This window comes from Citrobacter sp. Cb041, from assembly GCF_030336655.1.
In the GTDB taxonomy this organism is placed as follows: Bacteria; Pseudomonadota; Gammaproteobacteria; order Enterobacterales; family Enterobacteriaceae; genus Citrobacter; species Citrobacter braakii.
This window is the reverse complement of sequence record NZ_JAOWDD010000028.1, coordinates 1-230,686: the sequence shown is the minus strand read 5'-3', so window position 1 is coordinate 230,686 and position 230,686 is coordinate 1. Positions and strand designations below refer to the sequence as shown.

Below are 230,686 nucleotides of genomic sequence, written 5' to 3'. Positions count from 1 at the left end.
CAGCATGGCGCCAATTAATGCCGCGCTGCGCAGGACCGTTGCTACCACCGTCACGTACAGGTCGCGAATAACTTCGGTGTCATTGGTCACGCGGGAGATTAGCTGTCCGACGGGTTGAGTATCAAAGGCGCTGAGCGGCTGGCGCAGCGCAGCGTCCATTACGTCGGTGCGCAACTGTTGTACTACGCCAACTGCCGCCTGGTTAAACAGCAATGACTGCGCGTAATGCAGGCCAGCCGCCAGCAGTTGCAGACCGATATATGCCGCAACCAGCCCGGCGACCATCGCCAGCGGCAGATTATTCTTCGCCACCATGTTATCGATAAAATAGCTAATCAGCAGCGGACCGCTGACTTCCGCCGCAGCGGCCACCCACAGCATGACTACCGCAATAGCCAGCTGTTTTCGCCATGGAGAGCCATACGCCAGCAATCTTTTCAGGGTCGGCCATAATTGCCCAAAACTACGCATTAGCCGCCTCCTCGTTTATCTCTGGTGCATCAGTCAGCGCCGCTTCCAGTTGCTGATAGCGGTACATATCGCGATACCAGCCAGGCTGCTGCACTAACGCATCATGCTCGCCGCGCTGGGCAATATGCCCATGCTGCATCACGATAATTTCGCTGGCTTCCGTCAGGGCCGATAAACGGTGGGCGCTAATAATGACGGTTCTGCCTTCGCCCCACTGGCGCAGGTTATGCAGGATCTGATGCTCGGTACGACCATCTACCGCCGACAGCGCATCATCCAGAATCAAGATTTCAGCGTTCAGGAGTAGCGCTCGAGCGATAGAAATACGCTGTTTTTGCCCACCAGACAGCATCACCCCACGTTCGCCCACTTCGGTGTCGTAGCCCTGCGGAAGACGTAAAATATCCTCATGAACGCTGGCAAGGCGTGCCACATACTCGATCTCTTCCTGCGTGGCCTGAGGGCGTCCTAACGCGATGTTATTGCCAACGGTATCCGAAAACAGGAATGGCGTCTGGCTGACAACGGCCAGCCGGCTGCGCCAGCTATCCAGTTGTAATCGCGTTAAGGGGATATCATGAAAGCGCACATCGCCGTGGGTGATATCAAAATGACGCTGAATCAGCGACAGCACCGTACTTTTCCCCGCGCCGGTAGGCCCACAAATGCCCAACATCTGCCCAGGTTTAAGCTGGAAGTTCACATTTTCCAGCGCCGGGTGTGTCGTTTGCGGGTAGCAAAATTCGCGAATCGCCACCGCCAGCTCCCCACGCCCTTCCGGTACCGGTTCAGTGCCATCATCCACCACCGGCGCTTCAGACAGCATGGCGCGAATACGGCTGTACGCCGCACTGCCACGTTCGACGATGTTAAACATCCATGCCAGTGCCAGCATTGGCCAAATCATCAAACCGAGATACATCATAAAGCTGGTGAGCTGGCCGAGCGTCAGCGAGCCGTGCACCACCATCCAGCTTCCCCCAGCAATCGCCAGTAGGTTAGCCATGCCAATGGCGATATAAATCGTGGGATCAAAACGGGCGTCAATGCGCGCCACGCGCAGGTTTTTCTTACCGGTATCTTCGGCATCGGCGGCAAATAATGCCGATTGCCGATCCTCCAGACCGAAGGCCTTGATCATGCGAATACTGGTCAGGCTTTCCTGAGTACGGTCGTTGAGACTGGAAAACGCCGCCTGCGCCAGCTTAAAGCGGTTATGCAGTCGATCGCCGTAACGTTTGATCATCAACGCCATCACCGGCATCGGCAGCAGCGCAATTAACGTCAACTGCCAGCTTATCTGCGTTGACATCACGATCAGCACCGCACATCCCATTACCAGCGAATCTACCAGCGTCAGCACGCCTTCTCCGGCGGCAAATACGACCCGATCGACATCGTTGGTCGCACGCGCCATCAGATCGCCCGTGCGGTGACGCAGATAAAATTCTGGATGCTGGCGACTCAACTGACGGTAATAATCTTCCCGCAGCTCAACCGCCAGTTGGTAGGATGCGCCAAACAGCAGCACGCGCCAGACATAGCGCAGCAAATAAACCACCACTGCAATCAGGGCAATTGTTCCCACCCACATCAGCAGCAGCTCGGTGGTGAAGCGTTGAGTCGTCACGCCATCCACAATGATCCCGACCACTTTCGGCGGAATAAGCTGAAGGATAGCGATGATGATAAGCAGGGCCACCGCCCCGAGGTAGCGACGCCACTCCCGGCGGAAGTACCAGCTTAATTGAGCAAATAATCGCACGCGTTATGTCCTGACAAGATTTCCGGCAATAAGCGCCGGGAGAGTTATTCAATAGGGAGCGCAGTTGTGTATTTAATCTGTTCCATCGCAAAACTGGAGGTGACGTCAGACAGGCCCGGTACGCTGTTCACCAGGCGCTTATAAAATTCATCGTAGCTTTTCATATCGGCGACCTGCACTCGCATCAGGTAATCATATTCCCCTGCCATACGCCAGAACCCCAGAACCTCCGGCATACCGGTGACTTCGGTGACAAAGCGGCAATACCATTCACTGCTGTGATGCTGAGTCTTAATCAGCACAAACGCGGTCAGCCCCAGCCCCAGTTTTTCTGGATCCAACAGGGCGACTCTACCCAGCAGGATACCGTCATCTTCAAGCCGTTTGAGGCGTTTCCAGCAAGGGGTGGTAGTCAGATTAACGGCATCTGCTAACGCCTGCAAAGAAAGGGTGCAGTCCTGTTGCAGTAAGCTAAGCAGCTTACGGTCAATTTTGTCTAACATATCCACTCCACAGAGAAGAATTTTCTCCTTACATTCTATTTTAAAGGCTAAATGGCAACAATTTTTTCCGTGCTTTTCGCTATTCTTGGCACAAAATGACAAATGGATATCTATTAATGATGAATAGCTCCTGGGTTAAAAACGCCATCAATGAAATCAACGCGGATTATCAGCGTTCTGCGGATACGCATCTCATTCGTCTGTCGCTACCGGCGTTCCCGGGCATTCAGATCTATTTAAAAGATGAGAGCACGCATCCCACCGGGAGCCTGAAGCATCGTCTGGCGCGTTCACTGTTTCTGTACGGATTGTGCAATGGCTGGATTAAAGAAGGCACCACCATCATTGAATCATCGTCCGGTTCAACGGCGGTCTCCGAGGCTTATTTCGCTCGACTGTTAGGACTGCCGTTTATTGCCGTCATGCCTTCCTGTACGGCGAAGCGTAAAATTGAACAGATTGAGTTTTACGGCGGTCGCTGTCATTTCGTGGAAAGCGCCTGTAAAATCTATGCGGCCTCTGAACAGCTGGCGCGTGAGCTGAACGGTCATTACATGGACCAGTTCACTTATGCTGAGCGCGCTACCGACTGGCGTGGCAATAACAATATTGCTGACAGCATCTTCCGTCAGATGCAGTGCGAGCCCAACCCTGTCCCCCGCCATATTGTAATGAGCGCCGGAACCGGCGGCACCTCTGCAACCATTGGCCGCTATATTCGCTGTCAGGGCTACGATACTCGCCTGATGGTGGTGGATCCGGAAAACTCAGTCTTTCTGCCCTTCTGGCAGGATCGCGATGCAACGTTACGCAGCCCGGTAGGAAGCAAAATCGAAGGCATCGGCCGCCCACGTGTCGAACCCTCCTTCATTCCTGACGTAGTCGATGAAATGCTGCGCGTGCCGGATGCCGCAAGCGTGGCCACCGCACACTGGCTGGAAACGCAGTTGGGCCGCAAAGTCGGCGCTTCAACCGGCACCAACATGTGGGGAACGCTGCAACTTGCCGCCCGTATGCGCGATGCCGGAGAAAGCGGTTCACTGGTCACGCTGCTGTGCGACAGCGGCGAACGCTATCTTGAAACCTACTACAACCCGCAGTGGATCGACACGCACATCGGTGATTTAACGCCGTGGAAAGCGGAACTCACCCGGCTTCTGAACACCCATTAATGGGATAAAAAAAAGCCAGACGCGAAGTCTGGCTTGCTGGAAGGGATCTCTCATTCGGGGGAATAAGGTAGATGCGGATTGTCCAGCCAATGCGTCAAAAAGTGTGACACCGCCTGATTGCGGCAATGCCCAATCACCGACAAATGCGGCAGTTCAGCAATCAGTTGTGGCATCGCGTTACCCATAATCAGGCCGCGCCCAACGCTACCTAACATTTCGCGATCGTTCATGGCATCGCCAAACGCCATACATTCGGCCATTGAATAACCTAAGTGGTCGCTTAGTACCGCCAGCGCCGATCCTTTGTTACAGCCCAGCGGCAGCACCTCAAGGCAATCAACCGCGGAAAAACAGAGATTTGCCTGCTCACCCAGCGCCTCATTCAGTTGAATGCGTAATTGGATCAGGGAGTCATGATCCCCACAGAAACAGACTTTCGTTACCTGATGAGCCGGGATACGTTTCACATCGACGATCTGGTAGCGAAATCCGCTATACACATGCGCCTGTAGCAGCGATGGGATCTCTTGTCCGGTGAACCAACCGTTGTCATTAAAGACATGCATGCTGGCTGTGGTATCCCACTTCTGATGTAACACGATATCCGCCACAGTCGGATCCAGATCCTGACGGTGCAATACATCGCCCTCAACAGAGTGAATGCGCGTGCCGTTACCCGTGATCAAAAAGGCGTCCAGTGAGATAGACCCCAAAATATGGCGCATCTCCAGCACATGGCGGCCGGTGGCAAATGTCAGGGTGATCTCGCGTTCACGCAGGCGCGCCAGCGTTGAAAGCGTTTCGTCACCTAAATGGTGATTCGGCATCAAAAGGGTGCCATCCATATCAAATGCAGCCAGACGAGCCATTTCTTTCTCCACACTGTGACGCGGTTAACTTGTGATTCAGTATCACCTGAGATATACGGAAGTAATAGTGAATAGATAAAATGAATTGTTCCGGGTTTATTACACAAAATCATTCAAGTTGCATCCAGGCGGCAAGTGAGTGAGCGTCCAGGAGCATGCAGTGACTGGGGTGAATTAACGCCGCCAACAAAGAGGCAGCTTGAAGGATGACGTGTATATGAGATTGTTGAATCGCCTGAATCAGTACCAACGCCTGTGGCAGCCGTCGGCGGGAGAACCGCAGTCGGTGACCGTCAGGGAGCTGGCAGAACGCTGTTTTTGCAGCGAGCGCCACGTGCGTACCCTGATGAAGCAAGCGCAGGATGCTGGCTGGCTGGAGTGGCACGCCCAGTCGGGACGTGGGAAACGCGGGCATCTGCGCTTTTTGGTGACGCCAGATTCGCTACGCAGCATTATGATGGAACAAGCGCTGCAAAAGGGGGAGCAACTTAGCGTACTGGAGCTGGCCCAGCTGGCGCCGGGAGAATTAAGAACGCTGCTCCAGCCGTTTATGGGCGGGCAGTGGCAAAACGACACGCCAACCCTGCGTATCCCCTATTACCGCCAGCTCGACCCTTTGCACCCTGGATTTCTCCCTGGTCGCGCAGAGCAACACCTCGCCGGACAAATATTCTCGGGCCTGACCCGGTTCGACAGTATTACGCAACGCCCCTGCGGAGATTTAGCCCACCACTGGAATATCTCCGCCGACGGCCAGCGCTGGGATTTCTATATTCGCTCCACCCTGTACTGGCATAACGGCGATGCGGTCAGCAGCACACAGCTACATCAACAGTTGCTGAAGCTGTTAGAGCTACCCGCGTTAAACAAGCTGTTTATCAGCGTAAAGCGCATTGAGGTGACGCATCCCCAGTGCCTAACCTTTATTTTGCATCGCCCCGACTTCTGGCTGGCGCATCGTCTGGCAAGCTACAGCAGTCACCTGGCACATCCCGAACTCCCGTTTGTTGGTACCGGTCCGTTCAGGTTGGCGCTGTTTACCCCAGACCTGGTGCGCATCGAGAGTCACGATCACTACCACCTGAGTCATCCGCTACTAAAAGCCATTGAATACTGGATAACCCCGCAGCTTTTCTCCCAGGATTTGGGCACCAGCTGTCGCCATCCGGTTCAAATTGCAATTGGTAAACCCGAAGAGCTTCCCATGCTAAGCCAGGTAAGCAGCGGGATCAGCCTCGGTTTCTGCTATCTCACGCTCAGAAAAAGCGCGCGGCTGAATACGCAGCAGGCCCGTCGCCTGGTCAATATTATCCACCGCTCTTCCCTGCTACAAACGCTTGACGTGGATGAAAACCTGATCACGCCAAGCAATGCGCTGCTGCCGGGATGGACGATCCCCCAATGGGATGAACTGGACGACGTGCCGCTACCGGAAAAGCTTACGCTGGCCTATCACCTGCCGGTAGAATTGCACGCCATGGCTGAACAGCTTCGCCAGGCGCTAGCGCTACTCGGCTGTGAATTAACGCTTATTTTTCATAATGCTAAAAACTGGGATGGCGACCATCCTTTAGCCCAGGCCGACCTGATGATGGGCGACAGGCTGATTGGCGAAGCACCTGAATATACCCTCGAACAGTGGCTGCGCTGCGATCAACTCTGGTCACATGTATTGAGCTCGCCGGCATATACTCATCTGCAAACCACCCTGGATGCCCTGCAAATCCAGGCCGATGAGGACGATCGTCATGCGGCTTTACAACACGTTTTCGCCTCGCTGATGCATGACGCGACCCTGACACCGCTGTTCAATTATCACTATCGTATTAGCGCTCCGCCGGGCGTGAACGGCGTACGCCTGAATCCTCGCGGCTGGTTTGAATTTACCGAAGCCTGGCTACCGCCCCCGTCGGCGTGAAGAAGCTGGTCGGCGACACGCCCAGGCGCTACCATAAGGGTTTCGTTATTTGTCAGGAAAAACCATGAAACGTGCCGTTGTTGTATTCAGTGGGGGTCAGGACTCCACAACCTGTCTGGCGCAAGCGCTGCATCAATATGATGAAGTGCACTGCGTGACCTTTGATTATGGTCAGCGCCATCGCGCTGAGATTGATGTCGCACGTGACCTGGCCTTAAAACTTGGCGCGCGTGCGCACAAGGTACTTGATGTAACGCTGCTCAGCGAACTGGCCGTCAGCAGCCTGACCCGCGATAACATTCCGGTACCCGATTACGAACCGGATGCGAACGGCATTCCCAATACCTTTGTGCCAGGACGCAATATTCTGTTTTTAACGCTGGCGGCGATTTACGCGTATCAGGTGCAGGCGGAGGCGGTCATTACCGGCGTTTGTGAAACGGATTTCTCTGGGTATCCGGACTGCCGCGATGAGTTCGTCAAAGCCCTGAACCATGCCGTAAGCCTGGGAATGGCGAAAGATATCCGCTTTGAAACCCCGCTGATGTGGATCGATAAAGCCGAAACCTGGGCACTGGCCGATTACTGGGGCAAGCTGGACCTGGTACGCGAAGAAACGCTGACCTGCTATAACGGCATCAAAGGTGACGGTTGCGGTCACTGCGCGGCCTGTAATCTGCGCGCCAACGGCCTGAACCATTATCTGGCAGATAAACCGGCAGTGATGGCGGCAATGAAGCAGAAAACAGGACTAAAGTGATCGTTTTGCCGGATGGCGGTGCACGCACCTTATCCGGCTTTCGACATTCACCGTGGTCAATATCGCCCGTAAGCCTGATAAGCGAAGCGCCGTCAGGCTTTCTTCCATCACTTCACCATCTGCTCCAGTTTTTCGCGCAACTCCCCTTCCAGCGGTAGCGCCTTTTGCGTTTTCAAATCAATACAGACGAAGGTAATCAACGCGTCTGCCACCACCTGTCCTTCCGGCTCCAGGGTGATAGTCTGGTTCAACACACCGCTTTTGCCATTTAGCTGTTGCACCTGACTGGTAATGGTCAGCAGGTCGCTCAGCACCGCAGGGCGGCGGTAGTTAATGTTAATATTCACGACCACAAAAGCGATGTTGTGTGCGGTCATCCACTGAAAGCTGTCGCTGTTTTCCAGGCCATCCCAGCGGGCTTCTTCCAGAAACTCAAGATAGCGAGCATTGTTAACGTGCTGATAGACATCAAGATGAAAACCACGAACTTTGATTTGTGTTTGCATAGCGCAGGAGCCTTACGTTGTTTTTATAGGAACACACTTCAGGGTAAGAGGTCATAACTGGTATGACCTCTACAGTCTGGCAAATTTTTAGCACTCTGCAAGTTATTAAAGTGTTAAAACTGCCAGATTGCGCTCTACCAGCGAACTCCCCATGCCCGGCACCTGCTTTAAGTCCTCCACCGTTTTAAACGGCCCGTACTCCTCACGATAGCTCACAATCGCCTGTGCTTTCTTCAGACCTACGCCATTCATGACTCGCGCTAAATCCTCCGCAGAAGCGCTGTTGATGCTTACCCTGGTGCCTTCATCATCGCTCGCTTTAGCCGGTTGCGTGGCTTTGCTTTGTGCTACTCCCGTAGCATCCGCTTTGGCTTGAGTCGCCTGGCTTTTGGCGACTGGCTCTGCAGCCAGTGCGCTTTGAGCCATACCGGCGCAGGTCAATGAAAGGGTAATAAGCAGGGCTTTGATTCCATGTTTCATACTGTTTTCTCCTTGTTTGTTAACAGTGGAATCACGATAGCGAGGTGCAGAACGGCAGACAAACGGCAAATATCAGAAATGGAAAAGGCCGCGAAAGCGGCCTTTGGTTGATACAACTTTTTGCAATTTTTTGCGAGTAGCCTCGGTTATTGCTGCTGTTCCAGCGCGTCACCGACTTTAATTTTTGCGGCTTTACGCAGGTTGCTCATCAGCGCTTCAAAGACAATCTGCGCATTGTTCTGGGTAATCCCCTGAACCATCGCTTTCTTCTGCTCTTCAGGCATAGAACCGGCTTTCACCTCGTCCAGCGCCAGCAGTACAACGTTACCCTGCATGTCGTTCGCCACGCCGTAGCTCGGTTTGTCTTTCGCCGGCAGGCTCAGGCCAAAGGCCGCCTGACTCAGCGGATCCTGACCCGTACGGCTCAGCGTTTTCGCTTCGCCAAAGCTCAGACCCGCCGCTTTCATGGCTTCATCGCCCTTACCAGCTTTCAGATCCGCCAGCAGTTTATCGGCATCAAGCTTCGCCTGCTGCTCTGCTTTATTGTGCTTAACAAGCGCAGTTACCTGATCTTTCACTTCAGCCAGTGGTTTAACGGCTTCAGCTTTGTGCTCTGCAATACGCAGTACAAACGCGCGATCGCCATCCACGGTGATGATGTCGGAGTTACTGCCAGGCGTACCGTTCTCACCAACCAAACCACCATTGAAAATGATGTCAGCGACCGGTTTGAAGTTCAGCTCTTCCGGCAGACTGTCACGGCTAAACCAGCCCGTTTCAACCGCTTTCATACCCGCCGCCTGCTCCGCACCCGCCAGGGATTCGTTATCGTTGCTGGCGGCATCGCTCACTTTCTGCTGCAGCGCATAGTAGGCATCCAGCGCTTTTTCCTGCTTCACTTTCGCCGCAATGTCGTCGCGGGCTTCGCTCAGCGGTTTAACCTGCGCAGGCTGCACGTCGTCAAGACGCGCAACGAGGAAACCAACGGAAGACTTAATCACACCTGACAGCTGGCCTTTCTCTTTCAGACCGGCATTCTTCAGCTCATCCGGGGTGGTGGAATCTTCCAGCCATCCCATGTCGCCGCCTTTACGGGCAGAGATGATGTCAGCAGATTTTTCTTTTGCCAGCGCAGCGAAATCACCGCCTTTGTTCAGCTCGTCCAGTACCGCTTTGGCTTCATCTTCCGTTTTGGTCTGAATGATGCTGTAGCGGTTACGCTGCGGCTGAGTGAACTGATCCTGATGCTGGTCATAATAAGCCTGAATATCCGCATCGCTGGCCGTCTCCTGCATAGCAGCAGCATCCAGCTTGATGTAGCTCACGCGGAACTGTTCCGGCGTCATAAAGTTGTTTTTATTCTGCTCGTAGTAGCTGGCAACTTCCTGCTCGGTAACAGACTGCTTCGCGGCCAGTGCGTTAACGTCAATTGTCGCCTCGCGAACGATACGCTGCTGTGCGACCAGCGCCGCCAGCTCGTCCGTTTCGCCTTTCAGCATGAAGTCCGTACCGGCAACGCCGTTAATCAGTTGCTGGGTAGTAAGCTGATTACGTAATGCCTGAGCGTACTGGTCTGCGGTCATTCCCATCTGATTAACAATCGCGTTGTAGCGATTGTTATCAAATTTACCGTCCACCTGGAACGCAGGCGTGGCGAAAATAGCCTGTTTAACCTGATCGTCGCTGATGTTGAGATTAAGCTCGCGGGAGTACTGATCCAGCAGCGCTTCGTCAATAAGACGATTCAGCACCTGCTGACGCAGCGTTTTCATGTAGCCTTCGTTCGCAGCCAGCTCGGAGTATTGATCGCCCAGCTGTTGCTGCATGCGGTTACGTTCGCTGTTGAACGCATTCTCGAACTGCCCGCGGCTAATCTCCTGGCCATTCACTTTGGCGGCGAAGTTATTGCCCCCGCCAATCAGGTAACCACTCACGCCGGTCAAAATGAACGACACGATAATGATACCGAAAATAATCTTGAGCACGAGACTGTTAGCAGCCGTGCGTAAGCTGTCCATCATGGTGTAACCACACTCCGCTGTAGATGACTATACGCGTTATCTCTCAAGCCGCCTGCGCGTTGTCACCACAGCGGCGGCAAGGATTTTGAGTATATATGCTTCACGCAGCATAGCGTTTCCTGAACGCTGCGTACAAAGGCCTATTGTGACAAGAAACAGGGGCAATTGTCAGCCCACAACGCGTAGAAAGTACCGGAATTACAAATAAAAAAGGCACATCAGTCGATGCGCCCTTGTACTTCGTCACATCCCCAAAGGGGAAATCACTTAGTTTACCGCGTCTTTCAGTGCTTTACCTGCACGGAAGCCCGGTACTTTAGCCGCGGCGATGGTGATCTCTTTACCTGTTTGCGGGTTGCGACCAGTACGGGCAGCACGCTCTTTAACGGCAAAAGTACCAAAACCTACCAGCGCTACGTCATCACCTTCTTTCAGAGATTCAGTAACAGAAGCAATAATTGCATCTAACGCACGTCCAGCCGCAGCTTTAGAGATATCAGCCCCTGCAGCAATTTTGTCGATCAGTTGAGATTTATTCACTCTTCTCTTCCTCTTTATAATTTATATCGCACCTGAATCCTTCAAAGTGCGAACGCGCAGCAGTTATATCAGGCCTGCCATGCCCTTACAACACCCGTTAATGATGGCAAGCCCAATCCGTCATCTAAATTAGCTATACAAAAAAAGGCTGGCAAGTCCGAAATGGCCTGCCAGCCCTGTTTTTATTAGTGCTCTTTGCGCGAGGTCACTATTTTGCGGTCACAACCTGCATTCCGGAGGGCTCATTTTGCAACGCGAGCGTCAGAACCTCCTCAATGCGTTTCACCGGATGGATGTCCAGATCGGCAATTACGTTGTCCGGAATCTCTTCCAGGTCACGTTTGTTTTCGTCTGGAATTAAGACCGTTTTAATACCACCACGGTGTGCCGCCAGCAGTTTTTCTTTCAAACCACCAATAGGCAGAACCTGGCCACGCAAGGTGATCTCGCCGGTCATCGCCACGTCGGCGCGAACCGGGTTACCGGTCAGACAAGAAACCAGCGCGGTACACATGGCAATACCTGCACTCGGACCGTCTTTCGGCGTCGCCCCTTCAGGTACGTGAACGTGGATGTCGCGTTTTTCGTAAAAGTCCGGATTAATACCCAGTTTTTCCGCACGCGCGCGCACCACGGTCAGCGCAGCCTGAATGGATTCCTGCATGACTTCACCCAGAGAACCGGTGTAGGTCAGCTTGCCTTTACCTGGTACGCAAGCGGTTTCGATGGTCAGCAGATCGCCGCCCACTTCCGTCCATGCCAGACCGGTTACCTGACCAACGCGGTTTTCGTTGTCCGCGCGGCCATAGTCAAAGCGCTGTACGCCCAGGTAGTCGTGCAGGTTGTCGCCATTGATCTCAATATGTTTCAGCGACTTGTCGAGCAGCAGCTGTTTCACCGCTTTACGGCACAGTTTGGAAATTTCACGCTCCAGACTACGCACGCCAGCTTCACGGGTGTAATAACGAATAATGCCCACAATGGCGCTATCGTCGACCGTCAGCTCGCCTTTTTTCAGCGCGTTACGCTCAATCTGTTTCGGCAACAGGTGACGTTTAGCAATGTTCAGCTTCTCGTCTTCGGTATACCCGGACAGACGGATCACTTCCATACGATCCAGCAACGGTGCGGGAATATTCATGGAGTTAGAGGTCGCAACGAACATCACGTCGCTGAGATCGTAGTCCACTTCCAGGTAGTGATCGCTGAACGCCACGTTCTGCTCTGGATCCAGCACCTCAAGCAGTGCGGAAGCCGGATCGCCACGCATGTCGGAAGACATTTTGTCGATCTCATCAAGCAGGAACAACGGGTTTTTAACGCCCACTTTAGCCATTTTCTGGATCAGTTTACCCGGCATCGAACCAATATAGGTCCGGCGGTGACCGCGAATTTCAGCTTCATCACGCACACCACCCAGCGCCATACGGATGTATTTACGTCCGGTTGCTTTAGCGATGGACTGTCCCAGAGAAGTTTTACCTACCCCCGGCGGCCCAACCAGGCACAGGATCGGCCCCTTGATTTTATTCACACGGCTTTGAACCGCGAGATACTCAAGAATACGGTCTTTGACGCGTTCCAGACCGTAATGGTCAGTATCGAGGATTTCCTGAGCCTGACGCAGATCTTTTTTGACCTTGCTACGCGCATTCCACGGCACCTGAACCATCCAGTCGATGTAGCCACGGACTACGGTCGCTTCCGCTGACATCGGAGACATCATTTTCAGCTTCTGCAGTTCTGCTTCCGCTTTCTCTTTTGCCTCTTTCGGCATTTTCGCCGCGTCGATTTTACGCTTCAACGCTTCGTTTTCGTCCGGCGCATCGTCCATCTCGCCGAGCTCTTTCTGAATGGCTTTCATCTGCTCGTTCAGATAGTACTCACGCTGGGATTTTTCCATCTGCTTTTTCACGCGGTTGCGAATGCGTTTCTCAACCTGCAGCAGATCGATTTCAGATTCCATCATCGCCATCAGATATTCCAGACGTTCGTTAACGTCGGACATCTCCAGTACGGACTGCTTGTCAGCAAGCTTCAGCGGCATGTGCGCAGCGATGGTGTCCGCCAGACGTGCAGGATCGTCAATGCTGTTCAGCGACGTCAGCACTTCGGGCGGGATTTTCTTGTTCAGCTTGATATAGCCTTCGAACTGGCTGATAGCGGTACGCACCAGCACTTCCTGTTCGCGCTCATCAATAGCAGGCGAGTCAAGGTACTCCGCTTTCGCAGAGAAGTGCTCGCCGTTGTCAGACAGCGCTGAAATACGCGCGCGCTGTAACCCCTCGACCAGCACTTTTACGGTGCCGTCAGGCAGTTTCAGCATCTGCAAAATAGAGGCCACGGTCCCGACGGTGAAAAGATCGTTTACACCCGGCTCATCCGTTGACGCTTCTTTCTGGGCAACCAGCATGATTTTTTTATCATGGTCCATAGCCGCTTCCAGACAACGGATAGATTTTTCCCGCCCTACAAATAAGGGTATGACCATGTGCGGATAAACCACCACATCGCGCAACGGCAATACGGGGATTTCAATGCGTTCAGAACGCTCAGGATTCATAGAGCTCTCTCTTAGTTTAGTTTCCGCCAGGTAATCAGGTGGTACGACTGTGCTCCACACCACCTTTAACATGTATGTCAGTATATGGGGATGTTTCCCACACATTCAACGCCATGTTTACGGAAAAATAAAAGGGGAGATAAAATCCCCCCTTATTAATTAAATGTCTGTATGAATTGATGAATTATTCGCCAGATGCCTGCTGCGCTTCCGGCTTACCGTAAATCAGCAATGGCTTGCTCTGGCCGCCAATCACCGACTCATCGATCACCACTTTTTCGACGTCTTCCATAGAAGGCAGATCGTACATGGTGTCAAGCAGTGCGGCTTCGACGATAGAACGCAGACCACGAGCACCGGTTTTACGTGCCATCGCTTTCTTGGCGATCGCATCCAGCGCTTCCTCACGGAATTCCAGATCAACACCTTCAAGATTGAACAGCGCCTGGTACTGCTTGGTCAGGGCGTTTTTCGGCTCTTTCAGGATCTGGATCAGCGCTTCTTCGCTCAGTTCGCTCAGCGTCGCTACAACCGGCAGACGCCCGATGAACTCAGGGATCAGACCAAATTTGATCAGATCTTCCGGCTCCACCTGCGACAGCAGTTCACCTTCACTGGCTTTATCAGACTGCGCTTTTACCGTTGCGCCAAAACCAATGCCGGAGCCCGTTTCAACACGGTTAGCAATGACTTTATCCAGACCGGCAAAGGCACCGCCACAGATAAACAGGATCTTGGAGGTATCAACCTGCAGGAATTCCTGCTGAGGATGTTTACGCCCCCCCTGCGGTGGAACGGCAGCAACCGTACCTTCGATCAGTTTCAACAGCGCCTGCTGTACGCCTTCGCCGGAAACGTCACGGGTAATGGACGGGTTGTCAGACTTACGAGAAATCTTGTCGATTTCATCGATATAGACGATCCCGCGCTGTGCTTTCTGCACGTCGTAATCGCACTTCTGCAGCAGTTTCTGAATAATATTTTCAACATCTTCACCCACATAACCGGCTTCGGTCAGCGTGGTGGCATCGGCCATAGTGAACGGAACGTCCAGCAGGCGTGCCAGCGTTTCAGCCAGCAGCGTTTTACCGGAACCCGTCGGGCCAATCAGCAGGATGTTACTTTTGCCCAACTCGACGCCATTGCTGGTGTCGCCGTTGCGCAGACGTTTGTAATGGTTGTATACCGCGACCGCCAGCACTTTCTTCGCCTGCTCCTGACCGATAACGTAATCGTCCAGGTGGTTGCGAATTTCATGTGGCGTCGGCAGCGCACTGCGTTCACGGTGCGGTGCTACTTCCTTAATCTCTTCGCGAATGATGTCGTTACATAAATCAACACATTCGTCGCAGATATACACGGATGGTCCGGCAATCAGCTTACGCACTTCATGCTGGCTTTTGCCGCAAAAAGAGCAGTACAACAATTTGCCCGAGCCATCTTTGCGTTTATCTGTCATGGGTCAAAACCTCTTCTTTGTTCTTTGTGCCGCACACGACGACGCAAATGCCATTCTCAGGCGCAAGACGCTAGTCAGCGTTGTGCCGCTCCAGGTAATTATAGCGGTACACCTGCGCGCTGGGCATTAATTACGATGGGTCAAAATCGAGTCGACCAGACCGTACTCTACCGCTTCAGAAGCGGAGAGGAAGCGATCGCGCTCGGTATCACGTTCAATCTGCTCAAGAGATTGACCCGTATGATGCGCCATAAGTTCGTTCATGCGCCCTTTTACCTTCAGGATTTCACGGGCATGAATTTCAATATCCGTTGCCTGGCCCTGGTAACCGCCCAGAGGCTGGTGGATCATGACGCGAGAGTTAGGCAGGCAAAAACGTTTACCTTTCGCCCCGGCAGTCAGCAGGAACGCGCCCATTGAGGCCGCCTGGCCCATACAAATGGTGCTGACGTCCGGCTTAATAAACTGCATGGTGTCATAGATAGACATCCCGGCAGTGATCACTCCACCAGGGGAGTTGATATACAGGTAGATATCTTTTTCTGGGTTTTCTGCTTCCAGGAACAGCATCTGCGCCACGATCAGGTTAGCCATATGGTCTTCGACCTGGCCGGTCAGAAAAATGACGCGTTCCTTAAGTAGACGAGAATAGATATCAAAAGAGCGCTCACCACGTGAGGTCTGTTCAATGACCATCGGCACCAGCGCCATATGGGGTGCAAAGTTATCTCGTTCGCCGCTGTATGACATTTCCGTCTCCTGGATAAAATTTGAAAAAACCTGCTGTGCTGATTGTAACCTTATGGACGGATTATCAGCTAGTCCCTCTGTAATGGGTACGACATCGCCATAATTCAAGCATAACAATCTTTTGTTGTAACGCTAACACTGAAACGCTGTTTTCGCACTCTTCCCATGCAAAATCCGTGACAAAAAAAAACCCGCCACCAAAAGGTGACGGGCTTGCGTACGAAATTCGTGCTAAATAAGCGACGAATTACGCCTGCTGGTTCATCAGCTCGTTGAAGGAAGTGGCTTTTTCAGTCACTTTCGCTTTCGCCAGAACGGCTTCAACAGCCTGCTCTTCCAGAGCGACGTTACGCATGTTGTCCATCAGCTCTTTATTTTTGCTGTAGAACTCAACAACTTCTTTCGGATCTTCGTAAGCAGAAGCCATCTCTTCGATCAGGCCTTTAACGCGATCTTCGTCAGCTTTCAGCTCGTTGGTACGAATCACTTCGCCCAGCAGCAGACCTACAACTACGCGACGCTTAGCCTGTTCTTCGAACAGTTCACGCGGCAGTTCCAGAGCTTGTTTTTCGTTGCCGCCAAAACGCTGTGCAGCCTGACGACGCAGAACATCGATTTCGCTGTCGATCAGAGCAGCCGGAACGTCGATGTCGTTAGCTTTTACCAGACCTTCGATCGCCTGAGATTTAACGCGGTTACGCACAGCGCCTTTCAGCTCGCGTTCCATGTTTTTACGTACTTCAGCGCGCAGACCCGCTACGGAACCATCTTCAACGCCGAAACGTTTGATGAATTCTTCAGTCAGTTCCGGCAGTTCGCGCTCTTCAACTTTCTTCAGGTTGATAACGAACTTAGCGGCTTTACCTTTCAGGTTTTCAGCGTGGTACTCTTCCGGGAAGGTCACATCGATAGTGAACTCTTCGCCAGCTTTGCGGCCTTTAACGCCTTCTTCAAAGCCTGGGATCATACGCCCCTGGCCCATCGCCAGTACGAAGTCAGACGCTTTGCCGCCTTCGAACTCTTCGCCGTCTACAGAGCCGGTGAAGTCGATGGTTACACGGTCTTCTGCATCTGCAGCGCCGTCTTTGTCTTTCCAGGTAGCCTGCTGCTTACGCAGGGTGTCCAGCATCACGTCAACGTCAGCGTCGGTGACTTCAACAACCGGTTTTTCAACTTCGATTGCTTCCAGGCCAGTCAGCTCAACTTCCGGGTAAACTTCGAACTCTACCGCGTAAGTAAAATCTTCACCCAGTTTGTATTCGCCCGGAACGTAGTTCGGTGCGCCAGCCGGATTGATTTTTTCTTTGATGATCGCGTCAACGAAGTTGCGGCTCATCAGGTCGCCCAGAACGTCCTGGCGAACAGACGCGCCATAACGCTGAGCAACAACATTCATCGGTACTTTTCCTTTGCGGAAACCGTCAATACGCACTTTCTTCGCTACGTTGACCAGCTCGCTTTTCACAGCGGTCTCGATGCTGTCAGCAGCGATAGTAATCGTTACACGGCGGCCAAGGCCTTGAGTGGTTTCAACTGAAACTTGCATCTTGTTACCTCAAAAAATCACAGTGCTCGGTCAACTCTTCTCCGCAAGCACAGGTTGTTGGCTTCGCGGAACTGGGATGTTCTCATAAGCAATCACATTCCCTGTCGTCAGAATCATCCCGAAGACATTCCGAAAAATAAGACGCGCATTATAGCGGCATCACTTTTATGAGTCGAGAACGGTTATCGCGCGTTGCTGCGGCTTTTTTCACAATTCCCGGCTAATTTTTGTCTGAATACTGTACGACTGCCCCAGAATTCAGACAAAACAAAACGGCCCGCAGGCCGTTTTCACATAATCTGTAGCAACATACTGGAAAAGCGTCGGTTGTTGCAAATCCGTTTTTACGCGATGCTTCCCGCCCCACGACACGGAGGCGATGCAAAAATCGTATCCTGCAACGCTTCCCACTCCTTAATGGTGTAGGTATGCAGGGCAAGTGCATGAACGGTTGTGGAAAGCTCCACCGTTAAGGTGCTGTAAATCATCCGATGACGATTCAGAAAACGCTCACCTGTAAAGCGATCGCTAACCAGCACAACCTTAAAGTGGCTTTCAGAACCTGCCGGGACATTGTGACGATAGCTTTCATCCACAACTTCGAGGAACACGGGTTGGAACGCTGCCCTTAATTTTTCTTCTATTTGCTCACGAATCATCATGAAGTTTTTCCTCCGACAACGCTGAGATGTCACCCATCCCTTTAAATACTAGCCGCTTTTACCGCTTTCATTACACCTTAGCAACAAAAAATTAGCGTTTGTCTGATTTTCTCAGCCAAATGGATGAAGTTCACTAAATCCTCACTTCGATTTATTGCAAAAAGTCCGTTTATGGTCTCCACAAAGACATAAAACTGACAACACAATGAATTTACATGCGTTACCCACTTCCCCTCATCGTTGGCGATGTTATGATGGCGGGAATTTTCTCCAACCATACAATTTAGATTCGCTGAGAGCCCTGGCATGTTTAAAAAAATCCTCGTCCCGTTTGTCGCGCTGTTTATGTTAGCTGGATGCGCAACGCCGCCGACCACTATTGAAGTTTCCCCGAAAATTACCCTGCCACAGCAGGACCCGAGCCTGATGGGTGTGACCGTTAGCATCAATGGTGCCGACCAGCGTCAGGATCAGGCGCTGGCAAAAGTTACCCGTGACAACCAGCTTGTTACCCTGACCGCGTCCCGCGATCTGCGCTTCCTGCTGCAAGAAGTACTGGAAAAACAGATGACCGCACGCGGTTATATGATTGGGCCAAACGGTGCTGTTAACCTGCAAATCATTGTTAGCCAGCTGTATGCAGACGTGTCCCAGGGTAGCGTGCGCTATAACATCGCCACCAAGGCAGACATCGCCATCATTGCGACTGCTGCTAACGGCAACAAGATGACCAAAAACTACCGCGCAAGCTATTCTGTTGAAGGCGCACTGCAGGCCTCTAACAAAAATATCGCTGACGCCGTTAACAGCGTGCTGACCGATACCATCGCTGATATGTCTCAGGACACCAGCGTTCACGATTTCATCAAGCAGAACGCTCGTTAATTTCTGCCCATATGGCCCGGCGTTCGTCGGGCCTATAGAAGCCCATGTCCAGTCATTACTTACGTATTTTTCAGCAACCACGTTCAGCTATCCTGCTCATACTGGGATTCGCCTCCGGTTTACCGCTCGCACTGACCTCGGGTACGCTTCAGGCATGGATGACGGTCGAGAATATCGATCTTAAAACCATCGGTTTCTTTTCTCTGGTCGGCCAGGCCTACGTGTTTAAGTTCCTCTGGTCTCCGCTAATGGACCGCTACACGCCGCCGTTTTTAGGTCGACGCCGTGGTTGGTTGCTGGCAACTCAGGTGCTGTTACTGATTTCTATCGCCGCGATGGGCTTTCTGGAGCCTGGCACGCAGCTACGCTGGATGGCCGCGCTTGCGGTGGTGATCGCGTTTTGCTCGGCATCGCAGGATATCGTCTTTGACGCATGGAAAACCGACGTGCTACCCGCCGAAGAACGCGGCACCGGCGCGGCTATCAGCGTGCTGGGCTATCGTTTAGGGATGCTGGTTTCCGGTGGGCTGGCTCTGTGGATGGCCGACCGCTGGCTGGGCTGGCAAGGAATGTACTGGCTGATGGCGGCGCTGCTGATACCTTGCATCATTGCTACCCTGCTAGCGCCCGAACCGACTGATGCCATTCCGGTGCCCAAAACGCTGGAGCAAGCGGTTGTGGCACCGCTGCGCGACTTCTTTGGTCGTAACAACGCCTGGCTAATTCTGCTGCTTATCGTTCTATATAAGCTCGGGGATGCCTTTGCCATGAGCCTGACTACAACATTTTTAATCCGCGGCGTCGGATTTGATGCGGGTGAAGTAGGCGTGGTGAATAAAACGCTCGGACTGCTGGCAACCATCGTTGGCGCGCTGTACGGCGGGATCCTGATGCAACGCCTTTCGCTGTTTCGCGCATTGCTGATTTTCGGCATCCTGCAGGGGGCGTCGAATGCGGGCTACTGGCTATTGTCCATCACTGACAAACACATGTTCAGTATGGCCGCCGCCGTCTTCTTTGAAAACCTGTGTGGTGGCATGGGTACGGCAGCGTTTGTCGCCTTATTAATGACGCTGTGCAATAAGTCCTTTTCAGCGACCCAGTTCGCTCTGCTCTCCGCGCTTTCCGCCGTTGGTCGCGTTTACGTTGGCCCGGTAGCAGGTTGGTTTGTTGAAGCGCATGGGTGGCCAACGTTTTATTTGTTCTCTGTGTTTGCCGCTATCCCCGGCCTCATACTGCTGCTGGTTTGTCGTCAGACTCTGGAACATAGCTGGCAAAATGAGAGCTTCATTCCGCGCACGGAATTTCGTAGCGCGTACAGCCTGGCATTAATGACGTTGGTTGCGGGCTGCTGTCTGCTGGTGGTTTGGCTGCTGCTATTAACCATGAACGCGCTGGATTACACCCACTTCTCCTTCCTGCCGGAACTGCTGGAAATCTCGGTGGTGGTCGCGGTCTGCGGGGTCGTTTTTGGTGGATTGCTGGATTATCTGGCACTGCGCAAAACCCGCCTGGCGTAAAAATCCACATTAATATCGCCGTTGTAATCACCCTGCGTAATTATAACGGCTAAATAAACAACAATTACTAAAAATATTATTTGTTATTTTGTGCGCCAAAGAATTTGGAAATTATTGACGCCTTTTATATATACTATTTCCCTTACTCGATTCAGCCACTACAGATTTATTTTTTGTTCTTCAATTGTCTTTTTATTGATAATCAATTGTTAAACAATTGTTTTATTTTCGTATTGGTTATACCAATTGCCCTCAGCACGTCTCCCGCTTGCCCGCTTTCGTTATAACGTGATGTTGCAACAGGTTCTTAAAGTCAAAACGACATATATTGCAACATATGTGACATGCCCGGCAGAACCCAGTAACACAGATCCAAGGATGTTTACAGTAATGTAACCTTCCCGTAAAATGCCCTCACACTTTAAACGCCACCCGGTCCCGTGGAATTGAGGTCGTTAAATGAGACTCAGGAAATACAATAAAAGTTTGGGATGGTTGTCATTAATTGCAGGCACTGCATTACTCAGTGGCTGTAATTCTGCGCTGCTTGACCCTAAAGGACAGATTGGACTGGAACAACGTTCACTGATACTGACGGCATTTGGCCTGATGTTGATTGTCGTTATTCCTGCCATCTTGATGGCTGTTGGTTTCGCCTGGAAGTATCGTGCAAGCAATAAAGATGCGAAGTACAGCCCGAACTGGTCACACTCCAATAAAGTGGAAGCTGTGGTCTGGACGGTGCCGATCTTAATCATCATTTTCCTTGCCGTACTGACCTGGAAAACCACTCACGCTCTTGAGCCAAGCAAACCGCTGGCGCATGACGAGAAGCCCATTACCATTGAAGTGGTTTCCATGGACTGGAAATGGTTCTTCATCTATCCGGAACAAGGTATCGCTACCGTGAATGAAATCGCCTTCCCGGCGAATACTCCGGTTGAGTTCAAAGTGACGTCCAACTCCGTGATGAACTCCTTCTTTATCCCGCGTCTGGGTAGCCAGATTTATGCCATGGCCGGTATGCAGACTCGACTGCATCTGATCGCCAACGAAGTCGGTACTTATGATGGTATCTCCGCAAGCTATAGCGGACCAGGCTTCTCCGGTATGAAGTTCAAGGCTATCGCAACAAAGGACCGCGCCGAATTCGACCAATGGGTTGCTAAAGCTAAACAGTCCACGAACACCATGAGCGACATGGCTGCGTTCGAAAAAGTGGCTGTGCCAAGCGAATACAACCAGGTGGAATACTTCTCCAACGTGAAACCAGATTTGTTTAAAGACGTTATTAACAAATTTATGGCTCACGGTAAGAGCATGGACATGACCCAACCCGAAGGTGAGCACAGCGCACACGAAGGAATGGAAGGCATGGACATGAGCCACGCGGAATCCGCTCACTAAGGGGCCGAGGAAGAATACGATGTTCGGAAAATTGACGCTGGATGCAGTGCCGTTCCATGAACCAATTGTCATGGTTACGATCGCTGCCATTATCATCGGTGGTGCGGCCTTACTGGGCCTAATCACTTACTTCGGTAAGTGGACCTACCTGTGGAAAGAGTGGCTAACTTCGGTTGACCACAAACGCCTTGGCATCATGTATGTCATTGTCGCAATCGTCATGTTGATTCGTGGCTTTGCCGACGCCATCATGATGCGTAGTCAGCAAGCGCTGGCTTCTGCAGGTGAAGCGGGCTTCCTGCCACCTCACCACTACGACCAGATCTTCACGGCTCACGGCGTGATTATGATCTTCTTCGTGGCAATGCCATTTGTTATCGGTCTGATGAACCTGGTGGTTCCGCTGCAGATCGGCGCACGTGACGTTGCATTCCCGTTCCTGAACAACCTGAGCTTCTGGTTCACCGTTGTCGGCGTAATCCTGGTTAACCTGTCTCTGGGCGTGGGTGAATTCGCACAGACCGGTTGGCTGGCGTACCCGCCACTCTCGGGAATAGAGTACAGTCCAAGCGTCGGGGTCGATTATTGGATATGGGCAGTCCAGTTGTCCGGTATTGGTACAACCCTAACCGGGATCAACTTCTTTGTGACCATCATTAAGATGCGTGCGCCAGGAATGACCATGTTCAAGATGCCGGTATTTAGCTGGGCATCGCTGTGTGCGAACATCCTGATTATCGCGTCTTTCCCAATCCTGACGGTTACCGTCGCGTTGCTGACCCTGGATCGCTATTTAGGCACCCATTTCTTTACCAACGATATGGGCGGCAACATGATGATGTACATCAACCTGATTTGGGCCTGGGGCCATCCGGAAGTGTACATTCTGGTTCTGCCGGTCTTCGGTGTGTTCTCCGAAATCGCTGCAACCTTCTCACGTAAACGTCTGTTTGGTTACACCTCACTGGTGTGGGCAACCGTGTGTATCACCGTTCTGTCGTTCGTTGTTTGGCTGCACCACTTCTTCACCATGGGTGCAGGCGCTAACGTAAACGCCTTCTTCGGTATTACCACCATGATTATCGCCATCCCGACCGGGGTGAAGATCTTCAACTGGCTGTTCACCATGTACCAGGGTCGTATCGTATTCCACTCAGCGATGCTGTGGACGATTGGCTTTATCGTTACCTTCTCAGTCGGCGGCATGACCGGCGTACTGCTGGCAGTTCCGGGTGCGGACTTCGTGCTGCACAACAGTCTGTTCCTGATTGCGCACTTCCATAACGTTATCATCGGCGGCGTCGTATTTGGATGCTTCGCAGGTATGACCTACTGGTGGCCAAAAGCGTTTGGCTTCACGCTGAACGAAACCTGGGGTAAACGCGCATTCTGGTTCTGGATCATCGGCTTCTTCGTGGCGTTTATGCCGCTGTATGTGCTGGGCTTTATGGGGATGACCCGTCGCCTCAGCCAGCAGATTGACCCGCAGTTCCATCCGATGCTGGTCGTTGCCGCCTGCGGTGCCGCGCTGATTGCATTGGGTATCCTGTGCCAGCTGATTCAGATCTTCGTTTCTATTCGCGACCGCGAGCAGAACCGCGACCTGACCGGTGACCCATGGGGTGGTCGTACGCTGGAGTGGGCAACCTCTTCCCCGCCTCCGTTCTACAACTTTGCCGTTGTGCCGCACGTTCATGAGCGTGATGCCTTCTGGGAAATGAAAGAAAAAGGTGAAGCGTACAAGCAGCCTGCGCACTATGAAGAAATTCATATGCCGAAAAACAGCGGTGCCGGTATCGTCATTACCGCCTTCGCAACACTGTTTGGTTTCGCCATGATCTGGCATATCTGGTGGCTGGCGATTGCAAGCTTCGCAGGCATGATTATCAGCTGGATTGTGAAAAGCTTTGATGAAGACGTGGATTACTACGTGCCGGTCCCGGAAGTCGAAAAACTGGAAAACCAGCATTTCGATGAGATTACTAAGGCAGGGCTGAAAAATGGCAACTGATACTTTAACGCACGCGACTGCCCACGCGCACGAACACGGGCACCACGATGCAGGCCAGACCAAGATCTTCGGATTCTGGGTCTACCTGATGAGCGACTGCATTCTGTTCTCTATTTTGTTTGCAACCTATGCCGTTCTGGTGAACGGCACCGCAGGTGGCCCAACAGGTAAGGACATTTTTGAACTGCCGTTCGTTCTGGTTGAAACATTCCTGCTGTTATTCAGCTCTATTACTTACGGCATGGCGGCGATCGCCATGTACAAGAACAACAAGAGCCAGGTTATCTCCTGGCTGGCGTTGACCTTCTTGTTCGGTGCCGGATTCATCGGGATGGAACTCTATGAATTCCATCACCTGATTGTTAACGGTATGGGGCCGGATCGCAGCGGCTTCCTGTCTGCGTTCTTCGCGCTGGTCGGCACGCACGGTCTGCACGTCACCTCCGGTCTTATCTGGATGGCGGTGCTGATGGTGCAAGTTGCTCGTCGCGGCCTGACCAGTACTAACCGTACCCGCATCATGTGCCTGAGCCTGTTCTGGCACTTCCTGGATGTGGTGTGGATCTGTGTGTTCACTGTTGTTTATCTGATGGGGGCGATGTAATGAGTCATTCTAACGAGAGCGGCGGCGCATCCCATGGCAGCGTAAAAACCTACATGACAGGTTTTATCCTGTCGATAATCCTGACGGTTATTCCGTTCTGGATGGTCATGACAGGTTCTGCCTCTCCTGCCGTCATTCTGGGAACTATTCTGGCAATGGCAGTGGTACAGATTCTGGTGCACCTGGTGTGCTTCCTGCACATGAATAGCAAATCTGATGAAGGTTGGAACATGACAGCCTTTGTCTTTACTGTGCTAATCATCGCCATCCTGGTTGTGGGCTCCATCTGGATTATGTGGAACCTTAACTACAACATGATGATGCACTAAGAGCGGCGATTATGATGTTTAAGCAATACCTGCAAGTAACAAAACCAGGCATCATCTTTGGCAACCTGATCTCGGTGATTGGGGGATTCCTGCTGGCCTCGAAAGGCAGCATTGATTATCCCCTGTTTATCTACACGTTGGTTGGGGTGTCACTGGTTGTGGCGTCGGGTTGTGTATTTAACAACTACATCGACAGGGATATCGACAGGAAGATGGAGAGGACCAAAAACCGCGTGCTGGTTAAAGGTCTGATTTCCCCTGCGGTCTCGCTGGTATACGCCACCCTGCTGGGTATTGCTGGCTTTATGCTGCTGTGGTTTGGCGCGAACCCTCTGGCCTGCTGGTTGGGGGTAATGGGCTTCGTGGTCTATGTGGGCGTCTATAGCCTGTACATGAAGCGCCATTCCGTTTATGGCACGCTGATTGGCTCACTCTCCGGCGCTGCGCCGCCGGTGATTGGCTACTGCGCCGTAACCGGTGAGTTCGATAGCGGTGCGCTGATTCTGCTGGCTATTTTCAGTCTGTGGCAGATGCCGCACTCTTACGCGATTGCGATTTTCCGCTTTAAGGATTATCAGGCAGCCAACATCCCGGTACTGCCGGTGGTGAAAGGTATTTCGGTCGCGAAGAACCATATCACGCTGTACATCGTGGCGTTTGCTATCGCCACGCTGATGCTCACCCTGGGCGGCTATGCTGGTTATAAATACCTGATTGTTGCTGCGGCGGTGAGTGTCTGGTGGTTGGGCATGGCGCTGCGCGGTTATAAAGTGGAAGATGACAGGGTCTGGGCGCGCAAGCTGTTCGGTTTCTCCATCATCGCCATTACCGCGCTTTCCGTGATGATGTCCGTTGACTTTATGGTGCCAAACTCGCAGAACCTGCTGACTTACGTCTGGTAACGATCTGCTGATACGAAAAGGGTGCCTCCGGCACCCTTTTTTATTGGCAGGGATGTTATTCAGTCATAAAGCCATTTCCCCGCCTTTGCTGACTCTATAATCATCTCTACTGTCAAAGGCTTTAATTCAATTTCAGGAGGATCTTTTTTCCAGAAAGGGTATTCTTGTTCAATATAATTCCTTCCATCAAAGTTCGAATATTCAATATCAAAATGCTCAAATAAATCAGCTAAAAAATCATATGCATCTTCCGGAATAAACTGAAAATCATCCTCCAGGGTCCATTCTTTCGTGACCTGCTTAAGACCAGGCCTAAACCAACGTTCCCTGATTGGGTAATTCTTCATGATGTACTCAATAACTTCAGCTTCATAATTTCTCATCAGAAAGATGTCCACTGTATGCGATCTTTGGGTCGTGCGATGAGGTTGTATTTATCGCGGGTATGTTTTGTCACCGCGAACAAAAGCACGATTAACTGAGCATGCCCGACAAAAGGAACCCAACGGCCTATGTAAGTTGCTATTTGGTTTGTTGGAACCATCTTCAATTTGGAAAACTTCCCCATAGGAGCGTGTAGTCTTAAACCAAACGGGAACCGAGCCCCTTTCAGAAGTTTTCTACATAGAATTGATGCAATACTAGTGCCTGGAGTGTTCGTGGCTGCTGATAGTTTTCCTTTGACAGGAATAAATGGTTGACCGATCAAAACCAGCATAACAGCTTCCGTGGTGATACCTAATGAATCTGCCAACTGCTCAATGAATATCAAATCAAACAGTTCACCCGACGTTACGTTAGCGTGACCATGATACCAATAGGTTCCATTCGCCTCTTCAGTTGTGTCCATTCAATCCCCCATTATGCCGTCTGCCGGTCATTCCATGCGTCGGTATAGATAATGTTCCCGTCGCAATGCTTCCAGGTGATTTTTTCGTAGCGTAATTCTATGGTTTCAAGATGGTTATTATTCATGTCCTCTGGACCAGCCATCGAGGGAGAAACGGAGACAATCCGCACCCCTTCCAGAAACATATTGAAGTATTCAACTTCCTGACCGGCATCATTGATTTTGTACCAACGAATCTCTGCAGACTTAAGATTCTGACCAGAAGCGACAGCTTTGTATAAATACGGGCTGGAGTAGTCAAACTCTTTGACGATCATCATCGGTGAATGTTGGCGTGTGCCTGTTGGCTTGCCTGTACCGTTATCAGTGGGAATAGACAAATTGTGATGAAAGCCTTTAAATTCAATACTGTATTCTCTTCCCTTTACATCACACCCGCCCTTAATCAGCGCACCACCATCGTCATAAATCCACATATTGCCCGGAATCGCCATTTTCCTTTTCCCTCTTTCCATTAGAAATAACCACCAAAAGACTACACCTGTAATTATCGCAAGTAAATTAGTTGCAGTTGTAATTATTTCAATTTTCCCACTACACAATTCCACATATCGTAGAGGTTTACCGCACTCCTTCCCCGCTTTACACTAGGCGCGAAATTAATACAGAGGTGGGAATGAACGATTACAAAATGACGCCCGGTGAGTTGCGCGCCACCTGGGGTTTAGGGACCGTATTCTCGTTGCGCATGCTTGGCATGTTTATGGTTCTGCCGGTTCTGACCACGTACGGTATGGCGCTACAGGGGGCCAGTGAAGCGCTGATTGGCCTTGCCATTGGCATTTATGGTCTGGCGCAAGCCGTTTTCCAGATCCCCTTTGGTCTGCTTTCTGACCGCATCGGTCGTAAGCCGCTTATCGTCGGCGGGCTGGCGGTGTTCGTTCTCGGCAGCGTGATTGCCGCCCTCTCCGATTCAATCTGGGGCATTATTCTCGGTCGCGCTTTGCAAGGCTCTGGCGCGATTGCCGCCGCCGTGATGGCGCTGCTTTCCGACTTAACCCGTGAGCAAAACCGTACCAAAGCGATGGCGTTTATCGGCGTCAGCTTTGGTATCACCTTCGCCATTGCGATGGTGCTAGGACCGATCGTTACCCATGCGCTGGGTCTACACGCGCTGTTCTGGATGATTGCAGCTCTTGCAACCACCGGCATTGTGCTGACTATTTGGGTCGTTCCCAATAGCACCAGCCACGTGCTGAACCGCGAATCTGGCATGGTAAAAGGCAGCTTCAGCAAAGTGCTGGCGGAACCCAAACTGCTCAAGCTTAACTTTGGCATCATGTGTCTGCACATTTTGTTGATGTCCACTTTCGTCGCCTTACCGGGCCAACTGGCGAAAGCCGGTTTCCCCGCCGCAGAACACTGGAAAATTTATCTGGTGACGATGCTGCTGTCCTTTGTTTCCGTGGTGCCGTTCATCATTTACGCAGAAGTGAAGCGGCGGATGAAGCGCGTATTCCTCGCCTGCGTGTTACTGATCCTTATCGCAGAGATTGTATTGTGGAGCGCTAACGTGCGTTTTTGGGGGCTGATTGCAGGCGTTCAGATATTCTTCCTCGCCTTCAACCTGATGGAGGCCCTCCTCCCCTCGCTTATCAGCAAAGAGTCTCCGGCTGGCTATAAAGGCACGGCGATGGGCGTTTACTCCACCAGCCAGTTTCTTGGCGTGGCGATTGGCGGTTCGCTCGGCGGTTGGGTGGTCGAAATGTTTGATGGTCAGGCGGTATTCCTGGCCGGCGCGCTTCTGGCGGCAGTTTGGTTGTTGGTGGCAAGCACAATGAAAGAGCCGCCGTATGTCAGCAGCCTGCGAGTGGAAATCCCACCTGAGATTGCCGCAGATGACACCCTTAAGCAGCGTCTGCTGGCTAAAGAAGGGATAAGCGAAGTGTTAATTGTAGCGAAAGAGCATTCGGCTTACGTGAAAATCGACAGCAAAGTGACGAATCGATTTGAGGTTGAACAGGCCATCAGTCAGGCGTGAAGAGTGCCAGATGGCGACTATCGTTTGAGCCGGCCTACAAATAGCGTGTGCAACCTGTAGGCCGGATAAGCGTAGCGCCATCAGGCATTACGACTTAATCGCGGAAGTTCTTAAACTGGAACGGCTGGCCGAGATCGCCGCCGCGAACCAGCGCCATAACGGATTGCAGATCGTCACGCGCCTTGCCGGTCACGCGGATTTCTTCGCCCTGAATCTGCGCCTGCACCTTCAGTTTGCTGTCTTTGATCAGCTTGACGATTTTCTTTTGCACCGCGCTTTCAATGCCCTGTTTCAGCTTAGCTTCAACAAACCAGGTTTTACCGCTGTGCACGAAGGTTTCTGGTACGTCCAACGAAGTGCCTTCAATACCACGTTTCAGCAGCTTGGCACGTAAAATATCCAGCAACTGATTGACCTGGAAATCAGACTCGCTTAGCACCTTAATCGTCTTATTCGACTCGTTCAGCTCAAAAGTCGCTTCAACGCCACGAAAATCAAAGCGTGACTCCACTTCACGGCTGGCGTTATCTACCGCGTTACGGGCTTCCTGAAGATCAACTTCAGAAACAATATCGAAAGATGGCATCTTTTCCTCTCCCTTCATTTTTGATGCGAAGCATAATACCTGCAAAGTTACACAACAGACAGCGCTATACTAGGCTGTATCCTTTAATTGTACGTGGTGCTAATACCTGCGAACAATAATGGGGTACGGCCGATATGGATTAACACCTGGTGATGTTGCAGGTGAGGAGGAAGAATGAAAATTACCGTACTGGGATGTGGAGCGTTAGGACAGCTTTGGCTAACCACGCTGTGCAAACATGGACATGAGGTTCAGGGGTGGCTACGCGTACCGCAACCCTATTGCAGCGTTAACCTGATCGACACGGATGGGTCAGTATTCAATGAATCCCTGACGGCAAACGACCCCGATTTTTTGGCGAAAAGCGACCTGTTGCTTGTCACTCTGAAAGCCTGGCAGGTTTCTGATGCGGTCAAAGGCCTGGCCTCCATTCTGCCTGACACCACTCCCATTCTGCTGATTCACAACGGTATGGGGACGATTGAAGAGTTGCATAACATTAAGCAACCTCTATTGATGGGCACCACAACCCACGCGGCACGCCGTGACGGCAACGTGATCATTCATGTCGCTCAGGGAACAACAAGGATTGGTCCGGCGCGTGAACAAGACGGTGATTTCAGTTATCTGGCTGAAGTCCTGCAAGAGGTGCTGCCGGACGTCGCCTGGCACAACAATATTCGCGCTGAGTTGTGGCGTAAGCTGGCCGTCAACTGCGTCATTAACCCGCTGACCGCATTATGGGATTGCTCAAATGGAGAGTTACGCCATCATCCTGAAAAAATAGCGCTCATCTGCGAGGAGGTGGCGGCGGTCATTGAACGCGAAGGCCACCACACATCTGTGGATGATTTACGCTATTATGTTGAGCAAGTGATTGACAGTACGGCGGAAAATATCTCATCAATGCTGCAAGACATACACGCCCTGCGCCATACTGAGATCGACTACATTACCGGTTATTTGTTAAAACGCGCCCGCGCGCACGGCATCGCCGTCCCGGAAAATGCCCGCCTGTTTGAAATGGTTAAGAGAAAGGAAAGTGAGTATGAGCGCTCAAGCACTGGTATGTCTCGCCCCTGGTAGTGAAGAGACCGAAGCGGTCACCACTATCGATCTGCTGGTTCGCGGCGGAATTAAGGTCACGACTGCAAGCGTTGCCAGCGATGGCGGCCTGACGATCGTGTGCTCACGCGGCGTAAAACTACTGGCGGATGCCCCATTAGTGGAAGTTGCTGACGGGGATTTCGACATTATCGTGCTGCCCGGCGGTATTAAAGGCGCCGAGTGTTTTCGCGACAGCCCTCTGCTTGTCGAAACCGTGAAACAGTTTCATCGCTCCGGGCGCATTGTCGCGGCAATTTGCGCCGCTGCCGCCACAGTCCTCGTCCCACACGATATTTTCCCCATCGGTAACATGACCGGTTTTCCGGCGCTGAAAGACAATATTCCCACTGACCAGTGGCAGGATAAGCGCGTCGTATGGGATCCGCGCGTCAATCTGTTAACCAGCCAGGGACCGGGAACCTCAATCGATTTCGGTTTAAAAATCATTGATCTCCTGGTGAGTCGCGAAAAAGCTTACGAAGTGGCATCACAACTGGTGATGGCTGCGGGAATTTATAACTACTACGAGTAATCTTCAGGCCACTCGCATTCAAGGAATTATGATGAAAGGATATCTGAGCGGAGTGGCTTTACTGCTCCTTCCCGGCTACGCCAGTGCGACTCAACTTGAAATTGAGAGCCTTGAGTATCGCTATCCCGCAAGCACTGAGATGCAATATCGCGTGCCGTGGTTTACCTCAACGGATAACCCACAGGTTGCAAAACGCATTAACGATTATATTTTCACAAGCTTTATCAATCAGCTACCGGGAAATAATCCACGAGCGACCGTGAATCAGTTTGCGAAATCAGAGATGAATCCCACCGCAAACCTTGACTACACGGTTGAGTATCGCGACGCCAAAGTGTTGACCCTCAACATGTTTGTCGAAGGCTGCGGGGCGTATTGCGAGTCGTACAATGTACCGATCAGCTTCGATTTAGCCAACGGCGCGACAATTACCCTTAACGACCTCTTTTCCCGCTCCACGATGACCGAATTAAACACCCGCATCAGAAAAGATATCCGCAGCCAAATTGATACCTTTGTTGACGCACAGAAATCACAAAAGCCGGAGCAAATAAAAGAAGACGGTGGAGATTCTGGCTTTGCCGAATTCTACGCATCGTGTGCAACCTACACCGACGGTCTGTACTACATCGACAAATTCGCCCTGCAAAAAGACCATCTGGCTTTCCTGAACGGACGTTGTAGCAACCACGCCAATCGCGCGGGTGACGAACTGGGCGATTTCACCACGAAAATCCCGACCGTTGAACTGCATAATCAGCTCACGCCTTACGGCCAGTATCTGACTACCGCAAAGAGATCTACACCGGTTTCGCCAGCACCCGGCATTGACGGCAAGGTCATGTACGGCACGTTGGGAAAAAGCATGCGTATTGTGTTGAAGGTCGACTGCAAATACGGTGATTTTTTTGAAGGGGCTTACTTTTACCAAAAATTTGGCGCACCGATTGAATTAAACGGTAAATGCGACACAGCCGACAATCAACATTATGTACTTAAGACCTCTGCCGCTGAACAATCGGAAGAGAAGATAACGCTGGAGTTAAAAGACGGCGTCTATCAGGGTGTCTGGGAGTCGAACGGGAAAAAGCTCCCCATCCGTTTTGAATAATATTGTTATATTGCCGGATGGCAGCGTAAACAATTTATCAGGCCTACAAAACATACCGCTTGCAGGCCTGATAAGCGCAGCACCCTCAGGCAAAAGTCACTACGGGCGATATACCTTCACGTTTTCAAAGCCCTGCTCGCGCAGATACAGCGCCTGCAGACGGCTCATCACTCCGCGTTCACACCACAGCAGCCAGGTTTTACTCTGGTCCAGATCGCCGAATTTGGTGCTCAATTTGTAGAACGGCAGAGAAACGACGTCCACACCGTCAACCTTCAGCGGTTTGTCATCCTGTTCATCCACAGAGCGGATATCCAGAATCACATCGTTCGGGCCGAAGCCGCTCACGGTTTCCACTTCCACCACGGTCTGCTGCGTCTGCTGGGCGATATCACGAATATCGATATTGTTCGCTTCTTCAACCACTTTATCGAGGATAGAGAAATCGAAGTTTTCTTCTTCGGCCTCAATCTTCGCTTTAATCGCTTTCACCGTCGGGCTTTTTGAAATCACACCGCAGTATTCCGGCATGGTACGGGCAAAGTCCTCAGTACCAATTTCACGCGCCAGATTAATGATGTGCTCCTTATCATGGGAGATAAGCGGGCGCAGGATCAGGGTGTCAGAAACGTTATCGATCAGGCGCAGGTTGGTCAGCGTCTGGCTGGACACCTGGCCCAGCGCTTCACCGGTTACCAGCGCCTGTACGCCGTAGCGCTCAGCGACTTTCGACGCTGCACGAACCATCATACGTTTAAGGACCACGCCCATCTGACCGTCGTCGACTTTCTCCAGGATCTCGCCAACCACCGGCTCAAAGTTGATCGCGACAAAACGCACGCGATGCGAGCTACCAAAGCGGTTCCACAGATAATGCGCCACCTGACGAACGCCGATTTCATGCGCTGCGCCGCCGAGATTAAAGAAGCAGTAGTGCACACGGCAGCCGCGACGCATCAGCATATAGCTGGACACGCCGGAGTCGAAACCACCGGAAATCAGCGACAGTACATCTTCCTGCGTCCCGATCGGGAAACCGCCAATACCTTCATAGCGGCCTTTAACCAGCAGCAGACGGTCGTTTTCGATTTCAAGATTAACCGTCACGTCCGGCTTCGTCAGCTTCACGCGCGCGGATTCAATATGCTGGTTCAGTCCACCGCCAACATAGCGTTCCACCTCAATAGAGCTAAACTCATGCTTACCGCGACGCTTAACGCGTACGCAGAAGGTTTTGCCTTCCAGTTGATCGCGATACTGCACCAGCGCTTTCTCGAAAATATCGTGCATATCGGTAAACGGCACGTCTTCAACTTCGAGAATATGGTGGATCCCCGGAATACGGGTCAGCGCGTCGCGAATATCCAGGCGCTGGCTTTCATCTTTAGCGCGAACCTCAACGTGATCCCAGTGGCGGACAACGGCAAGGTCTTCATCATAGTGCTTTAAAACGTTACGAATGTTCCCTGTCAGAATTTTTATAAAGCGCAAACGCACAGATTGGCTTTTGATGGTGATTTCTGGGAACAATTTAATGATAAACTTCATGGCGGCAATGGTTCTTTGGCAAGTCTGAATGACTTGTAATGGAAAAAAATACAGCAGCCCATACCCTGCGGCTGCATCCAGGCGCGCAAGTATACCACCATCATGGTCATCCTGTGCACATCGCCTTACCATTGCGCGTTATTTGCTTATCAGTGCGAGTCCGTTACCATAGTCTTGTGCTGCCAATACAGAGAGTCAGACATTCATTATGCCGAAGAAAAATGAAGCGCCAGCCAGTTTTGAAACAGCGCTGAGCGACCTGGAACAGATTGTTACCCGTCTGGAAAGCGGCGACCTGCCGCTGGAAGAAGCGCTGAACGAATTTGAACGTGGCGTACAGTTAGCACGTCAGGGACAGGTCAAGTTGCAGCAGGCTGAACAGCGCGTACAAATCCTGCTGTCAGATACTGAAGACGCCGCCCTTACGCCTTTCACACCGGATAATGAGTAAATGGATTTTACGCAGCAGCTACAGGCTTGCGTTGAGCAGGCCAACCAGGCACTGAGCCGTTTTATCGCGCCATTGCCCTTTCAGAACACTCCCGTGGTCGAAACCATGCAATATGGCGCATTATTAGGCGGTAAACGTCTGCGCCCGTTTCTGGTGTATGCGACCGGTCAGATGTTTGGCGTCAGCCTGAGTACGCTTGATGCTCCCGCTGCCGCCGTCGAGTGTATCCATGCCTATTCGCTGATGCACGATGACTTACCCGCGATGGACGACGATGACCTGCGCCGCGGTCTGCCGACCTGCCACGTAAAATTTGGCGAGGCTAATGCGATCCTGGCCGGAGATGCGCTACAGACGCTGGCGTTCTCCATTATCAGCGACGCCCCGATGCCGGAAGTTTCTGACCGTGACCGCATCGCGATGATCTCTGAACTGGCCCAGGCCAGCGGTATCGCCGGTATGTGCGGCGGTCAGGCGTTGGATCTGGACGCTGAAGGCCATCAGGTAGAATTGGATGCGCTGGAGCGTATTCACCGCCATAAAACCGGGGCATTGATTCGCGCCGCCGTGCGTCTGGGTGCGTTAAGCGCTGGCGATAAAGGTCGAGAATGCCTGGCAATACTCGACAAGTACGCAGAAAGCATCGGTCTGGCCTTCCAGGTTCAGGATGACATCCTGGATGTGGTAGGCGATACTGCAACATTGGGTAAACGTCAGGGTGCTGACCAGCAGCTTGGCAAAAGTACCTATCCTGCACTTCTGGGTCTTGAGCAAGCCCAGAATAAAGCCCGGGATTTAATTGAGGATGCCCGCCAGTCGCTAAGTTTGCTGGCCGCACAGTCACTCGATACCTCGGCACTGGAAGCGCTAGCGGACTACATAATCCAGCGTGATAAATAAACCAACATATCCCATGAGCTTGCGATGAGTTTTGATATAGCCAAATACCCGACCCTGGCGCTGGTCGACTCCACTCAGGAGTTACGCCTGCTGCCAAAAGAGAGCCTGCCAAAGCTTTGCGACGAACTGCGCCGCTATTTGCTCGACAGCGTAAGCCGTTCCAGCGGGCACTTCGCCTCTGGTCTGGGCACGGTGGAACTCACCGTAGCGCTGCACTACGTCTACAACACCCCGTTTGACCAGTTAATCTGGGATGTGGGACATCAGGCTTACCCGCACAAAATTCTGACCGGCCGCCGCGATAAAATCGGCACCATCCGGCAGAAAGGCGGTTTGCATCCATTCCCATGGCGCGGTGAGAGCGAATATGACGTACTGAGCGTTGGGCACTCCTCAACCTCCATCAGCGCAGGTATCGGTATTGCGGTTGCCGCCGAGAAAGAAGGCAAGGAACGCCGTACCGTTTGTGTGATTGGGGACGGTGCAATCACCGCAGGCATGGCATTTGAAGCGATGAACCACGCGGGTGATATTAAGCCCGACATGCTGGTTATCCTCAACGACAACGAAATGTCGATTTCAGAGAACGTCGGCGCGCTGAACAATCACCTGGCGCAACTGCTCTCAGGCAAACTCTACTCCTCGCTGCGCGAAGGCGGGAAGAAAGTGTTCTCCGGTGTACCACCGATTAAAGAACTGCTCAAACGTACCGAAGAGCACATCAAAGGCATGGTTGTGCCGGGTACGCTGTTTGAAGAGCTGGGCTTTAACTATATTGGTCCGGTGGACGGTCACGACGTGCTGGGGCTTATCACCACGCTTAAGAACATGCGCGATCTCAAAGGTCCACAGTTCCTGCACATCATGACCAAAAAAGGTCGTGGCTACGAGCCTGCGGAAAAAGATCCGATTACGTTCCACGCGGTACCAAAATTCGATCCATCCAGCGGATGTCTGCCGAAAAGCAGCGGCGGCCTGCCGAGCTATTCAAAGATCTTCGGTGACTGGCTGTGTGAGACCGCGGCGAAAGACAATAAGCTGATGGCGATCACCCCGGCGATGCGCGAAGGCTCCGGTATGGTGGAGTTCTCACGTAAGTTCCCGGACCGCTACTTTGATGTGGCGATTGCCGAGCAGCACGCGGTGACGTTTGCGGCCGGTCTGGCGATTGGCGGTTATAAGCCGGTCGTGGCTATTTACTCCACCTTCCTGCAGCGCGCTTACGATCAGGTACTGCATGATGTCGCCATCCAGAAACTGCCGGTCCTGTTCGCCGTCGATCGGGCGGGTATCGTTGGCGCAGATGGACAAACCCACCAAGGGGCGTTCGACCTCTCTTTCCTGCGCTGCATCCCGGAAATGGTCATTATGACCCCAAGCGATGAGAACGAATGTCGCCAGATGCTGTTCACCGGCTATCACTACAACGACGGTCCAACGGTCGTACGTTATCCGCGCGGTAACGCGGTGGGTGTTGAGCTGGCGCCGCTGGAACATCTGCCAATCGGCAAAGGCATCGTGAAGCGTCACGGGGAGAAAGTGGCGATTCTCAACTTCGGCACCCTAATGCCGGAAGCCGCTCAGGTCGCAGAGTCACTGAACGCCACGCTGGTTGATATGCGCTTTGTGAAACCGTTGGATGAAACGTTGATCCTCGAAATGGCAGCCCAACACGAGGTGCTGGTCACCCTCGAAGAGAATGCCATTATGGGCGGCGCTGGTAGCGGCGTAAACGAAGTGCTGATGGCCCATCGCAAGCCTGTTCCGGTGCTGAACATTGGCCTGCCTGACTTCTTCATCCCGCAGGGGACTCAGGACGAGGCTCGCGCCGAACTGGGACTTAATGCCGCCGGAATTGAGGCCAAAATCAAGGCCTGGCTGGCATAATCCCCTCCCCGCTCCTGCTATGCTTAACTCATCACGAGCATAGCAGGAGTGGATTAATGAAATACAACACCTTAGGAAAAACCGACCTACGGGTCTCCCGCCTTTGCCTGGGTTGCATGACGTTTGGCGAGCCCAATCGCGGCAATCACGCCTGGACGCTACCTGAAGAAAGCAGCCGCCCGATAATCAAACACGCTCTTGAAGGCGGCATTAACTTTTTTGATACCGCCAACAGCTACTCCGCTGGTAGCAGCGAAGAGATTGTCGGCCGCGCGCTGCGTGATTTCGCCCGCCGCGAAGAGGTCGTGGTCGCCACCAAGGTTTTTCACCAGGTTGATGATTTAGCGGAAGGATTATCCCGCGCACAAATCTTGCGCTCAATCGACGATAGCCTCAGACGCCTGGGTATGGACTATGTGGACATCCTGCAAATTCACCGCTGGGATTACAATACGCCTATCGAAGAAACGCTGGAAGCCCTTAACGACGTAGTGAAAGCCGGTAAAGCTCGCTATATTGGCGCCTCATCCATGCACGCGTCTCAGTTTGCTCAGGCGCTGGCCTTACAGAAACAACACGGCTGGGCGCAGTTCGTTAGCATGCAGGATCACTACAACCTGATCTACCGTGAGGAAGAACGCGAAATGCTGCCGCTTTGCTATCAGGAAGGCGTCGCGGTGATCCCTTGGAGTCCGCTGGCGCGTGGTCGCCTGACGCGCCCCTGGGGAGAAACGACCGCACGTCTGGTTTCTGATGAAGTCGGTAAAAATTTATACAGTGACAGCGATGAAAACGACGCGCAAATTGCCGCGCGGCTGACCGGTGTCAGTGAGGAATTAGGCGTAACGCGTGCGCAGGTTGCGCTGGCCTGGCTGCTGAGCAAACCGGGGGTGGCAGCGCCGATTATTGGCACTTCGCGCGAGGAACAGCTGGATGAGTTACTTAATGCGGTGGATTTGACGCTGAAGCCGGAGCAGATTGCCGAGCTGGAAACGCCGTACAAACAGCATCCGGTGGTCGGATTTAAATAATCTGGCATTGCCCGATGGCGCTGCGCTTATCGGGCCTACAAAACCGACATCGTGTTTCCAGGCCGGATAAGGCGTTTACGCTGCCATCCGGCAAACCTATTTAAATGATACCTACCGGCCAGTGATGGCCGATAAAATACAAAATTCCGGCGGAGAGTATTCCGGCCACAATATCATCAATCATGATCCCCGTACCGCCATGCACGTTGCGATCGAACCAACGGATCGGCCACGGCTTCCACATATCCAGAATACGGAAAATCACAAATCCGGCGGCGACCCACTGCCAGTCGTGGGTCGGCAGCGCCATCAGGGTTATCCACATCCCGACAAACTCGTCCCAGACAATGCTACCGTGATCGTGCACGCCCATATCTTTCGCCGTTTGATGGCACAGATAAACGCCGATACAGATAGACAACATGACCACCAGTGAATAAAGCTGCCACGGCAGAAACGTCATTAAATACCAAAAAGGGATCGCCGTCAGCGATCCCATCGTGCCTGGAACAATTGGGCTCAGCCCGCTGCCAAAACCGGTGGCCAACAGGTGCCACGGATTGCGCATACTCAGGCGACTTTTGGCGACATCTTTTTTAAGGCGCGGCAAAATGGTCATATCCTTTCCAGTCGAACGTGACGGGTTTTCCGTCGCGCGTAAAGTGAATGCCTTCCACGTCCGCGCTCATCTGCCCAATACAGGTAAACGATGCGCCGAGATTCCCCAGCGCCACGTCCAGTGCGCCACGGTTAATTTCCGGTACGGTAAAGCATAACTCATAATCTTCACCACCCGAGAGCGCCCAGCGCAGGGCTTGTTCCGGCTCAACGTGTTGGGCAAATGCCGTAGAGTATGGCAACGCATCGACGTTAACCCGCGCCCCACAGCCGCAGGCATTGACGATATGCCCCAGATCGGAAATCAGGCCGTCGGAAATATCGATAGCCGCACTGGCCAGATCGCGCAGGGCTTGTCCCTGCAAAATACGCGGCGTTGGACGCAGATGACGTTTAAGCAGATAGTCTGCGTCTTTTGTATCTGCCACCTGCAAACGATCCTGCAAAATCGCCAGCCCGGCCGCGCTGTCGCCCGGCGTACCGGTCACATAAATCCAGTCCCCCGGTTTCGCACCGGAGCGTTTTAAGGCCCGTCCAACAGGGACGTAGCCGTGGATACCCAGCGTCATCGACAGTGGCCCACGCGTGGTGTCACCACCTATCAGCTGCATATCATAGTAATTGAGGAGTTCAAACAGGCCATCGCTGAAGGCTTCAAGCCAGGCTTCATCGACGTCAGGCAGCGTGAGCGCCAGCGTCAGCCACGCAGGATCGGCTCCCATCGCCGCCAGATCGCTCAAATTCACCGCCAGCGCTTTCCAGGCGAGATCGGTGGGATCAATGTCGGGGAGGAAGTGGTTGCCTGCCACCAGCGTATCAGTGCTGATCGCCAGCGTCTGTTTTTCAGGGATGTTCAGAAGTGCGCAATCGTCACCAATACCGGTTTCGACATCAAGACGAGACGTTCTTACGCGGTCAAAATAACGGGCAATCAGGGAAAATTCGCCGCATGCCATACGTTATGCCTCAGCAGAAAAAAAAGAAAAAGCCGGGGGCAGCGGAAACAAGTTCCACCATCCAGCCGGCCTCGGGATTACTTTTTGTTGGGGCGAATCACAGGTGCTGCTTTATCCAGTACGCCGTTCACGAATTTATGGCTGTCTTCAGCGCCGAAGGTTTTCGCCAGTTCAATCGCTTCGTTGATGGCCACTTTGTACGGCACATCACTACGTTTAGACAGTTCAAACAGCGCAATACGCAGCACGGCTTTTTCTACCTGACCCAGCTCTTCCAACAGACGAGACAGATAAGGCTTCATTAATCCATCCAGGTACGCGCTGTTAGTCGCCACCCCGGACAGCAGTTCACGGAAATACAGAACGTCGACATCTTTTACGTCCTGTTCCGCCAGGAACTGGTATTCAACATCAGCGATGTCGTTCTGGGACAACTGCCAGGAGTAGAGCGCCTGGACGGCACACTCACGGGCGCGGCGACGAGCAGCAGGTTTCACGGATTTCCCCTTACAAAAATCAGGCCTTGATGGCTTTCAATACATTAATCATTTCAAGTGCAGTCAGTGCAGCTTCTGCGCCTTTGTTGCCAGCTTTAGTGCCAGCACGTTCGATGGCTTGTTCAATACTTTCGGTGGTCAGAACACCGAAGGCTACCGGAATGCCACTGTCCTGAGCGACATGCGCCAGGCCATTGCTTGCACCGCCAGCCACATATTCGAAGTGCGCGGTACCACCACGAATCACCGTACCTAACGCAATCACCGCGTCGTATTTACCGGATTTTGCAAGTACCGAGGCTGCCAGCGGCAGCTCATACGCGCCCGGAACCCAAACGACGGTAATGTTTTCATCTTTAACCTGACCAATACGTTTCAGGGCGTCGATCGCACCTTCCAGCAGGCTGTCATTGATAAAGTTGTTGAAACGCGCAATGGTGATGGCGACGCGAGCGTCCGGGGTAGCAACGTTAGCTTCAATAATGTTCATATTCTTCCTTCGGATTCACTAGACCCCGCAGGGGGGCGGATTTTATCATAATAATCTGTGCGCTGCTTCCCTTTCGAACCGGGAGATCATGCGCCCACTAAATGCAGGCAGAGGTCCGGACCTACATGGCGTATTTCGTTGAATTTGAAATGGGGGGCGTCAGCCAGTTTCTCAAGGCCTGGAAGCACACATAATCCTCGCGCATCGCTGCCTAACAGTTTAGGCGCAACATACACGATTAGCTCATCGACCAGACCGGCCTGTAATAACGCGCCCGCAAGCGTTGGACCAGCTTCAACCCAAATGCTGTTAATTTGCTGCTTGCCCAGTTGCATCATCAGCACCACCAGATCCAGATGCCCGTTATGTTCCGGCACCTTCAGGCTGCGCAGCGTCTCCGGCCAACTACGAGGATCATCTTTTGTCCGGGCAATCCAGGTTTCTCCAGGCTGTTGCACAATACGGTGTTCCGGCGTGACCTGATTCTGGCTATCAACAACAATGCGGATAGGCTGGCGCAGATTTTCCTGCGGGTAACTCGCCTGGGTTGACTCCCCAAGTTCCGACCATCGCACGGTAAGCTGAGGGTCGTCAGCCAACACCGTAGCGCTGCTGGTTAAGATGGCGTGGCTTTGCGCCCGTAATCGTTGCACATCGCGACGCGCCTGTGGCGAGGTTATCCACTGGCTTTCACCACTGGCCATCGCCGTACGCCCATCAAGCGACGCACCAAGTTTAAGCTGCACGTAGGGGAATCCCGTACGCATACGCTTGAGAAAGCCTTTATTAAGCTGCTCAACCTCGCTCATCATCAGCCCGTGACTGACGTCAATGCCCGCCTGCTGCAAACGGTAGAGACCACGACCTGCTACCTGCGGATTGGGATCCTGCATCGCTGCAACCACACGTGACACGCCTGCGGCAATCAGCGCATCGCAGCACGGGGGGGTACGACCATGATGGCTGCAGGGTTCAAGCGTTACATAGGCAGTCGCCCCTCGCGCTTTTTCTCCAGCCATGCGCAGAGCGTGGACTTCGGCATGCGGTTCGCCCGCGCGGTGATGATACCCTTCAGCGACGATCTCCCCATCTTTGACAATCACGCAGCCCACGTTGGGATTGGGGTGAGTGGTAAAACGTCCGCGCGCAGCAAGCTTCAGCGCGCGCGCCATGTACAATTCATCCTGCATGGCTTAGTCCTGTAGGCGAGCAATCTCTTCGCCAAATTCTTTGATATCTTCGAAACTCCGGTAAACCGAGGCAAAGCGGATGTAGGCGACTTTATCGAGTTTTTTCAACTGCTCCATCACCAGGTTGCCGATCATCTTGCTCGGCACCTCACGCTCGCCAGTCGCACGCAGTTGTGATTTGATATGGTTCAACGCCATTTCGACGTCATCTGAGCTGACCGGACGTTTCTCAAGCGCTCTGAGCATGCCGCTGCGCAGCTTATCTTCATTAAAGGGTTCACGCACATCGTTGCTTTTCACAACGCGTGGCATGACAAGCTCAGCCACTTCAAAAGTGGTGAAACGTTCGTTACAGACCAGACACTGCCGACGGCGGCGTACTGAGGAGCCCTCGCCTACAAGACGAGAGTCAATTACCTTAGTGTCTACGGCGAAACAGAATGGGCAATGCATACGGCGTCCTGTCCTCAGTGGTTAACAGAAATCTATTTTACCCTGAACTGGCGTGACAACAAAGGCGCAGCGCTTTTGAGACAAAGGATCGATGCCTTCGTGCTCGGTGCGCACTACCATTATGCTATCGCGACAATGAAGGAAGTAATCACAATGACAAGACGTTACCTAAGAATTCTCCTGGTGGGAAGTCTCTTTAGTCTTAGCGCATGCGCACAGCAAAGCGAAGTACGCCAGATGCATCAAAGTGTTAGCACGTTGAATAAAGAGATGACACAGCTAAATCAGGAAACGGTAAAAATTACACAACAAAATATGTTGAATGCCAAATCAACCAGCGGAGCCTATCTGCTGCCGGGTTCCAATACACCAGCCCGACTGGACAGCCAGATTGGCATGTTACGGATGTCACTTGTCAATATTGCGCCGAACGCCGACGGCACGCGGCTCACATTACGTATTCAGGGTGAATCCACTACGCCTTTACCCGCCTTTAGCGCCACCGTCGAGTATGGACAAATTCAGGGCACCACGGATAACTATCAGGAAACGAACGTTCAGAACCAATTGGTAACGGCCCCGGCAAGTATCCTTGCTCCCAGCGACGTAGACATTCCGCTGCAGATAAATGGCCTCTCTCCGGACCAGTTAGGATTTGTTCGTATCCACGACATCCAGCCTGTTAATCAATAAACTTTTTTGCGGGACGTTTTGTGCGTTCCGCAACATCACTCCGGCCCGTTTTGTTACTCACCTGACATAACCGATATTTCTGGTAAAACTTGGCAACATTCATGGGAGCCAGTACAATTCGCCGCCTAAAGTAAGCAAACGTGAACGCAATCGATTACGTAAATGATAGAACTGTGAAACAACACATATTTTTGTGAACAATGATTTTTATAATAGGCTCCGAAGAAACACGAAATATTTAGAAACGCAATTTGCGCCTTTTTCACTCCCGAAAGGGATTTCAAACAGTGGCATACATATGAAAAAAACATTACTTGCAGCCGGTGCAGTGCTGGCGCTCTCCTCGTCTTTTACTGCCAACGCTGCAGAAAATGACAAACCGCAATATCTGTCCGACTGGTGGCACCAGAGCGTCAACGTGGTGGGTAGCTACCACACCCGTTTCTCCCCGAAACTGAACAATGACGTGTATCTGGAATACGAAGCGTTTGCCAAAAAAGACTGGTTTGACTTCTATGGCTACATCGATATTCCGAAAACCTTCGACTGGGGTAACGGCAACGATAAAGGCATCTGGTCTGACGGTTCCCCGCTGTTTATGGAAATCGAACCGCGTTTCTCCATCGATAAACTGACCGGTGCTGACCTGAGCTTTGGTCCGTTCAAAGAGTGGTATTTCGCCAACAACTACATCTACGATATGGGTGATAACAAAGCCAGCCGCCAGAGCACCTGGTATATGGGTCTGGGTACCGATATCGATACCGGTCTGCCGATGGGTCTGTCCCTGAACGTGTATGCTAAATACCAGTGGCAGAACTATGGCGCATCCAACGAAAACGAGTGGGATGGCTACCGTTTCAAAGTTAAATACTTTGTGCCGATCACCCAGGTTTGGGGCGGCCAACTGACCTACATCGGCTTCACCAACTTCGACTGGGGCTCAGATTTGGGTGATGATCCGAACCGCACCAGCAACTCTATCGCTTCCAGCCACGTCCTGGCGCTGAACTACGATCACTGGCACTACTCCGTAGTAGCGCGTTACTTCCATAACGGCGGCCAGTGGAAAGGTGGAGATACTCTGAACTGGGGCGAAGGCGACTTCAGCGCGAAATCTACCGGTTGGGGTGGTTACCTGGTCGTAGGTTACAACTTCTAATCCTGCCAATTTATCGCAGACAAGCCAGCTTAACCGCTGGCTTTTTTATGGCTGGTCTTCACAGCGTACTTTACGTAAAAAATCACTTAGCGAGCGATCTGCAGATTCACGAAAATGCCTGTCGAGCGGCGTGATCTTCAGACACCGATCAACGCGAAAGCAGCGATAATCGTCACGTTTCTCGCACCAGGCAACCAGCAACCAGTGCTCACCCCAGAAAAATAGCCCCAGCGGCTGAACGTCGCGCCAGGAGAGATTCCCGCACTCGTCGCGATAATGCAGCGCCAGCACCTGCTGCACCGAAACCGCGCGATGTATGAGATCAAAAGCACTGCGTGAATGCGGCTGATTGCCAAAATCTGGCGCGAAAACCCGCGTTTGCTCGGCTCTGCGCCGACACTCTGGCGGCAATATCGCCAGAACTTTTTCCTGCGCGGATTCCAGCGCCTGTGAGAGTGAATCCCCGCCCCATGTTTTCAGCAACCGAATCGCTACCATTAACGCTTCTGATTCGCGATGCGTTAACATCAACGGCGGCAGATCAAACCCCGCCATTAAGCGGTATCCACTGCCCACTTCTCCTTCTATGGGCACGCCGGATAAAGAGAGATCGCGGATATCGCGATAAATCGTCCGTTCAGAAACCTCAAGACGTTCTGCCAGCAGCGCCGCCGTTGTCACTCGCCTGCCACGCAGGATTTGTACAATCTGAAACAAGCGGTCGGCGCGTCTGGTCATTTTAATCCTCAGTCCTGAAAATATTACGCGGGTTGATGTAAACCAACGCGATTGCCTTCGCTGTCAGTAAACAGCGCAATAGTGCCAATATCCTGCCCCAGTTCGAGCGGACCAAACACGCACTGACCGCCAGCGGTGGCGACGCGTTTAAGAGTTGCAGCCAAATCATCCGTATGCAGATAAATAATAGCGCCCTGCGCTGAAGGCGTAATACCGTCAAATTTAGCCAGCGCCCCGCCGGGAGCGGGATCCTGATGTGGAAATACGGCCAGCTCCGCGCTGTCCATATTCTCACGACGCAAAGAAACCTGCATCACTGGCTCATAAAAAGCAATGGCGCGCTCCATTTGTGCCACGGGGATTTCAAACCAGCTAATTACGTTATTCATACTTCCTCCTGCCTGTGTGGGTAATCTCAGAAGGACTATAAGACAGGGCTACTGACAGCATACTGTCAGTAGTATGGCGACCGGAAAAGATAATGAACTGCTACCAAATCACAGGCAAAAAAAATCCCGACCTTGCGATCGGGATTCCAGTATCTTCACTCTTAATAGTTTAAGGCAGAATTGACGGTTGATCCGCCCCTTCTTTCTCAACCTTCTGCTGCAGCATGTGCTCACGCTTCATACCCAGCTTCAGCGCCAGCGCCGATGCTACGTAGATAGAAGATGCAGTACCGATGGAAACACCGATCAGCATCGTCAGCGAGAAGCCTTCCAGTACCGGACCACCGAACAGGAACAGCATCAGAATAACCATCAACGTCGTACCGGACGTAATCAACGTACGGTGCAGCGTCTGAGTCAATGACACGTTAAAGATTTCGTAAGGCGTACCGCGACGAATTTTGCGGAAGTTTTCACGAATACGGTCAGATACGACGATACTGTCGTTCAGCGAGTAACCGATTACCGACATCAACGATGCGACGATAGTCAGATCAATCTCGATATGGAACAACGACAGGATCCCAAGTGTGATAATCACGTCGTGCGCCAGAGCGATAACTACCCCTGCCGCCAGTCGCCACTCAAAGCGGAAACCGACGTACACCAGGATAGATATCAACGCCGCCATCAGCGCCATTGCACCGGTTTGCGCCAGGTCTGCACCCACGCTCGGACCCACGAATTCAATTCGCTTCACCGCGGCGTTTTGGTTGGTGGATTCGTTAATCACACTCAACACTTTGCTGCCCAGTACCTGACCGCCGTCTGCGCCTTCAGTTGGCGGCATACGCACCATAATGTCGTGGCTGCTGCCGAAGTTCTGCAGAAGCGGATCAACAAAGCCCGCTTTCTCCAGCGCATCGCGCATCACGTCCATATCGGCCGGTTTTTCCAGCGTGATTTCAATTACCGTACCACCGGTGAAATCGAGACCCCAGTTAAACCCACGTACGCCCATCACCACGATGGCCGCAATCAGCAGGAAACCTGAAATGCCGAAAGCCCAGTAGTCCCAGCGCATAAAGTCCCAGACTTTACGGCCGTGGTTCAATTGTTCAACAGTATATTCCTGTGCCACTTCGCACTCCTCAGATTGACAGCTTTTTGACGCGCTTGCCGCCATACAACAGGTTTACGATGGCACGTGTACCGACAATCGCGGTAAACATCGACGTCGCCACACCAATACCGGTAGTAATCGCGAACCCTTTAATTGCCCCGGTGCCAACTGCGTACAGGATAATGACCTTAATCAGCGTCGTAATGTTCGCATCAAAGATGGAGCTAAATGCACCCGCATAACCTTCATTGATGGCCTGCTGCACCGAACGCCCGTTACTCAACTCTTCTTTGATACGTTCGTTAATCAGTACGTTCGCATCGACCGCGACGGCAAGGGTTAAGACGATCCCCGCAATCCCCGGCATACTCAGCGTAGCGCCCGGCAGCAGCGACATAATACCGACAATCAGTACCAGGTTAGCAATCAGCGCACTGGTCGCAATCAGACCGAACTTCTTATAGAAGAAGATCATGAACAGGATAGACACCACCAGACCGGCCAGACACGCTTCCAGACCCTGTTTAATGTTCTGCATACCCAGGGTAGGACCGATGGTACGTTCTTCAACAATCTGAATCGGCGCAATCAACGCACCGGCACGTAACAGCAGAGAAAGCTGACGCGCTTCGTTCGGGTTGTTAATACCGGTGATACGGAAGCTGTTGCCCAGGCGAGACTGGATGTTGGCGATGTTAATCACCTCTTCCTGTTTCACCAGCACTGCGCGACCGTTGGCATCTTTTTTACCGCTGTCTTTGTACTCCACGAACAGGGTCGCCATCGGCTTACCGATGTTGTCCTTGGTGAAGTTGGACATGATGTTACCACCCGCGCTATCCAGCGAGATGTTAACCTGCGGCTGATTGTATTCGTCCTGGCTGGAAGTGGAGTCGGTGATATGATCACCGGTCAGGATCACGCGTTTGTACAGCACAACCGGCTGACCTTCACGAGACTGTTTCACTTCCGAATCACCCGGTACACGCCCGGATACCGCAGCAGACTGGTCAACGTTGGTGTTCACCAGACGGAATTCCAGCGTCGCGGTAGCGCCCAGAATTTCTTTCGCACGCGCGGTATCCTGAATGCCTGGCAGTTCGACCACAATGCGGTCAGCACCCTGACGTTGGACCACCGGCTCAGCAACACCCAGTTGGTTAACACGATTACGCAGAATGTTGATGTTCTGCTGTACCGCGTATTCACGGGCTTCGCTCAGGCGCGCATCGGTCATCACCGCACGCAGAGCATTGCTGCCCTGGCTGGAAATAACCAGATCCTGGTGACGCTTGCTCAGGTAAGAGATAGCTTCATCACGGGCGCTGCTATCACGGAAGGTGATGCTCAGACCGTAGTTATCTTCTTTGCGAACGGTAGTATAAGGTATGCCTTTTTCACGCAGATCGCTGCGCAGGCTATCGATATTTTGTTCCTGCAACTTACTCAGCGCGGTGTCCATATCCACTTCCATCAGGAAGTGAACGCCGCCACGCAGGTCAAGACCGAGTTTCATCGGTTCTGCGTGAATGGCTGCCAGCCAGCGTGGAGTTGCCGGTGCAAGGTTAAGCGCCACGACGTATTGATCGCCCAATACGCCCATTAACACTTCACGTGCGCGCAGTTGGGTATCAGTGGAGTCGAAGCGCGCAAGAATAGCACCCTCTTCCAGAGCCACAGACTTAGGTGTGATTTTATCTTCTTGTAACGTTTTCTGGACCTGGATCAGCGTTTGCTCACTGGCGGCGGCACCGCGCACGCCAGTGATTTGAACAGCCGGATCCTCACCATACAGGTTGGGAAGCGCATAGAGCAGACCGACGACAATAACGACGATCAGCATGACATACTTCCACAAAGGATAACGGTTTAACACGGCAGTTCCCTTTGGGAAAACAATAAATTACAGCGCCTTCATGGTGCCTTTCGGCAGAACGGCAGCTACGAAATCACGTTTAATAACCACTTCAGTGGTGTCGTTCAGCGCGATAGCGATGTAGCCAGATTCTGCTACTTTGGTCACGCGACCCACCAGACCACCGTTAGTCAGCACTTCATCGCCTTTCGCAATGGAGTTCATCAGATTTTTGTGTTCTTTGGTGCGCTTTTGCTGCGGGCGCAGGATCATGAAGTAGAAAATCAGACCAAACACCACCAGCATCAGAATCAGAGACATCGGGCTGCCCTGCGCCGGAGCACCTGTTGCCGCTACCGCATCAGAAATAAAAAAGCTCATTCAAATTCCCTCATTATTAAAATTAATCAACGTTCACAGGTGGAACTGGTCTACCCTGACGTTGGTAAAAATCGGTCACGAAGCTCTCTAATTTACCCTCTTCAATAGCCTTGCGTAAACCCGCCATCAAACGCTGGTAGTAGCGAAGGTTATGAATCGTGTTGAGTCGCGCGCCCAATATTTCGTTGCAACGGTCGAGATGATGCAAGTAAGCGCGCGAATAATTGCGACAGGTGTAGCAATCACACTCAGCATCGAGCGGACTGGTGTCGCTTTTATGTTTCGCGTTACGAATTTTTACCACGCCGTCAGTCACAAACAAATGACCATTACGGGCATTTCGCGTTGGCATCACGCAGTCAAACATATCGATACCGCGACGTACGCCTTCAACCAGATCTTCTGGTTTGCCGACGCCCATCAGGTAACGAGGTTTATCTGCCGGAATCTGTGGGCATACATGCTCCAGGATGCGGTGCATATCTTCCTTCGGCTCACCGACAGCCAAACCGCCGACAGCGTAGCCATCAAAGCCGATGTCTACCAGACCTTTAACGGAGATATCACGTAAATCTTCGTAAACACTGCCCTGAATGATGCCAAAAAGCGCATTTTTGTTGCCGAGGCTATCAAAACGATCCCGACTGCGCTTCGCCCAACGCAGAGACATCTCCATCGAGCGTTTAGCATAGTCCCAGTCGGCCGGATACGGTGTACATTCGTCGAAGATCATGACGATATCGGAACCGAGATCGTATTGAATCTCCATTGATTTCTCGGGATCGAGGAAAATCGGATCGCCGTTGATCGGGTTACGGAAATGCACGCCCTGCTCGGTAATCTTACGGATATCACCCAGGCTGAAAACCTGGAAGCCGCCGGAATCGGTGAGGATTGGCCCTTTCCACTGCATAAAATCGTGCAGATCGCCATGCAGTTTCATGATTTCCTGTCCCGGGCGCAGCCACAGGTGGAAGGTGTTACCGAGGATAATCTGCGCGCCAGTTGCTTCAACTTCTTCCGGCGTCATGCCTTTCACAGTACCGTAAGTACCGACCGGCATAAAAGCAGGTGTTTCTACTACGCCACGATCAAAAACCAGGCGGCCGCGGCGAGCGCGACCGTCTGTGGTATCCAGTTCAAATTTCATCTTAACTCCTGCGTCAGAAAAACAGTCCGACGTTTTAAATACTCATATCGCGGATTTATTCCCCGACACGCTCAGAAATAGCCTGCGGATTGTACGTGATAAACATCGCATCACCGTAACTAAAAAAGCGATATTCCGCTTTTACCGCTTCATGATAGGCGTGCATGGTGTTTTTATAACCAGCAAACGCGGAAACCAGCATGATCAGCGTTGATTCCGGCAGGTGGAAGTTGGTTACCAGGGCATCAATCACCTGATATTTATAGCCAGGATAAATGAATATTTGCGTATCGCCGAAAAACGGCTCGATAAGGTCGTTTTTGGCCGCCTGTGCCGCGCTTTCCAGTGAACGTACGGAGGTGGTGCCCACCGCAATCACGCGGTTGCCGCGCGCTTTCGCCGCCAGCACAGCATCAACGACATCCTGCGGCACTTCCGCATATTCGGAGTGCATGATGTGATCTTCGATGGTGTCTACGCGCACCGGCTGGAAAGTCCCCGCGCCCACGTGCAGCGTGACGAACGCCATTTCAATGCCTTTATCGCGCAGCTTAGCCAGCAGCGGATCGTCAAAGTGCAGACCCGCAGTCGGCGCGGCGACCGCACCCGGTTTTTCGCTATACACGGTCTGATACAGCTCGCGGTCGGCATCTTCATCCGGACGGTCAATATACGGTGGCAGCGGCATATGGCCGATGGCGTTAAGGATATCCAGCACGCTGCGCTCGTCGTTAAACTCGACTTCAAACAGCGCGTCATGGCGTGCCACCATCGTTGCTTTAATACTTTCGTCGTCGCCCAGCAGCAGCTCGGCCCCCGGCTTTGGCGCTTTCGAGGCGCGAATATGCGCCAGAATACGTTTGTCATCCAACATACGCTCGACCAGCACTTCGATCTTGCCGCCGCTGGCTTTACGGCCAAACAGACGCGCCGGAATAACGCGGGTGTTGTTAAAGACCAGCAAATCGCCAGGGTTGAGCTTATCGAGCAAATCGGTGAAAGTACCGTGCGTCAGCGCGCCCGTCGGCCCGTCCAAAGACAGCAAGCGGCAACTACTGCGCTCAGCTTGCGGATAGTGGGCAATCAGGGATTCGGGTAGTTCAAAGGTGAAATCGGTAACGCGCATGACACTGACTCAGACTAAAATAAGAGGCGGGTAGTCTAGTGCCGGGGCGTCCTCCCTGCAACCTTTACCCCTCAAGTTAAAAGACATAATCTATACACAAAATCATTCAAGATGCATCGAGGCGGCAACTGAATGAGTCCCCGGGAGCTTACTCAAGTAAGTGACAGGGGTGAGAGAAGGCAGCCAACAAAGAGGCAGTTTGAAGGATGAAGTGGATATGAATTTTCTTGCACATTTGCATCTGGCTCACCTTGCCAACAGCTCGCTTTCCGGCAATTTGCTGGCCGACTTTGTCCGGGGCAATCCGGAAACGCACTATTCGCCTGACGTGGTAGAAGGCATCTTCATGCACCGTCGTATCGACGTGATGACCGATAACCTGCCGCAGGTGCGTGAAGCCAAAGAGTGGTTTCGCAGCGAAACGCGCCGTGTCGCGCCGATTACGCTGGACGTAATGTGGGATCATTTTCTGTCGCGCCACTGGTCGGAAATATCCCCCGACTTCCCGCTGGCGGACTTTGTGCGCTATGCTCGCACCCAGGTGACCACTATTTTGCCTGAATCGCCACCGCGCTTTATCAATTTAAACAACTATATGTGGTCAGAGAAATGGCTTGAGCGCTATCGGGACATGGATTTTATCCAGAACGTCCTGAATGGCATGGCCAGCCGCCGCCCACGACTCGATGCCCTGCGTGACTCATGGTATGACCTGGATACGCATTACGATGCGTTAGAGGAACGGTTCTGGCAGTTTTATCCGCAAATGATGGAACAGGCGCAGCGTAAAACCCTTTGACTACAGCCCGTATTAGCCGCCGGATAAGCAGTAGCCGCCATCCGGCAAAAGATTGATAGACAAAACCTGTCTCATTGATTGCCAGCGCCTCTTTGTCTTATTCGCGAACACTCTCTATACTGGCCCGCGTTGCGTTCCAAAAACCCCTTAACATTGCAGGAGAATTATATGGTACTGGTAACTCGTCAGGCTCCGGATTTCACAGCAGCTGCGGTACTGGGTAGCGGTGAGATCGTTGAAAACTTCAACTTCAAACAGCATACCAACGGTAAAACTACCGTTCTGTTCTTCTGGCCGATGGACTTCACCTTCGTTTGCCCGTCTGAACTCATCGCTTTCGACAAACGTTACGAAGAATTCCAGAAGCGCGGCGTGGAAGTTGTTGGCGTTTCCTTCGACTCTGAATTTGTCCACAACGCATGGCGTAACACCCCTGTCGACAAAGGCGGCATCGGTGCAGTGAAATACGCAATGGTTGCTGACATCAAACGCGAAATCCAGAAAGCCTACGGCATCGAGCACCCGGAAGCGGGCGTTGCTCTGCGCGGTTCTTTCCTGATCGACGCTAACGGCGTTGTTCGCCACCAGGTGGTTAACGATCTGCCGCTGGGTCGTAACATCGACGAAATGCTGCGCATGGTTGACGCGCTGCAGTTCCACGAAGAGCACGGCGACGTTTGCCCGGCACAGTGGGAAAAAGGTAAAGAAGGTATGAACGCGTCTCCGGACGGCGTGGCAAAATACCTGACCGAGAACGTTTCCAGCCTGTAATTGGCATGAATCGTAAGAGGCCCGCAAATGCGGGCCTCTTTTATTGGTTTATGTCGGATTACCCTTTTTCACTTCACGCCAGATTCGCCACGCCATAAGCGCCAGTACGGCGACCCCAAGAATTAACGCCCCCCACACCAACAGCGTTTTCCACTGGCTTTGTTGCTCAGCTACTGACGTTGCCGTCAATCGCGCTTCACCACCAAGCGCCACGCTCTCCTGAAGAGTCGCCCACGGTAGATAATCTATCTCCTGCGATTTACGCAGCGACGCCGGGATCAGCATATCGAGACCAACATCAGCCTTTTTCGCCGCCCGGTTTCCCCACGCCAGCATATAAGGCCCTTTGCCCTGCGTATTAAACACCAGTTGATAACTGTCGCGCATGCCGCTCAACTCAGGCAGCCTCTCTGGCAACCGGGCGTTAATGGTCGTCATCCGGACGGCCTCAACCAACTGACCGGAAAGACGAATATCTTCCGCACTCCTCCAGTCCAGATTGTAAAGCATGGTTTTTGTCAGCGGCTGCCAGGGCTCTTTTTCAGCGCTGCGCCAGGCCAGTTCCACCGGTAAAACACCTTCACTTTCCAGATCGATGCGAAGCGAGGTCAGCGGCTGGGGCTGCGCCCATCGCCAGACGGCTTCGTCATCCGAAACCTTAATCCCCTGGGCTTCAATCACGATACGCTCGGATTCCGGCTCGCTGCTGGCCGCTATCGCGCTCACGCTGTTTAACGTCAGCGCCGGACTTTGCGAGTCGAGGATCACAAGCAGGTAGCGAGTCGCCTCCACAGAGAGCGTGAGGCTGGCGCTGATGGTGTCCATTTTCAGGCGATCGTTATCACGCGTCAGATCCATTAACGGCGCATCTTCCTGCACGGGTCGCCAGTAGCGCAAATCACTGCTTGCATAAACCGAGGCTTTCCCCTGCCAGTTGCCCGCCTGCGAGTCCCAGTTCAGGCGTAACTGCGCCAGTGAAAAGGCATCTTTCGTCTCTTCCGGGAGCGTCAGTAAATAGCTCTGGCCGAGCGCTTTGACATCATCACTTTGCAAATGAATTTCAATGCCGCTCTTCGAGCGTAAAACAATAGCGTCTCCGCCTCGTTGCCCCTCCTCACGCGGCGCAACCGGTGACATATCAAGCGGGAAAAAACGCAGCGCCACTGCCTCTGGCGTAACGGGCTGGGTTTTCTGCGCCACCAGAGTAAACGGCACCGTCTCCCCCAGATGGTTAAAGACCCGGACATCGCGCAAATCCGCCCAGGCGGTACCCGGATACACCGCCGGAGGTAGCGAAAGGCGATACCACGGTGATGTGCCCGTAGTTTCCAGCGTCACCCCCGTTACGTAGTCCGCGGGAGACTCTTTCACTTCATCGCTGCTTACCGCCGCGCCTGTCGCGCCCAGCAGTACGCTGCATAACACCGCTTTCATCCATTTCATTTTTCTTCTCCAGCTTTGGGCGGTAATGGTGAAAAATACCCGATAATCAACACCAGAATGGCCACGCCGATAAACGCAACCGCGCGCGCCAGACCGCCGCCTCCTGCGCTGTCCACCAGCATCAGTTTCACAATGACTATCCCCAGCAATACCGCGCCACACAGCCATTCCCGACGCGAGCGGCGCCGGGTCGCTCGCAGCATCACCACCAATGCCGCCAGCATCCAGAACAGAGCAAAACAGGTTTGAATCAGCCGTGAATCCCATAGTGCGTCTACACGCCACGCAACCTCGCCATACCAGGACAATGCGCGCAGCAGCACACCATTGAGCCACCAAAAGCTGAGCGCCATCAGCGCCACAACCGGCCATGGGCGACATACCGAAAGCTGCACCGGGAAATAGCGTTCAGACGCGCGATAAAACACCACCAGGCCCAGTAGGGCAAAAGCTGCGCCCTCTTCCAGCGGGTTGAGCAACGGCAGATAAGTCTGACGATAAACTACGCCATCTTGTAAATTGGTCAGCACGAGCAGACCGGCCAGCACCAGCACAACGGGAACCATCGCCTGAACAGAATAGAGGATAGGCCAGATGCGAAACGGCCAGATTTGTCGATGAACAGACTGATAAATCAGGAAAATAAGCAGCCCGCCAGCCGCCATCATCAGGCCGCTACCCCACGCAGCCCTTCCCCACGGCAGCCCCTGCGCGAACCAGAACAGCTCAACCGCGAGCGCCAGTAAAATCATCCATAAGAACGATAAATGCGCCAGTCTGGAAAGCATTGGCGGTAATATTTGTGCGTCACGCCAGAGCAGCGCTATCGCAACAATTAGCGCCGCGCACCAGGCCAGATTCGGCCAGCCCGCCGCAAAAATCTGCTGTACAGCGATCTGATACATCAGCATCACCAGCATCATCGGCCACAGCAGCCATTTACTGGCATCCAGCTCCCGCCACGCCAGGCGACCCGCGATACTTCGCCAGCCCCAGCTCGATACCGCCATTAATGCTAGCACGCCAGACAGTACCCACCGCTCCTGTTTCAGAACGAGTTGCGATGCAGCAACGAGCGCAACAATCCAGAAAACCAAACCACCAGCGAGTAGCGCCCAACTGCCCGGCATCCAAATGTTGCGCCATAGCCACGCAGCAACCAGCCAACTGAGGCTGAGCACGGCAAAAATCAGCATGACTGAGAGCGCGGTTGTTCCGTTCACCAGCGCCCATAGCGCGCTCCCCACGGCCAGCACGAGCAGCACCGTACCGCTATAACTCATGCGTCGTTGCTGTTGTTGCACGCCCAGCCAGAGGATCCCAAGCCCCTCCAGCGACCAGGCCATCGCCGTCCAACGGGCTGAAAGCGCCAACGGGATAGCAAGAGTGGTAAACGCACCACCGAGCGCCAGGGCGGACAATACCAGAGGTCTCCCCAGAGAAGAGGAACGCCGCAACGCAAACTTTGCTAACACCAGATAGAAACCACCGTAGCCCAGCGCACTAAGCGCCGGACCATAAGCCATATGCCGGGTAATGGCATACTGCATTCCAAAACCGATCAGCGGTGGGGCAAACAGCAGTACGCCGTCAATAATCTGTTTGCCTTTTTCCTGCGCCCGGAGCGACAACGCCACGCTCAGCACGCCAAAAATAATCGTGTTGGCGATCAGGAACAGTTGGCAACTCAGGTAATACTCTGGTCGATAGTCCTCCAGGCCCCATACCCCGCCAACGCCGAAGGTGAACAGCAGGCCAAGCAGATTAAGCTCCCGCCAGTGCTGCCAGATGCTGATGGCGAGAATGCCGACCGAGAGCAGAAGATAGAATGAGAAGAGCGCGACATGACTGCCGCCGCCGGTGGAAAGCAACAGCGGCGCAAGATAACCGCCAAGACTTGCCAGCATCGCCAGGCTGAGCGCCTTTTGCAGAATAGCCAGCCCCACACTCGCCGCACAAATCACCACCAGCAGCGCAAATGCCAGCGTCATTGGCAGCATTTGCCACAGCCGGAACGCGCCAAAGACGGTGAGATAGAGTGCTCCGGTAGCTCCCCCCTGTAATATCAGCGCATAGATCGGTTGCTTATGCCGCAACCGCCAGCCCAACGCCAACAGCACAATAGCGAACAGCGCGGCCGCCACCAGACGCAGCTCCAGCGGAAACAGAGAATGTTCGACCGTATAACGCAGCAGGAAAGAAAGCCCCAAAAACAGGAGCAAAATACCGAGCTTTGCCAACGGGTTACCCTGCATAAACCAGCGCACCAGCGATGACATTACCCCGCCAAAAGCAGAAGGCCGCTCGACGTCGGGCGTAGATACCGCCGCATTATCCGGCTTCGGCTGTGAAGCCCACGGGTTAACGGGCTCAGGCGGCGGCTCAGTTACTGGCTCCGGCGATACGCTGCTCATCGCAGCCGTTGGCGCATCGGCAGGAACAATTTCTTTTGCTGCCGTTGGCTCAACGGCGCTGGTCTGCGCCACACCGCGCAGCTCCAGCTCCTCTACCCGACGGCGCAAGACCATCAGCTCAGAACGTACAGCCGCACTGCGTCTGAATGCCACGATCGCGAGGCCAGGAACGACTACCAGCGCGAAGAATAATACAATGCAGCCAAGGGTTAGCAGCTCATCCATGTTTCCACCTTCACTGTATAAAGACAGACCAGAATGACACAAATTGTTGCAGTTGCGCCATATCGGTTAACACGATGAACCGCTTTTCAGAATAGACAATCAGCCCCTGCGTTTGGCCAGGGGCTGTGATGAGGGATTAAAACGCGAAGCAGGAGCAGCCAAGCGCGCCCCAGAAAGCCCGGTCATCTGACACCGGAATTGCCGATTTACGCGCTATATCATGCTGATGACCGTGTACGCCGCAGCTGCCGCAGCACTGGTGCATCTGCACCATTGCGCCAATTTTCGCCGCAGCAGGCGGCGCTGAGCGATAGTGCCCCGGCACTTTTACCACCGGCGACCAGTCAGGTACAACCGGGATGGCCGGCGGCGCCAGCGGAGTGAAATGCCCGGCCGCATACACCACTTTGCCATCGACAATGGTCATCACCGACTCTATGCCTTTGATCTCTTCTTCCGGCACACTGAAGTAATCTTTAGACAGCACCACCAGGTCGGCCAGTTGGTCTTTCTCGATGCGCCCTTTCTTACCCTGTTCGCTGGAGAACCAGGCGCTACCGGCCGTCCACAGTTCCAGCGCCACATCGCGTGGCAGGCGATTGTTATCATCGTACATCGCCATCCCTCCCACAGTACGGCCCGAAACCAGCCAGTAGAGCGCTGTCCACGGGTTGTAGCTGGCCACGCGGGTGGCATCAGTCCCCAGCCCTACCGGAACGTCAGCCGCCAGCATTTTCGCCACCGGCGGGGTATGTTTGACCGCATCTTTGCCGTAGCGATCGACAAAATATTCGCCCTGGAACGCCATACGGTGCTGAACAGCGATCCCGCCCCCCAGCGCTTTTACGCGCTCGATATTCCGTTCGGTAATCGTTTCAGCGTGATCGAAGAACCAGTGCAGGCCATTGAACGGGATATCGCGATTCACCTTCTCGAATACGTCGAGCATTCGGCTGATGGATTCATCGTAGGTGGCGTGCAGGCGGAACGGCCAGCGGTGCTCCACGAGGTGGCGTACCACGCGCTCCAGCTCATCGTCCATACCTTCCGGCAGATCCGGGCGTGGCTGGAGGAAGTCTTCAAAATCCGCGGCCGAGAAGACCAGCATTTCCCCTGCCCCATTGGCACGGTAGAAGTCGGTCCCCTGCCCTGGTTTGAGCATATCGGTCCAGCGTTCAAAGTCTTCCAGTTCCTGCTGCGGACGCTGGGTAAACAAGTTGTAGGCGATGCGCACCGTCATCTGTTTGTTGGCGTGTAACTGCTCAATTATCTCGTAATCTTCCGGGTAGTTCTGAAAACCACCGCCTGCATCGATGGCGCTGGTCAGCCCTAGACGGTTCAGCTCGCGCATAAACTGCCGGGTCGAGTTGACCTGCATTTCCAGCGGCAGTTTTGGTCCTTTTGCCAGCGTCGAATAAAGGATCATGGCGTTGGGTTTGGCGATCAGCATCCCGGTTGGGTTACCGTTGCTATCACGCACAATCTCACCACCCGCCGGGTCCGGCGTCGCCTTGGTGTAGCCGACTGCTTTCAGTGCGGCACGGTTCAGCAAAGCTCTGTCGTAGAGGTGCAGAACAAAAACTGGGGTATCCGGGGCCGCTTCATTCAGTTCTTCGAGGGTTGGCATGCGACGTTCGGCAAACTGGAATTCGCTCCAGCCGCCCACCACGCGCACCCATTGCGGCGATGGCGTTCTGTCAGCCTGCTCTTTGAGCATGCGTAGCGCGTCCGCCAGCGACGGAACGCCTTCCCAACGCAATTCCAGGTTGTAATTCAGACCGCCGCGAATGAGGTGCAGGTGCGAATCGTTCAGGCCCGGGATCACCGTATGCCCTTGCAGATCGACAACCTGCGTCCCGTCGGTGGCAAAACTCATGATGCGATCGTGGCTACCGGTCGCCAGGATCTTACCATTGGCGATCGCCACCGCCTCGACCTGCGGGTTTTGTCTTTCGAGAGTATGAATTTTTCCGTGAGTCAGAATCAGTGTGGCAGTTTGAGACATAACAATCTCCTGAGAAACCGGTCAGGCTTTTTTCAGCCATCCGGCAAACAGACGGGTTACGATGGGCATCCAGAACCAGACCACCAGCGCAACCACACAGGCATCATTGATCAGATGCAGGAGTAACGAGCCCTTCATGGCAGGCAGCACAATGCCGGTCAACCACGGCACCAGATTGGTGCTGGGAAAAATCACCAGCAGGGTTATCAGAAACTGTTTCCAGCGCCTGGGCTGACGTACATGGGGCGCGGGCGGCGTAAACCAGAACGCCGCTTCGGTGCGGATTTCGGTTTTATCCCCCTCCGCCAGCAGCGGGGCAATCTCTTCGACCAGCACGCGGCGCGTATCGGACTGGGTCCAGTTATACAGATGCTCAAGCGTGTCGAAGCGGATAATGATGTTCCACAGATTGTTGCCATCTGCTGGACGAATCACATTCGCCCCCAGATGACCGGGAAACTCGGCCGCCACCGGCATGATTTTCCCCAGCCACTGCTCATACCGCTGCGCTTGTTCAGGCAGCAGGGTGTGGGAAATCACCAACGTCACATGTTTGTTCTGCGCCATAAAGGGTTCCTTGTTGAGAGGAAACAGGCCCGCTTAGGCCACGGAAGCAATACACAAAATCATTCATGGCGCATCGAAGCGGCAAGATTGTCTAACCCCGGAAGCTGACAAAGTGAGTGACCGGGGTACGCAAACGATGCCTACAAAGAGGCAACATGAAGGATGAGGTGTATTTAGGCTTTACGTTCCGGCGCGCCATGCACCATGGTGTAGGCGTAATCCACGCCCATACCGTAGGCGCCGCTGTGCTCACGTACCAGATCCATGACGGCGTCGTAGGTTTCTTTGCGGGACCAGTCGCGCTGGTACTCGAGAAGAACCTGTTGCCAGGTCACAGGTACGGCACCCGCCTGTACCAAGCGGTCGATAGAACGCTCATGGGCATCCACGGACGTGCCGCCGGAAGTGTCAGTTACCACATAAACTTCGTAACCCGCTTCCAGCGCCATCAGCGCCGGGAAAGTCAGGCATACTTCGGTCCACAGCGCGGAGATAATCAATTTTTTACGCCCGGTCGCTTCCACGGCTTTCACAAACGCCGCATCTTCCCAGGAGTTCATCGAGGTGCGTTCAATTGGTTTCACATCAGGATGAACCGCTAACAATTCCGGCCAGATATAACCGCTAAAACTTTTCGTTTCCACAGAAGTATAAATCACCGGAACATTAAATATTTTCCCGGCCTTAGCTAATGCCACGGTATTATTTTTCAAAGTCTGGCGATCAATATTCGCCACACCAAATGACATTTGCGGCTGATGATCAATAAAAATAAGCGTTGAGTTTTGAGGGTCAATCAGTTCCCGAATAGACATAGCACACCTTCTTAATCAATAAGTTAAAAGGCAACGGTCTGTATCTGCCGTCAGCAGCAGGATCCTGAATCAGAAAGCTTGTTGAGTATAGCGGGAAATTTCTAACGAGTTATTAAAGAAAACTTACCATCCAGTGAAACTATTAATTTTGTGTTGCGATATATCCTAAACAACATCAAAAAAATGCGCATGACTCATCTAATTTATTCACTGGCATTGTTTTTCTCCATTCGGTACAACAGAGGGGTTTAATTTTCAGGATATTTTCTGCTTATGCGCATTAATCTGGATGTTTTGCTAATTCTCGACGCACTTGATAAACAGGGTTCATTTGCCGCGGCGGCGGAATCGCTGTTTAAAACCCCTGCAGCACTCAGCTATATGATTCAAAAGCTGGAAAGTGATTTGAATATCGAGTTGCTTGACCGTTCCGGTCACCGGGCAAAATTTACCGACACCGGTCAGATGATGCTGGAAAAGGGACGTTTGCTGCTGAGTGCGGCAAAAGATCTCGAAAAGCAGGCGGTGCAGCTGAGTTCAGGCTGGGAAAAAGAGCTGGCGATTGCGCTGGACGACTCCTTCCCTTTCGCCTCGCTGTTGCCCATTATCGATGAATTTCACGCGCTGAATAAGCAAACCCGCCTTAACTTCACCCACCATACGCTGGCGGGCTCCTGGGAGGAGCTGACGCATAATGGAGCAGATATTATTTTGGGGGCGATTAATGAACCGCCTACGTCAGCGGCCTGGTCCTACAAAATGCTTGGCACGCGGACAATGTGTTTGTCGTTGCGCCTGAGCATCCGCTGGCCGCAGCACCGGATGGCCTGACTAACGAACAGCTGTGCCTGCACCGGGCGATTGTCATTAGCGACAGCGCCCGCTTTTGTCATCCGTTACAAACCAATCTGATGGAGGAGCAGGCGCAGATTCGCGTTGATGATTTCCACAGTAAGGTGATGCTACTGCGGGCCGGCTTGGGCTGCGGATTTCTCCCCCGCCATATTGCTAACCCGTGGCTTGCCACGGGCGAGCTGGTGGAAAAAACGGTCATCTCATTTCGCCAAAAAGACGTGGCCTATATGGCCTGGCGCAATAACCGCGATGGACTGGCGCAGCGCTGGTGGCGGGAAACGCTACTGGCAAGCCCGGATGTTACGCGCTTATATCAATGACCCATCCACACCGAGGCGGAAATCGCCGGCAGCGTCAGGATATCCTCGGCAAGCACGCCTTTGCCCTCCTGGTGCTGCCATTGGCTGACGCTAAGTAATGGCGAGGCTGGCAGGACCACTTCACAGGCGTGGCCACGGTTAATCGCCACCAATACGCGCTGGCGGTTTAGCACGCGTACAAACACCACCACGTTATCCTCGGCGTAAATCACCTGACAACCACCATGGCGCAGCGCCTGGCTCTGGTGGCGTAATGTTGCCAGCCGCTGATACAACGCCAGCAGGTTAGCGTCCTGTTTTTCAGGCTGCCACGGGAATGGTTTGCGACAAAACGGATCGTTGTTCCCATCCAGTCCCACTTCGTCACCGTAGTAAATACAGGGCACGCCAGGCCAGGTAAACAGCCACACCACCGCCAACGGTAAACGTGCGACGTCTTTACCGAGCAGAGATTTAAAACGGGCGGTATCGTGGCTGTCGAGCTGGTTGAACATCCGCAACTGCTGCTGATGCGACAAACCCGCGCGATAGTTATCCATCCACGCCATACAGGTCTGGGCGTCAATGAATTGCGGATCGTATGAGATATCGGTATTGGCGAGAAATCCCCATATCGGGAAGGTAAAACCGCGATAGTTCATGGCGGCATCTTCCGCGTCGGCCTGCAACCATTGGCGCGCGTCGCCAAAATGCTCGCCCACCACATACGCCTCTGACTGGGTCTCTTTCGCCGCCTGCGTAATTCCGGCCACGTGCTGCAGGTTGTTATGCGCACCACCGGCCTCTCCCAGCATATGCACCACGTCAAGACGCCAGCCGTCCATACTCCACGGCGCTTTCAGCCAGTGGCGAACGATGCTGTCTTCGCCGCGATAAATTTCATTCACCAGGCTTTCAGAGGAAAAGTCCAGCTTGGGCAGGCTGGAATACCCCAGCCAGTCGAGCGCGACGCCGTCGGCTGAGAAATGATACCAGTCGCGCCAGGGGGATTGCGGATTATGGCACGCGCCATCCGTTCCCCGATTATGTCGGTCAAACCAGGCGTGTGAATCGCCGCTATGGTTAAAAACACCGTCGAGAATCAGGCGCATCCCCTGCTGTTGGGTGGTGTGACGCAGGCGCAGCAGCGCCCTGTCGCCGCCAAACTGCGGATCAACATGACGGTAATCTTCGGTATCGTATTTATGCACACTCGGCGCGGTAAATACCGGATTCAGGTACAGCGCCGTGACGCCTAACGTTTTCAGATACGGCAGCTTTTCGCTGATGCCGTCCAAATCGCCGCCATAAAACGTGGAGCCACCGGCCTGGGCCGTAAGCGGTTCATCCCACTCGCGCCGCACAATATCGTGTCCGGCGGCATGGTGGTAATAGACGTTATCCTGAGTCGCTTCACGCGACTGGCTGCGGGCAAAACGGTCCGGGAAAATTTGGTAAAAAATCTGATCGGCGACCCACTGCGGACCGTTATCCGGCACATCAACAGCAAACTGCTCCAGACGCGCAGGCGGAAAACGGCTGAATCCCTGCGGGGTAAACCACAGCTGACGATCGAGCCAAAGTAATTTAAAGCTATAGCGTCGACGAGGCTGTCCGCTGGAGAGATCGATCGCCGCTCTCCACGCGGTCATGCCCGGTTGCGGCTGGCTGCGTTGCTTGTGCATACCCAGCGAAATCTCTTCGTTATCGTTTTCTGCGCGTAGCGTCACCCGCTGGGGTGGATTTTCCCCCGCCAGCCATAATGTAATCGTCAGTTGATCTTTGTTTTGCTTAACAAATGGGGCAACCGGAAGGTGCCAGGCGTTCAACATCACGTATCCCCTTTGATGATAATGACGTCACCTTGCCATAGCGAAGTGCAGGATCACTCATCATCTTAACGTTTATTGGGGGAGGAGTGTGGGGGAGGAGAAAATTGCCGGGTAACATTAAGCTACCCGGCAAAAATATTACTGCGCTTCAGCCAGTTGGCGCTCGCGACGGCGCTTGAAAACCCAGCCGGCAAGCAGCAGGATAATCCACGCAAAGCCGACGTATAGCGAAATGCGGGTATCCGGATGATAGCCGATAAGCGCGATGATAAAGACCAGGAAAATCAGGCCAATGACGGTCGTCACAACCCCACCCGGCACTTTAAATTTCAGCGCCTTAACCTCTTCCGGCGGCAGACGACGACGGAAGGCAATTTGTGACAGCAGGATCATAATCCACACCCAAACCGTTGCGAAGGTCGCCAGAGAGGCGATCACCAGGAAGACGTTTTCCGGCATGATGTAGTTAAGATACACCGCAAACAGCAGCGCGATAGTCATCACCATCACCGTCACCCATGGCACGCCACGACGCGACGTCTTGGCGAACATTTTCGGCGCGCTGCCCTGCTCCGCCATACCATGCAGCATACGCCCCACGCCAAAGACGTCAGAGTTGATGGCCGACAGCGACGCGGTCAGGACTACGAAGTTGAGGATCCCGGCGGCAAAGGTAATCCCCATATGCTGGAACGTCAGAACGAACGGGCTACCGTCAGTGCCGACCTGGTTCCACGGGTAAATAGACATGATGACGAACAGCGTCCCCACGTAAAACACGAGGATACGCATCGGTACGGAATTGATGGCGCGCGGAATAGATTTTTCCGGGTCTTTGGCTTCGCCAGCGGTAATCCCGATAATCTCAATCCCGCCGTAGGCGAACATCACCATTTGTAGCGACATCACCATGCCGAGCCAGCCATTGCTGAAGAAACCGCCGTTGCTCCACAGATTATGGATACCGGTAGGCTGTCCGCCGTTACCAATCCCCCAAATGATGATGCCAAAACCGGCGACAATCATGATGATAATGGTGGCGACTTTAAAGAACGAGAACCAAAATTCCAGCTCGCCAAACACCTTCACGCTCATCAGGTTGATGGCGCAGATAATCAATACCACGCTGAGTACCCAAATCCAGTGCGGTACGGCCGGGAACCAGACGCCCATGTAAATACCAAAGGCAGTCACATCGGCAATGGCGACAATCAGGATTTCAAAACAGTAGGTCCAGCCGGTTATGTAGCCTGCCAGCGGTCCGAGGTTTTCCTGCGCATAGCGCGAGAAGGAGCTGGCTGCAGGGTTATGAACGGACATTTCGCCCAGCGCGCGCATAATGATATACGCCGCTACGCCGCCGATAATATAGGCCAGCAACACGCTTGGCCCCGCCATTTTGATGGCATCGGCCGAGCCGTAGAACAGCCCAGTACCAATTGCTGAACCTAATGCCATAAAGCGAATGTGCCGGGTGCTCAGCCCACGCTTTAGCTTGTTATTACTTTCCATCGATTCCTAACCTGTTAACACAATAAAAAACCACGGGGCCATGTTAATAGCCCCGTGGTTAAAACTTATTGTCAGTGATATTAGTGTGCGCTGGAGGTCACTTGTCGACCCGCTGCACGATCCCAGATAACTGCCAGGACCACCATCACGACTGTTGGCATCAACCACGCCAGCCCCTGCTCCGCCAGCGGTAAACGCTGGGTCCAGGCCGGTAACACGTCGCCAATTGCAGAAGCTTTAATGCCATCAAGGATACCAAAAATCAGGCTGATAAACATCGCAGGTGCAATGACGCGGGAAGAATTATGCCACCATGAGCGGGTAAAACTTAATACAACCAGTGCGATACATGGCGGATAGATAGCCGTCAGCACCGGAATAGAGATCTGAATCAGATGGCTCAGACCCAGGTTAGAGACCACCATCGAGAAGCCGCCGAGGATAAATACCAGCGTACGATAAGACAGTGGAACGTACTGGGCAAAGAACTCTGCGCACGCGCAGGTCAGGCCAACAGCGGTGACCAGACAGGCGATGAAAATCAACGCCGCCAGCAGGAAGCTCCCTGCGCCACCAAAGGTGTGCTGAACATACGCATGCAGAATTGCCGCGCCGTTAGCAGACTGATCGACCAGAATTGCGCTATCTGAACCCAGACGGAACAGCGCGAGATACAGCAGCGTTAAGCCCACACCCGCCATCAAACCCGCCCAAACGGTATAACGGGTCAGCAGACGCGCTTCAGTAACGCCACGCGAGCGAGCGGCGTTGACGATAACAATACCAAATACCATCGCGCCCAGCGTATCCATGGTCAGATACCCGTTCACGAAGCCATTAGAAAACGCCGCAGTTTGATAGGCTTCCATCGCATTGCTGATCGGGCCTGCTGGCCAGACGATTGCGGCGACAGACAGGACCACCAGCGCCAGGATTTTCAGCGGAGCCAGGAAATTACCAACTGTATCCAGCAGTTTGCCCGGATACAGCGAAACCAGAATCACAATCGCGAAATAGACCACGCTGTAGATAAGCAGCGGCAGAGCGGAGTCGCCGGTCAGCGGTGCAATCCCGACTTCGAAAGAGACCGTCGCGGTACGCGGCGTAGCAAATAACGGTCCAACAGCCAGATAGCACACGGTCGCCAGCAGCAAACCAGCGACTTTACCGATAGGCGTGCTCAGTCGGTCCACACCACCACCGACTTTCGCCAGCGCGACAACGGTAAGTACCGGCAGGCCAACGGCGGTAATCAAAAAGCCAAAAGCCGCAGTCCAGACGTGTTCACCTGCCTGCAAACCAACCATTGGGGGGAAGATGATGTTACCTGCACCAACGAACAGTGCAAATGTCATAAATCCCAAAGCGATAATATCGCGCGATTTTAACTGATGGGTCATAAAGTCTTACTGCCTGTGGATGTGGTGTTGAAAATAATAAATTTTTGCCTTTCCCTGGGGGACAATACAGCGGCATTTTTGCTCAATTCCAGCGGGAAACACTCCCAGACTGGCGCGGCGAAGAATAGTTTTTCGATTTACCGCGTAAATGCAGTCGGTATGACAGCACCTGGAGCGCAATTTAAACGCTTATAACGTTTTAAAGCAAGGTGGGATCCCAAAACCAGAACAATATAGCGATATGAAAAATGGGGTTAGCACAAAACACCATTTCATGGAAAAAGGTATGGGTAATAGTTCGAACAAAAAACAACCAAACGTCGTAAAATTCAGGATGCTTATATTGACCGCATAGAAAAAGCCAGCTTGCGCTGGCTTTTGGAAAGATTATCTTACGAATGCGCCTTAACCGTTAATTTTGGCAATTAAACGTTCCGGGATCACGAAACTAAATCGCGTCCCAACGCCTGGTTCGCTTTCGATATTCAAGCGACTGTCGTGATGATGCAGCGCATGCTTAACGATGGCCAGACCAAGTCCGCTGCCGCCCGTTTGCCGCGATCGCGCCTTATCCACACGATAAAAACGTTCGGTTAAGCGTGGAATATGCTCGGCGGCAATGCCTGGACCGTTGTCTTCCACGCAAAACTCCGCTCCCGACGCCACATGCTGCCAGCGTACGGTAATGTGCGTTCCCGCTGGCGTATGGTTCACCGCGTTGTAGACGAGATTCGAGATAGCGCTACGCAACTGCTCCTCGTTACCCCGCACGTTCAGGCTGTTATCAACATCAAAGGTAAACGTATGTTTTTGCTGGCTCAGCGTTTGCGCTTCGTGTTCGAGCACGCGCAGCATCATGGGCACATCGACTTTCTCATTCAGCAGTAGCGTCGGCGCAGCCTCAATTTTTGACAGCGTCAGCAGCTGTTTCACCAGCCCTTCCATACGATACGTTTGTTCGCGCATGGTATGCAGCGCTTTTTCACGCGTCGTCCCTTCCAGCGGATGCTCCTGCATCATTTCCAGGTACCCCTGTAACACCGTCAGCGGCGTACGCAGTTCATGGCTGGCGTTGGCGAAAAAGTTACGTCGTGAACCTTCCAATTGATGCATCTGGGTAACGTCGCGCGCCACCATCAGCAATTGCTTATCGGTATAGGGCATCACGCGAATTTCCAGATGCCGTCCGGTATTGAGTACCAGATTGATCGGTCGGCTAAAATCGCGCGTTTTCAGATATTGTGTAAATTCCGGGTAGCGCAACAGGTTAAGAATATTTTGCCCGCTATCGTCCGGCCAGCGCAGTCCCAGAACCTGCTGGGCCAGTCCGTTACACCAGAAGATACCGCCTTCTTCAGTGGTCAGCACCACCGCGTCGGGTAGCGATTCCGCCCCGCTACGAAAACGTTTAATCAGATTACCCAGTTCACGACGGCGCTTTTTGTTGCGCAGTTGCATTTGATGCAGCCCGTACAGCAACGGCTCCCAACTGCCTCGCCCCGGCGGCGGCGTCATGCTTCTGTCGACCCATAGCCACCAGGACAAACGTAATAAATTCCAGAAATGCCAGATAAGCAGGCCCGTTACCGACGCCAGTAAAAACCAGGGCAGGTAACCGAAAAAAGCGCTAAGGATAAATGCCGGTATGCAGCACAGGATCAGCTCCAGTACCAACCTTTTCCATGACAATCGTTCTAGCAAACGTCTTACTCCCTATACGGCCTAATCCTTCAGGCCCTGATTCTTGTCAGTCAGAAGCGGGTTGAAAAACGATATCCCGTCCCGCGAACCGTCTGCACCATACGATCGTGTCCGCTGTGCTCCAGCGCCTTACGCAAGCGGCGGATGTGCACATCCACTGTCCGGTCTTCCACGTACACATTGGTTCCCCAGACATGATTGAGGAGTTGCTCGCGGCTGTAGACACGCTCGGGATGAGTCATAAAGAAGTGCAACAGTTTGAATTCGGTCGGCCCCATATCCAGCGGATCCTCGCCGGTCATCACGCGATGCGAGGTGGGATCAAGGCTTAGCCCCTGCATCTCTATAACCTCTTCCACCGCCATCGGTGAAATACGACGCAGAACTGCTTTAATACGCGCCACCAGCTCCTTGGGAGAAAAGGGCTTGGTAATATAGTCATCCGCGCCGGTTTCCAGCCCCCGGACGCGATCTTCCTCTTCCCCCCTCGCCGTCAGCATCATCACCGGGATATCCCGCGTCATCGCTTCGCGCTTGAGATGTTTAATAAACTGTAGACCCGAGCCGCCTGGAAGCATCCAGTCAAGCAGGACGAGATCCGGCCAGGGTTCATTGAGTTGGTTCACAGCACTGTCATAGTCTTCGGCTTCAACGGGTTGAAATCCGTTTTGCTCGAGCACGAAGCAGACCATTTCACGAATTGGAGCTTCATCTTCTACGACCAGAATACGTCTCGCCATGATTTGCCCTGTTTGTAATTAAATCGTTTGCCATCAATACAGTGCCATTATGCGTCAGTTTTATGACAGATTTATGAAAAGATAGTCCAGGTTTAACGCAGCCCGGCGAATTATGACAGCCCGGAGACAAGATATTCCCACTCGTGAAGGGTTATAATCCCCGCCATTGTTTTACCGTCATGGAACTCTTATGCGCATCCTTCACACGTCTGACTGGCATCTGGGCCAAAATTTCTACAGCAAGAGCCGCGCCGCCGAGCATCAGGCCTTTCTCGACTGGCTGCTGGAAACGGCACAATCCCAGCAGGTGGATGCCATTATTGTGGCAGGCGACATTTTCGATACCGGCTCACCGCCTAGCTATGCCCGTGAGCTGTATAACCGTTTTGTCGTCAAACTGCAGCAAACCGGCTGTCATCTGGTGGTGCTGGCAGGCAACCATGACTCTGTCGCCACGCTCAATGAATCCCGCGATATTCTGGCGTTTCTCAACACCACGGTGGTTGCCAGCGCTGGCCATGGGCCGCAGATACTGCCGCTACGCGACGGTACGCCGGGGGCGATCCTGTGTCCGGTGCCTTTTTTACGTCCGCGCGACATCATCACCAGCCAGGCCGGGCTGACAGGACAAGAAAAACAGCAGCATTTACTGGGCGCAATCACCGACTATTATCAGCAGCAGTATCAGGATGCCTGCACGCTGCGCGGCGACCACAATCTTCCCATCATTGCGACCGGGCATTTGACCACCGTCGGAGCCAGTAAAAGCGACGCCGTACGTGACATTTATATCGGTACGCTGGACGCCTTCCCGGCGCAAAACTTCCCACCGGCAGACTACATCGCGCTGGGACATATTCACCGGGCGCAGGTTATCGGCGGCACGGAACATATTCGCTACTGCGGCTCGCCGATTGCCCTCAGTTTTGACGAGTGCGGCAAAAGCAAATGTGTACATCTGGTGAGCTTTGACGCGGGGAAACTCAGCGCCGTTGAAAATCTCACCGTGCCGGTTACGCAGCAGCTTGCGGTACTGAAAGGCGATTTAGCCGCCATTACTACCCAGCTTGAGCAGTGGCGCGGCGTGCAGCAAGAGCCACCGGTGTGGCTGGATATTGAAATCACCACCGACGACTACCTGCATGATATGCAACGTAAGATCCAGGCCTTAACCGAAGATTTACCGGTAGAGGTGCTACTGGTGCGCCGCAGTCGTGAACAGCGCGAACGCATTATGGCCAATGAACGACGTGAAACGTTAAGCGAGCTGAGCGTGGCAGAGGTTTTTGACCGCCGCCTGGCGCTGGAAGAACTCGAAGAACCGCAGCGTGAGCGGCTTAACCAGCTGTTTAGCGCAACCTTACAAACGCTCGCCGGGGAGGCTGAAGCATGAAAATTCTCAGCCTGCGCCTGAAAAACCTCAACTCCCTGAAGGGAGAATGGAAAGTCGATTTTACGGCAGAACCGTTTGCCAGCAACGGGTTGTTCGCTATCACCGGGCCAACGGGCGCGGGGAAAACGACCCTGCTGGACGCAATTTGCCTTGCGCTGTACCACGAAACGCCACGCCTGAATACCGTGTCACAGTCGCAAAACGACCTGATGACCCGCGACACCGCGGAGTGTCTGGCCGAGGTCGAGTTTGAGGTGCGGGGCGAAGCCTACCGCGCATTCTGGAGCCAGAACCGGGCACGCAATCAGCCGGAGGGCAATCTGCAGGTCCCTCGCGTAGAGCTGGCCCGCTGCTCCGACGGTAAAATCCTCGCCGATAAGGTCAAAGATAAGCTGGAGATGACCGCCGAGCTTACCGGGCTGGATTACGGACGTTTTACCCGTTCGATGCTGCTGTCTCAGGGGCAGTTTGCCGCATTTCTCAATGCCAAACCGAAAGAACGCGCCGAGCTGCTGGAAGAGCTGACCGGCACTGAGATCTACGGCCAAATCTCCGCCATGGTATTTGAAAAGCACAAATCAGCGCGTACGGAACTGGAAAAACTGCAGGCCCAGGCCAGCGGTGTTGCGCTGTTAGCGCCAGAGCAATTGCAATCCCTGACAGAAAGTTTGCAGGTACTTACTGACGAAGAAAAACAATATCTTACCTGCCAACAAGCCCAGCAGCAGCACCTCAACTGGCTCATGCGGCAAAATGAGCTACAGGCGGAGATAAACCGCCACCAGCAGGCATTACAGGCTGCACTTCAGGCGCAGGAAGACGCGCAGCCGCAACTCGCGGCGCTGAGTCTGGCACTCCCGGCCAGAGCGTTACGCCCACACTGGGAGCGAATCCAGGAACAAACGGCTACGATAGACCGTACGCGACAGAAGATTCAGGAAGTGAATGCTCGCTTACAAAGCAGCTTAGCGCTGCGCGGACGTATTCGTCAGCAGGCACAAACGCAGTCAGCCGCTATGCTCGCCGGACAGCAAACGTTAACCGACTGGCTGAAGGAACAGGACCGCTTCCGCTTGTGGAGTAGCGAATTGGCAGGATGGAAAGCGCTGCTGGCCCAACAGTCCGACGCCAGCGCCCAACTGCGCCAGTGGCAGCAGTTGCGGGAGAACGACACGCGCAAGCTCGATGCGCTGGCGCTTCCCACGCTGACCCTTTCGGCACAACAGGTAACGGAAGCGCTGGCGCAACATGTGCAGCTTCGTCCGTTACGCCAGCGGCTGAGTAATCTGCACGGGCAAATCGCCCCGAAGCAAAAGCAACTTGCGCAGCTACGCGCCACGCTTGTGCAGCGTCAGCAGGAGCTGGCCCAGCGCAATGCGGTGCTTACAGAAAAGCGTCAGCGCTATAAAGATAAAAATCAGCAGCTTGCCGATGTGAGAATCATTTGCGAGCAGGAAGCCCGGATCAAAGATCTGGAAAGCCAGCGGGCACTATTGCAATCCGGCATGCCTTGCCCACTTTGCGGCTCCACCACGCACCCGGCGATTGAGCGCTATCAAACGCTCGAACTGAGTGTGAATCAGACACGGCGTGAAGCGCTGGAAAAAGAGGTCAAAACGCTGGCCGATGAGGGTTCAACGCTACGCGGTCAACTTGAGGCGATAACCCAGCAACTTCAGCGCGATGAACGCGAAGTACAAACGCTTTCTCAGGAAGAGCAAGCACTTACTCAAGAGTGGCAGACCGTCACCGCCAGCCTCAACGTGACGCTGCAACCGCAGGATGACATCGCCCCGTGGCTTGTCGCCCAGGAAGAGCACGAGCAGCAGCTTCACCAACTGAGTCTGCGTCATACCCTGCAGGCGCAAATCACCGCACACACAGAGCAGATTACTCAGCTCCAGCAGCATATTGACCAGCGTCAGGCAACGTTAACCGCCGAGCTGGCCCGTCATGGTCTGTCCCTTCCGGCCGAGGGTGAAGTCGCCTCATGGCTGAGCGAGCGGGCGAACGAAGCGCAAATGTGGCAGCTGCGCCAGAACGAACTGACTGAATTACAGGCTCGAATCGCCCAGCTTGCGCCGGTGCTGGAAACGCTGCCTGAAACCGATGCGCTTGGTGAAAACATTGAGAATCTGTCGCTGGAAAACTGGCGGCAGGTGCACGACGATTGCCTCTCTTTACAGGGGCAGTGGCAAACCTTACAGCAGCAGGAGGCGCAGGACGTTCAGCGCGCTGCAGAAATTCAGGCGCAGTTTGATACCGCATTGCAGGCCAGCATCTTTGCCGACCGCGACGCCTTTGTTGCCGCCCTGCTGGATGAAGAGACCTTTAACCGCCTTGAACAATTGAAGCAATCACTGGAAGGCCAGCGACAGCAGGCGCAAACGCTGCTTAATCAGACGCAGCAGGCGCTGGCGACTCATCAACAACAGCGACCAACCGGGGTGGATCTCACGCTCACCGTGCAACATCTTCACGACGCGCTGGCGCAACTCACCCAGCAGCTACGGGAGAACACCACTCGTCAGGGCGAAATTCGCCAGCAGCTCAAGCAGGATGGTGAAAACCGCCAGCAGCAGCAGGCGCTGATGCTCGAGATTACGAAAGTCGCACAGCAGGTCGAAGACTGGGGCTATCTGAACGCGCTGATCGGCTCGAAAGAGGGAGATAAATTCCGCAAGTTTGCCCAGGGGCTGACGCTGGATAATCTGGTCTGGCTTGCCAACAACCAGTTGACCCGTCTGCACGGTCGCTATCTGTTGCAGCGCAAGGCCAGCGAAGCGCTGGAGTTGGAAGTGGTTGATACCTGGCAGGCCGATGCCGTGCGTGACACGCGTACGCTTTCCGGCGGCGAGAGCTTCCTCGTGAGTCTGGCGCTGGCGCTGGCGTTGTCCGATCTGGTCAGCCACAAAACGCGAATTGACTCCCTGTTCCTCGACGAAGGTTTCGGCACGTTGGACAGCGAAACGCTGGATACCGCCCTAGATGCGCTCGATGCGCTCAACGCCACTGGCAAAACCATTGGTGTCATCAGCCACGTTGAAGCGATGAAAGAACGCATTCCGGTGCAGATCAAGGTCAAAAAAATCAACGGACTGGGCTACAGCAAACTCGATAAAATGTTTGCAGTTGATGCCTGATAGCATCTCAGCTCCAGAAGGCCGGATATGCGCCAGCGCCATCCGGCACAGCACATAGCACGATCGTGAATACACAAAGACGGATATGAAATGGCATTCCACTTCGCTTATCCGCAAGCTATCTCTATTGGCGGCGAACGTTCGCCGCTATGGCGCACATCGTGCGTCTTTCTTGTTGGCAGGTGGTATGAAAAAAGTCATTTTCTCTTTAGCTCTGGGGACATTTGGGCTGGGCATGGCCGAGTTTGGCATCATGGGTGTACTCACCGAGCTGGCGCGGGACGTGGGAATTTCCATCCCTGCCGCTGGCCATATGATTTCGTTTTACGCCTTTGGCGTGGTGCTGGGCGCGCCTATTATTGCGCTCTTTTCCAACCGCTTTTCTCTCAAGCATATTCTGCTGTTTCTGGTCACGCTGTGCGTGATCGGCAACGCCATCTTCACCCTCTCCTCCTCATATTTAATGCTGGCGGTGGGCAGGCTGGTTTCCGGCTTTCCACACGGCGCGTTTTTTGGCGTTGGCGCGATTATCCTGTCGAAGCTGGCCCGTCCGGGAAAAGTCACCGCCGCCGTCGCGGGCATGGTTTCGGGTATGACCGTTGCTAATCTGATTGGTATTCCCATCGGCACCTGGCTGAGTCAGGAATTTAGCTGGCGCTACACGTTTCTGCTGATAGCCGTCTTTAATATCGCCGTGATGGTCTCGATAACTTTTTGGATACCCAACATCAGCGATGAAGCCAAAGGGAAACTGCGCGAACAATTTCACTTTTTGAAAACCCCCGCCCCGTGGCTCATCTTTTCCGCCACCATGTTTGGTAACGCCGGGGTTTTCGCCTGGTTCAGCTACGTCAAACCGTACATGATGTTCATCTCCGGCTTTTCCGAAGCGCTGATGACCTTCATCATGATGCTGGTGGGATTGGGAATGGTGTTGGGAAATCTGCTGAGCGGTCGCCTTTCTGGCCGCTATACGCCGCTGCGTATTGCGGTAATAACCGACTTTGTAATTGTGCTGGCTCTGCTGCTGCTCTTTGCCTTTGGCGGGATCAAAGCCGCGTCGCTGATCTTCGCCTTTATTTGCTGCGCGGGCCTGTTTGCCCTGTCGGCGCCGCTGCAAATTTTGCTGCTGCAAAATGCTAAAGGGGGTGAGCTGCTGGGTGCGGCAGGAGGGCAAATTGCCTTTAATCTCGGCAGCGCGATTGGCGCCTGGTGCGGTGGTATGATGCTGACGCTGGGCTTTGCCTACAACTACGTGACGTTGCCGGCGGCGCTGCTGTCGTTTTCTGCGATGTCGTCGCTGCTGCTCTATGGTCGCCTGAAGCGCAGCGTATCCCGGATGACTCCCGCTGCCGGATAGCCTCTGCGCTACCCGGCAACGCGAACATTACTCCTGCGGCCACAACCAGGCCGCACCGCGCACGCCGCTGGAGTCACCGTGCAGCGCCTTGCGTAGAGGCGTTTCGCACTCGCCGCCAAAGACAAACTGTTTAATCAACGTTGGCACGTTTTGATACAGTCGGTCGACATTGCTCATTCCACCGCCCAGCACGATTACGTCCGGATCGAGAATATTCACCACATGTGCCAGTGATTTCGCCAGACGCAGCTCGTACCGACTCAACGCCTGTTCCGCCTGGGCATCCCAGGCATTAACAAGACTGATAATTTCACTGCCCTTGAGCGACTTACCGCTCAGACGCTGGTAGTCGGTGGCAAAACCGGTTCCGGAAATGAAGGTTTCAATACAGCCTTGCTTGCCGCAATAGCAGGGCACTTCCTGCCGATAACGCAGTTCGTCTTCATCCATCCACGGCAGCGGATTATGCCCCCACTCGCCCGCAGTACCGTTGCCGCCCGTGTGCGCCCGGCCGTTCAGCGCCACTCCAGCGCCACATCCTGTACCGATAATCACCGCAAACACGGTTTGCGCCCCCGCCGCTGCACCATCAACGGCTTCAGAAACCGCCAGGCAGTTGGCATCATTTGCCAGCCGCACTTCGCGATTCAGACGCGTACTCAGGTCTTTGTCAAAAGGTTGCCCGTTAAGCCAGGTCGAGTTGGCATTCTTCACCACTCCGGTGTAAGGCGAAATTGAACCGGGAATGCCCATCCCCACGGTTCCCGACTGCCCGGTGGCCTTTTCCGCCATCTCCACCAGCGCGGCGATGGTTTCTATCGTTTGCCGATAATCATCACGCGGTGTGGGCAGGCGATGGCGAAAAAGCTGTTCGCCTGCATCGCCAAGCGCGATAACTTCCGTTTTCGTACCGCCTAAATCGATACCTATACGCACTGTTTGCTCCTCTTCCCGATTAACAATGCAAGCATAGCGACAATTCGCTATCATGCCCGCTGGATTTAACGACAAGGCCGTGGAAATTATCATGCTGTGGTTCAAAAATTTAATGGTTTACCGTCTTAGCCGCGATGTTTCTTTGCGTGCCGAAGAGATGGAAAAACAGCTGGCATCAATGACGTTCACCCCTTGCGGTAGCCAGGATATGGCAAAAATGGGCTGGGTTCCGCCGATGGGATCGCACAGCGATGCATTAACGCATACCGCCAATGGCCAAATTATTATCTGCGCCCGCAAAGAAGAAAAAATTCTGCCGTCGCCGGTTATCAAACAGGCGCTGGAAGCCAAAATTTTCAAACTGGAAGCTGAGCAAGGTCGCAAACTCAAGAAGACCGAAAAAGACTCGCTGAAAGATGAAGTTCTGCACTCATTGCTGCCGCGCGCCTTTAGCCGTTTCAGCCAGACGATGATGTGGATCGATACCGTCAACGATCTGATCATGGTTGATTGCGCGAGTGCGAAGAAAGCCGAAGATACGCTGGCGCTGCTGCGTAAGAGTCTCGGTTCGCTGCCGGTCGTTCCGCTGACGATGGAAAACCCCATTGAGCTGACGCTGACCGAATGGGTTCGCTCCGGCACAACGGCACAGGGATTCCAGTTACTGGATGAAGCCGAACTAAAAGCGATCCTTGAAGACGGCGGCGTGATCCGCGCGAAAAAGCAGGATCTGGTCTGCGACGAAATCGCCGTGCATATCGAAGCGGGCAAACTGGTCACCAAGCTGGCCCTCGACTGGCAGCAGCGCATTCAGTTCGTGATGTGTGACGACGGCTCTATTAAGCGTTTGAAGTTTAGCGACGAGCTGCGCGATCAGAACGAAGATATTGACCGCGAAGATTATGCTCAGCGTTTTGATGCCGATTTCATCCTGATGACGGGTGAACTGGCGGCGCTGATTAAAAGTCTGGTGGAAGGATTAGGCGGCGAAGCTCAACGTTAAGCCGTACTTACCGAATGGCGGCACAATGTCGCCATTCGTCATTTCTATGCTTACAGATAGCGGCAAAGATAGGATGTTGGCTCTGCCACCTGCAGATGAAACTCGCTGTTGCCCGGTACGTTGAACACGCCCCCTGCGGCATACACCTTCCACTCGGTTTCCCCCGGCAGCAGTACGTTCAGTGCGCCGCTAACGACAGTCATCTCTTCAGGCGCCGCAGTACTAAAGGTATATTCGCCTTCAGCCATCACGCCAACACTGGCGCGGCCAGTACTGCTGCTGGTAAAACCGATCGATTTTACTTTGCCGGAAAAGTATTCATTACTTTGAAGCATACAACTGGCCCTATCTCGTGATTAAGTTGAGAACCAATATAGGGGGCTGACGTTCCACCTGTCACGCAAAATTACGCCAACAGCTCCGAAGCCAGTCGGGCAATCAACACATTAGACAGAAGAACCGGGACATCCAGCGATTTTTGCAGTAAATCGCGATGGCGTTGATTGAACCCCAGACAATCCAGCATGATCACATCCGCGCCTTGCTCCAGCAGTTCTTTCCCGGCATCAATCAATTGTTGTTCGGTACCTTCGATCGGATTCGCCACGGCATACACTGGTGGAGTTTGTAACACCTGCCATTTTTGCGTCTGGGCTTTGAGCAATTCGGTGACGGGGACAATAACCCCGACCTGATGCCCATCGACAATCGAGGCCACCAGCGGGGGGATAATACGTAACGGCTCCAGCAGAATACTATTGCGGGCGGTCAGGCGAGCGATTGAGGCGGTACTCATCAGCAGGATCACGTCAAAGCCCTGGTTATCCAGCACCTCCACGATACTTTGCAGCGAGCGCTCTACCTTCTGGCGTGAGACATGGGCAAGTTGGTGGTCGCTGAGCAGCGTTAATAAAGGCTCGTCACCGGGCGAAACGCCGTACTCAGCCATCACATCTTCTCGCCGCATCTGTCCAAGCAGACTGTGGTGAGTAATGTGCTGTTCATCGATATATTCCGTCAGGAGCGGTAACACCTCACACATCGGCACCACGCCAATCGTGAGGATAGCCAACGACGCACTCATTTGTTGCTCCACCATCTTCTTACTTTGCTGTGAAATCCCGGGCAAGTGCCGGGCGCTGACCTGCGCTACAAATGCTCAAAAGCGTAGCAGCTGATCGGCGGTGTATTGTGTAAAGATTCCAAATCATTCCGGTACTGGATTGTTATTGCTTAATTTTCAATTTTAACGGTATACGGCGAAATTTAAGAAAATGTGATGAACGCACGTCCTGGCACTTTTCAGACTCGTGCCAGGACGGTGCTTAATATCAGGTTTTATCGGGGTCTTCGTAGCGTTTTTTGGCATCCATGGCTTCCTGCGCAGAAGGATGCTCACTGATCAACGTATTCGGTTTAGGGTGATCGGCTCGAAGTTGATACCAGGTTACCGTCTGGCCTGGCGTCCCCTTTTCAACCGTAACAATGTTCGCTTGACGTGGGTAAGGTGGTTTTGTCGGCATAGTTCTTCCTTTTCACTGGATGAACATTAAGTATAGACACCGCCCTGTAACCGTGGCGCTGCCTGCGCCAGTATCTCAAGAATGTCTTCCACCACCTGCGCAGGTTTATGGGTGGCATCAACGATGTAGTGCGCAGCTTCACGGTACAGAACATCGCGCTGGGCGAGCACTTCCTGCACCTCTTCAGTCAACGGCTTACCGGTTAAGGTTGGGCGCAATCCCTCTTCAGGCGTGGCCTCCAGACGATCAACCAGTACTGATACCGGTGCGCTTAAATAGATAACCACGCCGTGGCTGCGCATGTAATGACGATTAAATTCGGTAAGAATGATGCCGCCGCCGGTCGCAACAACCGTTGCTGGGGCTGTGACGGCCTGCAGAGCGCTCGTCTCCTGGGCACGAAACCCTTCCCATCCTTCCCTTTCGACGATCTCCGCCACGGTCATCTGCACGTGCGATTGCAACCAGCGATCGGTATCGACAAACTGGAAATCGATAGCCTTCGCCAGCGCCATACCGGTAGTTGTCTTACCACACCCCCGGGGGCCGACAAGATAAAGAGGTTGCGTCATTACAGAAATTCCCCAGGGAGCCGCGAGCGAGCGGGATCTGATGCGGTTAAAGATATAATCATATCACCAAACTAGTACATCGCCAAAACGTAAAGAAAAAATTACATATAGGGTAGCTGTACCTATTAACCCCTACTATAACAAGAATTCACCATGAATAAAGTGTAAATAATAAATTACACGCTTTATTTTCTGCGCTGTACTTCCAGCCACCACTTATCAAGCTCAGCAGCAAAATGCTGCCTGTCTCGTGGTGAAAGGCTGTCCGGCCCGCCGGTCTGAATACCGCTGGCGCGTAGCGTATCCATAAAATCACGCATCATCAGACGCTCACGGATCGTGGCTTCGGTATAACGTTCACCGCGCGGATTCAGCGCCGCCGCACCTTTTTCAATGACTTCTGCCGCCAGCGGGATATCCGCTGTTATCACTAAATCACCGGCACTACACTGGCGCACAATCTCGTTATCCGCCACGTCAAACCCGGCGGGAACACGTAATGTGCGGATAAACCGCGAAGACGGGACGCGCAAACTTTGGTTTGCTACCAAAATAAGCGGCATCTGCATGCGCTCAGAAGCGCGGTACAAAATATCTTTAATCACATTCGGACACGCATCGGCATCCACCCATATTGTCATAATTTCTCCCCACTGATGTGCAGTTGCACATTGTCGCGTGCTTTTACTTGCAGGCAAAGTGCTGTTTATCCTTCTGCACATATTCAATCCGCGCTAAGCTTAGCTTTCCCAGGTAAAACAATGAATATCACGCATAGGGAGTGACAAAATGGACAAGAAAATCGGTTTTATCGGCTGCGGTAATATGGGCAAAGCGATACTTGGCGGCATGATCGCCAGCGGCCAGGTTCTCCCCGGACAAATCTGGGTTTACACCCCTTCCCCCGATAAAGTCGCTGCATTGCACGACCAGTACGGTATTAATGCGGCGCAGTCTGCGCAAGAGGTCGCGCAAATCGCTGACATCGTTTTTGGGGCCGTAAAACCAGGCATCATGATTAAAGTGCTGAGCGAAATTACCTCCAGCCTGAACAAAGACTCCCTGGTCGTCTCGATTGCCGCTGGCGTCACCCTCGATCAGCTCGCCCGCGCGCTGGGCCATGACCGTAAAATCATTCGCGCGATGCCAAATACGCCGTCACTGGTGAATGCCGGAATGACTTCCGTCACGCCGAACGCCTTAGTCACGCCAGAAGACACCGCTGACGTGCTGAATATCTTCCGCTGCTTTGGCGAAGCGGAAGTCATTGCGGAGGCAATGATTCATCCGGTCGTTGGCGTTAGCGGTTCAGCCCCGGCCTATGTGTTTATGTTTATTGAAGCGATGGCGGACGCCGCCGTGCAGGGTGGCATGCCTCGCGCGCAAGCTTATAAATTCGCGGCGCAGGCAGTAATGGGGTCGGCAAAGATGGTGCTGGATACGGGTAAACATCCCGGAGAACTGAAGGATATGGTGTGCTCGCCTGGCGGAACCACCATTGAAGCGGTACGCGTCCTGGAAGAACGAGGTTTTCGTTCATCAGTGATTGAAGCGATGATTAAGTGCATGGAGCAGTCGGAAAAACTCAGCCGCTCCTGAGTTAACACCGCCGGACGTCAGGCCGCCGCCTCAGTGCGGTTACGTCCGGAATTCTTTGCTTTGTAGAGCGCCATATCCGCCGACTTTAACCATTCTCGATAATGCTCGGTTTCTGCGGTCAGCGGCGCAACGCCCACGCTGATCCGCAGAGCAACCTGCGGCGCGCAGGATAAACGCAGTTGACCAAGTCGTTCGTGAACACGAGACATCGCCGCAATCGCGCTGGTTGCTGGCGTGCCGCACATAATCACCGCAAACTCATCACCGCCAAAGCGCCCGATCACGTCGCTACCGCGTAAGGTCATCTGCAACTGGCGGGTCAACGCGACAATCGCCTGGTCCCCAACGTCGTGACCCCAGGTATCATTGATGCTCTTAAAATGGTCGATATCGATAATCAGTAACGTGGCGTCACGCTGGTAGCGGCGGCAATTATCAAATTCATTACGCAGTAACAGTTCCCAATGGCGGCGGTTATACACCCCAGTCATGCCATCTCGCGTACTCATCACCTGTAAACGGCGTTTATGTTCCGCCAGCTTGATGACCGTCTGGTAACTGACCCAGGCAAACAGCAGCGGATAAATCACCAGTACCGGCAGCGTCAATAGCACGCTAAGTTGAGTACTGCTAAAAGCGACGGAGATATCGGTTAACTGTAACGTCACCAGGCATGAAACCATCATCAAAACGGCGCCTGCGATGAATATTCGCATCCCGCCTGCGCCCATCAGGTTGATGCAGATAATCATCAGCAGCGCCGTGGATGGCAACAGGTTTACGCCCATAATCCCTATCCACATACCGGCAAGAATGGCATCGGCTTTTAAGTTGGTAAATTCGCTATGCAGAGGATCGTCGGCTTTGCTGGCCAACTGCCAGGCCAAATGCGGCCAGACAAACGCCCATCCCACCAGTAATAGCCACCAGCCACCGGTAATGGGCTGAGCAACTAATACCGACGCGATAGGGAAAAACATTCCCCCCAATCCCACCGCTCGCGGCAGCCTGATTCGTCGGGCGAATCGCAGACCGGAACGTTGGTGGTCATTTTGATGAAGCGATAAAAATGCTTCATTCGGGACGACCTTCTTTTGATAAAAGTTTTCATCATTCATTGTATTTGGGAATATTCTGAAACAAATTTCCCAAATTATAGGAAGGGGTCTGGTGGCGGAAGTATGATATTTCGGGTGAGCGATTTTACCTGCTCACCCGTAAGTGCTACGCAGATTTCTTCAGGCAAGCGCTCATAAATTTATTACGATCATCACCTTTCAGAGACTGCTCCGTCGCCTTAACGTTACATTCACGCATTTTTTGCTGCTGCGGCGTCAGGCTCTTTTCCTCCGGCGCAGATTTACTGTTTTTCAGGCAATCACTCATATATGTCTTACGCGCATCCCCTTTTAAGGTCTGCGCCGTTGCCTGCTGATTGCAGGTGGTCATACGCTGTTGTTGCGGGGTTAAAGTCTTCTCGGCAGCACCGACGGTAGTTAAAAAAATCAGACCAAAAAGCAGCGTCATTAATAATGTAATTTTCATAGCATCCTTCTTTTCTGAACGACAACACACAGGTAAGTTTGGCTGCTAACGATAAAAATACCACCCGGCGGCAAAAGTATTGCCGCCGGGCGTCGGGTTATTTCAGTCCTAACGCCGCTTTCATGGTGTAAAACAGGTCGGTTTGATCGGTCAGACCGACCACATTCGCCGCGTGCGGGCCATAGGCTGCAATTCGCAGCTGGCTGCCGGTGTGCTCCTGAGATTCCTCTTCAGAATTGCCGTAGCTGATGACCATGACCGCGCCATCTTTGGTGTTCAGCGCCTGGGTCAGGCCTGGTGCTTTGGTATCCGGCGCGACAATCTGGCTGGCATGTGCGTGGTCAGCGGTTACCACCACCAGGGTGTTGCCATCTTTCTTCGCAAAGGCAAGCGCGCGCTGTACCGCTTCGTCCAGATCGACCGTTTCGCCAATCTGTCCGCACGGGTTGGCGGCGTGGTCCTGTTTATCGATTGACGCCCCTTCCACTTGCAGGAAGAAACCTTTCTCATTTTTGCTTAACAACTCAATCGCTTTATCCGTCATCTGCGCCAGCGTTGGCACGCTGTCGTCACGCTTTGGATTTGGCGTACAGGTCACAACCGGCTTATCCAGATTGCCATGATAAGACGCTTTCGGACCTTCCCAGCGCACGGGCATATTGCCGTCAGAGAACAGGCCCAGCAGCGGTTTATCCTGATTAGCTTCGGTAATCGCCGCCAGCGTCGCGGTATCACTCACCATCTGATAACCGCGGGCCAGGGCTTGTTCACGCAACGTTTTACCCTGCCACTCGCCTGCCGCAGCGGTTTCCGCAAACGTTTTGGCCCCGCCGCCCAGCGTAACGTCAGCCCGGGCATTCAGTAATTGTTCGGTGATGGACCCTTTACCGCCTTTTTCCAGCGCATTGGTTGGGCATTTTTCACGTGTCACGCCTGGGCCATAGCACTTACGCGAAGTCACATGGGCAACCAGCGCCGCCGGGGTAGCATCCTGCAATTCAGCGGTAGAAACGTTGCCCGTTGCCAGCCCCGCCGCTTTTGCCATTTCAAGAATTGTAGCGTGATCTTTTTCATGAATATCAACGCCCAGCGCACCATTATATGTTTTCACACCGGTGGTCCACGCCGTCGCGGATGCCGCAGAATCCGTCACATAATCGGGTTTACCCGTTTTCTTATCCAACGCATAGTGCGTGTATTGTCCGGTCAACGGTAAAGCATCAATTCCTTTAAAAAAGCCGCCTGCGCCTTCGGCATAATTTCGCGCGGCCGTTATTTCTGAGTCCCCCATCCCATCGCCAATCAATAAAATAATATTTTTGGCCGGTTTATCGCTCAGAGATTCGCGCAGAGCCGCCGTTTGATCGGCAGACAATCGGCGGGCGCCGCCCGGCGTGGTGATATCACCCTGAGCGGCACGATTATCCATAACCGCTATGGCAGAGGTTTCTGCATTAATAACCGGGGTAAACAGCAAAGGTAACAGGGCAATAGCGAGTGCGCTTTGTTTCACTTTATTTTCTCCATGTATAAATACGGTAAAATTAAAACAAAGCGACTATAAGTATTTGATGTGACACTTTTATGATAATTTGTGGATGACGCACCACGGATTACTCAAAACGCTTTTGGCACACTCTCGCCAGCGTTATGAACGTTGGTCAGAAACGCAGGCATACGGCCTTCTCCAGCCAAAGCCCCTTCAATTTGGCGAATAAATATTTGCCGATCGTTACACGTCATATTGCGCAGCATTTCGATGATTACCTGCTCCAGCGTTTCAACCTGCGCCGTCAGTTCTTGCGACTCTTCTTCTTTTTGGGCGAGCTTAAGTAACAACTCAGTAACGAGATTTTTCATTTACGTATTCCCTTAACCAAATATAGGCCACGTTATCATTAAGACTCACAACTGCCTAGAGGATGAAAGTTGTATTTTCATAAGAAATAAAACGTTTTGCGAAAACAATCACAACACAAAATAAGGGAGAAGGAGTCTTAGCGCAGAATTTCTCCATATAAAAGGATAAAGGGATTAATAATCACCTGGATATATAAATGCATAATGATGGATTAACAACGCTTGCGGGCAGCGTTGTTAATCAGGTACTCAGCGTGCGCAGCGCCGACGTCGCAACGCGATAGCCAGTTGCCAGATGTTGATAAGCACAATGCACGCCGTGGCAATAAACACCCAGCGAAAGCCCGCCATTGCCGAAACCGTTGCCCCCATTAATGGCCCGGCTACGTTGCCGAGGTACATAAATGACTGGTTATAACCAAAAATGCGCCCGGTTATCTGGTCGCTGGAGTATTTCACCAGCAGCGTCTGCACCGCGGGCAACATCGCGCCGTCGGCAAAGCCGAGCAGAAAACGTAAGATCCCCAACTGCAACGGCGTAGTGACCCATGACATGGCGAAAAACAACACGACGGCGAAGATTAACGTTGCCATTAAAATCCGCTCGGTCCCAATACGATCGCCTAATTTACCTAGCCGGGGCGCAGAAATCAGCGCCGAGATGCCCGGAACCGAAGCAATCAGCCCGCTGAGAAAGGCAATATTAGAACTGTCTGGGACCATTGATTTAATAAACAGCGCCAGAATCGGCCCAATTGAGCCGTTGCATAACTGGATCACCATCGTAGTAAAAAACAGGCTGATCACCAGCGCCGGATAAGGCAGCGAGGCAAAGACGGCCTTCCCGCTCAGGCGTTCGCTTTTTTTGATTGTCGGGCGCACACCTTCTTTGATTAAGAACAGCGTGACCAAAAAACTCACTACCAGCAAAGCCGCGGTAATACAGAATACCGCCCGTAAGCCAACGTGGTCGGCAATAAAGCCCCCCATCAGTGGTCCGCCAATAACGCCGCTAATTTGCGCCGTCGAGAGCGTACTCAGCGCCCACCCGCTGCGTTCGCGCGGAACCTGTGAGGCTACCAGCGCCATCGCATTGGGAATATAGCCAGACGTTAACCCCATGACCCCACGCAGCAGAAAAAGCTGCCAGACGTTAGTGGCAAAGGCCTGCAGTAAAATCGCAATCGCCATACCCAAAGAGGCCCGCAGCAGCATTAGCTTGCGTCCTTTACGGTCGGCTAAACTCCCCCACATCGGAGAGACGATGGCTGAAATCAGGAAGGTGACGCTAAACGTTAAGCCGGACCACATTGAGAGTGCTTCATGGGAGCTTACCCCCAGTTGGGAGATATAGAGCGGTAAAAAAGGCAGGATTTGGCTGATTGCCAGGCCGGTGAAAAAGCAACCGAACCATACGGAAATGAGGTTGACTCTCCAGGATTCCATAGGGACTCATAACGATAAGTAGCTGAAAACTGTGAGTAGCTTAACAAATTACTTAGCCAAATAAGGGTCCACAGGTGCGATATATCACAGTTTAGGATTTTATCTTCCCGCTCATCATATTTGTGATATACCTCACATCAACCCCACAATATCAGCAGGGGTTTATGCTCCGCGTCCGTTCTGCGCGTTTGCGCTTATCTGTTCATCTGTTGCCCACCAAAACAATCTGCCAGAAGCCGAGGAAACCTGCGTTTTGTCGTGGTAATGTATGTGCTTTGCATTCATGGAATGGGTTTTTAAGATGGCAAAGTTGCGGGTAGGAATCGTATTTGGTGGTAAATCAGCGGAACATGAAGTGTCATTGCAATCGGCAAAAAATATTGTCGATGCCATCGACAAGACTCGCTTTGACGTTGTGCTGTTAGGTATTGATAAGCAAGGACAATGGCACATTAGCGATGCCAGTAACTATCTGCTCAATTCAGATGATCCAGCGCATATTGCGCTGCGTCCTTCCGCGACCAGCCTGGCTCAGGTCCCGGGTAAACAAGAGCACCAGTTGATCGATGCGCAAAACGGTCAGCCACTGCCAACGGTCGATGTTATTTTCCCGATCGTACACGGCACGTTGGGTGAAGATGGCTCTCTGCAGGGTATGCTGCGCGTGGCGAATCTGCCGTTCGTCGGTTCTGATGTCCTGGGTTCTGCGGCCTGTATGGATAAAGACGTGACCAAACGTCTACTGCGCGATGCCGGATTAAACATCGCGCCATTTATTACGCTCACTCGCGCTAATCGCAACCGCATCAGCTTTGCCGAGGTGGAATCCCGCCTTGGCCTGCCGCTGTTTGTGAAACCAGCCAACCAGGGCTCGTCCGTTGGCGTCAGTAAAGTGACCAGCGAAGCGCAATACGATCAGGCCGTCGCGCTGGCATTTGAATTCGACCATAAAGTCGTGGTGGAGCAAGGGATCAAGGGCCGCGAGATCGAATGCGCGGTGCTGGGCAACGATCAACCGCAGGCCAGTACCTGTGGCGAGATCGTGCTGAACAGTGATTTTTACGCTTACGACACCAAATACATTGACGATAACGGTGCCAAAGTGGTTGTTCCGGCAGCGATCGCACCGGAAGTTAACGATAAGATCCGCGACATTGCTATTCAGGCTTATCAGGCGCTGGGCTGCGCCGGTATGGCGCGCGTGGACGTTTTCTTAACCGCAGAGAACGATGTTGTGATCAATGAGATCAACACGCTGCCGGGCTTTACCAACATCAGCATGTATCCAAAATTGTGGCAGGCGAGCGGCTTAGGCTATACCGATTTGATCACTCGCCTGATCGAACTGGCGCTGGAACGTCATGCGGCGGATAGCGCGTTGAAAACCAGTATGTAAACCCGCCTGGATGCCTGATCGAGAGCTATTGGGCATCCTTTGCTTCTTCTTCATCTTCCACGCGGCGACGGATAATTAATCCGGCCAGCCAAAAGCTAATCACCCACGTCACCAACCCCACCGCATAGGTCTGCCATCCCTGCGCTTCAAAACCCAGTAAGCCGACCACACCGTTCAGAATAAAGATAAGCCCAATAGCGAAGGCATAGTAGTGCCAGTCTCGGCGAATTTTAACAGGCAGGTTCATAACGGCTCCGGTGGAAATACAACGTGAAAGCGCATCCTCGCACATTTCCTCATAGACATCTGTGGCCTGTGCGGAATTTCTGAAATGTAACTTGATTTCACTTAAGGTTAAGTAATTGTGACAATCAGCAAAAAACCGAGATCCAGGAATAATCTCTACCTGAAATTACCATCATTCTGATATTGACATTGCCGATCACCTGTCAGACTCACTGTCAGTTCCAGGCATCACGTCAAAAAAGCAGGTTATTTCCGGAGGTCTTTATGGCTGATTTTACGCTCTCAAAATCCCTGTTTAAGGGCAAGCATCGGGATACCTCCTCCCTGCCCGGCAACATTGCGTATGCCATATTTGTGCTGTTTTGCTTTTGGGCAGGCGCGCAGGTTTTAAATCTGTTGGCCCACGCTCCCGGCATCTATGAACAGCTGATGCAGTTGCAAATGCAAGAGACAGGACGCCCACGAGTTGAAATTGGCTTAGGCGTCGGTACCCTTTTTGGGCTGGTCCCTTTCCTTGCCGGAAGTCTGATTCTTGGCGCCATCGCGGCATTCGTGCGCTGGCGCCGCCGTCATCATAATGATGACTGACCCATACATTTCGCTCGACGATCGTCCACGCGTTTCGCAAACCACGCGGTAGTCAGATTACGTGTAATCTTCGGGCTTTCCAGCTGAATGCCTGGCAGCATTTCACGGGGTAGCGCTTTCCCAGTCTTCGCCTCCGCCAGCTTATAGACCTTCTCGTACAGCGCGGTATCCTCAAAGGCCAGGCTGTCACCTTTTTGCAGTTGACGGTGGATCTCACTCTCGCTCATCCCCAGCTTTCCGGCCAGTTTACGTACCGCCAGCTCGGTTTTGCCCGGCTCGCTGCTGCCGTAGAGAATCAAGTCACCATCCATCGCCAGCTTCACTCCGCTGGCTTTACTGACCGCATTCTGGAAAGCTGCATTGCGGCTGGCATACCATCCCGCATTGAAATCGGCGAAACGGAAGATTGGCGCGCTGTAATTCGCCGGGTAGTTAAGCAGATGATACGTACCGAACCACAGCCCACCGCGGCGGCTGAACACTTCCTGACGAACTGTTCCCGCCATTTTCCACGGATACCCATCGGCGTGCTGTTCGGCAAACGCGATACTGACCTGCATTGGCCCACCGGTATGTACCGGATTAAGCGAACCAAACAGCGTCTGCCCCATCGGTACCATATTGATAAAATCATCAAAAATGGCGCTAAGCTGTTTTTCCGTTTTCACCGTATCCAGACGCTCGCTGTAGCTTTTCCCCGTTGGCGAGTTAATCTTCAGTGCGGTATGCACCACAAACTGCGGGATATGCATACGCTCGGCGCGCCGGTCGATCTCTTTCCAGGCGATTTTACTTAAGTTTGGAACGGCCGGATCCGCCTGATAGTTTGACTCCTGTTGCGCAACCGCCAGCACCGAACAGATATTTTCAACCGTCGGCGCCAGCTTCTGGCTTTCAAACGTCTTCGCTAAATCCTGCGCCCATGCGTCCCGGTCTTTCACGCTGGCGGGCATTTTCTGGCGCACCACGCTCGCCACATCGACGGCTTTCTCCCCTTTTTTTAGCGGCTGCGCGGGTTGGCTACTACATCCCACCAGCACCAGAGCGGCCAGACCGGACAAGGGGTAAAGACGGGAAACCGTCGACATAACATCTCCTTTTTTATTAACTAAGCGTATGGGTAACTTCCTGAATATCCTGGCCATCAAGCTCACGTTCAAAGCTGCGCAGACGCTTATAAATAGACATCAGTTCGACTAACGTTGTCCAGGAGTTAATCAAATACTGGAACGAACCGCGCACCTGGCCAAACACGTTGGTGATTTGCGTCATCAGGCCGAGCGTAATCGTACCGGCAACAATCGACGGGAACAGCAGGAACAAGCCGAAAACGTTATCAACCTGCAGGTATAGAATACGGGCGATATTGAAGTACATATAGTGAAAATAGAGGCGGAAATAGTTCTGGCGCACCGCATGGAACAGTTCACGCACCGTCGGCGGGGTCGCACGATTAGCGTCATCTTCGCCGTAAACCAGTTCTTTACGGTAGGCCGCTTCCACGCGCTGGTTTTTAAACTCCAGCCCCGGAAGTTTGATGCCGACTACCGCCAGCAAGCCGGTTCCCATCAACGACCAGACAATCGCGGCAATCACCAGGCCATAAGGAACATGTCCAACAATTGGCAGGTCCGGCACATGGGCTGAGAGAGTGACCAGGACAGGTAAGAAGGCAATCAGCGTCATAATCGCATTGATAAAGCTGACCCCCATATTTTCAAGCGTGGAGGCAAAACGCATGGTATCTTCCTGCACACGCTGCGCCGCGCCTTCGATATGACGCAGATGCTGCCAGTGCGCCATATAGTGTTCGTTCATTGCGGTACGCCAGCGGAATACATAGTGGCTGACGAAGAAGTTGTTCATCACCCCAATGACCACGGCAATCAGCGCAATGCCAAGAAAGATGCCTACTTCATGATAGAACTGCTCAATCTTCACCTTATGCGGCGCACTCAACGCGGACTGAATCAGATCATAGAATGGCGCATACCAGGCGTTGACGGCGACGCCAACTTCAACCAGAAACCAGGTCACGAAAATAATCAGCGACGTGCCCAGTATGGACCAGTACTGCCAGCGGTGCGGGCTGTAGATAAACCAGAACAGCGCGAACACACCAACACAAAGAATGTAATACGCATAAAAAATCAGGTAATCCAGCGACCAGAATCGGGCCGCGCTAATCGGTACGTCTCCCGACGCGCCGGTAATATGTGCAACCCAGGCTCCCCCTCCTCCTTGCCAGAATACAACGGCGACCAGTGCCCAAATAAATGCCGAAATAAAGAACGGCCCCGGCTTTGGGAAAAAAGACTTAAACATAGTGCTCTCCTGCTAACTTCTTATCGTTATGACGACTGCTGTGTATTTGCCACCGTGGAGTGCGGTGGCCAGACGGCTTACGCCCAAAAACACAAGCTGAAACCGACAAGTGTGACCAAAACCGCGGCACTTAGTTCGCACCCGGGTATGAAGAATTGTTTCTGTGATTTTCACACTCGACAACGTTCCAGCAAGTGCAGATTATCACAGCGTGAGATCACAAAAGCGAACATCCGTAATCCGGGAAACGCTCGCGTTTACTCATCGTTACGTTTTTCACACTATCATTGGCTGATAAGCGCTTTGCAATACGCCGATGAGTAGTATAAATACGCATACGCACGACATCCTTTTTCACTTTCTCTAACTCATGGACACCACCGTTGAAACGTAGTCTGCTTTTTTCTGCCGCGCTGTGTGCGGCGTCATTGACATCTGTCCAGGCGGCACAGCCTATAACCGATCCGGTCTTCGCCTCTGATATCGTCGATCGTTATGCCGACCATATATTTTACGGCAGCGGTGCTACGGGGATGGCGCTCGTGGTGATTGATGGTAACCAGCGCGTATTTCGCAGCTTCGGCGAAACACGCCCTGGCAATAACGTTCATCCGCAGCTGGATTCCGTTATTCGAATTGCCTCTATTACTAAATTAATGACCAGCGAAATGCTGGTGAAATTACTCGATCAGGGTACGGTTAAACTCAACGATCCATTGAGCAAATATGCGCCGCCTGGCGCGCGCGTGCCAACTTATCAGGGCACGCCGATTACGCTGGTGAATCTGGCGACGCATACCAGCGCGCTACCGCGCGAACAACCTGGCGGTGCGGCGAAGCGCCCAGTGTTTGTCTGGCCAACCCGTGAACAGCGCTGGAGCTATCTCTCAACCGCCACGCTTAAAACCGCACCGGGCTCGCAGGCTTCTTATTCCAACCTGGCGTTTGACCTGCTGGCCGATGCGCTAGGAACCGCATCCGGAAAGCCTTATCCGCAGCTGTTTGAAGAAAAAATTACCCGTCCGCTGGGGATGAAAGACACCACCTTTACCCCATCCCCCGATCAATGCAGACGCCTGATGGTCGCGGAAAAAGGCGCCAGTCCTTGCAACAATACCCTGGCGGCAATGGGCAGCGGCGGTGTTTATTCAACGCCCGGCGATATGATGCGCTGGATGCAGCAGTATCTCTCATCTGATTTTTACCATCGTAGCCAGCAGGCCGACCGTATGCAGACGCTGATTTATCAGCGTACGCAGTTAACCAAAGTGATAGGGATGGATGTTCCGGGTAGAGCCGATGCGCTGGGTTTGGGCTGGGTCTATATGGCGCCGAAGAATGGGCGACCAGGAATTATTCAAAAAACTGGTGGCGGCGGCGGCTTCATTACCTATATGGCGATGATCCCGCAGCAAAACGTCGGGGCATTTATCGTGGTGACCCGCTCTCCGCTAACCCGCTTTACCAATATGAGCGACGGTATCAACGATCTGGTTGCAGAGCTGAGCGGGAACAAACCGCAGGTTATTCCTGCATCCTGACTTAATACTCAAAAGGCAAACGGTTAATGCTCACCAGTTTGCCTTTATTCATTTCAATGTAACCACCTTTACGCAATGCCGCGAGAACCTCAGCGACAACTGAGCGTGAAATTCGTGTGCGTTGGTGAATATAGTTCATGACGCCGATACGCGAACGCAGTACGTCGTCCCATTTCGTCATGGATATCAGCGTCGCACGGATCTGATCGTAGGAGTTATTGCCGATCAGTTGCAGATCGCGCAACTCAAACATGGAGTTTTGCCATGCCAGCCAGCAAAAGGCTTCACGCCAAAGCTGGCATTGTTCAATTATATTTATCGTTTGCGAAGCAGGCAGGTGGTATCCTGTACAATTACTTTCGGTTATTAATTTGTATTGTACATCTGTTTTCATCACGCCATCAGAAAGGCCCATAATAAAAGGTGCCTGTGCAATCCCGACCAGCACGCTTTCCCCTCTACGCAAGGAAACAACACCACTTAAAATAACGAAAGTATCATCACTATTAATATCACCGGAATAAATTATTTCTTTATCGTTCTCGCACTCAAAGTGTTTACCATATTTCGCTAAACATTTATCAAGCTTACCAAACTCAAGAAGAGGTTTATTTGAAGATAGCATGTGCGCATTCCTTGCAATAAATGCCCGTCAAATCCGTGACGGGCATTATTCTAAATTAAATTACCTTTTATTTCTCTGCGAGAAAGTTGTTACCAGGTATATTTAACACCAACGTTTGCAGACCAGTCTTGATCGACATCACCGCCACCGAGGTAATTAGCATCGGTGTACGCGCTGAAGTTCTTGGTGAAGCTGAACTGAGTACCCAGCCCAACGCGTACCGCAGAACCTTCTACGCCGTTGTCGATAGAATCACCGTTTACATCAGAATCGTTGTTAGAGTCGTCGTAAACGTAGGCCAGTTTGAAGTACGGGGTCAGCGCCTGGTCATCGCTGTAGGCGAAGGTATAACCCGCATCTACACCAAGTTCATAACGCATGCTGTCATAAGACTGACCGTCAACTTTCATGTCGTTGCTCAGCTTATAGTCATCACCAGACTGGAACAGACCGGATACGCTACCGTAAGGGGTTACGTAACCTGCGTCACCCAGCTTCAGGTCATAACCCAGTTTCAAGCCAAAGCCCCAGGCATCAGAAGAGGTGCTGCCATCAACATACTGACCGTTGCTCATGCTGGCAGAAAGATCGTTGTTGAAGTGGGAGTAGCTTAAGTTACTGTCAACAAAGATGTTGTTCGCAAAACGAGCAGAAGAGTAGATATAGGCAGTCTGGCTATCCTGATCTACCTGACCGGTACGATCACTCATGTCACCTTTCGCGAAGCCTGCCGCAGCACCGACAATCCACTTAGCGTTGTTACCATCGATTTTGGAATCAACACCGACCATGATGCCGTTAACATCCTGATCATAGTTAATGTTGCCGTTATCCGCATCGAAGCTGCCGCCGAAGTAGCTCACCCATGCACCACCGTTATCTACCAGGCCATGACGCGCGTTAGTCAGACGAGTACCAACGGTGTCTTGTTCCAGGTTCCAGATATTGGTGTTGGCAGACGGAATGCTCAGCGCCATGTTCGCGTAGTCGGTCAGCTCCATCTGCTGCAGAACAACGGTGTTACCCTGCTGCTGAGCCTGATAGGTGTAAGCACCCAGGTCTGCTTTGTTGGCTGCAGAGAAGGTTGCGGTGCTGTTCGTGTCGTTAACGTAGATCAGCTCGTTACCGTTGTAATCAGCAACAGAACCTGCGCCAGTGGCGTTATCGATGCGAACTTTATAGTTACCGGTTGCCGCTGCTACGTGATCACCGTAGTTATCAACTTCAGACTGATCGCCTGAGGTGTCGGAATCGCCGTTACCGTTGATAGTCAGATGACCATCAGAGTTCATCGCGATCACGCCATAACCGTAGTTAGCCTGGCGCGTATCGTTGGTACGATCGTTGGTCAGGTCAGCATTCAACACATAGTTAGCGCTGTTGATGTCGAAAACACCCGCATTAACATGGTTGTAAGCATCGGTGTAGCTGGTTAGATTCAGGGTATCAACCTGCAGCGCGTTTCCGGTGCTGTTGCCCACATCCAGAACGCCGTTGTTGGTGACGTTAATGGTATTGGCATACAGCGCGGCATTAAGCACATTCCAGCCGGCAGAGACATCATCAGCAATCGTTACGGTACTGTTGTCAATAGACAGCGTATTAGTCGCAACACGACCATCTTCATTGATGTTCAGTGCGGAAGCACCGCTCAGAGTGATGGAGTCAGAAACCAGCGCAGAATCGCCCACGTTGACAACGGAACCGCTGTTGATGCTCAGAGTGTCAATCAGAGAAGTTTTGGTGGTATCCCACTGGGAAGCGCCGTTCAGCGTCACGTTGAACAGACCGCTCTGATAAACGGTATTGCCAACCACATGACCATTTTCGTCATAAGAGGTTGTGTCGCTATCGATACCGTAGGTTGAAGAAGGCCACAAGCTGTTGGCAGCGATATCAATCAGCGTAGCGGTGGCTTCAGTGCCCTCAGCATAGCTTTCGTAAACGCCATCACCATCAACGTCAACCTGATGGACGGACATTGCCGCACCAACCCACTTGCTGCCGTGGTTCAGGGTCAGATCCAGACGGTCAGTACCATCCCAGCCGTTGGTATCCAGATCGGCATCAGTATCACGGTAAGTATCAGCACCGTTCGGGAAGAAGTTCTCATCAAAGTTGCTGGAGAACAGCACATCGCCCATCAGCGTAGCGTTATCAAACGTGGCGGTGGTCTGCATCGCGTTATCTGCATCGGGATGAGCAATAACCGCCAATGCGATATCATTCGCGTTCCAACCGTTACCGTTGTAGTCGCTCGCATTGCTGGTGTTACCAAACCAGCCGGATCTTCCTTCATCAGACCAGGAACCGGAGGTCAGGGTCGAATCGGTAACAGCGATAGTGTTGTTAAACACTTCGCCGCTGTTTACGCCGGTGATGACGGTATTATCGTCAATATCTTCCCACTCATAACCCTGAGTCAGGGTAATACCCGCGACGTGAGAGTTGTTGGAGATAGACAGATCAACTTCTTGATCCAGAGTGATAGCCGTACCCAGGTTATAAACGTCGACAACGTGCGTATCAGCCACGTCATTATAGGTACCGTTGTAGGTATAATGTTCGTAGTTGTCATCGATAGTGGAGTTGATGACGTTCATCGCCAGACGATCGTAATAATAGTCGGTACCCGTACGGTTAGTACAATCCGTGGTCATACATTCGGATGTCACCATACCGTGAATGGTACTGTTTTTAATCGTCAGGCTGTTATAATTGCCGTTGGTTGACAGTCCATCATCCAGATAATAAGTAGAAATAACGCCGTTGACAGTAGCGTTATTGATTACCGGATAAATATCACCGTTATAAATACTATCAGTGCCGTAATTGTTCCAACCGACATAGCCATCGAAGTAAACGTCATCAACATGTGATGCGTCATTATAATGGGTGAACGTTGTGTACGTCGTCCCAGAAATATCAGTAGAAGCATTCGCCTGAGAAGTGATTGCCAAAGTACAGGCTAATGCTAATTGTGAGACTACAAGTTTCTTTTTCCAAGTGTGCATTTGTCATCCCTCCTCAGGGACGTAATATAGTTGATCCATCAATTATCAATGCAAAGAAAACATTTTATGTTTCGCGGGGACGATTATGCGGTTTCACAAAGGAAAGGTTCAATTATTCTTTGCTAGTCGTCCGAAACCGGACAACACTACGAATACCCTCGCCTCTGACACAAAAGACAAAAAAACTCATTCTTTCAATGAAATATCTCACAAGATATTTCTGAAACATATAATTAATAAATAACTTAGCACTCACCTAAACAAATAAACAATAAATGAAATGGAATTATTTCCACATCTATAAAAATAAACGCATCGATATTTAAAATAATAAAATAGAAACAAACAAAATAATGAATATGAATAATTTGCCATAAATGTGAATAAATTGCTCTAATGATTCAGCCTTCCACGATGGAAAATCCAGATATAACGCCAACTTTCGTAAACCACCCACCCTCAGGTTCGGGTATACTACGGCCTTCGATTCCACAAACATCAGGCATACCATGACAGACCTAATCCAACGCCCTCGCCGCCTGCGCAAATCACCTGCGCTGCGCGCTATGTTTGAAGAGACAACACTCAGCTTAAATGACCTGGTGTTGCCGATCTTTGTTGAAGAAGAACTCGACGATTACAAAGCTATCGAGGCCATGCCCGGCGTGATGCGCATTCCAGAGAAGCACCTGGCGCGCGAAATTGAACGCATTGCGAATGCAGGCATCCGCTCGGTCATGACCTTCGGCATTTCTCATCACACCGATGACACCGGCAGCGATGCCTGGAAAGAAGACGGTCTGGTGGCGCGCATGTCGCGTATCTGTAAGCAGACCGTACCGGAGATGATCGTCATGTCCGACACCTGCTTCTGTGAATACACCTCGCACGGTCACTGCGGCGTATTATGCGAGCACGGCGTTGATAACGATTTAACCCTTGCCAATCTCGGCAAACAGGCGGTCGTTGCCGCCGCTGCGGGCGCAGATTTCATCGCCCCTTCCGCCGCAATGGACGGCCAAGTGCAGGCGATTCGCCAGGCGCTGGATGCCGCGGGCTTTACCGATACCGCGATCATGTCCTACTCCACCAAATTTGCCTCTTCTTTCTATGGCCCATTCCGTGAAGCCGCAGGTACCGCGCTGAAGGGCGATCGTAAAACCTATCAGATGAACCCGATGAACCGTCGGGAAGCGATCCGCGAATCGCTGCTGGATGAAGCCCAGGGCGCAGACTGCCTGATGGTCAAACCGGCTGGCGCATACCTCGATATTCTGCGCGATATCCGCGAGCGCACCGAGCTGCCGATTGGCGCTTATCAGGTCAGCGGTGAATACGCGATGATCAAGTTTGCAGGCCTCGCGGGTGCAATAGATGAAGAGAAAGTGGTGCTGGAAAGCTTAGGCTCGATCAAACGCGCTGGCGCGGATCTGATCTTCAGCTACTTCGCACTGGATCTGGCTGAGAAAAAAATCCTGCGCTAATCACTTTGTTGCCTAATGACGGCTTCGCTTTACCGGACCTACAGGTCGTAGGCCCGGTAAATGAAGCGTCTCCGATAATCATCCCGCCCGAAAAAACGGCTTGTCTCCCAAAATTGTCGCCCGGTGCATAATGCGCCGCTGGGGCAGATAATCCGCATTCGCATAATGCTGCGTCACGCGATTATCCCAAATCGCCACATCGTTGGGCTGCCAACGCCAGCGCACCTGGAACTCCTGTTTAGTGATATGCGCGAACAAAAAGCGCAGTAACGCCTCGCTCTCTTTTTCCGTCACATCGACAATTCGCGTGGTAAATCCTTCATTCACGAACAGCGCCTGCTTCCCGCTCACTGGATGCGTGCGCACCACCGGATGCAGCAGGGGCGGATGCTTTGCCACCGCCTCCAGCCAGCGCTGATGCTCCTCTGGCGTCTGGCGGTATTTATATTCCTGGAAGGATTTACGAAAATCATGCTCTGCCCGCAGGCCGCTCAGCAACTGGCGAAACGGCTCAGATAATGCGTCATAAGCGGCAATCCCGCTGGTCCACAGGGTGTCTCCCCCGGTCGATGGCAGCTCTTTTGCCGCCAGAATCGCGCCCGCTGGCGGCGTGTCGATAAAGGTCACATCGGTGTGCCAGTTGTCGTTATCCGGCGGATTATCGTTATGAGTATCCAGCACGATAATCTCTTCAACCCCTTCGGCATGCGGATAGACAGGGTGAATATGCAGATCGCCAAAACGCAGCGCCAGCGCCCGCTGTTGTTGCGGCGTAATCACCTGCTCACGCAGAAACACCACCTGATGGCGCAGTACGGCGTGATAAAGCTGTTCAAACTGATTATCGCTCAGCGGGCGCGTCAAATCCGCACCGGTGATTTGTGCGCCAATGTTCGGCCCCAGCGGGGTAATGCTCAGACGTTCACTCATTGTACTTCTCCATGCCAGGGCGTCAGGCGGCGCTGAAGCGCGCGCAGACCCAGTTCTAAAATAAACGCGATAACGGCAATCACCGCGATCCCCGCCAGCACCACATCCGTTGCCAGAAACTCACCGGCTGACTGCACCATAAATCCTAAACCTCGCGTGGCGGCAATCAGCTCTGCTGCCACCAACGTCGACCAGCCCACGCCAAGCCCGATACGCAACCCTGTGAGTATCTCCGGCAATGCCCCCGGCAAAATAACAAACCACAGCACCTGCGTACGGCTGGCTCCCAGCGACTGTGCGGCACGCACTCTCACCTGCTGCGCGCTTTTAACCCCCGCCAGCGCCGACATCGCTACAGGGGCGAAAATCGCCAGATAGATCAGCAGGATCTTGGAGGTCTCACCAATGCCAAACCAGATCACCATCAGCGGCAAATAGGCCAATGGCGGAACCGGACGATACAGTTCAATGATCGGATCGAGAATGCCGCGCATCGTCGGACTCAGCCCCATAGCGATCCCAACCGGAACGCCGAGCAGTACCGCCGCCAGCAGCGCGATAACAATACGCGTCAGGCTCGCCGCCAGATGCTGCCACAGCGTGGCATCCATAAACCCCTGCGGCCCGGCAATAACCATCAGTTTTTGCAAAACCTGGCCCGGCGGGGGTAAAAACAGCGGACTGATTAACTGCAGCGCCGCCACCGTCCACCACACAGCCAGAATGACGACCAGCGTACCGAAGCTTAAGGTAATCTGCCGCGAGAACGGCCAGCGCCAATTCAGCGCGCGCTGGCGACGGGGTTTATCATTAATCACCACGCTCATGAGAATGCCTCCCGTTGTTCAAAGACACGACCTAACACATACTCGCGCATGGCGATAAACTGCGGGTCGGACTTAATGCTGCGGCTCGGCTCTCCGGCCACAAAGCGACGAGCGAAATTCAGCGGCAGACGCTCCAGTACCCGGCCAGGGCCTGGCGACAGCAATACCAGCTCCGTTGCCATAAAAACGGCTTCTTCAATATCGTGGGTAATCAACAGCACCTGTTTGCCAGTCTCATGCCACAACTTCAGCAGCAGGGTTTGCATCTGCTCGCGGGTAAAGGCGTCGAGCGCGCCAAAGGGTTCATCCAGCAACAACAGCTGCGGGTTGGCAGCCAACGCCCTCGCAATGCCGACGCGCTGACGCTGACCACCAGAGAGCTGCCAGATAAAACGTTTTCCCGCATCCTCCAGCCCAACTTTCTGCAACATCTCCCGCGCGATTCGTTGACGTTGGGGCTTCTCCATCCCCGCCAGTTGCAGCCCGAAGGCCACGTTGTCCTGCACGTTGCGCCAGGGCAGCAGGCCTTCGTTCTGGAACACAACCCCGCGCTCTGCGCCTGGACCTTCAACTTTGTTGCCCGCCAGCATAATGCTGCCATGCTGATACGGCACAAACCCGGCAATCAGATTTAACAGCGTGGTTTTTCCGCAACCAGAAGGTCCGAGTACCACCAGCAGTTCGCCACTATCGAGCGTCAGGTTGATATCTTCCAGCACCGGTTTTCCACCGTAGCTGGCGGCAAGATGAGAGATTTGCAGCATCAGCGCCTCCTTATTTATTGCACGAAGCGATCGGTCACATACTGGCTGTAATCCGTCGCGACGGCGGGGACTTTGCCCTGCTCTTTGAGGAACTGCGCGGTGTCGATAATCGCTTTATTCACCGGGCCGGTTAGCTCAGCGGTTTGCTGTTGTGCCGTCAAATAGGTGTTACCTTTCACCAGCCCTGGCACATCCGCCTCCGGTACGCCACTCAAACGCGACAGTTTGCTGATATTCTCCGGCTGTTTCAGCCATTCATCGGGATTAGCGATATAAGGCTGCTGGGCGTCGATGGCGCTTTTGGCAAAGGCTTTCACCACGTCAGGATGCTTCTCGGCAAAATCTTTGCGCACCACCCACACGTCCAGCGTCGGTGCGCCCCACTCGCCAACCTGCGATGAGTCGGTTAATACCTTGCCATCTTTTTCCAGCGCGTTTACCGCAGGCGCCCAGACATAAGCACCATCAATATCTCCGCGCTGCCAGGCGGCAATAATCGCGGGTGGCTGTAGGTTCACAATCTCCACCTGCCCTGCTTTGATACCCCAGTGTTTCAACGCCGCCAGCAGGCTGTAATGGGTAGTGGAAATAAACGGCACGGCAATGCGCTTACCAATCAAATCTTGCGGTTTACTGATGTTTTTCTTCACCACCAGCGCTTCAGAATTGCCGAGTTTTGACGCCAGCAGGAAAACCTCAATAGGCACCTGCTGGCTGGCAGCGACCGCCAGCGGGCTGGAGCCAAGATTACCGATCTGCACATCACCGGATGCCAGCGCACGGACGATGCTCGCACCGCTGTCGAATTTGCGCCAGTCAACGGTAGCCCCGCTCTCTTTAGCAAAGGTGTTATCCGCCTGCGCCACTTTAGCGGGTTCAGCGGAGGTCTGATAAGCAACGGTGACGTTCACCGCCTGTGCCTGAAATGCGATGAATGCCAGTGCGGCAAGTAGTGCGTTACGCGATGAAATAGCCATGATTGTCTGCTCCCCTGTCTTGTTATGGGGGCAGTATTTCGTTGCGGCACAATTTGATAAAGGAATTAAAAATTCTGGCTAATAGCGATCTGTTTTTAGAAAAAAAGCGGCAATGCTTAGCCCGGAAATGCATTTGATTGCAGGCCGGCAAATTATTGCGATTTTGTTACATTCGTTACATATCCGCGCCACGGGGATTGCCAGCGCGGCGCTGGCAGGCATCATAGATGCCATTGTCAGGCAAGAGAGCAAGATCATGATTCATGTTGTGCTGGTGGATGACCATGTGGTGGTGCGTTCCGGCTTTGCGCAATTACTCAGTCTCGAAGACGATCTCAACGTTGCTGGCCAGTACAGCAGCGCGGCACAGGCGTGGCCTGCATTACTGCATGATGACGTCAACGTTGCGGTGATGGATATCGCCATGCCGGATGAAAATGGCCTGAGCCTGTTAAAACGACTGCGGGCGCAGAAGCCCGGTTTTCGCGCCATTATTCTCAGCATCTATGACTCACCCACGTTTGTGCAAAGCGCACTGGATGCCGGTGCCAGCGGTTATCTGACCAAACGTTGCGGACCGGAGGAACTGGTGCAGGCGGTACGATCGGTTGGTATGGGCGGGCATTACCTGTGCGCCGACGCGCTACGGGCGCTACGCGGCGGCGAACAGCCCGCGCAGGTACTGGAGATACTGACCCCGCGCGAGCGCGAAGTGTTTGATCTGCTGGTCAAAGGCGACAGCGTAAAAGAGATCGCCTTCAAGCTCGACCTCAGCCATAAAACGGTGCACGTTCATCGTGCGAACGTGCTGGGCAAACTGCAATGCCACAGCACCATCGATCTGGTGCATTTTGCACTCGACCACCAGTTGCTGACGGGGCATTAATGTCACGCAGCCTTCGTCATGGGGTTATTTCTCTGTTTATTCTGCTGGCCTGGGGATCGGGCTGGCTGATGCTGTGGACGCTGGGGTTTTACCTGACCCACAACGGCCAGCAGGCAGCGCTATTCCTGCCGCACGGCGTCTATCTCGCCCTGCTAATCCTGCTTTCTCGCCGTTACTGGCCCGCGCTGGTACTGCCGCCGGTGCTGATGCTGTTCTGGCTGCACAGCGAGCAATTAGTGAATGGCTATATCCTGCTGGCTGCGCCGTTGATTAGCCTGATCCCGGCGAGTATCGGCCAGTCATACTGGCACCGCTTCCCCCTTTACTGGCAGCGCTTAACGCTGCTGTTGGCCGCGGTGACGATCACGTCATTGCTCAATACCCTCCTGCTTTCACCGTTTATCCAAAGCCCGGCAACGTTAATTGGCCTGGCATCGTTTACCGGCGGCGTACTGCTGACGCCGTTTGTCTATCTGATCTATGAATTTCTGCGCCAGCAGCACCGCTATCATTTGCTCGGACTGGATACCACCAATCCCCCCCTGCGTACCTCGCTTATCATCTGGTGCAGTCTGTTTTTCATTATCGGCATAGGTACCCAGATGGTGCTGTCACCAGAGATCGAGCGCCTGCTGCTAATCGTGGTGTTCTTACCGAACGTGGTGATGGCGTGGAAATTTGGCTGGCAGGGCGGCGTGTTGTCCGGACTGCTCGGCAGCATGATGATCACCATCGCCCGGCAAATCGGCGTCGGGTTCAGCAATTTACTGGAGTTGGAGATTTTCCTCGCCACCCAGGCGCTGCTGGGCATAGGGCTGGGGATCGCTATCAGCCGCCAGCAGCATCTGGCGCAAAACCTGCACCATTATCGCCAGCGTCTGGAAGCCGAACTGGCAGCGCGACGCGCGCTGACCGAACAACTGATCCGCACCGAGGAAAATACGCGCAAAAGCCTGGCGCGGGAGCTACACGACGAAATTGGTCAGAACATCACCGCCATTCAAATTCAGTCGCAACTGGTCAAGCGCGCGCCGGGTCGCGAGCAAACGCTTGAAGCGGCAAATCAGATCAACGACCTTGCCCGGCGCATTCACCACTCCACCCGCCAACTGCTGCGCCAGCTACGACCGCCCGCGCTCGATGAACTGGCCTTTAAAGATGCACTGCATCATCTGGTGAATGAATTTGCCTTTGCCGAACGCGGCATTCGCTGTTGGTTTGACTATCAGCTTGAAAATACGCCAGAAAATGAAACGGTGCGTTTCACACTGTATCGCCTGCTGCAGGAGTTGCTCAATAACGTCTGTAAACATGCCGACGCCAGCGAAGTGTCGATTACGCTGCGCCAGCAGGAACACCGCGTGTTTCTGCACGTCGCTGACAACGGCGTAGGTATTCTCGCAGAGAAAATCCCCGGGTTCGGTATCCAGGGGATGCGTGAGCGGGTCAGCGCCCTTGGCGGCGAACTGACGCTCGAATCGAACAACGGCACGCGGGTAATTGTTAACCTGCCCACAAATTTGCAACAAATCAGCCGTTAACCAGGAAAAAGTCTTAGTCACTGCGGACTTTATCTCATCCCATTTTGCTTTCACTTTCCTATAGTCAGCACAAACGGAGGCTGCCATGCATGCACGTGCATCACGCGAAACAGACCAACAATACCGGGCGCTACGCCCCCGGCTGCTGATGTGTATGGTGATTGGGTACGCCGCGTTTTATCTGACGCGCAAAAGCGTTAACTACGTCCTCCCGGCGCTGCAAACGGATCTGGGTCTGGATAAAGGCGATATCGGCCTGCTGGGATCGCTGTTTTATCTGACCTATGGCCTGTCGAAATTCACCGCCGGGCTATGGCACGACAGCCACGGACAGCGCGCGTTTATGGGCATTGGCCTGTTTGCCACCGGCGTTTTAAACGTGCTGTTCGCCTTTGGTGAATCGCTGACGCTGCTCCTGGTGGTCTGGACGATGAACGGATTTTTTCAGGGCTGGGGTTGGCCACCCTGCGCCCGACTACTGACTCACTGGTACTCGCGCAACGAACGCGGCTTCTGGTGGGGCTGCTGGAATATGTCGATCAACATCGGTGGGGCCATCATCCCGCTGATTAGCGTCTTTGCCGCCCACTGGTGGGGTTGGCAGGCAGCCATGCTGGCTCCGGGGATAATCAGCATGGCGTTAGGCATCTGGCTCACCCTGCAACTGAAAGGCACGCCCCGGGAAGAAGGCTTACCCACGGTTGGGGAATGGCGGCAAGACCCGCTGGAGTTGCGTCAGGAGCAGCAAAGCCCGCCGATGGGACTGTGGCAAATGTTACGCACCACCATGCTGAAGAACCCGATGATCTGGCTACTCGGCGTGTCATATGTGTTGGTCTATTTGATCCGCATAGCGCTCAACGACTGGGGCAACATCTGGCTGACGGAAAGCCACGGTGTGAACCTGCTCAGCGCCAATGCCACGGTAATGCTGTTTGAAGTCGGCGGCTTGCTGGGGGCGCTGTTTGCCGGATGGGGTTCGGATCTGCTGTTCAGCGGTCAGCGTGCGCCAATGATTTTGCTATTCACGCTGGGGCTGATGGTCTCCGTCGCCGCGCTGTGGCTGGCGCCGGTGCACCACTACGCGCTACTGGCAGTGTGTTTCTTTACCGTGGGCTTTTTTGTGTTTGGCCCACAGATGCTAATTGGCCTCGCGGCCGTGGAATGCGGACATAAAGCGGCGGCAGGTTCAATTACTGGTTTTCTCGGGCTGTTCGCCTATCTGGGGGCCGCGCTGGCGGGTTGGCCGCTGTCGCTGGTCATAGAACACTACGGCTGGTCGGGAATGTTCAGTTTGCTCTCGGTTGCCGCTGTCTTTATGGGTTTATTGCTGATGCCATTGCTCATTGCGGGCATTCCCCCTTCTCTCAGTCAAAGGATAAAACAATGAAACTGACGCTTACCTCTACCCTAATTGCCTCCGCTCTGACGCTGGCAGCCTTCAGCAGTGCAGCTCAGGCGCAGGGTCGTCTGGTGGTGTATTGCAGCGCCACCAACGAAATGTGCGAAACCGAAACCAAAGCCTTCGGTGAAAAATATGATGTGAAGACTTCATTCATTCGCAACGGCTCAGGCAGTACGCTGGCGAAAGTGGATGCCGAGAAGAAAAACCCGCAAGCGGATGTCTGGTATGGCGGTACGCTGGATCCACAGTCTCAGGCCGGTGAAATGGGCTTGCTGCAGCCGTATAAATCACCAAACCTCGAACAAATAATGGAGAAGTTCCGCGATCCGGCAAAAGTGAAGGGCAACCTCTCCTCGGCGGTTTATGTCGGTATTCTGGGCTTTGGCGTCAATACCCAGCGCCTGAAAGAGAAAAACCTACCGGTGCCAAAATGCTGGAAGGATCTGACCAAACCGGAATACAAAGGCGAAATCCAGATTGCTGATCCGCAAAGCTCCGGTACCGCCTATACCGCACTGGCGACCTTTGCCCAACTGTGGGGGGAAGATCAGGCCTTTGACTACCTGAAACAGCTCAACGCCAACGTCTCGCAGTACACCAAATCCGGCATTGCTCCAGCGCGTAACGCCGCCCGTGGCGAAACGGCTATCGGCATCGGTTTCTTGCACGACTACTCGCTGGAAAAAGAACAGGGCGCACCGCTGGAACTTGTCTCACCGTGCGAAGGTACCGGTTATGAAATCGGCGGTGTCAGTATCCTGAAAGGCGCGCGCAACCTCGATAACGCCAAACTGTTCGTTGACTGGGTACTGTCGAAAGACGCGCAGGAGTTGGCGTGGAAGAAAGGTAAATCCTATCAGATCCTGACCAACACCACCGCCGAGACGTCCCCTAACTCGCTGAAGCTCGACGACCTGAAGCTTATCAATTACGACATGGATAAGTACGGCTCGACCGACGTGCGTAAAGCCCTGATCAATAAGTGGGTCAGCGAAGTGAAGATGGGTAAATAACCCCAGATTTGCGTTCATTTGCCGGATAAGGCCTTAACGCCATATCCGGCCTGAAATACCGGAACCGCTATGTCACACACACTTGCACTCCATCCCGTGAAAAAACGGGATGCGATATTTCTTTGGATTTTACTCGGCTGGCTGGCGTTTGCCCTGCTGCCGAGCTGGAGCCTAGACTACGGTCTGCTGGAATCGACGCGTGAAGAAATTCTCGCCGCCTACGGCTGGTCACAGTTCAATATCAGTTGGCTCTGGTATCTGCTGCCAAGCCTGCTGCTGGTGCGCCCGTTCCATGAAGCCAGACGCGAACAGCGCAGCCGCCATTATTTTGACGCGGGCTGGGCGTTTTTCTGTATGGCCTTTATCGTCGCCAGCGCGACTCTTGAGGGGCGCGGCTTAGGCTATGCCACCATCGTGCTGTTTGTGGCACTTGGCGCGATCATGACCCTGGCGCTCACCCGTCTGGAATGGCTGGGCGGCGACCGTTTCGTCATCGGCTCGCTCACCGCGATTGTCGCGCTGATCGGTATTTTTATCGTCTGGCCAAGTATCGCTATTTTCATTCCGATGTTCACCAACGACGCCGGAGAATTTGCTCCGCTGGCGTTTATGAATGTGCTGTCGCAGGCGCATATCATTCAGGTGATCCTCAACTCGATTATGCTGTCGATTGCCGTCGGCGTCGGCTGTACCTTCTTTGGCCTGGTGCTGGCTATCTACACCACCCGTATTGCGAAACGCAGCGCCATTATCGGACGTATTTTCTCGATTCTGCCGATCGTCACCCCGCCGTTTGTTGTGGGTTTAGGCGTAACGCTGATGATGGGACGCTCCGGTTACATCACCGAATTTATGGTCGAATGGTTTGGTTTGACCAACACCAACTGGCTGTACGGTTTTACCGGCATCTGGCTGGCGCAGGTGCTGGCCTTCACTCCGATGGCGTTTATGATCCTCGACGGGGCGATCAAAACCATTCATCCGTCGCTGGAGGAGGCGTCATACACCCTGCGCGCCAGCCGCTGGCAAACCTTTAACGGCGTGTTTGTCCCGCTGCTAAAACCGGCACTGGCAAACGCCTTTTTAATTGTGGTGGTGCAGTCGCTGGCCGACTTCAGTAACCCGCTGGTGCTTGGCGGTAACTTCGACGTGCTGGCAACGCAAATCTACTTCTACATCACCGGTTCCCAGCTCGACTACCAGGCCGCCAGTACGCTGGGTGCCTTCCTGTTGCTGTTCTCGCTGCTGGTGTTCTGCGTGCAGTACATGTGGATTGGTAAACGCTCGTACGTCACCGTTTCTGGTAAATCCTATCGGGGCGACGTGCAGCCGCTGCCGGTAACGCTGGTATGGAGCGTGGTCGCGCTGCTGGCGGTGTGGATTGCCTTTAACGCCCTGCTCTATGGCAGCATTTTCTACGGCAGTTTCACCGTAAACTGGGGCGTGGACTACACCCTGACGCTGGCGAACTTTACCAAACTGTTCGGTCAGGGAATGAGCGACGGCGCGTGGCCTTCACTGCTCGACACCCTGCTCTACGCCGGGATTGCCGCGCCGATCACCGCTATCTTCGGCCTGCTGATCGCATGGGTTGTGGTGCGTCAGCAGTTTAAAGGCAAAAAGACCATCGAGTTCACCACTATGCTGTGCTTTGCCGTTCCGGGCACCGTAGCGGGCGTATCGTACATTCTGGCCTTTAACAGCGCCCCGGTATACCTCACCGGCACCGCCGCCATCGTGATTATCTCAATGGTGATGCGTAACGTCCCGGTCGGTATCCGGGCGGGCATTGCGGGCTTAGGCCAAATCGATAAATCGCTGGATGAAGCCTCGCTCAGTCTGCGTGCCGGTTCCCTGCGCACCATTACGCACATCCTGTTGCCGCTGCTGCGCCCGGCGATCCTCTCAGCGCTGATCTACAGCTTTGTGCGCGCCATTACCACCGTCAGCGCCATTGTGTTCCTCGTCACGCCGGATACCCGCGTGGCCACGGCCTACATCCTGAACCGCGTAGAAGACGGCGAATACGGCGTGGCGATTGCCTACGGTTCCATTTTGATCGTGGTGATGCTGGCGATTATTTTCATCTTTGACTGGCTGATCGGTGAATCACGTACCTCCCGTTCAAAAGCCAAAAACCAGGCGTAATGGAGCGCACTATGACTCAGAAAAATTTCGTTGAACTGCGCAACGTCACTAAACGATTTGGCAGCAACACGGTTATCGACAATATCAATCTCACCATTCCGCAGGGGCAAATGGTAACGCTGCTCGGCCCGTCCGGCTGCGGTAAAACCACCATCTTGCGTCTGGTTGCCGGGCTGGAAAAACCGAGTGAAGGACAGATTTTCATTGATGGCGAAGACGTTACCCATCGTTCTATTCAGCAGCGCGATATCTGTATGGTGTTTCAGTCATATGCCCTGTTCCCGCACATGTCGTTAGGGGAGAACGTCGGTTATGGCCTGAAGATGCTCGGCGTGTCGCGCGCGGAGGTGAAAACCCGCGTCAAAGAGGCGCTGGCGATGGTGGATCTGGAGGGATTTGAAGACCGCTTTGTCGATCAGATCTCCGGCGGTCAGCAGCAGCGCGTGGCGCTGGCCCGTGCGTTGATCCTCAAACCGAAAGTGCTGCTGTTTGATGAGCCGTTAAGTAACCTGGACGCCAACCTGCGTCGCAGCATGCGCGACAAGATCCGCGAGCTGCAAAAGCAGTTTGATATCACCTCGCTGTACGTCACCCACGATCAAAGCGAAGCCTTTGCGGTTTCCGATACCGTACTGGTGATGAACAAGGGACACATCATGCAGATCGGCTCGCCGCAGGATCTCTATCGCCAGCCCGCCTCCCGCTTTATGGCGAGCTTTATGGGCGATGCCAACCTGTTCCCGGCCACCTTCAGCGACAGATACGTTGATATCTACGGCTATCATCTGCCGCGCCCACTGCACTTTAGCGATCAAGGCGAGGGCATGGTAGGCGTGCGCCCGGAAGCGATCACCCTCAGCGACCGCGGCGAAGAGAGCCAGCGCTGCGTGATCCGCCACGTCGCGTATATGGGACCCCAATATGAGGTCACGGTGGAGTGGCACGGACAGGAGATTTTATTGCAGGTCAACGCTACGCGTCTGCAGCCGGACGTCGGCGAGCAGTATTATCTCGAAATCCATCCGTACGGCATGTTTGTGCTGGCGGATGCGGCATAAAGTGTTACCCATGTTTCCGGTTCATACCGTATCGCCATCTGGCAAAAAATGCCCGATGGCGGCTTACGTCTTATCGGGCCTGGGCCTGAACTTTTAACGCGGCAATATCCGCAGGCGTGGTGCGACAGCACCCGCCAATCAATCGTGCGCCAGCGGCCTGCCACTGTGGCAGATAATCCGCCAGTTGCGCACAAGACTCACCGTGATGATGCCAGGTTTTGCTCGCGGCATCGTACTGCTCGCCCGAATTCGGATACACCACCAGCGGCAGCGCCGTTAAGCCGTGTAAATGCTGCAACGCAGCGGTGGTGTTTTCCAGCGCAATGCAGTTAATACCTAACGCCACCACCTGCGGATAATCCGCCAGCAACGCGACCACGTCACGCAGCGGCGTACCGTCGCTCAGGTGCTCGCTGTCACGCAGAGTAAATGAGAACCAGGCTCGCGCACGCGGGTACGCGGTCAACAGCTCAGCCAGTGCGCCAATCTCGACAAAATTCGGCAGGGTTTCGCAGGCCAGCAGATCGGCCCCGGCATCCAGCAATGCTTCCACGCGCGGGCGATGAAACGCCTGGAATGCCTCGGCGCTGCGCTGGTAATCGCCACGGTATTCAGAGCCGTCCGCCAGATACGCGCCGTAAGGTCCGACAGATCCCGCCACCAACAGCGTGCCCGCTTGCGGGTTCTCTGCCAAATACGCTTCACGCGCTTTACGCGCCAGCTCCACGCTTTTGCCAATCAGCGCTTTCGACTGCGCTTCATCCAGGCCACGCGCGGCAAAGCCCGCCGGTGTCGCCTGATAGCTGGCGGTGATCGCGCATTGCGCCCCCGCCCGGTAATAATCAAGATGCACTTCGCGGATAAGCTCCGGGTTTTCTACCAGCACTTTGGCTGACCACAGGCTGTCGGCTAAGTTACACCCTCGCGCTTCCAGCTCCGTCGCCATCGCGCCATCCAGTAACAGGACATCCTGTTTCTCAAGGAGAGCGCGTAACGGATTATTCTGCGACATGTTCTGGCTCCTGTTTTGCGTTACGGGGTTGAGTAAGGAAATATGCACCATAGCACAACGCAACAAACGGTAACCCGCACCACAACGCAATTCTCTGCGCTGGATCGAATGCCAGCCCCACACAGGCCACCAGGCACAACACAAATCCCAATACCGGCACCAGCGGATACCACGGCGCACGATAATGTAATGCACTCAATGCCTTACCCTGTTGCAGATGACGGCGGCGAAAAACAAAGTGCGAGGCGCAGATGCTCAGCCACACCGCCACCACCGCAAACCCGGAGATTGCCGACAGCGCGACAAATACCGTGTCCGGGGCCACCACGCTGGAAAACAGCGCCAGTACGCCGCCGAGCATACTGACCGACAGCGCCGTCAGCGGCACGCCGTTTTTCGTCACTCGCGCAAAACAGGCTGGCAGCGTACGTTCATTCGACAGCGACCAGAGCATGCGCCCGGAGGCATACAGCCCGGAGTTCGCCGCAGAAAGAATGGCTGTCAGGATCACGAAGTTAAAAATATCGGCGGCGTACGGAATACCTACCTTCTCAAATACCAGCACAAACGGGCTTTTCTCCACGCCCGCCTGCTGCATCGGGATCAGCGCCGCCAGCACAAACACGGTGCCGATAAAGAAAATAATCAGTCGCGCGATGGTGGTACGAATCGCCACCGGGATCACCTTGCGCGGATTTTCCGTTTCACCGGCGGCAATACCGATAAGCTCAGTTCCCGAAAAAGCAAAGTTCACCGCCACCATAGTCATCAGGATCGGTAAGCCGCCATGCGGGAACCAACCTTCCGCTGTGATATTACTCAGCCCCGGCGCGGGCGAGCCATCCTGCATCGGGATAAAGCCAAAAATCGCCGCCCCGCCGAGGATAATAAAGGCGATGATAGTGACCACTTTCACCAGCGAGAACCAGAACTCCCCTTCGGCAAAAAAGCGCGTGGAGATAACGTTCAGGCCAAAAATAATCACACAGAACACCACGCACCAGACCCATACCGGCACCAACGGAAACCAGTACTGCATACAGAATCCGGCAGCGGTAAAACTCGAACCAAGCGCCACGGTCCAGGTCAGCCAGTAGAGCCAGGCCACGGTATACCCCGTCGCCGGGCCGAGATAGCGCGCGGCATAGACGTGAAACGCCCCGGTCTCCGGCATCGCGACCGACAGCTCGCCCAGACACTGCATAACCAGCCAGACCACCAGCGCGCCAATCAGATAGGCCAGCAGCGTTCCCGCGGCCCCGGTAGTGGAGATGATGTAGCCGGTATTGAAGAATAACCCTGTGCCAATCACGCCGCCTAAGGAGAGCATAATCAGGTGACGCGTTTTCATCGTGCGCTTCAGTGGCGCATTTTGTTGTGTTGTTTGCATATAACCTTCCAAACGTATGGACATCTAAACATCCAAAGAAGGTGTGTTATACCGCGTTTGTTAACACAATGCAAAATCAACCCTGCACCAGACGCAGATGACCGCGCCGGGCGCTTAATATCGGGTGTGGGTTAATTATCAAATATAAAAAGGGCCGCCAGCTCATAACGCCTCCGTTGCCAGGCTTTACATAAACTCTGGCAACGTCATCGCCGGCTGGCGTTCACCCGGAAGTGGGAACCGTATATCCCCACTCATACAACCGAACGATTGTTTATGAGCCACTGGTCGGGATCGGCATCTGCGATTTACGGCTCATCAGGAAAAATACCGCCAGCCCTGCCAGTAAAATGCCCGGCGCAGAAGCCGCCATCACGCCTACCGTTCCTGTGCCGAGCGCTAACATTTTTCCTGCCAGCAGCGGGCCGCTCATCGCCCCCAGACGCCCAACGGCGACGGCGGTACCCACGCCTGTCGCGCGGATCTGCGTACTGTAAAACAGCGGAGCCAGCGCATACAGCACGCTTTGTCCTCCAGTGGCAAACATCCCCGCCACAAATCCGGCCATCAGCATACCGCTCAATGACGACACCGTCCCCAGCGCCAGCAACGAAGCCAACATCCCGGTGTAGATCAGAAGCGACATGACCACCGGGCGCAGTTTGTCCATTAACGCCCCGAGAATTAACGTGCCGCTGGCCGCACCGATTTGCAGAGCAAACATCACGCCAGCCGCCTGCGAGGGCTGAAAGCCCTGCTCCACCAGCAGCATCGGCAGCCAGTTAATCAGCATATACACCACCAGCAGGGTGAAGAAATAGCACAGCCACAGCAGCAGCGTGGCGGTGGCGGTAGCGGGTGCGAACAGGGCGCGCAACGGCGCGGCGGCCACCTGCGTTTGCTGGGCATAAACCTGTGATTCTGGCAGCCAGCGCATCAACAACGGCACCAGCAGCAGCGGGATCACTCCGCCAACCCAGAACACCGTTTGCCAGGCGGCGGCCAGACCGCTAAACCCGAGCGCCGCCGCTAACGCCGCGCCAATCGGCACGCCACAGTACATCAGGCTCACCGCCGTACCGCGAAAACGCGGGCCCGCCGCTTCGGAGGTCAGCGCGATCAGATTCGGCAACGCCGCGCCCAACCCGACGCCGGTCATCAGACGGGCAAACACCAGCGACGAGAAATCCCAGGAAATCGCCGTCGCCAGCGAGAACAGACCGAACAGCGCCACGGAGGCAATAAGAATGCGCTTGCGCCCATAGCGATCGGCCAGCATGCCGCCCACCAGCGCGCCGGGCAGCAGTCCGAGAATGCCCGCACTGAAGATCCAGCCCATCTGCATTTTATCCAGCGCAAACGCCTGGGCGATACCGACGGCAGCGATCCCGGCGGCCTGTAGATCCAGCCCTTCCATCAGGGCAACTAAAAAGCAAAGCCCGACGGTTAACGTCAGGCGGTAAGATGTGGGGGTACGGGTAGTCATAAGATGTACCTCTGAGGTCACGATGCAGGTGAGTCGCGGCTGATACGTTGCCAGCCGCGTAATCATTTTTATTTGCTATTGCGCAGATCCAGCGCCACGTCGACGATCATATCTTCCTGGCCGCCCACCATTCGGCGTTTGCCCAGTTCAACCAGAATATCGACCGCGCTCAGGCCATAACGCGCCGCCGCCACTTCGCAGTGACGCAAGAAGCTGGAGTACACCCCGGCATAGCCCAGTGCCAGCGTTTCGCGATCCACCCGCACCGGACGGTCCTGCAGTGGACGCACCAGATCGTCGGCGGCGTCCATCAGCGCATACAGATCGGTGCCGTGCTGCCAGCCGAGCTTATCCGCAGCGGCGATAAACACTTCCAGCGGCGCGTTGCCCGCGCCAGCGCCCATACCCGCCAGGCTGGCGTCGATACGGTCGCAGCCCTCTTCCACCGCGGCAATCGAGTTCGCCACGCCGAGGCTCAGGTTGTGATGCGCATGCATTCCGGTTTCTGTCTCCGGCTTCAGCACCGCTTTCAGGGCGCGGAAGCGGGCGCGAATATCGCTCATATTCATCGCCCCGCCAGAATCGACCACGTAGATACACGTCGCGCCGTAGTTTTCCATCAGCTTCGCCTGCTGCGCCAGATTCTCCGGCGTGGTCATATGGCTCATCATCAGAAAGCCGACGGTATCCATGCCGAGCTCACGCGCGTACTGAATATGCTGGGCCGACACGTCCGCTTCGGTGCAGTGGGTCGCCACGCGCACCACTCGCGCGCCGGCCTGATACGCGTTTTTCAGGTCATGAAGAGTGCCGATGCCCGGCAGCAACAGCGTGGCGATCTTTGCGTGTTTGACCACGTCTGCTGCCGCTTCAATCCACTCGAGGTCGCTGTGCGCGCCAAAGCCGTAGTTAAAGCTGGAACCTTGTAAACCGTCGCCGTGGGCCACCTCAATGGAATCAACCCGCGCATCGTCCAGCGCTTTGGCAATCTGGCGCACGTTTTCCAGCGAATACTGGTGGCGAATCGCATGCATACCGTCGCGCAGGGTCACGTCAGAGATATAGAGTTTTTTACCGTTCATGCTGCTTCTCCTGCCTGACGGGTGAGTGACTGCGCCATCTGCTCAGCGGTCGCCAGCGCGCTGGAGGTCATAATGTCGAGGTTGCCCGCATAGGCGGGTAAATAGTGCGCCGCACCTTCCACTTCCAGATACACCGCGGTTTTCAGCCCGGAAAACTGACCAATACCCGGCAGATTCACCGGTTTATCCTCCGGGATGACTTCAAACTGGACGCGCTGTTTCAGGCGATAGCCCGGCACATACGCCTGCACCGCCGCCGCCATGTCATTAATCGACGCTTCAACTTCAAGCTGGGAGGCCGCTTCGCTCAACACATACACCGTGTCGCGCATCATCAGCGGCGGCTCAGCCGGGTTAAGTACGATAATGGCTTTGCCTTTAGCCGCGCCCCCCACCACTTCAATCGCCTTCGAGGTGGTTTCGGTAAACTCGTCGATATTGGCGCGGGTGCCCGGTCCCGCAGATTTACTGGCGATCGAGGCGATAATTTCGGCGTAATGGACTTTTGCCACGCGAGAAACCGCCGCCACCATCGGGATGGTCGCCTGCCCGCCGCAGGTCACCATATTGACGTTCTGTTGGTCAACGTTAGCCTCCAGGTTCACCACCGGGACGCAGTACGGGCCGATCGCTGCGGGCGTCAGGTCGATCAGACGGATCCCCGGTTTTACGGCGCGCAGCGCGGCGTCATTTTTCACGTGCGCGCCCGCGCTGGTGGCATCAAACACGATGTCGATGTCGGCGAATTCTGGCATCGCAAGAAGCCCCGTCACCCCTTCATGGGTGGTGGCAACGCCCATACGCCGGGCGCGTGCCAGACCGTCGGATTGCGGATCAATCCCCACCATCACCGCCATCTCCAGACGTACGCCGTGACGCAGAATTTTAATCATCAAATCGGTGCCGATGTTGCCAGAGCCGATAATGGCGACTTTACGCTTACTCATGACTGACTTCCTTTTGTAACCGCCGCTGAAAAGGTGGCGGCAACTGAACCAATACCGTCGATATGGGCTTCGAAACGATCGCCCGCATTCACCGCCACCATCGGGCCTAACGCCCCGGTGAGAATAATGTCCCCGGCACGCAGCGGCTCGCCGAGGCTGGCCATTTTGCGCGCCAGCCACACGGCGGCGTTGATCGGATGTCCCAGACATTCGCTACCGCGCCCGCTGGAAACCTCTTCGTTATTGCGCGTCATTTTCATCGCACAGTTTTTCAGATCTAATCCTGCCGGACGTTGTGCCGGGCCGCCGACCACATACACGCCACAGGAGGCGTTATCCGCCACGGTATCAACAAACTTGATCGACCAGTCGCGAATACGGCTGCCGACCACTTCCAACGCGGGTAGCACCCACTCGATGGCGTTGTACAGCTCGTCAAAGGTGGTATCGGCATTGGGCAGATCGCGGTTCAGCACCAGCGCAATCTCCGCTTCAATACGCGGTTGTAGCACGCGGGCAAACGCAATGGTGTCGTTGTCGCCGTAGCACATATCTGCGAACAGCGTGCCGAAGTCCGGCTGATCGACGCCCAGCTGCTGTTGCACTTTCGGGTGCGTTAGTCCCACTTTGCGCCCGACGACGCGACGCCCTCGTGCCACGTCATACTGCACATTGATACGCTGAATGGCGTAGGCCGCTTCGGCGTTATCCACGCCGATCAGTTCACGCAGCGGGGCGATAGCGTCCCCTTTTTCCTCAGCCTGACGTAAATCGGCGGCTAACTGCTCAAGATTAAGATTCGTCATGTCCGTTCCTTAAGGGCGTGCGAGGAAGTTCAGCACCAGCTGGTTAAAAGCTTCCGCATGTTCCCACTGTGCCCAGTGCCCGCAGTCGCGGTAGATGTGCAGCTCAGACCCGGCAATCCCGGAGAGCAGGCGCAGGCCGGCGTCCATCGGCACAAAGCGGTCGTTGCGTCCCCAGACAATCAGGGTCTGGGCTTTGATTTCCCCCAGGCGCGGGCTGAAATCCGGAAACTGTTTCGGGTTGGCTTCAAGGCTGTGGACAAAGTTTTCCAGGTGATCGCGACGCGACAGCATGTTATTCAGACGCGCCTCAAACAGCGCCTCGGTCAGGTCGCTGGTGTCGAAGACAAAGATCTCCATCATCAGCTTCAGGTTCTCGATGGTCGGTTCTCGGTACAGCTGATTCAGGCGCTTGATGCCTTCGGTCGGCATCGGGGTAAACAGGCTCATGCCCCCCGTCCCGCCGCCCATCAGCACCAGCTTACCCACACGCTCCGGCCAGCTCAGGGTGAACGCCACGGCACTGTGGCCCCCCATCGAGTTGCCCAGCAGATGGATTTTCTGAATATCCAACTGATCGACCACGCTTTTCAGGATGCGAGCATTAAGATCGGATCGCGAACCGCGGTTAACGATGCCATCGCTTTTGCCCCAGCCAGGACAATCCAGCAGGATCACCCGGTATCCAGCCTCCACCAGCGGATCGATATTGCGGCTGAAGTTCGCCCAGCCCGTCGCACCCGGACCAGATCCATGCAACAGCACGACGGTCTCTTCGCCCTGCCCACAGTCATTGAAATGCACGCGCAGCGTTTCGCCTGCTTCCTGCACCTGCAGAAAACGACTGGTTGCGGCTTCGGTTTGCGGTTGGTAAGTCATGATGTTCTCCTGCATATTCAGTTCTGTTTCAGTTCTGTGTGGTGGCGCTCAGGGAGCCGAATCCAGCGATCCACTCTGGGATCGGGCGGTAATAACGGCCTTCGCTGCGCCAGTTGCCAAAGGCAGAAATAGCGGCGAAGGCAGCAACCCAGGTTTTAACTTCGTGCGTTGATTTGCCCGCCATCGCGGACAGTTCTTCGTTACTGACCGCGTCCAGCTCCTGCAAACGTCCCTGTTCAAGCAGCGTCATAAAGCGGTTATCCCAGACAGGGTTAAGCGGATGCAGCGTGTTTTGATCGGCCACAAACTTCTCGGCGGCGCTGATCACCCGCTGCTGGCGCAGCTCGCGCTCGTTTTCAGGCAGTTGTTTGCCGCTGCCGAGCAGGCGGTCGCGCATATGGGCATCGGCCTTCGCCAGCTCCGGGACCGGCGGCTGATGCGACAGGCCGCCGGAGCCTAAAAACAGCACACGCTGATTCAGCGAGCTGGCGAATCGGCCAATCGCTTCACCGAGCATGCGGGTACGCTGAAAGCCCGGCAGCGGCGTGGCGACGCCGTTAATAAACACTGGCAGCACCGGCACGTTATCCAGACCGCCGAGCAAAAACTCCAGCGGCTGCGCGAAGCCGTGATCGACCTGCATGTTGTAGGACACGGCGAGATCGATGCCGCTTTTCATTACCGCGTGGGCGCAGGCTTCAGCGAGATCTGTCGGCACCGGCAGCTCCCCCGCCGCGCTGCCGAAATCGCCGATCGCCGTAGCGCCTACGCCTAAACAGAACGGCGGCATCACGTCGTAGAAAAATCCGTTGTAGTGATCGGGGGCAAACAGCACCACCAGTTCAGGGTCGAACGCCGCAATACGTGCCCGGGCGCTAGCGATCACACCGTTAACCTCGTCGAGCACGGCCTGCGCCGGGTCGACGTAACCCACCAGCGGCGAGTGGGAAAGACAGTGAAGATAAGCGTGCATATCAGGCCACCTTTTCAGCGGGAATGTGGGCATTAACGCGGGTGAGCGTCATCACCGACGCCAGTTTATTCAGGGTACTGCCCAGGGTTTGCGGAATGGCGATGGCGGCCACAAAGCGGTCCGGGCGTATCACCACCAGCGCGGCGTTGTGCTGGGCAAACCACGCGCGCAGGCGGTTTTGCGTATCGCCAATGCGGGTAACGCCGTCGTGGTTATCCTGATCGGTTTGTATCTGTGTATCCGGCACCACCTGGATAAACTGCGTCCCCAGCGCCTGCCACTGTTGGATCTGCGCCTCGCTCATGCCCCACAGCGGGTTACAGCCCCAACCGATCACCGCGAAATTCGGCCCGATGACGTTGTCGAGCAGCGTCACTTCACCTGATTCCAGCGTTACCTTCGGCTGGATAAACATCTTGCCAACGGGAGAGGTTTTCGCGTCGCCTTCACGCACCAGCGCCCCGGCGTGGTACTGCGGCATCGGCTTAAAGCGCATTTCAAGGAAGTAGCGTTTGACCGGCGGAATGTAGTTCAGCAGCCAGGAAACCCCGTCGCGCACCGCGCCGTGCCAGCGTTTCGGCGGCGCAAGTACGTTGCCTGCGGTCACCGAGAGATCGATCATCGCTTTGGCGTGGTCGCGGCGCTCCTGCTGGTAGGTATCCAACAGCTCATCACCGGCTTTACCCTCAATCACCAGCGCCAGTTTCCACGCCAGATTGAAGGCATCGCGCATGCCGCTGTTGTACCCCTGCCCTTGCCAGACCGGCATAATGTGCGCCGCATCGCCCGCCAGCAGCACGCGGTCAATGCGAAAACGTTCGGCCAGACGTGCGTTATGGGTATATACGCGCTGGCGGATCAGCTCGACGTTGTCCGGGTTCGGCAGCACTTTGCTCAAAAGCTGGCGCATATTCTGCGGTTCGCTGAGCTGCGCTTCGGTTTCCCCTGGCATTACCATAAATTCAAAGCGGCGCACCGCGTGCGGCAGCGCGGCGGAGACATACGGGCGCACCGGATCGCAGCACAGATACACATGCGGCGTGCTGAGCGGATCGTTAGCGATATCCACCACAATCCACTGATTCGGCGCGGTTTTGCCTTCAAATGGCACATTCAGCGAACGTCTGACGTTGCTGGCCCCACCGTCGCAGGCCACCAGCCACTGAGCTTTCACCGTTTCACGCTGGCCATCCGGCGCTTTCAGGTTCAACGTCACTTCACCATTTTGCTGGCTGAAGGCTTCCAGTTCGCGAGAGAACAGGCAGCGCACGTTGGGAAAACGCGACAGCCCTTCCAGCATCACCGCGTCTACCTGCGGCTGAATAAACGCGTTGCGGCGCGACCAGCCAAATTCGTCAGTCATCGGCTGGATATCAGCAAAACAGCGCCCTTTCGGAGTGAGAAAGCGCATCGCATGCCACGGCGTGGTGTGCGGCAGAACATTTTCGACCAGACCGACGGACTGCATGGTGCGCAGCGCTTCATCGTCAATGCCGATGGCGCGAGGATAGTCGATAAGGGTATCGAGCTTCTCCACCACCAGCACCTCAATGCCCATCTGGCCAAGATAGTTCGCCATCATCAGCCCTACCGGACCGGCTCCGGCAATCGCTACCTGCACGGTGTGCTGCACAGCGGGTTGGATATCTGGATTTATTGTTGTCATTTCAGAACCTCACTACTCGGACAAAATGCAATTGCAGACCCTGGTGAGGCGCAATTGTTTTTTTGTTAAAAGAATGTGAACAATTTTTTATTGTGCGGTCAGTATAGAAGTGAGTTTTTGCGCTACAATCAAAACATGCCTGGATGTGCACTAAGTGCACAACGTTGTTTTAACTGTAGATTTGTCAATAAATATGAAAAGTGACGACGGTACCGAATACAAAACCGTGCGCGGGTTAACGCGCGGACTAATGTTATTAAATATGTTAAATCGTCTCGACGGCGGGGCCAGCGTTGGCCTGCTGGCAGAGCTGAGCGGCCTGCACCGCACCACGGTCAGGCGACTACTGGAAACCCTGCAGGATGAGGGTTACGTCCGGCGCAGTCTGTCCGATGACAGCTTTCGCTTAACCATTAAGGTCCGTCAGCTCAGTGAGGGATTTCGTGACGAGCAGTGGATTTCTGCGCTCGCCGCCCCGCTGTTGGGGGATTTGCTGCGCGAGGTCATCTGGCCGACCGACGTTTCCACGCTGGATGTGGACGCGATGGTGGTGCGTGAAACCACCCATCGCTTCAGCCGCCTGTCGTTTCATCGGGCGATGGTCGGGCGTCGTTTGCCGCTGCTGAAAACCGCATCCGGCCTGACCTGGCTGGCATTTAGCCCGGAGAATGAACGTCAGGAACTGATTGAAATGCTGGCTTCACGACCGGGAGATGAGTTCCAGTTGGCGCGCGAACCGCTGAAGCTCGACGCCATTTTGAGCCGTGCGCGAAAAGACGGTTTTGGCCAGAACTTTCGCGGTTGGGATCAGGAGGAGAAAATCGCCTCCATCGCCGTCCCCATTCGCAGTGAACAGCGGGTGATCGGCTGCCTGAATCTGGTGTATATGGCCAGCGCCATGACCATCGAACAGGCCGCGGAAAAACACCTTCCGGCCTTACAAAAGGTGGCGAAACAGATAGAGGACGGCGTTGAGTCGCAGGAGATTTTGGTTGCCGGGAGGTGAGATGGATCACAGTTAAGCGGATCATCTGATTAATAGCTGAGATAACTCACTCACCGACCGATATAACACTGTGGCGTCTTGCCCTAAATATATCTTCATCACATAGTGTGCATTCGTTTTCTGCCAGGAGGCTGCATGTTAAAGGTCATTGCCGAAGATTTCATCAAACCTGAGTATATTGAAACCGTTCTCCCTTGGTACCGTGAGCTAATATCGGCGACGAAGAAAGAGCCGCAATGCATTGCTTATGACCTCTATATTGATGAAAAAGATCCGGGGCATTTTATTTTTATCGAAGAATGGCCAAACCACGCGGCTCTCGATGAACATTGTGCCAGTGAGCATTTCCGGCGACTTGTGCCGTTAATCGATCAATACACGCGCCAGGAAGCACGTTACATACTGATGGATGACGTGGTAATTCCAGGTGCCTCGTCAAAATAAAAAAACAGAATGGAATTTGCTATTTGGCTCAAATGGATATTCCCTTCTGACAAAAATACGCATAAAAAAACCGAAACCCCGCTTCTGAAAAGTGCAGGATTTCGGTTTTCATTCACTCTGAAGGGCTTCAGACCTTAAGCAGTTTCACCGTCTCGTCGATATCGATTTCATCTTCCGAGAAGATCAGCGTCGTGCCCTGGAAGGTGGTGATGGCCAGCTTTTTCAGCGTGCGCATTTCACCAGGCTTCACGTCTGATTTCGGTCGGATGCTGTTCATCAGCACACCAACGGACAGCACCGCATTTTCTTTGTCGATACGAGTCTCAGCAGGGACTTCTTCGCTGTAGACCAGGTAAGACTTGATCGCCGTGAGCTTCAGACGCTCGCCGGCGATATAGATGTATTTGCTGTCGGGTATGACTTTTACCGCGTAGGCAGATAAGCCTTTGTTGTTGGTGGTAGGCTCAAAGGTCACCGCCGCGTCTTTCTTGATCAGCTCAGGATTAGCAACCTTAATCACATGAAAATAGCGGTTGTCGCCGTTTTCATCTTTGATAAATCCAAAGCCTTTATCTTTAAACCACGTTGTGATTGTTCCGTTCATTGCTGTTTCCGCCTGATTAAACCTATTACTTGTAGAGTATACCTACTCAATTTGCGCGCAGTGTAAAACACAGGCCATGTCTTTGGCTACTCGTTACCCCAACGATTGAGGAACTCCGCGATATCATCGATACGCTGTGCGTCGACTCCGGCCTTGGTTGCCATCTCCTGCTGCGCTTCTTCGCTGATTTCTTCATTGTTCATCAAACGAGTGATCAACTGCTGGAAGTAGCGTGCCAGTGCGTCGCGTTCTGTATCGCTCACCGGCTTTGCAGCTTCAGTCGCGTATTCGTCGGCGATATCATAAAATTTTAGCGGAATGTCGTTGTTCATCGGGTGCTCCGGGGTAAATGCGTGTGCCAGCAGTTGCCTGCCGCGTCTGGTGTGAATGATAGCATTCTTATTTCATGGTTCGCGATATGTTTTATTGGCTGCAATACGTTGCATATATCAACACTATTTTCTGGAGCCGCTTCGAATTTAATAAATCTACTCTTATTTAAATGACGTTTTTCCAGTACGAGATAATGGCTGCGAATTAAATAAAGAGTCGCAAAGGAAATATTCAATTACTTTAATTCTAATTACATTATCGATCTCTGCCATCTGCTATTGGCCCAATTTCATCGCTAGTCGCCCATTTGCCCACATTCATCTTCTGGGCAACACTCTACGATGACACCACTGACCCAACATGTGGAGCAAACACCATGAACATCACGCAAATCCGTAACGCCACACAGCGCATCACCTTTGGCGGTAAAACCTTTCTGATCGATCCAATGCTGGCGGCAAAAGGGACTTATCCGGGCTTTACCGGAACGGCACGCGCCGAGATCCGCAACCCGACTGTGGAACTGCCCGTTGATGTCGACACCCTGCTCAACGTCGATGCGCTGATCGTGACCCATCTGCATGAAGATCATTGGGATGAGGCTGCTGCTCGTATCGTACCGAAAGACAAACCGATCTATGTACAAAATGAGCAGGATAAGCAGGTGCTGCGAAAGCAGGGTTTCACGCAACTGACCGTACTGGCACACAGCACCACGCTCGGCGACATCACCCTGCGTAAAACCGGCGGCCAGCACGGTTCGGATCGCGCTTACGCCATCCCGCAAATGGCGGAGCGTCTGGGTGATGCCTGCGGGGTTATCTTCCAGCATCCGGCGGAAAAAACGCTGTATCTGGTCGGGGACACTCTCTGGCGCGACGAGGTGGAAACCAACATGCGGACGTTCCTGCCTGGCGTGGTTATTTTGAACGCAGGTTTTGCCCACGTTATCGGGTTTGGCCCAATCATCATGGGCGCAGAAGATGTGCTAAAAACCCACTTCACGCTGCCAGAAGCACAAATTGTGGCGACCCACATGGAGGCAATTAACCACTGTCTTCTGACTCGCGCGGCTCTAAAAGAGTACGCCCACGATAACCAGATTGCGCAATTTGTTAACGTACCGGAAGATGGCGAAACCCTGACGTTTTAATATCCACAAAGGAATCGTATGCAACCGCTTAACGTCGCCATTGTTGCCGTGGAAGATTTCAGCCCGTTTCACTTCTCGGTGCCGTGCATCATTTTCAGTGACAAAGTAGCGGCGAAGAAACGCTTCGAGGTGCAACTTTGCGCCGAACAGCCAGGTATCGTTTCCTCGCAGGATGGCTTTTCCATTACCGCAGCTCACGGCTATGAAGCAGTGGAGGCCGCCGACATCGTGGTGCTCCCCTACTGGGGCACCACGGCACATCGTCCACCACAAAGCCTGCTTGATGCGCTCAACCATGCGCGACAAAACGGCGCACAGATTGTCGGGCTATGTCTGGGGGCATTTGTCCTCGGCTATGCCGGTCTGCTCGATGGCAAACGGGCGGCTACGCATTGGGAGTTCGAGCAAGATTTTCAGGCGCGCTTCCCGGCAGCCCATCTGGATATTAACGCGCTGTACATGGATGACGACGGCATAATTACCTCGGCAGGCACCGCCGCCGCGCTGGATTGCTGTCTGTACGTCATCCGTCAGCGTTTTGGCAGCACGGCGGCGAATCAGATTGCCCGACGGATGATTGTGCCGCCGCATCGTGAGGGCGGCCAGGCACAGTTTATCGAGCAACCCGTGGCGAAAAATACCCAGGATCAGCGCATCAACGTCCTGCTCGACTATTTGCGCCAGCATCTCCACGAACCGCATAATCTCGACGAGCTGGCGCAGCGGGTGATGATGAGCCGTCGCACTTTAACCCGTCATTTTATGAAGGCCACCGGGTCAAGCGTGGCCGAATGGTTGATTGCCGAGCGTCTGCGCCGTAGTCAGATACTGCTGGAGTCCAGCCAGTTACCCGTTGAACGCATCGCCGAACAGGTCGGTTTCCAGTCGCCCATCACCTGGCGGCAGCATTTTAAATCCCACTTTGGCGTTAGCCCGGCTGAATGGCGTAAAACCTTTCGCGGCGATTAGCCACGTTTTTGCGCCAGCCAGATGGTATGCCCGGCGCAGTGCGGATCTTCCATCACCATCTCTACCACCACAAAACCGTGCTCTGACAGCAATGCGCGGTATTCATCCGGTGCGAGGCTGGCGTGAAACAGCGGTTCGCCCTCAAATTGCCCCATCGCGATACCGTTTTCCGTCCCGCTGGTAAACATCAGCGCGCTGCCGGGACGGCTGAGTCGGTCAAAAATCGGGAACATCTTTTGCTGATCCTGCTGAGTTAAATGGAAAAAACTGTCCCAGGCGATCAGACCATCGAAAGTCTCGTTAAGTCCCAGCTCGCGCATATCCTGCTCCAGCCAGCGCTGTGCGGGAAAAGAGTGCCGGGCCCGCGCCAGCATCGCCGCAGAACCATCAATTCCCGTAAGCTGAAAGCCTTGCTGAATAAAATAACCAGCAATCGGCTGACCGTTGCCGCAGCCAATATCCACAATGCTGCCCTGCCCGCCCATCACGGTGATGAACTTATCCAGCCAGCTTTTCTCGAACAGTGCGCGTGAACGCTGGCTGGCAAAGGCCTCCGCATGACGTTGGTAGATGGACAGAATGTTGTTTGCCGCAGAGTCGCTCACGATGTCCTCACTTTTTTATTCTGTTAAGCATCACGACGATAAATCCTCCAGCACACGATTTGCAACCCTGGAATGCGCCTCGCAGAACCAATGCGCAAATACCCCAAAACCGTCCCGCTGTGGCATCATAGCGCGCAGATAACGTCATGACAGGGGTGATAAACGTGAAACCGGTAACGCTATACGATGTGGCAGACCATGCAGGAGTCTCTTACCAGACCGTCTCGCGCGTCGTGAATCAGGCCAGCCACGTTTCCGCAAAAACCCGACAGAAAGTTGAGGCCGCGATGGCGGAGCTCAATTACATCCCCAACCGCGTCGCACAGCAGCTGGCGGGCAAACAGACGCCGCTGATTGGCGTCGTGACGGCGAACCTTGCCCTGCACGCCCCCTCGCAAATCGTTGCCGCCATAAAATCCCGCGCCGACCAGTCCGGGGCCAGCGTGGTGATCGCCATGGTCGAACGTAGCGGCGTTGAGGCATGTAAAGCCGCAGTCCACAACCTGCTTTCTCAACGCGTAACCGGGCTTATCATCAACTACCCGTTGGATGAAGAAGACGCCATTGCCGTGGCTGCCGCCTGCGGTACGGTGCCGGTGCTGTTTCTCGATGTCTCTGATCAGACGCCAATTAACAGCGTGATTTTCTCCCATGACGACGGCGCACGTCTCGGCGTTGAACATTTGGTGCAGCATGGGCATCAGCGTATCGCCCTGCTGAGCGGGCCACACACTTCGGTTTCGGCAAGACTTCGCCATGCGGGGTGGCATAAATATCTGGCGCACTACCAGTTGCAACCCACCGCGGAGCTGGAAGGCGACTGGAGCTCGATGTCAGGTTTTCAGCAAACGCTGCATATGCTTAATGGTGGTAATCTCCCCACCGCCATGCTGGTCGCTAATGATCAAATGGCGCTGGGCGCGATGCGGGCAATCAGCGAGTTCGGTCTGCGGGTGGCGGTTGATATCTCGGTGATCGGCTACGATGACACCGAAGACAGCGCCTGCTACATCCCACCACTGACCACCATCAGGCAGGATTTTCCGTTACTGGGTGAAACCAGCGTCGACAGACTGCTGCAACTTCCCCGTGGGACCTCAAGCGTGGGCAACCAACTGCTGCCCGTAACCCTGGTTAAGCGCAATACGGTACTGCCTCCCGATACGCAAACCCTCTCACCCCAGGTGCTGGCCGACTCACTGATCCAGCTAGCGCGGCAAGTTTCGCAGCTCACACCCAAATTGTGAACGCATAACAATTGTGTGAGTCAGTTCACTCATTGAGCGCCCCGTCCTTTACAGTTGGGATCGCTTATTCGTATTTTGATTGAAATTGTGAGCGAATAACAAATTCAAACAGGATACCGTTATGAACCTGAACACAGATTCACTCTCCGCTGTACTGGCCCGCCGTGACTGGGAAAATCCCGGCGTCACGCAGCTCAACCGCCTGGAGGCGCACCCGCCGTTTTGTAGCTGGCGCTCAGCGGATGATGCGCGCACCAATCAGCGATCAACTCAGTTACGCTCGCTAAATGGCAAGTGGCAGTTCGCCTGGTTTTCCGCGCCTGAGGCCGTGCCGGAAAGCTGGCTGACAAGCGATCTGCCACAGGCTGATACTATCAACGTCCCCTCTAACTGGCAGATGGACGGTTACGACGCGCCAATTTATACCAACGTCACCTACCCGATCCCGGTTAACCCCCCGTACGTTCCAGCGCAGAATCCGACAGGATGTTACTCGCTCACATTCAGTATCGAAGACGCGTGGTTAGATGAAGGTCAGACGCGCATTATTTTTGACGGGGTGAATTCCGCGTTTCATTTGTGGTGCAATGGTCGCTGGGTTGGCTACGGTCAGGACAGCCGCCTGCCGTCTGAATTCGATCTTAGCGATTATCTGCTGCCAGGCGAAAACCGCCTGGCTGTGATGGTGCTGCGCTGGAGCGATGGCAGTTATCTGGAAGACCAGGACATGTGGCGCATGAGCGGGATCTTTCGCGATGTATCTTTGCTGCATAAGCCCACTACGCAAATCCGCGACCTGCGCATTAACACCCGTTTTAACGACGATTTCAGCCGCGCCACGCTGGAAACAGAAGTCAGAGTGGCGGACAACGAGAGCGAAGATTTACGCGTCACCCTGCAATTGTGGGACGGTGAAACGCTCACTCACGAAACGACTTCCCTGCTCGGCAGCGAAATTATTGATGAACGCGGTGCTTATCATGATCGGGTTACCCTGCGTCTGAACGTCGAAAACCCGGCGCTGTGGAGTGCCGAAACGCCTAATCTGTACCGCGCTGTGGTCCAGTTACGTACCGCTGACGGAGTGCTGATTGAAGCGGAAGCCTGTGATGTCGGCTTTCGTCAGGTTCGTATTGAAAACGGCCTGCTGTTACTCAACGGTAAGCCGCTGTTGATTCGCGGCACCAACCGTCATGAGCACCATCCGGTCAACGGTCAGGTGATGGACGAGGCGACGATGGTGCAGGATATTCTGCTGATGAAGCAGAACAACTTTAACGCCGTGCGCTGCTCCCATTACCCGAACCATCCATTGTGGTACACCCTGTGCGATCGCTACGGCCTGTATGTGGTCGACGAAGCCAACATTGAAACCCACGGCATGGTGCCGATGAATCGCCTCACCGACGATCCCGCATGGCTGCCAGCCATGAGCCATCGCGTCACGCGCATGGTGCAACGCGATCGCAACCACCCGAGCATCATCATCTGGTCACTGGGCAATGAATCCGGGCATGGCGCCAACCATGACGCGCTCTACCGCTGGATAAAATCAGAAGATCCGTCCCGCCCGGTACAGTATGAAGGCGGCGGCGCAAATACCACAGCGACCGACATTATTTGCCCAATGTACGCCCGCGTCGATCAGGATCAGCCCTTCCCCGCGGTACCCAAATGGTCGATTAAAAAGTGGCTGTCGATGCCCGGCGAGCAGCGTCCGCTGATCCTCTGCGAATACGCCCACGCCATGGGCAACAGTTTTGGCGGCTTCGCCAAATACTGGCAAGCGTTCCGTCAATTTCCGCGCCTACAGGGCGGGTTTGTCTGGGACTGGGTAGATCAGTCGCTGATTAAATATGATGAGAACGGCAAGGCATGGTCTGCCTACGGTGGTGATTTTGGCGACACGCCTAACGATCGTCAGTTTTGCATGAACGGCCTGGTGTTCGCCGATCGCACCCCGCATCCGGCATTATACGAGGCCAAACATGTGCAGCAGTTTTTCCAGTTTACGCTGCTGCCGGGACCCAAACGCCAGATTGAAGTAACCAGCGAATATCTGTTCCGCCACAGCGATAACGAAGTTCTGCACTGGTCGATTGCCCAGGATGGCAACCCGCTGGCCGCCGGAGAAATCGTGCTGGATATCGCCCCACAGAGTCGCCAGGTGATTACCCTGCCAGATGTCCCGCTGCCGGAAACCGCCGGCCAGCTATGGCTAACGGTACGCGTAGAGCAACCTCAGGCCACCGCATGGTCAGACGCCGGGCACATTAGCGCCTGGCAGCAATGGAAGCTGGAAGAGAAACTCAGCCTGGCGCCACGGCCAACTGCCCGTACCGCACCACTGCTGAACGTGAGCGAAAACACCTTTACTGTTGAGATCAACGACAAGCGCTGGCAATTCGACCGTCAGTCTGGCCTGCTGACACAGTACTGGATTGGCGACGCAGCCCAGCTGTTAACCCCGCTTACTGACCAGTTCACCCGCGCGCCGCTGGACAACGACATCGGCGTGAGCGAGTCAACCCGCATCGACCCTAACGCCTGGGTCGAACGCTGGAAAGCCGCCGGTCATTATCTGGTCGAAGCAACGTTACTGCACTGTGCTGCCGACACGCTAAGCAATGCGGTACTGATCGCCACCGAACATGCGTGGCAGTATCAGGGCGAAACGCTATTCGTCAGCCGAAAAAGCTATCGCATTGACGGCAATGGTGAGATGCAGATAACGGTGGATGTCGACGTCGCCAGCGGCACGCCACATCCGGCCCGCATCGGCCTGAGCTGCCAACTGGCGCAGATCGCTGAGCGCGTGAACTGGTTAGGTCTCGGCCCACATGAGAACTACCCGGATCGCCTGAGCGCCGCCTGTTTTGATCGTTGGGATTTGTCGCTTGATGAGATGTACACCCCGTATGTTTTCCCTGGCGAAAACGGTCTGCGCTGCAACACGCGTGAGCTACGCTACGGCGCGCATCAATGGCGAGGGGACTTCCTGTTCAACATCAGCCGCTTTAGCCAGAAGCAACTGATGGAAACCAGCCACCGCCATCTGCTGCAACCGGAGGCTGGTACCTGGATCAATATTGATGGCTTCCATATGGGCGTGGGCGGTGACGACTCCTGGAGTCCTTCCGTTTCACCAGAGTTCCTGCTGAGTGCCGGACGCTACCACTACCAGCTGGTCTGGGGTCAAAAATAATAATAATCGGGCAGGTTCCCCCCTGCCCGCATTCATCGTAAGGAAGTCCATTATGTATTATTTGAAAAACACTAACTTTTGGATGTTCGGCTTCTTCTTTTTCTTTTACTTTTTCATTATGGGTGCCTATTTCCCCTTCTTCCCTATCTGGTTACACGATGTAAACCATATCAGTAAAGGTGACACCGGGATCATTTTCGCCTGTATTTCACTATTTTCATTATTATTCCAGCCTGTTTTCGGACTGCTTTCCGATAAGCTTGGCCTGCGTAAACACCTGCTGTGGGTAATTACCGGAATGCTGGTAATGTTTGCCCCGTTCTTTATTTACGTCTTTGGCCCGTTATTACAGGTTAATATTTTACTGGGTTCGATTGTCGGCGGGATTTACCTTGGCTTTATCTACAATGCCGGCGCCCCGGCGATTGAAGCCTATATTGAAAAAGCCAGCCGCCGAAGCAATTTTGAATTTGGTCGCGCGCGCATGTTTGGCTGCGTAGGCTGGGCGCTGTGCGCCTCGATTGCCGGGATTATGTTCACCATCAATAACCAGTTTGTCTTCTGGTTAGGTTCAGGCTGTGCGGTCATTCTGGCATTGCTGCTGCTCTTTTCAAAAACAGAGGTCCCCTCTTCTGCAAAAGTTGCGGATGCGGTAGGCGCCAACAACTCGGCATTCAGTCTGAAGCTGGCGCTGGAGTTATTTAAACAACCGAAACTCTGGTTCCTCTCCCTGTACGTGGTCGGCGTTTCCTGTACGTATGATGTGTTTGACCAGCAGTTCGCCAACTTCTTTACCTCGTTCTTTGCCACCGGCGAACAGGGTACCCGTGTGTTTGGCTACGTCACAACCATGGGGGAATTACTTAATGCCTCTATCATGTTCTTTGCGCCCCTGATTGTGAACCGCATTGGCGGAAAGAACGCCCTGCTGCTGGCCGGTACGATAATGTCGGTGCGGATCATCGGCTCCTCCTTCGCTACCTCTGCGCTGGAGGTCGTCATTCTCAAAACGCTGCATATGTTTGAAATACCGTTCCTGATCGTCGGTTGCTTCAAATACATCACCAGTCAGTTTGAAGTGCGCTTCTCGGCCACAATTTACCTGGTGTGCTTCTGTTTCTTCAAACAGTTAGCAATGATTTTCATGTCAGTTCTGGCCGGAAAAATGTATGAGAGTATTGGTTTCCAGGGGGCGTATCTGGTGCTGGGGATAATTGCGCTAAGCTTCACGTTGATTTCCGTATTTACCCTAAGTGGACCGGGGCCGTTTTCTCTGCTGCGTCGTCGCGAAAGCGTCACGCTGTAAAAGCCTCTTTGCCGGATACACCACTCACGTGGTTTATCCGGCCTTCGATGTGCCATCCTCACACGATGAGTCCTGACCTGGTGGTTTAAGTTCCGAGGACAACACGCCGCTTTTTTATCGTTATGGTAAAACGGGGCGAGAAGCCAGGTCATAGCATGAGCAAAAAGACGGTTGCGGTAACAACGCTCTTTATCAGCGTATTACTTACAGGATGTGGCAGCATTGATGCGCGCACGGCAGGCGAGGATTCAGATACGTATTACGTGGGTATGCGCCATGATATTGATAAACTAAAAAACCCGGGCGCTTACGATTATAACTATTTCGATTTAGCGCTGTTATTTGTTGATGTGCCGTTATCGTTCGTGGCCGATACGGTTTATGCGCCGTTTGATTACTATCACGGGCCGTATAAGAAAGTTGATTAACACGTAGGCCCGGTAAGCATTGCGCCACCGGGCATCACACGACGTTACTCCTCGATCGCCTGACGGATTTGCTGCAACGATGCGGGATCGTCAATGGTCGTTAGATCGCCAGGATCGCGGCCTTCGCAGATCGCCTGAATCGTCCGTCTGAGCATTTTGCCGGAGCGTGTTTTCGGCAGTTGCGACACAAACCAGACGTGCGCCGGACGACCAAAATTACCAATTTGACTGTCCACCAGCGCCATAATCGCCTTCTCTTCCGAATGGGCAATGTCGCTGTCTTCCAGACTGTCGCTCTGTTTTGGAATAACAAACGCGACCGCCACCTGCCCTTTCAGCGCATCCTTCACGCCAACTACCGCCACCTCGGCGACGTTTGGATAGCTGGAAATACTCTCCTCTATCTCGCGCGTCCCCAGCCGGTGTCCGGCCACGTTGATCACGTCATCCGTACGGCCCAGAATGAAGTAATAGCCATCGGCATCGCGAATGCCCCAGTCAAAGGTGGCGTACACCTGGCGGGAAAACAGCGACCAGTAGGTATTCACAAACCGCGCGTCATCCCCCCAGATAGTCTGAATACAGCCCGGCGGCAGCGGCCCTTCAATCACCAGCATCCCCTTCTCGTTCGCCGCACAAGGTTCACCGGTCACCTCATTGAGCAACTGCACGTTATAGCCGTACATCGGCACGCCAGGACTGCCCAGCCGCGACGGTCGGTCGTCCAGCCCGCGGGCGATAGCCATAATCGGCCAGCCGGATTCAGTCTGCCAATAGTTGTCGATAACCGGGACGCCCAGCGTTTCCGTTACCCAACTGGCGGTCGGTTCGTCCAGCGGCTCACCCGCCAGATACAGCACCTCCAGCGAGGAGAGATCGTGATTGCGGATTTGCGCGGTCGGGAATTTTTTAAGCACGCGGATGGCGGTCGGGGCCGAGAACATCCGGCTGACCTGATACTTCTCAACAATTTTCCACCATACGCCGCAGTCCGGATACGTTGGCAGCCCTTCGTAAACCACCGTCGCCATCCCCGCCAGCAGCGGGGCATACACGATATAGGAATGCCCAACCACCCAGCCGATATCCGACGCGCAGAAGAACACGCCGCCCGCTTTGCCGCCGAAAATGGTGTCCATCGAGGTCGCCAGCGCGACCGCATAGCCACCAACGTCGCGCTGAACGCCTTTCGGTTTACCGGTTGTCCCGGAGGTGTAGAGAATGCAGGACGTTTCATTCGATTCCAGCCAGACAACCGGCACCCGTGCGCCGAGATGCTGTTGGCGTAGCGCGGCAAAGTCGAGGTCACGCCCCTCCACCCGCGCCATTTTCGCCAGACCGCGGTCGACCAGCACCACATGACGCGGCTGATGCTGAGCCTGATCGATCGCATCATCGAGTAGCTTTTTATAGGGCAGGACCTTGCCGCCGCGCGCCCCGGCATCCGCCGAAACGATAACCACCGGTCGGGCGTCATCGATGCGCGCCGCCACGCTGTGCGAAGCAAAACCACCGAACACCACCGAATGGATCGCCCCAATGCGTGCGCAGGCCAGCAGCGTAATGTGCGCTTCGGCGATCATCGGCATATAAACCAGTACCCGATCCCCGCGCTGTACGCCGAGCGACAACAGCATCGCTGCCACAATATTCACTTCGTCATACAGCTGACGAAAGGTAAACGTGCGTTCTTCTTCGGTTTCTGATGACACAGCAATCAGCGCCAGCGCCTCGGGCTGTTTCTCCAGCCAGCGGTCGATGGCGTTATGGCACAGATTGGTCGTCCCGCCACAAAACCAGCGGGCAAACGGCGGATTGCTGTGGTCCAGTACCTGCGTATACGGCTGCTGCCAGTCAATACGCTGGGCCTGCTCGGCCCAGAACGACTCCGGCTGCGTAATAGAACGTTGATAAAACTCGCTATAAGACATAATGCTCTCCTGTTGAACTTACGCCTGATGAGTCGGGTTTCAGATAACAAACAAATCCATATACTCATTGACCGGCATCTGCTCCAGGCGAGTTCTGTCCAGGGAGACATCCAGAATGCGCTGCTGCTGACGGGTCGGGAACTGACGCGCCAGGTTGATTTTGAACTTCTCGACCAGCTTCGGCATCCCGTCGTTACGACGGCGCGCGTGGCCGATTGGGTACTCCACCACCACTTCTTCAAAACGTGAGCCATCGGTGAATTCCAGGGTGATGGCATTCGCGATGGCGCGTTTTTCAGGATCGTGGTAATCGGCTGTAAAAGCCGGATCTTCAAAGCAGTTGATCTTCTCGCGCAGGGCATCAATGCGTTTGTCCTGCGCCACGCCGTCTTCATAATCTGCCGCGGTTAAACGCCCGAACAGCAGCGGAATGGCGACCATATACTGGATGCAGTGATCGCGATCCGCCGGGTTATTCAGCGGACCTTTTTTATCGATGATGCGGATACAGGCTTCGTGCGTACGAATGGTCACTTTTTCGATATCCGCCGCCGTTTTCCCGGCAGCCTGCAGTTGCTCGTACAGCGTCATCGCCGCCTCTACCGCAGTCTGCGAGTGGAACTCGGCCGGGAAGGAGATTTTAAACAGCACGTTTTCCATCACATAAGAGCCGTACGGGCGCTGGAAGCGGAACGATTCGCCTTTGAAAGAGACGTCATAAAAGCCCCAGGTTTTCGCCGTCAGCGCAGACGGATACCCCATCTCACCGGTTTTCGCCATCAGCGCCAGACGTACCGCGCGCGAGGTTGCATCGCCAGCTGCCCAGGATTTACGCGTGCCGGTATTTGGCGCATGGCGATAGGTACGCAGCGACTGCCCGTCAACCCACGCCAGCGATACGGCGTTGAGAATTTCATCCCGGTTCAGGCCAAGCATCTCGGCGACCACCGCCGTGGAGGCCACTTTGACCAGCAGGACGTGATCGAGACCGACGCGGTTAAAAGAGTTTTCCAGCGCGATGCAGCCCTGAATTTCATGGGCTTTAATCATTCCGGTGAGCACTTTTTTCATGGTTAACGGCGCTTTCCCCACCGCTACCGCATTGCGTGACAGCCAGTCAGCCGTAGCCAGAATGCCGCCGAGGTTATCGGAAGGATGCCCCCATTCCGCGGCCAGCCAGGTATCGTTAAAGTCCAGCCAGCGGATCATCGCGCCGATGTTAAACGCCGCCTGCACCGGGTCGAGCTGGAACTGGGTGCCCGGAACGCGCACGCCGTTCGGCACCACAGTCCCTGGGACTACCGGCCCCAGCAGTTTTTTACAGGCCGGATATTCCAGCGCTTCCAGCCCGCAGCCTATGGTATCAAGCAGGCAATAATGCGCGGTGTCATACGCTACCGTCGAAGTGATCTCGTAATTCATGACGTAATCAACGATATCAACGATTTCACGGTCAAATTCCGGGCGGACGTTCGAAATATGTGCAGACATAACAAGGGTTCCTGTTTTTATATTTAGAGGTTTTGCATTAGCAACGCTGATCTATCGCGACAAAGACACGATCTTCCGGGCCGGTGTAGTTGGCGGAAGGACGGATAATTTTGTTGTCCTGGCGCTGTTCAATGATGTGCGCCGCCCAGCCGGTGACGCGGGCGATGACAAACAGCGGTGTGAACATTTCAGTCGGGACGCCCATCATGTTGTAGGAGACTGCCGAGAACCAGTCGAGGTTGGGGAACATCTTTTTCGTTTCCCACATCACGTCTTCGAGACGGTCGGCGATGTTGTACATTTTCAGCGAACCGCCTTCCTGAGAAAGCTGTTTCGCCACGCGCTTTATCACCTGATGGCGCGGGTCGGCGATGGTGTAAACCGGATGACCAAAGCCAATCACCACTTCTTTGTTTTCAACGCGTTTACGGATATCCGCTTCCGCTTCGTCTGGCGTTTCGTAGCGTTGTTGGATCTCCAGCGATACTTCATTCGCCCCGCCGTGTTTCGGACCACGCAGTGCGCCAATCGCACCGATAATCGCGGAATACATATCGGATCCGGTCCCTGCAATCACGCGGCTGGTGAAGGTGGAGGCGTTGAATTCGTGTTCGGCGTACAGCACCAGCGAAATATGCATCGCTTTTTCCCAGCTTCGCGACGGCTTTTCGCCATGCAGCAGATGCAGGAAGTGGCCGCCAATGGAATCATCGTCAGTTTCCGGCTGAATACGCTCGCCGTTATGGCTGTAGTGATACCAGTACAGGAGAATAGAACTGAGCGATGCCAGCAGCTTGTCGGCAATATCGCGTGCACCGGAGACGGTATGCCCTTCTTTTTCCGGCAACGTACAGCCCAGCGCGGAGACGCCGGTGCGCATCACGTCCATCGGGTGCGAGGCAGCAGGCAGCGCTTCCAGAACGGTACGCACGTTTGCGGGCAGCCCGCGCAGCGCTTTTAATTTGCTTTTATAGGCGGTGAGCTCATCACGGGTGGGCAATTTCCCGTGGATCAGCAGGTGCGCGACTTCTTCAAATTCACACTGCTGCGCCAGGTCGAGAATATCGTAGCCGCGATAGTGCAGGTCGTTACCGCTTTTTCCTACGGTACACAGCGCGGTATTTCCGGCGGCGACGCCTGACAGCGCAACCGATTTTTTAGGTTTAATGACATGGGTACTATTTTGCAGGATCGTTGTGTCGCTCATGTTGTCCTCGTCATTTTTATAATATGTAGGGTACAAATTTATTGCCGGATGGCAGCTACGCCTTATCCGGCCTACGACGGTTACTTCTTGGTATACAACGCGTCGAGTTTCTCTTCGAACTGGTAGTAATTGATGCTTTCGTACAGCTCGTTGCGCGTCTGCATAATGTCGATAACGCTCTTTTGCGTTCCTTCCTGGCGCAGCACGTTGTAAACCTTTTCCGCAGCGCGGTTCATGGCGCGGAAGGCCGACAGCGGATACAGCGCCATCGCGACGTTCGCGCTGCGCAGTTCATCAGTGGTGAACAGTGGCGTAGCACCAAATTCGGTAATGTTGGCGAGGATCGGCACCTGTACCGCATCGGCAAACTGACGGTACATGGCAAGCTCGGTAATGGCTTCCGGGAACAACATATCCGCGCCTGCTTCGACGTACGCCTGGGCACGATCGATGGCGGCCTCTAATCCTTCCACCGCCAATGCATCGGTCCGCGCCATGATCACAAAGTTGGGATCGGTACGCGCATCCACGGCGGCGCGGATCCTGTCGACCATCTCTTCTTTCGAGACGATCGCCTTGTTCGGGCGATGGCCGCAGCGTTTGGCGCCGATCTGATCTTCAATATGCAGCGCGGCGGCACCGGCTTTGGAAATCGACTTCACGGTCCGCGCCACGTTGAAGGCTGACGATCCAAAACCGATATCCGCATCCACCAGCAATGGCAGCGGGCAAACATCAGTAATGCGGCGAATATCGGTTAGCACATCATCAAGGGTAGAAATACCAAGATCCGGCAGACCCAGAGACCCAGCCGCGACGCCGCCGCCGGAGAGATAAATCGCCTGATATCCGGCGCGTTGGGCCAGCAGAGCGTGGTTGGCGTTGATGGTGCCAACGATTTGTAATGGGTTTTCTTTGCTGAGCGCGGCGCGAAACGCCTGCCCTGGGGAGTGTAGAGACATATCCCGTCCTTTGTTATCAACTTGTTATCGTTCGTTGATTTATTTAAAGCAAGGGGTATGCCAAAGACCTTAATTTTTAATTAATTTATATATTTACCTTTAAAAACAATACATTAAATTAAATCCTTGTATCTTTATTGCACAAAAGCGTGTCAGCTATCGTTTCATGAAACGTTCCTTCACGTTTCATTGCAACATTCATGAAACACAACTAAACCCTAATACTCGGTGCCTTACTTTTTAGGATGGTTATGGCTGATACGCATCTTCCGCCGCGGGTGAACGACGACAAACCGGTTATCTGGACCGTTTCGGTCACGCGCCTGTTCGAACTGTTTCGCGACATCAGCCTGGAGTTCGACCACCTGGCAACCATCACCCCTATTCAGCTTGGTTTTGAAAAAGCGGTGACGTATATCCGCAAGAAGTTAGCCACCGAGCGTTGTGATGCCATCATTGCCGCGGGTTCCAACGGGGCGTATCTGAAAAGCCGTTTATCGATTCCGGTGATCCTGATTAAACCCAGCGGGTTTGACGTGCTACAGGCGCTGGCCAAAGCGGGAAAGCTCACCTCGTCGATTGGCGTCATTACCTATCAGGAAACCCTCCCCGCGCTGCTCGCTTTTCAAAAAACCTTCAATTTGCAGCTTGAACAGCGCAGCTATATCACGGAAGAAGATGCCCGTGGGCAAATCAACGAGCTGAAAGCCAGCGGCACGCAGGCGGTCGTGGGCGCGGGGTTGATTACCGACCTGGCTGAAGAAGCAGGCATGACCGGCATCTTTATCTATTCGGCGGCCACCGTGCGCCAGGCCTTTGTCGATGCGCTCGATATGACTCGTCTGACGCTGCGCAGAAACGGTCCGTACGTTTCCGGCGATACGCTGCGCACCCGCTATGCATTGGGGGATATGCGCGGTCACTCGGCACAGATGGAACAGGTGCGGCACACCATTATGCTTTATGCCCGTTCACGTGCGCCGGTGCTGATTCAGGGCGAAACCGGCACGGGCAAAGAGCTGGCGGCGCAGGCAATTCATCGTGAGTTTTTCACCCGTCAGGAGAACCGGCGCGGTAAACCTTCGCCGCCGTTTGTTGCCGTCAACTGCGGGGCAATCACCGAATCATTACTGGAAGCGGAGCTGTTCGGCTATGAGGATGGCGCCTTTACCGGCTCCCGTCGGGGAGGACGCGCGGGTCTGTTTGAAATCGCCCACGGCGGAACGCTGTTTCTTGATGAGATAGGCGAAATGCCGCTGCCGTTACAAACCCGACTGCTGCGCGTGCTGGAAGAAAAAGAGGTCACCCGTGTCGGTGGACATCAGCCGATTCCGGTCGATGTACGGGTGATTAGCGCCACCCACTGTCATCTGGAGCAGGAGATAAAACAGGGAGAATTTCGCACCGATCTGTTTTATCGCCTGAGTATTTTGCGCCTCACGCTACCGCCGCTACGCGAGCGATTGCCCGATATCCTGCCGCTGGCGGAAGGCTTTTTAAAACAGTCGCTGGCGGAACTGGAGGTGCCGTTTTCTGAACCTGTGCGCAAGGGGCTGGGTCTGAGTCAACCGACGTTACTGAATTATGGCTGGCCTGGGAATATCCGTGAACTGCGTAATATGATGGAGCGCCTGGCGCTGTTTTTAAGCGTCGAGCCGCAGCCGGAGCTGAACGTACAATTCCTGCAGCAGCTGTTACCGGAACTGGCCGTTGCTGCTGACGCGCCGCAGGTATCCTCATCGCTCACGCCGCAGCAGGTGCTGGCGCAATTCAATGGCGATAAAACCGCGGCTGCCCGATATCTCGGGGTAAGTCGAACCACCTTCTGGCGCAGATTAAAAGAAAACCCGCCGATACAATGACCGGCGGGTATCGTGATTTTTACAGTAGCGTATTATTTTTTCTTGTAGATATTGGCTGTGCCATGGATTTTATTATCCGTTTGACCGGAGGTTAATACCACCACATCGGCCCCTTTCTCTTCTGCTTTCTTCAGCAGCTCTTCTTTAGCGTCTGAGACAGAAACTTCATTACTCGTTGAGATATCACCGATTTTTGTGTACTGCGACTCAACCTTTTCAAATTCAAGTTTTGTCATAAATTCCGCGGCATATGCGTTGGTCACGACAAAAGCTAATGCACCAATAAGTACTTTAATTCCAGTTTTCATAGACCAGCTCCAGGTTTTGTTATTACGCCATCATCGATCCCTGAACATTACATAACGCGATTCAAGGATGATTAATAACTAGTCCAGCCTGGATAAAAAATCCACATTCAGCAGGAATATATAGAGATTTTGCGGCGCAGAAAAAACCGGTCACCGGGTAGCAGTGCGTCAACCTGTTCAAAGTTTCAATAGCCAGTGTGAGTTGATCCTCAGAACAGGCAGCGCACTGAAATTATAGTGTTAACTTTATGAGAATCTGAGGAATTGTTGTCTATGGAACCTCTGCACGCCGTCGTACTCACCGTCAGCCTGTTTGTTTTAACTTTTTTTAACCCCGGCGCGAACCTGTTTGTGGTGGTGCAAACCAGTCTGGCGTCAGGGCGACGAGCGGGCGTGATAACCGGTCTGGGCGTCGCCTTAGGCGATGCGTTCTACTCTGGCCTCGGGCTCTTTGGCATGGCGACGCTTATCACTCAGTGTGAAGAAATTTTTTCGTTGATTAAGATTGTCGGCGGCGCCTATCTGCTGTGGTTCGCCTGGAACAGCATCCGGCATCAGGCGACACCGCAAATGCCAACGCTACAGCAGCCGCTTTCCGCCCCCTGGTATGTGTTTTTCCGCCGTGGGTTATTAACGGATTTATCTAATCCGCAAACCGTGCTGTTTTTTATTAGTATCTTCTCGGTCACCTTAAGCGCAGACACGCCAACATGGGCGAGGTTGATGGCCTGGGCCGGCATTGTGTTGTCTTCCGTTATCTGGCGTATTTTTCTCAGCCAGGCGTTTTCGTTGCCCGCCGTGCGCCGTGCGTATGGCCGAATCCAACGGGTTGCCAGCCGGGTGATTGGCGCCATTATTGGTGTCTTCGCGCTCAGGCTTATTTATGAAGGTATTAGCCATCGATAAGAGAGTTTAACTTGACCATCGTGAGGTAATTGTCCGTAATACCGCCTGAATTTTTAATCGCACGTTGAGTGGCAGTAAGATGGAACAGGTTGAACCGGTAAACGACACATTACTCCTTACAGAATGGCAGGCGCTGTTACGTCAAACATCACCTGAAGTTCACACGCTCCTGACATCGTTAAGCGATGAAGAGATCCGCCATTTAGTAACCGTTTTTTATGACTATATGCTCTCCCATGCGGAGAGCGCATTGTTCCTCAATACAGAACAGGTCAGTACCCGCCTCAGCGGCAGCATGTTTGACTGGCTGCGCAGCGTACTTGGCAGCGCCCACGAAGATCTCTCACAACTGCTGGCCAAACAGCGCAAAATTGGTGTGGTGCATGCCCGTATCGGCCTGCCCATCGATCTGGTAAACCGCGGCGCGCGCAAGCTGAAAGATGAGCTGTACAGGGTGTTAAAAACAAAGGCGGATTCCACTCCCGCCCTGCTGAGCGATGCTATCTGTTTCAGCAGTCTGGCAATGGATACTGCGCTGGAGGCCATGACGGTCTCCTATTCCCCCAGTTTTCAAAACTCTATGCACACGCAGGAGCAGTACCGTCTACAGACTATTTACGATGACGTTAACGTCGAGCGCGAGCGGCAAATCCGTTCGTTTACCGACTGGGAAAACCAGTTTATTTATAACATCGCCACCGGAATGCCTTTCGGTGAGATGGTGTTTCTGGCGAATTCTGACTTCGGTATGTGGTTATCACATAAGGGAAAACATATCCTCGGCAACAGCAATCTGCTGAATAAGATGGAATCACTGATTGCAGAGATCGACAGTCGTCTGACAACAACCCTGTCGCATCAGCATCAGCCGACAGAACCCGAGCGGATGAGCTTATTGCAGGATGTACGCCAGCTATCGGCAAAAATCCATTTCCTGCTCGCCTCAATGTTCGACGCGCTGGTTAAGCAGGAAAATGGTAAAGATTCGCTGACCCAGTTGCTTAATCGCCGCTTTATTCCGACCATCATGCGGCGCGAGATCTCGCTGGCGTTACATACGCGTAAGCCTTTTACCCTGGCGATGCTGGATATCGACTACTTCAAGCAAATTAACGATAACTTCGGGCATAATACTGGCGATCTGACGCTCAAAAACGTCGCAGCGGTCATTTACGATCATATCCGCAGCAGCGATTACGTGTTCCGCTACGGTGGCGAAGAATTTATGATTCTGCTCGTCGAGTCAGATGAAACACAGGCCAGTATTATTCTGGAAACGCTGCGTATGAAAATTGCCGAGATGCGCATGGCAGCCTCAGCGACAGAAACGTTTTCTATTACCGTCAGTATTGGTATTGCCGAATATGACTATCATCCCGACTATAAACAGTTGGTTGATAAAGCCGATCGTGCACTTTATCTGGCGAAAAGTAATGGCCGCGACCGCGTTGAGGTTTATCAGGAATAACCGTTGCCCTGCAGAGAAATAAATACCCCGTTCAGGGTATTTATCTGACCTGTGATAAATATCGGGCTGTTATTATTTTTCAGGCATATTGGCATGAAGAAAATAACAGCCGCGTAATAAGATGCAAATCAAATACACCAAATCTGAATAGCGCTAGCATATCCCGGTGATGACGCCTTCTGAATGCAGAAGGGGAAATACGAGGGATACTATAAAACCATGAACAGGAAGATGAGAACGCGCTGGCAGCGCCGCCCAGGCACGACCGGGGGCAAACTGCCGTGGAATGACTGGCGCAACGCCAGCAGCTGGCGAAAAGCCACCCAGTTTCTCCTGCTGGCTATCAATATTTATATTGGCGTGGCGTTCTGGTATTGGGTCCGCTATTTCGAAACCGCCGGCACCAGCGTTTATATTCCAAGGCCCGGCGGTATTGAGGGATGGCTGCCGATAGCGGGTTTGATGAATTTCCGCTATACGCTAGAGACCGGTTTTCTTCCGCCCATCCATGCCGCCTCTATGCTGCTGTTAGTTGCGTTTATCCTGATTAGCCTGTTGTTAAAAAAAGCTTTCTGTTCATGGTTATGCCCGGTGGGGACGCTTTCCGAACTGCTCGGTAATCTGGGGAGAAAATTATTCGGTTGTAACTTTACGCTGCCGCGCTGGCTGGATATCCCGCTGCTCAGCCTGAAGTATCTGCTGCTGGGGTTTTTCTTGTATATCGCCCTGTCGATGCCCGCCCAGGGGATTCAGTATTTTCTGACGTCAGCCTATGGAATCATCATCGATGTGAAGATGCTCGATTTCTTTCGCCATATTGGCTCCGCCACGCTCATCTCCGTGGTGGTTATCAGCCTCCTGAGCCTGTTTATTCGCAACGCCTGGTGTCGTTATCTGTGTCCTTACGGCGCACTGCTTGGTCTGTTCTCGCTGTTCTCGCCGTTTAAAATCCGCCGCAACGCCGACAGTTGCATTGATTGCGGGAAATGCGCGAAAAATTGCCCATCGAAAATCCCGGTCGACAGACTGATTCAGGTGCGTACTGTGGAATGCACTGGCTGCATGACCTGTGTTGAATCCTGTCCGGTGGCTTCAACATTGAGCTTTTCCCTGCAGACACCGCCGGGTGCAAAAGGCAGCGGTAAAGCGTTATGGCGACAAACGGCACTGTCGGGTATTGCCATGACAATACTGGTGCTGGGGATTCTGTTTGCCACCATTGGTTATGCGGTATATGCCAACGTCTGGGATACGCCGGTGCCGGATCACCTGTATTTCCAGTTGATCCCGAAAGCAAAAATGATCGGCCATTAATTCTTTACCAGTATGTTCAAAACCCCTGCCAATTCTGGCAGGGTTTCCTGCCTGTAACGCCATTTTAAGACTATTGCACTTGTGTCATCGTGCCCCCGTTTATACAACCTTAAATATCACCCGTAATCATTTTTTTATTATGTTATGGGCGACTGGGACCACAATAATGAACGGGATAACATCATGACTAAAATAAAACTGGCGCTGCTTTTACCTCTGTTTCTGGCGGGTTGTACGGTGAGCGATGGAGAATTAAGAAACGCTTACGCTCAGCGTTATCAGCAGCCCGCTGCTTATGTCGATATCTATAAACAGAAAATAGCAGGCATGGATATTAATGCGCTGGCCCAATATGCCGCAGCAGAAGATAAGAAAAAAATGCGTGGGCAGCCAAGACTGAAAATCGACGAGTTCATTACCATTGAAAATGTGCAGGCGAAAGGAAATCGGGTGGTCTACGATTACTCGCTGTCCGAGAGCTGGCTGGCGCTGTCCGCAGATAAACAGCGTGAAAAGCAGACCAATATGAATAAAGACCTGATCTACCGTACCTGCTCGCTGGAAACGGTACGTCTGGCGCAGGCGAAAGGGTTGGAAGAAGAGCATAACTATTACAGCCAGTACCCAGACAAAGTCGCCTTTACCCTGAGAACCAGCGCGCAGATCTGTATGCAAAACGGTTTTACGCAATAACCGCAATCCCCCAGCCTGATGGCGCTGCGCTTATCAGGCCTACACTTTGCACGCATCTGTAGGCTTGATAAGACGCCAGCGCCGCCATCCGGCTAAAAAACGATACTCAGAACTTCCATGAAACGCTGCCGACAATGCTGCGCTCGGCACCGAAGTAGCAGTATGAGAGCGAATTACAAGCTGCAACGTAGCGCTTGTCGGTCAGGTTGTTGACGTTCAACTGGGCGCTCAACCCTTTAATACCGATATTCGTTAAGTCGTAGCCAATTGCCATATCCACCAGCGTGTAGGACGGCAGAGTGTGAGTATTCAGGCGATCGCTGGCAATACCGTTGACATAACGCACGCCTGAGCCCAGCGTCAGGCCATCCAGCGGACCGCTTTTCACATCGTAGCTCAGCCAGGTACTGGCCTGGTTACGCGGCGCGTACACTGCACGCTTACCCTGCTCTTCCGGGCTGCTTTTCTTATAGCGAATGTCGGTATAGGTATACGCCGCCTGCAGACGGAAGCTCTCCGTCAATTGGCTAATGGCCTCCAGCTCCACCCCTTCAGACTCAATTTCCCCAATCGAGCGGTACGGATCGGTCGGCTCTTCTTTGGTGGCGATATTCGTCTGATTGATACGGAATACCGACGCGCTGAACTGACTGTTGAGTCCTTCCGGCTCATATTTCAGCCCGGCTTCCCACTGCTTGCCTTTCATCGGATCCAGCAGATTGCCGTTCTCATCGGCAAAGCTGGTTGGCGTAAAGGCGGTGGAATAACTCACATACGGCGCAAAGCCGTTATCGAACAAATAGAGCAGCGCAGCACGGGTGCTGAAGTTGTTTTTGTCCAGATCGCTACGGGTATCGTTGATCTTATCAATGTTAGAAACGCTGACCTGATCGTAGCGACCGCCGAGCGTAATACGCCAGCGATCCCATGACATCTGATCCTGCAAATAGTAGCCTGTCTGGCGCAGCTTGTGCTTCTCACGCGCATACATGTTGATGTAATCAGGCTGCGCGCCGTATACCGGGTTAAAGGCGTCAATCGGCGGGAATGCACCGTAGTAACCGGTGGTATTGTTGCTGCGATCCTGATAATCGATCCCCACCAGCACACGGTGGTTGACCAGCCAGGTATCAAAGCTGCCGTCGAGTTGGTTATCCAGCGTAATCGCTGACATTTTTTCATCGGAGCCGGAGTAGCCGCGGTTAAGCTCGGTTTCATTCAGCCAGCCCGCCGCATACACCTGATTCAGCTCAACGTCGGTATGCAGGTAGCGCAGTTTTTGCCGCACCGACCAGCCGTTATCAAACAGGTGCTCAACGTTGTAGCCCACCATGTTTTCACGGCGATCGTATTTGTCGTAATCATCCTCGCCTTCGTAAAAGGTGTTGGAGATCTTTTGCCCGTAATGTGGAACCACGGTGCCGTCATACGGCAGACCGGAGTGGCTTCCGCCTTCCGGGTCACGGTGCAGATAAGCCATCAGATCCAGACGCGTCTGGTCGGTGATGCGCCAGGTCAGGCTTGGCATCAGCGCATAACGTTCTTCCTTCAATGGGCCAAACTGCGAGTCCGCGTAACGCGTCATTCCACTCAGTCGTGCCGCCACGCGATCGTTATCATCCAGCGCCCCAGTGACGTCAAACGCCGCGCCGCGCTGGTTATTGTTGCCAGCAAACAGTTTCACTTCTCCGCCGGCATCAAACGACGGCTTACGTGATGTCAGCGCGACAATACCGCCCGGAGAAGAACGGCCATACAGTACGGAAGCCGGGCCGCGTACCACTTCGATATCTTCGAGGAACCACGGATCGACCACCAGCGAGCTGTGCGAGTTGGTGTCCCCCATCATCTTCAGGCCATCGAGATAGACGTTGTCCAGGCTACCATCCGAGAAACCACGCAGCACAATATAGTCAAAGCGGTTGGAGGCACCAATCTGATTGCTGTACACCCCCGGCGTATAGCTCACGGCCTGGCGCACGCTGGTGGCGCCCTGCTCTTCAAACTGTTCACGGGTAATGATCGATACCGACTGAGGCGTTTCAAGATCCGGCGTGGCGAGCTTCGTGGCCCCGCTTTGCATTTGCGAGGTGACAACCACCGTATCGTTTTTTGTTGTTTCCTGCGCCAGCAGAGGAAAAGCCACGCTACCGGTCACCCATCCCACCACTAGCGCCAACCGAGTCTTCGCGAACATGAATATCTCCAAAGGCATGTCTAATTGTAAGTGAGAATTATTACCTTTTTGCTAACGGAGATAGCTATGCAGGATGCCAGGTTGCCTATGCGCAGTGCCAAATTGTCGGGAAGGCACGTGCGCAAAACGTAAAAATGGATTAGCAAAGTTTGAGCACATCGCCAGGCGAAAAGCCGTAACGACGCCGAAAAGCGGTGGAGAAGTTGGTAGCATGTTGATAACCCGACATCCAGGCCGCCTGCTGTACGCTGTATCCTTCCAGTAAATAGCCGCGCGCGCGTTCCAGACGGCAATCACGCAGGTAGTCAAAGACGGAACAGCCATAGGCCGCACGGAACTTGCTGCGCAGGCTGCTGGGGCTCATCGCCGCGCGTTGGGCCAGGGCATTGAGGGTGTAGTCATTCTCGGGACTCTGCTCCAGCAGACGACGAACGACCTCCAGCCGCTGCTGTTCACCGCTTGCCGCAAGCCGCTTGCCACTCTCAACCTGACACACGCTGAGGCCATGGCCGAACAGTTGTAATATCAGCCCTTCCAGCATCAGTTGGCGAGAAACATGGCCGATCGTGCTCCGCTGCGCGTACTGCAGGCCGCTGAGTAAAAATCCCGGCACCTGCCAGATAAGCGTCGGCGTTTCGCATCTTTCCCACTCACGCATCAATGATTCGAGCAACCCCGTGCGCCACGCGCCGTCGGGATACAGACCGAGCGATAACGTGCGCAGTTTGCAGTCAGCATGATGGCGGGCACGCATCGTCTGATGCTCGCTCAGGCGTGAGCTAAACGCCATCCCGGAACGCACCACATGCTCCTGCCCGTTGAGCGTCAGGATGACGCAGCCTTCCAGAACCACCAGCATATACAGAGGACTGCTGTGGCGGGAGGTGGTTTCGTAGGGTTGAAGCACCTGCACATCAGAGTGCGTGACACACATCCCGCAGGGGAGCGTCATCTCCTCAACCTCCCCCTGCAGAACGGGGCTGCAAGACGACAAATCCGGCTTTTGCGCCAGCAGGGGAAAGCGGTAATCGATCCCGTAACGCTCACCAAAATCCATAAACTCGCTGACGGAGAAGGTGCGGGCTACGCGTCTGGACGTATTCAGGGCGGTGGTGTTGTTCATGCTGTCTTCTGCACAGGAAATGGGATTAACGGTTGATAACTGAAGCAACATTACCATTACCTGTACAACACAACAATAATAATGAGAATTATTATCAACATGACGTATGCGATTTCAAATCGCGCTGGAGAACGTCATTCCCGATATTCTTCTCGCGCAGCTCATCAGGCAACATTGACACCTGATGAGCTGCGGTCTGTGAGCCATATGCAGCTCAACCTTTCTCACTGTCATAAACGGGCACGTCAAACGCACCACGATACCCGCCGAGTTTGTACTCTACTTATTATGCTGAATTTCAGGCTGGTTTTCTTCCACCTGGAACACCGCCACAGCCTGGGATAGCATTGCCGACTGCTCTTCCACACTGCCTGTCGTGGCGGCTATCTCCTCAACCAGCGAGGCGTTTTGCTGAGTCACTTGCTCCATTTGCGTTACCGCAACCCGGATCTGTTCGATGCCGCGACTCTGTTCCCCTGAGGCTCCAGAGATATCTTCCATTAAGACATTAATGTTGCGTATTGCCTTCGCAATATCCGCCATCATGGCGCCACTGTTTTCGGCTATCTCTACCCCTTCCTTAACGCTAATTGCCGCTTTGGCAACCAGTTCACTGATTTCTTTCGCCGAGGAGGCGCTGCGCTGGGCAAGCGTTCGGACTTCACTCGCCACAACGGCAAACCCACGCCCGGACTCACCAGCGCGTGCAGCTTCCACCGCCGCGTTTAATGCCAGAATATTGGTTTGAAAAGCAATACTATCAATAACATTGGATATTTCGTTCACGCCTTGCGCATTACGGCTGATCAGGTGAATTTTCTCAACCATATCACTCATTAAACGCTCGCCACGCAATGCCATTTCCGTACTTTCGCTGGTCATGACGGATGCCTGATGTGACTTATCAGTATTATTTTTTGTTGTGACTGAAATCTGTTCCATACTGGCCGCCGTTTCAACGACTGCCGCAGCCTGCTGTTCCGTTCTGGTTGATAAATCGGAATTACCGGAAGCAATTTCCTGCATACCGATATTAATAGACTCAACGCCATCGCGAATAGTGCTGACAGTCTCCCGCAGGCCTTTTTGCATATTATGCAAATTTAAGCACAGTATGCCGATTTCATTGTTACCCGATACCTTAACAGGATGGCTGAGATCGCCCTTACCAATCCGCGCAAAATGTTCAGAAACGATTTTTAAAGGCTGAATGATGGTCCGGTTCAACCAGAAATTACAGATAAAGAAGATAAGTACCGTAATGACCAGGATCACGGATACTTTCAGGATCGAGGTATTAAACTGAACGTGTGTTTGTGCAACGATCTTCTCACCAATCAGCATTGTTGATTTGTAATAATTCGTCACTTCGTTATCGAAATTTTTGCGAGCCGCGAGCAGTTCCGCATTAGCATTTTCTTGTGCATTAATAATACTGTTGCTGGAAAGCATCTGATTTAATGTATCAATAGACTTTTGCTCAGCATTCATTTGTTGCTCAAAAGCCGTTCTGATGACTTTACCGATTTGCGGATCGTCAGCCGTCAATCCAGGAATACCCCAGAAAATATCGAACTGTTTTCTGGCATACGCCATCTGATCTTGCATTTGATTCACTGTCTGTCGGGCATCGGTCGCATTATGTTGTTGAATATTATCACGAACGCTTCTGACCTTATAAACAGCCTCAACGACCTTATGCAGGGTATCCTGCTCCTTAATGATGTTATGTAGTAATAACGTATTTTTTTGATTTCCTTTGAGATCAACCAACTCAAACCCATTGGAAAAGAACTGCATGAAGGTAAATAACAACAGCAATAATAACAGGCTGGTTTTAATTCTCATATTCTTTAACATTTAAACATCTCCATAACAATAAAAATCCTCTACGACTTAATTGTTATCGACACATCACGCAATACCTTAACCTGTAAAATGATTAATTATTAGAAAGTTTCCGCATTCATTCTCACGTAATAAATTAATTACTCAGGGGGACATACTGCGATAAACAGCAGCCCTCTAACATTGGCAAAAATAAGGCCAAAACTATTCAATATTAATATTATTTATGGATATAAACGGTAATGTCTTTCTGACTATCGACAGGCACCCGCACCCAGGACAACGAATCGACGGTGATCGGTGCCATTTCATTTTCTAAACGTAACAACGGCGTGCTGGCGTCTGGCACACCTGTACTTTCAGTTATCTCGAGAACGCCCCGAAAAGAAATGGACACACTGTCTGGAATATCAGACAACCTTATCCATTCGTTGGCAATCACTAACTTTCGAGTAAACATTCGCTGTCCTTGGCGCGTGGTTTCTATCCGATAAATTTACAAGTTGACCAATCTATTCTTTGCATTAACAGCACATTGTTCACATCGTCAGTTAAGCATTACTTACCAGAAGAAAATGGAAGTGATAAAACTCATTTGAAACGTGTTTTACAAATTCAGCCGGAAGGTTATGTTTAATGAACGTTAACTTTGCAAACTCAACATCGCCATATACCCGGATACAGAAGGGTTTGACAATCTCACCCTGCACGCCAAAACACGCCTGCAGCCGAGTGTCATCCATAAAAATAAAATTACCTTCTCTTACCTTAATCTTTTCATGCAGATCTCGCCATTTCTCTGGCGTAAGCAGAAAGCTTTCCCAGCCATTATTTCTCAACACCTCAATCGTATGAGTAAACTTAAAATAGTCGTTTTGCATCGATACATCGCCACTCGAAGTCGAGTATAGATATTCTATTTTAAATTTAAGTTGTGCATTGAGGCTTTTTTTCTTGCCTTCATCAATTAGCCATTGAAGTTCATTGATTACGTTCCTTGAGAAGAGCTTTCTTTTTTTAGCGATAGCCAGCCATTGCATAATAAAAAGATGCTCTGACATTTTAGAATGAATCTTACGGTCCCGTATTGCGATACCAATTGCTACCAATGCACTCCAGGTAAACGCTTCCAGGTCATCCTGATAATGGTGTCGTAACGTACTAACTTTTCCTGAATCCCTTACCACTTAAACCTGCCCAAATAAATCATTATTACATGTAAATCTTGCATTATTTCATTTTAAAAAATACTACAACTAAAAACATCAAAATATGATCCAGATTAATTTATCCCTATGTAATAAAATTGCAAACTTAACACATCACTCTTATTAATCATTGATGCCCGGATGGCTCAGCGATAAATAATAAGAATTATACGATAAAGATAAAAACTAATAATACTCACAGGTTATCAATTCCACCTACTGTTAAAAATATGATCATCATAAAACTTCAAAAATTGCTGATTAGAAGAAATATCCTGATAGTTTTGACCAGACACCCCAGACAAACACCCATTTCAACGCTAAACAGCCATTAAACATCCTAATGGAATCGCATTCTATCCTCCGCTGAGCGACAGACAGCCTCACAGCAGCAGGCCAGGCTTTTTATACAGGTATCAGTAATATTAACGCGTTTAAATTTCGCCTAATTCAAAAAGCCAACATCCGGATTCAATGAACCGGAGGTTGGCTTGTCGCTGGTACGGTTAATAGAAAATACCAATGATCAGGGTGTGAGTAACGAACCCCACAATCAGCGGTACGGCGGTACGCTTCACCACATCGAATGGGGTTATTTTCGCTCCGCTGGAAACGGCAATCACGACGCCGGATACCGGTGAAATGGCCCGTCCCATATGCGATGCCTGCTGCATCGGCAGGATCATGGCAACGGCGTTAGCGCCCATACTGGCGGCAATTTGCGGGATGAGCTCAACGAAGGCGAGGAATGGCGCATTCCCCGACCCCATAATGATCGCCGCGGCCAGCGTCACCAGCGCAAATACTACCGCCATGGCAAACGGCGGTAATCCCACGTGTTCGGCCATCAGAATGAGCTGATCGATTGCACCGATGACTTTAATTCCGTGAGCAAAAACCCCTGCCGCAACCAACAGTCCAACCACACCGGTAAACGCAGTGCCCATTCCTTTCAGGAAATGGCTGAAACCTTCGCAGACCGACTTTAAATCACGCACTCGCAGCCATTCAATCAGCATACAGATGGTCATTGAAATGAGGACAATGGTGATAATATTCAGGTTGATACCCCTGACGAACATTTCGGATGATCCTACTGCCATCAGTATCGGAAGCATGGGGAGCAGCGCGTAAAAAGCCGGGGATTTTCCTGAATCAGTCACTTCTGCGCTACCGATTTCCCGCGGTAACGTCCCTGCTTTACGGTCGCAATGCCGCTGCCAGAAAAAATGGCACACGCCGACAACCAGAACCGTTGCCAGCGCGGCGGGTCCCTGGTGGTAAACAACATATTCCACTACATCCATATTCACTGCTTTAGAGCCCCTGATAGCATCGATTGCCGTCGGGGTGTAAGCCACGCCAAGCGAAGTAGCAATGACCCCGGCAGCCGAGGCCGCTGAGAGCCCTAATCCCAGCATAATGGGGAACATGGTCCCCATCAGCAACACGGCAAGCCCGGTTGCAGAAGGAATGGCCAACTGCAGGAGGCTGGCGAGCAGGTAGGAGAAAAAGAGGAGCACATAGGGCGAACGCAGCGCCCGTAAGGGTTTCGTTACTACCCGCACGACCGCCTCATTTGCGCCGATATGATCCATGTAATGCGCAAATCCCATTAACGCCATGATCATCAGGCCGAGATCGGCGGCGCGCGTGCTGAAGAGATCGCGCATTACCTCGAAAGGATCGAGAAAGGAAATTCCCGTACTGGCAACCCCCTTCGGTAATACGGACCCCCATCCGGTTAACGCGGTGCAAATCATCAAGACTAAGCCCGCAATGAAGAGCACCGGTTCAGCACGATAACCTTTCAGAATCAGACGCGCGACCACCACGATAACCAGAAGTGCGATTAACACCTGAATCATGACTGAGCTCTCCGCTGCGCGAACTCAGTATAAGTTTCCTCAATCACCGCCACCACCACATCACTGGCGGCCCGCAGAGAACGCACCGGCAGATACTCATAAATTGAATGGAAGTTATGAGCACCGGTAAAAATATTCGGGCACGGCAATCCTTTCTGCGACAGTACCGCGCCATCATACCCGCCACGCATGGCGACAGGTGCGGGCGTTATGCCGCATTTCTGATACGCGCGGAATGCAATATCAATCGGGTAGTGAGCGTCCCCCTGCAAACTGTTCAACACATTCGCGTAGCGATCGGCTAAATGACAGACCACGCTGTTTTCCCCCCACAGGGCACAGGTGCTGACGGCAAGCTGGCGAATAAACGCCATACGCGCCTTATAACCTTCTTCACTGAAATCGCGGATATCCAGCTTAAGTACCGTGCGGGCACTGTTACCCTGTAGCTGTTTTACCCAGTAATACCCTTCGCGCCCTTCCGTATATTCAGGCGCTTCTCCCCCTGGGAGCATGGCAATAAACTTATGCGCCATCAGCAGCGAATTCTTTAACTTACCTTTGGCCGACATCGGGTGTGCGGACTGGCCGGTAAAGATGATTTCCGCATCGCCCGCATTCCAGTTCTCGTAAACAAACTCACCGATACCGCAGCAATCCAGGGTATAGCCAAAATCAGCACCAAACGCGGCAACATCAAACGCTTTTGCGCCACGCAAGCCCTGTTCCTCATCCGGGACAAAACCCACTTTTACCGGCCCATGTTTTATTTCCGGGTGTGCGACCAGATACTCAAGAGCATTCATAATCGCGGCGATGGCTGCTTTATCATCAGCGCCCAACAGACTGGTCCCGTCGGTCACCAGCAGGTCATCACCGATATAATTTTTCAGTTCCGGAAATTCACTTTCGCGCAGGTAAATATTCAGCTCTTTGTTCAGGCATAAATCCCCGCCGTGATAATGCAGGCGTTGTGCTTTGGTGTCTGCCGTCTGTTCCGCACTGGTATCCAGATGACCAAAAAAAGAGACCACCGGGATCGTGTCATCAGTATTTGCAGGTAAGGTTGCCGTCACTATAGCGGTATCCCTGACCTCAATGTTTTCCATTCCTAATGCTTCAAGTTCTGCTGCAAGCAGTTTTGCCAGTTCCATTTGACCAGGAGAAGAAGGCATTATCCCATTAGCGCCGTTTTCCCTTGATGTTGTGGTATTGATTTTCGTGTAGTTAATAAAGCGTTCAACAATATCCATTCCAGGAGATCCTTTAATGTATCATTTATGAGGTACTGCGAGAGGTGTTCTGCATGCAGCGTGGGGTAAGTAATCTGAGAACCAAATAAAATCAGCGCTCATCCCAGAACGCTGATTTTATGGGCATTACGACAACGATTTATATAAAGGAAGATAAAAAGGCCAGTGATTATACCTGCGATTAAAAAACTCCTTTCTGATTGATAAAATCATATTCCCTGTCTGTTTTTACTGCTATTTCCCATGGTGTTAAGCTAACAGAAGTCATAAACGGTATCCCTATACCTATGAGATAATAGAAATCATTTAGATTCCTGTACTCTGTACTGGCATAAGACATACCATCGCGATATTTTTTTAATGAACGAATACTGTATCAGCAACATGCAACCGTTTGCACCTCTCTACAAATAGCCACTTCGCGCACTAAAATCCGTGAACAAAATCACAATTACCTCAAAAGCGAAAAACTTCTATCGCGCTGAAAAAAAGGCAGTTATAAGGAAAGCTATATAATACCCACATAAACATAGCCAGAATTATACTATTCACTATGAAATAGATTCAGGGTGATACTATTTCAATATTTCCGTAGGGGTCAGTAGAGCTAAATCGGCGTAACCAATAATGTGAACATCAATAACGATAATATTAAAATTTCCATTTATGACGATAAGCCAAATAATATGCAGGCAAAAAAAACCTCTCCCCCGAGAAGAGATTCAGGGCAGAGGTAATACGGGTGTTAAGGACATACTTATAGTTTTAATGATAACAGAAGCGCTTCTTGCAGGACCGAGTATACACACTTAGCCACGTTAAGAAAATTCTTAAAAACATTAAATTGCAAATTTCATTTAAAACCACAATTATGATAAAGGATCATTTATCAAAGAACAAAATTAACCAGCAAAAAGAGTAAACCATACTAATCAATGAGGTGATAAAAAAGCAATGCTGTATGGCTACCGATAGCGTTTCTGGCGACGCTGAAACATTAAATTAATTTAATGAATAAATGCGATTTACATAACGAGAATTAAAAAGTCATTAAATAAAAGAAATACAATTTTTCGTTACAGATCACACTTCCACTATAAGGAGGTTCCCCTACTGTTTCTTGCAGGTATGATTCAGCATGTAAATACCTTTCAACTCAACCCGAGGCTTTGATGCTGGAGAATGTAATCATCTGATAATCAGCTTCCCGACCTTTTCAGGCCGGACTGGTTATCAATGCGCCGAATTCGAATGCGGACACCGCTGTGTGTTTGCACGTTTTGCACATGATGATTAAACAGGTTTTCCAGTATGAATTTATCCCGTCAGGAACAACGTACCTTACACGTTCTCGCCAAAGGTGGCCGTATTGCTCACGTCCGCGATGCCTCTGGCCGCGTCACTTCCGTCGAATGCTATAGCCGTGAAGGGTTGCTGCTCTGCGACTGCACGCTCGAGGTGTTCAAAAAGCTCAGAACCAAGAAACTGATCAAATCCGTCAATGGTCAGCCCTACCGTATTAATACGACCGGCCTGAACAACGTTCGCGCCCAACTTGATAATCGCTAAAGGAAAGAGAGATGGATATCCCGAAGATTTTTACCATCAGCGAAAGCGCACATCGCATTCATAATCCGTTCACCGCACAGAAATACGCCACGTTAGGCCAGGTTTTACGGATGGCACCGGGAACACGCATTCTGGACCTCGGCAGCGGTTCGGGTGAGATGTTGTGCACCTGGGCACGCGATCACGGTATTTCCGGCGTGGGTATCGATATGAGCCGGCTGTTCAGTGAGCAAGCCACCCTGCGGGCCAAAGAGTTGGGTGTCAATGAGCACGTGCGTTTTATTCATGCCGATGCAACAGGTTATATCGCCGAAGAAAAATTCGATATTGCCGCCTGCGTTGGTGCGACCTGGATTGCCGGCGGCGTCGCTGGAACGATCAGACAACTGGAACAAAGTCTCAAACCAGGTGGGATCATACTCATCGGCGAACCGTACTGGCGTCAAATACCCGCCACGGAGAAGATCGCCCAGGCTTGCGGTGCCACCGCCGTGGCCGATTTTCTTTCTCTGCCAGAGCTCGTTTCATCTTTCGACCTGCTCGGTTATGACGTGGTTGAAATGGTACTGGCTGACCAGGAGGGTTGGGACAGATACGAGGCGGCCAAATGGCTGACGATGCGCCGGTGGCTGGAGGCAAATCCGGACGATGAATTTGCCCCGGAAGTCAGAGAGCAACTGAGGAGTTCACCAACACGCCACGTAGCCTTCACCCGGGAGTACATTGGTTGGGGCGTGTTCGCACTCATACAGAGGTAATATCTACTGTCGGTATAACGAGGCAGGTTATACCGACTTTTTTCATTGCTTACTTCATTAATACTTCAACAAATTTAGCCAGCCATTGCGGATGCGCGGGCCATGCAGGCGCGGTAATCAGATTGCCATCCACGTGGGCTTGATCAATGCCGATATCTGCGTAATGCCCGCCGCTCAGACGAACTTCTGGCGCACAGGCCGGATAGGCGCTACAGGTCCGGTTTTCTAACACCCCCGCCGCCGCTAATAGCTGAGGTCCATGACAGACCGCGGCGATAGGCTTACCGGCAGCGTTGAAATCTTGCACCAGCTTAATAACATCCGGATTCAGCCGGAGATATTCCGGAGCACGTCCGCCGGGGATCAGCAGCGCGTCGTAATCGGTGGCCCGCACCTCGGCAAAATTCGCATTCAGCGTAAAACGATGACCCGGTTTTTCACTGTAGGTCTGCGCCCCATCAAAATCATGAATAGCGGTTTGAACGTAGTCCCCCTGACTTTTATCCGGACAGACGGCATCAACACGATGGCCCAGCATCTGCAACGCCTGAAAAGGCACCATCGTTTCATAATCTTCGACATAATCGCCGACCAGCATCAGTATCTTCTTCATTCACATCCCCCGCTCACGGTTATTAATGATGAGAAATAACGGCCATCTTTACTATAGCCCACGCATTTCACGACATTAATAAATACCGCAGGACACGCCGTCACCGGACGTCTGAAGGGGGTTGCCCCTGACGGCGCGCCCTGTTGTTAATACCTGAAGTTTCTATCACTCCCAGGCTTGCTCAGATTTCGCGGAGTCAAACTGCGGCGGCGGCTTGCGGAAACGTCCGGTCAGGTAGGCGAGATACACCAACCCCACGCCAGCCCATACCAGTCCCAGCGTCAGCGATGTCACCTCCAGGTTCACCCACAGTACGGCAACGGTGGCGGCGCCGACCATTGGCAATACCAGGTAGTGCAACTTTTCCTGCCAGGTATGCTTACGCCCTTCACGACGCCAGAAGTGGTTAAACACGGACAAATTAACGAACGTAAAGGCCACCAGCGCGCCAAAGTTAATCAACGCCGTGGCGGTCACCAGGTCAAAAAACAGGGCCGAGAGTGCCACAATCCCGACCATAATGACGTTCAACGCAGGTGTACGCCATTTCGGATGGACATAGCCGAAGTACTTCTCCGGGAAGACGTTATCGCGGCCCATCACGTACAGCAGACGCGAAACGCTGGCATGGGATGCCAGACCTGACGCCAGCGTATTCACAAAGGTCGTACACAAGAAAATAGACTGGAACAGTTTGCCGCCAACGTACAGCGCAATCTCCGGCAGCGCCGCGTCCGGGTCTTTAAATCGGCTAATATCCGGAAAGAACAGCTGCATAAAGAACGAGGCGGCAATGAAGATCAGTCCGCCGTAAAGCGCGGTAAGGAAAATAGCTTTTGGAATGGTACGCGCGGCATCCGGTGTCTCTTCAGAGAGCGTGGTTACCGCATCAAAACCGAGAAACGAGAAGCAGACGATGGTCGCCCCGGTGATAATCGGGATCAAATGCGCATTCTGGCTGATAAACGGTTGCAGCGACCAGACGGTCCCAACCCCTTCGCCTTTGTGCAGCCCCTGCACCACGAGAACAATGAACACCACGATTATCGCAACCTGCACCAGTACAAACAGCGCATTGAAGTTCGCCACCAGATTAACGCTTTTCAAATTGGCCGCGGTGAGGATCGCTACAAACATCACTACCCAAATCCATGGCGCAACGCCCGGGAACAGCGCGGAAAGGTAAATTTTCGCCAGCAGGACGTTAATCATCGGCAGGAACAGGTAATCAAGCAGTGACGACCAGCCGACCATAAACCCCACATGCGGGTTGATCGCTTTTTGCGCATAGGTGTAGGCCGAACCGGCTTGTGGAAACTGGCGTACCAGCTTTCCGTAACTGATGGCGGTAAACAGCACGCCCGCCAGGGCCAGCAGATAGGAGGCCGGAACATGGCCATTGCTGATACCCGAAACAATACCAAAAGTGTCAAATACCGTCATCGGTGTGAGATAGGCCAGCCCCATCACCACCACCTGCCACAGCTTGAGGGATTTACGCAACTGTGCTTTGCCCGGCTGGGCCGCGAGATCCACAGAAGAATTAGTCGACATAGCTTTCCTCCCCGCCACGGGCCCAGATCTGCGTTCGAAACGTGGGTACAGCAGACCTGGGTCGTGTCGGGGTGGAAAGCCAAAAGAAAGGCGTCAATGTTGCACGGCACAGATGCGGTCCGTACTTACTGCGGGAGCCATGGATGCTCACGCGGGGCGGTTTTTTAAACATTGGCATCATCACATTTCCTCGTCACAAACTCTGTCGGTTATCTGAAGACCCGTTGTCGCAAGCCGCTCCATTACGCGACATCCGGGAAATGGCAGGTGATCCTGCAATATTGACGGGCTGGCTCCGCTCAGACCGCATGATGCGACTTCTTTTTTTCAATGACTAAACAATGCGACAGGCCCGACAAACATTACGCCGCCGGGCCACTTTCCTGTCAGGCGTTTTTCAGCATCCACTCAATTTCAGTGTCGGTAATCAGGCGTTCAAACTGGATCAGTTCATCGTGTTTACAGGCGTGATACACATGGCTAAAACGCTCCCCGAGCAACTCACGCAGACTGTCATTTTGCATGAACTCCCACAGCGCATCGCTCTGGCGGATCGGGAACGGTAGCCCTTCCTGCTCCAGGCCGTTGCCTTCCACCTCTTCCTGCAACGGCAGCTCGTTATCCAGACCATGCAGGATCCCCGCCAGAATGGTCGACATCACCAGATACGGGTTGGCGTCAGCCCCCGCCACGCGATATTCAACCCGATGGTTATCACGATCGCCGCAGGGAATGCGCAGCGCCACCGTACGGTTGTTGTGCCCCCAGGAAGCCTGGGTCGGAACATACATCCCCGGCTGGAAGCGGCGATAAGAGTTCACATTCGGCGCCAGCAGCGCCATTGACGCGGGCATCAGATCAATCATCCCGGCAAGCGCACGTTTAAGTAACGCGGAATCATCGCCATTCGCATCGGCCAACACGTTCTCGCCTTTATTATTCATAATGCTGATGTGGATATGCATTCCGCTACCGGCATGCTCCTCATAAGGTTTTGCCATAAACGTGGCATGCATCTTATGTTTCTCCGCCACCAGCCGTACCAGGCGTTTCAGCGCCAGCGCGTCATCGCAGGCGTCGAGTACGTTATCGGTATGGTAGAGGTTGATTTCAAACTGCCCAGGGGAGGCTTCAGCCACCGCGCCGTCAGCCGGGATCAGCTGCAAACGGGCCAGTTCATCGATATCGTTCAGCACATCAGCAAAGTGGTTCAGGTTATCAACCGAGTAAACCTGACTTTGCGTATTCCGATCGTCCGTTCCCGGCGCGCACGGCGGCTGCAGATAACCTTCGGGATCGCGCTTACGATCGAGTAAATAGAACTCCAGCTCTACCGCTACGACGGGGAACAGACCGCGCTGGCGAAGTTTCTGCCAGAGTCGGTTAAGTACGTTCCGCGGCTCAACGTCAAAGGGAGCGCCATCTTCATCCAGCATCGTCAGCATCATCTGCGCAATACATTCCGGATCGGCGGCCGAAGGCGTTAACGTGCCAGGCACCGGGACACAGGTCCGATCCGGTTCGCCAAGCTCCTGGCCTAATCCCGCCTCTTCGACCACATTGCCAAGAATATCCATCGCGAAAACGGATGCCGGGAAATAGCAGCCTTTCTCTAACTTGTGTAATCCCGCAACGGGAATGCGTTTACCACGAAAACAACCATTCAGGTCGGTTAACAGCACATCCACGAACTGCGTGTTGGGATAGCGCTCCAGATACTGCTTAACTTCACGCGCAAACGCGCTACTTCGTCTCTCTTCAGAATGCTGAACAAAATTCTCAACTTCTACGATATTGGTTTCCATGATTCACCGCCGTTGGCCTGTAAGCTGTTCTGTGATTTGACTGTTAAATATAATGTCCACTCTTCGACTCTGGATGCAAACAAATTGTTTGTCAAATGTTAAATTAAGTTTGCTAGAAGGTTATTCCGCTGCTAGATTGAGAAAATAATGAACGGAATGGCATAACAAGGAACCGTTTGGCAATAATTTATTCCAAAACGTGAGGTCGATCATGGGCAATATATTTGACAAGCCAGTTATTGGTGTAGTGATGTGTAGGAACAGGCTTAAGGGTCACGAGACCCAGACTCTGCAAGAAAAGTACCTGAATGCAGTATTAAACGCCGGTGGATTACCGATAGCGATTCCCCATGCGCTTGCGGAACCCGAATTACTGAACGCGCTGTTACCGAAACTGGATGGTATCTTCCTGCCAGGAAGCCCAAGCAATGTGCAGCCGCACCTTTATGGTGAAAATGGCGATGAGTCTGACGCCGATCCCGGGCGTGATCTTCTGAGCATGGCGCTAATCACCGCCGGGCTCGAAAGGCGCATTCCCATTTTCGCCATCTGCCGGGGCTTACAGGAATTAGTTGTCGCCACTGGCGGGACTCTGTATCGTCGCCTGTGCGATCACTCACAGTTCCTGGAACATCGTGAAGATGCGGAACTCCCGGTGGAGCAGCAATATGCGCCATCTCATGAAGTCCAGGTTCAACAGGGAGGATTGCTATCTCAGCTAATACCAGGTTGCAGCACGTTTTGGGTTAACTCCTTGCATGGTCAGGGCGCAAAAACCCTTGGCCCGCAACTGCGCGTGGAAGCACGCTCGCAGGATGGATTAGTGGAAGCAGCCAGCGTTCACGACCATCCTTTCGCGCTTGGCGTGCAGTGGCACCCGGAATGGAACAGTAGCGAATACGCCCTGTCGCGTTTGTTACTTGAAGGTTTTATCACCGCTTGTCAGAACCACCTCGCTGAAAAACAGCGACTCTGACCACTACAGTTAAGGAAATGCAATTATGAGCGATGACGGCCTGGCGCCGGGTAAACGTTTGTCAGAGATCCGCCAGCAATTGGGTCTTTCACAGCGTCGTGCCGCCGAACTGTCTGGGTTAACGCATAGCGCCATCAGCACCATAGAGCAGGATAAAGTCAGTCCTGCCATCAGTACGCTGCAAAAGCTATTGAAAGTTTATGGGCTGTCGCTCTCCGAGTTCTTCGCGGAACCGGAAAAGCCTGACGAACCGCAGGTGGTTATCAATCAGGATGATTTGATTGAGATCGGGAGTCAGGGAGTATCCATGAAGCTGGTACACAACGGAAATCCGAATCGTACGCTGGCCATGATGTTTGAAACCTATCAGCCAGGTACGACAACCGGGGAGAGAATTAAACACCAGGGTGAAGAGATTGGGACAATACTGGAAGGTGAAGTGATACTGACCATCAACGGTCAAACGTATCATCTTGTTGCAGGGCAAAGTTATGCCATTAACACCGGTATACCACACAGCTTCAGCAACACCTCGGCAGGGATCTGCCGCATCATCAGTGCCCACACTCCTACCACTTTCTAATAAGTAGCGGCCTGAGTTTCTCAGGCCTTCTTAAATAACGCGCATTAACAGGGTACATCCCTGGGGCATCGTGCAGCCTGATTTTGCCTGAAAAGATCAGCAACGAACTTTATCTTATTGATATAAAAGGAGTAGCTATGAACTTTCAGAATCTTAAATATTGGCGTGAAAAAGCCAGCCATTATTCGCCGGAGACCCGTTTATTTATTAACGGCGAATATTGCGCAGCCGCCGATAACGAAACCTTTATTACGCAGGATCCGGCAGGACAACGTCCGCTCGCCAAAGTCGCCCGCGGCAAAAAAGCAGATGTAGACCGAGCGGTCACCGCAGCCCGCACCGTGTTTGAACGCGGAGACTGGTCGCAAGCATCACCCGCAGAGCGCAAGGCAGTCCTGCAGAAGTTCGCCGATTTAATGGAGCAGCATCACGAGGAGCTGGCGCTACTGGAAACGCTCGACACCGGTAAACCGATTCGCCATAGCCTGCGTGATGATATTCCAGGCGCGGCACGCGCCATCCGTTGGTACGCCGAAGCAATAGATAAAGTCTATGGCGAAGTGGCCACCACCTCGGTGAGCGATCTGGCGCTGATTGTGCGCGAGCCGGTGGGCGTCATTGCGGCCATCGTGCCCTGGAATTTTCCCCTGCTGCTGGCCTGCTGGAAACTTGGCCCGGCACTGGCTGCAGGCAACAGCGTGATCCTCAAACCTTCAGAAAAATCACCGCTGACCGCCATTCGCCTTGCTGCGTTGGCAAAAAAAGCAGGTTTGCCCGATGGTGTTCTCAGCGTGGTGAGCGGATATGGCCACGAAGCGGGCCAGGCGTTGTCGCAGCATCCGGATGTTGATGTGATCACCTTTACCGGCTCGACCCGCACCGGCAAGCAACTGCTCAAAGACGCTGGCGACAGCAATATGAAACGTGTCTGGCTGGAGGCCGGTGGTAAAAGTGCCAACATCGTTTTTGCCGACTGCCCGGATCTGCCGAAAGCCGCCGCCAATGCTGCAGCAGGCATCTTCTATAACCAGGGTCAGGTCTGTATCGCCGGTACGCGTCTGTTACTGGAAGAGAGTATTGCCGACGAGTTCATCGCCCTGCTGAAAGAGCAGGCGAAAAACTGGCAGCCGGGCAACCCGCTGGATCCGGAAACCACGATGGGCACGCTTATCGACAACGCGCATGCCGACACCGTGCACGGTTTTATTCGCGACGGTGAAGCACAAGGCACGCTGGCGCTGGATGGTCGCAGCCACGTACACCCAGCGGCTATCGGCCCGACTATTTTTGTCGATACAGCCCCGCAAGCCCACGTCAGCCGCGATGAGATTTTCGGCCCGGTACTGGTCGTCACCCGTTTTAGCAGCGAAGCCGAAGCCCTGGCGCTGGCCAACGACAGTGACTACGGCCTGGGGGCCGCGGTCTGGACCCGCGATCTGTCGCGCGCCCACCGCATGAGTCGTCGCCTGAAGGCCGGTTCGGTCTTCGTTAATAACTACAACGATGGTGATATGACTGTGCCGTTCGGCGGTTATAAGCAAAGCGGCAACGGGCGCGATAAGTCCCTGCATGCACTGGAAAAATTTAGCGAACTGAAAACCATTTGGATCTCCCTGGAGCCTTAATCATGACTGAACATACCAGCAGTTATTACGCCGCAAGCGCCAATCAGTACGAACCGTTTCCCACCCTTAGCGAGTCGGTTAGCTGTGATGTTTGCGTCGTGGGCGGTGGATATACCGGTCTCTCCTCCGCCCTGCACTTAGCGGAGATGGGTTACGACGTAGTGCTACTGGAATCCGCGCGTATCGGCTTCGGGGCCAGCGGACGTAACGGCGGTCAGTTGGTGAACTCCTACAGTCGCGATATCGACGTCATCGAGCGCACCTATGGCCCGGACGCCGCCAAAATGCTTGGCAGCATGATGTTTGAAGGCGGTAATATCATCCGCGAACGTATCAAGCGTTATCAGATCGAATGCGACTATCGCCCCGGCGGACTGTTTGTGGCGCTGAACCACAAGCAGATGGAAACGCTGGAGGAGCAGAAGTCGAACTGGGAACGCTATGGCAACACGCAGCTTGAACTGTTAGACAGCAGCGAAATTCGTCGCGAAGTCAGCAGCGATCGTTATGTCGGCGCGCTGCTCGACCACAGCGGTGGTCATATTCATCCGCTGAACCTGGCGATTGGCGAAGCTAACGCCATTCGTCTGAACGGCGGGCGCGTCTTCGAACAGTCGCCGGTCACCCGTATCCAGCACACCAGCCCGGCGGTGGTCAGCACCGAAAAAGGTCAGGTTACGGCCCGCTTTGTGATCGTCGCGGGCAACGCCTACCTCGGCGACAAACTGGAGCCTGCGCTGGCAAAAAGCAGCATGCCATGCGGCACACAGGTGTTAACTACCGAACCGTTGTCTGCGGAGATGGCGCGCTCGCTGATTCCTAAAAACTACTGCGTGGAAGATTGTAACTATCTGCTGGATTACTACCGTCTGACCGGTGATAACCGCCTGTTGTACGGCGGCGGCGTGGTCTACGGCGCCCGCGATCCGGACGATATTGAACGTCTGGTAATGCCGAAACTGCTGAAAACCTTCCCGCAATTGCAGGGGGTAAAAATTGATTACCGCTGGACCGGTAATTTCCTGTTAACGCTATCTCGCATGCCGCAGTTTGGCCGTCTTGATACCAACATTTACTATATGCAGGGCTACAGCGGCCACGGCGTGACCTGTACCCACCTGGCAGGACGTCTGATTTCTGAACTGCTGCGCGGGGATGCCGAGCGCTTTGACGCTTTCGCCAAACTGCCGCACTACCCGTTCCCAGGGGGTCGCAGCCTGCGCATTCCGTTTACCGCCATGGGGGCGGCATATTACAGCTTACGCGATCGCCTTGGGGTTTAAGTTCTTCCGCAATAAACCCGACGCACAGGGCGGTCTCCCCTGTGCGTTTTTTTATTCCCGGACAGTGAAAAACAGGTAACGGGCACGAAAATATCGCAATAGGACATAACCCTACACTTTGCATTGTTTATCCCCGCTGATCGGATAGGCTTTTTTAGATTATCGCTGGCGATGTGGCCAGAACTCAACGGGGGAAGAAACGCGTGTTATGAATACGAATAACGAGGAGACCTTTTATCAGGCGATGCGCCGCAAAGGGGTGAGTCGACGCAGTTTTCTTAAATATTGCAGCCTCGCAGCAACATCGCTTGGGCTGGGAGCCGCAATGACGCCCAGAATAGCCTGGGCGCTGGAAAACAAACCCCGGATCCCGGTCGTCTGGATCCACGGGCTGGAATGCACCTGTTGCACCGAATCATTTATCCGCTCCTCTCACCCACTCGCCAAAGACGTCATCCTCTCCCTGATTTCTCTTGATTACGACGACACCCTGATGGCCGCCGCCGGAACGCAGGCCGAAGAGGTATTTGAAGACATTCTGAGCCGCTACCACGGCCGATACATTCTGGCCGTCGAGGGCAATCCTCCGCTGGGTGAACAAGGAATGTTCTGCATCAGCGGCGGGCGACCGTTTATTGAAAAGCTAAAAAGAGCTGCGGCAGGCGCCAGCGCGATTATCGCCTGGGGAACCTGTGCCTCCTGGGGCTGCGTGCAGGCCGCCCGGCCTAATCCAACCCAGGCAACGCCGATCGATAAGGTGATCACCGATAAGCCAATCGTGAAAGTGCCCGGCTGCCCGCCGATTCCGGATGTCATGAGCGCCATCATTACCTATATGGTGACGTTTGATCGTCTGCCTGAACTCGATCGTTTGGGGCGTCCGCTGATGTTCTATGGTCAGCGTATTCACGACAAATGCTACCGCCGCGCCCACTTTGACGCCGGGGAGTTCGTTGAGAGTTGGGACGATGACGCTGCCCGAAAAGGCTATTGCCTGTACAAAATGGGCTGCAAAGGGCCTACCACTTATAACGCCTGCTCCACCACCCGCTGGAATGGCGGCGTTTCTTTCCCCATCCAGTCCGGTCATGGGTGTCTGGGATGTTCAGAGAACGGCTTCTGGGATCGCGGTTCGTTCTACAGCCGCGTGGTCGATATCCCGCAGATGGGGACGCATTCAACCGCCGATACCGTGGGCCTCACCGCGCTTGGCGTGGTGGCCGCCAGCGTCGGTGTCCACGCAGTCGCCAGCGCCGTCAATCAACATAACCGCCACAAACAGCAATTAGCCGACGCCGGACAACAGTCGCCAGACAATGAGGATAAACAGGCATGAGCAATTCGTATCAAACCCAGGGATATACGGTCAATAATGCCGGCCGGCGCCTGGTTGTCGACCCCATTACGCGCATTGAAGGCCATATGCGTTGTGAGGTGAACATTGATGAGCAGAACATCATCACCAACGCGGTGTCCTGCGGCACCATGTTCCGTGGACTGGAAATTATTCTGCAAGGGCGCGACCCGCGCGATGCCTGGGCGTTTGTCGAACGAATTTGCGGGGTGTGCACTGGCGTACATGCGCTCGCATCGGTCTATGCCATTGAAGATGCCATTGGCATCAAGGTGCCCGACAACGCCAACATCATTCGCAATATTATGCTGGCGACGCTGTGGTGCCACGACCACCTGGTCCACTTTTACCAGCTAGCCGGAATGGACTGGATTGACGTTCTGAATGCCCTGAAAGCCGATCCGCGCGCAACATCGCAGTTGGCACAAAGCCTTTCTGCCTGGCCGATGTCCTCCCCAGGCTACTTCTTTGACGTACAAAACCGCCTGAAGAAATTTGTCGACGGCGGTCAGTTGGGGATTTTCCGCAACGGTTATTGGGGACATCCGCAGTACAAACTGTCGCCAGAGGCTAACCTGATGGGCTTTGCCCATTATCTGGAAGCGCTCGATTTTCAGCGCGAGATTATCAAAATCCATACGGTGTTTGGCGGCAAGAATCCGCATCCTAACTGGATTGTCGGCGGCATGCCATGCGCTATCAATATCGATCAGAGCGGCGCGGTTGGCGCGGTCGATATGGAACGTCTTAACCTGGTACAGTCGATCATCACCCGCACCGCCGACTTCATCAACAACGTCATGGTTCCTGACGCGCTGGCTATCGGCCAGTTCAACAAACCCTGGAGCCAGATTGGCACCGGGCTGTCTGATAAGTGCGTCTTAAGCTACGGCGCGTTCCCGGATATTGCCAACGACTTCAGCGCGAAGAGCCTGTTGATGCCTGGCGGCGCGGTCATTAACGGTGATTTTAACAATGTCATGCCGGTGGATCTGGCCGATCAGCAGCAAATTCAGGAGTTTGTCGATCATGCCTGGTACCGTTATCCGGACGATCAATTAGGTCGTCACCCGTTCGAGGGGATTACTGAACCCTGGTACAACCCCGGCGATGTCAAAGGCAGCGATACCGATATCCAGCAGCTCAACGAACAGGAACGCTACTCGTGGATTAAAGCCCCGCGCTGGCGCGGACACGCCATGGAAGTTGGACCGTTGGCGCGTACGCTGATTGCCTATCACAAAGGGGATGCCGCCACGATTGAATCCGTCGATCGCATGATGTCCGCACTCAAACTGCCGCTGTCGGGTATGCAGTCGACGCTGGGGCGTATTTTGTGCCGCGCGCACGAGGCGCAGTGGGCCGTGAGCAAGCTGCAATATTTCTTCGACAAGCTGATGACCAACCTGAAAAACGGCAATCTGGCTACGGCGAATACCGAAAAATGGGAGCCTGCAAGCTGGCCGCAGCAGTGCCGTGGGATCGGTTTTACCGAGGCGCCGCGCGGAGCACTCGGTCACTGGGCGTCGATTCGCGACCAGAAGATCGACGTGTATCAGTGCGTAGTGCCGACCACCTGGAATGCCAGCCCGCGCGATCCGAAGGGGCAAATTGGCGCCTACGAGGCGGCGTTGATGGGCACCCAAATGGCGATACCGGATCAACCGCTGGAGATCCTGCGCACCTTGCACAGCTTCGACCCCTGCCTGGCATGTTCAACCCACGTCCTCGGCGACGACGGCAGCGAACTTATCGCAGTCCAGGTTCGCTAAGCGTTAAGGAACGGAACGATGACTGGAAAGATATCCCCACGCGTCGGGGAGGCGCGTGATACCGCCGTCAGCCACTATGTGTTTGAAGCGCCCGTACGCTTGTGGCACTGGCTGACAGTGGGCTGCATGTTGGTTTTGATGGTAACCGGATACTTCATTGGCCGACCACTGCCGTCGGTCAACGGCGAAGCCACTTACCTGTTCTACATGGGCGACATCCGGTTAGTGCATTTCGCCGCAGCCATGGTGTTTACGGTGATACTGCTGGGTCGCATTTACTGGGCCTTCGTCGGCAATCGCTATTCACGCGAGCTGTTTATCGTGCCGGTCTGGCGTCGCAGCTGGTGGCAGGGTGCCTTTTCGGTGGTGCGCTGGTATCTGTTTCTGGAAAAAAAACCGGGAGAAGATATCGGCCATAACCCCGTCGCGCAGGCGGCGATGTTCGGTTATTTCCTGCTCTCAGTTTTTATGATCCTCACCGGTTTTGCCTTATACAGCGAGCATAGCCAGTACGCCATTTTTACCCCCTTCCACTATGTGACGGAGTTTTTCTACTGGACCGGCGGTAACTCTCTCGATATCCACAGCTGGCATCGGTTGGGGATGTGGTTCATCGCCGCCTTCATCATCGGTCATGTGTATATGGCTATCCGCGAGGACATCATGTCTGACGATACAGTCATCTCAACCATGATCAACGGCTATCGTAGCCACAAATTTGCCAAACGCCAGCACGATAAGGGGGCGTCATGAGCGAACCTAACGTCATCGTGATGGGCTTAGGCAACCTGCTGTGGGCAGATGAAGGATTTGGCATTCGCGTCGCCGAGCGCCTGTACGCCCACTATCACTGGCCAGAATGGGTAGAGATTGTCGACGGCGGCACGCAAGGGCTGAATCTGCTGGGCTACGTTGAGCAGGCCAGCCATTTGTTGCTGCTGGACGCTATCGACTACGGACTCGCGCCAGGCACTTTGCAATCCTACGCCGGTGAACAAGTCCCCAGTTACCTCAGCGCCAAAAAAATGAGTCTGCATCAGAACAGCTTCTCCGAAGTGCTTGCTCTGGCGGAGATTCGCGGTCATCTGCCCGCCCACATCGCCCTCGTAGGGCTACAGCCGGTGCAGCTGGACGACTATGGCGGCAGCCTGACCGACATCGCGCGCGCTCAGCTCCCGGCGGCAGAACAAGCCGCGCTAAGGCAACTGGCCGCGTGGGGCATCGCGCCACAGACAATCGATGAAACGCGCTGCCTGAACTATGAATGCCTGTCGCTGGAAAACTATGAAGGCGTGCGTATTCGCCAGTATCGTGTAACGCTGGAGAGATAAGCAACATGTTGAATGACAAACCATTTTCTGCGTTATGGCAACGTATGCTGGCGCGCGGCTGGCAACCGCTGACCGCATCTGAACTGGATGACTGGGTAACGCGTGTGCGTGATGGCGTGGTGCTGCTCAGTAGCGATCCCCGCCGCACGCCAGAAGTCAGCGATAACCCGGTAATGATTGCCGAGTTGCTCCGCGAGTTTCCCCAGTTTGACTGGCAAATCGCTATGGCGGATCTCGAGCACAGCGAGGCTATCGGCGATCGTTTTGGCGTATTCCGCTTCCCGGCCACGCTGGTATTTATCCACGGCGAGCTGCGCGGCATTCTCAGCGGCATCCATCCGTGGGCCGACCTGCTCAACCTGATGCACCCCCTCGTTGAAGAACGCATCCCCCGGAGCCTGCAAGATGAGTGATACCTTTTTTCATCTGCTGGGACCGGGAACCCAGCCGGGCGATGACAGCTTCAGCATGAATCCCTTGCCCCTCACCTGCCAGGTCAACAGCAGCCCCAGCATGGCGAGGCTGGAAAACTGTCCGCACAGCCCGGCGGTGATGGCATTGTTAGCCGACGTGCGCCACCAGCTTAGCCAGAAAATCCCCGCAAAACAGGACGTGCTGGGATGGGATTTATCCACGCTCAACGCAGACGACCTCACGTTTTTGAATACGCTGCTCGGCGAAGGCGAAGTTTCCGTGCGTATCCAGCAGGCTGACGGCAGAGCGAGCGAGATTCAGGAGTCGATTTTCTGCGGAATCTGGCGGGTGCGTTGCCAGAATAACTTGGGTCAATGGGAGGAGCATCTGGAGGCAGGCAGTGCGCCACGGGCGCTGTGGCAGGCAGCAACAATCACGACGCTGCCAGACGATAGCCTGTTGCCTCCGCCCGTCGATGGGTTGATGAATGGCCTGACGCTGGCCCAGGAACTGCTGGCGCACGTGCGCGATCCGGCCACGCAACCTCATAGCATTAACCTCACCCAACTCCCGGTTAGCGATGCGGATCGCCAGTTCCTCTCCCGCCTGTGTGGCGAAGGGCGCATTCAGATCCGCACCATCGGCTACGGCGAGAGCCAAATCGACGCCACGGCGCTGCGCCATGTCTGGCATGTGCGCTGTCTGGATACCCTGAAAGGGCTTCTGCTCGAGAGTTATGAGATCTGTCCATTACCGGAACTGGTACTGGCTGCTCCAGAGGATCTGCTCGACTCGCTCCAGCGCCTGGATGAAGTCTGTAGCTGGCTGGCATCCGGCCCGCCGGCCTGATCCCCTTCTCCCGACCCGCATACTTTTCTGCTGCGGGTCTGGCGTTTTCTTCCTTATCTATTCACTCTCTAATGCCTGATGGAGTTCGCATGTGGGACGTCATTGACTTATCGCGCTGGCAGTTTGCGCTGACCGCGCTGTACCATTTTCTGTTTGTTCCCCTGACGCTGGGGCTGATTTTTTTGCTGGCCATCATGGAAACTCTGTTCGTGGTGACGGGCAAAACAGTCTACCGCGACATGACGCGTTTCTGGGGAAAGTTATTCGGTATTAACTTTGCGCTCGGTGTGGCGACCGGCCTGACCATGGAGTTTCAGTTCGGGACTAACTGGTCGCTCTATTCCAACTATGTGGGCGATATTTTCGGTGCTCCGCTGGCGATGGAAGCCTTGATGGCTTTCTTTCTTGAATCCACATTCGTGGGGCTGTTCTTCTTCGGCTGGCAGCGCTTAAACAAGTACCAGCATTTACTGGTGACCTGGCTGGTAGCGTTTGGCTCCAATATCTCGGCCCTGTGGATCCTCAACGCCAACGGCTGGATGCAATATCCAACGGGCGCTCACTTTAATATTGATACCCTGCGCATGGAGATGAGCAGCTTTAGCGAGCTGGTTTTTAACCCCATCAGCCAGGTGAAATTTGTGCATACCGTGATGTCCGGTTATGTCACAGGCGCCATGTTTGTGATGTCCATCAGCGCCTGGTATCTGCTGCGTGGTCGCGCTCGCGAGTTCGCCCTGCGCTCCTTCGCGGTAGGTTCCGTCTTTGGCACACTGGCTATCCTCGGCACTCTGCAACTGGGAGATAGCTCAGCCTATGAGGTCGCCCAACGCCAGCCGGTAAAACTGGCGGCAATGGAAGGGGAATGGCAAACCGAACCAGCACCTGCGCCCTTTCATGTGATAGCCTGGCCGCAGCAGGAGCAAGAGCGTAACGCCTTTTCCGTGAAGATACCGGCCCTGCTGGGTATCCTGGCGACTCACTCTTTAGATACGCCAGTTCCGGGGCTGAAGAACCTGATGGCAGACGCGCTACCCCGCCTGCAGCGGGGCCGGGAAGCATGGTTGCTGATGCAGGAAATCGCCAAAGGTAACCGCACGCCTCAGCTACTGCACGCTTTTCACGCCGTGGAAAAAGATCTGGGTTACGGCATCCTGTTAGCAAACTACGCCCCTGACATGAACCATGTCACGCCAGCGCAATATCAGGCCGCACAACGCGGCGCTATTCCGCAAGTCGCCCCCGTGTTCTGGAGCTTTCGCATCATGATTGGATGCGGTTCCCTTCTGCTGCTGGTGATGGCGATTGCGCTGATACAGACCTTACGCTGGCGTATCGACCAGCATCGCTGGGTACTGCACATAACGCTGTGGAGCCTGCCGCTACCGTGGATTGCCATTGAAGCAGGCTGGTTTATGACGGAGTTTGGCCGCCAGCCGTGGGCGATTCAGGATATTTTGCCGACCTGGTACGCCCACTCTGCGCTGAGCGCGGGCCAACTGGCCTTCTCCATGGGGCTAATCCTCACGCTTTACACCCTGTTTTTAATTGCCGAAGTCTACCTGATGCAAAAATACGCGCGTCTTGGTCCAGATGCGATGCAACGTCAACAACCGGCACAACAACAAGAATAAAGGAGAGCATCATGTTGGATTATGAAACGTTGCGGCTCATTTGGTGGCTGCTGATTGGCATTATTCTGGTGGCCTTTATGGTCACTGACGGGTTTGATATGGGGGTCGGCTGCCTGTTACCGCTGATCGCGCGCAACGATGATGAACGTCGGGTGTTAATCAATAGCGTAGGGGCGCACTGGGAAGGTAACCAGGTGTGGCTCATTCTGGCGGGCGGTGCATTATTCGCAGCCTGGCCGCGCGTCTATGCTGCCGCATTTTCGGGGTTTTATGTGGCGATGATTCTGGTGCTGTGCGCCCTTTTCTTTCGTCCATTGGCCTTTGATTATCGCGGTAAAATAGCGAATGCACGCTGGCGCGCCATGTGGGACACCGGGTTGGTTATCGGCAGCCTGGTGCCACCGGTTATCTTCGGCGTCGCCTTCGGCAATCTGTTCCTGGGGGTGCCTTTTGTGTTCACACCACAATTACATGTGCAATATCTGGGCACTTTCTGGGATTTGCTCTCTCCTTTTGCCCTACTGTGCGGCGCATTAAGCCTGATGTTGGTCATTATGCAGGGGGGCGTGTGGCTCCAGTTGAAAACCGACGGCATTCTTCACCTGCGCGCGCTGTCTGCCACCCGCCGCAGCGCGATGTTAGTGGTGCTCTGCTTCCTGTTAGCCGGGTACTGGCTGTGGACGGGGATCGACGGCTATGTGCTGCTTAGCCAGGATCCTAATGGTCCGTCCAACCCGCTATTAAAGGCAGTAACGACCGCACCGGGCGCGTGGATGGCGCACTTTGAAAATTCACCACTACTGTTGGTTATTCCGCTGTTGGGCATGATTTTTCCAATGCTCGCGATCTATGCCTGCGGGCAACGTCGGGCCGTGTGGGGATTTCTGTTTGCTTCATTGACCCAGACCTGCGTGATCTTCACCGCTGGAATCACCCTGTTTCCATTTGTGATGCCATCCAGCGCATATCCACTCTCTAGCCTGACGGTGTGGGACAGTACCTCCAGCCAGATGACGCTCAATATCATGCTGATTATCGTGCTGATTTTCCTACCGATAGTTCTGCTTTATACCTTGTGGAGTTATTACAAGATGCTGGGACGAATCAACGTAGAAACCATCCGCCGCCACAACCACGAACTTTATTAGGGAGGACTGTACGATGTGGTATCTGTTTTGGTTTGTCGGCATTCTGCTGATGTGCACGCTCTCCACGCTGGCGCTGGTCTGGCTTGAGTCACGGCAGAAATAGCCCTGCGCGTGCGTTACGCTTCCTGGCTCCCCTGTTTATTCGGGGAGTCTTTTCCTCCGACATATTTTCACCAAGCCACTTCATATCCAAACAAATTATTAGCATCTAAACATAAAAAGTGATAACAATTATCAATATTAGTGATACATTCATTGTTAATAATTTTATATGAAAGAAATTTATAAAAATCATGACAAACCGCAAAAAAAAACACATCAACCAAACAAAAGCAAATAATTAGCTTTATATATCAACACCTGCCATTTAAGTGATATTTTTATCTATTATTTTTACTTTTTTTAGCATTATTAACCTTTGTTGTCTATTTTGCAATCTAATTGCGTTTGTTATTCTTCGCTCCGCTCTCAGACGGGAATTTTAATAAGGGGTTATTACTTAATAAATTCAAAGGAGCAGGGTGTGACAAGTCTATCGGGACGTGAAGTAAAAAATAGTACTTCTTTAATCCTTGGGAAGAAAAATATTGCATTGCGGTCTTCATCCATTTCTGAAGATGAATTTTGGTGCTTGATTGAACTGACCTCAATCAGAAGCAATAAAGTCATTAATGCACTGCACGATTATCTAGTGTTCAATCACTCAAAAAGTGCCTGCTGTGATAAGTATGGGGTCAGCAATGGATATTTTGGTTCCTGTATTGCACGAGTTGAACACGTTATTCAGGTGGTGAGTGAATTATTCACCCTCTACAGGGCTCCTTGTAGCTAGTAAAACTCATTTCAATAAAAACTTTTTTCAATTCTGTTAACAGTTTTGGTAAACCGGTATCACTAGTAGTTAGTGCTAATGGTGTCGACAGAATAAGACCATGGTCTGGTCTGCATTTTTATGCGGGGATATTTTATTCAGGTCGACATGTTTTTTTTGATTTAGGAAATATGAAATATGAAAAAACTAATTCTCAGTTCATCAATTGCTCTTGCATTATTCTCTGGCGCTCTGAATGCAGCTCAACAGAGCGAACTTCAGTTCTTTGGTAACGTGACTTCTGTAACCTGCGATGTTACTGCAAGCAATGGTGGCAAGCTAACTGATGTCATTCAGCTCGGTTCCGTGGCTCCAAATACCGAAAGCTCGACACCGGTTGAGTTCTCATTTATCGCTGCTAATTCTACACAATGTAATGGTCTGTCAGGTAAGACTGCAACAGTGACCTGGAATGGTAATTTTGATGCTGAAGGCCTGAAAAACAGCCTCGGTAAGGCTGCAGATGCAGTCGTTAAACTGAAGGCAATGAATCCAAAAAATGCATCAGGCAACGCGCAGGTTACTTCTTCCAATACCTATATTGATTTTGATGCGGAAAAGGTAACTACAGAAGGCTTTAAATTCCAGGCAACGCTGAAAGGCGGCACTACGCCAGGTGATTATCAGGGTGTAGCCGCTTACGCTGTAACATATAACTAATATCCTTATACAGCCGGGGAGATTTATCTCTCCGGTTTATAAGTAGACGTGAATAATTACCGTCTGTGGCATTGGAGGCTAACATGGAACTGTCGCGCTTACCGAAATACTCTCTGTTGGCGCTAAGTATTTATGCACATCTTGGATATTCTGAAGAACTAAATCTGGACTTTATACAGGGGGTCAGTGTTATCCCTTCGGTATTGAAATCAGATTCTGCTTTTCCTCGCGGTCAGTACAGCGTGGATGTTTTTGTGAACCAGGAAAAAACCGGCAGTGCAGAGTTAAACATTAGCGAGGCAGATGAGAAAAACAATATTCTCTGCCTGGCTCCTGACTGGATAAACAGTGCAGGAATTATGCTGAACCGGGAAAAATTTGCTGATGTTTATAACAAGGAAAAAAAGTGTTATTTACTTGGCAAGAAGTCCCATACGCGGGTAGTTTTTGATTACAGCGCGCAGAAACTGTTATTTGACATCCCACAGGCGTATCTGCTCAGTAAAAGTGACCCGTCCCGCTGGGATTATGGCGTTAATGGCGGTCGACTGAAGTACTATGCCAACTTTAATAAAACGACAGATAACCAGTTAAACGCATTCGGAAATTTTGAACTGGGATTCAACATCGGTCGCTGGGTGTTATCCAGCAACGCCAACATCACGCGTTCCGGTGGAAAAACGGAATTTAGCTCCAGCGATATGACATTGTCTACCGCAATCAGTCAGATTCAGGGGGATCTGTTTTTAGGTAAATCTCAGACCAGAACAGAATTGTTTTCTGATTTTAATTTTTACGGTGCTTCCGTTCGCTCCAACAGTAACATGCGCCCGTGGGAATCCCGAGGCTATGCACCGGATATTTCGGGAATTGCGTCCACACCTTCACGCGTGACGGTGACGCAAAACGGCTACACGGTTTATTCCCGCATGATCCCGGCAGGACCTTACCGTCTTGATGATCTCCAGCCGACCGGCAATGGCGATCTGATTGTAACGCTTGAAGATGACAGCGGGCGTAAGACCGTTCAGGTGTATCCGGTGACAACACTGCCGACCTTATTGAGGCCGGGAGATTTTCAGTATGACTTTGCTTTGGGTAAAAAAAATCAGAGCAATGAACTGGAAAAGGCATTCTCTTCGGATACGGGCCTCTTCTGGCTGGGAAGCCTGGACTATGGCTTCTCCGCTGCCACGCTGAATACGGCCATGCTACTGAATAACAATTATCAGTCGGCGGGGATAGGTGTGACCAGACCCTTTGGTGAACTGGGGGCGTTATCCCTGAGTGCTGCGACTGCAAAAGCAAGCTATGACAATGGTGAAGAGAAAAAAGGCCAGAACGTCAGTGTCAAGTATGCCAAAAACTTTACCGACAGAACGGACCTGCAGCTCCTGACATACCGCTATCAGGACAAGGGGTATGTGGATTATGCCGATTTCGATCCACACCGCAGTTATGTTCACGGCAATCAGAAATCACGTTATGAAGCACGCCTTTCCCATCGCTTTGATACGACTTATCTGAGCGGAACATGGTGGCGTCAGAATTACTGGGACCGCGATGGCAGCGACACCGGCGCCACCCTCTCGCTGAGTACGTCTGTTTTTGATGCGGTATCGGTATTTCTTAACGGCTCCTATAACCGGTATGCCGGGGGAGATAAAGCAGATTATTCAACCTCTGTGAGTGTCAGTATACCCTTCGATTTCAGGGGGGGGCGGCATTACTCCACGAACAGCGTAGGCTACAGCCGAAGCAATGGTTCAACATTCAATACCAGTGTTTCAGCAATGGTGAATGATCGCTTTAACTATAACCTGAATGCTGATGCCAGTTCACGCGGTCAGCGGGGAGCATCGGCATCAGCCAGCTATGCCTTTGATGCTGTTCAGACGAATCTTGGCGTGTCGCAGACACATTCTTCCCGGGGAGACAGTCAGACCAGCTTCTCCGGCGGAGTGTCTGGCTCTGTGTTAGGGACCAGTGAAACCGGGCCACTCTTTACTAAAGAGTCTTCCGATACGGTCGCCATTGTCAGCGTTCCGGGAGTCAGTGGGATTAAATTCAACAACTCGATGCCTACAGACCGGAACGGAAACACGGTGGTGTGGCTGTCGGAATATGCTGAAAACAATATCAATATCAATATGGATAACGTTCCTGACAACATGGAATTCAGTACCACCTCCTACAAAGTGGTGCCGACTGAAAAGGCGATGGTTTACCGGAAGTTTGGTTTTGAGAATGTACTCCGCTACATCCTTCGCGTGAAGGACAAGCAGGGTAAATATCTTGCCGGCGGCGATGCCACTACGGATATGGGGCTAAGCGCCGGTTTTATATCCACTAATGGTGTCCTGCTGATGAATATGCTGGCAGAGCCTAAAAGGATCAGAGTTGATATGGGGAACGGAATGCAGTGCCAGTTCTCCATGAAAGGGTTACAGGCTAACACCAATAAAGTTCAGGAGGTTCGTTGTGAATAAGGTCGCTAAAACAGCGCTCGCTGCCGCTCTGTCATTCACATTCTGTTCTCAGGCAATGGCTGCATTTGTTCTGAACGGAACACGCTTCATTTATGAGGAAAACAAAAAGAATATCACCGTTGAGGTCACAAATAACGCCAGCCAGACGTATGGCGGGCAGGTGTGGGTGGATAACACCCATGAGCGGAACGGGGTTTACCTGGTTCCTCAGCCCCCATTCTTTAAAGTGGGGGCAAAACAAAAGCAGATTATACGTATCTTAAAAACGGACTCGTCTTTACCTGCAGATCGGGAATCGCTGTTCTGGCTGAATGTGCAGGAAGTTCCGCCCAAACCTGATATGAAAGCGGGCAACGGCAGCCTTCTGGCCATTGCCATGAATGCCCGGGTGAAGCTGATTTACCGGCCTTCCTCTCTGAAAGATGGTCGTGAAAATGCAGAGAAAAAGCTGAAGCTGGAACAACGGAATAACGTGACCTGGATTAAAAATCCGACACCGTACTACATGGCCATTGTCGGGGTGAAAAGTAATGGCAAGGAAGTGAAGCTCAGTGACAGGGTTGCGAAGGAATTAACCCTGCTGGCGCCCTTCTCTGAGATTTCTCTTGGTGCAAATGTCAGTGGCGGACTTTCGGTTGCAGCAATAAATGACTGGGGTGGAGTGCAGAATTATGAAGTTCATTAATTCTATTCTGACTGCGGCATTGACTGTAAGCATTGCAGGACTCTCCGTGAACGCCTGGAGTGCGGACACAAAAACGGCAACCTTTAACATCAATGCGACATTTACCACGCCGAGTTGTGATCTGTCGTATGCGAACTATGTCGCAGTCCAGTTGGGCGTCCTGACCCCCGGGACAGCAACAAAACATGCGCCGATAACATTTAAGTGGACGTGCGCAAAAAATATTCCTGTAAAAACCGCTCTTACGGGGACGGTTAAAACAGGAGTACTGGAGAGCGATCAGACCAGAGTTCAGATGGTGGCCACGAGGGATAATTTTAAGCCAAACGGAACCTTTTTATGGCTGGAGCACAACGGTACTCCAGTTAAACTGACAGGGAAGGATGCATTCTGCAGCGACAGCACCGCCACAGTGGGTGAGCGTCAGTGTATTCTTACCCCGGTCACGGAAGCCCATAAGAATGACATCTTTGGTCCGGTTAAAGCTGTTATCACTTTTACGGTTATATATCCGTAATCCGAATATCCGGAACCTGAGTAATTGGAACTAATGGATGAAGCTTAGTCGTGCTGTTCAATGCGTCATTATTTTGTATTTATCACTATTTGTATGGATTATATGTAAAATTATTTCAATAGAAAATTTATGACACAACAGAGAATAATCATAAATGGTTCGGGCATATATGAAGTTTCAGGTCTGGCCGAATTAATGAAAGCTGAGGGGTATGACGTCAGATTTCGTGAAGATACAGAGCCAACTGCAGAGGATATTTTGATTATGGCTCTGAGTGACGCCCCCCTACTCAACTGGTGGGAGGCCGTATCAGCGTTCTTTAGATCAAATGATGCGCACCGCTGCCAGACACTGTTTCTTGTACCGGAACCGCTGGGAAATATCCAGAAGTTGTTTGCAACGGTACATATTATTGACGGAAGTTTGCCGCCGACGGCCCTAAAGGAAAGCATTAAGACAAAGGTCAGAGTAAAGCTAAATGTTGTGTCCCCGTCACTACACCAAAGGCAGTACCTGGCCAGAGTTAAATTATCCCACAGGGTATCCAGGAGACCATTATGGAATAATACATCCGAAAAAAAAGAACTGAAGCGATATTATAATGATCGCCGGCGTTTGCTTTCCATTACAGGAATGCCGAACAAGCATGTAATGTCTGTTATGGCTCCGTCGATTTCTGTTTCTTCGTTGATGGCACAATCATGGAGAATGTAGTTATCTGATTAATTTTTTTGCCTAAACACGACGGGATACCATGTTAATTACTTGAGGGTTTATTATGAATTTTCTGTGCAAAATCATAACTAGTGGGGCGCGGGATTTATTAGCTGACAGTGTGCTAACTAATAAGCGTCATGGGTGCTGCAATTTAAATAAAAATCCCTTCCGGATGTTAATTCCCCTGCTTCTGTTACCGGGGAGTGTATTCGCATCAGTAACGTACGACAGTACGCTACAGGTGAGGTCAACAGTACTTCCAGTTTCTAATAATACATATTATCTACAAAACGGTGGCACTTACGATGTGGCCGCATCGGGAAGCAAGGGATGTTTCCTGGATAATCCTGGAGCATACAGACCGGACCAGATAGACGCATACTATCTTAAATTGCGTTCCTATATGGGAAACCCGACTTATATGACAAATACCGTTGTGCAGGATGATTTCGGTATTGGTTCAACAGTAGGACACAGGACGGACTGGGCCATGCAATATGGAAAATGGGTACCTTCAGGAGATGAGTGGAAGGAAAACGGTATTGGCGTGATTAAATACGGGGGTCAACAGGTAACATTCCCGACGCAGTTTGACAAGCCTCTGACAAGGCGTACCGGTACAGTGAAAATACGTTTGTGCCGTGCCGGTGAAGGCGAAATCATTGCAACAGCATACTATGCTGCTGCCGTGACCCCAAGACTGACAGCAGCTAACTCGTCCATATCGTTAAGTGCTGAACTGGCTCAACGAGAAAAGAGAAGCTTCACGCTGAATGCCGAGGGGGTCAGACCAAGTGAAATCAGTTTCACCTCACCACAGGCTGAAACAAATGACAGCTATAATCTCTATCTCCCCAACAAGGTGACATTCGGCAATCCTGGTGACTTACAGGGCCAAACGGTAGAGTTTGAGGTTGCTGTAGAAGGCGTGCGTCCGGGCTCATACACCATACCGGTTACAGCCACCGCTTTATACCCTTAAACATAAGTATGTCGGCATGCTTCATTATGATTTTATGAAAAATAAAAAAAAGACTAAATAATGACCTTGCGAATAATAAACAAAGTAGTGATAAAAACGTTCAAAAGCATCAGTGTGGCATCAGGATTTATTATCATGTGTCTGGTCTGGGGCGGGTGCTGGTATTTTACCGGCCTTCTTCACGATTATTACTGAGCAGAGGGGGGTATGAATCAAAGGCAATGGTTTACGGACAGAGAACGTCTGACTGAAAAGTGCCTGCCGTACTTTCAGCCTGTGATAAGTCGTCATTCATCCTATTGCGGGCTGGAAATTCTGGCCCGCTGGGAAATGCCGGACAAGAGCATACTGTACCCAGCCCAGTTTATCCCCCAGGTAAATGAGGCCGGGCTGTCAGGATTGATGACCAGTATATTACTGGAGAAGACGGCTGAGATTCTTTTTCCGTTAAAAGAAAATTTGCCTGCAGGCTCGATTGTGAGTTTTAACCTGGACATGGTTGACAGCTATTCTGATACCATTATTGATGTCTGTCAGTCATTCAGGCGCCGTCTTGGGGCTTACAGTCCGGTATTGATATGCGAACTGACAGAACGCAGAAAATGGGGGCAGTCACCAGAAGACCATACTTTCCTTAAAAAACTGGAGGCGCATCATATAACTGTTGCACTGGATGACTTTGGAACTGAACTTTGCAATCTGGATATGCAGTGCAGCGTGAGGGCCGGTTACCTGAAAATTGACCGCTCATTTATTTCCAGATTAAACGAAGATCCAGCAACATGGCGAGCCGCTGAGTGCGCAATATTTACCGCCAGGAAATATTCGCAAAGAATTATTGCCGAAGGGGTTGAAACTCGCTGGCAATATGACTGGTTAAAACAGCAGGGTGTGGATCTTTATCAGGGCTATTATTTTTCTCCGCCACTTTCGGCGGAACAGCTTTCTGTATTTATTCGGCAGCAGGGTTCGAAACCTGAAGGCAAAGTATACAAACACAAGGATTATCACAGATGTTAAAAATTATTCTCTGCTGTTGTTTAGCCGGGCTGAGCGTATGTCACCCCGTGATGGCTGTAGTTCCACAGCTAGGGCGCCAGTATTCAGTGGTGGAAAATACCTTACAGAACTCACCGGAAGTGATGGTATTTTTATATTTATTGCCCGCCATGCACAACTTTTCCGGGAACTATCGTGTCAGTGGTAAGTGGTAAGTGGTAAGTGGTAAGTTACGGACTACCACGGACTTAAAAGAAGAAAAAAACGTTATAAATCAGATGAGTTATGGACTAGTACGTTTGAGGAAGTTGAGATGGTGCCGATAATAGGAGTCGAACCTACGACCTTCGCATTACGAATGCGCTGCTCTACCAACTGAGCTATATCGGCCCTGAAAAGGACATGTCCACGAACGTGAGCACGGGGTAGAAGGTTAAAACTAACCGGGCGATGCGTCAATGGCCTTGCGAATCAAACGCCTATTTTTGCATCATCCGGTTTCAATTACGCACGAATCGTGTCGTTACAGGCATGCTTATACGTGGTCGGGTATTACTATAACCAGCGGCGAACGTGTTGTTCATAGCGCTCCCACTCCAGCCCGAAATGTTTTCGCAGTTGTTCCTCTTCAAAATCAATATGCAATCTGGCAACCGCCAGCATAAACACCGGTACAGCCAGTACTCCAGTCAGGCTACCGATGCAAAGAGCAAAGGCCAACTGGATTCCACTCATACCAAGGTAGATCGGGTTGCGGCTCCAGGCATAACATCCGCCGGTAACAAGCGTGGTCGATTTATGTGCATGCAGCGGATTCAGGGTCGTACGTTTCATCCGCATCTGCCACGCGGTATGCAATATCACCAACAGACTGACGCCGGCCAGCAATGTGCTTATCACGATATTCACCCCGCCGAATGTGAAACGCGGACTCGCCGTCAGCACATCCGCAACGAGAAAAAGTACTAAGATAAGAGGCGGCGGAAACCAGACTCTTAATTTTGTCAGGAAATGACGCATGGCCAGGAACTCACCTCGGCATCGGTTTAATTAACGCTGATACCGCTATAAATACCCCGTATTAGATACATAAACAAACGATGCCTCACTCACAACAGACTGTCGCCTTCACCAGACAGGCGGGAGTTGTCGTACTCACCTCGACAAAAATACCTGCATCAGAGGCATCCGCCCCTGATGTTCCCGAAAGGCTTTACGTTGAGAAAGTAGAATCCGACGCTGATTCAAAAAAATCTAAAGACTGCTTGTAGTAACGCATAAAATCATCAAACGTCACTGGCGGTAAAAATTGATAACCCTGCAGGTAATCAACATTATTTTTCCCCAACCATTGCTGCTGATAGCCATGTTCAACGCCTTCCGCCACCATGCGTAACCCCAGGAGTTCGGAAAGGTGAATGATTGACTCGAGCATAGGGATATGTTGCTCAACTTCTTTAATAGCTTTGATAAACGTTTTATCAATTTTTATAACATCCAGGTCTAACTCATTGAGATAGCAAAGGTTAGCGTATCCCGTCCCAAAATCATCTAAAGCAAACAGAACCCCTCTGTTTCGCAACGATCGTATCAGTTCTTTGATTGCAGGAGTAATAGTGAGAGTCTGGTTTTCAGTTATTTCAATCATCAATTTTATCGGTAGCCTTTGCGTTATTTCCATAAAATTAAGACACTCCCAATAAAAGACGGGGTTACTTAAACCTGATGGACTCACATTAAAAGAGACGAATAAAGTTTTATTGAAATCCTCGCTTCCGTCGACCAGATTACGCGCGACGGCGTTCATTAAATAGCTCGTTAACTCATTCATTAAGCCACATTTTTCAGCCAGCGGTATAAACTCACGCTGAGAAATAGCATAATTATCCCCCTGTGGCCAACGAGCCAAAACCTCAACACCACAGACATCTTCGTTTATATTTACGATGGGTTGAAAATAAGGAATGATTTCTTCATTCCTTATTGCCATACTCAGTCGACCAGAATCTGAGACATCATATGCTTCGCCGTATATTACATTCTTACCAGAATGACTGTTCGTAGAGGAACCTTCATGCAATAGATTATTCCTGGTTAAAAAAATGATAGTTTCATTAAAATGAGAAAATCCCAGACGAGCGGTAATGCGTTCCCGATATCGATACACTGACTTAATTGTTATCGAGTTAGCATGACAAAAATCGTGCAATTTTTCCTTTGTGAAAGATGCATACAGCATTTTCTCTTCAAACTCAGTCAAATGAAAAGTAAATATCGCTGAACCTTTAGTGACTTCCACAACCTCATTGGGTGCCATTAGATTGGCTCTCAACTGAGAAATCAGCTGATCCGATAGTTCCCGTCCATTAATGAATGCATACTCCTCGTACCCCCGATTAATAGAACGATTTTCATTCATCCGAAGAACAATACAGTTTATATTGATAAACTGCGTGCTATTTCTCTGAAACCACTTCCTGACCTGGAATAATGGTAACCGGTTATCGATCACCAGTAAACAGGATGGATACCGTGGAATAATTGACTGTGAACCAGAAATAAATGCCCGCGCATCGACCAACACCAGATTTGGCAACCACGCTTTTATCCCTGAGAAAAGAAAAATATCATAACTGAGCAGAAAAACCTTTTTCGTATTCATAGTTACCACCAACTTAAATTTATGGCATGGCAGGTCCCTCGTTTTATACACGAGAGAATATACAACACCTTTAGCCTCCAGAAATTACAATGCAGTCCGCGAAATAACTTTATCCATAAGTCATCTCACGCAGTTTCAGAATTTATAATCACGCTTATCCATATGAATATTACCATTAAATGTTAAGGCCATTTTAATTATTGAAAAAGGAAAAATCCTAATTCTTCATCAATACAAATCCTATTGCTCATTTTCACTGTAAGACAAAATAAAAAACCACGAACACTAAAAACGACAAAATATAAAACTACTAAAACCGTAAGGATAACATATTATTGTTACTTATGCTGCCCGACAAACCATTAACGTACGTCGCAGATCTCTGATCGCATAGACATTTTTGGCGATATGGATGATCTTATAATAAAAAATTTCCTGTCGTGACATGAGTTGTTCGGTAACGTTATCAGGAACATTATCATTTTTATTTTTAACAATAGCTACACGACGGGTCTGCAGGTAACCATCACGATCTTTACCAATAAAATTCAGGATAACATTACGATCTACAGCATAATTTTTACCCTGAATATTGAGGCTTCCTACCTGAGATACCCGCCCTTCGGTAGCAGAAGAAATACGAAAAACCAGCAGAACTTCACCTTCAATTTTTACCCCCTGAGTTTGCGCCTCCAGATGCAGGTAAGTTTTTGCCGAGCAGGTCAGCGTCTCAGGTTCTTGATGGCGATATAAAAAATATGCTGTTATCGCTGCAAGAAAGATTGCCCCACTAATAAACAAAATTTTCACATTCACGGACAACCCCTCCTTTCTCTAACGTACAAACCCCAAGCAAATTCACTCTAAGATCATTGCCGGCTGATAAATTATTATCATCATAAAAAACAATTGTTTTCTTGCCATCATGACAAGCCGCATTTACTTTTCGCCACATATCAGAAGATAAAAATGCTTTTGTTTTATCAGCATTATTGTCATCGGCAGTATAAAGTTCACAATCATCTATTGCTCTGATATAGATAAAATTTTTGGATCTTGAATTAAGAGCTGAAAAGATAAATATGGCGCTTCCAAGAAATGCAAATAATAAAATGAAAAGAATAATATTTTTACTTTTTGGTCTTACGGATGAGTTCACCGTCTCAGTTACCGAACGCACAGTTTCATCTTCACAGGAAGATGACGATTCACCGCTGATCGAAGCATGGAACAAAAATCCCTGCCGGGGCAGCGTTTCAATGGGATTACCCGCCCCCAGCTCACTAAATGCTTTTCGCAAAATACTGATGCTTTTATTAAGACTATGACCCGATGGGGCCATGCCATGCTTTTTCCACACTTCTTCAATGATAAACTCGCGGTGGACTTGTTGATTTTTATGGGCAATGAATAGCTCAAGTAGTCTCGCGGTAGATGCCGAAAGAATTATTGTCGTATCGCGATGTTTCAGGCTTTTTCTGGTGGAATCATACTCAACCTGTTCATTAATTATACTGTTCATACTACCTGACTCTTAATTACCGTGACGTTGAGTGCAAATGACTAAAATTTCATCTGTGCCGAGCTGATTACTGCATTGTATAAAGACAGTTACAGTATAGGTTCAATATCTAACCATGACATATCGGATCAGAATTAATGCTTACTATTGATTGAGTTTGAAGCACCCCTGACCTACTGGTATGTATTTCTGCAATGCAACGATAAATTTCCGGTTTTTTGATTTCAATTCGCTACTACGCCAGGTTTCACCCGGCAACACATAACGCATGGTGGCTTCATCATCGGTTGAGTTGCACCCCAGGTGTACGATGATTTTAAAAAAAGTATTCCCGGTGTTTTTCAGTGTTCCGTTTGCCTCATCAATGGTGTAGGCCAGATTCATTTTTCTCGGGCGAACAACCAATATGGTGTCCATAGCGATCACCGGGAGAGCCTGCCCTCCTTTCCCTTGATTACGCTCGGTAAACAGCGTTATCGGCATTTCACGAAACAGAATTCGGTAATAGCGTTCTTTATCATCCTGCGGTCCACGGTAGAAAATCTTAAAAAACTCACTCGCCTGCGGAGCCAGTGAAAAATTCAGCGGCGTAAACAGAAGTTCGCCTTCAGCAATGGCACTTCTGTTTTCACCTCCCGGTCCAGGCTTATCAATTTTTACTGCGCCAATACTGTACAAATTCTGTTTCTGGCTATCGTTATAGATCCGTTTGCTGATAAATGATTTATCCGATGGCATCTCATAAATGGTCGACTCCAGGTAGACAGCCTGTGCGGAGAATATAGTCAACCCGGAAAGTAAGATAAATACCCATCTAAACACCAAACGGCAGCGGTTCATGGCGTCACTCCCACCCAATTCGCCGTGACTTTTATCTCTCCACTGGCACTGACAACACCTTCCCAATCTGTTCCGGAAACAGTTAACATCGACCGTGAATCATTCATTGGGAAAAGCAGTTTCAAATCAGTAGCATAATAGCTTCCATCATCATTGTTATTTGCGTCCCAGGGCGTCTGTTGCCACTGCGCATCGCTCATATTGATTGCTGCTTCACTACAGCTATTTCGTTTCTTCACCACGCCCCCCGACTGACTGTTGTACTGCAGAAAAGCGGGGATTGGGACTGACAGCCCGCCTTGAGGGGAGGTAAACAGACAGTAAGGCACACTGTTTATCGTCGTACTTTCTCCGATAACTTGCGCGGTAATGCTATCAGCCTGACGAGGACCGGAGACTGTCACGGTGTAATCTATTTCTATAGGAGCGGCGTCGCCAATCGTGCCACTGCCGCTCGCAGAAGCGGTGTTGTCTGAAGAGACGATACTGATCCCATACTCCTTCGGCACAATATTGATCTGTAGCGAAGGCGTAAACTGGTAGTGCCCTGACTCAGGTGTTAAGCCATTATAAAAACCGAAGGTAAACGGTTGAGTGTTAGTAATGCTGATTCCTGAATCGACGAGTTTTTTCAGGAATACTTTTGACAGAAAAATATATATGTATTCTCCAGAGGTCGTGAAAACGTTGTAATAAGCAGTTGAAGTACCATAGTTATACCAGTTTGAACCATTCCCGGAGTATTTCACGGTGGCCGGTCCAGGCGTAAAACCAAGCATCGCCGTGTCGACATAAGCGCGAAACGTCAGAGAGGCGGTCAGATTGGCGGTTTGTTGCAGGTTATAATTTACCATTTTGCAAATCACGCCATCTTCGCTGCCTACCACGCCAAGCTCGCAATAACCAGAGTCTTTGGTGATGCTCGGCGTACCGTCGCTGGCAACCCAAAGTTCCTGAAATGCATTAGTCGATACCAGTGACAGATGACCACGTTTGGTTAACGTATAATTGACGTAATTCCATAATCCTTTCGATTGATCTTTGCAACGTTGCCCGGAAGAATAATCATAATCTACGGAAGTATAACAACGGTTGAACACATAGGTTTCGCTGCTACCGGTAGGCACATTGCGAAAGTACTCATAGGCAGTATCCGTCAGGGAAGCGAATCCGTAGGCGCCACCAATAACGCCTGCGACAGATCCTACCTGCGCATGATAAAAGCCGTTTTTATCAGTGCCTTGCCCGGCAATAAATCCAGTTGATGGACACTGGCTGCCGCTATAACAACGGATCCCCCGAAAAGGCCCGTTAATCGGGGAATTATCAATCCACATGTCCTGATAATAATTTCCTGGCGCAGTCCAGATGACAAAACCTAAATACCCGAGACTCACCTGAGAGGTACCGTATTTTATCCATGTGTTTGAACCGCTGAAACGCGGATCGAGTGCGGAGGGGGTGATAAAGTATTCACTATCAATGGCATTTTCAATAAACAAATAGTTATTACTGACTGAGCCGGAAGATACTGCATTTAAAGCCAAAGCAGGCGCAGGCGTGAAACTCCCCACGGCACAGATTACAGTAGCTACTTTAATTAATACTTTCATTTTATTACCTCTGCGCCATCGTGGTTTGCGTGGAACATTTCACATCACCAACCCACGCTGCGCCGCGTGCTTTTTCCAAATCGAGATCGGCTTCGCATAGGCTGCCATTGGCTGAAATTAACGTGATGACCGGATATTTCTTATCGATATCGATAGCAAACTCCCCTTTTTCATCCGTACGCGTTTTACCGATGTGATTATGAATATCGGTGTTTGCAGCCAACTGCCCATCGGGATAACGAATACGCCCGAATACGGTGACCATACTTTTCACTTCAGGGTTGATAACACCCACGTTACCCGGATATAGCGTCAGTTCCTGTTTGCGCCCTGAAACAATATCAAAGCTGTCTTCAGAGTTTTTATCATTGAGGATCTCCAGCTTGTACTGAGCATAAGGCGGCAGTGCAATGAAATTGGATTTACCGCTGAGAAGATAATTTCGGTTATTAATCTTCGCAGCCAGTTTCCCTTCGCCGGTCAAATCGGTTTTCACAATAATGCCTGACCTTTGCCTCTCTTTACTCAGACCGAAATCTTTTCCTGCCCACGCCAGGGAACCTTGAGAAGAGAAGTTCATATTGGTGGAGTTGTCCGCAGAACGCGTTACCGATACGGTGCCGGCGTTATATTTCGTGTCATAACTCAGATTGCCGTTTACCGAGTAATTATTGTCGTAATACTGCTCGCCACTCAGGCGTGTCGAAGCCGACAATCCGACTGATTTAATGGGGCCTTCAGCATACTGCTTGCGCGCGCTGAGATTACCCTGAGTGCTGCCATAGCGATCCCGGGAGACGCCCATGCTCATCCAAGACGCCAACGGCAACGATAAATCCAGGCTGACATAACGTTCCTGTCGCCCATCGTCATTCCGGTTGTTGTAGTAATAACGCTGAATACCTGCGCGCAACCCAACCGTGGCATACTTGCCTGAATAAAGGTTCGTGCTGTAGTCCAGGTTACGGTATTTATTTCCCGAGTAGCGATTCTCCGTCTGACTCACGGTAAGCGAGCCGCCATGAGGAATAAACTTCCCCAGGTTAAGAGTGCCACCAATGGAATAATTGTCACGCTCCTGCATGGGCAGACGGTCGCCAATTTTACTGTCTTCACGAGATGCCCAAAGGGAACCATATCCCTCGGGGATATTGAGATTGATATTACTGATGTTTCGCCATGACGAATCGTTCGCTACCAGCGTCTGATTGCCAATGCTTACGTATTCATTCACATTGAGCGTGACATCCGTTTCATTAACCGCATTGTTGCCAAAACCGTAGAGCGTAGATTTCAGGCCCAGCCCCGACAATATCGCCAGCGTCACCGATGCGGCACCGCCGGCAATCCAGGTCTGCTCATTGCCTAAATCCTGATAGTGGTTTCGCTTATAACTCACACGGTCATAATCCAGTGAGCCACCAAACAGTTGCCATGAGAGCTGATCAATTCCGGCAGCCTGCTGGCGGGCAAAGATTTTATTAACCCGACTGATACGACTATTAATTGTCCGGCCATTGACCACGATATCTACCGTGACGTCATAAACACCATACGGGAAACGACTGGTATCAATTTCATAACTGCCCATATTAAAGTTCTGTACGCTGAGCAAACGCCCGTCACGAAATACATGAACCTCGCCAGCGGCTGGCAAAAATACGGTAATTGGCGTGAGCGAAAGCGAGGTATTCTCAACAACCGTACTTCCTTTGTTTCCGTAGCTTACGCCGTAAATTTTCCCACCATTCAGCGCATTCAGGCTGGCAATAGACTGGACATTCCAGGTGTCGAGCATCCCGAGCGCCAGTCGATATCCGTCATAATCACGCTCATACATCGCGCGATAGAGTTTACTGGTGCTGTTGCTGTCGCCTATGCCGTAAAACGAACCGTTAATGTTGACATGGTGTTCACGCAGCGATGTTGTATTGTCCATCGTCAGATAGCTGCGGGTACTGCTGCCGTTATGATAATCGTTGTAGTAGGTGCCAAAGTTATAGTTCAGGACGTTAGAGAGAGTCTCCACGCTGGAAGGTCCAAGCAGGCTGCTGCGTGCGACAATCGCTTCAGTTAACGCATCTTTGCTGACAATCATCTCCAGGTGAAATGAGGAGACGTTGAGTTGCAGACGTGCATCATTCGATAGCTCGATATTGGTGTTATCGTGAAACTTCACATCACGAATTTTTTCCACCAACGCGCGGGTTTTTCCAGATAACACGGCATTATTGGGCAATTCAGCAAGAGTCAGGGCTTTAACCGTAATATTGCCATCAACAAGGGAAATCACCGCATCGGCAACTTTTTGCTGACTTTTCTCGTCAGTCTCGTTGTAACGAATATATACCGGCACCGTCATTCCCTGCTCCAGTGAACGGGCGAAAGCGCTGGGGATAACGTAATTACCCACTTTTACTGGGGCTGCATGTGAAAATCCTGGTGTCAGCGCAAGAAAAAGACAAATGCTACCGCCGACAATATTTGTTGTTGTCATCTGCATCCTTACATTCCGGTAATTTTATTTATCCCTGCTATTGACCATCACTTCACTGTAATAAACTGCTTACCGTGCCAGATACCGATGCGTGAACGGCTATTACTAATGTCGGTAAACTGTAATTTTATTTTTGTACCCGGCATAATGTAATAACGTTCGCGACAGCCTCGTCCCCGATCGCGAGCCTTATCTTTACAAGCCCCATAGGCGATCACACGAAACGAAACATTGCCGGTATTGGTAATAACATCGCCATTTCGGCTATATTCAAAACGCTCCTTGCGCGGCGCGACTACCAGGATAGTGCCAATTTCAGCCGACGCTGTTGCAACAGCCATTTTATTCGCCCGGGTTTCCGCGCTCTCGGTGACCGGCTCATCTATCCATTGCAGACGATAATAACGCTCGACATCATCTGCAGGTCCTTTATAAAAGAAACGAAAAACATCCTTCGCCTGACCTGGAAGAATAAGATTGGCAGGTGTAGAGAGTAATTCTCCGGAATTAACGGGCTTTATTTCGATTCCCCCCGCCAAAGGTGATGACAATTGTTTTACCGAAACACTGACATAACGCGCCGCATCTGTCGTATTGATAATTTCTTTCGATAATGAACTCTCAGCAGAAGTCATGATCGATGTGATTTCACCAACATTAATTGCCCATCCGGGAAAAGATGCTACTAACCCTACCAACATCGCTGCCGGTAAATATTTTTTCATGACACCATTCCTGATAAATTCGGGAGAACAAATTCTCCCGAATTTTTTATTACTTAGGCAGACGGAGTCGTCCAGGTTGCATTGAACTGTACTTTTACATCGCCAGTCCAATAGCCGTCTGGCAGTGCAGAGTAATCTGCTACTGTCTGACTACCATCAGAAGTCGCTGACGCGATGGTGAATTTGAAGTTGGATTGATCGCTGACACGATCGGCACCGTTATAAGCGCCATCAGCCATCAAGCTTTCAAGACCAGAAGTGGAGCTGGAGTTAACAAGGACAGTATCTGATGAATTAGTCAGCGCAGTGCCATTCCATGCCACCCCTACGTTCAGGGTAGAAGCATCACCACTGGCGTTGATCAGAGTGTTACTAATAATCTGAGCAGTCAGTTCAAAATCAGTTGCCGTCTCCTGACCCTGAATCGTCACATCAAAAGCACCGTCCTGAGAGTTGAAGGCATTCAGCCCTTCAGCATACTGGAAAGTTAAAGAGTTCAGCGGGGTGACAACCAACATGCTGGTGGTATCTTTCGTTGCCGTCGCGTCCCACGAGGCTGTTGCAGAAGCAGTAACATCTGCCATTGCATTTGCTGCAACAAATACAGAAGCCAGAGATGTTACTAATAATATTTTTTTCATTTTATCTTCTCCTAAGAACAAACTCACCACCGAGTCTTATTATTAAGTCACTCCAGCGGTTCCATTAATTGCGAGCCAGAATTGCCGCGCCAGAAAATTATCATTTGGATTAAGTAACATCTCAACAAACCCTAAAACGTAAAAATTACAAAAAACTAAGAATTTTCCTATAAAAAACATTACCTAAGAAGTTTCCTAAGATATAATTACTTAAAATATGTACATTTTTAGAATTATTATCCACACAAACAATAAAAACCAAACAATTCATCTTTTTTAAGTTTTTGATAAATATCAAAAAGATCATACAAATAGCCCAGGAGTAAAACCCTTAAAAAACATAAAGATAATTAACATCCACATACTCTCTCTATAATGTTTATTATTTGTTGCAATCATGCTAATTTTTAACTTCACAAGAAAATTCTCATGAAATATTTATTTAAGGGGGAATATTCTTATAAAAATAGCGCTGACCTGTAGGATTATCATTCGAATTGATAATTATTCCACATAAATAAAACCAGGAATTTTCCATATAAAATGAATATTCCTGGAATATCAAGAGATAAATAACGCACGGCAAAGATAGCGTTAGCTGAAACCTTTTAACCCCAAATAACTATTAATTGTTACCGTACGGACCCGATGTAAGCTAATCAACTTTTGATGTTCGAGGGATTTTAATGAGCGGCTAACGGTTTCAATTTTAAGATCGAGATAACTGGCAATTTCCTCCCGCGAGAATGGCAAGCGAAGCGTCGTTTCTGGCCTGCCAATACGTAAATGCATTTCGTAAAACTCCACGAGGAAAGCAGCGATTCTGGCCTCAGCATGTTTATTGGCATAACGCCGTAGTTTTTCAACAATGAATCCATTGTCCCTGCAGAGAAACTTGATGACTGCCGCTGCAACCGACGGCTCCTTTTCTGCTGCCTTGAACAACCGCGCAATATCGATATGACATACCTCCGCAGCCGTTGCAGCCTTGATCGTTGTCAGATACTTCCCCCCCTCAACAGCATCCAGCGCCATGATGTCTCCCGGAACATAAAAGCGACTGATAAAATCGTTATCACCACATTCCACGCTGGACGTGCAGTACCCCTCGTGAATAACAAAAAGCATGTCCGCGGCTCCATCCTGGCGGGCGAGTATCTCCCCCGCTTTAAACTTCCTTCTTTTGTCTATCAATCGGTATTGATTATCACGATCAATCGCCGCGCCCTTTGGACACAGTGAACAATGGCGGGGGGGAAACGGGTTACCGAGCGGCACAACAGGAATGCTATGTTTGTGAATATCCGATTTCACGCAACGACTCCTCATAAAAATGAGACTGATTCTAATAGATTGGACCATAGGAACAATACGTGAGCCGCAGACCCAGAAAATTCATGCTGGTAGGGAAAATTCTGTGATACGTCGCCTTTTCGACGCCGGGGAGCACATGGCTAAAAACCAGACTGATGCGGATGATGATAAAACACAGGATAGAAAACAAATGCGGTAGCGGGGTAAAGAGTAGAATTAACCGAGCAATGCCTTAACAGACCTGAAAATCATAGACCTATTATGGCATCGCCCGTTTTCAATTACGCACGAATCGTGTCGTCACCGAAGCCAACCCACTTATAGGTGGTCAGTGCTTCCAGACCCATTGGGCCACGCGCGTGCAGTTTTTGCGTACTCACAGCCACTTCCGCCCCCAGTCCGAATTGGCCGCCATCGGTAAAACGAGTAGAGGCGTTAACGTACACGGCAGAAGAGTCCACTTCATTCACGAAACGATCGGCGTTACGCAGGGTGCGCGTCAGGATGGCATCGGAATGCTGGGTCCCATGCTCGCGAATGTGGGTGATAGCATCGTCCAGATCGGTAACGATTTTAACGTTCAGATCCAACGACAGAAACTCGTCGTCATACTCTTCGGCTTTCACCGCAACCACGTTAGCGGGCCCTGCCTGCAATGTGGCCAGCGCGGTGTCGTCGGCATGCAGCGTGACGCCGCTTTGTGCCATCTGCTGGCTCAGCGCAGGCAGAAAACGCGCAGCGATATCCTGATGCACCAGCAGGGTTTCTACGGTGTTACAGGTGCTCGGACGCTGGGTTTTGGCGTTGACGATAATTTTCAGCGCCGGGTCGATCTCCGCGGTATCATCAACATAAATGTGACAGACCCCAATGCCGCCGGTGATGACCGGGATAGTCGACTGCTCACGGCACAGCTTATGCAGACCCGCGCCACCGCGAGGGATCAGCATATCAATGTACTTATCCATACGCAGCATTTCAGCGACCAGCGCGCGGTCCGGGTTATCTATCGACTGCACGGCTGCAGCGGGTAAACCACAGGCTTCCAGCGCCTTTTGGATAACCGCCACGGTTGCCGCATTCGTCCGGTACGTCTCTTTCCCACCGCGCAGGATCGCCGCATTACCGGTTTTCAGGCACAGGGAAGCAACGTCAACGGTGACATTTGGACGCGCTTCATAAATCACGCCAATCACGCCCAGCGGAACGCGACGACGTTCGAGACGCAGGCCGCTATCCAGCAGACCGCCGTCAATCACCTGCCCGACCGGGTCGGCGAGATTACATACCTGACGCACATCGTCGGCAATCGCTTTCAGACGCGCCGGAGTCAGCGCCAGGCGGTCGAGCATTGCTTCGCTCAGGCCGTTGGCTCGCGCTTGCTCAACATCTTGTACGTTCGCGCTGAGGATGCTTTCCGTTTGCGCTTCCAGCTCATCAGCTATTGTTTCCAGTACGCGGTTTTTTTCGCGACTGGAGAGCAGCGCCAGCTTGTATGACGCAGCTTTGGCAGCAATGCCCATTTGTTCCAGCATATGCCTGTTCCTTAACGGGTAATCATGTCGTCGCGATGGACAGCAACCGGACCGTATTCGTAGCCCAGGATGGTGTCGATCTGTTGTGAGTGATGTCCGGCAATACGGCGCAGCGCATCGCTGTTATAGCGGGTAACGCCGTGGGCAATATCGCGCCCTTCGAGATTGCAGATGCGGATCACTTCACCACGAGAGAAGTTGCCTGTCACGCTTTTAATGCCTTTTGGCAGTAATGAACTGCCACGCTCCAGAATCGCTGCGGTCGCACCCTCATCAACGGTAATTTCCCCGGCTGGCGGTGCGCCGAAGATCCAGCGTTTACGGTTCTCCAGCGGAGAGGCCTGTGCATGGAAACGCGTCCCAACGGAGACGCCTTCCATCACGTCGCCAATTACGCCCGGCTTGCTGCCTGCGGCAATAATGGTGTCAATCCCGGCGCGGCATGCAACATCAGCGGCCTGCAGTTTAGTCCCCATACCGCCGGTTCCCAGACCCGAGACGCTATCACCGGCAATGGCGCGCAGCGCATCATCAATACCGTGAACGTCTTTGATCAGCTCAGCCTGTGGGTTGGTGCGCGGATCGGCGGTAAACAGCCCTTGCTGATCGGTCAGCAGCAGCAGCTTATCGGCCCCGGCCAGAATCGCCGCCAGCGCTGAAAGGTTGTCGTTATCACCGACTTTAATTTCGGCGGTCGCTACGGCGTCGTTCTCATTAATGACAGGAACGATGTTGTTATCCAGCAGCGCGCGTAGCGTATCGCGGGCGTTAAGGAAGCGCTCTCTGTCTTCCATATCCGCACGCGTTAGCAGCATCTGTCCGATGTGAATACCGTAAATCGAGAACAACTGTTCCCACAGTTGAATCAATCGGCTCTGCCCTACCGCCGCCAACAGCTGTTTCGAGGCTATCGTTGCCGGGAGCTCAGGGTAACCCAGATGCTCACGTCCGGCGGCAATCGCGCCCGAGGTAACGATAACAATACGATGCCCTGCGGCATGGAGCTGCGCACACTGGCGAACCAGTTCTACGATATGGGCGCGGTTCAGGCGGCGCGATCCGCCCGTTAACACACTGGTGCCAAGTTTTACCACCAGCGTCTGGCTGTCACTCATGATTCTCTGCCATTCAAAATTGGGGAAAATGATATCAAACGAACGTTTTAGCAGGACTGGCCCCGGTTGCCAACAACCAGCGCACAAAGCATGAAATTTTATTGCGCAGGATCAGCAAGCGTAGCGGCAGATTTTGACGCATTTATTACAGAAACAAAAAAACATCCTTTTTTAAAAATATTCTTACTTTGTCATAAAACGTTCATTACCAGACGTTAAAAACCCTCCTGTCTTTTAACGGGGATCACACCCAGTGAATATTAGCGCGTACTTTTAATCAGGAATGAAAATGAAAAAGAGCACTCTGGCATTAGTGGTGATGGGTATTACTGCGTCGGCATCCGTACAGGCAGCGGAAGTGTATAACAAGAACGGTAATAAACTGGACCTGTACGGCAAAGTAAAAGCTATGCATTACATGACGGATTATGACAGCAAAGACGGCGACCAGAGCTATATCCGTTTAGGTTTTAAAGGCGAAACGCAAATTAACGATGAACTGACGGGATATGGCCGCTGGGAAGCAGAGTTCGCCGGCAATAAAGCCGAAAGCGACTCTAACCAGCAAAAAACCCGTCTGGCCTTTGCCGGTCTGAAATTAAAAAACCTTGGCTCGTTTGATTACGGTCGTAACCTCGGCGCGCTGTACGACGTGGAAGCGTGGACCGATATGTTCCCGGAATTCGGCGGCGACTCCTCCGCGCAGACCGATAACTTTATGACCAAACGCGCCAGCGGCCTGGCGACCTACCGTAACACCGACTTCTTCGGCGTCGTGGATGGTCTGGATCTCACCCTGCAATACCAGGGGAAAAATCAGGACCGCGATGTGAAAAAACAAAACGGCGACGGTTTTGGTACTTCCGTTACCTATGATTTTGGCGGCAGCGATTTCGCGGTGAGCGGTGCGTATACCAACTCCGATCGTACCAACCAGCAGAATCTGCAAACGCGCGGGACTGGCGATAAAGCAGAAGCCTGGGCGACCGGTTTAAAATATGATGCTAACGATATTTATATTGCGACGTTCTATTCTGAAACGCGCAATATGACGCCAATTTCCGGTGGCTTCGCCAATAAAACACAGAACTTCGAAGCGGTAGTTCAGTACCAGTTTGACTTTGGTCTGCGTCCGTCACTGGGTTATGTGCTGTCAAAAGGGAAAGATATTGAAGGCGTAGGCAATGAGGATCTGGTGAATTATATCGACGTTGGCGCAACATACTATTTCAACAAAAATATGTCCGCGTTTGTCGATTATAAAATCAACCAGCTCGATAGCGACAATAAACTGGGCATCAACAATGATGATATCGTTGCTGTCGGTATGGTTTATCAGTTCTGATGTAGCATAAAAAAATGCCGGATGGGGTTGCGCCGCCATCCGGCATTTTACTGTTCATTATGCCGTTAATTTAACCGGTTCATCGTTAAAATCGTCAGCAGGCTCCAGCGCCAGATTCAGCGACGTTAACAACCCACGTAATTTTTCATGAAATTCACGTAAGGTGTATTCCAGTCGCTCTACCACTTCAGTCTCTTTCACCGGCACTGCAGTCCAGTTCCCGTCTTTATCGAACAAGCCAAACTGGTAGCTGTACGTGAAGCGTTTTTCCTGCGCCTCCAGTTCCATCCACCAGCCCCAAAACTCGCGTTTCTCTGGGGCGGGTTTCACATTGACGCAAACAGCCAGACAATCGAAAAAAAACCGATTATCTTCGCACTGCCCTTCCCGGATGTACGGGCCAAGCGCGGTGAATTTCTTGATCAATCTACTTTTCGGATGCCCACTCGGTAACGTCATTACGATCTCCTTAGGTGAAGCACCTGTTTTACCAAATCGATAAAATTTAGCAAACTTTTAACACAATCTCTGATTGATCCAACCGGTTATTTCCTGCAGCCCTTTGTCAAAATTGCGATACACCGGGTTGAATGGAATCTCCAGCAGCTTACCGTCAGAAGATGAAGATGTGATTAAACGCGACTCCTCTTCCGGGCTAAACGGATCGTTTTTCCAGAACCCCGACAGCATTGGCGTCGGGCAGCGTCGGCCCAGCAGGCCCTGCACTTTTAATGAATAGCGATTAAGCTCAACGCGCAACGCTTCATCGGATGCGTCGTGCATTCCCAAACGACTGGCCAGAACGTCAAGGTACATTTCCGGGACGCTTGCCTGGCGCTGCGGGTCGCTAAGCAGCGCATGAACCACCGGCCCCAAACAGGCCACCGCCTTCAGACGTGATGATTCCAGATACGCCAGGCGTACCGCCACGTTGGCGCCAAAACGGAAGCCGAAGGCCGCCACACGGGTGTGATCCACCCACGGAACATTCGGCAGCGCTTTTAATACGTGCTGATGCAGCAGGCTGGAGTCCTGGGTCAGTTTCCATTTTGACGAGAACCCGACCGACGGCATATCCAGCGTCAGCATGGCAATACCGCGCGGGGCAAAGTAGCGCTCATACAGAGTGTAATAATCCGTTTGCATGGAATCGAGGCCACCGCACATCAGCACCGTCGGGAACGGACCGTCGCCTTTTGGCATATGCAGGAAGCCGGTAATCGGCGCGCCGCCGGTAACGGCAAATTCCATCTCACGCAGCGTGCCCGGCAGACGCTGTGCGGCCTCTTCATAGGCGCGATTGGCCAGAGCCTGCGCCTGCTCTGCCAGCTCATCGCCTTTTAAGTGCGGATAAGCAGCGATGTTGTAGAGCGTGGAAGCATGCAGCCAGTGGCGTCCGCTCACTTGCGGATCCTCTTCCATAGAGGCTTTCTGTTGCCAGTCCATCGCCTGCTTCGCCCACTCGTAAATCCAGTTTCCGCCGCGATAGCCGATAACCGTGTCGTAGAGCTCTTTATCAGTGCGTTCGGCTTCGCTCATGACGATACGTGCCTGCACTTCGAGGATTTCGCGCGGATCGACGCCACGCCAGATCCACATCAGGCGGTTCACCATGCGGTACCAGTGCGGGATGGTTTTGCCATCCAGAGTCGATTGTACGGACGGCTGCGCGCCGTGATTAAAACGACGAACCAGCGTTGACGTTTCAGGGTGTTTGAAGCGGGGTTTAAACAGGACTTCGCTGAGGTTAGCCTGTGACATGATTGCAGCCTCCATGAGTACTCACTAAGGCATAGTGTAACCTGACACAGCACAAAAAGAACAACGCCCGACAGTGCGGGCGTTGAAAACTTTTTAGATTAGCGACCCGAGATCGGCGGAACGAACACTACGCCCATATCCCACGGCTGCTCAATCCAGGTATCCTGAGGGATATCAACAACATAATCATTCACCAGCGGGCGACCTGCCGGCTTAGCGAAAATAGTGACGAAATGCGCTTTAGGGTACATTTCGCGGATCGCTACGGCGGTACCACCGGTGTCAACCAGGTCATCAATTACGATGAAACCTTCACCGTCGCCTTCGGCACGCTTCAGCACTTTCAGTTCGCGCTGGTTGTCGTGATCGTAGCTGGAGATGCATACGGTATCGACATGACGAATACCCAATTCACGCGCCAGCAATGCGCCCGGCACCAGACCACCACGGCTAACGGCAATAATGCCTTTCCATTGTTCAGAAGGCATCAGGCGGCTTGCCAGTTTACGTGCATGGATCTGCAACATGTCCCAGGTGACGACGTATTTTTCGCTCATGTGAAGTGTCCCAGCCTGTTTATCTACGGCTTAAAAAGTGTTCGAGGGGGAAATAGGTTGCGCGAGATTATAGAGATCTGACGCACTAAAAACCAGTGTTTCGCGGAATCCGCGCCTCTTTTTGCATGCTTTATGCTAGCCGTCAGCGGAGAAAGTGGTATTCTCAATCGCATCGCGCAAGCCTGACTTGTGATGTTTTTAATTCTGCTAACCCTGTGGCCTGCAAGCAAGTTTTGTAGGACATCGCCAAGGAGACTCAACGTGTCTGAACTGTCTCAGTTATCCCCGCAACCGCTGTGGGATATTTTTGCCAAAATCTGTTCTATTCCTCATCCGTCCTACCATGAAGAGCAGCTCGCTGAACACATTCTGAGCTGGGCCCAAGAGAAAGGTTTCCACGTCGAGCGCGATCAGGTCGGTAATATCCTGATTCGCAAACCCGCTACCGCAGGAATGGAAAACCGCAAGCCGGTCGTTCTGCAAGCGCACCTGGATATGGTCCCGCAGAAAAATAACGACACCGTGCACGACTTCACTAAAGATCCTATCCAGCCTTATATTGACGGCGAATGGGTAAAAGCCCGTGGCACCACGCTGGGTGCGGATAACGGCATCGGTATGGCGTCCGCACTGGCCGTTCTGGCTGATGACAACGTGGTACACGGTCCGCTCGAAGTGCTGCTGACCATGACCGAAGAAGCAGGTATGGATGGCGCGTTTGGTCTGCAGGCTAACTGGCTGCAGGCAGATATCCTGATCAACACCGACTCTGAAGAAGAAGGTGAGATCTATATGGGTTGCGCAGGCGGTATCGACTTTACCTCTAACCTGCCGCTGTCCCGTGAAGCAATCCCGGCTGGCTTCCAGAGCTTTAAGCTGACGTTGAAAGGCCTGAAAGGCGGTCACTCCGGTGGCGAAATCCACGTTGGTCTCGGTAACGCTAACAAGTTGCTGGTACGCTTCCTGGCGGGTCACGCTGAAGAGCTGGATCTGCGTCTGGTTGATTTCAACGGCGGTACGCTGCGCAACGCGATTCCGCGTGAAGCCTTTGCCACCCTCGCAGTGGCGGCAGATAAAGTTGATGCGTTAAAAGCGCTGGTCAACACCTACCAGGAAATCCTGAAAAACGAACTGGAAGCCAAAGAGAAGAACCTGGCTCTGCTGCTGGATGCCGTTACTCACGACAAAGCCGCGCTGACCACTCAGTCTCGCGACAGCTTCGTACGTCTGCTGAACGCCACCCCGAACGGTGTTATCCGCAACTCAGACGTAGCCAAAGGCGTGGTAGAAACCTCCCTGAACGTCGGCGTTGTAACCATGACTGACGACAACGTTGAAATTCACTGCCTGATCCGTTCCCTGATCGACAGCGGTAAAGACTACGTGGTAAGCATGCTGGATTCACTGGGTAAACTGGCTGGCGCGAAAACCCAGGCCAAAGGCGGATACCCTGGCTGGCAGCCGGATGCTAACTCTCCGGTTATGCACCTGGTTCGCGAAACCTACCAGCGTCTGTTCAACAAAACGCCAAACATCCAGATCATTCACGCCGGTCTGGAATGTGGCCTGTTCAAGAAACCGTATCCGGAAATGGACATGGTTTCCATCGGGCCAACCATCACCGGTCCGCACTCCCCGGATGAGCAGGTTCATATCGAAAGCGTTGGTCACTACTGGACGCTGCTGACTGAACTGCTGAAGTCGATTCCGGCGAAGTAAGATTCTGCGCTAAATGCCGGATAGCGCTGCGCTTATCCGGCAATCCATCAGAGTCACAGCCCCAACAGCAGCTGTCTTTCCAGTTGGGGATCCAGCAGCGTGACGTGTAATCCCACCAGCCTCACGCCTCGCCCTCCCCGACGTTCTTCCCAGGTTTTACGCGCCGTCGCAATTAAGTCATCTTTATTTAAGCGCGGCCAGACGTGCTCCTGCGTGGTCTGCTGAAAATCATTAAACTTGAGTTTTATCCCCTGGCGAGCAATAAGGAGATCCGGCTTTACCTTGGCCAGACGCCGTTCCAGTTCGGGATAAAGCCGCTCAATAATCGCCTCGCATTCTGACCACTCATGAATATCTTCCGCCAGCGTGCGCTCCACACCGACGGATTTGCGCAGTCTGTCGTTGTTAACGTCCCGCTCGTCAATGCCCTGGCTTCGCTCCCACAGCACGCGACCAAACTTACCAAAACGTTTGAGCAGCATTGCCAGGTCGTATTTTTGAACATCCTCGCAGGTACGCAATCCCATTGATTCCAGCTTCGCGGCGGAGACTTTGCCGACGCCGGGAATTTTGCCGAGCGGTAACGTTTTGAGAAATTCAGGAACATCGGCAGGGGTAATCACATATTGCCCGTTGGGCTTGTTGAGATCGGAGGCTATTTTTGCCAAAAATTTAACCGGCGCAATCCCGGCAGAAGCGGTTAGCTGCAGCTCGTTAAAAATCGTCTGGCGGATCTCCTGGGCGATCAGCGTGGCAGAACCGTGGCAGTGGGTGCTGTCGGTTACATCCAGATAGGCTTCATCCAGCGACAGGGGTTCAATCAGCGAGGTATAGCGCGAGAAAATCGCCTGAATCTGGCGGGAGGCTTCTTTGTAGGCCTCGTAGCGACCGGGTAATAAGGTAAGATGCGGGCATAGCTTTAACGCCATTCCCGTTGGCATCGCGCTACGCACGCCAAATTTGCGCGCCGGGTAATTGGCTGTACTGATAACCCCCCGGCGCTCCCGGCTGCCGCCGATGGCAATGGGAATGTCACGCAGAGCGGGGTTATCGCGCATTTCCACCGCTGCGAAAAAGCAGTCCATATCAACATGTATGATTTTGCGCATCACTCGCCTCCCACAACACTGTTTAAGTATACAGTATTTTTATAGTGTGAGAAGTATGATTATTCCTTACGCCGGACCATTCATGACGAAGCGGGCATCGCACAGGTAACGCACAATATCCTTTTTCGTATGTTCTGCGGGATTACCCGCCGTACTGACAAACAGTTTATTCACTTTGCGAACATTTGCCCGCAGCAGTTTTTCGACTGTCATCAGGCGGAAGGCATCATTTTCAACGCAGAAAAGCTCGTAGTCGCCCAGACGTTCACCACAAATTTCACAGTGATTCATCCAGTAACGTAGCCCGGTGGTTTTACTTTTATCGAGGTAGTAATTGCTGGCTTTGATGTTCTTTTTTATCTCTTCAGGCAGAGAATTAATGTGGAACAAAAAGCTGTTACGCCTGACCGACTGCCAGCCCTGACCATCCTGATTTTTCTTAATAAAGCGGGTAAACATCACGCCATGGATGCGGGTAATTTGGTGGCAGCTCCAGCAGTGCATCTTCGAGGTAATCACCAGATAGTACGGCGCGACAATATTAAAATTGTCGGTGTCGTAGACATAGTCACGAAGCGCCCCGTTTAGCTCGTGGGGTTCGGTGTACCAGATACCTGAAACCTTGTCGAAATGCGCCCCCTGGCAGGCTACATCAGTGACGTTATCAGTATGAATCTCCAATGGAATAATATGGGTTACATCTATCACATTGCCTTCCTGAGGAATAAATTGCCCCCACATTGCGTGGGGGACGGGAACAGAATTAATGAGTGACGGGAGCAGATTGCTGACGTAAAGAAGTCACCTGCTTTTGCTTGTCCAGCTTATCCACCAGCGGTTGCACAACCTTCTCTCCCTGCTGGCCAAAATATTGATACAACGTATCGGAAGCGCTTTGCGTCAGCACCATGATCTCAATGCGACGGTTCCCGGCACTTTCCGGGTTTTTCGCATCCAGCAGCATTTGGTCCGCCATCGCGCTGACCTGCATGACTTTATTCTGCGGCATTCCGGCATCCTCCAGCACGCGTCGCGCCGACAAAGCGCGGTCGCCGGAGAGGTTCCAGTTGTTGTAAATGTTACTCTTATAGCTCATCGCATCTGTATGCCCGGTGATGATTATCTTGTTATCCAGCGAGTCAAACACGGGAGTCAGTTCGACCAGCAGCGATTTAAAGAACGGCATAATCCTGGCGCTACCGCGCTCAAACATATTGCGATTCTGGTCATCTTTAATCAGTACGCGCAGCCCCTGAGGAACAATCTCCATCTCAAGGTTAGTTTCCATATGCGCATTGCGGGCGATAACGTTAATGTCGGTCGCCAGTTCGCCCAATTCGCGGGCTGATTTTTGTTTCAGCAGCACCGCTTTTTCATTCACATCCAGCGCCTTTTTCGCGTTCTCTTCCGTAATTTTCGCCGTCTCCTGCGGGTTGACGGTTTTATCGAGTTTGTTGCGCGTGACGTTTTTCTTCTGCGCTCCCGGCGCTATCGGCTGCTTGCCCAGCTTATTTAACGGCGCCATACCGCCACCGTTAAAGATTGACTGACCATGCAGCGCCGCCACGATATTTTCGCGGTCAGCTTTACTGACGCTGTTCACAATCAACTTTATCGTGGTTACCAAGGGTGCCGAGCGTATCTCCGAGGTTTCGGCCCGCTTTACGCTGGACGCCATGCCCGGGAAGCAGATGGCGATCGATGCCGATCTGAACGCAGGCCTGATTAATCAGGCCCAGGCGCAGGCGCGACGTAAAGATGTGGCGGGCGAAGCGGATTTCTATGGCGCAATGGACGGTGCGTCGAAGTTCGTGCGCGGTGATGCCATCGCCGGGATGATGATCCTGGCCATCAACCTGATAGGCGGCGTCTGTATCGGTATTTTTAAATACGATTTAAGCGCCGAAGCCGCATTCCAGCAATACGTACTGATGACCATCGGCGACGGTCTGGTTGCCCAGATCCCATCTCTGCTGCTGTCGACGGCGGCAGCGATTATCGTTACTCGCGTGAGCGACAGCGGTGATATCGCCACAGACGTGCGTAGCCAACTGCTGGCCAGCCCCTCCGTACTTTATACCGCCACCAGCATTATGTTTGTACTGGCGGTGGTACCGGGAATGCCGCATTTCCCGTTCCTGGTGTTCAGCGCCCTGATGGGTTTCACCGCCTGGCGTATGAGCAAGCGCCCGAAGGTGGCTGAAACTGAAGAGAAAAATCTTGAGACGCTGACCAAAACCATTGTTGAAACCACTGAGCAACAGGTCAGTTGGGAAACTATCCCTTTGATCGAGCCAATCAGCCTGAGCCTGGGGTACAAGCTGGTGTCGCTGGTAGACAAATCCAAAGGGAATCCGCTCACTCAACGTATTCGCGGTGTACGGCAGGTTATCTCAGACACTAACGGCGTGCTGCTCCCGGAAATTCGCATCCGCGAAAACTTCCGTCTAAAACCGACCCAGTACGCCATTTTTATCAATGGGATCAAGGCTGATGAGGCTGATATTCCCTCAGATAAGTTGATGGCGCTGCCCTCCAGTGAAACGTATGGCGAGATCGATGGTGTTTTAGGCCACGATCCGGCCTATGGTATGCCGGTGACGTGGATTGTCCCGGCGCAAAAAGCCAAAGCGCTAAATATGGGATATCAGGTCATTGATAGTGCCAGCGTCATTGCGACGCATGTAAATAAGGTCATTCGCAACTTTATTCCCGACCTGTTTAACTACGATGATATTACCCAACTGCATAACCGCCTCTCTTCGATGGCCCCCCGTCTGGCGGAAGATCTGAGCGCGGCGCTGAATTACAGCCAGCTCTTGAAGGTTTATCGGGCGCTGCTGGTCGAAGGCGTGCCGCTGCGCGATATCGTTACCATTGCCACCGTACTGGTCGCCAGTAGCGCCGTCACTAAAGATCATATTCTGTTGACGGCAGATGTGCGTCTGGCGCTCCGTCGCAGCATTACCCATCCGTTTGTGCGCAAAGATGAGCTGGCGGTCTACACGCTGAATAATGAGCTGGAGAATCTGCTGGCTAATGTAGTGAATCAGGCTCAGCAAAGCGGCAAAGTGGTGCTCGATAGCGTACCCGTCGATCCTAATATGCTGAATCAGTTCCAGACCAATATGCCGCAGATTAAAGAACAGATGAAAGCCGCGGGTAAAGAGCCGGTACTGCTGGTCGCACCGCAGCTACGTCCTCTGCTTGCGCGCTATGCGCGCCTGTTTGCACCAGGCTTACAGGTGTTGTCATATAACGAAGTTCCGGATGAGCTGGAATTAAAGATTATGGGGGCGTTGAGTTAACCCCTGACGAGGCGGTGCCATTCGCACCGCCTTTTTGATTACAGAATGGTATTTTCCGTCAGAATACGACGAGCGCCGAGATAATGATCCTGCCAGAAGTCATCGGATAAATTGCTCACCCGAATCGTTTCTCCCGTACGCGGCGATTCAATAAATTGTCCCTGCCCCAAATAGACGCCCATATGATCGGCAATATCCCGACTGTGAATATGAAAGAACAATAAATCACCACGACGAAGGTCGCGATTAGCGACGATGGTCGCCCGCCGATAGTGATACATTTCATTCGCCGTACGTGGCAATTTTGCTGCCAGAATTTTGTTGTAGGCATAAAAGATCAGCCCGCTACAGTCAAAGCCTTGTTCCGGGCTGGTCCCGCCCCACAAATAGGGTTTACCTAACTGCTGTTCAAGACGGTGGATTGCCACTTCGGTTATGTTGTGCAGATGATCGCTACTGAGAAAATGGTCATTCTCAACCAGCTCCTGCCAGCGCTGATCGCTCGCTTTTAGTGGCCCCGGGAACCACTCCGGGTGCTGTTTAATCAGCGTCCTGTTTTGCTGGCGCAGCGCGCTTTTACTTTGCGCATTACCTTCTACCACATAACTTGCCTGCTTTTTTACCTGCGCGTGGTACTGCTTCAGCAGCCGGGCGCGGTTACGTATGCGTAATTGCGCCGCATAGCTTAAATGGGCGTCAGATAAGAGGGGCTGAACTTTGGCGACAGACGGCGAGGACAACACAACACACAAAGACAGCAGACCCGGCAAAAAGCGTCGGGGCGCAGAGACAAAAGACATGAAAACAACACTACCTAATCAAACACGTTCGCCGCAGTCTACCGCTATTGCCGGGCATTCCATTTTAATATTCGATTATTAAATTATTAATTTTTTAAATTCAATATATTAGGAATTCTGCACTCAGAAGACTTAATGACGTGCGCTAACCCGCAAAATACGTCAGTGTCTGACTGCCTTTAAGCACAATTTTCCGTATAAAGAAAATCTAAAGTGTAAACGCCGCACGAGAGACTTGCGAAAAACTCTCTGGGTGATAATGTGAGCGCTCCAGATCCAGATTTATCCGATTTGGGAACTCTTTTTGCCGTCCTGGCGTGTGTAATCGTTTTATCAAGGAATAAGCAGTATGCGTAAAATCGCATTTTTTCTTGCGATGCTTTTATTGCCGTGCGTTTCATTTGCCGGTTTGCTGAGCAGCAGCAGCCCGACTACGCCTGTCAGCAAAGAATATAAGCAGCAATTAATGGGCTCCCCCGTCTATATCCAGATCTTCAAAGAAGAGCGAACGCTGGATCTGTACGTCAAGATGGGCGAACAGTATCAATTGCTCGATAGCTATAAGATCTGCAATTATTCCGGCGGCTTAGGTCCGAAACAGCGTCAGGGCGATTTCAAAAGCCCGGAAGGGTTTTACAGCGTACAGCGCGGACAGCTGAAACCGGATAGCCGCTTTTATAAAGCGATTAACATTGGTTTCCCTAACGCCTACGACCGCGCACACGGTTATGAAGGTAAATACTTGATGATCCACGGTGCCTGCGTTTCCGTTGGCTGCTACGCAATGACCGACAACGGCATTGATGAGATTTTCCAGTTTGTCACCGGCGCACTGGTGTTTGGGCAGTCCAGCGTGCAGGTTAGCATTTATCCATTCCGCATGACCGATGCCAACATGCAGCGCCATAAGTTCTCGTATTACAAAGAATTCTGGGCGCAGCTAAAGCCTGGCTACGATTACTTTGAACAAACGCGTAAGCCACCGACCGTTTCCGTCGTCGATGGCCGTTACGTTATCAGCAAGCCGTTGAGTCACGAAGTGGTTCAGCCGCAGCTGGCATCAAACTATACGCTCCCCGAGACAAAATAACGCCCACTCGCCTGGCATAATCTTTTGCCAGGTTTCATTGCCGGTTAGCGGCTGAGTGGCAATCACGGTGACCACATCATTGGGTGTGGTCTCTGAGCTAAAATCGATTTCCACATCCTGATCCAGCAGTGTCGCCACGCCAAACGGCGCACGACGGGTGATCCAAAACAGGTTGGTCGAGCAGAAAGCCATCACATAACGCCCGTCAGACAACAGCATGTTGAAGACGCCCTTCTCACGCAATTCTCCTGCCAGCATCGCGATATATTTAAACACTGCCGTCATATTGCCAGGCGTACGCGGATACCGTTCAGTCAGCTTGTGGAGCAGCCAGCAAAAAGCTTTTTCGCTGTCGGTTTCCCCGACCGGACGGAAATTACCGGTTTCCAGCGATTTATAGCCGCTAAGCTGTCCGTTATGAGCGTACGTCCAGTTACGTCCCCACAGTTCACGCGTAAATGGATGGGTATTTTCCAATGCCACTTCGCCACGATTCGCCTGACGAATATGGGCAATCACGGAACAGGATTTGATGGGATAGTCTTGTACCAGTTTGGCGATAGGCGAATTAAAGCTGGGTTGCGGATCTTTAAACGTACGGCAACCCTTACCTTCATAAAACGTAATACCCCAGCCGTCTTTGTGCGGCCCGGTACCTCCGCCGCGCTGAACCAGCCCGGTGAAGCTAAAGCAGATATCGGTTGGCACATTGGCGCTCATCCCGAGCAGTTCGCACATACATCACCTCCACAAACGCCTTTAAGCGGGAAGGCGTAATTGTTGCAGCCAGTTTAGATTCGGACAGCGCGCGGAAACCGGAGCGTACACGTAGTACGTGAGGATTTCGGGCACTGCCCGGATTCAAAATGGCAAATAAAATAGCCTTCTTACTTCACCATCTCTTTTTCGATCAACTGGATCAGGATATGGATCACTTTGATATGAATTTCCTGAATACGGTCAGCATAGCCAAAGTGTGGTACGCGAATTTCGATATCCGCACTACCCGCCATTTTGCCGCCATCTTTACCAGTCAGGGTGATGACTTTCATCCCTTTCTCGCGCGCTGCGGCAATCGCTTTAATCACGTTACCGGAGTTACCCGAAGTAGAGATGCCTAACAGGACATCGCCTTCGCGCCCCACGGCTTCAACGTAGCGGGAGAAGACATAATCGTAACCGAAATCGTTGCTGACGCAGGAGATATGGCTGACATCAGAGATAGCGATCGCCGGGTAGCCAGGGCGGTTTTCGCGATAACGTCCGGTCAGCTCTTCGGCGAAGTGCATCGCGTCGCAATGGGAACCGCCGTTACCGCAAGAAAGTACCTTACCGCCAGCTTTAAAGCTGTCTGCCAACAGGACCGCCGCGCGCTGAATGGCGTGAATATTGGCGTCATCTTTAAGAAAATTAGCCAGCGTTTCCGCCGCTTCGCTCAGTTCGTTACGAATAAGATCCTGGTACATGAGGATATCCTTCAGCATGAATGTAAATGACAAGATGCAGTGTACCGGATAGCGCTACCAGCGAGAAGTACAAGCCACAGGAATGGCTGCGGCTTTTGATTTTTTGTGCCGGTTAAAACAGCAACAATGTGAGCTTTGTTGTAATTATTTTGTAAACACATTGCTAAAAGAATTTACATCCACTACAACCATATCATCACAAGTGGTCAGACCTCCTACAAGCAAGGGAGCTTTTCGTTATGATGATTTTGAGTATTATCGCTACGGTTGTTCTGCTCAGCGTTCTGTTTTATCACCGCGTGAGCTTATTCCTCAGCAGCTTAATTTTGCTCGCCTGGACAGCTGCGCTTGGCGTGGTTGGCCTGTGGTCAATCTGGCTGCTGGTTCCTCTGGCCATTCTCCTCGTACCGTTTAACTTTACGCCAATGCGCAAATCCATGATCTCTGCGCCAGTGTTCCGCGGTTTCCGTAAAGTCATGCCGCCGATGTCGCGCACTGAGAAAGAGGCGATTGATGCCGGTACAACCTGGTGGGAAGGCGACCTGTTCCAGGGCAAGCCAGACTGGAAAAAACTGCATAACTATCCTCAGCCGCATCTGACAGCTGAAGAACAAGCGTTTATTGACGGCCCGGTGGAAGAAGCCTGCCGCATGGCGAACGACTTCCAGATCACCCATGAACTCGCGGATCTGCCGCCGGAACTGTGGGCGTATCTGAAAGAACACCGCTTCTTCGCGATGATCATTAAGAAAGAGTACGGCGGGCTGGAATTCTCCGCATATGCTCAGGCTCGCGTTCTGCAGAAACTCTCCGGCGTTTCCGGGATCCTGGCGATCACCGTTGGCGTACCTAACTCCTTAGGCCCTGGCGAACTGCTGCAGCATTACGGCACCGAAGAGCAGAAGAATCATTACCTGCCGCGTCTGGCACGCGGTCAGGAGATCCCCTGCTTTGCTCTGACCAGCCCGGAAGCGGGCTCCGACGCAGGCGCGATCCCTGATACCGGCGTGGTTTGTATGGGCGACTGGCAGGGCCAGCAGGTGCTGGGTATGCGCCTGACCTGGAATAAGCGTTATATCACGCTGGCGCCTATCGCTACCGTACTGGGTCTGGCATTTAAACTCTCCGACCCGGAAAAACTGCTGGGTGGTGAAGAAGATCTTGGCATTACCTGTGCGCTGATCCCAACGTCAACGCCAGGCGTACAAATTGGGCGTCGACACTTCCCGCTGAACGTGCCGTTCCAGAACGGTCCGACGCTGGGCAAAGATGTCTTCGTGCCGATTGATTACATCATCGGTGGCCCAAAAATGGCCGGCCAGGGCTGGCGCATGCTGGTGGAATGTCTGTCCGTGGGACGCGGTATTACCCTGCCGTCTAACTCGACGGGCGGCGTGAAATCGGTCGCAATGGCAACCGGCGCGTATGCGCACATTCGTCGCCAGTTCAAAATCTCTATCGGTAAGATGGAAGGTATTGAAGAGCCGTTGGCACGTATTGCGGGTAACGCGTACGTGATGGATGCAGCGGCGTCGCTGATTACCTACGGTATTATGCTGGGTGAAAAACCGGCGGTGCTGTCGGCCATCGTGAAGTATCACTGTACCCACCGTGGACAGCAGTCAATCATCGATGCAATGGATATTACTGGCGGTAAAGGCATTATGCTTGGCGAAAGCAACTTCCTCGCCCGTGCTTATCAGGGCGCGCCTATCGCCATTACCGTTGAAGGTGCCAACATTCTGACCCGGAGCATGATGATCTTCGGTCAGGGGGCGATTCGCTGCCATCCGTACGTTCTGGAAGAGATGGCTGCGGCACAGAGTAACGATGTGAATGCGTTCGACAAGCTGCTGTTCAAACACATCGGCCACGTCGGCAGTAACAAAGTGCGCAGCTTCTGGCTAGGCCTGACGCGCGGCTTAACCAGCAGCACGCCAACCGGCGATGCGACCAAACGTTACTACCAGCATCTGAACCGTCTGAGCGCTAACCTGGCACTGCTTTCGGATGTCTCCATGGCCGTACTGGGCGGTAGCCTGAAGCGCCGTGAACGTATCTCCGCGCGTCTGGGCGATGTGTTAAGTCAGCTGTATCTGGCCTCTGCGGTACTGAAGCGTTATGACGATGAAGGCCGTAATGAAGCAGACCTGCCGTTGGTTCACTGGGGCGTTCAGGATGCGTTGTACAAAGCGGAACAGGCGATGGACGACCTGCTGAAAAACTTCCCGAACCGACTGGTCGCGGGCTTGCTGAATGTGGTTATCTTCCCTACCGGTCGCCACTACCATGCACCGTCTGACAAGCTGGATCATAAAGTCGCGAAGATTCTGCAGGTTCCGAGCGCCACTCGTTCTCGCCTTGGCCGCGGTCAATACCTGACGCCGAGCGAGCATAACCCGGTAGGTTTGCTGGAAGAGGCTTTGCTGGATGTGATTGCAGCCGACCCTATCCACCAGCGGATCTGCAAAGAGCTGGGTAAAAACCTGCCGTTTACCCGCCTGGATGAACTGGCACACAATGCGCTGGCTAAAGGGCTGATTGATAAAGACGAAGCCGCAATTCTGGTGAAAGCCGAAGCGAGTCGTCTGCGTAGCATCAACGTGGATGACTTTGAACCCGAGGCGCTGGCGACTCAGCCGGTAAAGCTGCCAGAGAAGGTGCGTAAAGTCGAAGCAGCCTGAATATCGGCGAAATAAAAAGCGGAGCTGAAGCTCCGCTTTTTTGCTTACACATTAGTTGTAGTTAAACGCATCAGGATGATTTTGCAGGCTCCCGCTCAGCGCAGCGAACAGTACCGTTTTACCATCGATTGACAGCTCGTCGCTCACGTTCAGCCACGTTAGTTTCTCTCGTGAGGTTTTCTCATCAACCGTTGAGAACACCCCCATCATCTGCTGTGACTTTTCTGACCACAGCACCGCAATACGTTCTGCACTGCAATCATGCGGTTTGCACGCGCTCAGAACCTGGTATGATTCGCCACCCAGCTTCACCGTCTGCGTCGGGGAAGATGTTCCCCCTTTATTGATCCATGCGGGCAATTTATTCCCTTCCACCATTTGGCTGTACGCTGCTTTTGTCGCATCATCTTTCGCCAGAGTGCTCAGGTTAATATCGCTTTGCGCCATTGCACCTGTTGCCACGACCATCGTAGCGATAGTGGTTAATATCTTTAGCATTTTTCCTCCTTGGCCGATCCCCGCATTATTCTGCCTGTAAATGGTGGTTGGAGATACTGATAAATGCAAATCAGCGGTTTCTGGAAAATGGCCTTTCAAGATGTCCCCCACCCACACACTCCGCGAATAAGATGTTAGAGTTAACTTAAGCCCACAACGAGGAGTTTGGTACTGTGTCTGGTTTGAAGATTACTCTCTTGCAACAATCTTTGGTCTGGATGGATGGTCCGGCTAACCTGCGCCATTTCGACCGCCAACTGGAAACCGTCACCGGACGTGATGTCATTGTGTTACCTGAAATGTTTACCAGCGGATTTGCCATGGAAGCGGCAAGCAAATCGCTGCCGCAGGAAGAGGTTGTCAGTTGGATGCGCACTAAGGCGCAACAGACGAACGCCCTTATAGCAGGCAGCGCCGCTCTCCTGTCTGAACGTGGGCCGGTAAACCGCTTTTTGCTGGTCGAACCCGAAGGTAATGTCCATTTCTATGACAAGCGCCACCTGTTCCGCATGGCGGATGAACATCAACATTATCAGGCGGGGGACGCGCGGGTTATTTTTGAATGGCGCGGCTGGCGCATTCTGCCGTTGGTCTGTTATGACCTGCGTTTTCCGGTATGGTCGCGCAACCGCAACGATTACGACCTGGCATTGTATGTCGCCAACTGGCCGGCGCCTCGTTCGCTACACTGGCAGGTTCTGCTCACCGCGCGGGCAATTGAGAACCAGGCTTATGTAGCAGGATGTAACCGCGTGGGTACTGACGGTAACGGCCATCATTATCGCGGTGACAGCCGGGTGATTAATCCACAGGGTGAGATTATTGCCACCGCCGAGCCGCATCAGGCTACGCGCATTGACGCTGAACTGTCACTCTCGGCGCTGCGCGAGTACCGCGAGAAATTCCCCGCCTGGCAGGACGCTGACCCGTTCACGCTGTAGATATCGCCTTCTTCCCGCTGCACAACGTTTTCCGTAGCGGGATTGTTTCACTCCGTAACCAACCGCAAAACAAATTCGCGTGGCGACATGCTTCGGGCATCGTATTCTGCAAAGGATAATCACTCGTCACCAGCGAGTGACAGACAATGTTAATAATTCCCTTATCAGGATCCCGAAATGAAGAACTTCGTACGCATGACTTTGCTGGCGGCAACCGTGGCTGGCGCTTCTTTTAGCACGCTTGCAGCAAACGTATCCAATGTACCCGCACCAGCTCAGGACCCGGTAGTTCAGCACCTTAAACTGAGCACTGACCAGGTTGCGCAAATCAAAAAACTGCACCAGCAGCTCGAAACCAACGTTAGCCAGATATCGGTGAAGGATGTTAAAGACGGCGCGTTGATTGACGTCATCAAGTCCGGGAAATGGGATGAAGCCGCCGTCAAAAAACAGCTTTCCGCGTTCAGCAATATCGAACAGCAGGCGCGTTATTACCGCGTGAAATACTATTTCGACCTGAACAAAGTACTGACCCCAGAACAGCGCCAGCAGGTGCAAAAAGATATCGCACAGACGCTGAGCGAATAATGACCATGGCCTGAATCAGCAATGATTCAGGCCTTTCGGTAATACTTCCTGCTCGAACAAAAATCCCTGTACAGCATCTGCGCCGCTCATACGGCAAATGGCATAATCCTGCGGCGTTTCCACCCCCTCGATCACAACCCGTTCTCCCAGCCCGCGAAATTGATTGACCAGTACCCTTAACTGCCAATCCGACGTCCTGAACTGATGAAACATTCCGCTTTCAATTTTGATGGCATCGAAACGGATGCCAGACAGTCGCCAGACAAAAAATAGCTCAGGCGAAACATCATCCAGCCACACGCGAAACCCGTGACGCACCAGGGTTTTAACGGCAATGCATACGGCCTGCTGTTCTGCCTTTTCCAGTCGCATCATGGTGCCAGGATCCTGTATTTCGATAACAATCCGCCCCTGATGCGCCTGCCGGGCGAGCTGCGCAATCCACGACAGACAGGTCAGCATCCTGACGGATAAATTCAGCGAATAACTTCCTGAGAGTGCCAGTACCTGCCGCATTTGCCACAGAAATAGCTGCTGTTTTGCGGTGATGGAAAGGTGCTTGAAAAAAAGATCGAGCGGTAGCGGCGTGCGTACCTGACTTAACACCTCACAGACATCCAGCGATGCATCATCAAAAAAATGGATGCGCTGCAAACGGATCCCGGTGATCCGCAGCAGCTCGGCGTTGCGGGGAAGCTCTGGCACATGGCGGGTCTGTTCGCTGAATCTGTTCATATCATTCCATTTTTTGATTGAAAGGACGTCGTGCATCCTGCAGCCACGGGATACGGCGATCGTTCGGGTATGTCAGGTAAAAGCGCGTCGCCAGACGATGCGCCTCAGGTAGGTCGCGCTGCTGTAACGCCAGCAAGATTTGCGTGAAGGAGACATTCGGGTCTGGGTGAACACGCACATAGTCAGGCGCCCAGCGGCGAACCGCTTCCAGCCAGCGAGCGTCCCGGGTACGCTGATACCGTTGCAGATACCCCATCTGAACATCAAACCGGTAGCGAGGGGCAAGGAGCCAGCCTCCTACCGGGAGCGACTCGGCCAGACGCCACTGCGCTGACTGTCGCTCCGCCAGCGTCAACTGCTGTTGCGTGTGCAGTGAGAGAAGCAACAATGGCGTGAAGGTTAAAAATGAGATCAATGCCAGCGCACGAATCAGCGACGTCGACGTAAGCGTCAGGCGAGCCACTTTTAGCGGGCTATCTGCACAACGAAGCAGCAGGACCAGCAGTAACCAGTGTGGTGTTGACTGCCTGACGGGGTATTCCGTCAACATATGAATGACCACCGGCAGCGCCGCCACCAGACAAGCGCGACGCCAACGATTTCCGTGCATCCACAGCCAGAACCCCCCCGTAATAAAGCACAGCGCCCCCGCCAACCCAACCAGGCCGCCCTCCACCAGCCACAGCACCAGCTCATTGTGCGGATGCGAGATGCTGCTCAGCCCCAACGGCCCCGCGCGTTCGAGAAACACGGCGGCAAAACTGCCCACGCCCCACCCCGTCCACGGGCGTTCGGCAAATAATGCCAGTGACGTTTTAAGCACCGTCCAGCGCACCTGGGAAGTGGTCAGGTGATCGACTGTAGCAACGGACAAAAAATGGCGAGCGAGCGTGCCCGCCACCATGCCTAACGCCAGCGGCAGCAAAAGTAGCAACAACATACGGCGTTGCGCCGGGAAAACCACCAGCAGCAAGACTTCACCTACCACCACAGACACATAGCCGGTTTGCGACTGGGATTCATGCAGCACAAAGCCCATCATCACCAGGGCAATCCCGATGACAATTCGATATCTGTCGCGTAGCCGTAAAAAGAGCGGAGCTGACAGCAGCACACCAGATGCAGTGAAGCTGGCCATCAGATTGACCTGCTGAAAAATACCGTAGGGCCGCGTACCGCGTCGCCAGGCAAACTCCCAGTAATCAACACCCGGCAAATGCCAGTACTGATACAAAAACGCCAGACATTCGATGACGCACGCCCCCCATAGCAGAGTCAGCAGTACCGTCAGGGTGTTTGCCGCAAGCGGAATCTGCAATGTCACCAGATAGACGAGCACGCCTCCCAGCAGCGCCCCTGCGACCAGCTGCGCCTCGAACTGCCAGACGCCAGGCGTCAGCAGACAAAGCAGCGTCAGGATGAGCGCCCCCATCGAAAAAACCGTGGCGGGGACAGTGATGCGCCAGCGTTGACGAGGAACCAGCACTGATGCGCTTGCAGCCAGCACAACGGCATAAATCCAGCTCGTAATATTAAGCGGCAACGACAGACCGCTGCCGCCGTTATTCAGCCAGTAGAGATGCATTCCCCCACACCAGAAAAACAGACTAATAACGAGCAATAATTTCTGCGCAGGCAGCGGGGCAATACGATTCAGTGCGTTCATCATGCTACTGGTAGTTCAGTGTCCAGGTTCCGCTGGCGCTGAACGGACCGTATTCGAGAGACTGATTTTTTATCGCCGACGGCTCTGCTGCGACCCACGCCCAAAAATTTAGCGTCATCGAGCCTGCAGTTATCTCTTTGACTGACGTGCTCTCATCAAGGCGAATTGCCGTGCCGTCCTCTTCGCTCATCCCAATACCGATCCCTGTCGCGCCGCCCTGTTCACTGCTATCCAGCGCCAGATGATCGTCCAGTTCAGCATCCTCACTACCACTGAAAGTGACCGAGATCCCGCGAAAAACCTCGGGGTTGCAGTCGCGTAGCTGAATGCTGAATTTTTCCGGCTTACTGCGCCCCGAAAGATAGAGATCCTGCGTTGCGATTTGCCCGAAATCGACCTCGATTTTGTCGCCTCCTGGTGCTAGGCTGCAGGCCAGCGCTCTAATAGTGCCGTGAAAATACATATCGCCGCCGACCAGTTTGGTGTCGGCCTGCGCCATGCCGCCAAGCAGTAGCACGCCGATCGCGAATAACGCCGAACATCTCATGGCATCCCCCTACTGAAACTGCGCAACAACGGTGGCAGAGGCTTCAAACTCACCTTCCTTAACGCTTCCCACGCCCGGCTTTGCCACCGGTGCAGCGGTGAGATTCCAGTCGCCCTGATTCTGGTAAAAACCTTTCACGTTATAGAATTGATTGGGCACGACGGTGCCACCGCTCTCGTCTTTAAGCATAATGCCGAGATCGTCGCGCTTTTGTCCGCCGCTCAGCGTGCCGAGGAGATGATCGTTGAACCCCGCCGTGCCTGACGCCGTGGTCGTTTGCACGCCAAGATTAATGTTCAGCGCGCCCTGATCGAAGCTGCCGCCTTCACAAACAACATGAATGGGGATCGACTTGCTGTAGTTAGTGCCATTGAGCCGGGCAGCGGATCCTGGCAGATCGCCAAACTCAATACTGATTTTGTCTCCCCGGTTGAAGGTGCATTTGTCCGGTACGGTAATCAGCCCGGATTTAATCACCACACGGGAAATCGCCGTAGTGGGCGTAGCTCCCGCGCTCCCCATGCGCCCGGCTACCTCCACCAGCGATTGGGAAGTGATATTGATGCCGTTGATAATGGGTTTAGTGACAATAAACGTCACTTTCCCTTTTGAACCACTTTCAACGTTAGTGGCGCGCGTGTAGCCCTTGCGCTTTTTGCAAGTGTTATTGCTGTTGCGGTTTGAAACGTTGGTAAAAGGCGCCTGAACATACTGTTTATAGCCCCCGGCAACCCACACCTGCACTTCCACATCCAGATACTCATTTAGCCGAAAACGGTTCGCCCCCTGATTTGAAGGCGGCATCGTAGTCGTGGTGGTGTAGTAAATCGGCGACCGGGAGATGTCAGCCTGCTCGCAATAGAAATTCACCACATACCAACTGCCCAGATTCCAGGTAAACGGATCCGTTCTGCCACCCACGTGGTTTTTACTGACATCCAGCGAACTCAGTTCGATATCGTACTGATGCGGCGACCCGCCCTCCGGCTCACCTTCCCCCTGTGTAAATGCCTGCCCGGCCAGTGGACAGCCAGCCAGGGCAACCCACAACAGCGCTTTGCGTAATACGCTCATAGATACTCCAGCTTAAGTCTCACCAGGCCGTTAAATTCTCCGGCAGTCACCTCTGGCCCAAAAGATTCCAGCGTGGCCAGAAAGTGAATGGCGTTATCGCCTGGTTTGAGGATCCACATCCGTTGCGGTTGGTTCAGATGGATCAGCTGATTACGCTCGGTCAGTAGCCGAATGCCCGCGCCGCGCACATCACCACGAATACGCCCCAGGTCACTGTTTTCAGGCGCGCCATCGGCCATCAGCGTCATCGAAACGCCACGTTCCACCGTGCTGTGCGCCAGCTCAGGCATTTCGCTGGTCTGCCCGGGGAAATCCCTCAGGGTATGACCAGAGCCCTTTAAGCAGCCGTTCAGGTACAGCGTGACCAACACCGGTTCGCTGCGATCGCCGCCCTGGCGAAACCGACTGGCGGAAATATCACCAAGATTGATGGTCTGATCGCGTGAGGCCATATCCAGCACGCACGGCGACACGTAGACCCGACCATGAAAGCGGACGTTGCCATACTCACCGGACACGTTGCTCATATCCTGCCGACCGCTGGTGGCCTGAACCTGCCAGGCCATGCCCGCCATCAGCAGGGCGCAAAGCATCTTTTTCATTTACGATTCCTGTTACCGGGGCTGTTGCTCCATCGGCAATGCTTTACATACATTGCCTGTGCAGCTGAATTTCAGTTCGGGATGACCGCCAAAATCGTTCACGTACATCATGCTGAACTGGCTGACGCTGCCGTCCGTGACGCTAAAATCGAGAGAGGATTTTGGTGAGACCATAACGCCGGGGAAGTCGGTCAATCGGCCGCCTCCCTGCGCTTCTGGCTTGCGGCTTAAGCCGATTAAGGTGACGAAGTAAGGCGTTGGGTTATCCACACTCCAGCGCTGGCCCTGCTTGTGAAAGACCAGTTGGTTTTGCCACACTGCGCCCGGCGTTTCCGGCACAATGGCGGCCGGACGGTAGAACAATTTGATGCGCGACTGCATCGCCAGTTGCAGCACGTTCGGCTTATCCGGTTTAGGCGGAATTTCACGTACGTTCAGGTAGAACAAGCTCTCGCGATCCTGCGGCAGGGCGTTGATCCCGCTGGTTTTCGTCACGCGGGCAATTCCCTTTTGCCCGCCGTTAATTCGTTGCAGCGGCGGTAAGACCATCAGCGGCGAGGTAATTTTTGTTCCGTTGGCATCTTCCACCCACGACTGAGCCAGAAACGGAATGCTCGGGCTGGTATTGGTTAAGTTCGCACTGACTGAGCGCACATCACCCGTGATGATCATGCGGGTACGGTCGAGCGCAATACCCGCCCATGAGGTGTTGATCTCTGCAATCAAAAGCAGGCCACAGGCCACGGGTTTAAGCCAACGCTGCACGGAGTAAAAAGCTTGATTATTCATGACAAAATTCATTCAGGTTATTGAAATTATTCACAAGGCAACAGCACGTTACCTTCCGGGTTGATTTGTTGTGGCACCTGTAAGTGGCACTGCGCACGGCCAGCCCAGGCAACGGAAAGACGCTCAGCCGGATTCACACCCGCAATCCAGGCCATACCGTTTTCCATTACCATGGCGACGCTAACGCCGTTAGCGTTAAACACTTCGGCGCCAAACGGCGGTACCGAACCATCCTTCAGGCGCAGCAGCGCCATCATTTTTTGCCCCTGCGCCACGGCAAAATGCTGGTAGCCAATCGCACCTTCCGTCAGGGTGTTGGTCACGATGGCTTTAGTCGCGGAAATGTCCTCGTCCATTGCGTCCACATCGATACGGGTATCAAAGCTGTGATAGCTAACGACGTCCGGTACGACGGCAATACCGAAGCGGTTTGAGTGCGCCTGTTCACCGTTCAGCGGCACGTTCGCCACCCCGTCGGTATCAACCATCACTCTGGCGGTATTCATCGACGCCTGGCTGTTGTGCAGCGCCGCACCGTGACGCGTCGCGGTAAAACCGCCGCGCATCGTGCCACCCACGGAGAAATAACGTGATTGCTGCCAGCTGACGTTAGATTCCAGTTCCGCCATCATGCTGCGGTGCTTGTAATAGCCATCAAACGCCGTACGCCCTTCACCGGAAACCCCTGTGCGCAAACGCCACGGATTGTTACGGTCGCGGTTATCGGAATACGAAACCATCTGGCTGGTCTGGTTGCCGCTGTTCTGCAATTCGTAATCCATAGAGCGGCCATCGCTCCATGGCACCGAGATTGAAAGCGAAAGACTGTCGTCTCGTTTGCCCTGATACTCAGAGCGGTAAGCTGCAACGTTGGCGCTGATCCCCTGGATGCCAGCAAATGAAAAGCTGTGCCCCATCGATAATCCGTAACGATCCTGGGAACCGCGATCCCAATAGTTCTGGTGGGTATAGGTCAGGTACAGCGTGGTCGCTAATAGTGGATCGTCAGCAAAGAAGGTTTTGTTGCCGGTGATGGTGTACATCTCTTTTTCGTTGCCGGCACTGTTGTTATTTTCATACTGCTCGTCGAGAAACTGCGAGAAAGTGCGGAAGTTACGCTGTGAGAAGCGGTAACCGGCAAAGGTGATGGCGCTGTTGTACTCATCAAAAGTTTTGGCGTAGCTGAGCTTAAAAGACATGCCTTTTTGTTCAGCCTGATGCTTTACCCGACTCACGGATTGCGTCGCATCAGCCGACAGCGCCCCCAGCCAGCTCAAGTCCCGCCCAATCCCCATCGACCAGGCGTTATAGCGATCGCCAGTGAGCAGCGCGCCGCCGTACAGCGACCATGCATTGCTGACCCCCCATGAAAAATCACCGCTATAAAACGCAGGCCCCTGAACGTCGTGGTTATAACGCGATGGCTTCCCGACCGCGGCGTTGTAGCGCACATAGCCTGGTCGCGTCAGGTAAGGAATATCGGCTGTATTGACCTGAAAAGTGTGTACGCTGCCATCCTGCTCCTCGACGCGAACATCCAGCGTGCCGCGTACCGAACCGTGCAGATCCTGAATATTAAATGGCCCTGCAGGAACGGTGGTTTGATAGATAACACGGCCCTGCTGACTGACGGTAACCTTCGCATTGCTGCGGGCGATGCCGTGCACTTCAGGCGCGTAGCCCTGCAAATTCGGTGGCAACATACGCTCGTCGCTGGCGAGGTTAGCCCCGGTGAAACGTACCGAATCAAAAACCTGGGAATTCAGGTAGATTTCGCCGACCGTCAGTTTTGCAGCCTGCATCGGCAACGGTCGATAGGCATAGATCTGATCCCAGTCGATACGGCCGCGATTATCATCCGAAGCGTAATTGGCCTGATACTGGCCACGAAATCGCCACGCGCCGAGGTTAAAACCTGTCTGCCCATAGCCAGACAGAGAGCGATAACGATCGCCGCCCTGTTCATAATGTGTGGCCTGGCCCGAGACGCTGTAGTCAAAAATCAGCCCCGCGACGCCGTTATCCCAGCGCTCCGGTGGCGTCCAGTCTGGATCGGTATATTTCATCCACGCCTGAGGCACGATAATGTCCAGTACGCCTGCGCTATTATTCAACGCCACACCCGGCAGGCGGGAAATGTCATAGCAGGTCGCGCTAATCGGATGAATATAGGCCAGCGCCTCTTCTTTGAGCGCCAGTAATTCGAGTTGTTGCGGGGTCAGACATGCCATGGATTTATGCGGGTTGGCAGGATCGACGATATAACGGATCGACTGCTGTGGAATCTCCTGGCTGTTAATACGAACATCCAGCAGATATTCTCCGGGAGTCACAAAGTTGCCTTCGGAAAAACGCTGCAAATCGACATTGTGCCTGTCGCTGGCATCCAGTACGTCGGTATTAAATTCAATGGCCTCATCCGCTTCAGCCCATGAAGAGGCACAGACCAGAGCAATAAAAAGCGCCAGACGTTTTTTATCTGTTTTCAGCGTGATCATTTTCGTTCGCAAACCTTCAGATACCCGAATTGCAGTGCAGCTCAGAGATAATTCACAACAAAATGCGTGACCGCAGTAAATTCGCCAGATGTCATTCTTCCGTCGCGGGAGATCAAATAAGCCGTAAAATTGAGCGTGTTTTTCCCTGGATTAAGCACATAGTCCGGTGATGGCTCACCCAGATGAATTTGCTGTCCGTTGCTGTCATATATTTCTATCGCTAAATTTTCAGTTTCCGATTGCACGCTTAGATAATCAGGATTGTCACTATCCGGTGCGCCAGAAAAGGTAATATTGGCGCGTTGAAACAGATTCCCGGGGTGTTGAGAATCCCCTAATGAACATCCCAACAAATGAATGCTGAAATCATGCGCTGATACTTTCTCTGGTTTTCCGGAAATATCTCTGGCTGAGAGATCATCAAATTCAACCAGTAGCGACCGGTCGCGTGGATCGACATAACAGGCAGCCTCAATAATATTTCCGCGCATGCGCATTTTGCCGGGCGTACTGACAAGACGATTGGTGTCAGCCAAAACCCATGCAGGCGATATGAAGATAAAAAGCAGTAAAATTCGCCATCCAGGCATCACCGCATTTCCTTTCAGTTATTCGCAGGAAGGGTTAAGCAGGCGCGTTAATGCGCCTGCTGCAGATCGTTACTGGTAGTCGATCTGGAAATTAACGGTAGATTCGAAATCACCTGGGGTTACCGCTGCAGATGCGTTGTTTGCCTGCAGGTAAGCGACGAAATCAATGTCGGTTTCACCATCGGTAATGTTGACCTGAGAGGCGGCTTGACCCCATTCCACGTCCTGGTTGCCACTGTCAATCATACCGATGCCCGCGCCCTTTGCAGTACCAGAGGTGAATGCAGCCAGCGCGTTGTTGTCTGTATCAATCGTTGCCGGGGTATAAGTCACAGTGGCTGTTTTCGCGACGGTCGTATCACAGCCCTGCAGAACGATTTTGGCATGCTTAACGCCAGCACGTTGGTTGTCTTTTAACTGAGAAGTTGGGATCTCACCAAAATTAACCTGTACCGGGCTGGATTCTGGTGCCAGACCACATGCGGAATTAACCAGAGAACCGGTGAAGTGAATTTTACCGTTAGTCGGTTCGACATTTTTTGCAGCAAAAGCAGAAGAGGCAGTAAAAGTCATTCCCGCCATCAGCGCACAGGCCACAGCCACGTTTTTCATTTTCATATTACTACTTAACCTTATATCTGTTTTTTAGTTATTCCGAAGATCTATTTCCGCAGATAATTTATGTCCGGAAAATCCTGATCTGCAGGTGGCGGTAGCGCATATCCTTGCAAACAATCCATCTCAAGCCGCCCCGTATTTTGAACTTCATTGGTATTCCATCCGAAATACCGTCCACAGTTGTTTACGCTGTTTCGGGGCTTATATTAAGTCGACGGGAAAATGACACAATGCAAAAATCCGGTATTAATCAAACTCAGGGAATCATGTTGTCACACTGTCTGCACAGCGATCGTTTACCTAAAAAACCGCCAAAAATCACGACGTAGCCAGTGTTAATATCTATCATTCAGCATTTTTATAGAGTTTTTATCTATCAACTATTTTTTTATTTAGCCAGAACAACAGGCAAAATGTATTTATGAAATTTTTGTAAAAATGAAATTGGATATCAAAAGCGAGTAATGACAATAAGATAGTGAAAGAGAGGAAGGAGAAAAGAGGATTCTATAAGAGATATTAAAATATTGTTATATGAATATTAATAAAGCGATCTATGGTACAACCATTTTTTATAAATGAATTATGTTATGCTATTGCTTCACCCACTCGAATGCGAGATATCCTGCTTTAAAGGAGACATCAGTGATTTCTCATATACCAATAAACAAAATTAAATCCGTAATTATTGGTGATGGCTTAGTTTTCAGACCACATAAAAATACCCTAAAAGACCTGGCATCTGGTGAAATGGCCACATTGAATAATGTGGCAACACAATTACTGCTCTATTTGTTGCAAAATGGTAAAGAGATATCCTCGCGTGATGAAATTCTGCTGAATGTTTTTCAGCATAATGGCGCCAGAGCGACGGATGCGAATCTCAATCAGCACATTTCATTTCTGCGCAAAGCAATAACGTCTACGGGTCATCCTGCAGAACTCATCGTCACAATTCCGCGGATGGGATTTCGGATGGGCGACGTTAATATCAATATTCAGCAACTGGAAGAAGCGCAAGCTCCCGCCAGAATTGCCAATGTTGCATCGACGCTCAACAAAAAGAAACAAAGCCGTTGGCCTGTGGCGATAACCGCGTTAATTACCGGAATCGCCGTGCTGGCGACAGCGTGGTTAACATGGATTCCCAATGAAATCGCCATGACGGACGCGACTATCCTGCGGACTATCGACTATGAACAATGCCGTGTACATATATTAGGAAACGCCCTCACCGACACCATAACCGAAAAGAAAGCGCTGGATATTTTCAAGTCCGTGGGCATTAACCCCGACTGTTCGTACCCAAAAGATCTGTATCTCAATACCTGGGCGAGCAACCATAATCTGGTTGAGTGGTCGTTTGCCGCTGAATGCGGGCTGAACCTCGGCTATTACCATTGCATCAGCCAGTATCGCCATCATGAGGAATGATATGAAGCAAGAAAGCGATCACTCTCCTTTACTATGGTCAGTCGTGATTGCCATTTTTGGGCTGGCGGCTATCGCTTTTTTTATTATCGCCGGGAATGCGAAAAAACAAGAAATCAGTTTTTCCTGCTCCTCGGAATTCACGTCGATACTCGACATCCAGGATACAAAAAAGGTACTCCATGGAATAATGCTGATTACCAGCTACAACTCCGGACACCTTTCATTGTCAGTACAAGGGAAACTCAAAAGTGATGATGGCGAGTTTGCTGTGAACCGAAAACTGTTCTTTCGCTATGCCCGACCACTCGGCCATACCGCCGGTGTTTTCATGCTCACTCCCAACGGACGTGAAAAATCCCCCGATGATGAAGCAACGGATGCAGTCGATTATCTCTTCTTCGACGCTTACGAACGTGCCGACAAGCTGTATATGCTAAAGCACTTGAATGAAGAAACGGTGCTTATCGGCGATAACTTTTCCCCCCGTTTCGCCTGCGTGATGAATCACTTCGCAGGTTGATCTGCCCCTGGATATGCGTCGGGTTAAGGATGACCTGATGTGTTGCCTGCCCGATAGCACGGACGTGGTCGATAAAGTGTGATGATGAGATTATTATTGTGGCGGGCTAAAACGACGAAAGCCTGAATCATTTCTGATTCAGGCTTTCTGAATAGTGGCGGAATGGACGGGACTCGAACCCGCGACCCCCTGCGTGACAGGCAGGTATTCTAACCAACTGAACTACCACTCCGCGTTGTGTTCCGCTTGGGAACGAAGCGAATATTACGGATTGCCTCACGCGTCGTCAACGCTTTTTCTCACGTTTTTTAATCGTTTGCTGCAAAAATCACCCGAATGGTCATTTCCATACGGAAAACGTACAAACTATGCCCGCCAGAGGCAACTTCCGCCTTTCTTCTGCACCAGGTCAAGGCGCGACTCATGGGCCGCTAACTCTTCATCAGTGGCGAAAACAACGCGTAGTTTGCTGGACTGTCGCACAATACGCTGGATCCCCGTGTCATTCTGCTGCTGGCTGTCACCTTCCATTGAGAACGCCATCGTGGTCTGCCCACCGGTCATCATCAGATAAACGTCGGCCAGAATCTGGGCATCGAGCAATGCGCCGTGCAGGGTTCGCTTACTGTTGTCTATTTCATAGCGTGAGCATAACGCATCAAGGCTGTTGCGCTTGCCAGGAAACATTTTCCTCGCCAGCGCCAGGCTATCGGTAATTTTGCAGAATTCGTTTGTCTTCGGAATATCCCGCCTGAGCTTAGCGAATTCGTAATCCATAAAGCCGATATCAAACGATGCGTTATGGATGACCAGCTCCGCACCGCGGATGTAGTCGAGAAACTCATCGGCCACATCGGCAAACGTAGGTTTATCAAGCAGGAATTCGTCTGCGATTCCGTGTACACCAAACGCTTCCGGGTCCACCAGCCGATCCGGTTTCAGGTAAACGTGGAAGTTATTCCCGGTCAGGCGGCGGTTCACCACTTCAACCGCACCGATCTCAATGATCTTGTGGCCTTCGTAGTGGGCGCCAATCTGGTTCATACCGGTGGTTTCGGTATCGAGGACGATCTGTCGTGTAATTCCAGTGCTCATAACGGTCATTTATGTCAGACTTATCGTTTGATTTCGATTTGCTAAAACAGGAAGTCTACCAGAGATGCTTAAACAGGTAGAGATTTTCACCGATGGTTCTTGCCTGGGAAATCCAGGGCCAGGTGGTTATGGGGCGATTTTACGCTATCGCGGGCGCGAAAAAACCTTTAGCGAAGGCTACAACCTCACCACCAATAATCGCATGGAGCTGATGGCGGCAATCGTTGCGCTGGAAGCCCTGAAAGAACAGTGTGAAGTGATACTCAGCACGGACAGCCAGTATGTGCGCCAGGGCATTACGCAGTGGATCCACAACTGGAAGAAGCGCGGCTGGAAAACAGCAGATAAAAAACCAGTGAAGAACGTCGATCTGTGGAAACGTCTGGATACCGCGCTGGGGCCACATCAAATCAAATGGGAATGGGTTAAAGGCCATGCGGGCCATCCGGAAAACGAACGCTGTGATGAGCTTGCGCGCGCTGCTGCAATGCGTCCCACTCAGGATGATATTGGGTATCAGGCTGAGGCTTAAACGTCTGGTTTACGGTATTGCCGGGTTGCGCCAACGGCCTGGCGGATAGGCGTTTTGCTTTTATTTTGTTTCATCGGGTTGAGCGTAAGCGGAATGGTTCGCTTACGCGCAACCACCAGTTGCAAACAGCCCAGCGCAGGGATATGGGCGCTTAACATTTTCCCGCCCTTCTTGTTCCAGGGCAGGACATGAAAACGGCTGTAGTGCAGTACTTCAAAATTCAGCAATGAGAGCCAGTCCAACTGCCGCATGAGGGTAAACATCCGGCTGTTGTAGGGCGATGTTTTACGCAATACGGGCACCAGTTTACGCAATCCCATCAGACTTACCGGGTTAAAGCCGCTCAGAATCAACCAACCGTCATCAATAAGCACGCGATCGGCTTCATGCAGTAAGCGATGTGGATCGGAACACCACGGCAGCGTATGAGCCAACAAACAAACATCCACGGACTTATCGGCAAAGGGCAGATGTAAAGGATCGGCAGTCACCTGCATGGGAGCGCCTTGCAAAGAAACATTTACCTGATGAGAAACCGCGCACGCTTCAGAATTGATTTCTGCGCTTAAATTACCAATCTTAAGCAGATGAAATCCGTACATTTTTGCGAACCACGGGTTAAGCTGATGCTCCAGCGCCTGACGATAGTGTTCGCCCCAGGGCAAATCATCCCAACTAACGGGCGCTATGACAGTTTGAGGGATCCTTGCCGGTTTCATCACGACCTTCCGTTACGCATTGAGAGGTAATCTATGAATCTTAACAGTATTCCTGCATTTCAGGACAATTACATCTGGGTCCTGTCGAATAATGACAAACATTGTCTGATTGTGGACCCGGGTGAAGCAGCACCTGTTCTGAAAGCTATTGCAGAACATAACTGGGTTCCCGAGGCCATTCTGCTGACACATCATCATCAGGATCACGTGGGCGGCGTGAAAGAACTTCTGCAACATTTCCCACAAATCGCGGTATACGGACCGGCTGAAACGCAAGATAAGGGAACGACGCATATAGTCGAAGATGGCGATATTGCACTCGTTTTGGGGCATGAATTTACGGTAATTGCTACGCCGGGTCACACTTTAGGACATATCTGTTACTTTAGCCACCCTTACCTGTTTTGCGGCGACACGCTCTTCTCCGGTGGCTGCGGTCGGCTTTTTGAAGGCACAGCATCTCAAATGTATCAATCACTTAAAAAACTAAACGCACTTCCTGACGATACATTGATTTGTTGCGCACATGAGTACACATTAGCAAACATGAAGTTTGCCTTAAGCATTCTTCCGCACGATCCGTTCATAAATGAATATTATCGTAAAGTTAATGAGTTACGCGTAAAAAAACAAATGACACTGCCCGTAATTCTGAAAAATGAGCGACGAAATAATCTTTTTTTAAGAACGGAAGATATTGATTTAATTAATGAAATAAATAAAAAAACAATATTGCAACAACCTGAAGAGCGTTTTGCCTGGTTAAGGTCAAAGAAAGATACGTTCTGACAATTGCGGGTTGCCTTTTGAAAACTTCGCCGTTATGATCGGTCGTCTTTTAAGCAACTATTGACACACACATGAAGGCAAAAGCGATATTACTCGCCTCTGTCCTGCTTGTTGGGTGCCAGAATACTGGTAACGTCCAACAACACGCACAGAGCCTTTCTGCAGCTGGTCAAGGGGAAGCAGGAAAGTTTACAAGTCAGGCGCGATGGATGGACGACGGAACATCTATCGCTGCTGATCAAGATTTGTGGGCTTTCATTGGTGACGAGCTAAAGATGGGAATTCCGGAAAACAACCGGATTCGCGAACAGAAACAGAAGTATTTACGCAATAAGAGCTATCTCCACGATGTAACTTTACGGGCAGAGCCGTATATGTACTGGATAGCCGGGCAGGTTAAGAAACGTAACATGCCAATGGAACTGGTACTACTACCCATAGTGGAGAGCGCTTTTGATCCTCACGCAACGTCTGGCGCCAATGCCGCAGGTATTTGGCAGATCATTCCGAGCACGGGGCGCAATTATGGTTTAAAACAGACCCGCAGTTATGATGCACGTCGCGACGTTGTGGCTTCCACCACCGCCGCACTGGACATGATGCAGCGTCTGAACAAAATGTTTGATGGCGACTGGCTGCTGACCGTTGCTGCTTATAATAGCGGTGAAGGTCGTGTCATGAAGGCAATTAAAACGAACAAAGCCCGTGGTAAACCCACTGACTTCTGGTCGTTGCCATTGCCTCAGGAAACGAAGCTATATGTGCCAAAAATGCTGGCATTGAGCGATATACTCAAAAACAGCAAACGCTATGGCGTGCGTCTGCCAACAACAGACGAAAGCCGCGCGTTGGCACGTGTTCGCCTGAGTAGCCCAGTTGAAATGGCTCAGGTTGCCGATATGGCGGGTATTTCCGTCAGCAAGCTGAAAACCTTCAATGCAGGCGTGAAAGGCTCCACGTTGGGTGCCAGTGGTCCGCAATATGTGATGGTGCCAAAGAAGCATGCAGAGAAGCTGCGTGAGTCTCTGGCCTCAGGCGAAATTGCAGCCGTGCAGTCAACGTTGGTTGCGGATAACACGCCGCTGAACAGCCGTAGCTACAAAGTTCGCTCTGGCGATACGCTTTCTGGCGTCGCTTCACGTCTTGGCGTGAGCACCAATGACCTTAAGCAGTGGAATAATCTGCGCGGGTCATCGCTGAAAGTAGGCCAAAATCTGACGGTGGGCGCTGGTACCAGCGCACAGCGACTGGCGAACAACAGCGATAGCATCACCTATCGTGTGCGTAAAGGCGACTCGCTCTCGAGCATTGCCAAACGCCACGGGGTTAACATCAAGGATGTGATGCGCTGGAACAGCGATACGAACAATCTGCAGCCAGGCGATCAGCTAACGTTGTTTGTGAAAAACAACGGTATGCCGGACTCCTGATAGCATTGTAGAAATGAAGGCACTGGTTTCCCCCCAGTGCCTTTTTTATTTATCCCGCTTTATGTGCTTCAACCATTATCGTGTCGCTGGTAAACGAGCCATCTTCCTGTAACGCAAAATAGGCTTTCACTTCCGCAGAAGCACTTTGTTGGTATACACGGATAGCGTCGCTCAACGCTGCAGGCGTACGCATCCGCGCCACCCACGAACTGAACTCCAGCGGCAGACGATCGGTTAACAAGGTATCGGCAATCAGATTGGCGTCATTGATTAACGACAGCCATTCTCCGCTGGAATAGTTGCGTACGTGCGAGGTATCGCGTAACGCCTCCACAGTTTGCAACCAGATGTCACGTACAGGATGGCCTGGCGACATCACATCCATCACAATCAGCACGCCGCCGGGCTTCAGAACGCGGTTCACTTCTCGCAACGCACGCCCGACATCATGCCAGTGATGCGCGGAATAGCGGCTAATCACCACGTCAAATACGTTATCTTCAAACGGCAGGCTTTCAGCATAACCCTGCCGTGTGGCGATATTCTCCAGACCTCTGTCCTTTGCCGCTTCAGTGACCACGTCAAGCATCTGCGACGATAAATCATATGCCACTACCTGCTTTACGTATTGCGCGGCCACAAAGCTGGCGTGCCCCGCTCCGCATCCCATATCCAACACACGGGCCTGCGGAAATGCCAGCAACCTTTCCCCCAGACGTTGCAAGTCACGACCAGAGGCGTGCACCGCACTGGTTAAGTAGGCATTAGCCTGAGAGCCAAACTGTTTTTCGACGTTGTCATGATGAGAGCGTGTTGTCATTGTGTTGTCCTTCGGTTGTTGTGAAATATGAAGGGCAACCATCACAGGCCTGCCCTACGGCAGACCTGACACACCGTTATTGTTCAGGTTTGCCGGGACTGAATTCAACGAGTAGCGGGTTGTGGTCGGAGGCGCGGGTGACCAGCACAGAGGCCTCACTCACGTTCAGACCGCGATAGAACACAAAATCGAGAGGACGACCAAACGCGCGGCGGCGCTGATCGTCGGTAAAGCGCACCTGGCGCAGCGACATTTCACGCGCAAAGCGGTACAGCGCATTCATCCGTCGACGGCTCCAGGCATTAAAATCGCCGGCCATAATCACCGGACCGCTGTGATGAGCAATCTGATCGCCAATGGGAAGTAACTGCTTACTATAGACATCAACGCCAAGGCTAAAGTTAACCGCGTGGATATTCACCACCATTAACAACCGAGAGTCAGGCAACGGGTACACCGTCACCAGCGCCGATTTCGCCAGCCGTAAAATAGGCTCACGCTCGCGCAATGGGCAGCAGTAAACTGGATGGGCGGAGGAGAGTGTCATAACGCCAGAGGGGTGCTGAGGCAGCACAAAGGCGGGAACCTGGTCGGCAGCGAGATAGTTAGTGGTCGCAAACTGCACCAGTTCTGGCGTGGTTTGCGCTTCCTGCAATAACACCAGATGCGCATCTTTACCAAAATTCTTCAGCACCGACTGCCATTCTGCTCGCTGCTGTTTAAAAATATTCCATACCAGCACGCGAATGCGATCTTCACTGCTCAACGGTACGCCTGCGGGTAATGCCTGGCCAATATGCGCAAACGAGCCCGGCGGTAAAATCCGCTCGGCGGGTTGTCCGGCAACATAACGCATGGCATAGGTGTTTTTTCGCACTTTAGACTTTCAAACCTCTGTAACGTCAACCAGTCCGCAGCCGGACTGGTTCTTCTGTTATAGGGATTTTAGCACTCACTTTCAACGAACAATTGCAGTTTGTTTTGTAAGTAGGCGCTTACATCAATGATTTACCCTAGAGCAACGCGTGTGGACTTATCAAGACGGCCACTCAGCCCCATCAGCAGGAAAGCCACCAGAACAATAAGTGCGCCAATCCATGGTGTCTGCGCCAACCCATAATGCTCGACCGTTTGTCCGCCAATCACGGAACCCAGTGCAATACCAATGTTAAACGCTGCAATGTTCAGCCCTGACGCCACATCAACAGCATTGGGCGTAAATTGTTCCGCTTTCTGTACCACGTAGACCTGCAACCCCGGTACGTTACCGAAGGCAAAGATCCCCATCACCAGAATGGTAGCCAGCGCGGCGTACTGCGTGGAAGCCGTCAGTTGGAAGACCATCAGCAGAACAAACAGCGCGGCGAAAATGAATTTCAACGCAGGAACCGCACCATGCTTATCCGCCAGCTTACCGCCCCAGATATTGCCGATAGCGACTGATACGCCGTAACCCAGTAAGATCCAGCTTACCGCTGCCGGGGAGAAGCCCGCCAGATCCTGCATCATCGGTGCCAGGAAGGTGAAAGCCGTGAACACACCACCGTAGCCCAATGCCGTAACGGCGTAAATCAGCAACAAACGAGGATGAGTCAGCACTTTCACCTGGTCGCGAATGCTGGCGGCCGCTCGACCTGGAATGTTAGCCGGGATCAGCAGTTGACTACTAATCAGCGCAATCACGCCTAACATTGATACTGCCAGGAAAGTCTCACGCCAGCCAAAGTGCTGGCCGATAAACGTACCCAGCGGCACGCCCGTGACCAACGCAACGGTTAAGCCACCGAACATAATAGCGATAGCGGAAGCCGCTTTTTCTTTTGGCACCAGACTTGTCGCGATAGTGGAACCAATCGAGAAGAATACGCCGTGAGCCAGCCCCGTCAGCAGACGGGCGACAATAAGTGTCATATACCCGGGTGCCTGCCATGCCAGTAAATTCCCCGCCGTAAACAGGACCATCAGCGCGACAAGCAGCTGTTTACGTGGCAGGCTTCCGGTCAGAGCGGTCAGCACTGGTGCGCCAATCGCCACACCCAGCGCATAGATTGAAACCAGCATCCCGGCTGAAGGTAACGAGATCGCCAGTTGTTGAGCGATGGTCGGCACCAGGCCAACAATCACAAACTCAGTCGTGCCAATAGCGAAGGCACTTATTGTTAGTGCAAATAAAGCGAGAGGCATAAATAACTCCGTAACATCAGTAATCAGATGACACGCAGTATGCCGGGATGCTTTAATAACAAAAATATCCAAAATCTCAATATAATTTTGCGTCAGGTGCAAAAATGAAAGCAACCTCTGAAGAACTTGCGATTTTTGTGGCCGTTGTGGAAAGCGGCAGCTTCAGCCGGGCGGCAGAACAACTCGGTCAGGCTAATTCCGCAGTCAGTCGGGCAGTAAAAAAGCTGGAGATGAAATTGGGTGTGAGTCTGCTTAATCGAACTACCCGACAGCTAAGCCTGACTGAAGAAGGAGAACGCTACTTCAGGCGTGTGCAGCAGATACTGCAAGAGATGGCAGCAGCAGAAACGGAAATCATGGAGTCGCGCAATACCCCGCGCGGCCTGCTGCGTATCGACGCGGCAACGCCGGTGATGCTGCATTTCCTGATGCCGCTAATCAGACCGTTCCGTGAGCGATATCCTGAGATGACATTGTCTCTTGTCTCCTCAGAAACGTTCATCAATCTTATTGAACGAAAAGTTGATGTCGCGATACGAGCAGGTACGCTGACTGACTCGAGCCTGCGTGCGCGTCCGTTGTTTACCAGCTATCGTAAGATTATTGCCTCACCGGACTATATTGCCCGTTTTGGCAAGCCCGAGACCGTCGAACAGTTAAAGCAGCATCTGTGTCTGGGGTTTTCCGAACCCGTTTCACTCAATACCTGGCCGATTGCCCGTAGCGACGGACAGCTCCATGAGGTCGAATGTGGGCTTTCTTCCAACAGCGGGGAAACGTTAAAACAGCTTTGCCTGAGCGGCAATGGTATCGCATGTCTTTCAGATTATATGATTGATAAAGAGATCGCGCGGGGAGAACTGGTGGAGCTGCTGGCCGATAAACGTCTGCCGGTAGAAATGCCTTTCAGCGCCGTTTACTACAGCGATCGTGCGGTCAGTACACGCATTCGGGCATTTATAGACTTTTTAAGTGAGTATATAAGAACAGCTCCCGAAGGAGCTGTGAAAGAGGGTTAAAGGTACAGAGGGTCGGGCAATTAATCCCAATCAGGGGCCAGGCCTTCCGGGCTGACCAGACGATCGTTGCAGTCCAGTGCCGCGATCGCTTTTTTATCTTCAGTATCCAGATGCAGGTCCAGCGCCAGCAGGTTGCTTGCCAGGTTTTCACGCTTGGTAGATGAAGGGATCACGGAGTAACCTTCATCCATTGCCCATGCCAGAATAACCTGCGCCGGGGTCGCGTTATGTTTAGCGGCAATGCGTGCAATCACTTCATCTTTTAGCGCCTTACCGTAAGCCAGCGTCATGTAAGAGGTGATGTGGATACCGTGCGCTTTAGCCCAGTCAACCACCTTACGACTCTGCAGATACGGAGACAGCTCAATCTGGTTGGTCGCGATATTGTCTGCACCTACTGTAGCAATGGCTTTTTCCATCAGCGGAATAGTGAAATTTGAGACACCAATTTCGCGAGTCAGCCCCTGCTCTTTCGCTTCAAGCAGCGCCTGCATAAACTCTTCAACGGATACCGCATCGCCCGGAGATGGCCAGTGGATCAGCGTCAGATCGACATAATCCGTACGCAGTTTCTTCAGACTTTCTTTCAGACTTGGGATCAGTTTGTCTTTGCTGAGATTTTCAATCCAGATCTTGGTGGTGATGTACAACTCGTTACGCGGTACGCCACTTTCGGCAATCGCCTGACCAACAGCCGCTTCATTTTCATAGATTTGCGCAGTGTCGACAGCACGGTAGCCCAGCTCAAGCGCCGTTTTGACAGAAGCGATAACCACGTCGTCTTTCAGGCGAAACGTACCTAAACCAAATGCAGGGATAGTCATAGAATTCCTCTTTTTAATCACTATGTTCGTTAACTGAGAGGATTATGACCATCAGTTCTTTGCCGAAAAAGAGTGAAAAATGCAGAGGATTTTTGCGGATTCAGCAATAATTAAATCGCTGGAAAAGAAAAAGCCCTGAGCGTTAGCTCAGGGCTCTTAATAAGTGGCGGAACGGACGGGACTCGAACCCGCGACCCCCTGCGTGACAGGCAGGTATTCTAACCAACTGAACTACCGCTCCACCGAATTTCTTTGTCACTACCCGGATTATTCATCCCGGTTTACTGCAATTTGATGCCTGGCAGTTCCCTACTCTCGCATGGGGAGACCCCACACTACCATCGGCGCTACGGCGTTTCACTTCTGAGTTCGGCATGGGGTCAGGTGGGACCACCGCGCTACAGCCGCCAGGCAAATTCTGTCTATCAACACACCTCTCGGTCTGTCGATGTAATCTGTAATCAAGCTGAAT

At 52.5% G+C, this 230,686-nt stretch carries 210 protein-coding genes, 3 tRNA genes, 1 rRNA gene and 2 pseudogenes (1 of these 216 cut by a window edge); 87 read left to right on the top strand and 129 right to left on the bottom strand.

Going from position 1 to position 230,686, the window contains the following annotated elements; all coding sequences use genetic code 11:
* The 3 genes in view from OGV52_RS03630 to decR are tightly spaced (at most 44 nt apart) and all read right to left on the bottom strand, a layout consistent with a single transcriptional unit that may run on beyond the window.
* A protein-coding gene (locus OGV52_RS03630) for a SmdB family multidrug efflux ABC transporter permease/ATP-binding protein (protein WP_287108100.1) crosses the window boundary here: on the bottom strand, nucleotides 1-471 show its 5' end (the start). It extends 1,308 nt beyond the left edge of the window; the window shows 471 of its 1,779 coding nt (coding positions 1-471); its start codon is at nucleotides 469-471; its stop codon lies off the left edge, out of view.
* Nucleotides 464-2,236 (bottom strand): SmdA family multidrug ABC transporter permease/ATP-binding protein, encoded by a 1,773-nt coding sequence (locus OGV52_RS03625; protein WP_287108099.1) that lies wholly within the window; start codon nucleotides 2,234-2,236, stop codon nucleotides 464-466. The genes OGV52_RS03630 and OGV52_RS03625 overlap by 8 nt, the downstream gene beginning before the upstream one ends.
* Before the next feature lie 44 nt (nucleotides 2,237-2,280).
* The gene (gene decR, locus OGV52_RS03620; protein ID WP_016152059.1) at nucleotides 2,281-2,739 is read right to left on the bottom strand and encodes a DNA-binding transcriptional regulator DecR; all 459 of its coding nucleotides are present in this window, start codon (nucleotides 2,737-2,739) and stop codon (nucleotides 2,281-2,283) included.
* A 116-nt stretch (nucleotides 2,740-2,855) separates the two neighbouring features.
* On the opposite strand from decR, the gene OGV52_RS03615 reads away from it, so the two are divergent.
* Entirely contained in the window at nucleotides 2,856-3,911 is a 1,056-nt protein-coding gene (locus tag OGV52_RS03615) for a PLP-dependent cysteine synthase family protein (RefSeq protein ID WP_287108098.1), read from the top strand.
* Nucleotides 3,912-3,961: 50 nt separating this feature from the next.
* Here OGV52_RS03615 and cof read toward each other — a convergent pair whose 3' ends face one another.
* Nucleotides 3,962-4,780, bottom strand: a complete 819-nt coding sequence (cof, locus tag OGV52_RS03610; protein WP_047357700.1) for an HMP-PP phosphatase — start codon at nucleotides 4,778-4,780, stop codon at nucleotides 3,962-3,964.
* A gap of 217 nt (nucleotides 4,781-4,997) precedes the next feature.
* Between cof and OGV52_RS03605 the strand changes: the two genes are divergently transcribed.
* Together OGV52_RS03605 and queC are read left to right on the top strand one after the other, a co-directional pair.
* Nucleotides 4,998-6,698 carry an SgrR family transcriptional regulator gene (locus OGV52_RS03605; RefSeq protein WP_287108097.1) on the top strand — a complete coding sequence of 567 codons (1,701 nt, stop codon included), beginning with the start codon at nucleotides 4,998-5,000 and terminating at the stop codon, nucleotides 6,696-6,698.
* 64 nt (nucleotides 6,699-6,762) lie between these two features.
* Nucleotides 6,763-7,458, top strand: a complete 696-nt coding sequence (queC, locus tag OGV52_RS03600) for a 7-cyano-7-deazaguanine synthase QueC (protein ID WP_003021638.1) — start codon at nucleotides 6,763-6,765, stop codon at nucleotides 7,456-7,458.
* A 107-nt stretch (nucleotides 7,459-7,565) separates the two neighbouring features.
* Here queC and fadM read toward each other — a convergent pair whose 3' ends face one another.
* The 9 genes from fadM to bolA form a co-directional block, all read right to left on the bottom strand.
* Nucleotides 7,566-7,964 (bottom strand): long-chain acyl-CoA thioesterase FadM, encoded by a 399-nt coding sequence (gene fadM / locus OGV52_RS03595; protein ID WP_016152055.1) that lies wholly within the window; start codon nucleotides 7,962-7,964, stop codon nucleotides 7,566-7,568.
* Nucleotides 7,965-8,069: 105 nt separating this feature from the next.
* Nucleotides 8,070-8,444 carry a helix-hairpin-helix domain-containing protein gene (locus OGV52_RS03590; RefSeq protein ID WP_047416882.1) on the bottom strand — a complete coding sequence of 125 codons (375 nt, stop codon included), beginning with the start codon at nucleotides 8,442-8,444 and terminating at the stop codon, nucleotides 8,070-8,072.
* Between the two features lie 146 nt (nucleotides 8,445-8,590).
* A complete protein-coding gene (ppiD, locus tag OGV52_RS03585) occupies nucleotides 8,591-10,465 on the bottom strand; it encodes a peptidylprolyl isomerase (RefSeq protein ID WP_016152053.1) in 1,875 nt (624 codons plus the stop codon).
* 267 nt (nucleotides 10,466-10,732) lie between these two features.
* Nucleotides 10,733-11,023, bottom strand: a complete 291-nt coding sequence (gene hupB / locus OGV52_RS03580) for a nucleoid-associated protein HU-beta (protein WP_219352570.1) — start codon at nucleotides 11,021-11,023, stop codon at nucleotides 10,733-10,735.
* A gap of 190 nt (nucleotides 11,024-11,213) precedes the next feature.
* The gene (gene lon / locus OGV52_RS03575; protein ID WP_016152052.1) at nucleotides 11,214-13,568 is read right to left on the bottom strand and encodes an endopeptidase La; all 2,355 of its coding nucleotides are present in this window, start codon (nucleotides 13,566-13,568) and stop codon (nucleotides 11,214-11,216) included.
* A gap of 184 nt (nucleotides 13,569-13,752) precedes the next feature.
* Entirely contained in the window at nucleotides 13,753-15,027 is a 1,275-nt protein-coding gene (gene clpX / locus OGV52_RS03570) for an ATP-dependent protease ATP-binding subunit ClpX (RefSeq protein WP_003831013.1), read from the bottom strand.
* Nucleotides 15,028-15,153: 126 nt separating this feature from the next.
* Entirely contained in the window at nucleotides 15,154-15,777 is a 624-nt protein-coding gene (gene clpP, locus OGV52_RS03565; RefSeq protein WP_003021624.1) for an ATP-dependent Clp endopeptidase proteolytic subunit ClpP, read from the bottom strand.
* Between the two features lie 247 nt (nucleotides 15,778-16,024).
* Nucleotides 16,025-17,323 (bottom strand): trigger factor, encoded by a 1,299-nt coding sequence (tig, locus tag OGV52_RS03560; RefSeq protein ID WP_287108096.1) that lies wholly within the window; start codon nucleotides 17,321-17,323, stop codon nucleotides 16,025-16,027.
* A 344-nt stretch (nucleotides 17,324-17,667) separates the two neighbouring features.
* Nucleotides 17,668-17,985, bottom strand: coding sequence for a transcriptional regulator BolA (gene bolA / locus OGV52_RS03555; protein WP_016152051.1), 318 nt, complete (start codon nucleotides 17,983-17,985; stop codon nucleotides 17,668-17,670).
* Nucleotides 17,986-18,291: 306 nt separating this feature from the next.
* On the opposite strand from bolA, the gene OGV52_RS03550 reads away from it, so the two are divergent.
* The 7 genes from OGV52_RS03550 to cyoE all read left to right on the top strand — a co-directional run bounded on the left by OGV52_RS03550 (nucleotide 18,292) and on the right by cyoE (nucleotide 25,643).
* Nucleotides 18,292-18,870 (top strand): lipoprotein, encoded by a 579-nt coding sequence (locus OGV52_RS03550; protein ID WP_016152050.1) that lies wholly within the window; start codon nucleotides 18,292-18,294, stop codon nucleotides 18,868-18,870.
* Nucleotides 18,871-18,914: 44 nt separating this feature from the next.
* Nucleotides 18,915-20,390: a muropeptide MFS transporter AmpG gene (ampG, locus tag OGV52_RS03545; RefSeq protein ID WP_047501919.1), complete on the top strand. Its 1,476-nt coding sequence runs from the start codon at nucleotides 18,915-18,917 to the stop codon at nucleotides 20,388-20,390.
* Between the two features lie 459 nt (nucleotides 20,391-20,849).
* Nucleotides 20,850-21,797, top strand: coding sequence for a cytochrome o ubiquinol oxidase subunit II (cyoA, locus tag OGV52_RS03540; protein ID WP_003847580.1), 948 nt, complete (start codon nucleotides 20,850-20,852; stop codon nucleotides 21,795-21,797).
* A gap of 19 nt (nucleotides 21,798-21,816) precedes the next feature.
* Nucleotides 21,817-23,808, top strand: a complete 1,992-nt coding sequence (gene cyoB, locus OGV52_RS03535; RefSeq protein ID WP_003831008.1) for a cytochrome o ubiquinol oxidase subunit I — start codon at nucleotides 21,817-21,819, stop codon at nucleotides 23,806-23,808.
* The gene (locus tag OGV52_RS03530; RefSeq protein ID WP_003831007.1) at nucleotides 23,798-24,412 is read left to right on the top strand and encodes a cytochrome o ubiquinol oxidase subunit III; all 615 of its coding nucleotides are present in this window, start codon (nucleotides 23,798-23,800) and stop codon (nucleotides 24,410-24,412) included. Before cyoB ends, OGV52_RS03530 begins: the two co-directional genes overlap by 11 nt.
* Nucleotides 24,412-24,741 carry a cytochrome o ubiquinol oxidase subunit IV gene (locus tag OGV52_RS03525; RefSeq protein WP_003831006.1) on the top strand — a complete coding sequence of 110 codons (330 nt, stop codon included), beginning with the start codon at nucleotides 24,412-24,414 and terminating at the stop codon, nucleotides 24,739-24,741. The genes OGV52_RS03530 and OGV52_RS03525 overlap by 1 nt, the downstream gene beginning before the upstream one ends.
* Nucleotides 24,742-24,752: 11 nt before the next feature.
* Complete coding sequence (gene cyoE / locus OGV52_RS03520) at nucleotides 24,753-25,643, top strand: heme o synthase (protein WP_003831005.1); 891 nt, start codon at nucleotides 24,753-24,755, stop codon at nucleotides 25,641-25,643.
* Between the two features lie 59 nt (nucleotides 25,644-25,702).
* Here the strand turns inward: cyoE and OGV52_RS03515 are convergent, their stop codons facing one another.
* From OGV52_RS03515 to OGV52_RS03505, 3 genes are read right to left on the bottom strand one after another with little or no spacing between them, the layout of a single operon-like run.
* Nucleotides 25,703-26,026, bottom strand: a complete 324-nt coding sequence (locus OGV52_RS03515) for a DUF1493 family protein (RefSeq protein WP_016152048.1) — start codon at nucleotides 26,024-26,026, stop codon at nucleotides 25,703-25,705.
* Complete coding sequence (locus OGV52_RS03510) at nucleotides 26,026-26,493, bottom strand: STM2901 family protein (RefSeq protein ID WP_016152047.1); 468 nt, start codon at nucleotides 26,491-26,493, stop codon at nucleotides 26,026-26,028. The genes OGV52_RS03515 and OGV52_RS03510 overlap by 1 nt, the downstream gene beginning before the upstream one ends.
* A gap of 11 nt (nucleotides 26,494-26,504) precedes the next feature.
* Nucleotides 26,505-26,987, bottom strand: coding sequence for an Hcp family type VI secretion system effector (locus tag OGV52_RS03505; RefSeq protein ID WP_016155861.1), 483 nt, complete (start codon nucleotides 26,985-26,987; stop codon nucleotides 26,505-26,507).
* A gap of 182 nt (nucleotides 26,988-27,169) precedes the next feature.
* On the opposite strand from OGV52_RS03505, the gene OGV52_RS03500 reads away from it, so the two are divergent.
* Nucleotides 27,170-28,534 (top strand): MFS transporter, encoded by a 1,365-nt coding sequence (locus OGV52_RS03500; protein ID WP_016152045.1) that lies wholly within the window; start codon nucleotides 27,170-27,172, stop codon nucleotides 28,532-28,534.
* A gap of 94 nt (nucleotides 28,535-28,628) precedes the next feature.
* Here the strand turns inward: OGV52_RS03500 and OGV52_RS03495 are convergent, their stop codons facing one another.
* Entirely contained in the window at nucleotides 28,629-29,120 is a 492-nt protein-coding gene (locus tag OGV52_RS03495) for a YajQ family cyclic di-GMP-binding protein (protein ID WP_003831002.1), read from the bottom strand.
* Between the two features lie 174 nt (nucleotides 29,121-29,294).
* Here OGV52_RS03495 and panE point away from each other — a divergent pair, with 174 nt between their 5' ends.
* From panE to OGV52_RS03480, 3 genes are read left to right on the top strand one after another with little or no spacing between them, the layout of a single operon-like run.
* The gene (gene panE / locus OGV52_RS03490) at nucleotides 29,295-30,206 is read left to right on the top strand and encodes a 2-dehydropantoate 2-reductase (RefSeq protein WP_153690669.1); all 912 of its coding nucleotides are present in this window, start codon (nucleotides 29,295-29,297) and stop codon (nucleotides 30,204-30,206) included.
* The gene (gene yajL / locus OGV52_RS03485) at nucleotides 30,169-30,759 is read left to right on the top strand and encodes a protein deglycase YajL (protein WP_016152043.1); all 591 of its coding nucleotides are present in this window, start codon (nucleotides 30,169-30,171) and stop codon (nucleotides 30,757-30,759) included. The genes panE and yajL overlap by 38 nt, the downstream gene beginning before the upstream one ends.
* Nucleotides 30,760-30,790: 31 nt before the next feature.
* The gene (locus OGV52_RS03480) at nucleotides 30,791-31,870 is read left to right on the top strand and encodes a hypothetical protein (protein WP_353622595.1); all 1,080 of its coding nucleotides are present in this window, start codon (nucleotides 30,791-30,793) and stop codon (nucleotides 31,868-31,870) included.
* 99 nt (nucleotides 31,871-31,969) lie between these two features.
* Here OGV52_RS03480 and thiI read toward each other — a convergent pair whose 3' ends face one another.
* The gene (thiI, locus tag OGV52_RS03475; protein WP_005125147.1) at nucleotides 31,970-33,418 is read right to left on the bottom strand and encodes a tRNA uracil 4-sulfurtransferase ThiI; all 1,449 of its coding nucleotides are present in this window, start codon (nucleotides 33,416-33,418) and stop codon (nucleotides 31,970-31,972) included.
* Between the two features lie 208 nt (nucleotides 33,419-33,626).
* Here thiI and xseB point away from each other — a divergent pair, with 208 nt between their 5' ends.
* From xseB to yajO, 4 genes are read left to right on the top strand one after another with little or no spacing between them, the layout of a single operon-like run.
* Nucleotides 33,627-33,869, top strand: coding sequence for an exodeoxyribonuclease VII small subunit (xseB, locus tag OGV52_RS03470; protein WP_016152040.1), 243 nt, complete (start codon nucleotides 33,627-33,629; stop codon nucleotides 33,867-33,869).
* The gene (gene ispA, locus OGV52_RS03465) at nucleotides 33,870-34,769 is read left to right on the top strand and encodes a (2E,6E)-farnesyl diphosphate synthase (protein ID WP_016152039.1); all 900 of its coding nucleotides are present in this window, start codon (nucleotides 33,870-33,872) and stop codon (nucleotides 34,767-34,769) included. It abuts the gene before it with no gap.
* Nucleotides 34,770-34,793: 24 nt separating this feature from the next.
* Nucleotides 34,794-36,656 (top strand): 1-deoxy-D-xylulose-5-phosphate synthase, encoded by a 1,863-nt coding sequence (gene dxs / locus OGV52_RS03460; RefSeq protein ID WP_049281998.1) that lies wholly within the window; start codon nucleotides 34,794-34,796, stop codon nucleotides 36,654-36,656.
* A gap of 56 nt (nucleotides 36,657-36,712) precedes the next feature.
* Entirely contained in the window at nucleotides 36,713-37,687 is a 975-nt protein-coding gene (yajO, locus tag OGV52_RS03455) for a 1-deoxyxylulose-5-phosphate synthase YajO (RefSeq protein WP_049270173.1), read from the top strand.
* A 100-nt stretch (nucleotides 37,688-37,787) separates the two neighbouring features.
* Here the strand turns inward: yajO and pgpA are convergent, their stop codons facing one another.
* The 6 genes from pgpA to nrdR all read right to left on the bottom strand — a co-directional run bounded on the left by pgpA (nucleotide 37,788) and on the right by nrdR (nucleotide 41,891).
* A complete protein-coding gene (gene pgpA, locus OGV52_RS03450; RefSeq protein ID WP_287108094.1) occupies nucleotides 37,788-38,306 on the bottom strand; it encodes a phosphatidylglycerophosphatase A in 519 nt (172 codons plus the stop codon).
* Nucleotides 38,284-39,261 (bottom strand): thiamine-phosphate kinase, encoded by a 978-nt coding sequence (gene thiL, locus OGV52_RS03445; protein WP_141874913.1) that lies wholly within the window; start codon nucleotides 39,259-39,261, stop codon nucleotides 38,284-38,286. The genes pgpA and thiL overlap by 23 nt, the downstream gene beginning before the upstream one ends.
* 77 nt (nucleotides 39,262-39,338) lie before the next feature.
* Complete coding sequence (nusB, locus tag OGV52_RS03440; RefSeq protein WP_000801129.1) at nucleotides 39,339-39,758, bottom strand: transcription antitermination factor NusB; 420 nt, start codon at nucleotides 39,756-39,758, stop codon at nucleotides 39,339-39,341.
* 19 nt (nucleotides 39,759-39,777) lie between these two features.
* Entirely contained in the window at nucleotides 39,778-40,248 is a 471-nt protein-coding gene (gene ribH / locus OGV52_RS03435) for a 6,7-dimethyl-8-ribityllumazine synthase (protein WP_016152034.1), read from the bottom strand.
* Between the two features lie 86 nt (nucleotides 40,249-40,334).
* The gene (ribD, locus tag OGV52_RS03430) at nucleotides 40,335-41,438 is read right to left on the bottom strand and encodes a bifunctional diaminohydroxyphosphoribosylaminopyrimidine deaminase/5-amino-6-(5-phosphoribosylamino)uracil reductase RibD (protein ID WP_287108093.1); all 1,104 of its coding nucleotides are present in this window, start codon (nucleotides 41,436-41,438) and stop codon (nucleotides 40,335-40,337) included.
* A gap of 3 nt (nucleotides 41,439-41,441) precedes the next feature.
* Complete coding sequence (gene nrdR, locus OGV52_RS03425) at nucleotides 41,442-41,891, bottom strand: transcriptional regulator NrdR (RefSeq protein ID WP_016152032.1); 450 nt, start codon at nucleotides 41,889-41,891, stop codon at nucleotides 41,442-41,444.
* Between the two features lie 153 nt (nucleotides 41,892-42,044).
* Here nrdR and OGV52_RS03420 point away from each other — a divergent pair, with 153 nt between their 5' ends.
* Nucleotides 42,045-42,584, top strand: a complete 540-nt coding sequence (locus tag OGV52_RS03420; protein WP_016155853.1) for a SadB/YajI family lipoprotein — start codon at nucleotides 42,045-42,047, stop codon at nucleotides 42,582-42,584.
* A 298-nt stretch (nucleotides 42,585-42,882) separates the two neighbouring features.
* Entirely contained in the window at nucleotides 42,883-43,746 is an 864-nt protein-coding gene (locus OGV52_RS03415; protein WP_003021561.1) for a nucleoside-specific channel-forming protein Tsx, read from the top strand.
* A 45-nt stretch (nucleotides 43,747-43,791) separates the two neighbouring features.
* Here the strand turns inward: OGV52_RS03415 and OGV52_RS03410 are convergent, their stop codons facing one another.
* The 7 genes from OGV52_RS03410 to queA form a co-directional block, all read right to left on the bottom strand.
* A complete protein-coding gene (locus OGV52_RS03410) occupies nucleotides 43,792-44,484 on the bottom strand; it encodes a helix-turn-helix transcriptional regulator (RefSeq protein ID WP_200079430.1) in 693 nt (230 codons plus the stop codon).
* A 23-nt stretch (nucleotides 44,485-44,507) separates the two neighbouring features.
* Entirely contained in the window at nucleotides 44,508-44,873 is a 366-nt protein-coding gene (locus tag OGV52_RS03405; RefSeq protein WP_016152028.1) for a VOC family protein, read from the bottom strand.
* Nucleotides 44,874-45,042: 169 nt separating this feature from the next.
* Nucleotides 45,043-46,014 carry a protein translocase subunit SecF gene (gene secF / locus OGV52_RS03400; protein WP_003021550.1) on the bottom strand — a complete coding sequence of 324 codons (972 nt, stop codon included), beginning with the start codon at nucleotides 46,012-46,014 and terminating at the stop codon, nucleotides 45,043-45,045.
* 10 nt (nucleotides 46,015-46,024) lie between these two features.
* On the bottom strand, nucleotides 46,025-47,872 hold the full coding sequence (gene secD, locus OGV52_RS03395) for a protein translocase subunit SecD (protein ID WP_072034088.1): 1,848 nt from the start codon (nucleotides 47,870-47,872) through the stop codon (nucleotides 46,025-46,027).
* Between the two features lie 27 nt (nucleotides 47,873-47,899).
* Nucleotides 47,900-48,232 carry a preprotein translocase subunit YajC gene (yajC, locus tag OGV52_RS03390; RefSeq protein ID WP_003021544.1) on the bottom strand — a complete coding sequence of 111 codons (333 nt, stop codon included), beginning with the start codon at nucleotides 48,230-48,232 and terminating at the stop codon, nucleotides 47,900-47,902.
* A gap of 22 nt (nucleotides 48,233-48,254) precedes the next feature.
* A complete protein-coding gene (gene tgt, locus OGV52_RS03385) occupies nucleotides 48,255-49,382 on the bottom strand; it encodes a tRNA guanosine(34) transglycosylase Tgt (RefSeq protein ID WP_003021535.1) in 1,128 nt (375 codons plus the stop codon).
* Nucleotides 49,383-49,437: 55 nt separating this feature from the next.
* On the bottom strand, nucleotides 49,438-50,508 hold the full coding sequence (gene queA, locus OGV52_RS03380) for a tRNA preQ1(34) S-adenosylmethionine ribosyltransferase-isomerase QueA (protein WP_003021529.1): 1,071 nt from the start codon (nucleotides 50,506-50,508) through the stop codon (nucleotides 49,438-49,440).
* A 217-nt stretch (nucleotides 50,509-50,725) separates the two neighbouring features.
* Between queA and acpH the strand changes: the two genes are divergently transcribed.
* Both acpH and OGV52_RS03370 read left to right on the top strand, forming a co-directional pair.
* The gene (gene acpH / locus OGV52_RS03375; RefSeq protein WP_287108090.1) at nucleotides 50,726-51,307 is read left to right on the top strand and encodes an ACP phosphodiesterase; all 582 of its coding nucleotides are present in this window, start codon (nucleotides 50,726-50,728) and stop codon (nucleotides 51,305-51,307) included.
* A gap of 168 nt (nucleotides 51,308-51,475) precedes the next feature.
* Complete coding sequence (locus tag OGV52_RS03370; RefSeq protein ID WP_003021524.1) at nucleotides 51,476-52,078, top strand: peroxiredoxin; 603 nt, start codon at nucleotides 51,476-51,478, stop codon at nucleotides 52,076-52,078.
* A gap of 48 nt (nucleotides 52,079-52,126) precedes the next feature.
* Here the strand turns inward: OGV52_RS03370 and OGV52_RS03365 are convergent, their stop codons facing one another.
* The 5 genes from OGV52_RS03365 to OGV52_RS03345 form a co-directional block, all read right to left on the bottom strand.
* Nucleotides 52,127-53,521: a DUF3999 domain-containing protein gene (locus OGV52_RS03365; protein WP_287108088.1), complete on the bottom strand. Its 1,395-nt coding sequence runs from the start codon at nucleotides 53,519-53,521 to the stop codon at nucleotides 52,127-52,129.
* A complete protein-coding gene (locus OGV52_RS03360) occupies nucleotides 53,518-56,160 on the bottom strand; it encodes a DUF2339 domain-containing protein (protein WP_287108087.1) in 2,643 nt (880 codons plus the stop codon). Before OGV52_RS03360 ends, OGV52_RS03365 begins: the two co-directional genes overlap by 4 nt.
* A gap of 136 nt (nucleotides 56,161-56,296) precedes the next feature.
* The gene (locus OGV52_RS03355) at nucleotides 56,297-58,165 is read right to left on the bottom strand and encodes an amidohydrolase (protein WP_287108085.1); all 1,869 of its coding nucleotides are present in this window, start codon (nucleotides 58,163-58,165) and stop codon (nucleotides 56,297-56,299) included.
* A gap of 21 nt (nucleotides 58,166-58,186) precedes the next feature.
* Entirely contained in the window at nucleotides 58,187-58,732 is a 546-nt protein-coding gene (locus OGV52_RS03350) for an antibiotic biosynthesis monooxygenase (RefSeq protein ID WP_016152022.1), read from the bottom strand.
* A gap of 173 nt (nucleotides 58,733-58,905) precedes the next feature.
* Nucleotides 58,906-59,547 (bottom strand): hydrolase, encoded by a 642-nt coding sequence (locus OGV52_RS03345; protein WP_287108083.1) that lies wholly within the window; start codon nucleotides 59,545-59,547, stop codon nucleotides 58,906-58,908.
* A gap of 273 nt (nucleotides 59,548-59,820) precedes the next feature.
* Here OGV52_RS03345 and OGV52_RS03340 point away from each other — a divergent pair.
* Nucleotides 59,821-60,722: pseudogene (locus OGV52_RS03340) on the top strand (LysR family transcriptional regulator).
* Here the strand turns inward: OGV52_RS03340 and malZ are convergent.
* The 5 genes from malZ to phoB all read right to left on the bottom strand — a co-directional run bounded on the left by malZ (nucleotide 60,716) and on the right by phoB (nucleotide 67,886).
* Nucleotides 60,716-62,533 carry a maltodextrin glucosidase gene (malZ, locus tag OGV52_RS03335; RefSeq protein ID WP_259685322.1) on the bottom strand — a complete coding sequence of 606 codons (1,818 nt, stop codon included), beginning with the start codon at nucleotides 62,531-62,533 and terminating at the stop codon, nucleotides 60,716-60,718. The pseudogene OGV52_RS03340 and the gene malZ sit on opposite strands and share 7 nt — an antisense overlap.
* Nucleotides 62,534-62,671: 138 nt before the next feature.
* A complete protein-coding gene (proY, locus tag OGV52_RS03330; RefSeq protein ID WP_016152018.1) occupies nucleotides 62,672-64,045 on the bottom strand; it encodes a proline-specific permease ProY in 1,374 nt (457 codons plus the stop codon).
* A gap of 80 nt (nucleotides 64,046-64,125) precedes the next feature.
* Nucleotides 64,126-65,445 carry a branched-chain amino acid transporter carrier protein BrnQ gene (brnQ, locus tag OGV52_RS03325; RefSeq protein ID WP_016152017.1) on the bottom strand — a complete coding sequence of 440 codons (1,320 nt, stop codon included), beginning with the start codon at nucleotides 65,443-65,445 and terminating at the stop codon, nucleotides 64,126-64,128.
* Between the two features lie 405 nt (nucleotides 65,446-65,850).
* Nucleotides 65,851-67,146: a phosphate regulon sensor histidine kinase PhoR gene (gene phoR, locus OGV52_RS03320; protein ID WP_047357682.1), complete on the bottom strand. Its 1,296-nt coding sequence runs from the start codon at nucleotides 67,144-67,146 to the stop codon at nucleotides 65,851-65,853.
* Nucleotides 67,147-67,196: 50 nt separating this feature from the next.
* Nucleotides 67,197-67,886 (bottom strand): phosphate response regulator transcription factor PhoB, encoded by a 690-nt coding sequence (gene phoB / locus OGV52_RS03315; RefSeq protein ID WP_003021496.1) that lies wholly within the window; start codon nucleotides 67,884-67,886, stop codon nucleotides 67,197-67,199.
* 190 nt (nucleotides 67,887-68,076) lie between these two features.
* On the opposite strand from phoB, the gene sbcD reads away from it, so the two are divergent.
* The 3 genes from sbcD (at nucleotide 68,077) to araJ (ending at nucleotide 73,782) form a co-directional block, all read left to right on the top strand.
* Nucleotides 68,077-69,279 carry an exonuclease subunit SbcD gene (gene sbcD, locus OGV52_RS03310; protein ID WP_047357681.1) on the top strand — a complete coding sequence of 401 codons (1,203 nt, stop codon included), beginning with the start codon at nucleotides 68,077-68,079 and terminating at the stop codon, nucleotides 69,277-69,279.
* Complete coding sequence (gene sbcC, locus OGV52_RS03305) at nucleotides 69,276-72,422, top strand: exonuclease subunit SbcC (protein ID WP_287108081.1); 3,147 nt, start codon at nucleotides 69,276-69,278, stop codon at nucleotides 72,420-72,422. The genes sbcD and sbcC overlap by 4 nt, the downstream gene beginning before the upstream one ends.
* Nucleotides 72,423-72,609: 187 nt before the next feature.
* On the top strand, nucleotides 72,610-73,782 hold the full coding sequence (gene araJ / locus OGV52_RS03300; protein WP_200079697.1) for an MFS transporter AraJ: 1,173 nt from the start codon (nucleotides 72,610-72,612) through the stop codon (nucleotides 73,780-73,782).
* Nucleotides 73,783-73,809: 27 nt separating this feature from the next.
* Here the strand turns inward: araJ and mak are convergent, their stop codons facing one another.
* Nucleotides 73,810-74,718, bottom strand: a complete 909-nt coding sequence (mak, locus tag OGV52_RS03295) for a fructokinase (protein WP_200046341.1) — start codon at nucleotides 74,716-74,718, stop codon at nucleotides 73,810-73,812.
* Nucleotides 74,719-74,809: 91 nt separating this feature from the next.
* On the opposite strand from mak, the gene rdgC reads away from it, so the two are divergent.
* Nucleotides 74,810-75,721, top strand: coding sequence for a recombination-associated protein RdgC (gene rdgC, locus OGV52_RS03290; RefSeq protein ID WP_003021479.1), 912 nt, complete (start codon nucleotides 74,810-74,812; stop codon nucleotides 75,719-75,721).
* 50 nt (nucleotides 75,722-75,771) lie between these two features.
* Here the strand turns inward: rdgC and ppnP are convergent, their stop codons facing one another.
* The 5 genes from ppnP to OGV52_RS03265 all read right to left on the bottom strand — a co-directional run bounded on the left by ppnP (nucleotide 75,772) and on the right by OGV52_RS03265 (nucleotide 78,457).
* Complete coding sequence (gene ppnP / locus OGV52_RS03285; RefSeq protein WP_047501953.1) at nucleotides 75,772-76,056, bottom strand: pyrimidine/purine nucleoside phosphorylase; 285 nt, start codon at nucleotides 76,054-76,056, stop codon at nucleotides 75,772-75,774.
* A 71-nt stretch (nucleotides 76,057-76,127) separates the two neighbouring features.
* Nucleotides 76,128-76,805 (bottom strand): AroM family protein, encoded by a 678-nt coding sequence (locus OGV52_RS03280; RefSeq protein ID WP_016155840.1) that lies wholly within the window; start codon nucleotides 76,803-76,805, stop codon nucleotides 76,128-76,130.
* 247 nt (nucleotides 76,806-77,052) lie between these two features.
* On the bottom strand, nucleotides 77,053-77,244 hold the full coding sequence (gene yaiA / locus OGV52_RS03275) for a protein YaiA (protein WP_016155839.1): 192 nt from the start codon (nucleotides 77,242-77,244) through the stop codon (nucleotides 77,053-77,055).
* A 26-nt stretch (nucleotides 77,245-77,270) separates the two neighbouring features.
* Complete coding sequence (aroL, locus tag OGV52_RS03270; RefSeq protein WP_016155838.1) at nucleotides 77,271-77,816, bottom strand: shikimate kinase AroL; 546 nt, start codon at nucleotides 77,814-77,816, stop codon at nucleotides 77,271-77,273.
* A 185-nt stretch (nucleotides 77,817-78,001) separates the two neighbouring features.
* On the bottom strand, nucleotides 78,002-78,457 hold the full coding sequence (locus OGV52_RS03265) for a YaiI/YqxD family protein (RefSeq protein ID WP_016155837.1): 456 nt from the start codon (nucleotides 78,455-78,457) through the stop codon (nucleotides 78,002-78,004).
* Nucleotides 78,458-78,605: 148 nt separating this feature from the next.
* Between OGV52_RS03265 and proC the strand changes: the two genes are divergently transcribed.
* Nucleotides 78,606-79,415: a pyrroline-5-carboxylate reductase gene (gene proC / locus OGV52_RS03260; RefSeq protein ID WP_016152005.1), complete on the top strand. Its 810-nt coding sequence runs from the start codon at nucleotides 78,606-78,608 to the stop codon at nucleotides 79,413-79,415.
* Nucleotides 79,416-79,432: 17 nt separating this feature from the next.
* On the opposite strand, the gene adrA is transcribed toward proC, so the two are convergent.
* From adrA to OGV52_RS03235, 5 genes are all read right to left on the bottom strand, one after another.
* Entirely contained in the window at nucleotides 79,433-80,548 is a 1,116-nt protein-coding gene (gene adrA / locus OGV52_RS03255) for a diguanylate cyclase AdrA (RefSeq protein WP_088583121.1), read from the bottom strand.
* A gap of 91 nt (nucleotides 80,549-80,639) precedes the next feature.
* Nucleotides 80,640-80,960: a phosphate starvation-inducible protein PsiF gene (gene psiF, locus OGV52_RS03250; protein WP_003830956.1), complete on the bottom strand. Its 321-nt coding sequence runs from the start codon at nucleotides 80,958-80,960 to the stop codon at nucleotides 80,640-80,642.
* A 97-nt stretch (nucleotides 80,961-81,057) separates the two neighbouring features.
* Nucleotides 81,058-82,473 carry an alkaline phosphatase gene (phoA, locus tag OGV52_RS03245; protein ID WP_019076143.1) on the bottom strand — a complete coding sequence of 472 codons (1,416 nt, stop codon included), beginning with the start codon at nucleotides 82,471-82,473 and terminating at the stop codon, nucleotides 81,058-81,060.
* A gap of 104 nt (nucleotides 82,474-82,577) precedes the next feature.
* Nucleotides 82,578-82,820, bottom strand: coding sequence for a sigma-S stabilization anti-adapter protein IraP (locus OGV52_RS03240; protein ID WP_016152002.1), 243 nt, complete (start codon nucleotides 82,818-82,820; stop codon nucleotides 82,578-82,580).
* Between the two features lie 249 nt (nucleotides 82,821-83,069).
* Nucleotides 83,070-84,266, bottom strand: coding sequence for a multidrug efflux MFS transporter (locus OGV52_RS03235; protein WP_046275379.1), 1,197 nt, complete (start codon nucleotides 84,264-84,266; stop codon nucleotides 83,070-83,072).
* Between the two features lie 301 nt (nucleotides 84,267-84,567).
* On the opposite strand from OGV52_RS03235, the gene ddlA reads away from it, so the two are divergent.
* Nucleotides 84,568-85,662 (top strand): D-alanine--D-alanine ligase, encoded by a 1,095-nt coding sequence (gene ddlA / locus OGV52_RS03230; RefSeq protein ID WP_103766482.1) that lies wholly within the window; start codon nucleotides 84,568-84,570, stop codon nucleotides 85,660-85,662.
* A 25-nt stretch (nucleotides 85,663-85,687) separates the two neighbouring features.
* Here the strand turns inward: ddlA and OGV52_RS03225 are convergent, their stop codons facing one another.
* Nucleotides 85,688-85,909 (bottom strand): DUF2754 domain-containing protein, encoded by a 222-nt coding sequence (locus tag OGV52_RS03225; protein WP_019076140.1) that lies wholly within the window; start codon nucleotides 85,907-85,909, stop codon nucleotides 85,688-85,690.
* 263 nt (nucleotides 85,910-86,172) lie between these two features.
* Between OGV52_RS03225 and OGV52_RS03220 the strand changes: the two genes are divergently transcribed.
* Nucleotides 86,173-86,496 (top strand): DUF2755 family protein, encoded by a 324-nt coding sequence (locus OGV52_RS03220; RefSeq protein ID WP_287108079.1) that lies wholly within the window; start codon nucleotides 86,173-86,175, stop codon nucleotides 86,494-86,496.
* Here OGV52_RS03220 and OGV52_RS03215 read toward each other — a convergent pair.
* Together OGV52_RS03215 and sbmA are read right to left on the bottom strand one after the other, a co-directional pair.
* Complete coding sequence (locus OGV52_RS03215) at nucleotides 86,481-87,584, bottom strand: DUF1615 domain-containing protein (RefSeq protein WP_019076139.1); 1,104 nt, start codon at nucleotides 87,582-87,584, stop codon at nucleotides 86,481-86,483. The two genes, OGV52_RS03220 and OGV52_RS03215, sit on opposite strands and share 16 nt — an antisense overlap.
* A gap of 16 nt (nucleotides 87,585-87,600) precedes the next feature.
* Nucleotides 87,601-88,821, bottom strand: a complete 1,221-nt coding sequence (sbmA, locus tag OGV52_RS03210; protein ID WP_049282012.1) for a peptide antibiotic transporter SbmA — start codon at nucleotides 88,819-88,821, stop codon at nucleotides 87,601-87,603.
* Nucleotides 88,822-89,204: 383 nt separating this feature from the next.
* Here sbmA and ampH point away from each other — a divergent pair, with 383 nt between their 5' ends.
* Nucleotides 89,205-90,362: a D-alanyl-D-alanine-carboxypeptidase/endopeptidase AmpH gene (gene ampH / locus OGV52_RS03205; RefSeq protein ID WP_047497838.1), complete on the top strand. Its 1,158-nt coding sequence runs from the start codon at nucleotides 89,205-89,207 to the stop codon at nucleotides 90,360-90,362.
* 1 nt (nucleotide 90,363) lies between these two features.
* Here the strand turns inward: ampH and iprA are convergent, their stop codons facing one another.
* Nucleotides 90,364-90,987 (bottom strand): hydrogen peroxide resistance inhibitor IprA, encoded by a 624-nt coding sequence (iprA, locus tag OGV52_RS03200; protein ID WP_047497841.1) that lies wholly within the window; start codon nucleotides 90,985-90,987, stop codon nucleotides 90,364-90,366.
* A gap of 89 nt (nucleotides 90,988-91,076) precedes the next feature.
* The gene (gene ehaB / locus OGV52_RS03195; protein WP_287108077.1) at nucleotides 91,077-94,001 is read right to left on the bottom strand and encodes an autotransporter adhesin EhaB; all 2,925 of its coding nucleotides are present in this window, start codon (nucleotides 93,999-94,001) and stop codon (nucleotides 91,077-91,079) included.
* 509 nt (nucleotides 94,002-94,510) lie between these two features.
* Between ehaB and hemB the strand changes: the two genes are divergently transcribed.
* Complete coding sequence (gene hemB / locus OGV52_RS03190) at nucleotides 94,511-95,485, top strand: porphobilinogen synthase (protein WP_287108075.1); 975 nt, start codon at nucleotides 94,511-94,513, stop codon at nucleotides 95,483-95,485.
* 78 nt (nucleotides 95,486-95,563) lie between these two features.
* On the opposite strand, the gene tauD is transcribed toward hemB, so the two are convergent.
* Genes tauD through tauA form a run of 4 tightly spaced genes read right to left on the bottom strand, consistent with a single transcriptional unit; the run spans nucleotide 95,564 to nucleotide 98,983 of the window.
* On the bottom strand, nucleotides 95,564-96,415 hold the full coding sequence (gene tauD, locus OGV52_RS03185) for a taurine dioxygenase (protein ID WP_287108074.1): 852 nt from the start codon (nucleotides 96,413-96,415) through the stop codon (nucleotides 95,564-95,566).
* Nucleotides 96,412-97,242: a taurine ABC transporter permease TauC gene (gene tauC / locus OGV52_RS03180; protein ID WP_016155826.1), complete on the bottom strand. Its 831-nt coding sequence runs from the start codon at nucleotides 97,240-97,242 to the stop codon at nucleotides 96,412-96,414. The genes tauD and tauC overlap by 4 nt, the downstream gene beginning before the upstream one ends.
* Complete coding sequence (tauB, locus tag OGV52_RS03175) at nucleotides 97,239-98,006, bottom strand: taurine ABC transporter ATP-binding subunit (RefSeq protein WP_103928963.1); 768 nt, start codon at nucleotides 98,004-98,006, stop codon at nucleotides 97,239-97,241. The genes tauC and tauB overlap by 4 nt, the downstream gene beginning before the upstream one ends.
* Before the next feature lie 14 nt (nucleotides 98,007-98,020).
* Nucleotides 98,021-98,983, bottom strand: coding sequence for a taurine ABC transporter substrate-binding protein (gene tauA, locus OGV52_RS03170; RefSeq protein ID WP_016155824.1), 963 nt, complete (start codon nucleotides 98,981-98,983; stop codon nucleotides 98,021-98,023).
* Nucleotides 98,984-99,239: 256 nt separating this feature from the next.
* Between tauA and OGV52_RS03165 the strand changes: the two genes are divergently transcribed.
* The 6 genes from OGV52_RS03165 to fbpC all read left to right on the top strand — a co-directional run bounded on the left by OGV52_RS03165 (nucleotide 99,240) and on the right by fbpC (nucleotide 107,034).
* Nucleotides 99,240-99,869, top strand: coding sequence for a response regulator transcription factor (locus OGV52_RS03165; RefSeq protein ID WP_032931278.1), 630 nt, complete (start codon nucleotides 99,240-99,242; stop codon nucleotides 99,867-99,869).
* Complete coding sequence (locus OGV52_RS03160) at nucleotides 99,869-101,410, top strand: MASE1 domain-containing sensor histidine kinase (protein WP_137366564.1); 1,542 nt, start codon at nucleotides 99,869-99,871, stop codon at nucleotides 101,408-101,410. The genes OGV52_RS03165 and OGV52_RS03160 overlap by 1 nt, the downstream gene beginning before the upstream one ends.
* A gap of 85 nt (nucleotides 101,411-101,495) precedes the next feature.
* Nucleotides 101,496-102,800, top strand: a complete 1,305-nt coding sequence (gene uhpC, locus OGV52_RS03155) for an MFS transporter family glucose-6-phosphate receptor UhpC (RefSeq protein WP_141874896.1) — start codon at nucleotides 101,496-101,498, stop codon at nucleotides 102,798-102,800.
* A complete protein-coding gene (locus OGV52_RS03150) occupies nucleotides 102,797-103,828 on the top strand; it encodes an ABC transporter substrate-binding protein (RefSeq protein ID WP_016151983.1) in 1,032 nt (343 codons plus the stop codon). Before uhpC ends, OGV52_RS03150 begins: the two co-directional genes overlap by 4 nt.
* Nucleotides 103,829-103,897: 69 nt before the next feature.
* Nucleotides 103,898-105,976 carry an ABC transporter permease gene (locus OGV52_RS03145; RefSeq protein ID WP_047357661.1) on the top strand — a complete coding sequence of 693 codons (2,079 nt, stop codon included), beginning with the start codon at nucleotides 103,898-103,900 and terminating at the stop codon, nucleotides 105,974-105,976.
* Between the two features lie 11 nt (nucleotides 105,977-105,987).
* Complete coding sequence (gene fbpC / locus OGV52_RS03140; protein WP_046275613.1) at nucleotides 105,988-107,034, top strand: ferric ABC transporter ATP-binding protein; 1,047 nt, start codon at nucleotides 105,988-105,990, stop codon at nucleotides 107,032-107,034.
* A 70-nt stretch (nucleotides 107,035-107,104) separates the two neighbouring features.
* On the opposite strand, the gene mmuM is transcribed toward fbpC, so the two are convergent.
* The 9 genes from mmuM to OGV52_RS03095 all read right to left on the bottom strand — a co-directional run bounded on the left by mmuM (nucleotide 107,105) and on the right by OGV52_RS03095 (nucleotide 117,272).
* Nucleotides 107,105-108,046 carry a homocysteine S-methyltransferase gene (mmuM, locus tag OGV52_RS03135; protein ID WP_016151980.1) on the bottom strand — a complete coding sequence of 314 codons (942 nt, stop codon included), beginning with the start codon at nucleotides 108,044-108,046 and terminating at the stop codon, nucleotides 107,105-107,107.
* Entirely contained in the window at nucleotides 108,033-109,436 is a 1,404-nt protein-coding gene (gene mmuP, locus OGV52_RS03130; protein ID WP_032946968.1) for an S-methylmethionine permease, read from the bottom strand. Before mmuP ends, mmuM begins: the two co-directional genes overlap by 14 nt.
* Before the next feature lie 274 nt (nucleotides 109,437-109,710).
* Nucleotides 109,711-110,922: a 3-(3-hydroxy-phenyl)propionate transporter MhpT gene (gene mhpT, locus OGV52_RS03125; protein WP_016155816.1), complete on the bottom strand. Its 1,212-nt coding sequence runs from the start codon at nucleotides 110,920-110,922 to the stop codon at nucleotides 109,711-109,713.
* A 68-nt stretch (nucleotides 110,923-110,990) separates the two neighbouring features.
* Nucleotides 110,991-112,004, bottom strand: a complete 1,014-nt coding sequence (gene mhpE, locus OGV52_RS03120; RefSeq protein WP_016151976.1) for a 4-hydroxy-2-oxovalerate aldolase — start codon at nucleotides 112,002-112,004, stop codon at nucleotides 110,991-110,993.
* A complete protein-coding gene (gene mhpF, locus OGV52_RS03115) occupies nucleotides 112,001-112,951 on the bottom strand; it encodes an acetaldehyde dehydrogenase (RefSeq protein ID WP_016151975.1) in 951 nt (316 codons plus the stop codon). Before mhpF ends, mhpE begins: the two co-directional genes overlap by 4 nt.
* Nucleotides 112,948-113,757: a 2-keto-4-pentenoate hydratase gene (gene mhpD, locus OGV52_RS03110; protein WP_016151974.1), complete on the bottom strand. Its 810-nt coding sequence runs from the start codon at nucleotides 113,755-113,757 to the stop codon at nucleotides 112,948-112,950. The genes mhpF and mhpD overlap by 4 nt, the downstream gene beginning before the upstream one ends.
* Before the next feature lie 9 nt (nucleotides 113,758-113,766).
* Nucleotides 113,767-114,633: a 2-hydroxy-6-oxonona-2,4-dienedioate hydrolase gene (gene mhpC / locus OGV52_RS03105; RefSeq protein ID WP_200107481.1), complete on the bottom strand. Its 867-nt coding sequence runs from the start codon at nucleotides 114,631-114,633 to the stop codon at nucleotides 113,767-113,769.
* 28 nt (nucleotides 114,634-114,661) lie between these two features.
* On the bottom strand, nucleotides 114,662-115,606 hold the full coding sequence (mhpB, locus tag OGV52_RS03100) for a 2,3-dihydroxyphenylpropionate/2,3-dihydroxicinnamic acid 1,2-dioxygenase (protein WP_016151972.1): 945 nt from the start codon (nucleotides 115,604-115,606) through the stop codon (nucleotides 114,662-114,664).
* 1 nt (nucleotide 115,607) lies between these two features.
* A complete protein-coding gene (locus tag OGV52_RS03095) occupies nucleotides 115,608-117,272 on the bottom strand; it encodes a bifunctional 3-(3-hydroxy-phenyl)propionate/3-hydroxycinnamic acid hydroxylase (RefSeq protein ID WP_287108072.1) in 1,665 nt (554 codons plus the stop codon).
* A gap of 193 nt (nucleotides 117,273-117,465) precedes the next feature.
* Between OGV52_RS03095 and OGV52_RS03090 the strand changes: the two genes are divergently transcribed.
* Nucleotides 117,466-118,278: a DNA-binding transcriptional regulator gene (locus OGV52_RS03090; protein ID WP_046275638.1), complete on the top strand. Its 813-nt coding sequence runs from the start codon at nucleotides 117,466-117,468 to the stop codon at nucleotides 118,276-118,278.
* Nucleotides 118,279-118,413: 135 nt separating this feature from the next.
* The gene (locus tag OGV52_RS03085; protein WP_046275619.1) at nucleotides 118,414-118,722 is read left to right on the top strand and encodes a putative quinol monooxygenase; all 309 of its coding nucleotides are present in this window, start codon (nucleotides 118,414-118,416) and stop codon (nucleotides 118,720-118,722) included.
* Nucleotides 118,723-118,849: 127 nt separating this feature from the next.
* On the opposite strand, the gene OGV52_RS03080 is transcribed toward OGV52_RS03085, so the two are convergent.
* Complete coding sequence (locus OGV52_RS03080) at nucleotides 118,850-119,326, bottom strand: cold-shock protein (RefSeq protein WP_016151966.1); 477 nt, start codon at nucleotides 119,324-119,326, stop codon at nucleotides 118,850-118,852.
* Between the two features lie 86 nt (nucleotides 119,327-119,412).
* Entirely contained in the window at nucleotides 119,413-119,658 is a 246-nt protein-coding gene (locus OGV52_RS03075; RefSeq protein WP_287108070.1) for a YmjA family protein, read from the bottom strand.
* Between the two features lie 377 nt (nucleotides 119,659-120,035).
* On the opposite strand from OGV52_RS03075, the gene OGV52_RS03070 reads away from it, so the two are divergent.
* Entirely contained in the window at nucleotides 120,036-120,812 is a 777-nt protein-coding gene (locus OGV52_RS03070; RefSeq protein WP_047497880.1) for an MBL fold metallo-hydrolase, read from the top strand.
* A gap of 18 nt (nucleotides 120,813-120,830) precedes the next feature.
* Nucleotides 120,831-121,781 (top strand): GlxA family transcriptional regulator, encoded by a 951-nt coding sequence (locus tag OGV52_RS03065; RefSeq protein ID WP_287108069.1) that lies wholly within the window; start codon nucleotides 120,831-120,833, stop codon nucleotides 121,779-121,781.
* On the opposite strand, the gene OGV52_RS03060 is transcribed toward OGV52_RS03065, so the two are convergent.
* Nucleotides 121,778-122,386 (bottom strand): class I SAM-dependent DNA methyltransferase, encoded by a 609-nt coding sequence (locus OGV52_RS03060; RefSeq protein ID WP_141874890.1) that lies wholly within the window; start codon nucleotides 122,384-122,386, stop codon nucleotides 121,778-121,780. The two genes, OGV52_RS03065 and OGV52_RS03060, sit on opposite strands and share 4 nt — an antisense overlap.
* Nucleotides 122,387-122,550: 164 nt before the next feature.
* Between OGV52_RS03060 and OGV52_RS03055 the strand changes: the two genes are divergently transcribed.
* The 4 genes from OGV52_RS03055 (at nucleotide 122,551) to OGV52_RS03040 (ending at nucleotide 128,572) form a co-directional block, all read left to right on the top strand.
* Entirely contained in the window at nucleotides 122,551-123,633 is a 1,083-nt protein-coding gene (locus OGV52_RS03055) for a LacI family DNA-binding transcriptional regulator (protein ID WP_200079412.1), read from the top strand.
* 121 nt (nucleotides 123,634-123,754) lie between these two features.
* Nucleotides 123,755-126,838, top strand: coding sequence for a beta-galactosidase (locus OGV52_RS03050; RefSeq protein WP_287108066.1), 3,084 nt, complete (start codon nucleotides 123,755-123,757; stop codon nucleotides 126,836-126,838).
* 52 nt (nucleotides 126,839-126,890) lie between these two features.
* On the top strand, nucleotides 126,891-128,144 hold the full coding sequence (locus OGV52_RS03045) for an MFS transporter (RefSeq protein WP_016151951.1): 1,254 nt from the start codon (nucleotides 126,891-126,893) through the stop codon (nucleotides 128,142-128,144).
* Nucleotides 128,145-128,299: 155 nt separating this feature from the next.
* The gene (locus OGV52_RS03040; RefSeq protein WP_016151950.1) at nucleotides 128,300-128,572 is read left to right on the top strand and encodes a YceK/YidQ family lipoprotein; all 273 of its coding nucleotides are present in this window, start codon (nucleotides 128,300-128,302) and stop codon (nucleotides 128,570-128,572) included.
* 44 nt (nucleotides 128,573-128,616) lie between these two features.
* Here the strand turns inward: OGV52_RS03040 and prpE are convergent, their stop codons facing one another.
* From prpE to prpB, 4 genes are all read right to left on the bottom strand, one after another.
* Entirely contained in the window at nucleotides 128,617-130,503 is a 1,887-nt protein-coding gene (gene prpE / locus OGV52_RS03035; RefSeq protein ID WP_153690685.1) for a propionate--CoA ligase, read from the bottom strand.
* A gap of 39 nt (nucleotides 130,504-130,542) precedes the next feature.
* A complete protein-coding gene (locus OGV52_RS03030; RefSeq protein ID WP_153690686.1) occupies nucleotides 130,543-131,994 on the bottom strand; it encodes a bifunctional 2-methylcitrate dehydratase/aconitate hydratase in 1,452 nt (483 codons plus the stop codon).
* A gap of 37 nt (nucleotides 131,995-132,031) precedes the next feature.
* Entirely contained in the window at nucleotides 132,032-133,201 is a 1,170-nt protein-coding gene (gene prpC / locus OGV52_RS03025) for a bifunctional 2-methylcitrate synthase/citrate synthase (RefSeq protein ID WP_016151947.1), read from the bottom strand.
* A gap of 80 nt (nucleotides 133,202-133,281) precedes the next feature.
* Complete coding sequence (gene prpB / locus OGV52_RS03020; protein WP_016151946.1) at nucleotides 133,282-134,163, bottom strand: methylisocitrate lyase; 882 nt, start codon at nucleotides 134,161-134,163, stop codon at nucleotides 133,282-133,284.
* A gap of 251 nt (nucleotides 134,164-134,414) precedes the next feature.
* On the opposite strand from prpB, the gene prpR reads away from it, so the two are divergent.
* Nucleotides 134,415-136,025, top strand: a complete 1,611-nt coding sequence (gene prpR / locus OGV52_RS03015) for a propionate catabolism operon regulatory protein PrpR (RefSeq protein WP_046275626.1) — start codon at nucleotides 134,415-134,417, stop codon at nucleotides 136,023-136,025.
* A gap of 32 nt (nucleotides 136,026-136,057) precedes the next feature.
* On the opposite strand, the gene yahO is transcribed toward prpR, so the two are convergent.
* Nucleotides 136,058-136,333: a DUF1471 family periplasmic protein YahO gene (gene yahO / locus OGV52_RS03010; protein WP_016151944.1), complete on the bottom strand. Its 276-nt coding sequence runs from the start codon at nucleotides 136,331-136,333 to the stop codon at nucleotides 136,058-136,060.
* A gap of 273 nt (nucleotides 136,334-136,606) precedes the next feature.
* Here yahO and OGV52_RS03005 point away from each other — a divergent pair, with 273 nt between their 5' ends.
* The 4 genes from OGV52_RS03005 (at nucleotide 136,607) to OGV52_RS02990 (ending at nucleotide 140,714) form a co-directional block, all read left to right on the top strand.
* A complete protein-coding gene (locus OGV52_RS03005; RefSeq protein WP_016151943.1) occupies nucleotides 136,607-137,239 on the top strand; it encodes a LysE family transporter in 633 nt (210 codons plus the stop codon).
* A 79-nt stretch (nucleotides 137,240-137,318) separates the two neighbouring features.
* Nucleotides 137,319-138,707, top strand: a complete 1,389-nt coding sequence (locus OGV52_RS03000; protein WP_016151942.1) for a diguanylate cyclase — start codon at nucleotides 137,319-137,321, stop codon at nucleotides 138,705-138,707.
* A gap of 219 nt (nucleotides 138,708-138,926) precedes the next feature.
* Nucleotides 138,927-140,021, top strand: a complete 1,095-nt coding sequence (locus tag OGV52_RS02995) for a 4Fe-4S binding protein (protein ID WP_287108063.1) — start codon at nucleotides 138,927-138,929, stop codon at nucleotides 140,019-140,021.
* 183 nt (nucleotides 140,022-140,204) lie between these two features.
* The gene (locus tag OGV52_RS02990; RefSeq protein ID WP_223307927.1) at nucleotides 140,205-140,714 is read left to right on the top strand and encodes a hypothetical protein; all 510 of its coding nucleotides are present in this window, start codon (nucleotides 140,205-140,207) and stop codon (nucleotides 140,712-140,714) included.
* A gap of 106 nt (nucleotides 140,715-140,820) precedes the next feature.
* Here the strand turns inward: OGV52_RS02990 and foxA are convergent, their stop codons facing one another.
* The 7 genes from foxA to pepT all read right to left on the bottom strand — a co-directional run bounded on the left by foxA (nucleotide 140,821) and on the right by pepT (nucleotide 150,211).
* Nucleotides 140,821-142,929, bottom strand: coding sequence for a ferrioxamine B receptor FoxA (gene foxA / locus OGV52_RS02985; RefSeq protein WP_152692959.1), 2,109 nt, complete (start codon nucleotides 142,927-142,929; stop codon nucleotides 140,821-140,823).
* A 121-nt stretch (nucleotides 142,930-143,050) separates the two neighbouring features.
* Complete coding sequence (locus OGV52_RS02980; protein WP_032931274.1) at nucleotides 143,051-144,034, bottom strand: helix-turn-helix transcriptional regulator; 984 nt, start codon at nucleotides 144,032-144,034, stop codon at nucleotides 143,051-143,053.
* 279 nt (nucleotides 144,035-144,313) lie between these two features.
* Entirely contained in the window at nucleotides 144,314-145,894 is a 1,581-nt protein-coding gene (locus OGV52_RS02975; RefSeq protein ID WP_047498309.1) for a methyl-accepting chemotaxis protein, read from the bottom strand.
* Between the two features lie 208 nt (nucleotides 145,895-146,102).
* Entirely contained in the window at nucleotides 146,103-146,342 is a 240-nt protein-coding gene (locus OGV52_RS02970) for a hypothetical protein (protein ID WP_016151936.1), read from the bottom strand.
* A 91-nt stretch (nucleotides 146,343-146,433) separates the two neighbouring features.
* Nucleotides 146,434-147,069 (bottom strand): DUF2913 family protein, encoded by a 636-nt coding sequence (locus OGV52_RS02965; protein WP_016151935.1) that lies wholly within the window; start codon nucleotides 147,067-147,069, stop codon nucleotides 146,434-146,436.
* 527 nt (nucleotides 147,070-147,596) lie between these two features.
* The gene (dcuC, locus tag OGV52_RS02960; protein ID WP_016151934.1) at nucleotides 147,597-148,958 is read right to left on the bottom strand and encodes a C4-dicarboxylate transporter DcuC; all 1,362 of its coding nucleotides are present in this window, start codon (nucleotides 148,956-148,958) and stop codon (nucleotides 147,597-147,599) included.
* The gene (pepT, locus tag OGV52_RS02955; RefSeq protein WP_016155790.1) at nucleotides 148,955-150,211 is read right to left on the bottom strand and encodes a peptidase T; all 1,257 of its coding nucleotides are present in this window, start codon (nucleotides 150,209-150,211) and stop codon (nucleotides 148,955-148,957) included. Before pepT ends, dcuC begins: the two co-directional genes overlap by 4 nt.
* 1,311 nt (nucleotides 150,212-151,522) lie before the next feature.
* Between pepT and OGV52_RS02950 the strand changes: the two genes are divergently transcribed.
* Both OGV52_RS02950 and OGV52_RS02945 read left to right on the top strand, forming a co-directional pair.
* Nucleotides 151,523-151,780 carry a YjhX family toxin gene (locus OGV52_RS02950; RefSeq protein ID WP_016151932.1) on the top strand — a complete coding sequence of 86 codons (258 nt, stop codon included), beginning with the start codon at nucleotides 151,523-151,525 and terminating at the stop codon, nucleotides 151,778-151,780.
* 11 nt (nucleotides 151,781-151,791) lie between these two features.
* Entirely contained in the window at nucleotides 151,792-152,538 is a 747-nt protein-coding gene (locus OGV52_RS02945) for an SAM-dependent methyltransferase (protein WP_287108060.1), read from the top strand.
* Between the two features lie 49 nt (nucleotides 152,539-152,587).
* Here OGV52_RS02945 and OGV52_RS02940 read toward each other — a convergent pair whose 3' ends face one another.
* The 3 genes from OGV52_RS02940 to OGV52_RS02930 all read right to left on the bottom strand — a co-directional run bounded on the left by OGV52_RS02940 (nucleotide 152,588) and on the right by OGV52_RS02930 (nucleotide 156,510).
* Nucleotides 152,588-153,151: a DJ-1/PfpI family protein gene (locus OGV52_RS02940; RefSeq protein WP_049281633.1), complete on the bottom strand. Its 564-nt coding sequence runs from the start codon at nucleotides 153,149-153,151 to the stop codon at nucleotides 152,588-152,590.
* A gap of 165 nt (nucleotides 153,152-153,316) precedes the next feature.
* A complete protein-coding gene (locus OGV52_RS02935) occupies nucleotides 153,317-154,705 on the bottom strand; it encodes an APC family permease (protein ID WP_047498299.1) in 1,389 nt (462 codons plus the stop codon).
* Nucleotides 154,706-155,091: 386 nt separating this feature from the next.
* On the bottom strand, nucleotides 155,092-156,510 hold the full coding sequence (locus OGV52_RS02930; protein WP_046276299.1) for a glutamine synthetase family protein: 1,419 nt from the start codon (nucleotides 156,508-156,510) through the stop codon (nucleotides 155,092-155,094).
* A gap of 211 nt (nucleotides 156,511-156,721) precedes the next feature.
* Here OGV52_RS02930 and puuD point away from each other — a divergent pair, with 211 nt between their 5' ends.
* From puuD to OGV52_RS02825, 21 genes are all read left to right on the top strand, one after another.
* Complete coding sequence (gene puuD, locus OGV52_RS02925; protein WP_016151914.1) at nucleotides 156,722-157,486, top strand: gamma-glutamyl-gamma-aminobutyrate hydrolase; 765 nt, start codon at nucleotides 156,722-156,724, stop codon at nucleotides 157,484-157,486.
* A gap of 25 nt (nucleotides 157,487-157,511) precedes the next feature.
* A complete protein-coding gene (puuR, locus tag OGV52_RS02920) occupies nucleotides 157,512-158,069 on the top strand; it encodes an HTH-type transcriptional regulator PuuR (RefSeq protein ID WP_016151913.1) in 558 nt (185 codons plus the stop codon).
* Nucleotides 158,070-158,206: 137 nt separating this feature from the next.
* Nucleotides 158,207-159,694: an aldehyde dehydrogenase PuuC gene (gene puuC, locus OGV52_RS02915; RefSeq protein ID WP_080859997.1), complete on the top strand. Its 1,488-nt coding sequence runs from the start codon at nucleotides 158,207-158,209 to the stop codon at nucleotides 159,692-159,694.
* 2 nt (nucleotides 159,695-159,696) lie between these two features.
* A complete protein-coding gene (locus OGV52_RS02910; protein WP_016155784.1) occupies nucleotides 159,697-160,977 on the top strand; it encodes an NAD(P)/FAD-dependent oxidoreductase in 1,281 nt (426 codons plus the stop codon).
* A 208-nt stretch (nucleotides 160,978-161,185) separates the two neighbouring features.
* Entirely contained in the window at nucleotides 161,186-162,313 is a 1,128-nt protein-coding gene (gene hyaA, locus OGV52_RS02905) for a hydrogenase 1 small subunit (protein ID WP_046276297.1), read from the top strand.
* Nucleotides 162,310-164,103, top strand: coding sequence for a Ni/Fe-hydrogenase large subunit (gene hyaB / locus OGV52_RS02900; protein ID WP_016155782.1), 1,794 nt, complete (start codon nucleotides 162,310-162,312; stop codon nucleotides 164,101-164,103). The genes hyaA and hyaB overlap by 4 nt, the downstream gene beginning before the upstream one ends.
* Before the next feature lie 18 nt (nucleotides 164,104-164,121).
* The gene (gene hyaC / locus OGV52_RS02895; protein WP_286454953.1) at nucleotides 164,122-164,856 is read left to right on the top strand and encodes a Ni/Fe-hydrogenase b-type cytochrome subunit; all 735 of its coding nucleotides are present in this window, start codon (nucleotides 164,122-164,124) and stop codon (nucleotides 164,854-164,856) included.
* Nucleotides 164,853-165,434 carry a hydrogenase 1 maturation protease gene (gene hyaD, locus OGV52_RS02890; RefSeq protein ID WP_046276295.1) on the top strand — a complete coding sequence of 194 codons (582 nt, stop codon included), beginning with the start codon at nucleotides 164,853-164,855 and terminating at the stop codon, nucleotides 165,432-165,434. The genes hyaC and hyaD overlap by 4 nt, the downstream gene beginning before the upstream one ends.
* Nucleotides 165,435-165,439: 5 nt before the next feature.
* Entirely contained in the window at nucleotides 165,440-165,847 is a 408-nt protein-coding gene (hyaE, locus tag OGV52_RS02885) for a hydrogenase-1 operon protein HyaE (protein ID WP_287108059.1), read from the top strand.
* Nucleotides 165,840-166,697 (top strand): hydrogenase expression/formation protein, encoded by an 858-nt coding sequence (locus OGV52_RS02880; protein ID WP_204552793.1) that lies wholly within the window; start codon nucleotides 165,840-165,842, stop codon nucleotides 166,695-166,697. The genes hyaE and OGV52_RS02880 overlap by 8 nt, the downstream gene beginning before the upstream one ends.
* A gap of 89 nt (nucleotides 166,698-166,786) precedes the next feature.
* Complete coding sequence (appC, locus tag OGV52_RS02875) at nucleotides 166,787-168,331, top strand: cytochrome bd-II oxidase subunit 1 (protein ID WP_080859982.1); 1,545 nt, start codon at nucleotides 166,787-166,789, stop codon at nucleotides 168,329-168,331.
* 11 nt (nucleotides 168,332-168,342) lie between these two features.
* A complete protein-coding gene (gene appB / locus OGV52_RS02870; RefSeq protein ID WP_049042191.1) occupies nucleotides 168,343-169,479 on the top strand; it encodes a cytochrome d ubiquinol oxidase subunit II in 1,137 nt (378 codons plus the stop codon).
* Nucleotides 169,480-169,492: 13 nt separating this feature from the next.
* Nucleotides 169,493-169,582, top strand: a complete 90-nt coding sequence (cbdX, locus tag OGV52_RS02865) for a cytochrome bd-II oxidase subunit CbdX (RefSeq protein ID WP_016151902.1) — start codon at nucleotides 169,493-169,495, stop codon at nucleotides 169,580-169,582.
* Between the two features lie 420 nt (nucleotides 169,583-170,002).
* Nucleotides 170,003-170,311, top strand: a complete 309-nt coding sequence (locus OGV52_RS02860; protein ID WP_287108056.1) for a PapB/FocB family fimbrial expression transcriptional regulator — start codon at nucleotides 170,003-170,005, stop codon at nucleotides 170,309-170,311.
* A gap of 177 nt (nucleotides 170,312-170,488) precedes the next feature.
* A complete protein-coding gene (locus OGV52_RS02855) occupies nucleotides 170,489-171,010 on the top strand; it encodes a fimbrial protein (protein WP_287108055.1) in 522 nt (173 codons plus the stop codon).
* Nucleotides 171,011-171,093: 83 nt separating this feature from the next.
* The gene (pefC, locus tag OGV52_RS02850; protein ID WP_287108054.1) at nucleotides 171,094-173,499 is read left to right on the top strand and encodes a PefC/AfrB family outer membrane usher protein; all 2,406 of its coding nucleotides are present in this window, start codon (nucleotides 171,094-171,096) and stop codon (nucleotides 173,497-173,499) included.
* Entirely contained in the window at nucleotides 173,492-174,184 is a 693-nt protein-coding gene (locus tag OGV52_RS02845; RefSeq protein ID WP_287108053.1) for a fimbrial chaperone, read from the top strand. Before pefC ends, OGV52_RS02845 begins: the two co-directional genes overlap by 8 nt.
* Complete coding sequence (locus OGV52_RS02840) at nucleotides 174,171-174,701, top strand: fimbrial protein (protein ID WP_287108052.1); 531 nt, start codon at nucleotides 174,171-174,173, stop codon at nucleotides 174,699-174,701. Before OGV52_RS02845 ends, OGV52_RS02840 begins: the two co-directional genes overlap by 14 nt.
* Nucleotides 174,702-174,830: 129 nt before the next feature.
* On the top strand, nucleotides 174,831-175,415 hold the full coding sequence (locus OGV52_RS02835; RefSeq protein ID WP_287108051.1) for a hypothetical protein: 585 nt from the start codon (nucleotides 174,831-174,833) through the stop codon (nucleotides 175,413-175,415).
* A 424-nt stretch (nucleotides 175,416-175,839) separates the two neighbouring features.
* Nucleotides 175,840-176,400 carry a hypothetical protein gene (locus OGV52_RS02830; protein WP_287108050.1) on the top strand — a complete coding sequence of 187 codons (561 nt, stop codon included), beginning with the start codon at nucleotides 175,840-175,842 and terminating at the stop codon, nucleotides 176,398-176,400.
* A 207-nt stretch (nucleotides 176,401-176,607) separates the two neighbouring features.
* Nucleotides 176,608-177,420, top strand: coding sequence for an EAL domain-containing protein (locus tag OGV52_RS02825; RefSeq protein ID WP_287108049.1), 813 nt, complete (start codon nucleotides 176,608-176,610; stop codon nucleotides 177,418-177,420).
* A gap of 293 nt (nucleotides 177,421-177,713) precedes the next feature.
* On the opposite strand, the gene OGV52_RS02820 is transcribed toward OGV52_RS02825, so the two are convergent.
* The 13 genes from OGV52_RS02820 to proB all read right to left on the bottom strand — a co-directional run bounded on the left by OGV52_RS02820 (nucleotide 177,714) and on the right by proB (nucleotide 191,863).
* A tRNA-Thr gene (locus OGV52_RS02820) sits at nucleotides 177,714-177,789 on the bottom strand.
* Nucleotides 177,790-177,954: 165 nt separating this feature from the next.
* Nucleotides 177,955-178,299 (bottom strand): methyltransferase family protein, encoded by a 345-nt coding sequence (locus OGV52_RS02815; protein WP_249415033.1) that lies wholly within the window; start codon nucleotides 178,297-178,299, stop codon nucleotides 177,955-177,957.
* 313 nt (nucleotides 178,300-178,612) lie between these two features.
* The gene (locus OGV52_RS02810; RefSeq protein WP_049281691.1) at nucleotides 178,613-180,061 is read right to left on the bottom strand and encodes an EAL domain-containing protein; all 1,449 of its coding nucleotides are present in this window, start codon (nucleotides 180,059-180,061) and stop codon (nucleotides 178,613-178,615) included.
* 342 nt (nucleotides 180,062-180,403) lie between these two features.
* Nucleotides 180,404-180,877 carry a FidL-like protein gene (locus OGV52_RS02805; RefSeq protein WP_200051298.1) on the bottom strand — a complete coding sequence of 158 codons (474 nt, stop codon included), beginning with the start codon at nucleotides 180,875-180,877 and terminating at the stop codon, nucleotides 180,404-180,406.
* Nucleotides 180,852-181,583: a winged helix-turn-helix domain-containing protein gene (locus OGV52_RS02800; RefSeq protein ID WP_049281647.1), complete on the bottom strand. Its 732-nt coding sequence runs from the start codon at nucleotides 181,581-181,583 to the stop codon at nucleotides 180,852-180,854. The genes OGV52_RS02805 and OGV52_RS02800 overlap by 26 nt, the downstream gene beginning before the upstream one ends.
* Before the next feature lie 144 nt (nucleotides 181,584-181,727).
* A complete protein-coding gene (locus OGV52_RS02795; RefSeq protein WP_047417050.1) occupies nucleotides 181,728-182,423 on the bottom strand; it encodes a fimbrial biogenesis chaperone in 696 nt (231 codons plus the stop codon).
* Nucleotides 182,420-184,036 carry a fimbrial adhesin EcpD family protein gene (locus OGV52_RS02790; protein WP_049281648.1) on the bottom strand — a complete coding sequence of 539 codons (1,617 nt, stop codon included), beginning with the start codon at nucleotides 184,034-184,036 and terminating at the stop codon, nucleotides 182,420-182,422. The genes OGV52_RS02795 and OGV52_RS02790 overlap by 4 nt, the downstream gene beginning before the upstream one ends.
* A 4-nt stretch (nucleotides 184,037-184,040) precedes the next feature.
* Nucleotides 184,041-186,533 (bottom strand): CS1-pili formation C-terminal domain-containing protein, encoded by a 2,493-nt coding sequence (locus tag OGV52_RS02785; RefSeq protein WP_155553731.1) that lies wholly within the window; start codon nucleotides 186,531-186,533, stop codon nucleotides 184,041-184,043.
* 47 nt (nucleotides 186,534-186,580) lie between these two features.
* Nucleotides 186,581-187,258: an EcpB family pilus assembly chaperone gene (locus tag OGV52_RS02780; protein WP_046276284.1), complete on the bottom strand. Its 678-nt coding sequence runs from the start codon at nucleotides 187,256-187,258 to the stop codon at nucleotides 186,581-186,583.
* 53 nt (nucleotides 187,259-187,311) lie between these two features.
* Nucleotides 187,312-187,899, bottom strand: coding sequence for a common pilus major fimbrillin subunit EcpA (gene ecpA, locus OGV52_RS02775; protein ID WP_046276283.1), 588 nt, complete (start codon nucleotides 187,897-187,899; stop codon nucleotides 187,312-187,314).
* 594 nt (nucleotides 187,900-188,493) lie between these two features.
* A complete protein-coding gene (locus OGV52_RS02770; RefSeq protein WP_047498426.1) occupies nucleotides 188,494-189,213 on the bottom strand; it encodes a Crp/Fnr family transcriptional regulator in 720 nt (239 codons plus the stop codon).
* A 281-nt stretch (nucleotides 189,214-189,494) separates the two neighbouring features.
* On the bottom strand, nucleotides 189,495-190,748 hold the full coding sequence (gene proA / locus OGV52_RS02765; RefSeq protein ID WP_137379435.1) for a glutamate-5-semialdehyde dehydrogenase: 1,254 nt from the start codon (nucleotides 190,746-190,748) through the stop codon (nucleotides 189,495-189,497).
* Between the two features lie 11 nt (nucleotides 190,749-190,759).
* Nucleotides 190,760-191,863 carry a glutamate 5-kinase gene (gene proB, locus OGV52_RS02760; protein ID WP_003031373.1) on the bottom strand — a complete coding sequence of 368 codons (1,104 nt, stop codon included), beginning with the start codon at nucleotides 191,861-191,863 and terminating at the stop codon, nucleotides 190,760-190,762.
* Between the two features lie 289 nt (nucleotides 191,864-192,152).
* Here proB and phoE point away from each other — a divergent pair, with 289 nt between their 5' ends.
* Nucleotides 192,153-193,208, top strand: a complete 1,056-nt coding sequence (phoE, locus tag OGV52_RS02755) for a phosphoporin PhoE (protein ID WP_016151867.1) — start codon at nucleotides 192,153-192,155, stop codon at nucleotides 193,206-193,208.
* 57 nt (nucleotides 193,209-193,265) lie between these two features.
* Here the strand turns inward: phoE and crl are convergent, their stop codons facing one another.
* From crl to gpt, 3 genes are all read right to left on the bottom strand, one after another.
* Nucleotides 193,266-193,667: a sigma factor-binding protein Crl gene (gene crl / locus OGV52_RS02750; protein ID WP_016151866.1), complete on the bottom strand. Its 402-nt coding sequence runs from the start codon at nucleotides 193,665-193,667 to the stop codon at nucleotides 193,266-193,268.
* Nucleotides 193,668-193,724: 57 nt separating this feature from the next.
* A complete protein-coding gene (frsA, locus tag OGV52_RS02745; protein ID WP_016155767.1) occupies nucleotides 193,725-194,969 on the bottom strand; it encodes an esterase FrsA in 1,245 nt (414 codons plus the stop codon).
* Nucleotides 194,970-195,067: 98 nt separating this feature from the next.
* Entirely contained in the window at nucleotides 195,068-195,526 is a 459-nt protein-coding gene (gpt, locus tag OGV52_RS02740; protein ID WP_003031380.1) for a xanthine phosphoribosyltransferase, read from the bottom strand.
* Between the two features lie 261 nt (nucleotides 195,527-195,787).
* Here gpt and pepD point away from each other — a divergent pair, with 261 nt between their 5' ends.
* The gene (gene pepD / locus OGV52_RS02735) at nucleotides 195,788-197,245 is read left to right on the top strand and encodes a cytosol nonspecific dipeptidase (protein WP_016151863.1); all 1,458 of its coding nucleotides are present in this window, start codon (nucleotides 195,788-195,790) and stop codon (nucleotides 197,243-197,245) included.
* Between the two features lie 53 nt (nucleotides 197,246-197,298).
* Here pepD and dinB read toward each other — a convergent pair whose 3' ends face one another.
* From dinB to lafU, 3 genes are all read right to left on the bottom strand, one after another.
* Nucleotides 197,299-198,354: a DNA polymerase IV gene (gene dinB, locus OGV52_RS02730; RefSeq protein WP_016155765.1), complete on the bottom strand. Its 1,056-nt coding sequence runs from the start codon at nucleotides 198,352-198,354 to the stop codon at nucleotides 197,299-197,301.
* Nucleotides 198,355-198,420: 66 nt separating this feature from the next.
* A complete protein-coding gene (locus OGV52_RS02725) occupies nucleotides 198,421-199,062 on the bottom strand; it encodes a DNA primase (RefSeq protein ID WP_181220808.1) in 642 nt (213 codons plus the stop codon).
* 55 nt (nucleotides 199,063-199,117) lie between these two features.
* Nucleotides 199,118-200,032: a putative lateral flagellar export/assembly protein LafU gene (lafU, locus tag OGV52_RS02720; protein ID WP_071600315.1), complete on the bottom strand. Its 915-nt coding sequence runs from the start codon at nucleotides 200,030-200,032 to the stop codon at nucleotides 199,118-199,120.
* Between lafU and OGV52_RS02715 the strand changes: the two are divergent.
* A pseudogene (locus tag OGV52_RS02715) lies at nucleotides 199,944-201,662 on the top strand (flagellar biosynthesis protein FlhA); the annotation flags it as partial. The gene lafU and the pseudogene OGV52_RS02715 sit on opposite strands and share 89 nt — an antisense overlap.
* 38 nt (nucleotides 201,663-201,700) lie before the next feature.
* Here OGV52_RS02715 and OGV52_RS02710 read toward each other — a convergent pair.
* Entirely contained in the window at nucleotides 201,701-202,462 is a 762-nt protein-coding gene (locus OGV52_RS02710; RefSeq protein ID WP_279265249.1) for a C40 family peptidase, read from the bottom strand.
* A 349-nt stretch (nucleotides 202,463-202,811) separates the two neighbouring features.
* Here OGV52_RS02710 and dpaA point away from each other — a divergent pair, with 349 nt between their 5' ends.
* On the top strand, nucleotides 202,812-203,552 hold the full coding sequence (gene dpaA, locus OGV52_RS02705; RefSeq protein WP_016151817.1) for a peptidoglycan meso-diaminopimelic acid protein amidase: 741 nt from the start codon (nucleotides 202,812-202,814) through the stop codon (nucleotides 203,550-203,552).
* On the opposite strand, the gene OGV52_RS02700 is transcribed toward dpaA, so the two are convergent.
* The gene (locus tag OGV52_RS02700; RefSeq protein ID WP_016151816.1) at nucleotides 203,523-204,290 is read right to left on the bottom strand and encodes a class II glutamine amidotransferase; all 768 of its coding nucleotides are present in this window, start codon (nucleotides 204,288-204,290) and stop codon (nucleotides 203,523-203,525) included. The genes dpaA and OGV52_RS02700 overlap by 30 nt on opposite strands.
* Nucleotides 204,291-204,439: 149 nt before the next feature.
* Nucleotides 204,440-205,018 (bottom strand): D-sedoheptulose 7-phosphate isomerase, encoded by a 579-nt coding sequence (lpcA, locus tag OGV52_RS02695; protein ID WP_016151815.1) that lies wholly within the window; start codon nucleotides 205,016-205,018, stop codon nucleotides 204,440-204,442.
* Nucleotides 205,019-205,257: 239 nt separating this feature from the next.
* On the opposite strand from lpcA, the gene fadE reads away from it, so the two are divergent.
* Nucleotides 205,258-207,702, top strand: a complete 2,445-nt coding sequence (gene fadE / locus OGV52_RS02690; RefSeq protein ID WP_016151814.1) for an acyl-CoA dehydrogenase FadE — start codon at nucleotides 205,258-205,260, stop codon at nucleotides 207,700-207,702.
* 51 nt (nucleotides 207,703-207,753) lie between these two features.
* Here fadE and ivy read toward each other — a convergent pair whose 3' ends face one another.
* Entirely contained in the window at nucleotides 207,754-208,200 is a 447-nt protein-coding gene (gene ivy, locus OGV52_RS02685) for an Ivy family C-type lysozyme inhibitor (protein ID WP_047498493.1), read from the bottom strand.
* A gap of 173 nt (nucleotides 208,201-208,373) precedes the next feature.
* Here ivy and OGV52_RS02680 point away from each other — a divergent pair, with 173 nt between their 5' ends.
* Both OGV52_RS02680 and OGV52_RS02675 read left to right on the top strand, forming a co-directional pair.
* The gene (locus OGV52_RS02680; RefSeq protein WP_047417078.1) at nucleotides 208,374-209,141 is read left to right on the top strand and encodes an amidohydrolase; all 768 of its coding nucleotides are present in this window, start codon (nucleotides 208,374-208,376) and stop codon (nucleotides 209,139-209,141) included.
* Between the two features lie 177 nt (nucleotides 209,142-209,318).
* Nucleotides 209,319-209,729: a Spy/CpxP family protein refolding chaperone gene (locus tag OGV52_RS02675; RefSeq protein WP_016155758.1), complete on the top strand. Its 411-nt coding sequence runs from the start codon at nucleotides 209,319-209,321 to the stop codon at nucleotides 209,727-209,729.
* A 15-nt stretch (nucleotides 209,730-209,744) separates the two neighbouring features.
* On the opposite strand, the gene OGV52_RS02670 is transcribed toward OGV52_RS02675, so the two are convergent.
* From OGV52_RS02670 to OGV52_RS02630, 9 genes are all read right to left on the bottom strand, one after another.
* Entirely contained in the window at nucleotides 209,745-210,464 is a 720-nt protein-coding gene (locus OGV52_RS02670) for an EAL domain-containing protein (protein ID WP_016155757.1), read from the bottom strand.
* Nucleotide 210,465: 1 nt separating this feature from the next.
* A complete protein-coding gene (locus OGV52_RS02665; RefSeq protein ID WP_287108048.1) occupies nucleotides 210,466-212,133 on the bottom strand; it encodes an O-antigen ligase family protein in 1,668 nt (555 codons plus the stop codon).
* A gap of 1 nt (nucleotide 212,134) precedes the next feature.
* A complete protein-coding gene (locus tag OGV52_RS02660) occupies nucleotides 212,135-212,677 on the bottom strand; it encodes a fimbrial protein (protein ID WP_049270861.1) in 543 nt (180 codons plus the stop codon).
* A gap of 9 nt (nucleotides 212,678-212,686) precedes the next feature.
* Nucleotides 212,687-213,751, bottom strand: a complete 1,065-nt coding sequence (locus tag OGV52_RS02655; RefSeq protein ID WP_287108047.1) for a fimbrial protein — start codon at nucleotides 213,749-213,751, stop codon at nucleotides 212,687-212,689.
* Nucleotides 213,748-214,353: a fimbrial protein gene (locus tag OGV52_RS02650; RefSeq protein ID WP_287108046.1), complete on the bottom strand. Its 606-nt coding sequence runs from the start codon at nucleotides 214,351-214,353 to the stop codon at nucleotides 213,748-213,750. The genes OGV52_RS02655 and OGV52_RS02650 overlap by 4 nt, the downstream gene beginning before the upstream one ends.
* A gap of 12 nt (nucleotides 214,354-214,365) precedes the next feature.
* Nucleotides 214,366-215,142, bottom strand: a complete 777-nt coding sequence (locus OGV52_RS02645) for a fimbrial biogenesis chaperone (protein WP_053389574.1) — start codon at nucleotides 215,140-215,142, stop codon at nucleotides 214,366-214,368.
* A gap of 26 nt (nucleotides 215,143-215,168) precedes the next feature.
* The gene (locus OGV52_RS02640) at nucleotides 215,169-217,640 is read right to left on the bottom strand and encodes a fimbria/pilus outer membrane usher protein (protein WP_016155751.1); all 2,472 of its coding nucleotides are present in this window, start codon (nucleotides 217,638-217,640) and stop codon (nucleotides 215,169-215,171) included.
* Between the two features lie 41 nt (nucleotides 217,641-217,681).
* Complete coding sequence (locus OGV52_RS02635) at nucleotides 217,682-218,230, bottom strand: fimbrial protein (RefSeq protein ID WP_019076063.1); 549 nt, start codon at nucleotides 218,228-218,230, stop codon at nucleotides 217,682-217,684.
* A 69-nt stretch (nucleotides 218,231-218,299) separates the two neighbouring features.
* The gene (locus OGV52_RS02630; protein WP_016155749.1) at nucleotides 218,300-218,848 is read right to left on the bottom strand and encodes a fimbrial protein; all 549 of its coding nucleotides are present in this window, start codon (nucleotides 218,846-218,848) and stop codon (nucleotides 218,300-218,302) included.
* 750 nt (nucleotides 218,849-219,598) lie between these two features.
* Between OGV52_RS02630 and OGV52_RS02625 the strand changes: the two genes are divergently transcribed.
* Entirely contained in the window at nucleotides 219,599-220,282 is a 684-nt protein-coding gene (locus tag OGV52_RS02625; protein ID WP_225622992.1) for a winged helix-turn-helix domain-containing protein, read from the top strand.
* 1 nt (nucleotide 220,283) lies between these two features.
* Nucleotides 220,284-220,802 (top strand): FidL-like protein, encoded by a 519-nt coding sequence (locus tag OGV52_RS02620; protein WP_016155747.1) that lies wholly within the window; start codon nucleotides 220,284-220,286, stop codon nucleotides 220,800-220,802.
* 155 nt (nucleotides 220,803-220,957) lie between these two features.
* On the opposite strand, the gene OGV52_RS02615 is transcribed toward OGV52_RS02620, so the two are convergent.
* Both OGV52_RS02615 and dnaQ read right to left on the bottom strand, forming a co-directional pair.
* A tRNA-Asp gene (locus OGV52_RS02615) sits at nucleotides 220,958-221,034 on the bottom strand.
* Nucleotides 221,035-221,168: 134 nt separating this feature from the next.
* A complete protein-coding gene (dnaQ, locus tag OGV52_RS02610; RefSeq protein ID WP_029139417.1) occupies nucleotides 221,169-221,897 on the bottom strand; it encodes a DNA polymerase III subunit epsilon in 729 nt (242 codons plus the stop codon).
* 64 nt (nucleotides 221,898-221,961) lie between these two features.
* On the opposite strand from dnaQ, the gene rnhA reads away from it, so the two are divergent.
* Nucleotides 221,962-222,429 carry a ribonuclease HI gene (rnhA, locus tag OGV52_RS02605; RefSeq protein WP_016151805.1) on the top strand — a complete coding sequence of 156 codons (468 nt, stop codon included), beginning with the start codon at nucleotides 221,962-221,964 and terminating at the stop codon, nucleotides 222,427-222,429.
* Here the strand turns inward: rnhA and OGV52_RS02600 are convergent.
* Nucleotides 222,426-223,148: a class I SAM-dependent methyltransferase gene (locus OGV52_RS02600; RefSeq protein ID WP_047498505.1), complete on the bottom strand. Its 723-nt coding sequence runs from the start codon at nucleotides 223,146-223,148 to the stop codon at nucleotides 222,426-222,428. The two genes, rnhA and OGV52_RS02600, sit on opposite strands and share 4 nt — an antisense overlap.
* Before the next feature lie 33 nt (nucleotides 223,149-223,181).
* On the opposite strand from OGV52_RS02600, the gene gloB reads away from it, so the two are divergent.
* Both gloB and mltD read left to right on the top strand, forming a co-directional pair.
* Nucleotides 223,182-223,937, top strand: a complete 756-nt coding sequence (gene gloB / locus OGV52_RS02595) for a hydroxyacylglutathione hydrolase (RefSeq protein WP_075846672.1) — start codon at nucleotides 223,182-223,184, stop codon at nucleotides 223,935-223,937.
* A gap of 71 nt (nucleotides 223,938-224,008) precedes the next feature.
* A complete protein-coding gene (mltD, locus tag OGV52_RS02590; protein ID WP_216403766.1) occupies nucleotides 224,009-225,367 on the top strand; it encodes a murein transglycosylase D in 1,359 nt (452 codons plus the stop codon).
* Nucleotides 225,368-225,416: 49 nt separating this feature from the next.
* On the opposite strand, the gene OGV52_RS02585 is transcribed toward mltD, so the two are convergent.
* The 3 genes from OGV52_RS02585 to OGV52_RS02575 all read right to left on the bottom strand — a co-directional run bounded on the left by OGV52_RS02585 (nucleotide 225,417) and on the right by OGV52_RS02575 (nucleotide 228,371).
* Complete coding sequence (locus OGV52_RS02585) at nucleotides 225,417-226,187, bottom strand: class I SAM-dependent methyltransferase (protein ID WP_049271174.1); 771 nt, start codon at nucleotides 226,185-226,187, stop codon at nucleotides 225,417-225,419.
* A 76-nt stretch (nucleotides 226,188-226,263) separates the two neighbouring features.
* A complete protein-coding gene (locus OGV52_RS02580; protein WP_047498513.1) occupies nucleotides 226,264-227,064 on the bottom strand; it encodes an endonuclease/exonuclease/phosphatase family protein in 801 nt (266 codons plus the stop codon).
* A gap of 131 nt (nucleotides 227,065-227,195) precedes the next feature.
* Nucleotides 227,196-228,371: an MFS transporter gene (locus OGV52_RS02575; RefSeq protein WP_094762217.1), complete on the bottom strand. Its 1,176-nt coding sequence runs from the start codon at nucleotides 228,369-228,371 to the stop codon at nucleotides 227,196-227,198.
* 104 nt (nucleotides 228,372-228,475) lie between these two features.
* Here OGV52_RS02575 and yafC point away from each other — a divergent pair, with 104 nt between their 5' ends.
* Nucleotides 228,476-229,390: a DNA-binding transcriptional regulator YafC gene (gene yafC / locus OGV52_RS02570; protein ID WP_047498515.1), complete on the top strand. Its 915-nt coding sequence runs from the start codon at nucleotides 228,476-228,478 to the stop codon at nucleotides 229,388-229,390.
* A gap of 20 nt (nucleotides 229,391-229,410) precedes the next feature.
* Here the strand turns inward: yafC and dkgB are convergent, their stop codons facing one another.
* The 3 genes from dkgB to rrf all read right to left on the bottom strand — a co-directional run bounded on the left by dkgB (nucleotide 229,411) and on the right by rrf (nucleotide 230,626).
* On the bottom strand, nucleotides 229,411-230,214 hold the full coding sequence (gene dkgB, locus OGV52_RS02565) for a 2,5-didehydrogluconate reductase DkgB (RefSeq protein WP_049282727.1): 804 nt from the start codon (nucleotides 230,212-230,214) through the stop codon (nucleotides 229,411-229,413).
* Between the two features lie 164 nt (nucleotides 230,215-230,378).
* Nucleotides 230,379-230,455 (bottom strand) — tRNA-Asp (locus tag OGV52_RS02560).
* A 55-nt stretch (nucleotides 230,456-230,510) separates the two neighbouring features.
* Nucleotides 230,511-230,626: ribosomal RNA gene (gene rrf, locus OGV52_RS02555) — 5S ribosomal RNA — on the bottom strand.
* Nucleotides 230,627-230,686 lie beyond the last annotated feature (60 nt).

Bases quoted from the DNA above. Each gene is read 5' to 3' on its own strand.
- mhpT (WP_016155816.1), bottom strand. From the start codon at position 110,922: ATGACTACCCGTACCCCCACATCTTACCGCCTGACGTTAACCGTCGGG.
- OGV52_RS03165 (WP_032931278.1), top strand. From the start codon at position 99,240: ATGATTCATGTTGTGCTGGTGGATGACCATGTGGTGGTGCGTTCCGGC.
- OGV52_RS03080 (WP_016151966.1), bottom strand. From the start codon at position 119,326: ATGAACGGAACAATCACAACGTGGTTTAAAGATAAAGGCTTTGGATTT.
- appC (WP_080859982.1), top strand. From the start codon at position 166,787: ATGTGGGACGTCATTGACTTATCGCGCTGGCAGTTTGCGCTGACCGCG.
- ribD (WP_287108093.1), bottom strand. From the start codon at position 41,438: ATGCAGGATGAATTGTACATGGCGCGCGCGCTGAAGCTTGCTGCGCGC.
- OGV52_RS02585 (WP_049271174.1), bottom strand. From the start codon at position 226,187: ATGACAACACGCTCTCATCATGACAACGTCGAAAAACAGTTTGGCTCT.
- OGV52_RS02995 (WP_287108063.1), top strand. From the start codon at position 138,927: ATGAACAGGAAGATGAGAACGCGCTGGCAGCGCCGCCCAGGCACGACC.
- mltD (WP_216403766.1), top strand. From the start codon at position 224,009: ATGAAGGCAAAAGCGATATTACTCGCCTCTGTCCTGCTTGTTGGGTGC.
- OGV52_RS03515 (WP_016152048.1), bottom strand. From the start codon at position 26,026: ATGAGAAATTATGAAGCTGAAGTTATTGAGTACATCATGAAGAATTAC.
- phoE (WP_016151867.1), top strand. From the start codon at position 192,153: ATGAAAAAGAGCACTCTGGCATTAGTGGTGATGGGTATTACTGCGTCG.
- sbcC (WP_287108081.1), top strand. From the start codon at position 69,276: ATGAAAATTCTCAGCCTGCGCCTGAAAAACCTCAACTCCCTGAAGGGA.
- OGV52_RS02940 (WP_049281633.1), bottom strand. From the start codon at position 153,151: ATGAAGAAGATACTGATGCTGGTCGGCGATTATGTCGAAGATTATGAA.
- nrdR (WP_016152032.1), bottom strand. From the start codon at position 41,891: ATGCATTGCCCATTCTGTTTCGCCGTAGACACTAAGGTAATTGACTCT.
- aroL (WP_016155838.1), bottom strand. From the start codon at position 77,816: ATGACGCAACCTCTTTATCTTGTCGGCCCCCGGGGGTGTGGTAAGACA.
- OGV52_RS02980 (WP_032931274.1), bottom strand. From the start codon at position 144,034: ATGAACAACACCACCGCCCTGAATACGTCCAGACGCGTAGCCCGCACC.
- OGV52_RS03075 (WP_287108070.1), bottom strand. From the start codon at position 119,658: ATGAACAACGACATTCCGCTAAAATTTTATGATATCGCCGACGAATAC.
- queC (WP_003021638.1), top strand. From the start codon at position 6,763: ATGAAACGTGCCGTTGTTGTATTCAGTGGGGGTCAGGACTCCACAACC.
- OGV52_RS03350 (WP_016152022.1), bottom strand. From the start codon at position 58,732: ATGGCGCAGAACAAACATGTGACGTTGGTGATTTCCCACACCCTGCTG.
- OGV52_RS03070 (WP_047497880.1), top strand. From the start codon at position 120,036: ATGAACATCACGCAAATCCGTAACGCCACACAGCGCATCACCTTTGGC.
- malZ (WP_259685322.1), bottom strand. From the start codon at position 62,533: ATGTTGAACGCCTGGCACCTTCCGGTTGCCCCATTTGTTAAGCAAAAC.
- OGV52_RS02945 (WP_287108060.1), top strand. From the start codon at position 151,792: ATGGATATCCCGAAGATTTTTACCATCAGCGAAAGCGCACATCGCATT.
- dkgB (WP_049282727.1), bottom strand. From the start codon at position 230,214: ATGACTATCCCTGCATTTGGTTTAGGTACGTTTCGCCTGAAAGACGAC.
- OGV52_RS03145 (WP_047357661.1), top strand. From the start codon at position 103,898: ATGTCACACACACTTGCACTCCATCCCGTGAAAAAACGGGATGCGATA.
- OGV52_RS02990 (WP_223307927.1), top strand. From the start codon at position 140,205: ATGACTAAAATAAAACTGGCGCTGCTTTTACCTCTGTTTCTGGCGGGT.
- mhpF (WP_016151975.1), bottom strand. From the start codon at position 112,951: ATGAGTAAGCGTAAAGTCGCCATTATCGGCTCTGGCAACATCGGCACC.
- prpE (WP_153690685.1), bottom strand. From the start codon at position 130,503: ATGTCTTATAGCGAGTTTTATCAACGTTCTATTACGCAGCCGGAGTCG.
- OGV52_RS03590 (WP_047416882.1), bottom strand. From the start codon at position 8,444: ATGAAACATGGAATCAAAGCCCTGCTTATTACCCTTTCATTGACCTGC.
- cbdX (WP_016151902.1), top strand. From the start codon at position 169,493: ATGTGGTATCTGTTTTGGTTTGTCGGCATTCTGCTGATGTGCACGCTC.
- fbpC (WP_046275613.1), top strand. From the start codon at position 105,988: ATGACTCAGAAAAATTTCGTTGAACTGCGCAACGTCACTAAACGATTT.
- OGV52_RS03225 (WP_019076140.1), bottom strand. From the start codon at position 85,909: ATGAACCTGCCTGTTAAAATTCGCCGAGACTGGCACTACTATGCCTTC.
- dcuC (WP_016151934.1), bottom strand. From the start codon at position 148,958: ATGATTCAGGTGTTAATCGCACTTCTGGTTATCGTGGTGGTCGCGCGT.
- puuR (WP_016151913.1), top strand. From the start codon at position 157,512: ATGAGCGATGACGGCCTGGCGCCGGGTAAACGTTTGTCAGAGATCCGC.
- OGV52_RS03550 (WP_016152050.1), top strand. From the start codon at position 18,292: ATGTTTAAAAAAATCCTCGTCCCGTTTGTCGCGCTGTTTATGTTAGCT.
- OGV52_RS03480 (WP_353622595.1), top strand. From the start codon at position 30,791: ATGAAAGGATATCTGAGCGGAGTGGCTTTACTGCTCCTTCCCGGCTAC.
- OGV52_RS02830 (WP_287108050.1), top strand. From the start codon at position 175,840: ATGACAAATACCGTTGTGCAGGATGATTTCGGTATTGGTTCAACAGTA.
- ispA (WP_016152039.1), top strand. From the start codon at position 33,870: ATGGATTTTACGCAGCAGCTACAGGCTTGCGTTGAGCAGGCCAACCAG.
- OGV52_RS02855 (WP_287108055.1), top strand. From the start codon at position 170,489: ATGAAAAAACTAATTCTCAGTTCATCAATTGCTCTTGCATTATTCTCT.
- rnhA (WP_016151805.1), top strand. From the start codon at position 221,962: ATGCTTAAACAGGTAGAGATTTTCACCGATGGTTCTTGCCTGGGAAAT.
- hyaC (WP_286454953.1), top strand. From the start codon at position 164,122: ATGACTGGAAAGATATCCCCACGCGTCGGGGAGGCGCGTGATACCGCC.
- fadM (WP_016152055.1), bottom strand. From the start codon at position 7,964: ATGCAAACACAAATCAAAGTTCGTGGTTTTCATCTTGATGTCTATCAG.
- OGV52_RS03530 (WP_003831007.1), top strand. From the start codon at position 23,798: ATGGCAACTGATACTTTAACGCACGCGACTGCCCACGCGCACGAACAC.
- yaiA (WP_016155839.1), bottom strand. From the start codon at position 77,244: ATGCCGACAAAACCACCTTACCCACGTCAAGCGAACATTGTTACGGTT.
- OGV52_RS03095 (WP_287108072.1), bottom strand. From the start codon at position 117,272: ATGACAACAATAAATCCAGATATCCAACCCGCTGTGCAGCACACCGTG.
- OGV52_RS02935 (WP_047498299.1), bottom strand. From the start codon at position 154,705: ATGTCGACTAATTCTTCTGTGGATCTCGCGGCCCAGCCGGGCAAAGCA.
- xseB (WP_016152040.1), top strand. From the start codon at position 33,627: ATGCCGAAGAAAAATGAAGCGCCAGCCAGTTTTGAAACAGCGCTGAGC.
- OGV52_RS02640 (WP_016155751.1), bottom strand. From the start codon at position 217,640: ATGATCACGCTGAAAACAGATAAAAAACGTCTGGCGCTTTTTATTGCT.
- OGV52_RS02950 (WP_016151932.1), top strand. From the start codon at position 151,523: ATGAATTTATCCCGTCAGGAACAACGTACCTTACACGTTCTCGCCAAA.
- tig (WP_287108096.1), bottom strand. From the start codon at position 17,323: ATGCAAGTTTCAGTTGAAACCACTCAAGGCCTTGGCCGCCGTGTAACG.
- OGV52_RS03280 (WP_016155840.1), bottom strand. From the start codon at position 76,805: ATGAGTGCGTCGTTGGCTATCCTCACGATTGGCGTGGTGCCGATGTGT.
- thiL (WP_141874913.1), bottom strand. From the start codon at position 39,261: ATGGCATGCGGCGAATTTTCCCTGATTGCCCGTTATTTTGACCGCGTA.
- OGV52_RS03085 (WP_046275619.1), top strand. From the start codon at position 118,414: ATGTTAAAGGTCATTGCCGAAGATTTCATCAAACCTGAGTATATTGAA.
- ecpA (WP_046276283.1), bottom strand. From the start codon at position 187,899: ATGAAAAAAATATTATTAGTAACATCTCTGGCTTCTGTATTTGTTGCA.
- sbmA (WP_049282012.1), bottom strand. From the start codon at position 88,821: ATGTTTAAGTCTTTTTTCCCAAAGCCGGGGCCGTTCTTTATTTCGGCA.
- OGV52_RS02780 (WP_046276284.1), bottom strand. From the start codon at position 187,258: ATGAAAAAATATTTACCGGCAGCGATGTTGGTAGGGTTAGTAGCATCT.
- ppnP (WP_047501953.1), bottom strand. From the start codon at position 76,056: ATGCTTCAAAGTAATGAATACTTTTCCGGCAAAGTAAAATCGATCGGT.
- OGV52_RS02575 (WP_094762217.1), bottom strand. From the start codon at position 228,371: ATGCCTCTCGCTTTATTTGCACTAACAATAAGTGCCTTCGCTATTGGC.
- lpcA (WP_016151815.1), bottom strand. From the start codon at position 205,018: ATGTACCAGGATCTTATTCGTAACGAACTGAGCGAAGCGGCGGAAACG.
- frsA (WP_016155767.1), bottom strand. From the start codon at position 194,969: ATGTCACAGGCTAACCTCAGCGAAGTCCTGTTTAAACCCCGCTTCAAA.
- OGV52_RS03030 (WP_153690686.1), bottom strand. From the start codon at position 131,994: ATGTCTGCACATATTTCGAACGTCCGCCCGGAATTTGACCGTGAAATC.
- fadE (WP_016151814.1), top strand. From the start codon at position 205,258: ATGATGATTTTGAGTATTATCGCTACGGTTGTTCTGCTCAGCGTTCTG.
- OGV52_RS02635 (WP_019076063.1), bottom strand. From the start codon at position 218,230: ATGCCTGGATGGCGAATTTTACTGCTTTTTATCTTCATATCGCCTGCA.
- OGV52_RS02625 (WP_225622992.1), top strand. From the start codon at position 219,599: ATGGCCACATTGAATAATGTGGCAACACAATTACTGCTCTATTTGTTG.
- appB (WP_049042191.1), top strand. From the start codon at position 168,343: ATGTTGGATTATGAAACGTTGCGGCTCATTTGGTGGCTGCTGATTGGC.
- OGV52_RS02970 (WP_016151936.1), bottom strand. From the start codon at position 146,342: ATGTTTACTCGAAAGTTAGTGATTGCCAACGAATGGATAAGGTTGTCT.
- hyaE (WP_287108059.1), top strand. From the start codon at position 165,440: ATGTTGAATGACAAACCATTTTCTGCGTTATGGCAACGTATGCTGGCG.
- OGV52_RS03415 (WP_003021561.1), top strand. From the start codon at position 42,883: ATGAAAAAAACATTACTTGCAGCCGGTGCAGTGCTGGCGCTCTCCTCG.
- OGV52_RS03405 (WP_016152028.1), bottom strand. From the start codon at position 44,873: ATGAATAACGTAATTAGCTGGTTTGAAATCCCCGTGGCACAAATGGAG.
- OGV52_RS02795 (WP_047417050.1), bottom strand. From the start codon at position 182,423: ATGAACCGCTGCCGTTTGGTGTTTAGATGGGTATTTATCTTACTTTCC.
- proA (WP_137379435.1), bottom strand. From the start codon at position 190,748: ATGCTGGAACAAATGGGCATTGCTGCCAAAGCTGCGTCATACAAGCTG.
- OGV52_RS03370 (WP_003021524.1), top strand. From the start codon at position 51,476: ATGGTACTGGTAACTCGTCAGGCTCCGGATTTCACAGCAGCTGCGGTA.
- OGV52_RS03220 (WP_287108079.1), top strand. From the start codon at position 86,173: ATGGCTGATTTTACGCTCTCAAAATCCCTGTTTAAGGGCAAGCATCGG.
- prpC (WP_016151947.1), bottom strand. From the start codon at position 133,201: ATGAGCGACACAACGATCCTGCAAAATAGTACCCATGTCATTAAACCT.
- dinB (WP_016155765.1), bottom strand. From the start codon at position 198,354: ATGCGCAAAATCATACATGTTGATATGGACTGCTTTTTCGCAGCGGTG.
- OGV52_RS02825 (WP_287108049.1), top strand. From the start codon at position 176,608: ATGAATCAAAGGCAATGGTTTACGGACAGAGAACGTCTGACTGAAAAG.
- proY (WP_016152018.1), bottom strand. From the start codon at position 64,045: ATGGAAAGTAATAACAAGCTAAAGCGTGGGCTGAGCACCCGGCACATT.
- foxA (WP_152692959.1), bottom strand. From the start codon at position 142,929: ATGCCTTTGGAGATATTCATGTTCGCGAAGACTCGGTTGGCGCTAGTG.
- prpB (WP_016151946.1), bottom strand. From the start codon at position 134,163: ATGTCTCTACACTCCCCAGGGCAGGCGTTTCGCGCCGCGCTCAGCAAA.
- queA (WP_003021529.1), bottom strand. From the start codon at position 50,508: ATGCGCGTTACCGATTTCACCTTTGAACTACCCGAATCCCTGATTGCC.
- bolA (WP_016152051.1), bottom strand. From the start codon at position 17,985: ATGATGATTCGTGAGCAAATAGAAGAAAAATTAAGGGCAGCGTTCCAA.
- OGV52_RS02650 (WP_287108046.1), bottom strand. From the start codon at position 214,353: ATGAAAAAGATGCTTTGCGCCCTGCTGATGGCGGGCATGGCCTGGCAG.
- OGV52_RS03345 (WP_287108083.1), bottom strand. From the start codon at position 59,547: ATGTCTATTCGGGAACTGATTGACCCTCAAAACTCAACGCTTATTTTT.
- OGV52_RS03215 (WP_019076139.1), bottom strand. From the start codon at position 87,584: ATGTCGACGGTTTCCCGTCTTTACCCCTTGTCCGGTCTGGCCGCTCTG.
- hyaB (WP_016155782.1), top strand. From the start codon at position 162,310: ATGAGCAATTCGTATCAAACCCAGGGATATACGGTCAATAATGCCGGC.
- OGV52_RS03365 (WP_287108088.1), bottom strand. From the start codon at position 53,521: ATGAAATGGATGAAAGCGGTGTTATGCAGCGTACTGCTGGGCGCGACA.
- tauD (WP_287108074.1), bottom strand. From the start codon at position 96,415: ATGAGTGAACGTCTGAGCATTACCCCGCTGGGGCCGAACATTGGCGCA.
- mhpB (WP_016151972.1), bottom strand. From the start codon at position 115,606: ATGCACGCTTATCTTCACTGTCTTTCCCACTCGCCGCTGGTGGGTTAC.
- prpR (WP_046275626.1), top strand. From the start codon at position 134,415: ATGGCTGATACGCATCTTCCGCCGCGGGTGAACGACGACAAACCGGTT.
- ampG (WP_047501919.1), top strand. From the start codon at position 18,915: ATGTCCAGTCATTACTTACGTATTTTTCAGCAACCACGTTCAGCTATC.
- OGV52_RS02800 (WP_049281647.1), bottom strand. From the start codon at position 181,583: ATGAACAGTATAATTAATGAACAGGTTGAGTATGATTCCACCAGAAAA.
- OGV52_RS02840 (WP_287108052.1), top strand. From the start codon at position 174,171: ATGAAGTTCATTAATTCTATTCTGACTGCGGCATTGACTGTAAGCATT.
- OGV52_RS02600 (WP_047498505.1), bottom strand. From the start codon at position 223,148: ATGAAACCGGCAAGGATCCCTCAAACTGTCATAGCGCCCGTTAGTTGG.
- araJ (WP_200079697.1), top strand. From the start codon at position 72,610: ATGAAAAAAGTCATTTTCTCTTTAGCTCTGGGGACATTTGGGCTGGGC.
- uhpC (WP_141874896.1), top strand. From the start codon at position 101,496: ATGCATGCACGTGCATCACGCGAAACAGACCAACAATACCGGGCGCTA.
- OGV52_RS03360 (WP_287108087.1), bottom strand. From the start codon at position 56,160: ATGGATGAGCTGCTAACCCTTGGCTGCATTGTATTATTCTTCGCGCTG.
- dxs (WP_049281998.1), top strand. From the start codon at position 34,794: ATGAGTTTTGATATAGCCAAATACCCGACCCTGGCGCTGGTCGACTCC.
- gloB (WP_075846672.1), top strand. From the start codon at position 223,182: ATGAATCTTAACAGTATTCCTGCATTTCAGGACAATTACATCTGGGTC.
- puuC (WP_080859997.1), top strand. From the start codon at position 158,207: ATGAACTTTCAGAATCTTAAATATTGGCGTGAAAAAGCCAGCCATTAT.
- crl (WP_016151866.1), bottom strand. From the start codon at position 193,667: ATGACGTTACCGAGTGGGCATCCGAAAAGTAGATTGATCAAGAAATTC.
- cof (WP_047357700.1), bottom strand. From the start codon at position 4,780: ATGGCTCGTCTGGCTGCATTTGATATGGATGGCACCCTTTTGATGCCG.
- iprA (WP_047497841.1), bottom strand. From the start codon at position 90,987: ATGCTATCTTCAAATAAACCTCTTCTTGAGTTTGGTAAGCTTGATAAA.
- OGV52_RS02620 (WP_016155747.1), top strand. From the start codon at position 220,284: ATGAAGCAAGAAAGCGATCACTCTCCTTTACTATGGTCAGTCGTGATT.
- puuD (WP_016151914.1), top strand. From the start codon at position 156,722: ATGGGCAATATATTTGACAAGCCAGTTATTGGTGTAGTGATGTGTAGG.
- OGV52_RS03525 (WP_003831006.1), top strand. From the start codon at position 24,412: ATGAGTCATTCTAACGAGAGCGGCGGCGCATCCCATGGCAGCGTAAAA.
- OGV52_RS02930 (WP_046276299.1), bottom strand. From the start codon at position 156,510: ATGGAAACCAATATCGTAGAAGTTGAGAATTTTGTTCAGCATTCTGAA.
- rdgC (WP_003021479.1), top strand. From the start codon at position 74,810: ATGCTGTGGTTCAAAAATTTAATGGTTTACCGTCTTAGCCGCGATGTT.
- OGV52_RS03000 (WP_016151942.1), top strand. From the start codon at position 137,319: ATGGAACAGGTTGAACCGGTAAACGACACATTACTCCTTACAGAATGG.
- cyoB (WP_003831008.1), top strand. From the start codon at position 21,817: ATGTTCGGAAAATTGACGCTGGATGCAGTGCCGTTCCATGAACCAATT.
- OGV52_RS03160 (WP_137366564.1), top strand. From the start codon at position 99,869: ATGTCACGCAGCCTTCGTCATGGGGTTATTTCTCTGTTTATTCTGCTG.
- OGV52_RS02675 (WP_016155758.1), top strand. From the start codon at position 209,319: ATGAAGAACTTCGTACGCATGACTTTGCTGGCGGCAACCGTGGCTGGC.
- mmuM (WP_016151980.1), bottom strand. From the start codon at position 108,046: ATGTCGCAGAATAATCCGTTACGCGCTCTCCTTGAGAAACAGGATGTC.
- brnQ (WP_016152017.1), bottom strand. From the start codon at position 65,445: ATGACCCATCAGTTAAAATCGCGCGATATTATCGCTTTGGGATTTATG.
- mhpC (WP_200107481.1), bottom strand. From the start codon at position 114,633: ATGACTTACCAACCGCAAACCGAAGCCGCAACCAGTCGTTTTCTGCAG.
- panE (WP_153690669.1), top strand. From the start codon at position 29,295: ATGAAAATTACCGTACTGGGATGTGGAGCGTTAGGACAGCTTTGGCTA.
- hyaA (WP_046276297.1), top strand. From the start codon at position 161,186: ATGAATACGAATAACGAGGAGACCTTTTATCAGGCGATGCGCCGCAAA.
- yajC (WP_003021544.1), bottom strand. From the start codon at position 48,232: ATGAGCTTTTTTATTTCTGATGCGGTAGCGGCAACAGGTGCTCCGGCG.
- yafC (WP_047498515.1), top strand. From the start codon at position 228,476: ATGAAAGCAACCTCTGAAGAACTTGCGATTTTTGTGGCCGTTGTGGAA.
- tgt (WP_003021535.1), bottom strand. From the start codon at position 49,382: ATGAAATTTGAACTGGATACCACAGACGGTCGCGCTCGCCGCGGCCGC.
- psiF (WP_003830956.1), bottom strand. From the start codon at position 80,960: ATGAAAATTACATTATTAATGACGCTGCTTTTTGGTCTGATTTTTTTA.
- OGV52_RS02630 (WP_016155749.1), bottom strand. From the start codon at position 218,848: ATGAAAATGAAAAACGTGGCTGTGGCCTGTGCGCTGATGGCGGGAATG.
- OGV52_RS02645 (WP_053389574.1), bottom strand. From the start codon at position 215,142: ATGAATAATCAAGCTTTTTACTCCGTGCAGCGTTGGCTTAAACCCGTG.
- hemB (WP_287108075.1), top strand. From the start codon at position 94,511: ATGACAGACCTAATCCAACGCCCTCGCCGCCTGCGCAAATCACCTGCG.
- OGV52_RS02710 (WP_279265249.1), bottom strand. From the start codon at position 202,462: ATGTCTTTTGTCTCTGCGCCCCGACGCTTTTTGCCGGGTCTGCTGTCT.
- OGV52_RS03615 (WP_287108098.1), top strand. From the start codon at position 2,856: ATGATGAATAGCTCCTGGGTTAAAAACGCCATCAATGAAATCAACGCG.
- OGV52_RS03355 (WP_287108085.1), bottom strand. From the start codon at position 58,165: ATGTCTCAAACTGCCACACTGATTCTGACTCACGGAAAAATTCATACT.
- OGV52_RS02975 (WP_047498309.1), bottom strand. From the start codon at position 145,894: ATGTTAAAGAATATGAGAATTAAAACCAGCCTGTTATTATTGCTGTTG.
- OGV52_RS02910 (WP_016155784.1), top strand. From the start codon at position 159,697: ATGACTGAACATACCAGCAGTTATTACGCCGCAAGCGCCAATCAGTAC.
- mhpD (WP_016151974.1), bottom strand. From the start codon at position 113,757: ATGACGAATCTTAATCTTGAGCAGTTAGCCGCCGATTTACGTCAGGCT.
- cyoA (WP_003847580.1), top strand. From the start codon at position 20,850: ATGAGACTCAGGAAATACAATAAAAGTTTGGGATGGTTGTCATTAATT.
- cyoE (WP_003831005.1), top strand. From the start codon at position 24,753: ATGATGTTTAAGCAATACCTGCAAGTAACAAAACCAGGCATCATCTTT.
- clpX (WP_003831013.1), bottom strand. From the start codon at position 15,027: ATGACAGATAAACGCAAAGATGGCTCGGGCAAATTGTTGTACTGCTCT.
- pepT (WP_016155790.1), bottom strand. From the start codon at position 150,211: ATGGATATTGTTGAACGCTTTATTAACTACACGAAAATCAATACCACA.
- yajL (WP_016152043.1), top strand. From the start codon at position 30,169: ATGAGCGCTCAAGCACTGGTATGTCTCGCCCCTGGTAGTGAAGAGACC.
- hyaD (WP_046276295.1), top strand. From the start codon at position 164,853: ATGAGCGAACCTAACGTCATCGTGATGGGCTTAGGCAACCTGCTGTGG.
- OGV52_RS02880 (WP_204552793.1), top strand. From the start codon at position 165,840: ATGAGTGATACCTTTTTTCATCTGCTGGGACCGGGAACCCAGCCGGGC.
- OGV52_RS03495 (WP_003831002.1), bottom strand. From the start codon at position 29,120: ATGCCATCTTTCGATATTGTTTCTGAAGTTGATCTTCAGGAAGCCCGT.
- dpaA (WP_016151817.1), top strand. From the start codon at position 202,812: ATGCGTAAAATCGCATTTTTTCTTGCGATGCTTTTATTGCCGTGCGTT.
- OGV52_RS03090 (WP_046275638.1), top strand. From the start codon at position 117,466: ATGAAAAGTGACGACGGTACCGAATACAAAACCGTGCGCGGGTTAACG.
- thiI (WP_005125147.1), bottom strand. From the start codon at position 33,418: ATGAAGTTTATCATTAAATTGTTCCCAGAAATCACCATCAAAAGCCAA.
- OGV52_RS03605 (WP_287108097.1), top strand. From the start codon at position 4,998: ATGAGATTGTTGAATCGCCTGAATCAGTACCAACGCCTGTGGCAGCCG.
- OGV52_RS02790 (WP_049281648.1), bottom strand. From the start codon at position 184,036: ATGAAAGTATTAATTAAAGTAGCTACTGTAATCTGTGCCGTGGGGAGT.
- OGV52_RS02670 (WP_016155757.1), bottom strand. From the start codon at position 210,464: ATGAACAGATTCAGCGAACAGACCCGCCATGTGCCAGAGCTTCCCCGC.
- yajO (WP_049270173.1), top strand. From the start codon at position 36,713: ATGAAATACAACACCTTAGGAAAAACCGACCTACGGGTCTCCCGCCTT.
- OGV52_RS02665 (WP_287108048.1), bottom strand. From the start codon at position 212,133: ATGATGAACGCACTGAATCGTATTGCCCCGCTGCCTGCGCAGAAATTA.
- ppiD (WP_016152053.1), bottom strand. From the start codon at position 10,465: ATGATGGACAGCTTACGCACGGCTGCTAACAGTCTCGTGCTCAAGATT.
- gpt (WP_003031380.1), bottom strand. From the start codon at position 195,526: ATGAGCGAAAAATACGTCGTCACCTGGGACATGTTGCAGATCCATGCA.
- pgpA (WP_287108094.1), bottom strand. From the start codon at position 38,306: ATGACCATTTTGCCGCGCCTTAAAAAAGATGTCGCCAAAAGTCGCCTG.
- OGV52_RS03500 (WP_016152045.1), top strand. From the start codon at position 27,170: ATGAACGATTACAAAATGACGCCCGGTGAGTTGCGCGCCACCTGGGGT.
- yahO (WP_016151944.1), bottom strand. From the start codon at position 136,333: ATGAAAACTGGAATTAAAGTACTTATTGGTGCATTAGCTTTTGTCGTG.
- pefC (WP_287108054.1), top strand. From the start codon at position 171,094: ATGGAACTGTCGCGCTTACCGAAATACTCTCTGTTGGCGCTAAGTATT.
- OGV52_RS02810 (WP_049281691.1), bottom strand. From the start codon at position 180,061: ATGAATACGAAAAAGGTTTTTCTGCTCAGTTATGATATTTTTCTTTTC.
- OGV52_RS03505 (WP_016155861.1), bottom strand. From the start codon at position 26,987: ATGGCGATTCCGGGCAATATGTGGATTTATGACGATGGTGGTGCGCTG.
- lafU (WP_071600315.1), bottom strand. From the start codon at position 200,032: ATGGCGTCCAGCGTAAAGCGGGCCGAAACCTCGGAGATACGCTCGGCA.
- tauB (WP_103928963.1), bottom strand. From the start codon at position 98,006: ATGCTGCAAATCTCTCATCTTGCCGCCAGCTACGGTGGAAAACCGGTG.
- clpP (WP_003021624.1), bottom strand. From the start codon at position 15,777: ATGTCATACAGCGGCGAACGAGATAACTTTGCACCCCATATGGCGCTG.
- OGV52_RS02660 (WP_049270861.1), bottom strand. From the start codon at position 212,677: ATGAGATGTTCGGCGTTATTCGCGATCGGCGTGCTACTGCTTGGCGGC.
- proC (WP_016152005.1), top strand. From the start codon at position 78,606: ATGGACAAGAAAATCGGTTTTATCGGCTGCGGTAATATGGGCAAAGCG.
- phoB (WP_003021496.1), bottom strand. From the start codon at position 67,886: ATGGCGAGACGTATTCTGGTCGTAGAAGATGAAGCTCCAATTCGTGAA.
- OGV52_RS03050 (WP_287108066.1), top strand. From the start codon at position 123,755: ATGAACCTGAACACAGATTCACTCTCCGCTGTACTGGCCCGCCGTGAC.
- decR (WP_016152059.1), bottom strand. From the start codon at position 2,739: ATGTTAGACAAAATTGACCGTAAGCTGCTTAGCTTACTGCAACAGGAC.
- mmuP (WP_032946968.1), bottom strand. From the start codon at position 109,436: ATGCAAACAACACAACAAAATGCGCCACTGAAGCGCACGATGAAAACG.
- OGV52_RS03240 (WP_016152002.1), bottom strand. From the start codon at position 82,820: ATGAAAAATCTCGTTACTGAGTTGTTACTTAAGCTCGCCCAAAAAGAA.
- OGV52_RS02700 (WP_016151816.1), bottom strand. From the start codon at position 204,290: ATGTGCGAACTGCTCGGGATGAGCGCCAATGTGCCAACCGATATCTGC.
- proB (WP_003031373.1), bottom strand. From the start codon at position 191,863: ATGAGTGACAGCCAGACGCTGGTGGTAAAACTTGGCACCAGTGTGTTA.
- OGV52_RS03265 (WP_016155837.1), bottom strand. From the start codon at position 78,457: ATGACAATATGGGTGGATGCCGATGCGTGTCCGAATGTGATTAAAGAT.
- OGV52_RS03420 (WP_016155853.1), top strand. From the start codon at position 42,045: ATGACAAGACGTTACCTAAGAATTCTCCTGGTGGGAAGTCTCTTTAGT.
- OGV52_RS03005 (WP_016151943.1), top strand. From the start codon at position 136,607: ATGGAACCTCTGCACGCCGTCGTACTCACCGTCAGCCTGTTTGTTTTA.
- OGV52_RS02655 (WP_287108047.1), bottom strand. From the start codon at position 213,751: ATGAGCGTATTACGCAAAGCGCTGTTGTGGGTTGCCCTGGCTGGCTGT.
- OGV52_RS03065 (WP_287108069.1), top strand. From the start codon at position 120,831: ATGCAACCGCTTAACGTCGCCATTGTTGCCGTGGAAGATTTCAGCCCG.
- OGV52_RS03040 (WP_016151950.1), top strand. From the start codon at position 128,300: ATGAGCAAAAAGACGGTTGCGGTAACAACGCTCTTTATCAGCGTATTA.
- sbcD (WP_047357681.1), top strand. From the start codon at position 68,077: ATGCGCATCCTTCACACGTCTGACTGGCATCTGGGCCAAAATTTCTAC.
- OGV52_RS03235 (WP_046275379.1), bottom strand. From the start codon at position 84,266: ATGGAATCCTGGAGAGTCAACCTCATTTCCGTATGGTTCGGTTGCTTT.
- ivy (WP_047498493.1), bottom strand. From the start codon at position 208,200: ATGCTAAAGATATTAACCACTATCGCTACGATGGTCGTGGCAACAGGT.
- tauA (WP_016155824.1), bottom strand. From the start codon at position 98,983: ATGGCTATTTCATCGCGTAACGCACTACTTGCCGCACTGGCATTCATC.
- acpH (WP_287108090.1), top strand. From the start codon at position 50,726: ATGAATTTTCTTGCACATTTGCATCTGGCTCACCTTGCCAACAGCTCG.
- OGV52_RS02785 (WP_155553731.1), bottom strand. From the start codon at position 186,533: ATGACAACAACAAATATTGTCGGCGGTAGCATTTGTCTTTTTCTTGCG.
- OGV52_RS03045 (WP_016151951.1), top strand. From the start codon at position 126,891: ATGTATTATTTGAAAAACACTAACTTTTGGATGTTCGGCTTCTTCTTT.
- mhpE (WP_016151976.1), bottom strand. From the start codon at position 112,004: ATGAACGGTAAAAAACTCTATATCTCTGACGTGACCCTGCGCGACGGT.
- dnaQ (WP_029139417.1), bottom strand. From the start codon at position 221,897: ATGAGCACTGGAATTACACGACAGATCGTCCTCGATACCGAAACCACC.
- OGV52_RS03410 (WP_200079430.1), bottom strand. From the start codon at position 44,484: ATGACCAGACGCGCCGACCGCTTGTTTCAGATTGTACAAATCCTGCGT.
- OGV52_RS02835 (WP_287108051.1), top strand. From the start codon at position 174,831: ATGACACAACAGAGAATAATCATAAATGGTTCGGGCATATATGAAGTT.
- tauC (WP_016155826.1), bottom strand. From the start codon at position 97,242: ATGAGCGTGGTGATTAATGATAAACCCCGTCGCCAGCGCGCGCTGAAT.
- ribH (WP_016152034.1), bottom strand. From the start codon at position 40,248: ATGAACATTATTGAAGCTAACGTTGCTACCCCGGACGCTCGCGTCGCC.
- lon (WP_016152052.1), bottom strand. From the start codon at position 13,568: ATGAATCCTGAGCGTTCTGAACGCATTGAAATCCCCGTATTGCCGTTG.
- ehaB (WP_287108077.1), bottom strand. From the start codon at position 94,001: ATGCACACTTGGAAAAAGAAACTTGTAGTCTCACAATTAGCATTAGCC.
- ddlA (WP_103766482.1), top strand. From the start codon at position 84,568: ATGGCAAAGTTGCGGGTAGGAATCGTATTTGGTGGTAAATCAGCGGAA.
- OGV52_RS03510 (WP_016152047.1), bottom strand. From the start codon at position 26,493: ATGGACACAACTGAAGAGGCGAATGGAACCTATTGGTATCATGGTCAC.
- OGV52_RS03150 (WP_016151983.1), top strand. From the start codon at position 102,797: ATGAAACTGACGCTTACCTCTACCCTAATTGCCTCCGCTCTGACGCTG.